Source organism: Streptomyces sp. L2 (assembly GCF_004124325.1).
In the GTDB taxonomy this organism is placed as follows: domain Bacteria; phylum Actinomycetota; class Actinomycetes; order Streptomycetales; family Streptomycetaceae; genus Streptomyces.
On the sequence record NZ_QBDT01000001.1, the window covers coordinates 2627360 to 2854075 of the forward strand.

General features: G+C 71.3%; 210 protein-coding genes and 8 pseudogenes (2 of these 218 only partly in view). 82 read left to right on the forward strand and 136 right to left on the reverse strand.

Annotation, left to right across the window (positions count from 1 at the left end):
- From DBP14_RS11090 to DBP14_RS11120, 7 genes are all read right to left on the reverse strand, one after another.
- Positions 1 to 94: the 5' end (the start) of an isoprenyl transferase gene (locus DBP14_RS11090; RefSeq protein WP_129307055.1), read on the reverse strand. It extends 680 nt beyond the left edge of the window; only the first 94 of its 774 coding nucleotides appear in the window; the start codon lies at positions 92 to 94; its stop codon lies off the left edge, out of view.
- 754 nt (positions 95 to 848) lie between these two features.
- Entirely contained in the window at positions 849 to 1637 is a 789-nt protein-coding gene (locus DBP14_RS11095) for a methyltransferase domain-containing protein (RefSeq protein ID WP_164992302.1), read from the reverse strand.
- Between the two features lie 60 nt (positions 1638 to 1697).
- Positions 1698 to 2570 (reverse strand): LLM class flavin-dependent oxidoreductase, encoded by an 873-nt coding sequence (locus tag DBP14_RS11100; RefSeq protein WP_129307058.1) that lies wholly within the window; start codon positions 2568 to 2570, stop codon positions 1698 to 1700.
- 30 nt (positions 2571 to 2600) lie between these two features.
- Complete coding sequence (locus tag DBP14_RS11105; RefSeq protein ID WP_129307060.1) at positions 2601 to 3197, reverse strand: hypothetical protein; 597 nt, start codon at positions 3195 to 3197, stop codon at positions 2601 to 2603.
- A gap of 1 nt (position 3198) precedes the next feature.
- On the reverse strand, positions 3199 to 3873 hold the full coding sequence (locus tag DBP14_RS11110; protein ID WP_129307062.1) for a hypothetical protein: 675 nt from the start codon (positions 3871 to 3873) through the stop codon (positions 3199 to 3201).
- A complete protein-coding gene (locus tag DBP14_RS11115; protein WP_241740865.1) occupies positions 3870 to 5114 on the reverse strand; it encodes a hypothetical protein in 1245 nt (414 codons plus the stop codon). Before DBP14_RS11115 ends, DBP14_RS11110 begins: the two co-directional genes overlap by 4 nt.
- Positions 5111 to 5416 (reverse strand): hypothetical protein, encoded by a 306-nt coding sequence (locus tag DBP14_RS11120; protein WP_129307064.1) that lies wholly within the window; start codon positions 5414 to 5416, stop codon positions 5111 to 5113. The genes DBP14_RS11115 and DBP14_RS11120 overlap by 4 nt, the downstream gene beginning before the upstream one ends.
- Before the next feature lie 85 nt (positions 5417 to 5501).
- Here DBP14_RS11120 and DBP14_RS11125 point away from each other — a divergent pair, with 85 nt between their 5' ends.
- The 3 genes from DBP14_RS11125 to DBP14_RS11135 are packed head-to-tail and all read left to right on the forward strand — an operon-like array spanning position 5502 to position 7010.
- Positions 5502 to 5873 carry a DUF192 domain-containing protein gene (locus DBP14_RS11125; protein ID WP_129307066.1) on the forward strand — a complete coding sequence of 124 codons (372 nt, stop codon included), beginning with the start codon at positions 5502 to 5504 and terminating at the stop codon, positions 5871 to 5873.
- 48 nt (positions 5874 to 5921) lie between these two features.
- Positions 5922 to 6542 (forward strand): hypothetical protein, encoded by a 621-nt coding sequence (locus DBP14_RS11130; protein ID WP_241740866.1) that lies wholly within the window; start codon positions 5922 to 5924, stop codon positions 6540 to 6542.
- Between the two features lie 42 nt (positions 6543 to 6584).
- A complete protein-coding gene (locus DBP14_RS11135; RefSeq protein WP_129307068.1) occupies positions 6585 to 7010 on the forward strand; it encodes a DUF3224 domain-containing protein in 426 nt (141 codons plus the stop codon).
- Between the two features lie 29 nt (positions 7011 to 7039).
- On the opposite strand, the gene DBP14_RS11140 is transcribed toward DBP14_RS11135, so the two are convergent.
- The 14 genes from DBP14_RS11140 to DBP14_RS11205 all read right to left on the reverse strand — a co-directional run bounded on the left by DBP14_RS11140 (position 7040) and on the right by DBP14_RS11205 (position 18563).
- Positions 7040 to 7675, reverse strand: coding sequence for an OmpA family protein (locus tag DBP14_RS11140; protein WP_241740867.1), 636 nt, complete (start codon positions 7673 to 7675; stop codon positions 7040 to 7042).
- Positions 7676 to 7682: 7 nt separating this feature from the next.
- Positions 7683 to 8261, reverse strand: a complete 579-nt coding sequence (locus tag DBP14_RS11145) for a hypothetical protein (RefSeq protein ID WP_129307072.1) — start codon at positions 8259 to 8261, stop codon at positions 7683 to 7685.
- A 34-nt stretch (positions 8262 to 8295) separates the two neighbouring features.
- Entirely contained in the window at positions 8296 to 8847 is a 552-nt protein-coding gene (locus tag DBP14_RS11150) for a pilus assembly protein TadG-related protein (RefSeq protein WP_241740868.1), read from the reverse strand.
- Positions 8848 to 8897: 50 nt separating this feature from the next.
- Positions 8898 to 9095: a hypothetical protein gene (locus DBP14_RS11155; protein ID WP_129307074.1), complete on the reverse strand. Its 198-nt coding sequence runs from the start codon at positions 9093 to 9095 to the stop codon at positions 8898 to 8900.
- A gap of 125 nt (positions 9096 to 9220) precedes the next feature.
- Positions 9221 to 9979 (reverse strand): response regulator transcription factor, encoded by a 759-nt coding sequence (locus DBP14_RS11160; RefSeq protein WP_129307076.1) that lies wholly within the window; start codon positions 9977 to 9979, stop codon positions 9221 to 9223.
- Complete coding sequence (locus tag DBP14_RS11165; RefSeq protein WP_129311791.1) at positions 9976 to 11289, reverse strand: histidine kinase; 1314 nt, start codon at positions 11287 to 11289, stop codon at positions 9976 to 9978. The genes DBP14_RS11160 and DBP14_RS11165 overlap by 4 nt, the downstream gene beginning before the upstream one ends.
- Before the next feature lie 125 nt (positions 11290 to 11414).
- Positions 11415 to 12311 (reverse strand): DUF5936 domain-containing protein, encoded by an 897-nt coding sequence (locus tag DBP14_RS11170; RefSeq protein WP_129307079.1) that lies wholly within the window; start codon positions 12309 to 12311, stop codon positions 11415 to 11417.
- Between the two features lie 13 nt (positions 12312 to 12324).
- Positions 12325 to 13269, reverse strand: a complete 945-nt coding sequence (locus DBP14_RS11175; RefSeq protein ID WP_129307081.1) for a type II secretion system F family protein — start codon at positions 13267 to 13269, stop codon at positions 12325 to 12327.
- Positions 13270 to 13279: 10 nt separating this feature from the next.
- Positions 13280 to 14617 carry a CpaF family protein gene (locus DBP14_RS11180; RefSeq protein WP_129307083.1) on the reverse strand — a complete coding sequence of 446 codons (1338 nt, stop codon included), beginning with the start codon at positions 14615 to 14617 and terminating at the stop codon, positions 13280 to 13282.
- A 13-nt stretch (positions 14618 to 14630) separates the two neighbouring features.
- Entirely contained in the window at positions 14631 to 14987 is a 357-nt protein-coding gene (locus DBP14_RS11185) for a TadE/TadG family type IV pilus assembly protein (RefSeq protein ID WP_129311793.1), read from the reverse strand.
- Positions 14988 to 15294: 307 nt separating this feature from the next.
- Positions 15295 to 15621 (reverse strand): pilus assembly protein, encoded by a 327-nt coding sequence (locus tag DBP14_RS11190; protein ID WP_129311792.1) that lies wholly within the window; start codon positions 15619 to 15621, stop codon positions 15295 to 15297.
- Between the two features lie 57 nt (positions 15622 to 15678).
- Positions 15679 to 16923 carry a P-loop NTPase gene (locus DBP14_RS11195; RefSeq protein ID WP_129307085.1) on the reverse strand — a complete coding sequence of 415 codons (1245 nt, stop codon included), beginning with the start codon at positions 16921 to 16923 and terminating at the stop codon, positions 15679 to 15681.
- 13 nt (positions 16924 to 16936) lie between these two features.
- A complete protein-coding gene (cpaB, locus tag DBP14_RS11200) occupies positions 16937 to 17641 on the reverse strand; it encodes a Flp pilus assembly protein CpaB (protein WP_129307087.1) in 705 nt (234 codons plus the stop codon).
- 61 nt (positions 17642 to 17702) lie between these two features.
- Complete coding sequence (locus tag DBP14_RS11205) at positions 17703 to 18563, reverse strand: hypothetical protein (protein WP_164992303.1); 861 nt, start codon at positions 18561 to 18563, stop codon at positions 17703 to 17705.
- A 377-nt stretch (positions 18564 to 18940) separates the two neighbouring features.
- Between DBP14_RS11205 and DBP14_RS11215 the strand changes: the two genes are divergently transcribed.
- Positions 18941 to 20617, forward strand: a complete 1677-nt coding sequence (locus DBP14_RS11215; RefSeq protein ID WP_241741215.1) for a glycoside hydrolase family 18 protein — start codon at positions 18941 to 18943, stop codon at positions 20615 to 20617.
- 78 nt (positions 20618 to 20695) lie between these two features.
- Here the strand turns inward: DBP14_RS11215 and DBP14_RS11220 are convergent, their stop codons facing one another.
- The 3 genes from DBP14_RS11220 to DBP14_RS11230 all read right to left on the reverse strand — a co-directional run bounded on the left by DBP14_RS11220 (position 20696) and on the right by DBP14_RS11230 (position 24037).
- Positions 20696 to 22561 (reverse strand): trypsin-like serine protease, encoded by a 1866-nt coding sequence (locus DBP14_RS11220; protein WP_241740869.1) that lies wholly within the window; start codon positions 22559 to 22561, stop codon positions 20696 to 20698.
- Positions 22562 to 22645: 84 nt separating this feature from the next.
- Positions 22646 to 23518 (reverse strand): hypothetical protein, encoded by an 873-nt coding sequence (locus DBP14_RS11225; RefSeq protein WP_129307093.1) that lies wholly within the window; start codon positions 23516 to 23518, stop codon positions 22646 to 22648.
- 108 nt (positions 23519 to 23626) lie between these two features.
- Positions 23627 to 24037, reverse strand: coding sequence for an ATP-binding protein (locus DBP14_RS11230; protein WP_129307094.1), 411 nt, complete (start codon positions 24035 to 24037; stop codon positions 23627 to 23629).
- A gap of 209 nt (positions 24038 to 24246) precedes the next feature.
- On the opposite strand from DBP14_RS11230, the gene DBP14_RS11235 reads away from it, so the two are divergent.
- Together DBP14_RS11235 and DBP14_RS11240 are read left to right on the forward strand one after the other, a co-directional pair.
- Positions 24247 to 25098 carry a helix-turn-helix transcriptional regulator gene (locus tag DBP14_RS11235; RefSeq protein WP_129307095.1) on the forward strand — a complete coding sequence of 284 codons (852 nt, stop codon included), beginning with the start codon at positions 24247 to 24249 and terminating at the stop codon, positions 25096 to 25098.
- A 7-nt stretch (positions 25099 to 25105) separates the two neighbouring features.
- Positions 25106 to 25303 carry a DUF397 domain-containing protein gene (locus DBP14_RS11240; RefSeq protein WP_129307096.1) on the forward strand — a complete coding sequence of 66 codons (198 nt, stop codon included), beginning with the start codon at positions 25106 to 25108 and terminating at the stop codon, positions 25301 to 25303.
- Between the two features lie 25 nt (positions 25304 to 25328).
- Here the strand turns inward: DBP14_RS11240 and DBP14_RS11245 are convergent, their stop codons facing one another.
- From DBP14_RS11245 to DBP14_RS36790, 6 genes and pseudogenes are all read right to left on the reverse strand, one after another.
- Entirely contained in the window at positions 25329 to 25856 is a 528-nt protein-coding gene (locus DBP14_RS11245) for a hypothetical protein (RefSeq protein WP_129307097.1), read from the reverse strand.
- Positions 25857 to 25929: 73 nt separating this feature from the next.
- Entirely contained in the window at positions 25930 to 27447 is a 1518-nt protein-coding gene (locus DBP14_RS11250; RefSeq protein WP_129307098.1) for a gluconate:H+ symporter, read from the reverse strand.
- 137 nt (positions 27448 to 27584) lie between these two features.
- The gene (locus tag DBP14_RS11255) at positions 27585 to 28022 is read right to left on the reverse strand and encodes a RidA family protein (RefSeq protein WP_129307099.1); all 438 of its coding nucleotides are present in this window, start codon (positions 28020 to 28022) and stop codon (positions 27585 to 27587) included.
- On the reverse strand, positions 28019 to 28780 hold the full coding sequence (locus DBP14_RS11260; protein WP_129307100.1) for an IclR family transcriptional regulator: 762 nt from the start codon (positions 28778 to 28780) through the stop codon (positions 28019 to 28021). Before DBP14_RS11260 ends, DBP14_RS11255 begins: the two co-directional genes overlap by 4 nt.
- Positions 28777 to 29082 (reverse strand): annotated as a pseudogene (locus tag DBP14_RS11265) (PfkB family carbohydrate kinase); the annotation flags it as partial. The gene DBP14_RS11260 and the pseudogene DBP14_RS11265, both read right to left, overlap by 4 nt.
- Before the next feature lie 618 nt (positions 29083 to 29700).
- A pseudogene (locus DBP14_RS36790) lies at positions 29701 to 30405 on the reverse strand (sugar kinase); the annotation flags it as partial.
- Positions 30406 to 30577: 172 nt separating this feature from the next.
- On the opposite strand from DBP14_RS36790, the gene DBP14_RS11275 reads away from it, so the two are divergent.
- Positions 30578 to 31864, forward strand: a complete 1287-nt coding sequence (locus DBP14_RS11275) for an alanine racemase (RefSeq protein ID WP_129307101.1) — start codon at positions 30578 to 30580, stop codon at positions 31862 to 31864.
- 18 nt (positions 31865 to 31882) lie between these two features.
- Positions 31883 to 33508 (forward strand): D-aminoacylase, encoded by a 1626-nt coding sequence (locus DBP14_RS11280; protein WP_129307102.1) that lies wholly within the window; start codon positions 31883 to 31885, stop codon positions 33506 to 33508.
- 30 nt (positions 33509 to 33538) lie between these two features.
- Here the strand turns inward: DBP14_RS11280 and DBP14_RS11285 are convergent, their stop codons facing one another.
- The gene (locus tag DBP14_RS11285) at positions 33539 to 34432 is read right to left on the reverse strand and encodes a serine protease (protein ID WP_129307103.1); all 894 of its coding nucleotides are present in this window, start codon (positions 34430 to 34432) and stop codon (positions 33539 to 33541) included.
- Between the two features lie 173 nt (positions 34433 to 34605).
- Entirely contained in the window at positions 34606 to 35415 is an 810-nt protein-coding gene (locus tag DBP14_RS11290; protein ID WP_241740870.1) for a hypothetical protein, read from the reverse strand.
- A gap of 126 nt (positions 35416 to 35541) precedes the next feature.
- On the opposite strand from DBP14_RS11290, the gene DBP14_RS11295 reads away from it, so the two are divergent.
- Positions 35542 to 36753: a pyridoxal phosphate-dependent aminotransferase gene (locus tag DBP14_RS11295; protein WP_129307104.1), complete on the forward strand. Its 1212-nt coding sequence runs from the start codon at positions 35542 to 35544 to the stop codon at positions 36751 to 36753.
- Positions 36754 to 36868: 115 nt separating this feature from the next.
- Entirely contained in the window at positions 36869 to 37294 is a 426-nt protein-coding gene (locus DBP14_RS11300; RefSeq protein WP_129307105.1) for a hypothetical protein, read from the forward strand.
- Between the two features lie 379 nt (positions 37295 to 37673).
- Here the strand turns inward: DBP14_RS11300 and DBP14_RS11305 are convergent, their stop codons facing one another.
- Positions 37674 to 39497, reverse strand: coding sequence for a phosphoenolpyruvate carboxykinase (GTP) (locus DBP14_RS11305; RefSeq protein ID WP_129307106.1), 1824 nt, complete (start codon positions 39495 to 39497; stop codon positions 37674 to 37676).
- 313 nt (positions 39498 to 39810) lie between these two features.
- Here DBP14_RS11305 and DBP14_RS11310 point away from each other — a divergent pair, with 313 nt between their 5' ends.
- The 4 genes and pseudogenes from DBP14_RS11310 to DBP14_RS11325 all read left to right on the forward strand — a co-directional run bounded on the left by DBP14_RS11310 (position 39811) and on the right by DBP14_RS11325 (position 43668).
- On the forward strand, positions 39811 to 40524 hold the full coding sequence (locus tag DBP14_RS11310) for a hemolysin III family protein (RefSeq protein ID WP_129307107.1): 714 nt from the start codon (positions 39811 to 39813) through the stop codon (positions 40522 to 40524).
- 114 nt (positions 40525 to 40638) lie between these two features.
- Positions 40639 to 42277 (forward strand): annotated as a pseudogene (locus tag DBP14_RS11315) (MFS transporter).
- On the forward strand, positions 42274 to 42909 hold the full coding sequence (locus DBP14_RS11320; protein WP_129307108.1) for a TetR family transcriptional regulator: 636 nt from the start codon (positions 42274 to 42276) through the stop codon (positions 42907 to 42909). Before DBP14_RS11315 ends, DBP14_RS11320 begins: the two are co-directional and overlap by 4 nt.
- 33 nt (positions 42910 to 42942) lie before the next feature.
- Positions 42943 to 43668, forward strand: a complete 726-nt coding sequence (locus DBP14_RS11325; protein ID WP_129307109.1) for a Mut7-C RNAse domain-containing protein — start codon at positions 42943 to 42945, stop codon at positions 43666 to 43668.
- Between the two features lie 81 nt (positions 43669 to 43749).
- On the opposite strand, the gene DBP14_RS11330 is transcribed toward DBP14_RS11325, so the two are convergent.
- The 11 genes from DBP14_RS11330 to DBP14_RS37280 all read right to left on the reverse strand — a co-directional run bounded on the left by DBP14_RS11330 (position 43750) and on the right by DBP14_RS37280 (position 56337).
- Positions 43750 to 46149 carry a galactose oxidase early set domain-containing protein gene (locus DBP14_RS11330; RefSeq protein WP_129307110.1) on the reverse strand — a complete coding sequence of 800 codons (2400 nt, stop codon included), beginning with the start codon at positions 46147 to 46149 and terminating at the stop codon, positions 43750 to 43752.
- The gene (locus DBP14_RS11335; RefSeq protein ID WP_129307111.1) at positions 46146 to 47324 is read right to left on the reverse strand and encodes a glycosyltransferase family 2 protein; all 1179 of its coding nucleotides are present in this window, start codon (positions 47322 to 47324) and stop codon (positions 46146 to 46148) included. Before DBP14_RS11335 ends, DBP14_RS11330 begins: the two co-directional genes overlap by 4 nt.
- Positions 47321 to 48970: a phospholipid carrier-dependent glycosyltransferase gene (locus DBP14_RS11340; protein ID WP_129307112.1), complete on the reverse strand. Its 1650-nt coding sequence runs from the start codon at positions 48968 to 48970 to the stop codon at positions 47321 to 47323. The genes DBP14_RS11335 and DBP14_RS11340 overlap by 4 nt, the downstream gene beginning before the upstream one ends.
- Positions 48967 to 50235, reverse strand: coding sequence for a glycosyltransferase (locus DBP14_RS11345; RefSeq protein ID WP_129307113.1), 1269 nt, complete (start codon positions 50233 to 50235; stop codon positions 48967 to 48969). The genes DBP14_RS11340 and DBP14_RS11345 overlap by 4 nt, the downstream gene beginning before the upstream one ends.
- Positions 50236 to 50452: 217 nt before the next feature.
- Entirely contained in the window at positions 50453 to 52552 is a 2100-nt protein-coding gene (locus tag DBP14_RS11350) for a thioredoxin domain-containing protein (RefSeq protein WP_164992304.1), read from the reverse strand.
- Positions 52553 to 52806: 254 nt separating this feature from the next.
- Positions 52807 to 52998, reverse strand: a complete 192-nt coding sequence (locus DBP14_RS11355) for a DUF397 domain-containing protein (RefSeq protein ID WP_129307115.1) — start codon at positions 52996 to 52998, stop codon at positions 52807 to 52809.
- A gap of 447 nt (positions 52999 to 53445) precedes the next feature.
- The gene (locus DBP14_RS11360; protein WP_129307116.1) at positions 53446 to 53658 is read right to left on the reverse strand and encodes a hypothetical protein; all 213 of its coding nucleotides are present in this window, start codon (positions 53656 to 53658) and stop codon (positions 53446 to 53448) included.
- A gap of 90 nt (positions 53659 to 53748) precedes the next feature.
- On the reverse strand, positions 53749 to 54603 hold the full coding sequence (locus tag DBP14_RS11365) for a helix-turn-helix transcriptional regulator (RefSeq protein ID WP_129307117.1): 855 nt from the start codon (positions 54601 to 54603) through the stop codon (positions 53749 to 53751).
- 3 nt (positions 54604 to 54606) lie between these two features.
- Positions 54607 to 55128 (reverse strand): DUF6879 family protein, encoded by a 522-nt coding sequence (locus DBP14_RS11370; protein WP_129307118.1) that lies wholly within the window; start codon positions 55126 to 55128, stop codon positions 54607 to 54609.
- Complete coding sequence (locus DBP14_RS11375; protein ID WP_129307119.1) at positions 55109 to 55372, reverse strand: hypothetical protein; 264 nt, start codon at positions 55370 to 55372, stop codon at positions 55109 to 55111. Before DBP14_RS11375 ends, DBP14_RS11370 begins: the two co-directional genes overlap by 20 nt.
- A 716-nt stretch (positions 55373 to 56088) precedes the next feature.
- On the reverse strand, positions 56089 to 56337 hold the full coding sequence (locus tag DBP14_RS37280; RefSeq protein WP_164992305.1) for a lasso peptide biosynthesis protein: 249 nt from the start codon (positions 56335 to 56337) through the stop codon (positions 56089 to 56091).
- Here DBP14_RS37280 and DBP14_RS35995 point away from each other — a divergent pair.
- Both DBP14_RS35995 and DBP14_RS11385 read left to right on the forward strand, forming a co-directional pair.
- A complete protein-coding gene (locus DBP14_RS35995; protein ID WP_164992306.1) occupies positions 56323 to 56511 on the forward strand; it encodes a hypothetical protein in 189 nt (62 codons plus the stop codon). The two genes, DBP14_RS37280 and DBP14_RS35995, sit on opposite strands and share 15 nt — an antisense overlap.
- A 1168-nt stretch (positions 56512 to 57679) precedes the next feature.
- Complete coding sequence (locus DBP14_RS11385) at positions 57680 to 59083, forward strand: PLAT/LH2 domain-containing protein (RefSeq protein ID WP_164992307.1); 1404 nt, start codon at positions 57680 to 57682, stop codon at positions 59081 to 59083.
- Positions 59084 to 59619: 536 nt separating this feature from the next.
- On the opposite strand, the pseudogene DBP14_RS11390 reads toward DBP14_RS11385, so the two are convergent.
- Both DBP14_RS11390 and DBP14_RS11395 read right to left on the reverse strand, forming a co-directional pair.
- Positions 59620 to 60105 (reverse strand): annotated as a pseudogene (locus tag DBP14_RS11390) (Hsp70 family protein); the annotation flags it as partial.
- 324 nt (positions 60106 to 60429) lie between these two features.
- The gene (locus DBP14_RS11395) at positions 60430 to 61281 is read right to left on the reverse strand and encodes a hypothetical protein (protein WP_129307122.1); all 852 of its coding nucleotides are present in this window, start codon (positions 61279 to 61281) and stop codon (positions 60430 to 60432) included.
- A gap of 439 nt (positions 61282 to 61720) precedes the next feature.
- Here DBP14_RS11395 and DBP14_RS11400 point away from each other — a divergent pair, with 439 nt between their 5' ends.
- On the forward strand, positions 61721 to 62332 hold the full coding sequence (locus DBP14_RS11400; RefSeq protein ID WP_129307123.1) for a hypothetical protein: 612 nt from the start codon (positions 61721 to 61723) through the stop codon (positions 62330 to 62332).
- Positions 62333 to 62656: 324 nt separating this feature from the next.
- On the opposite strand, the gene DBP14_RS11405 is transcribed toward DBP14_RS11400, so the two are convergent.
- From DBP14_RS11405 to DBP14_RS11440, 8 genes and pseudogenes are all read right to left on the reverse strand, one after another.
- The gene (locus DBP14_RS11405; RefSeq protein WP_129307124.1) at positions 62657 to 62884 is read right to left on the reverse strand and encodes a Tn3 family transposase; all 228 of its coding nucleotides are present in this window, start codon (positions 62882 to 62884) and stop codon (positions 62657 to 62659) included.
- Between the two features lie 162 nt (positions 62885 to 63046).
- Complete coding sequence (locus tag DBP14_RS11410) at positions 63047 to 63577, reverse strand: VOC family protein (protein WP_129307125.1); 531 nt, start codon at positions 63575 to 63577, stop codon at positions 63047 to 63049.
- 146 nt (positions 63578 to 63723) lie between these two features.
- Positions 63724 to 64311 carry an HNH endonuclease gene (locus DBP14_RS11415; protein ID WP_241740871.1) on the reverse strand — a complete coding sequence of 196 codons (588 nt, stop codon included), beginning with the start codon at positions 64309 to 64311 and terminating at the stop codon, positions 63724 to 63726.
- A 105-nt stretch (positions 64312 to 64416) separates the two neighbouring features.
- On the reverse strand, positions 64417 to 66570 hold the full coding sequence (locus DBP14_RS11420) for a hypothetical protein (protein WP_129307127.1): 2154 nt from the start codon (positions 66568 to 66570) through the stop codon (positions 64417 to 64419).
- 145 nt (positions 66571 to 66715) lie between these two features.
- Positions 66716 to 67042, reverse strand: coding sequence for a helix-turn-helix transcriptional regulator (locus DBP14_RS11425; RefSeq protein ID WP_129307128.1), 327 nt, complete (start codon positions 67040 to 67042; stop codon positions 66716 to 66718).
- Positions 67039 to 68160: a tyrosine-type recombinase/integrase gene (locus DBP14_RS11430; protein ID WP_129307129.1), complete on the reverse strand. Its 1122-nt coding sequence runs from the start codon at positions 68158 to 68160 to the stop codon at positions 67039 to 67041. Before DBP14_RS11430 ends, DBP14_RS11425 begins: the two co-directional genes overlap by 4 nt.
- Positions 68161 to 68823: 663 nt before the next feature.
- Positions 68824 to 70482 (reverse strand): recombinase family protein, encoded by a 1659-nt coding sequence (locus DBP14_RS11435; protein WP_129307130.1) that lies wholly within the window; start codon positions 70480 to 70482, stop codon positions 68824 to 68826.
- Positions 70483 to 70538: 56 nt separating this feature from the next.
- Positions 70539 to 71336, reverse strand: a pseudogene (locus tag DBP14_RS11440) (DUF255 domain-containing protein); the annotation flags it as partial.
- A gap of 163 nt (positions 71337 to 71499) precedes the next feature.
- On the opposite strand from DBP14_RS11440, the gene DBP14_RS11445 reads away from it, so the two are divergent.
- The gene (locus DBP14_RS11445) at positions 71500 to 74700 is read left to right on the forward strand and encodes a tetratricopeptide repeat protein (protein WP_129307131.1); all 3201 of its coding nucleotides are present in this window, start codon (positions 71500 to 71502) and stop codon (positions 74698 to 74700) included.
- Positions 74701 to 74750: 50 nt separating this feature from the next.
- On the opposite strand, the gene DBP14_RS11450 is transcribed toward DBP14_RS11445, so the two are convergent.
- Both DBP14_RS11450 and mca read right to left on the reverse strand, forming a co-directional pair.
- Entirely contained in the window at positions 74751 to 75065 is a 315-nt protein-coding gene (locus DBP14_RS11450; RefSeq protein WP_129307132.1) for a hypothetical protein, read from the reverse strand.
- Between the two features lies 1 nt (position 75066).
- Positions 75067 to 75927, reverse strand: coding sequence for a mycothiol conjugate amidase Mca (gene mca, locus DBP14_RS11455; protein WP_164992511.1), 861 nt, complete (start codon positions 75925 to 75927; stop codon positions 75067 to 75069).
- A 125-nt stretch (positions 75928 to 76052) separates the two neighbouring features.
- Between mca and DBP14_RS11460 the strand changes: the two genes are divergently transcribed.
- Positions 76053 to 76451 carry a DUF4307 domain-containing protein gene (locus DBP14_RS11460; RefSeq protein WP_129307134.1) on the forward strand — a complete coding sequence of 133 codons (399 nt, stop codon included), beginning with the start codon at positions 76053 to 76055 and terminating at the stop codon, positions 76449 to 76451.
- Between the two features lie 176 nt (positions 76452 to 76627).
- A complete protein-coding gene (gene greA / locus DBP14_RS11465) occupies positions 76628 to 77128 on the forward strand; it encodes a transcription elongation factor GreA (RefSeq protein WP_129307135.1) in 501 nt (166 codons plus the stop codon).
- A 93-nt stretch (positions 77129 to 77221) separates the two neighbouring features.
- Here greA and DBP14_RS11470 read toward each other — a convergent pair whose 3' ends face one another.
- From DBP14_RS11470 to ilvA, 3 genes are all read right to left on the reverse strand, one after another.
- Complete coding sequence (locus DBP14_RS11470; RefSeq protein WP_129307136.1) at positions 77222 to 78079, reverse strand: ABC transporter permease; 858 nt, start codon at positions 78077 to 78079, stop codon at positions 77222 to 77224.
- A complete protein-coding gene (locus DBP14_RS11475) occupies positions 78076 to 79104 on the reverse strand; it encodes an ATP-binding cassette domain-containing protein (protein WP_129307137.1) in 1029 nt (342 codons plus the stop codon). The genes DBP14_RS11470 and DBP14_RS11475 overlap by 4 nt, the downstream gene beginning before the upstream one ends.
- A gap of 167 nt (positions 79105 to 79271) precedes the next feature.
- Positions 79272 to 80501 carry a threonine ammonia-lyase gene (gene ilvA / locus DBP14_RS11480; protein WP_129307138.1) on the reverse strand — a complete coding sequence of 410 codons (1230 nt, stop codon included), beginning with the start codon at positions 80499 to 80501 and terminating at the stop codon, positions 79272 to 79274.
- A 161-nt stretch (positions 80502 to 80662) separates the two neighbouring features.
- Here ilvA and DBP14_RS11485 point away from each other — a divergent pair, with 161 nt between their 5' ends.
- The 3 genes from DBP14_RS11485 (at position 80663) to DBP14_RS11495 (ending at position 82188) form a co-directional block, all read left to right on the forward strand.
- Positions 80663 to 81169, forward strand: coding sequence for a MarR family transcriptional regulator (locus tag DBP14_RS11485; protein WP_206739442.1), 507 nt, complete (start codon positions 80663 to 80665; stop codon positions 81167 to 81169).
- Between the two features lie 181 nt (positions 81170 to 81350).
- The gene (locus DBP14_RS11490) at positions 81351 to 81854 is read left to right on the forward strand and encodes a sigma factor-like helix-turn-helix DNA-binding protein (RefSeq protein WP_129307139.1); all 504 of its coding nucleotides are present in this window, start codon (positions 81351 to 81353) and stop codon (positions 81852 to 81854) included.
- A gap of 85 nt (positions 81855 to 81939) precedes the next feature.
- Entirely contained in the window at positions 81940 to 82188 is a 249-nt protein-coding gene (locus tag DBP14_RS11495) for a hypothetical protein (protein WP_129307140.1), read from the forward strand.
- A 40-nt stretch (positions 82189 to 82228) separates the two neighbouring features.
- On the opposite strand, the gene DBP14_RS11500 is transcribed toward DBP14_RS11495, so the two are convergent.
- The gene (locus DBP14_RS11500; protein WP_129307141.1) at positions 82229 to 83386 is read right to left on the reverse strand and encodes a cystathionine gamma-synthase; all 1158 of its coding nucleotides are present in this window, start codon (positions 83384 to 83386) and stop codon (positions 82229 to 82231) included.
- Positions 83387 to 83574: 188 nt separating this feature from the next.
- Between DBP14_RS11500 and DBP14_RS11505 the strand changes: the two genes are divergently transcribed.
- The 4 genes from DBP14_RS11505 (at position 83575) to DBP14_RS11520 (ending at position 86327) form a co-directional block, all read left to right on the forward strand.
- Positions 83575 to 84807, forward strand: coding sequence for a hypothetical protein (locus DBP14_RS11505; RefSeq protein ID WP_129307142.1), 1233 nt, complete (start codon positions 83575 to 83577; stop codon positions 84805 to 84807).
- Positions 84808 to 84929: 122 nt separating this feature from the next.
- A complete protein-coding gene (gene msrA, locus DBP14_RS11510) occupies positions 84930 to 85595 on the forward strand; it encodes a peptide-methionine (S)-S-oxide reductase MsrA (protein ID WP_129307143.1) in 666 nt (221 codons plus the stop codon).
- 109 nt (positions 85596 to 85704) lie between these two features.
- Positions 85705 to 86058, forward strand: a complete 354-nt coding sequence (locus DBP14_RS11515) for a DUF6247 family protein (RefSeq protein ID WP_129311798.1) — start codon at positions 85705 to 85707, stop codon at positions 86056 to 86058.
- Entirely contained in the window at positions 86055 to 86327 is a 273-nt protein-coding gene (locus tag DBP14_RS11520; RefSeq protein WP_129307144.1) for a hypothetical protein, read from the forward strand. Before DBP14_RS11515 ends, DBP14_RS11520 begins: the two co-directional genes overlap by 4 nt.
- A 70-nt stretch (positions 86328 to 86397) precedes the next feature.
- On the opposite strand, the gene DBP14_RS11525 is transcribed toward DBP14_RS11520, so the two are convergent.
- On the reverse strand, positions 86398 to 87438 hold the full coding sequence (locus DBP14_RS11525) for an NAD(P)-dependent alcohol dehydrogenase (RefSeq protein ID WP_129307145.1): 1041 nt from the start codon (positions 87436 to 87438) through the stop codon (positions 86398 to 86400).
- Between the two features lie 186 nt (positions 87439 to 87624).
- Between DBP14_RS11525 and DBP14_RS11530 the strand changes: the two genes are divergently transcribed.
- Complete coding sequence (locus DBP14_RS11530) at positions 87625 to 88533, forward strand: helix-turn-helix transcriptional regulator (protein ID WP_129307146.1); 909 nt, start codon at positions 87625 to 87627, stop codon at positions 88531 to 88533.
- 31 nt (positions 88534 to 88564) lie between these two features.
- On the opposite strand, the gene DBP14_RS11535 is transcribed toward DBP14_RS11530, so the two are convergent.
- From DBP14_RS11535 to DBP14_RS11550, 4 genes are all read right to left on the reverse strand, one after another.
- Positions 88565 to 89248, reverse strand: a complete 684-nt coding sequence (locus DBP14_RS11535; protein WP_129307147.1) for an ABC transporter ATP-binding protein — start codon at positions 89246 to 89248, stop codon at positions 88565 to 88567.
- Positions 89249 to 89368: 120 nt separating this feature from the next.
- Positions 89369 to 90838 (reverse strand): ABC transporter permease, encoded by a 1470-nt coding sequence (locus DBP14_RS11540; RefSeq protein WP_129307148.1) that lies wholly within the window; start codon positions 90836 to 90838, stop codon positions 89369 to 89371.
- A 133-nt stretch (positions 90839 to 90971) separates the two neighbouring features.
- Positions 90972 to 92222 (reverse strand): Ig-like domain-containing protein, encoded by a 1251-nt coding sequence (locus DBP14_RS11545; protein ID WP_129307149.1) that lies wholly within the window; start codon positions 92220 to 92222, stop codon positions 90972 to 90974.
- A 289-nt stretch (positions 92223 to 92511) separates the two neighbouring features.
- On the reverse strand, positions 92512 to 92859 hold the full coding sequence (locus DBP14_RS11550) for a hypothetical protein (protein ID WP_129307150.1): 348 nt from the start codon (positions 92857 to 92859) through the stop codon (positions 92512 to 92514).
- 109 nt (positions 92860 to 92968) lie between these two features.
- Here DBP14_RS11550 and DBP14_RS11555 point away from each other — a divergent pair, with 109 nt between their 5' ends.
- Complete coding sequence (locus DBP14_RS11555; protein ID WP_129307151.1) at positions 92969 to 93295, forward strand: LAETG motif-containing sortase-dependent surface protein; 327 nt, start codon at positions 92969 to 92971, stop codon at positions 93293 to 93295.
- A gap of 42 nt (positions 93296 to 93337) precedes the next feature.
- Positions 93338 to 94135, forward strand: coding sequence for a hypothetical protein (locus DBP14_RS11560; RefSeq protein ID WP_129307152.1), 798 nt, complete (start codon positions 93338 to 93340; stop codon positions 94133 to 94135).
- Between the two features lie 74 nt (positions 94136 to 94209).
- Here the strand turns inward: DBP14_RS11560 and hutH are convergent, their stop codons facing one another.
- Positions 94210 to 95748, reverse strand: coding sequence for a histidine ammonia-lyase (gene hutH / locus DBP14_RS11565; RefSeq protein ID WP_129311799.1), 1539 nt, complete (start codon positions 95746 to 95748; stop codon positions 94210 to 94212).
- Between the two features lie 85 nt (positions 95749 to 95833).
- A complete protein-coding gene (locus tag DBP14_RS11570; protein ID WP_129307153.1) occupies positions 95834 to 96991 on the reverse strand; it encodes a sensor domain-containing diguanylate cyclase in 1158 nt (385 codons plus the stop codon).
- Positions 96992 to 97251: 260 nt separating this feature from the next.
- On the opposite strand from DBP14_RS11570, the gene DBP14_RS11575 reads away from it, so the two are divergent.
- The gene (locus tag DBP14_RS11575) at positions 97252 to 97662 is read left to right on the forward strand and encodes a hypothetical protein (RefSeq protein WP_129307154.1); all 411 of its coding nucleotides are present in this window, start codon (positions 97252 to 97254) and stop codon (positions 97660 to 97662) included.
- A gap of 2 nt (positions 97663 to 97664) precedes the next feature.
- Here the strand turns inward: DBP14_RS11575 and DBP14_RS11580 are convergent, their stop codons facing one another.
- The 3 genes from DBP14_RS11580 to DBP14_RS11595 form a co-directional block, all read right to left on the reverse strand.
- The gene (locus tag DBP14_RS11580; RefSeq protein WP_129307155.1) at positions 97665 to 98459 is read right to left on the reverse strand and encodes an enoyl-CoA hydratase-related protein; all 795 of its coding nucleotides are present in this window, start codon (positions 98457 to 98459) and stop codon (positions 97665 to 97667) included.
- A 755-nt stretch (positions 98460 to 99214) separates the two neighbouring features.
- Positions 99215 to 100333, reverse strand: coding sequence for an adenylate/guanylate cyclase domain-containing protein (locus tag DBP14_RS11590; protein ID WP_129307156.1), 1119 nt, complete (start codon positions 100331 to 100333; stop codon positions 99215 to 99217).
- A 707-nt stretch (positions 100334 to 101040) separates the two neighbouring features.
- Positions 101041 to 101910, reverse strand: coding sequence for a biotin--[acetyl-CoA-carboxylase] ligase (locus DBP14_RS11595; protein WP_129307157.1), 870 nt, complete (start codon positions 101908 to 101910; stop codon positions 101041 to 101043).
- Positions 101911 to 102020: 110 nt separating this feature from the next.
- Between DBP14_RS11595 and DBP14_RS11600 the strand changes: the two genes are divergently transcribed.
- The 4 genes from DBP14_RS11600 (at position 102021) to DBP14_RS11610 (ending at position 104789) form a co-directional block, all read left to right on the forward strand.
- Positions 102021 to 103622, forward strand: a complete 1602-nt coding sequence (locus DBP14_RS11600; protein ID WP_129307158.1) for an acyl-CoA carboxylase subunit beta — start codon at positions 102021 to 102023, stop codon at positions 103620 to 103622.
- A gap of 27 nt (positions 103623 to 103649) precedes the next feature.
- Positions 103650 to 103856: an acyl-CoA carboxylase epsilon subunit gene (locus DBP14_RS11605; protein ID WP_129307159.1), complete on the forward strand. Its 207-nt coding sequence runs from the start codon at positions 103650 to 103652 to the stop codon at positions 103854 to 103856.
- A 135-nt stretch (positions 103857 to 103991) separates the two neighbouring features.
- A complete protein-coding gene (locus tag DBP14_RS37285; RefSeq protein ID WP_099930981.1) occupies positions 103992 to 104120 on the forward strand; it encodes a hypothetical protein in 129 nt (42 codons plus the stop codon).
- Between the two features lie 42 nt (positions 104121 to 104162).
- Positions 104163 to 104789: a nucleoside triphosphate pyrophosphatase gene (locus tag DBP14_RS11610; RefSeq protein WP_129307160.1), complete on the forward strand. Its 627-nt coding sequence runs from the start codon at positions 104163 to 104165 to the stop codon at positions 104787 to 104789.
- Here the strand turns inward: DBP14_RS11610 and DBP14_RS11615 are convergent.
- Positions 104755 to 105369, reverse strand: coding sequence for a hypothetical protein (locus tag DBP14_RS11615; RefSeq protein WP_241740872.1), 615 nt, complete (start codon positions 105367 to 105369; stop codon positions 104755 to 104757). The genes DBP14_RS11610 and DBP14_RS11615 overlap by 35 nt on opposite strands.
- 443 nt (positions 105370 to 105812) lie before the next feature.
- Here DBP14_RS11615 and DBP14_RS11620 point away from each other — a divergent pair, with 443 nt between their 5' ends.
- A complete protein-coding gene (locus DBP14_RS11620) occupies positions 105813 to 107585 on the forward strand; it encodes a biotin carboxylase N-terminal domain-containing protein (RefSeq protein ID WP_129307161.1) in 1773 nt (590 codons plus the stop codon).
- A gap of 273 nt (positions 107586 to 107858) precedes the next feature.
- Here DBP14_RS11620 and DBP14_RS11625 read toward each other — a convergent pair whose 3' ends face one another.
- Positions 107859 to 108794, reverse strand: a complete 936-nt coding sequence (locus tag DBP14_RS11625; RefSeq protein WP_129307162.1) for a DeoR/GlpR family DNA-binding transcription regulator — start codon at positions 108792 to 108794, stop codon at positions 107859 to 107861.
- 175 nt (positions 108795 to 108969) lie between these two features.
- On the reverse strand, positions 108970 to 110418 hold the full coding sequence (locus DBP14_RS11630) for an NAD(P)H-quinone dehydrogenase (RefSeq protein WP_129307163.1): 1449 nt from the start codon (positions 110416 to 110418) through the stop codon (positions 108970 to 108972).
- A 117-nt stretch (positions 110419 to 110535) separates the two neighbouring features.
- Here DBP14_RS11630 and DBP14_RS11635 point away from each other — a divergent pair, with 117 nt between their 5' ends.
- From DBP14_RS11635 to DBP14_RS11650, 4 genes are all read left to right on the forward strand, one after another.
- The gene (locus tag DBP14_RS11635; RefSeq protein ID WP_129307164.1) at positions 110536 to 110973 is read left to right on the forward strand and encodes a gamma-glutamylcyclotransferase; all 438 of its coding nucleotides are present in this window, start codon (positions 110536 to 110538) and stop codon (positions 110971 to 110973) included.
- Positions 110974 to 111006: 33 nt separating this feature from the next.
- The gene (locus tag DBP14_RS11640) at positions 111007 to 111285 is read left to right on the forward strand and encodes a hypothetical protein (RefSeq protein ID WP_129307165.1); all 279 of its coding nucleotides are present in this window, start codon (positions 111007 to 111009) and stop codon (positions 111283 to 111285) included.
- A gap of 114 nt (positions 111286 to 111399) precedes the next feature.
- Complete coding sequence (locus DBP14_RS11645; protein WP_129307166.1) at positions 111400 to 112236, forward strand: purine-nucleoside phosphorylase; 837 nt, start codon at positions 111400 to 111402, stop codon at positions 112234 to 112236.
- A 114-nt stretch (positions 112237 to 112350) separates the two neighbouring features.
- A complete protein-coding gene (locus tag DBP14_RS11650; protein ID WP_129307167.1) occupies positions 112351 to 113997 on the forward strand; it encodes a phospho-sugar mutase in 1647 nt (548 codons plus the stop codon).
- Positions 113998 to 114016: 19 nt separating this feature from the next.
- Here DBP14_RS11650 and DBP14_RS11655 read toward each other — a convergent pair whose 3' ends face one another.
- The gene (locus DBP14_RS11655) at positions 114017 to 115210 is read right to left on the reverse strand and encodes an MFS transporter (protein ID WP_129307168.1); all 1194 of its coding nucleotides are present in this window, start codon (positions 115208 to 115210) and stop codon (positions 114017 to 114019) included.
- Between the two features lie 405 nt (positions 115211 to 115615).
- On the reverse strand, positions 115616 to 116329 hold the full coding sequence (locus DBP14_RS11660; RefSeq protein ID WP_129307169.1) for a PH domain-containing protein: 714 nt from the start codon (positions 116327 to 116329) through the stop codon (positions 115616 to 115618).
- A gap of 158 nt (positions 116330 to 116487) precedes the next feature.
- Between DBP14_RS11660 and deoC the strand changes: the two genes are divergently transcribed.
- Genes deoC through DBP14_RS11675 form a run of 3 tightly spaced genes read left to right on the forward strand, consistent with a single transcriptional unit; the run spans position 116488 to position 119796 of the window.
- Positions 116488 to 117441 (forward strand): deoxyribose-phosphate aldolase, encoded by a 954-nt coding sequence (gene deoC / locus DBP14_RS11665; RefSeq protein ID WP_129311802.1) that lies wholly within the window; start codon positions 116488 to 116490, stop codon positions 117439 to 117441.
- A gap of 5 nt (positions 117442 to 117446) precedes the next feature.
- Complete coding sequence (locus tag DBP14_RS11670) at positions 117447 to 118901, forward strand: aldehyde dehydrogenase family protein (RefSeq protein ID WP_129307170.1); 1455 nt, start codon at positions 117447 to 117449, stop codon at positions 118899 to 118901.
- Entirely contained in the window at positions 118894 to 119796 is a 903-nt protein-coding gene (locus DBP14_RS11675; RefSeq protein ID WP_129307171.1) for an aldehyde dehydrogenase family protein, read from the forward strand. Before DBP14_RS11670 ends, DBP14_RS11675 begins: the two co-directional genes overlap by 8 nt.
- A gap of 88 nt (positions 119797 to 119884) precedes the next feature.
- Here DBP14_RS11675 and DBP14_RS11680 read toward each other — a convergent pair whose 3' ends face one another.
- Positions 119885 to 120124 (reverse strand): hypothetical protein, encoded by a 240-nt coding sequence (locus DBP14_RS11680; protein ID WP_164992206.1) that lies wholly within the window; start codon positions 120122 to 120124, stop codon positions 119885 to 119887.
- A gap of 208 nt (positions 120125 to 120332) precedes the next feature.
- Between DBP14_RS11680 and DBP14_RS11685 the strand changes: the two genes are divergently transcribed.
- Together DBP14_RS11685 and DBP14_RS11690 are read left to right on the forward strand one after the other, a co-directional pair.
- Positions 120333 to 121181, forward strand: a complete 849-nt coding sequence (locus DBP14_RS11685) for a helix-turn-helix transcriptional regulator (protein ID WP_129307172.1) — start codon at positions 120333 to 120335, stop codon at positions 121179 to 121181.
- Complete coding sequence (locus DBP14_RS11690) at positions 121160 to 121369, forward strand: DUF397 domain-containing protein (protein WP_129307173.1); 210 nt, start codon at positions 121160 to 121162, stop codon at positions 121367 to 121369. Before DBP14_RS11685 ends, DBP14_RS11690 begins: the two co-directional genes overlap by 22 nt.
- Before the next feature lie 96 nt (positions 121370 to 121465).
- Here the strand turns inward: DBP14_RS11690 and DBP14_RS11695 are convergent, their stop codons facing one another.
- The 5 genes from DBP14_RS11695 to DBP14_RS11715 form a co-directional block, all read right to left on the reverse strand.
- Positions 121466 to 122068: a hypothetical protein gene (locus tag DBP14_RS11695; RefSeq protein ID WP_129307174.1), complete on the reverse strand. Its 603-nt coding sequence runs from the start codon at positions 122066 to 122068 to the stop codon at positions 121466 to 121468.
- A 15-nt stretch (positions 122069 to 122083) separates the two neighbouring features.
- Positions 122084 to 126772, reverse strand: a complete 4689-nt coding sequence (locus DBP14_RS11700) for an RICIN domain-containing protein (RefSeq protein WP_241741219.1) — start codon at positions 126770 to 126772, stop codon at positions 122084 to 122086.
- A gap of 759 nt (positions 126773 to 127531) precedes the next feature.
- Positions 127532 to 128755 carry an FAD-dependent oxidoreductase gene (locus tag DBP14_RS11705; protein WP_129307176.1) on the reverse strand — a complete coding sequence of 408 codons (1224 nt, stop codon included), beginning with the start codon at positions 128753 to 128755 and terminating at the stop codon, positions 127532 to 127534.
- Positions 128756 to 128788: 33 nt separating this feature from the next.
- On the reverse strand, positions 128789 to 129385 hold the full coding sequence (gene folE, locus DBP14_RS11710; protein ID WP_129307177.1) for a GTP cyclohydrolase I: 597 nt from the start codon (positions 129383 to 129385) through the stop codon (positions 128789 to 128791).
- Positions 129382 to 129867, reverse strand: coding sequence for a DoxX family protein (locus DBP14_RS11715; RefSeq protein ID WP_129307178.1), 486 nt, complete (start codon positions 129865 to 129867; stop codon positions 129382 to 129384). Before DBP14_RS11715 ends, folE begins: the two co-directional genes overlap by 4 nt.
- A 110-nt stretch (positions 129868 to 129977) precedes the next feature.
- Here DBP14_RS11715 and DBP14_RS11720 point away from each other — a divergent pair, with 110 nt between their 5' ends.
- Positions 129978 to 130670 carry a helix-turn-helix domain-containing protein gene (locus DBP14_RS11720; RefSeq protein ID WP_129307179.1) on the forward strand — a complete coding sequence of 231 codons (693 nt, stop codon included), beginning with the start codon at positions 129978 to 129980 and terminating at the stop codon, positions 130668 to 130670.
- Between the two features lie 111 nt (positions 130671 to 130781).
- Here the strand turns inward: DBP14_RS11720 and DBP14_RS11725 are convergent, their stop codons facing one another.
- A complete protein-coding gene (locus DBP14_RS11725; protein ID WP_129307180.1) occupies positions 130782 to 131189 on the reverse strand; it encodes a hypothetical protein in 408 nt (135 codons plus the stop codon).
- Positions 131190 to 131349: 160 nt separating this feature from the next.
- On the opposite strand from DBP14_RS11725, the gene DBP14_RS11730 reads away from it, so the two are divergent.
- Positions 131350 to 131952, forward strand: coding sequence for a uridine kinase (locus DBP14_RS11730; RefSeq protein WP_129311804.1), 603 nt, complete (start codon positions 131350 to 131352; stop codon positions 131950 to 131952).
- Between the two features lie 150 nt (positions 131953 to 132102).
- On the opposite strand, the gene DBP14_RS11735 is transcribed toward DBP14_RS11730, so the two are convergent.
- Positions 132103 to 132885 (reverse strand): SigE family RNA polymerase sigma factor, encoded by a 783-nt coding sequence (locus DBP14_RS11735; protein ID WP_129307181.1) that lies wholly within the window; start codon positions 132883 to 132885, stop codon positions 132103 to 132105.
- Positions 132886 to 133140: 255 nt separating this feature from the next.
- Here DBP14_RS11735 and afsQ1 point away from each other — a divergent pair, with 255 nt between their 5' ends.
- The 5 genes from afsQ1 to DBP14_RS11765 all read left to right on the forward strand — a co-directional run bounded on the left by afsQ1 (position 133141) and on the right by DBP14_RS11765 (position 137589).
- Entirely contained in the window at positions 133141 to 133818 is a 678-nt protein-coding gene (afsQ1, locus tag DBP14_RS11740; protein WP_129307182.1) for a two-component system response regulator AfsQ1, read from the forward strand.
- Positions 133815 to 135392, forward strand: a complete 1578-nt coding sequence (locus tag DBP14_RS11745) for a HAMP domain-containing sensor histidine kinase (protein WP_129307183.1) — start codon at positions 133815 to 133817, stop codon at positions 135390 to 135392. The genes afsQ1 and DBP14_RS11745 overlap by 4 nt, the downstream gene beginning before the upstream one ends.
- Positions 135389 to 135988, forward strand: coding sequence for a hypothetical protein (locus DBP14_RS11750; protein ID WP_129307184.1), 600 nt, complete (start codon positions 135389 to 135391; stop codon positions 135986 to 135988). Before DBP14_RS11745 ends, DBP14_RS11750 begins: the two co-directional genes overlap by 4 nt.
- Positions 135989 to 136726: 738 nt before the next feature.
- Positions 136727 to 137296: a VanZ family protein gene (locus DBP14_RS11760; RefSeq protein WP_129307186.1), complete on the forward strand. Its 570-nt coding sequence runs from the start codon at positions 136727 to 136729 to the stop codon at positions 137294 to 137296.
- 92 nt (positions 137297 to 137388) lie between these two features.
- Positions 137389 to 137589 carry a PspC domain-containing protein gene (locus DBP14_RS11765; protein WP_129307187.1) on the forward strand — a complete coding sequence of 67 codons (201 nt, stop codon included), beginning with the start codon at positions 137389 to 137391 and terminating at the stop codon, positions 137587 to 137589.
- Between the two features lie 96 nt (positions 137590 to 137685).
- Here DBP14_RS11765 and DBP14_RS11770 read toward each other — a convergent pair whose 3' ends face one another.
- The gene (locus DBP14_RS11770; protein ID WP_129307188.1) at positions 137686 to 138036 is read right to left on the reverse strand and encodes an ATP-binding protein; all 351 of its coding nucleotides are present in this window, start codon (positions 138034 to 138036) and stop codon (positions 137686 to 137688) included.
- Between the two features lie 150 nt (positions 138037 to 138186).
- The gene (locus DBP14_RS11775; RefSeq protein ID WP_129307189.1) at positions 138187 to 139374 is read right to left on the reverse strand and encodes an adenosine deaminase; all 1188 of its coding nucleotides are present in this window, start codon (positions 139372 to 139374) and stop codon (positions 138187 to 138189) included.
- Positions 139375 to 139535: 161 nt separating this feature from the next.
- Here DBP14_RS11775 and DBP14_RS11780 point away from each other — a divergent pair, with 161 nt between their 5' ends.
- Positions 139536 to 140297: an alpha/beta fold hydrolase gene (locus DBP14_RS11780; RefSeq protein ID WP_129307190.1), complete on the forward strand. Its 762-nt coding sequence runs from the start codon at positions 139536 to 139538 to the stop codon at positions 140295 to 140297.
- 69 nt (positions 140298 to 140366) lie between these two features.
- On the opposite strand, the gene DBP14_RS11785 is transcribed toward DBP14_RS11780, so the two are convergent.
- Entirely contained in the window at positions 140367 to 141320 is a 954-nt protein-coding gene (locus DBP14_RS11785; protein WP_129307191.1) for a LysR family transcriptional regulator, read from the reverse strand.
- Positions 141321 to 141382: 62 nt separating this feature from the next.
- Here DBP14_RS11785 and DBP14_RS11790 point away from each other — a divergent pair, with 62 nt between their 5' ends.
- Together DBP14_RS11790 and DBP14_RS11795 are read left to right on the forward strand one after the other, a co-directional pair.
- Entirely contained in the window at positions 141383 to 142687 is a 1305-nt protein-coding gene (locus tag DBP14_RS11790) for an MFS transporter (protein ID WP_129307192.1), read from the forward strand.
- Positions 142688 to 142801: 114 nt separating this feature from the next.
- Positions 142802 to 143788: a sigma-70 family RNA polymerase sigma factor gene (locus DBP14_RS11795; protein ID WP_129307193.1), complete on the forward strand. Its 987-nt coding sequence runs from the start codon at positions 142802 to 142804 to the stop codon at positions 143786 to 143788.
- Here the strand turns inward: DBP14_RS11795 and DBP14_RS11800 are convergent.
- The gene (locus DBP14_RS11800) at positions 143699 to 144085 is read right to left on the reverse strand and encodes an STAS domain-containing protein (RefSeq protein WP_129307194.1); all 387 of its coding nucleotides are present in this window, start codon (positions 144083 to 144085) and stop codon (positions 143699 to 143701) included. The genes DBP14_RS11795 and DBP14_RS11800 overlap by 90 nt on opposite strands.
- Before the next feature lie 61 nt (positions 144086 to 144146).
- On the opposite strand from DBP14_RS11800, the gene DBP14_RS11805 reads away from it, so the two are divergent.
- Positions 144147 to 145067: an AEC family transporter gene (locus tag DBP14_RS11805; RefSeq protein ID WP_129307195.1), complete on the forward strand. Its 921-nt coding sequence runs from the start codon at positions 144147 to 144149 to the stop codon at positions 145065 to 145067.
- 6 nt (positions 145068 to 145073) lie between these two features.
- Here DBP14_RS11805 and DBP14_RS11810 read toward each other — a convergent pair whose 3' ends face one another.
- The 8 genes from DBP14_RS11810 to DBP14_RS11845 form a co-directional block, all read right to left on the reverse strand.
- Positions 145074 to 145658, reverse strand: coding sequence for a Uma2 family endonuclease (locus DBP14_RS11810; RefSeq protein ID WP_129307196.1), 585 nt, complete (start codon positions 145656 to 145658; stop codon positions 145074 to 145076).
- A 95-nt stretch (positions 145659 to 145753) separates the two neighbouring features.
- Positions 145754 to 147037, reverse strand: a complete 1284-nt coding sequence (locus DBP14_RS11815; protein WP_129307197.1) for a thymidine phosphorylase — start codon at positions 147035 to 147037, stop codon at positions 145754 to 145756.
- Positions 147038 to 147105: 68 nt separating this feature from the next.
- Entirely contained in the window at positions 147106 to 147516 is a 411-nt protein-coding gene (locus DBP14_RS11820; protein ID WP_129307198.1) for a cytidine deaminase, read from the reverse strand.
- Entirely contained in the window at positions 147513 to 148799 is a 1287-nt protein-coding gene (locus tag DBP14_RS11825) for an ABC transporter permease (protein ID WP_129307199.1), read from the reverse strand. Before DBP14_RS11825 ends, DBP14_RS11820 begins: the two co-directional genes overlap by 4 nt.
- Positions 148799 to 149926, reverse strand: coding sequence for an ABC transporter permease (locus DBP14_RS11830; protein WP_129307200.1), 1128 nt, complete (start codon positions 149924 to 149926; stop codon positions 148799 to 148801). Before DBP14_RS11830 ends, DBP14_RS11825 begins: the two co-directional genes overlap by 1 nt.
- Positions 149923 to 151524 (reverse strand): ABC transporter ATP-binding protein, encoded by a 1602-nt coding sequence (locus tag DBP14_RS11835; protein WP_129307201.1) that lies wholly within the window; start codon positions 151522 to 151524, stop codon positions 149923 to 149925. The genes DBP14_RS11830 and DBP14_RS11835 overlap by 4 nt, the downstream gene beginning before the upstream one ends.
- Positions 151525 to 151738: 214 nt before the next feature.
- A complete protein-coding gene (locus DBP14_RS11840) occupies positions 151739 to 152794 on the reverse strand; it encodes a BMP family ABC transporter substrate-binding protein (protein ID WP_129307202.1) in 1056 nt (351 codons plus the stop codon).
- Between the two features lie 399 nt (positions 152795 to 153193).
- The gene (locus tag DBP14_RS11845; protein ID WP_164992308.1) at positions 153194 to 154423 is read right to left on the reverse strand and encodes a M20 family metallopeptidase; all 1230 of its coding nucleotides are present in this window, start codon (positions 154421 to 154423) and stop codon (positions 153194 to 153196) included.
- A gap of 374 nt (positions 154424 to 154797) precedes the next feature.
- Between DBP14_RS11845 and argJ the strand changes: the two genes are divergently transcribed.
- The 3 genes from argJ (at position 154798) to DBP14_RS11860 (ending at position 161190) form a co-directional block, all read left to right on the forward strand.
- Positions 154798 to 155952 carry a bifunctional glutamate N-acetyltransferase/amino-acid acetyltransferase ArgJ gene (gene argJ / locus DBP14_RS11850; protein ID WP_129307203.1) on the forward strand — a complete coding sequence of 385 codons (1155 nt, stop codon included), beginning with the start codon at positions 154798 to 154800 and terminating at the stop codon, positions 155950 to 155952.
- A 287-nt stretch (positions 155953 to 156239) separates the two neighbouring features.
- On the forward strand, positions 156240 to 158084 hold the full coding sequence (locus DBP14_RS11855) for a M1 family aminopeptidase (RefSeq protein ID WP_129307204.1): 1845 nt from the start codon (positions 156240 to 156242) through the stop codon (positions 158082 to 158084).
- 175 nt (positions 158085 to 158259) lie between these two features.
- On the forward strand, positions 158260 to 161190 hold the full coding sequence (locus DBP14_RS11860; protein ID WP_164992309.1) for a LuxR family transcriptional regulator: 2931 nt from the start codon (positions 158260 to 158262) through the stop codon (positions 161188 to 161190).
- Here the strand turns inward: DBP14_RS11860 and DBP14_RS11865 are convergent.
- The 5 genes from DBP14_RS11865 to DBP14_RS11885 form a co-directional block, all read right to left on the reverse strand.
- The gene (locus tag DBP14_RS11865) at positions 161150 to 163072 is read right to left on the reverse strand and encodes a serine/threonine-protein kinase (protein ID WP_241740874.1); all 1923 of its coding nucleotides are present in this window, start codon (positions 163070 to 163072) and stop codon (positions 161150 to 161152) included. The genes DBP14_RS11860 and DBP14_RS11865 overlap by 41 nt on opposite strands.
- Before the next feature lie 91 nt (positions 163073 to 163163).
- Positions 163164 to 164285 (reverse strand): hypothetical protein, encoded by a 1122-nt coding sequence (locus DBP14_RS11870; protein ID WP_129307206.1) that lies wholly within the window; start codon positions 164283 to 164285, stop codon positions 163164 to 163166.
- A 35-nt stretch (positions 164286 to 164320) separates the two neighbouring features.
- On the reverse strand, positions 164321 to 165259 hold the full coding sequence (locus tag DBP14_RS11875) for an N-acetylneuraminate synthase family protein (protein WP_129307207.1): 939 nt from the start codon (positions 165257 to 165259) through the stop codon (positions 164321 to 164323).
- A 14-nt stretch (positions 165260 to 165273) separates the two neighbouring features.
- A complete protein-coding gene (locus DBP14_RS11880) occupies positions 165274 to 166548 on the reverse strand; it encodes an N-acylneuraminate cytidylyltransferase (protein ID WP_129307208.1) in 1275 nt (424 codons plus the stop codon).
- Positions 166549 to 166583: 35 nt separating this feature from the next.
- On the reverse strand, positions 166584 to 167894 hold the full coding sequence (locus tag DBP14_RS11885; RefSeq protein WP_129307209.1) for a DUF6716 putative glycosyltransferase: 1311 nt from the start codon (positions 167892 to 167894) through the stop codon (positions 166584 to 166586).
- Positions 167895 to 168093: 199 nt separating this feature from the next.
- On the opposite strand from DBP14_RS11885, the gene DBP14_RS11890 reads away from it, so the two are divergent.
- Genes DBP14_RS11890 through DBP14_RS11900 form a run of 3 tightly spaced genes read left to right on the forward strand, consistent with a single transcriptional unit; the run spans position 168094 to position 171758 of the window.
- Positions 168094 to 169110, forward strand: coding sequence for a glycosyltransferase family 2 protein (locus DBP14_RS11890; RefSeq protein ID WP_129307210.1), 1017 nt, complete (start codon positions 168094 to 168096; stop codon positions 169108 to 169110).
- The gene (locus tag DBP14_RS11895; RefSeq protein ID WP_129307211.1) at positions 169107 to 170441 is read left to right on the forward strand and encodes a polysialyltransferase family glycosyltransferase; all 1335 of its coding nucleotides are present in this window, start codon (positions 169107 to 169109) and stop codon (positions 170439 to 170441) included. Before DBP14_RS11890 ends, DBP14_RS11895 begins: the two co-directional genes overlap by 4 nt.
- Positions 170442 to 170486: 45 nt before the next feature.
- Positions 170487 to 171758: an acyltransferase gene (locus DBP14_RS11900; protein ID WP_129307212.1), complete on the forward strand. Its 1272-nt coding sequence runs from the start codon at positions 170487 to 170489 to the stop codon at positions 171756 to 171758.
- Here the strand turns inward: DBP14_RS11900 and DBP14_RS11905 are convergent.
- Positions 171668 to 172249, reverse strand: coding sequence for a Uma2 family endonuclease (locus DBP14_RS11905; protein ID WP_241740875.1), 582 nt, complete (start codon positions 172247 to 172249; stop codon positions 171668 to 171670). The genes DBP14_RS11900 and DBP14_RS11905 overlap by 91 nt on opposite strands.
- Positions 172250 to 172339: 90 nt before the next feature.
- The gene (locus DBP14_RS11910; RefSeq protein ID WP_129307213.1) at positions 172340 to 173920 is read right to left on the reverse strand and encodes a methylmalonyl-CoA mutase family protein; all 1581 of its coding nucleotides are present in this window, start codon (positions 173918 to 173920) and stop codon (positions 172340 to 172342) included.
- Between the two features lie 79 nt (positions 173921 to 173999).
- Here DBP14_RS11910 and DBP14_RS11915 point away from each other — a divergent pair, with 79 nt between their 5' ends.
- A complete protein-coding gene (locus tag DBP14_RS11915; RefSeq protein WP_129307214.1) occupies positions 174000 to 174884 on the forward strand; it encodes a L,D-transpeptidase family protein in 885 nt (294 codons plus the stop codon).
- A gap of 244 nt (positions 174885 to 175128) precedes the next feature.
- Here the strand turns inward: DBP14_RS11915 and DBP14_RS11920 are convergent, their stop codons facing one another.
- The 8 genes and pseudogenes from DBP14_RS11920 to DBP14_RS37425 all read right to left on the reverse strand — a co-directional run.
- Positions 175129 to 176370, reverse strand: a complete 1242-nt coding sequence (locus DBP14_RS11920) for a hypothetical protein (RefSeq protein WP_129307215.1) — start codon at positions 176368 to 176370, stop codon at positions 175129 to 175131.
- Positions 176370 to 177032: an RNA polymerase sigma factor gene (locus tag DBP14_RS11925; RefSeq protein ID WP_129307216.1), complete on the reverse strand. Its 663-nt coding sequence runs from the start codon at positions 177030 to 177032 to the stop codon at positions 176370 to 176372. The genes DBP14_RS11920 and DBP14_RS11925 overlap by 1 nt, the downstream gene beginning before the upstream one ends.
- 289 nt (positions 177033 to 177321) lie before the next feature.
- A complete protein-coding gene (locus DBP14_RS11930) occupies positions 177322 to 178137 on the reverse strand; it encodes a hypothetical protein (protein ID WP_129307217.1) in 816 nt (271 codons plus the stop codon).
- A 65-nt stretch (positions 178138 to 178202) separates the two neighbouring features.
- Entirely contained in the window at positions 178203 to 178823 is a 621-nt protein-coding gene (locus tag DBP14_RS11935) for an RNA polymerase sigma factor (protein ID WP_164992310.1), read from the reverse strand.
- 205 nt (positions 178824 to 179028) lie between these two features.
- Positions 179029 to 180270 carry a hypothetical protein gene (locus DBP14_RS11940; RefSeq protein WP_129307219.1) on the reverse strand — a complete coding sequence of 414 codons (1242 nt, stop codon included), beginning with the start codon at positions 180268 to 180270 and terminating at the stop codon, positions 179029 to 179031.
- A gap of 5 nt (positions 180271 to 180275) precedes the next feature.
- Positions 180276 to 180707 (reverse strand): MarR family transcriptional regulator, encoded by a 432-nt coding sequence (locus DBP14_RS36805; protein ID WP_347239683.1) that lies wholly within the window; start codon positions 180705 to 180707, stop codon positions 180276 to 180278.
- Between the two features lie 102 nt (positions 180708 to 180809).
- Positions 180810 to 180929: pseudogene (locus DBP14_RS36810) on the reverse strand (MarR family transcriptional regulator); the annotation flags it as partial.
- 3 nt (positions 180930 to 180932) lie between these two features.
- Positions 180933 to 181058 (reverse strand): annotated as a pseudogene (locus DBP14_RS37425) (hypothetical protein); the annotation flags it as partial.
- A 184-nt stretch (positions 181059 to 181242) separates the two neighbouring features.
- Here DBP14_RS37425 and DBP14_RS11950 point away from each other — a divergent pair.
- From DBP14_RS11950 to DBP14_RS36815, 4 genes and pseudogenes are all read left to right on the forward strand, one after another.
- Positions 181243 to 181911, forward strand: coding sequence for a DUF4097 family beta strand repeat-containing protein (locus DBP14_RS11950; protein ID WP_129307220.1), 669 nt, complete (start codon positions 181243 to 181245; stop codon positions 181909 to 181911).
- A 37-nt stretch (positions 181912 to 181948) separates the two neighbouring features.
- The gene (locus DBP14_RS11955; protein ID WP_129307221.1) at positions 181949 to 182905 is read left to right on the forward strand and encodes an ATP-binding cassette domain-containing protein; all 957 of its coding nucleotides are present in this window, start codon (positions 181949 to 181951) and stop codon (positions 182903 to 182905) included.
- A complete protein-coding gene (locus DBP14_RS11960; RefSeq protein ID WP_129307222.1) occupies positions 182902 to 183693 on the forward strand; it encodes an ABC transporter permease in 792 nt (263 codons plus the stop codon). The genes DBP14_RS11955 and DBP14_RS11960 overlap by 4 nt, the downstream gene beginning before the upstream one ends.
- A 74-nt stretch (positions 183694 to 183767) precedes the next feature.
- A pseudogene (locus tag DBP14_RS36815) lies at positions 183768 to 183896 on the forward strand (XRE family transcriptional regulator); the annotation flags it as partial.
- 411 nt (positions 183897 to 184307) lie between these two features.
- Here DBP14_RS36815 and DBP14_RS36820 read toward each other — a convergent pair.
- The 4 genes from DBP14_RS36820 to DBP14_RS11985 form a co-directional block, all read right to left on the reverse strand.
- Positions 184308 to 184616, reverse strand: a complete 309-nt coding sequence (locus DBP14_RS36820; protein WP_241740876.1) for a hypothetical protein — start codon at positions 184614 to 184616, stop codon at positions 184308 to 184310.
- Between the two features lie 109 nt (positions 184617 to 184725).
- A complete protein-coding gene (locus DBP14_RS11975) occupies positions 184726 to 185187 on the reverse strand; it encodes a hypothetical protein (protein ID WP_129307224.1) in 462 nt (153 codons plus the stop codon).
- Positions 185188 to 185422: 235 nt separating this feature from the next.
- Positions 185423 to 185692 carry a DUF397 domain-containing protein gene (locus DBP14_RS11980; protein WP_129307225.1) on the reverse strand — a complete coding sequence of 90 codons (270 nt, stop codon included), beginning with the start codon at positions 185690 to 185692 and terminating at the stop codon, positions 185423 to 185425.
- Entirely contained in the window at positions 185652 to 186500 is an 849-nt protein-coding gene (locus DBP14_RS11985; RefSeq protein ID WP_129307226.1) for a helix-turn-helix transcriptional regulator, read from the reverse strand. The genes DBP14_RS11980 and DBP14_RS11985 overlap by 41 nt, the downstream gene beginning before the upstream one ends.
- Positions 186501 to 186591: 91 nt before the next feature.
- Between DBP14_RS11985 and DBP14_RS11990 the strand changes: the two genes are divergently transcribed.
- Positions 186592 to 187044 (forward strand): ATP-binding protein, encoded by a 453-nt coding sequence (locus DBP14_RS11990; RefSeq protein WP_129307227.1) that lies wholly within the window; start codon positions 186592 to 186594, stop codon positions 187042 to 187044.
- Positions 187045 to 187077: 33 nt separating this feature from the next.
- Here the strand turns inward: DBP14_RS11990 and DBP14_RS11995 are convergent, their stop codons facing one another.
- From DBP14_RS11995 to DBP14_RS12000, 3 genes are all read right to left on the reverse strand, one after another.
- Positions 187078 to 187575, reverse strand: coding sequence for a DUF1877 family protein (locus DBP14_RS11995; protein WP_129307228.1), 498 nt, complete (start codon positions 187573 to 187575; stop codon positions 187078 to 187080).
- 218 nt (positions 187576 to 187793) lie between these two features.
- Entirely contained in the window at positions 187794 to 187940 is a 147-nt protein-coding gene (locus tag DBP14_RS36000) for a hypothetical protein (RefSeq protein WP_164992312.1), read from the reverse strand.
- Between the two features lie 54 nt (positions 187941 to 187994).
- Positions 187995 to 188420, reverse strand: a complete 426-nt coding sequence (locus tag DBP14_RS12000; RefSeq protein ID WP_129307229.1) for a hypothetical protein — start codon at positions 188418 to 188420, stop codon at positions 187995 to 187997.
- A 12-nt stretch (positions 188421 to 188432) separates the two neighbouring features.
- On the opposite strand from DBP14_RS12000, the gene DBP14_RS12005 reads away from it, so the two are divergent.
- Positions 188433 to 188777 carry a hypothetical protein gene (locus tag DBP14_RS12005; protein ID WP_129307230.1) on the forward strand — a complete coding sequence of 115 codons (345 nt, stop codon included), beginning with the start codon at positions 188433 to 188435 and terminating at the stop codon, positions 188775 to 188777.
- A 166-nt stretch (positions 188778 to 188943) separates the two neighbouring features.
- A complete protein-coding gene (locus tag DBP14_RS12010; RefSeq protein WP_129307231.1) occupies positions 188944 to 191661 on the forward strand; it encodes an FG-GAP-like repeat-containing protein in 2718 nt (905 codons plus the stop codon).
- Positions 191662 to 191704: 43 nt separating this feature from the next.
- Here DBP14_RS12010 and DBP14_RS12015 read toward each other — a convergent pair whose 3' ends face one another.
- From DBP14_RS12015 to DBP14_RS12025, 3 genes are all read right to left on the reverse strand, one after another.
- Complete coding sequence (locus DBP14_RS12015) at positions 191705 to 192046, reverse strand: hypothetical protein (protein WP_164992512.1); 342 nt, start codon at positions 192044 to 192046, stop codon at positions 191705 to 191707.
- A 227-nt stretch (positions 192047 to 192273) separates the two neighbouring features.
- Complete coding sequence (locus DBP14_RS12020) at positions 192274 to 192843, reverse strand: hypothetical protein (protein ID WP_129307233.1); 570 nt, start codon at positions 192841 to 192843, stop codon at positions 192274 to 192276.
- A gap of 171 nt (positions 192844 to 193014) precedes the next feature.
- Positions 193015 to 194670 (reverse strand): glycoside hydrolase family 20 protein, encoded by a 1656-nt coding sequence (locus DBP14_RS12025; RefSeq protein WP_241740878.1) that lies wholly within the window; start codon positions 194668 to 194670, stop codon positions 193015 to 193017.
- A 153-nt stretch (positions 194671 to 194823) separates the two neighbouring features.
- Here DBP14_RS12025 and DBP14_RS12030 point away from each other — a divergent pair, with 153 nt between their 5' ends.
- The 5 genes from DBP14_RS12030 (at position 194824) to DBP14_RS12050 (ending at position 199011) form a co-directional block, all read left to right on the forward strand.
- Positions 194824 to 195396: a 2-oxo-4-hydroxy-4-carboxy-5-ureidoimidazoline decarboxylase gene (locus DBP14_RS12030; RefSeq protein WP_129307234.1), complete on the forward strand. Its 573-nt coding sequence runs from the start codon at positions 194824 to 194826 to the stop codon at positions 195394 to 195396.
- 187 nt (positions 195397 to 195583) lie between these two features.
- The gene (sdhC, locus tag DBP14_RS12035) at positions 195584 to 195964 is read left to right on the forward strand and encodes a succinate dehydrogenase, cytochrome b556 subunit (RefSeq protein ID WP_129307235.1); all 381 of its coding nucleotides are present in this window, start codon (positions 195584 to 195586) and stop codon (positions 195962 to 195964) included.
- A gap of 5 nt (positions 195965 to 195969) precedes the next feature.
- Positions 195970 to 196458, forward strand: coding sequence for a succinate dehydrogenase hydrophobic membrane anchor subunit (locus tag DBP14_RS12040; protein ID WP_129307236.1), 489 nt, complete (start codon positions 195970 to 195972; stop codon positions 196456 to 196458).
- A 19-nt stretch (positions 196459 to 196477) separates the two neighbouring features.
- Complete coding sequence (sdhA, locus tag DBP14_RS12045) at positions 196478 to 198232, forward strand: succinate dehydrogenase flavoprotein subunit (protein WP_129307237.1); 1755 nt, start codon at positions 196478 to 196480, stop codon at positions 198230 to 198232.
- On the forward strand, positions 198232 to 199011 hold the full coding sequence (locus DBP14_RS12050) for a succinate dehydrogenase iron-sulfur subunit (protein WP_129307238.1): 780 nt from the start codon (positions 198232 to 198234) through the stop codon (positions 199009 to 199011). The genes sdhA and DBP14_RS12050 overlap by 1 nt, the downstream gene beginning before the upstream one ends.
- A 404-nt stretch (positions 199012 to 199415) precedes the next feature.
- On the opposite strand, the gene DBP14_RS37430 is transcribed toward DBP14_RS12050, so the two are convergent.
- The gene (locus DBP14_RS37430; RefSeq protein ID WP_347239644.1) at positions 199416 to 199679 is read right to left on the reverse strand and encodes a hypothetical protein; all 264 of its coding nucleotides are present in this window, start codon (positions 199677 to 199679) and stop codon (positions 199416 to 199418) included.
- A gap of 91 nt (positions 199680 to 199770) precedes the next feature.
- Between DBP14_RS37430 and DBP14_RS12060 the strand changes: the two genes are divergently transcribed.
- Positions 199771 to 200193 carry a VOC family protein gene (locus tag DBP14_RS12060; RefSeq protein WP_129307240.1) on the forward strand — a complete coding sequence of 141 codons (423 nt, stop codon included), beginning with the start codon at positions 199771 to 199773 and terminating at the stop codon, positions 200191 to 200193.
- 140 nt (positions 200194 to 200333) lie between these two features.
- Positions 200334 to 201092, forward strand: a complete 759-nt coding sequence (locus DBP14_RS12065) for a TetR family transcriptional regulator (protein ID WP_129307241.1) — start codon at positions 200334 to 200336, stop codon at positions 201090 to 201092.
- Here the strand turns inward: DBP14_RS12065 and DBP14_RS12070 are convergent, their stop codons facing one another.
- Both DBP14_RS12070 and DBP14_RS12075 read right to left on the reverse strand, forming a co-directional pair.
- Entirely contained in the window at positions 201093 to 202640 is a 1548-nt protein-coding gene (locus DBP14_RS12070) for an ABC transporter substrate-binding protein (RefSeq protein ID WP_129307242.1), read from the reverse strand.
- Between the two features lie 200 nt (positions 202641 to 202840).
- Positions 202841 to 203080 (reverse strand): hypothetical protein, encoded by a 240-nt coding sequence (locus DBP14_RS12075; RefSeq protein ID WP_129307243.1) that lies wholly within the window; start codon positions 203078 to 203080, stop codon positions 202841 to 202843.
- Positions 203081 to 203171: 91 nt separating this feature from the next.
- On the opposite strand from DBP14_RS12075, the gene DBP14_RS12080 reads away from it, so the two are divergent.
- Positions 203172 to 204431 (forward strand): D-alanyl-D-alanine carboxypeptidase, encoded by a 1260-nt coding sequence (locus tag DBP14_RS12080; RefSeq protein WP_347239645.1) that lies wholly within the window; start codon positions 203172 to 203174, stop codon positions 204429 to 204431.
- Here DBP14_RS12080 and DBP14_RS12085 read toward each other — a convergent pair.
- Entirely contained in the window at positions 204379 to 205302 is a 924-nt protein-coding gene (locus DBP14_RS12085) for a YihY/virulence factor BrkB family protein (protein WP_129307245.1), read from the reverse strand. The genes DBP14_RS12080 and DBP14_RS12085 overlap by 53 nt on opposite strands.
- Before the next feature lie 85 nt (positions 205303 to 205387).
- Here DBP14_RS12085 and DBP14_RS12090 point away from each other — a divergent pair, with 85 nt between their 5' ends.
- Complete coding sequence (locus DBP14_RS12090; protein WP_129307246.1) at positions 205388 to 206122, forward strand: SDR family NAD(P)-dependent oxidoreductase; 735 nt, start codon at positions 205388 to 205390, stop codon at positions 206120 to 206122.
- A 116-nt stretch (positions 206123 to 206238) separates the two neighbouring features.
- On the opposite strand, the gene DBP14_RS12095 is transcribed toward DBP14_RS12090, so the two are convergent.
- Positions 206239 to 206820, reverse strand: a complete 582-nt coding sequence (locus DBP14_RS12095) for a 2'-5' RNA ligase family protein (RefSeq protein WP_129307247.1) — start codon at positions 206818 to 206820, stop codon at positions 206239 to 206241.
- A gap of 101 nt (positions 206821 to 206921) precedes the next feature.
- Positions 206922 to 207932, reverse strand: coding sequence for a tryptophan--tRNA ligase (gene trpS / locus DBP14_RS12100; protein WP_129311810.1), 1011 nt, complete (start codon positions 207930 to 207932; stop codon positions 206922 to 206924).
- Between the two features lie 324 nt (positions 207933 to 208256).
- Here trpS and DBP14_RS12105 point away from each other — a divergent pair, with 324 nt between their 5' ends.
- Positions 208257 to 208799 carry a hypothetical protein gene (locus DBP14_RS12105; protein WP_241741226.1) on the forward strand — a complete coding sequence of 181 codons (543 nt, stop codon included), beginning with the start codon at positions 208257 to 208259 and terminating at the stop codon, positions 208797 to 208799.
- An 18-nt stretch (positions 208800 to 208817) separates the two neighbouring features.
- Here DBP14_RS12105 and DBP14_RS12110 read toward each other — a convergent pair whose 3' ends face one another.
- Complete coding sequence (locus DBP14_RS12110; RefSeq protein ID WP_129307249.1) at positions 208818 to 210269, reverse strand: glycine hydroxymethyltransferase; 1452 nt, start codon at positions 210267 to 210269, stop codon at positions 208818 to 208820.
- A 264-nt stretch (positions 210270 to 210533) separates the two neighbouring features.
- On the opposite strand from DBP14_RS12110, the gene rocD reads away from it, so the two are divergent.
- Positions 210534 to 211748: an ornithine--oxo-acid transaminase gene (gene rocD, locus DBP14_RS12115; protein ID WP_129307250.1), complete on the forward strand. Its 1215-nt coding sequence runs from the start codon at positions 210534 to 210536 to the stop codon at positions 211746 to 211748.
- Positions 211749 to 211939: 191 nt separating this feature from the next.
- On the opposite strand, the gene DBP14_RS12120 is transcribed toward rocD, so the two are convergent.
- From DBP14_RS12120 to DBP14_RS12150, 7 genes are all read right to left on the reverse strand, one after another.
- The gene (locus DBP14_RS12120) at positions 211940 to 212857 is read right to left on the reverse strand and encodes an RNA polymerase sigma-70 factor (RefSeq protein ID WP_129307251.1); all 918 of its coding nucleotides are present in this window, start codon (positions 212855 to 212857) and stop codon (positions 211940 to 211942) included.
- Complete coding sequence (locus DBP14_RS12125; protein WP_129307252.1) at positions 212854 to 214047, reverse strand: FAD-dependent oxidoreductase; 1194 nt, start codon at positions 214045 to 214047, stop codon at positions 212854 to 212856. Before DBP14_RS12125 ends, DBP14_RS12120 begins: the two co-directional genes overlap by 4 nt.
- A gap of 286 nt (positions 214048 to 214333) precedes the next feature.
- Positions 214334 to 217420: a LuxR family transcriptional regulator gene (locus DBP14_RS12130; protein WP_129307253.1), complete on the reverse strand. Its 3087-nt coding sequence runs from the start codon at positions 217418 to 217420 to the stop codon at positions 214334 to 214336.
- 237 nt (positions 217421 to 217657) lie between these two features.
- Complete coding sequence (locus DBP14_RS12135; protein WP_129307254.1) at positions 217658 to 219862, reverse strand: M4 family metallopeptidase; 2205 nt, start codon at positions 219860 to 219862, stop codon at positions 217658 to 217660.
- A gap of 166 nt (positions 219863 to 220028) precedes the next feature.
- Positions 220029 to 221213, reverse strand: coding sequence for a glutathionylspermidine synthase family protein (locus DBP14_RS12140; protein ID WP_129307255.1), 1185 nt, complete (start codon positions 221211 to 221213; stop codon positions 220029 to 220031).
- A 14-nt stretch (positions 221214 to 221227) separates the two neighbouring features.
- Positions 221228 to 221587 carry a hypothetical protein gene (locus tag DBP14_RS12145; protein WP_129307256.1) on the reverse strand — a complete coding sequence of 120 codons (360 nt, stop codon included), beginning with the start codon at positions 221585 to 221587 and terminating at the stop codon, positions 221228 to 221230.
- A gap of 101 nt (positions 221588 to 221688) precedes the next feature.
- On the reverse strand, positions 221689 to 222684 hold the full coding sequence (locus tag DBP14_RS12150; RefSeq protein ID WP_241740879.1) for an alpha/beta hydrolase-fold protein: 996 nt from the start codon (positions 222682 to 222684) through the stop codon (positions 221689 to 221691).
- A gap of 153 nt (positions 222685 to 222837) precedes the next feature.
- Here DBP14_RS12150 and DBP14_RS12155 point away from each other — a divergent pair, with 153 nt between their 5' ends.
- Positions 222838 to 223701, forward strand: a complete 864-nt coding sequence (locus DBP14_RS12155) for a hypothetical protein (RefSeq protein ID WP_129311811.1) — start codon at positions 222838 to 222840, stop codon at positions 223699 to 223701.
- Here DBP14_RS12155 and DBP14_RS12160 read toward each other — a convergent pair.
- Both DBP14_RS12160 and fxlM read right to left on the reverse strand, forming a co-directional pair.
- Positions 223675 to 224820 carry a hypothetical protein gene (locus DBP14_RS12160; RefSeq protein WP_129307258.1) on the reverse strand — a complete coding sequence of 382 codons (1146 nt, stop codon included), beginning with the start codon at positions 224818 to 224820 and terminating at the stop codon, positions 223675 to 223677. The two genes, DBP14_RS12155 and DBP14_RS12160, sit on opposite strands and share 27 nt — an antisense overlap.
- Positions 224821 to 224905: 85 nt before the next feature.
- Positions 224906 to 226716, reverse strand: the 3' portion of a protein-coding gene (gene fxlM / locus DBP14_RS12165; protein WP_129307259.1) for a methyltransferase, FxLD system. 271 nt of this gene lie beyond the right edge of the window; only the last 1811 of its 2082 coding nucleotides appear in the window; its start codon lies off the right edge, out of view; it ends in the stop codon at positions 224906 to 224908.

The following is a 226716-nucleotide window of genomic DNA, read 5'->3' on the forward strand; positions in this document are numbered from 1 at the left end:
TGTGCTTGGGCACCGAGGCGTGGTCCAGGTGACCTTCCACCCGGCGGGCGTAGAGCCTGACGAGCAGGCCGCGCAGCTTGTCGCGCAGGTTCACGAGGCCCTCCGGGGGGTGCGCAGGGGTTGGGATGCGGGTCGGTCGCCGGCTGTCGCCGGTTCGGTCGCCGGGTTGGATGCCGGAGCCGTTGAGCCTACCGCTGGTGCGGGCGGGGTCCGGTCCGGGGCTGCGCCGTCGCCCGTGGGGACGGCTCCGTGCCTCGTGAGTAGGGATGCTCGGGCGCCGCGCGGCAGTTCCCGGGCCCGGGCAAAAAACGGGCGGGTCCAGGGCAAAAAAACGGGCCGGTCCGTGGGGGGGAGACGGACCGGCCCGAGGGGGGGTTTCCACCATAACCCTTCGTAAGTGATGACGCGTGCATCGGCGTGGCACAACTACTCTCCGAAGTCACCCGGCGACGCCCAGGTGAGCGCGGAGCACTGCGATCAGGGGTGTCTCATGGCCGGTTCACAGCGGATTCCCAGGAAGATACGGCCGTCCGGGGTGGGAACCAGAGGGTTTGCGCCATCCTGGGGAATACCCGGCGAGTTGTCCGGGGGTCCCTCCCACGGGCTACCCGGTCAGCGAACGGTGACTTGACGCTTCCCGAGCCGGGTCCGGCGGGGTCGCGGCACCGCGCAGCCCCCTCCACCGCGCGGTGCCGCCGCGCGACTTTGCTCACGCGAATTACCTTGGTCTGAACTTACGTGAACGATGTGGCGGATGTGAACCACGGCCGATAACGATGTGGAAACCGTGGAGGCCGATTCCGGTCATCGCGGCACGTTGCGGACGCGGGCTTCAGGGGGCGGCGCTGTCAGGCGTCGGTGCGCCTGCGGGCGTCGAAGAGATGCCGGGTGCTGTGGGCGACAAACGACCCCTCGTCCACGATGCGCTCATGCAGCGCACGGAGCCGGGACTCGTACGCCTCGACGCTGAAGCCGGGCACCATCCAGATCACCTTGCGCAGGAAGTGGACGACGGCGCCGATGTCGTGGAACTCCATCCGCAGCCGCTCGGACCGCAGTTCCACGACCTCCAGCCCCGCCGCCTCGGCCCCGGCGCGCTCCCGCTCGGGATCCCGGGCCCGGCGCACCGCCTCCGGCTGCGCTCCGAGGAACCACTCCACCAGCTCGAACACGCTGGCGGGCCCCACGTGCTGGGCGAAATACGTCCCGCCCGGCCGCAGCACGCGCGCGATCTCCGCCCAGTGCGGGGCGACCGGATGCCTGCTCAGGACGAGGTCGAAGGCCCCGTCGGCGAACGGCAACGGCGCGTCGTCCGGCGCGGCCACGACCACCACGCCCCGCGCCCGCAGCAGCGCGGCGGCCTTGGCGACGTTGGGCGCCCACCCCTCCGTGGCGGCGACCGACAGCGGGCGCTCCGGCTCGGCGCACCCCAGGGCGAAGTCGAGCACTTCGCCGCCCCCGGTCTGGACGTCCAGCGCGGCCCGCGCGCGGGCGAGCCGCCGCCCCGCCGACCGCGCGTACCGCCAGGAGGGCCGGGCCTCGGTGGCCCGCCCCTCGAACCACGAGAAGTCCCACCCCTCGGTGGGTACGGCGGCTCCCTCAGCGACAAGCTCCGCGAAGGAGCGCGACTCGGCCATATTTCTCATCCTCACACCGCGCGGCGACGGGTCCGCGGCTGCTTGTATACGGCCGTCGGGCTACGGCACCAGGGGCCGGACTTCCTCGGCGGCGAACCGTACGAATCCCTCCGGGTCGGGTTCGTCGCCGGTCGGCTGGAGAACCACGGTGTCGGCGCCGGCCTCCGCCAGTCGCCGCACGGCCTCGGCCACGGCGGCCGCGTCTCCGGCGGCACCCAGGTCCGGCACCGACTCCAGTCCTTCGGAGAGGAGTTCGGCACGGAGCCGTTCGGCGGCACCGGCACCGGTGGCGGTCAGCAGATAGACGACGACCTTGTGGGCCCCGTCGCGGCCGGCCGCCCCGCGCGCCTCATCGACGATGCGGCGGGCCTCCCGCACCCCGGCCGGGGACGTGGCGGCGGTGAGCAGGGTGCCGTCGGCCTTCGTCCCGGAGAGGCGGAGCGTGCGGGGTCCGGTGCCGCCGGCGAAGACCTCGACCTGTCGCTGCGGTGCCCAGTCGAGCGCGACGTCGTCCAGGGTGACGTACCGCCCGCTCACGGTGAGGCGCTCTCCGCGCAGCAGCGCGCGCAGAGCGTCGAGGTGCTCGCCGAGCAGGGCGAGCGGTGAGGCGGCACGTGCTCCCACCTGGCCCATCCAGTCCTGCACTCCGTGCCCGAGGGTGAGGATGGCCCGCCCCGGGAACATCCGCTCCAGCGAGGCTGCCTCCATCGCGGTGACCGCCACATTCCTCAGCGGGACGGGCAACAGCCCGACCCCGACCCGCACCCGCTCGGTCCACGCGAGCGCGGCGGCGGCGGTCGAAACCCCGCCCTCCCGGAAACAGTCCTCCCACAACCACAGCTCTTCGAGACCGACGTCATCAGCGAGTTCGGCTACCGCACGGAGGCGTTCTGGAGGCAGTTGAGGCCGAAAGACAGCACCGAGTCCAGTCATGGTGCAGTCCTAGTCGACGGGGAGGAGCGATCACAACTCCATTGATTCCTCGGGCTGGGCTTCGGAGTTCGGGCTGGCCTTGACGGTCTGGGTAAGCACATAGAAGTGCCGAGGCCCGGGCACCGCGATCACCCCGGCGACCCTCGGATCCCCAGCGAACCAGATCTGGCGGACCTGGGCTTTGCGGTGGGGAGCGGCGCGTTTACTCAAGCGTCCCCACCACATCGACCTCACATGAGAATGCATCACCATCGTCACGTGTTCATTCGGTGCTTGAGGGTCAGGGAGTTGTAGCCACGCATAGCCGGGACGGACTCCCGGGAGGTTGCCGATGTCGCTGGCCAGATCCTCGAAGACCTGCCAGGGGTGCTCACGCAGGATGCGGCGCGCGTGCAGCGCGGTACCGATGTAGACGCGCTGCAGGAACACTCGGTAGAACGTGTACAGCAACGGCACGAAGAAGAGCCACAGCGTCCAGGTGACTGACAGGATGACGTACCACGCCAGCAGGCCCGCCCAGGCAGCCACCCACAGAATCTGGCCGAGCACCGCACAGCCGATGAGCTTCGTCCAGGCACGGTGGGTGTCTGGATCGTCCCAGGCCGTCGGGTAGTGCGTAGGGGCCATGTCACTCCTCGGTGCGCTGGTCCGCGAGCGGATTCTCAAAACTGAGCGATCGTGCGATGTCCCGGAGTAGGCAGCGGTATTCCTGCGCACGCTCAATCGCAGTCGTGGCGAGCGTCAGCATCGCGATTCGGCGCCCTTCAGTGCACGGAACATGCGCCGTGATCTGAAGTAGCCGTCTGCCCGCTACCGGCCCCACTTCGGATGGTCCTGTCAGCCTCGATTGGACGAGTGCGGCAGGGCCACACGGCAAATCGAGTCTTTCCCTGTACTCCGTACCCTGCGCCCCCGCGAGGGCGCGAGCCACGAGGACCCTGCGCGGCGCCCAGTTCGTCGCCTTCCAGGTGAGCGTGAACATGGAGAGCAGCAGGTCGCCGTCCCCGATGTCGTCCGCGTGAAGGCCGATACAGCAATGCACCGTGTCGACCGACAGGAGGACCTGCGCCACCCGTAGAACAGGACCGAGAGCCGTCAACAGGCGCTGCTTGGCAGCGTTGTCGGCGCCGGCTTCGAACAGCGGACGCAACGCGTCTGCCAGTCGGCTGGCCACCGCCGGGTTCTGCTCAGCTATGGCCAGCTCCTGAAGCGGGAGTGGGACGAAGCCAGGCGGGAGGACGAACCAGACATCGGCATCCTCGCTGAGAGCCGATTCGTCGATCAGGTAGGGAGGACTGCTCATGGTGCTGTCTGTGCTCCCCGCAGCAGGAAGTGAAGGGCGCCTGCGGTCGCCGGGAGGTCGACACCGACCGTCCTGGTCCCGTCGAGGACATTGCTGGTGGCCTTGGTCGTGTCGTTGTCGATGCCGTCTGCGAGGCTGCCGGCGACCCCGTACACCGCAGTGGCCGCTCCCGTGTAGGTCGCAGGAGCGTCGATCTTCTCCACGATCGGCGCCAGCCTCCCGCCGAACACCCTCGGATGGGACAACATGCTCACAGCACCCTCCGCCGTAGAGGCCTCGGCCTTCACGGACGCACCAACCGTCCTGACCGACGTCCTGACGTTGGTGCCGACTCGCGCGGCCGTCTGTCCCAGACTCAGCGCCTCGTCCCCCTCTCCTGCCAAGGACAACAGTTCACCGGACCGCCCAAGGGTCCTGAGACCCAGGAAACCTCCCTTGGCCACAGCCCCCACACCGGGCAGCGTCCCCAAGAGGTCCCCGGTGACTCCTAGTGCGTTGCTCCAGAAATCACCGTCCAACTCCCCTTTCGAGAACCCGTCTTCCAAAGACGCCAAGACCTCGGGGTCGCTGACCCTCAGCCCGAAAGCCACCCCGCTCAGCAGCCCCGCTGCCAGGAACAGCACCCAGGGGGCGACGGCCGTGAGGCCGAGGAGGGCGATGACGCCGAGTACTGCCGCGCAGGCGCTGAGGATGTCGGGGAGGTTGTCGTCCAGCCAGTCGGTGAACTTGTCCCACGCCCCGGGCTCATGCGGCGCCAGCTTCTTCGTGGCGGCCCGGATCTTCCGTGCCCGGTACCCGGCCCGCTCCTCGTGCTCGCCGGCCAGCTCCTTCGCCTTGGCGATGACCTTGTCGAGGTCGCTCTGCGCCTCGGTCACCCTCTCCTCACCGCCGTGCCGTTTCGCCGCGTCCAGGACCGCCCGCGCGTCCTTCGCGTCGTTGTCGAGCCGCTTGGCCCGCCGCTGGAACTCGTCGAGTTCGCCCTGCCAGCTGCCGAGATGCCGGGCGGCCTTGTGCAGGGAGTGCGCGGCGTTCTTGAGGTCGAGCGGCAGCGGACCCCCGGAGAGCTGTTCGCGGAACGCGACGGCGGCGTCGCCCTTCCAGTAGCTGCCTTCGAGCAGCTTGGTGACGCGCTCGTGCGTCTCGCCCAGGACCTTGGCGCACTCCGCGAGCTTGTCGTGCAGGTCGCGGACGGTGTCCGTACTGCCGGGTGCGGGGTCGAACCCCAGGTGGACGTACCTCACGTGCCGCCCCGCCCGGCCTTCCGCAGCGCGGCCTCCAGTGCCTTGTCCACCTCGCGGTAGCTGTCCTTGCTCTGGCCGATGATCTTGGTGAGGTCCTCGGTCTGCCGGCCGATCTGGTGGGCGCCGTACTTCCAGTCGTCCTGGAAGTCCTCGCACGCGGAGTCCAGGTCGTCCGTGCCGAGTCCACTGACGGTGGCGTCGCCGAGCGCCTTCCGCATGCCCTTCAGGGAGTCGCTCGACTGTTTCAGCAGCTTCATGAAGTGGCCGAGTTCGTCGTCGTCCACGACCAGCCGCTCAGCCATCCACCCGGTCCCCTCGCCGTACCTTCCGTGATCCACAACGAGGAACGCGGCGCCTGGGTACGGTGTCCCAGGGAGGTGACCTGACATGGCTCGCTGGCCGGACGGCCGGGGGACGCTGGTGGTGCACGGCGGCACGGGCGGCGGGGAACCAGCCGTCGCCGTCCCCCTGGAGATCGCGACCAGCTACCGCGCCCGCACCAAGGGGCTGTTGGGCCGGGAGTCGGTCGACGGGGCGCTGCTCCTCTCCCCCGCCGGGTCGATCCACACGTTCCGCATGCGCATCGCCATCGACGTGGCGTACCTCGACCGGAACCTCACCGTCATCGCCGTACGCACGATGAAGCCGGGCCGGCTGGGGCTCCCCCGCCTCCGCTCGCGGCATGTCCTGGAGGCGGAGGCAGGGGCCATGGCGGGATGGGGCCTGCGGGTGGGGGCCAGGGTGGCCGTTACCCTGTAGCGCGTACGTGACGGGTCGACAGGCTCGCAGGTAGACGGGGGTTGTACGGTGGTCAGCGACGCGCGGGGGACGTTCGGGGAGCGGATGGCGGAGGCCCGCCGGCTCAGGCCCGGCGTGTACGCCCACCTGTTCGACGGCCGCCCCGAGGTCGTGATCCGGACCACACAACTGCTGCCCGAGCAGGCGAGCCGGCTCGCCACCGCCTACGGGTACCGCCACCTGAAGACGCTGGGTCACAAATCCGTACGGCGCCGGGTGTTCGTGCCGGACCCGGACCCGGCGGCGCGCTGGGAGGCCGTGGCGCCCGGTACGCCGTTCGAGGTGGCCGCCCAGCACCCCGCCTTCCACGGGGCCAGCGCCCGCGCGGTCCGCAACCACGCCGAGTTGATCAAGCACGAGCAGAACCTGCTCAGGCTCGTCCCGGCTGTCGTGGCCGGCCTGTTCGGCGTGATCTCGATGGCCGTCGACCTGATCCACACGAAGAACACGGCCCTCATCGCGCCCCTCGTCTTCTTCTCCCTGCTGGTGCCCGCCACCATCTGGCTCATGGTGTGGCGGGTCAGGAAGCGGCGCGCGATGCACGCCCAGGCGGACGAGCTGTTGCGCCGGTACCCGCCGCACGGGCTCGGCGCCTGGGCATCCGCGCCGGCCACCGGCCGCGCGAGCTGATCTCGCGGGCGTTGTCAGTGGTACGGCCTAGCATCGGCAGGCATGAGAGCTTCAGGGACGTTCCAGGTCGAGGACTTCACGCCCGCGCCCGTGCGGATGCCCGACCCCGCGATCGAGACGGCGGTGCCCGTCGGCATGGCCACCATGCGGAAGCGGTACGAGGGTGAGGTCGCCGGGGTGTCGGCCACTCTGTTCACCGCCGCGTACGACCAGGGCAGCGGGACGGGTACATATGTCGCGATGGAGTCCTTCGAAGGAGCCTTGCAGGGGCGGAGCGGGGCGTTCAACTTCGCCCACTCCGCCACCACCCTCGGGGAGGGCAGAGACGCCGAGTTCTTCGTGATCGTCCCGGGCAGCGGCACCGGGGAGCTGGCCGGGATCCGGGGTGCCGGCGGCATGGCGGTCGACGCGGACAGCACGCACCGGATCTGGTTCGAGTACGAGGTGGGCGGAGCGGGCACGGCGTAGCGGACCTGCCGTCGCCTTCGTTCTCCCGCTCACTGCCCTTCCGTACGCGGGAAGGAGATCTCGACCCTGCGGTTCTTCTTCCGGCCGGCTTCCGTGGAGTTGTCGGCGATCGGGTACTGCTCGCCGTAGCCGCGGACCTCGAAGGTGACGTTCGGGTCGTTCAGGTCCTGGTCCAGGACGGCCTGTACGGCGTTGGCGCGCTGCTTGGACAGGACGTCGCCGTGGGCCGAGGAACCGAGGTTGTCGGTGAAGCCGAAGACGCGGACCTGGGTCGCGTTCTGCTTCTTGATCTCCCCGGCGATGGTGGCGATACGGGCCTTGGCCTCGCCGCCCAGCTTGGCGCTGTCCTTGCCGAACAGCACCTCGGCCTGCAGCGCGAACGTGACGTCGGCGTTGGTGTCCTCCCGCCGCTCGTCTCCGCTCTGGTCCTCCACGACCGACTTGATGTCCAGCACCTTGGGCGTGGCGAGCGTGGCGCCCTCGGGAAGCTTGAGATCGGGGTCGGTGGGGTCGACCTTCACCGGCGCAGCGGCGGAGGGCGCCGTGTCGGGCGGCTGACTGGGGTCCGTGTCGTCGGCGTGCGCGGGCGTCACGCCGTAGAGCGCCGCTACGACCAGGAGGGCGGCGGCGGTGAGGGGGAGGGACCGGCGGGGTGTGGTCGTCACGGGGGCCTCACCCGGAGATCTTGATGGTGGCGGCCGAGAACGTGGGCAGCTGGAAGTCCACCTCGGAGACATTGGCCGGGGGTGACGGGAACTGCATGAAGACGGCGAGGTCGGCACCTGGCTTGAGAGTCGAGAAGCCGGTGGTGGTCAAGGGCCGGCCTTCCGTGTCCCGCAGCACGTAGTACCGCTTCTTGCCCTGCGGATCGACCAGCGTGGCGCCCCCGAGGGATCTCCCGTTCCTGACGATCTCGGTCTCGTTGCCGCTGAGAGCCGACGGGATGACGAGGTCGCCCGCCCCGTCGTTCTTCAGCATGCCGTTGACGGTGACGAACCCTCCGGAGTCGCGTTGGGCGGAGGTGATCCGCAGGAGCAGGCCGTCCGAACCCTTCAACTCGGCCAGGGGCGCGTCCGACTGCCCTTCCTGGGTGCTCGGGCGGGATCCATGGTGCTGGGAGGCGGATGCGGACGCGTCCGGCTTTCCGTCGTGGCCACCACCGCCACAGCCGGCGGCACCGAGCGCCAGAGCGGCCGCCACCGACAGCCCGATCATCCCCCTGCCGGCTTTCCGAGTGAACCGAACGCTCATGGCTCCGCTTCCTTCTTTGCTCGTCGTTCGCTTGTCAGTCGTCGGCCAGGTGGACGTCGAAGAGGTCATCGGGCTTCGGCAGATCGGTGAGGTGGTCCGGATCCAGGTCCCAGACCCGATCGTCCTTGCAGGTCAGCTTGGGCAGGGCCGTGTCGTCGGCGCCCGCGGCCGGGGGGTCATAAGTGCACAGGGACTTGATCACGGCACGTGCGGACGCCGTCGACTTCACCTTCTCCGTGCCGGGTACGACGGAGTCCCCGACGGGCTTGTTCGTCCTGACGTCGACCCGGTAGGACAGCGTGTTGCCGGGTTGGCACTGCCGTACCTCGGCGTCGTTCAGCGCAGCGAGTTGTCCCGCTCGCAGGCAGGGAGCGTCGGGACTGTCGATGCCGACCGTCCCGTCGAATATGTCTTGCCACTCGGTTGGATCGCGCAGGTCCAGCACCCACCGCCCCGCCAACTGTTGGCGCGCATTCTGCGCCGCCGCCAGTGCCGCCGCGTCGGCCGCCGTCTGCGCGCCGCTCCGGTTCACGGCGGCCTGCCCCACCGCCAGGTACGCCAACGCAAGGAAGAGCAGACCCGCCACCACCGTGATGTAGATGGGGAAGGCCTGCCCTGCGTCGTGGAGGGTGCGGGTCAGCCGCCCGTGACCTCGGAGATCTTCTGGGTGATCGCGTCGTAGATCGTCTGCCCGATGCTCGTACCGGTGATCGCCAGCACGATGGCCACGACCACCGCGATGATGCCGAGGTACTCCACCGCGGTCTGGCCCCTGTCGTCGCGCGCGGCACGGGCCTGCAGGTACGCGACGGTGGTGTTGAACCACTTGCCCATGGTTTTCCCCTTCAGCTACGCCCCCGACCCGGGGAAGGTACGGCCCCGCCGGCCGCCACGAAAAGGGCCCCAGGGCCCAACTCCAGGCCCAATTCCGCCCCGTACCGCTCCCCCGGAGGGACACCTCAGCTCACCCCCAGCCACTTCGCCGCGGCCTGGGCCCGGCTCGTGCTCTGCAGTTTGGCGAAGATGCGGTTGATGTGGTTCTTGACGGTCTTCTCGCTGATGAAGCAGACCGCGGCGATCTGCTGGTTGGTCATGCCGGACGCGATGAGGTCCATGATCTCCGCCTCCCGCACGCTCAGTTGGAACCCCGCCCGGAACGACTGTCCCACAGAGGATTGCAACTGCGAAAGTATGTTATCGGAACTTTGCCTTGCGGTAGCTGGCTGTTCCGGCTCCCCATGTGCATTCGCACCGGACCGAAGGCCCACCACCAACGCCTCCGCCGCCCCCGGCGTCACATGCGGCCGCCCCTCGCTGACGTCCCGTACCGCCCTCGCCAACTGCTCCGTCGTGAACTCCCCGTGGACCAGGTATCCACCGGCCCCCAGCCGCAGCGCCTCCCGCACGGTCTCCCTCTCGTGGCTGTACGTCAGCATGAGGACCGGGGCCAGTGGCACCAGGTGGGGCAGCGCGGCGATGCCGTCCACGCCGGGCATGCGGACGTCGAGGAGGACGACGTCGGGGCGGTGGTGCAGCGTCGCCTCGTACGCCTCACGGCCGTCCGCCGCCTGGGCGACCACGGTGATGTCGTCGCGGCCGGACAGCAGGGCGGTGAGGCCGGCCCGGACGACGAGGTTGTCGTCGGCCACCACCAGCCGCAACGGCTTCTCGGCCACAGGTGGCGGAAAGGCCGCCGCCCCTTCGTTCCAGTCGCTCATGCGGTCCTCCTCTCGAACTCCCGGATGTCCGCGACTGCCGGCACCGCAGCTGCCGGAACCGCCGGGACTGCCGGAACCGCCGCGACTGCCGGGTCTCGCCACGTCAGCGCACGCAGCGGCAGGTCCACCCGGACCTCCGTGCCCTCGGCGTGCTCACCGCGCCCGATGCGGATGCGGGCGCCCGCGGCACCCGCCCGTTCGACCATGCCGAGCAGGCCGAAGTGGCCGGAGGCGCGGAGGTGTTCGAGGGTGGTCCCGGGACGCAGACCTCGCCCGTCGTCGCGGATCACCAGGCGCAGCTGGTCGCCGTGGACTCCGAGCCGTACGTCCACCCGGGTCGCGGACGCGTGCCGGTGGGCGTTCTCCAGCGCCTCCCCCGCGATGGCCAGGAGGTGGCGCAGGAGTGGAGGCGGGCAGGGTGGGAGTGGTGGGAGGACGGCCGCCGTATCCTTGGCGTCCCCCTCGCAGACCACCGGCAGGCCCGTCCTCGCGGTGAAGTCCCCGGCCATCGACCTCAGTTCACTCCAGACGCACGTCGCCGTTTCCGAGGCCGCCGGAGCCCCCTGGCTGCGCAGGTCCTTCAGCAGCTCGCGCGACTCCGCCGCCGCCCGCCGCGCCGAGCGGGACACCAGCTCGGCCTGCCGGCGCATCCGGGCGGCGTCGAGGGACGGGTTCGCCGCCGTCGCCGCCAGGCCGTCCGCCGCCAGCGCCACGCCGTACAGCGTCTTGGCCACCGAGTCGTGCATCTCCCGGGCCAGCCGGGCCCGTTCGGCGGCGACCGCCTCCGTGGCCGCCAGCCGGGCCTGCACCGTCGTCAGGGCCTGGGTCGCCGCGCCGAAGCGGAGTAGCAGATTGCGCAGGGTGGAGCCCATGGCACCGGCGATCACGCACAGGCCGGGCAGCAGCAGCGACTCGGCCACGCTCACGCCCTGCTCGGACTTCAGGGTGGCGTGCACGAGGAGCAGGATCAGCGCCTGGAGGGAGGCGAAGCAGGCCGCGCCGCGCCAGCTGTAGACGAGGCCGGCCAGCAGCGGGGTGCAGACGCTGACGTAGGCGAGGGTGGTGTCGGGGCCCGCCGAGACCAGGAGCAGGGAGCCGAAGAGGGTGTCCGCCGCGAGGAGGCTGGGGTGGCGCAGGAGGAGGGGGCCGAAGCGCTCCCAGTCGCGGAAGAGGACGTACGACCCCATGAAGGTGACGACGACCGCCGCGCCGACCAGGCGGGCGCCCAGGCCGGGGGCGGCGTTCAGCAGGGCCGCCGGGGCCGCCAGCACGATCATGGCCAGCCGGAACCCGAAGACCTGTCGGCACATCGCCTGCAACGCCCTGACCTGGATCTTCTCCGAGGGCTCGGCGACCGCGCCCGCACGCTCAGCCCCCGGAACCGGACCCGCTCCGTCCCCCGGCGTCTCCCGCAACCACACAACCGTCACAGCCCTCACCGCCCCGTGAGCGAACCGAAGTCCACCCCGGAGCCGAGGATGAGCCCCGCTCCCAGGAGCAGCATCGTCGCCGGGACCATGAACGTGGTGATCATCAGCGTGGCCTTGGGGACCGCGCGGGCCGCCTTCCTGCGGGCGTTCTGCGCGTCGGTGCGGCGCATGTCCTTGGCCAGGGAGACCAGGGTGTCGACGATGGGCGCGCCCAGTTCCTCGCCCTGCTGGAGTGCGGTGACGAACATGGCGACCTGTTCGGAGTCGTTGCGGCGGCGGAGTTCGGTGAAGGCCTGGCGGCGGCTCATGCCGAGGTCCATCTGGCGCAGGGTGATGCGGAGTTCGTCGGCCCAGGGGCCCTCGTACTTCGTGGCCACCCGGTCCAGGGCCTGGCGGAAGCCGAGGCCGGCGCTGACCACGACCGCGAGGACGTCGAGGAAGTCGGGCAGGGTCCGTTCGATGACGTCCTTGCGGATGCGGATCGCCGACCAGATGCCGACCTCCGTCCAGAACGCCCCGAAGGCCAGCAGGAGCAGGGCGACGAACCACTGTCCGCGCAGCAGGAACACCAGGAAGCCGACGCCGCCGAGGGCGCCGTAGACCGCGCGGCGGGCGGCGTAGCGGTCGAGCGTGAGGCCGCCGGGGTTGCCCGCGAGGTCGATCCTGCGGCGGTACTTGGCAACGAGGCGGGGGCCCATCAGGCGCAGCACGGTGGGGGCGTAGCGCATGCCCATGCGGTCGACGAGGGAGTCGACCGCGCCGGTGCGGGTGGAGCCGACCTCCAGGGCGAGGACCAGGTCGGTGGGGAGTTTGGCGTCGGCGCGGTACATGCGGATGCCGGCGAACGCGCCCCACACGCCGAGGGCCATGAGGAGGGCCAGCAGGAGTCCTACGAGTGTCATCTCGGCCGTCCCCTCACACGTCGATGCGGCTCATGCGGCGGATGAGGAGGAAGCCGACGGCGTACAGGGCGAACGCGATGATCACGCACCCCTGGCCGACGGGCGAGCCGGTCATCCGTTCCAGGGCTCCGTCCTTGACCCCGTTCATCAGGAACAGCGCGCCGATGCCGAGGACGGGGACGGCGTACGACGTCATGGTCACCTGGGAGAGCTGGGTGCGGATCTCGCGCCGGGTCTCCTTGCGTTCCTCCAGGGTCTCGGTGAGGTTGCGGAGCGCGGAGACGACCTGGCCGCCGGCGCGGTTGGACAGGACCAGGGTGGTGACGAGGACGACGAGTTCGCGGGAGGGCAGGCGGTCGGCGAGTTCGCCGAGGGCGTCCTCCATGGACTGGCCGATGGCGAGCTGGTCGGCGACCTTGGACAGTTCCTCGCCGGCGGGGGCCTCCAGTTCCTCGGCGGCCATGCCGATGGCGGTGCGCAGGGCGAGGCCGGCCTGGGTGGCGTTGGCGAGGATGCGGGCCAGTTCGGGGAGTTGGTTGATGAAACGTTCGATGCGTTTCTGGCGCTGCCAGTTGAGGAACTGGACGGCGGCGCCGATGCCGAGGAGCCCGGCGAGGGGCCCGAAGAACGGGGCGAGGGTGGCCTGGCCGATGATCCAGAGGGCGGCCACCGCGGCGAGCATGCAGACGAAGAACTCGCCGGGGGTGATGTCCAGGCCGGTGGCGGCGAGGCGCAGTTCGAGCCGGTGGCCGAGGCGGGTGCGGCGCAGCCGGCGGTCGAGGTCGCGGAAGCGGCGCCGGCGGCCGGTGGCCGGTGGCGTGCCGGTGTGGGTGAGCCGTTCGACCAGTTCCGCGCGCCGGGCGCGGCCGGCGGCGTAGGAGTGCAGGCCGAGCACCGCCAGGACGCAGGTGAGCAGGGTGACGCCGGTGGTGAGCTGGACGAGGGTGTGGAGTTCCATGGGTGTCGGCCTACCTGGCTTCTCGGGTGGCGAGCTGGTCCGCGTGGTGGGCGACGCCGAAGGCCTGCGGGATGGGCTGGCTCGCCATGTAGAGGCGGTCGGCGGTGCGGCGGGGCAGGGGGAAGTACTGGAAGGTGCCGTGGACGCGGCCGTCGTGGGTCATGGGCCGCGCGTCGAACCGGGCGGCGGTGGCCAGCCGGTACGGCTCCCCGCCGTGGCTGTCGAGGAGGGCTATCTCGGTGATGCGGCGGGCGCCGTCGGCGAACCGGGTGAGCTGGACGAGGACGTCGACGGCGCTGTTGATCTGGTCGTGCAGGGCGATGAAGGGGACCTCGACGTCGGACATGGAGGCGAGGGTCTGCAGCCGGGTGAGGGCGTCCTCGGCGCTGTTGGCGTGGACGGTGGCGAGGGAGCCGTCGTGGCCGGTGGACATGGCCTGGAGCATGTCGAGGGACTCGCCGCCGCGGACCTCGCCGACGACGATGCGGTCGGGGCGCATGCGCAGCGAGTTGCGGACCAGGTCGCGGATGGTGACGTGGCCCTTGCCCTCGACGTTGGGCGGCCGGGACTCCAGGCGGACCACGTGGGACTGCTGGAGCTGGAGTTCGGCGGAGTCCTCGATGGTGATGATGCGTTCGTGGGCCGGGATCAGTCCGGAGAGGGCGTTGAGGAGGGTGGTCTTCCCGGTGCCGGTGGCGCCGGACACGATGATGTTGAACTTGGCCTGCACGAGGCCGGCCAGCAGGAACACCATGTGCTCGTCGAGGGAGCCGAAGCCGACGAGTTCCTTCAGGGTGAAGGAGCGGGGGAAGCGGCGGATGGTGAGGGTGGGGCCGGTCAGGGACAGCGGCGGGATGATGACGTTGACGCGTTCGCCGGAGGGGAGGCGGGCGTCGACCATGGGGTTCGACTCGTCCACGCGGCGGTTGACGGTGGAGACGATGCGTTCGATGGTCTGCATCAGCTGGTCGGCGGAGACGAAGCGGAGGGGCAGCTGTTCCACGCGTCCGCCGCGCTCGACGAAGATGGCGTCGGGGCCGTTCACCATGATCTCGGTGATGGAGGCGTCCTCCAGCAGCGGTTCGAGGATGCCGAGGCCGAGCGCCTCGTCGACGACGCGGCGGATCAGCTGGGACCGTTCCACGGTGGACAGGACGGGGCCCTCGCGGCTGATGATGTGGCCGAGCACCCGCTCCAGCCGGGCCCGGCGGTCGGCGGCGGCCAGCGCGCTCATCTCCGCGAGGTCGATCTCCTCCAGCAGTTTGGCGCGGTATGAGGCGACGAGGTGGCCGTCCTCGCCCCGGCTGCCGTGGTCCTCGGGGGAGTTGACGCGTGCCCGCAGGCTCATGATCTGCTGCCCTTCAGTGGTCGAGCGGCATGGTGGCCGTCTTGCGGGCGTCCCCGAAGTCCCACAGGAGGACCTTGGGGATGTGGACGGCGGCCGTCACGGTGACCGTGTCGCCGCCCTCGGCCGCGGAGCACGACACGTCCAGCGGGCCGCTGACGGCGTCCGCGCAGGCCTGTGCGTACGACTGCCGCAGCGATGCCGCCCGGGCGCCGGCGCGGGCCGCCGTCCCGGCCTGTTCGGCGGCGTAGGCCACGGCGCCGATCTGGATGCCGGCAAGGGCGACGATCAGCAGGACGGGGATGAACCCGAGGTACTCGACGGCGACCTGCCCGGCGTCACGCCGGCCACCTCCACGGCCGCCGCCCGGCATCCCGTTGCCCCGGCCGCCTCCACGACCGCCGCCCGGCATCCCGGCACCCCGGCCGCCTCCACGACCGCCGCCCGGCACCCCGGCACCTCGGCCGCCTCCACGGCCGCCGCCCGGCATCCCGGCACCCCGGCCACCTCCACGACCGCCGCCCGGCATCCCGGCACCCCGGCCGCCTCCACGACCGCCGCCCGGCATCCCGGCACCCCGGCCGCCTCCACGACCGCCGCCCGGCATCCCGGCTCCCCGGCCGCCTTCACGGCCGCCCGGCATCCCGTTGCCCCGGCCGCCTCCACGCCCGTACCGCATCTCAGTCCTTCACCTCCTCGACGGCGCCGGCGTGGCCGTGCACCGTGACGGGGAAGGAGACGACGCCGGGGAAGAGGACGGGGACCTTCAGGGAGACGTCGGCCGTCACGTAGCCGGATCCGCCGCAGCTCACGGTGGCGTCCCCCCTCCATGCCGACGACAGGTTCCTCAGTCCGGCCGCCTCGCACGCGGCCTGGCGTCCGCCGGGTGCCGTGGCGGTGCCCGCGCGTACGGCCTCGTCGGCAGCGTTACCCGCGAGCGTGAAGGTGTATCCCACGAGGACGCACTGCCACATCAGCACCAGCGTCAGGACGATCAGCGGGGTCATCCCGAGCAGCTCGACGCTGACCTGCCCCCGGTCGCCTCCCGGCCTTCTCCTCACCCGTCACACCTCCTTGCGCCGCCGGAAGCCGACGGAGCCGCGGCCCGAGCCCCGGTGCGAGGAACCGGAAGCCTCCGGTGCCTTCGCGAGCCCCAGTTCTCCGGCCAGCGCCCACAACGCCTGCTTGACCGTGCTCCTGGAGTCCAGTTCGTGCAGGCGTCCGGCGTCCACCACTGCCTGGAGTTCCTTGAAGTGGGCGGGGACGGCGGTGCGGGCCAGCGCGGTGCCGGTGATGCGCTGCACCAGGGCGGGCTGGATCTCGGTGGTGCGGGTGTGCCGGTTGACGACGACGGTCGTCTCCTCGGCCTTGCGGATCTGCAGCCGGTCCCACATGCGCACGGTCCGCTTGGCGGCGCGTACGGCGATCACGTCGGGCGTGGCCACCAGCAGGGCCGTGTCGGCGAGTTCGACGGCGGCGGCGCTCGCGGCGCCGAGCTGGGCGCCGCAGTCGACGACGACGACCTCGTAGCGGGAGCGCAGGGCGCCGAGGAGCTGGCGGGCGGCGCGCTCGGTGACGTCCTCGCCGCGCTCGCCCTCGGCGGGGGCGAGCAGGAGGGCCACTCCGGTGTCGTGGCGGAAGACAGCGTCGGCGAGGACGCGCGGGGAGAGGTCGGTGATGGTGGCGAGGTCGGCGACCGAGCGGCGGAACTGCACGTCGAGGTAGGAGGCGATGTCGCCGGCCTGGAGGTCGAGGTCGACGAGCGCGGTGGGCCGGCCGGAGGCCTGGGCGGCGAGGGCGAGCTGGATCGCGACCAGGGTGGCGCCGACGCCTCCCTTGGCGCCGCTGACCGTGACGACGGTCCCGCCGGCGCCGCCGAACACCTCGGCGCCGTGCCCGAGGTGGCGCCGTACGCCGGTGGACCACTGGGCGACGGCCTGGACGCGGCTGGCGAGTTCGTCGTACGACAGCGGGAGCGCGACCAGGCCGCGGGCGCCTGCGTCCATGGCGGCGGAGAACAGGCCGGGGCTCGCGTCGGTGGTGACGAGGATGACGCCGACGGCCGGGAAGCGCAGGGCGACCTCGCGGATCAGCTCCAGCGCGGGGACGGGGCCGATGAGTTCGTGGACGACGACGACCTCGGGGAGCTCGTCGACGGACTCGGCGGCGAGCCGGGCGAGGGTGTCGACGAGCTGGGTGGAGTCGGCGACGGGCGGCTGCGGTTCGGCGTCCGGGAGCTGGCTGAGCAGGGTGACCAGGGAGCGGACGGCGTCCGGGTCGGCGCCGGCCGGGAGGATCCTGGTGGGCATGACGGGCCGCCTCTCACTTGTCCGTCGCGAGTTCGTAGGTGCGGTCCTTGTCCGGGACGCTGGTCTCGCTGCCGGGGGCGACGAGCGCGAGCCGGACCCGCTGGGCGAAGGACTCGGCGTAGGTGATGCGCTGGGCGTCCAGGGTGGACAGCGCGAAGGTGATGGGGACGGCCTCGGTGGGCTGCTGGTCCTTGGCGTGGTCGGGGTCCAGTGCGGTGATCTGGCCGACGTCGAGGACCCGGGCGTCGGTGACGATGATCTTCGACTGGTCGGGGTCGGTCTGCTTCTTGCCCTGGAAGGTGGCGTAGACGTTGACGCGGGAGCCGGGGGTGATCTTGCCGGCGACCCCGGTGGCCGCGTCGATCATGATGGCGACCTCCTGCTGTCCGGGTTGCAGCGCGGGCTGGTCGACGATCATGTCGGTCTGGAGCAGGGAGCCCTTGCGCAGGGTGGTCACGGCGATCTTGCCGTGGATCTGCCCGAGGTCGGTGACGGCGTTGTCCGACAGCCAGCGTTTGGGCATGCGGATCTTCTCGAACTGGCCGGCGTCCAGCGCGGTGTACGGCTTGACCTGGGACTTGACCCGGTAGGCGGTGACCTCGGGGCCGACCTTGGACTGCACGTCGTCGATGACGGCGAGCACGCCGGCGAACGCGCCGAGAGCGCACAGGACCGAGAGGATCAGGAGTATCACGCCGCGGCGCTGACGGGAGTTCATGAACCGTGCAACCTCATTGGGGGAATCGGTCGAGCGGGAAGTGGCGGGGGCGTCGGGCGGGTCAGGCGGGGGCGCGCTGCTCCAGTGCGCGGGGCGCGGGGGGTTCGTACACGGGCGGGGTGGCGGAGCAGAAGACGCAGCGGTCGCCGATGACGTCGATGCCGCACCAGTGGCAGACGGACTGGCGGACGGACGCGACGAGTTGGTACAGGACGGAGAGGTCGCCGAGGTAGCTGCAGAACTCGACGATCCGGCCGGTCCCCCACCACCGCTCGGACTCGGCGGGCAGCGGGGTCTCGCGCAGGCCGTGCACGTTCCACTCCTCGGCCAGTCCGGCGAGCCACTCGGTCTGGAGCTGTCCCTTGGCGGTGAGCATCCAGGTGCTGAACTCGGGTCCCTTGAGGGTGGCCCCGTCGGCGACCTTGACGAGGTGCGGCTCCGGGTGGGCGAGGACGGCGAACTGGCTGCCGGGGACCCAGGACTTGGCGTGCGCCTTCAGGCCGACGGGCACCCGGTCCAGCCGGGCGACGGAGCCGAGGACGGCGCCGGCGTGGAGGTAGTGGGTGAGCAGCCGGCCGGCGGAGGCGAGCACGCCGGGGCCGATGTCGCAGGAGGCGAGCTGGCGCAGCTGGCGGGCGAGGACGGCGACGGCGAGCGGCGGCAGCTCGGGCCGGAACAGGGCGATGCGGTCGCTCTCCAGCAGGGCGCGCAGGGTGTACAGCCGTCGTACGACCGGCTCCGGGGTCGCCTGCGAGCAGAGGACGACGACATGGCCGTAGCTCTCGACGAGCCCGTGGAGTTCGGCGAGTGCGTGGTCCAGGGGCCGCTGGTCGAGGCCGCTCAGCACGACGGCGGGCACGGTCCGCTCGTCCTGGGCCGGCAGTGCCAGGTCGGCACTGGTCACGGCGATGGCAGTTGGCACGCGCAGCTCCCCGCTACTTCACACCCCTCGGCCCGTCGGCGCTCACGCGGCCGGGCCTGGACGACTTCACTGCGTGACTACCTGAGCACTGTATCCACGCCCCGATGACCGGAGAACAGCGTTTGTGTAGCTCGCGTGGAACTCTCTAGGGGCAAGTCCCGCCAAAACCGGACAGGTTGAGCGTCGGACCGGAGATGGTTTTGGTCTGGACCTCTTGACAGCGAGATTGGTCTGGACCAACTTGGTGGCAGCGCACGGCACCTCTCCCCGCCAGTTCCCCGCGTACTTCCCCGCCCACTTCCCCACCGGAGGCCCCAGTGGACCGCGTGTCAGGCATGCCCGGACTGCCCAGACCACCCCGCAGACGACGGATCGGCATGTGGTCGGCGGCCACCGCGCTGGCCCTCTCGGTGGCCGGTCTCGCCGCGACCCCCGCCGCGGCGGCGGACGTCAACAACGCCACGAACGCCGGCTTCGAGTCGGGCCTGGCCGGCTGGACCTGCTCGGCGGGCAGCGGTACGGCCGTCTCCTCCCCGGTGCATTCCGGCAGCTCGGCCCTCAAGGCGACCCCGGCCGGCCAGGACGACGCCCAGTGCAGCCAGACGGTCGCGGTCAAGCCCAACTCGACGTACACGCTGAGCGCGTGGGTCCAGGGCGCCTACACCTACCTGGGCGTGACGGGCACGGGCACCACGGACGTCTCGACGTGGACGCCGGACGCCTCCGCCTGGAAGCAGCTCTCCACGAGCTTCACCACCGGCTCCTCGACCACCTCGGTCACGGTCTACACCCACGGCTGGTACGGCCAGCCCGCGTACTACGCGGACGACGTCTCGGTCTACGGCCCCGACGGCGGCGGAGGCGGCGACCCGGCCCCCACGGTCCCGGCCGCGCCCTCCGGCCTGAAGGCCACCGGCACCACGTCCTCCTCGGTCTCCCTCGCCTGGAACACCGTCTCCGGCGCGACCGGCTACAACGTCTACCGGGACGGGAGCAAGGTCACGGCGGTGTCCGGCACGTCGGCCACGGTCACCGGCCTGACGGCCTCCACGTCGTACTCCTTCCAGGTCACGGCGACCAACGCGGCCGGTGAGTCGGCGAAGTCGGCGGCGGTCTCGGCGACGACGTCCCCGACCGGCGGCGGAGGCGGCGACGGCGGTGGCGGCACCCTGCCCAAGCACGCCGTGACCGGCTACTGGCAGAACTTCAACAACGGCGCCACCGTCCAGAAGCTGTCCGACGTCCAGTCGGCGTACGACATCATCGCCGTGGCCTTCGCCGACGCGACGACGACCCCGGGCGCGGTGTCCTTCACCCTCGACTCCAAGGGCCTGAACGGCTACACCGTCGACCAGTTCAAGGCGGACATCCAGGCCAAGCACGCGGCCGGCAAGAAGGTGGTCATCTCCATCGGCGGCCAGAACGGCACGGTGTCCATCAGCGACTCCACGTCGGCGGCGAACTTCGCCAACTCCGTCTACTCCCTGATGCAGACGTACGGGTTCGACGGCGTCGACATCGACCTGGAGAACGGCATCAACCCGACCTACATGACGCAGGCGCTGCGCTCCCTGTCGGCGAAGGCGGGCCCGAACCTGGTCATCACCATGGCCCCGCAGACGATCGACATGCAGTCCACGTCGGCCGGCTACTTCCAGACCGCCCTGAACATCAAGGACATCCTGACCGTCGTCAACACCCAGTACTACAACAGCGGTTCCATGCTGGGCTGCGACGGCAAGGTCTACAGCCAGGGCACGGTCGACTTCCTCACCGCCCTCGCCTGCATCCAGCTCCAGGGTGGCCTCTCCCCCTCCCAGGTGGGCCTCGGCCTCCCGGCCTCCACCAGCGGCGCCGGCAGCGGCTACGTCTCCCCGACCGTGGTGAACAACGCCCTGGACTGCCTGAGCAAGGGCACGAACTGCGGCACCTTCAAGCCCTCCAAGACCTACCCGGACCTGCGCGGCGCGATGACCTGGTCGACCAACTGGGATGCGACGGCGGGCAACGCGTGGTCCAACTCGGTGGGCCCGCACGTCCACGCGATGCCGTAGCGGCAGCGCTCCACTCGACTCCTGCCGGCATGGCGACGCCCGGGCCCCTCCCTTTCGGGGCCCGGGCGTCGCCGTCCGTCATGCCCGTGGGACCAGGTTGTGTTCCGGGCCGAGGTGGTCGGCGTGGGTGTCGGGGTACATCGTGGTCTCGCCGTCCGACCAGCGGATGACGAGGTCGTCGGTGCGGCGGTTCGACGTGAAGTCGCCGGTGGTCATCACCGTGTCATGGGTCCAGAGCTTGTTGGGGTTCAGGATGCGCTGTTCCGTGCCGAGGCCCGAGGTGGTGGTGCCCACGTAGTTGTCGAGCTCGCCGTCGGTCCAGCGCACCATGAGGTCCCACTTCTGGCGGCCGGAGTACTCGCCGGCGGTGAGGAGGGTGACGTTCTTCCAGGTGCCGTTGGGCTTCTCCAACTGGTGCTCCTGGCCGAACGTACCGGCGCCGACCCCGGTGTAGAGAGTGACCTCACCGTCGGCCCAGCGGACCATCAGGTCGGTGACGTACTTGGCGGCGGCGAAACGTCCGGCCGCGATCTGGGTCGCGTTCGTCCAGGTCTTGTTGGGCTTGATCATCTGTGTGCCGGCCCAGTCGAGGCCCCGGGTGCCGACGTCCCCGTACAGGGTCACCTCTCCGTCGGCCCAGCGGACCATCAGGTCGAACCCGTTCGAGCCGGCGAAGTCACCCGCGGTGATGGTCCTGGCGTTCTTCCAGGTGGAGTTCGCGGCCAGCAGTCGCCGCTCGCTGTCGAAGCCGCCGTTGCCGTCGCTGTCGTAGAGCGTGACCTCGCCGTCCGACCACACCACGATCATGTCGCTACGGCCCTTGCCGTTGAAGTCGCCCGACGCCATCAGGGTGGCGTGCTGCCAGGTCCGGCCGCCGCCCATCGAGTACGGAAGCGGTGGTTCCACGTAGGGGTCGGGGCGCTTGACCGCCCGGTTGTTCTTCGCGTCGTCGTACAGCCGGAAGAACTGGTCGCCGTGGACCGGACTGTAGGTGAGCCAGTCGACGTTGGCGTCGTTGCCGCCACCGTTGTAGCCGCCCACGTTGCCGATGATGTCGCCGGTGCCCTTGGCCCAGTCGACCTTCGAGAACCAGGGGCCGCCGGAGGTGCCGCCGTACATGCCGTGGCAGACGGCCTGGATCTGGTAGAGGTGGGGCAGCGCCCAGGTCTGGGTGGGGCAGCGGACGGCCCGGTCCGCGGAGTCGTGTGCCTTCTTGGGGTAGCCGACCATCGTCACGTCGTTGTTGAACGAGGGCGTGCGCACAAGCCGGTTGGCACCGCCCACCGCGTTCTGCACCTTCGCGCCTTTGGCCGAGTCGGCGAGTGCCGCGAAGGAGAAGTCCAGATCGGAGGTCCGGTCCTTCGTGTTCGGGCGGTCGTACCGGGGGTCGGTGAACCACTTGTCGACGCGGAAGAACCCGTAGTGCTGCGCGGCCAGCGTCTTGGAGTTGTCGTAGTTCGGGACGAACACGGAATGATGCCCGCCACCGCAGTGGGCCGCGGTGAGGATCAGGTTGCGGCCCGGGCTGTCCACGACGCTGGCGGAGCAGGAGTGCGCGCGCAACTGCCCGGTGGTCGGCTCCTGCTGGTACGAGAAGAGCACGCCGACGGACTTGATGCCCAGGAAGTGCTCCGCGGTGATGCCGGCGGCGGGGCCGCTGCCCCGGAGCGCGGACTTCGGGGGCGGCGTGTCCTGGCCCTGGGGCACCGACGGGCGTGCGGGGTCGGTCGCGGAGGCCATGCGGGCGGGCGTCCAGAACCGGATCGCGTCCGCGTCGGTCCAGCCGCCGTCGGGGGTACCGGACGGGTCGGAGTGCACGTGGGAGCGCGCGCCGGGGCCGGCGTCCGCGTCCGCGCGCACGACGCCGGCCCCGGCCGTCAGGCACAGGGTGACGCTCGCGGCCACGACCGCCGCACGGCGTATTCGATGATGCAGGCTGAGCAAGGTGATCCCTCGGAATCAGGAATGAGCGGCACCCGGCGGCCAGGACCGGCCGGAGGGCGCACGGGGGATGCTGGTCAGGACATCTCAGGATGAGACGGCGGTCTTCCGCCGCCGGCGCCACACGACGAAGCCCACGCCGGCGACCACTACCGCCGCCGCGGTGGCGCCGCCGGCCACCGGCCAGGGTCCGGCGTCGCCGTGGGCGGCGGCCTCCCCCGCCACGATGACCTTCTGGACGATGGGCCGGCGGCGCCCGGAGCGGCCTGCCACGGTCATGTCGTACTCGCCCGGCGGAACGTCGTCCCGTACCTGGGCGCGCCCCTGGTAGACGGTGGCGCCGTCGTCGCCGAGGCAGCGGTCCAGGCCGACGCCGCCCTCCTTGAGGTGTACGTCGTGCCGGAACGCCCGTGAGGTGACGGTCGGTTCGCCGGTGCCCGGGTCCGTCGGCTCCAGGCTCAGCACGACATAGGCGTCGCGACCGGGCCGTACGAAGGTGGGGGTGCTGTCGCACGCCGGTGCGTCGGTCGGGTAGACGACGAAGCGGCGTTGCGGCGCCGGGTGCCGCGCGGTCACGGTGAGCCGAGTAGTGGCGATGACATGGCCGTCGGCCTTCGCGGTAACCGGATAGGTTCCCGGGGCGATGTCGTCGCGGGTGCCCACCGCGGGCATCGAGTCCTTCTCGACGAAGAAGCCCGGTACGCCCTTCGCCGGGACGAGCCGGACCGGCGCGTCGAGTGCCGGCGAACTCACGACCAGCTTGTCCGTCCCGGCCCGCACGTTCCACGCGTTGAACTCGATCTCCCCGCCGACGGTGATCTCCTGAAGCGGACCGAAGTACGTCAGCCTGGGCGCGTCGCCCTTCGGGACTGCCGCCACTGGTGCGCCGGCCAGTACCGCCGCCGCGCACACGGCTATGGCACCGGCCCGGGCCGCCCGCCGGGCAGAGGTCTTCTTCACGTCTGTCCCTCCGTAGATCCGGCCCCACCCGTACTCCGACGCTGGTCAGGCGCCGCGGGAACGACCAATCAAGGTCACCTTATGCGCTGCCGAGACCCTGATTGCCGGCTAGGCGGCGCCGAGTTGTGCCCACACGAACTTCCCCCGCTTGCCGAACCTGGCCGAGGGCTGCCAGCCCCAGTGGTCCGCGCACGCCTTGACCAGACCCAGACCCCGGCCGTCCTCCAGCTCCGCCAGCTGCGCGAGGGGCTTGGGTGGCTCGGGAGGTGCCGGGTCGGTGTCCCACGCGCCGATCCACACCGCACCCTCCTCCGTGCGGCGCACCCTGAGCGCGGCCGGCCCCTTCGTGTGCCGTACGGCGTTGGACACCAGCTCCGCCGCGAGGAGTTCGGCCGTGTCCACGAGCCCGATCAGGCCGTGCAGGGTCAGGATCAGACACAGGGTGCGGCGGGAGACGGTCACTGCTCTGAGGTCGTTGGGGATGTAGAGGGTGTAGTCCCAGGTCTCGGTTTCGGGCATGCGGGATCAACTCCGGTGGTGTGAGAGGGGAAAGAGGGCGCGCGGTGGCATTGCCGCAGCCGCCTTGGCAGGGCGGAGCGGTGCGCTTCCAGCGCGTGAGCGGTACGTCACCGACGGTAGGTCATAAATTTCATTCGGAGCAAGCTGGTCGCGTAATCTGACCCACGAACGAGTGGCCTCGACAAGGCCGTTGCGAAGGGAGGGGGTTCGTGCCAGCACGACGGCACCCCACAGCCCGGCAGGTACGCCTGGGCACCGAACTGCGGAGGCTGCGCGAAGCCGCCGGCCTCAAGGCGACCGAAGCCGCTGCGCTGCTCGGGGTGAACTCGGTCCAGATGAGCCAGATGGAGTCGGGGATCGCCGGGGTGAGCGAGCAACGGGTACGCCGTCTCGCTGCCAACTACACTTGCGCCGACGACGAGTTGATCGACGCTTTGGTGAGCATGGCGACCGACCGCGCACGGGGTTGGTGGGAGGAGTACCGCGGCATTCTCCCGGCCGCCTACCTGGACCTCGCCGAACTGGACCACCACGCCAGGTTCCGGCACGACGTGGCGGTCATCCACGTACCCGGGCTCTTCCAGACGGAGGACTACGCACGGGCCCTCTTCGCCTACATGAACCCGGAGTTCCCGCCCGACGAGGTGGCGCTGCGCGTGGAGCACCGGATGAGGCGGCGGGTCGTCATCGAAGGCGCCCAGCCCATCAGGTACGAAGCCGTGATCCACGAAGCGGCGCTGCGCATCAGGGTCGCCGGGCGCACCGCCTTCCGCGCCCAGCTGGCCCGCATCCTGGAACTGTCCGAGGCCGACCAGGTCACCCTGCGGGTCATCCCGTTCGCGCTCGACGACTTCGCGGGTGCGGGAGGCACGATGGTGCACGTGGGCGGACCGATTCCCGCCCTGGACACCGTCGTACGCGACGCTCCGCACGGCACGGCCTTCGTCGATTCAGCAGCTCAGCTGGACCACTTTCGAAAACTCTTCCGTAGGGTGAGGGAGGTGGCGCTGCCCCCTCAGCAGTCGCGAGACCTCATCCACCAGTTGGCCAAGGAGCTGTGAGGACCTGATGGACGCCCCGACCCTTTGGAAGAAGTCGTCCTTCTCCGGTGGAGGCGAGGGCAACGACTGCGTCGAGATCGCGGACCTCGACACCCACATACGCGTCCGAGACTCCAAAGCCCCGGCCAGGGCGACCCTCACCTTCCCGGCCGGAGCCTTCGCCTCCTTCGTGGACGCACTGAAGACGCGCCCGCTGCCGCGGTGAGCAGCGGGCCGCCGCGTCCTTGCCGCTACGCCTCCTCGAAGTACGCGTCCAGGACCGCGTCCAGTTGGTCGTCCCACTCCTTGAAGCGGGAGCGGGACGGGGCCTCGATCTCGATGGGGAACCAGCGGCGGTCCGGGGTGTGCACCGTGACGGTGTAGCGCTTGCCGAAGCGGGGGGACTCCGTCTCGACCGCGGCGATCTCGTCCCAGCGGAACTCGCAGTCCTCCTCGTCGAGACGGAGGCGGACACCCCGGCCGTCGGCCGTGATCCGGGCCCTGCGGTCGGCGGCCTCGAAGACGGGACCGTCGGCGGCGTCCCCGGAGGGGCCCTCGGTGGTCTCCTCGGATGCGTCCTCGGTGGCCTCCGGGGAGTCCTCCTTGGCTTTCGCCGGTTCGGGTGCGGGCTCCTGGCCGGGTTCCTCGGCAGGGGTCGGCTCCGCCTCGTCCTTCGGCTCCTGGGCCGTCAGCCCGGGGATGAAAGCCGGGTCGAATCCGGCGCCCTCGACGGGCGCGCCCTTCAGGGGCTCGTTGCTCGATCCTATGCGCTGGTCCACGGCGGCAGTATGGACGACTTTGCTGTGCCGGAACCAGTCACCCCGGCCATCCCACGTTTCACTGACGTCACATTCACACGAAGACACTCACCACGGCCGCCACCGCGAAGCCCGCGACGGACAGCACGGATTCCAGGACCGTCCAGGTCTTCAGCGTGTCGCGTTCGCTGATGCCGAAGTACTTGGCCACCATCCAGAAGCCGCCGTCGTTGACGTGCGACGCGAAGATCGAGCCCGCCGAGACGGCCATGATGACGAGGGCGGCGTACGCCTGGGAGTGGTGTCCCTCGGAGAGCAGGGGCGCCACGATGCCGGCCGTCGTCACGATGGCCACCGTCGCCGAGCCCTGGGCCACCCGGAGGACCAGGGAGATCAGGTACGACAGCACGAGCACCGGCAGGCCCACGCCGTGGAAGGTGTCGGAGAGCGCCTGCGCGACCCCGCTCGCCTTCAGGACGGCGCCGAAGACCCCGCCCGCGCCGACCACCAGCAGGATATTGCCCACCGGCTTCAGCGACGCCGTCGACACCGTCTCCAGCGACTTGCGGGACCAGCCGCGCCGGATGCCGAGCAGGTAGTAGGCGAGGAGGAGGGCGAGGGTGAGGGCCACGAAGGGGTGGCCGGCGAACTCCAGTACCGAGCGGGTGGTGGAGGGGGCGAGCGCGACCGAGGAGAAGGTGGCGGCCAGGATCAGGACGAGCGGCGTACCGATGATGCCCAGGACCACGGAGAGCGGCACCGGCCGTTCCTGCCGTTCCCCGGGCCCCGCCTCCCCGGACTCCCCCGGCTCCCCCGCCGTACCGCGCTGCTCCGCCCGTACCGCCCGCTTGGCCTCCGCCGCCGCCTCGACCATGTCCTGCGGTACGTCGACGTGGATCCGCTTGCCGATCCAGGCGGCATAGGCCCAGGCGGCGAGCACGGCGGGGAGGCCGCAGACGACGCCCATGAGGACGATCCAGCCGAGCTGGACGTGCAGCAGGCCCGCGGCGGCGACCGGGCCGGGGTGCGGGGGCAGGAAGGCGTGGGTCATGGAGAGGCCGGCGAGGAGCGGAAGGCAGTACAGCAGGATGGACCTGCCCGAGCGCTTCGCCGCCGCGTAGACGATCGGGGCCAGCACGAAGATGCCGACGTCGAAGAAGACCGGTATGCCGAAGATCAGTCCCGTCAGGCCCATGGCGAGGGGGGCGCGCCGCTCCCCGAACAGGCCGAGCAGCCGGGAGGCCAATACCTCGGCGCCGCCGCTGACTTCGAGGATCGCGCCGAGCATCGTGCCGAGGCCGATGATGATGGCGACGTGGCCGAGGATGCCGCCCATGCCGGACTCGATGGTGGACACGGCGTCCGAGCGCTGCACGGTGCCGAAGAGTTCGGTGACCGACAGTCCCGCCAGCAGGCCGACGGTGATGGAGACGGCGAGCAGCGCCACGAACGGCTGGAGCCGGACCTTGATGATCAGGTAGAGCAGCAGGGCTATGCCGAGGGCGGCGACCGTGAGGAGGCCGGGAGTGCCGTCCACGAGGAGGAGCAGGCCGCCGGTGTGGGGCGGTGCCGGAGGTGCGGGGGCCGCGGCGAGCGGAAGCGGAAGGGGCATCGGGGGTCCTCTGGGTAAGTGCATCGTGCTTTCGGGCAGGGAGGATCGCGGCACGGCGCCCCGGAGGGTGCCGTGCCGTGTGCGATGTGCGGAGGTGCTGGTACCGGTGCTGGTGTTACGGGAGGGGACGCGTGGGATCAGCCGAGTACGGCGAGGGCGTCGATCTCGATGAGCAAGCCGGCCGGGAGACCGACGTAGACGGTGGTGCGGGCGGCGGGCGGCTGGGTGAGGCCCTGCTCCTCGAAGTACCGGTTGTAGATGTCGTTCATCTCGGCGAAGTGGTCGACGTCCGTCAGATAGACGCGGATCATCATCACGTCGTCCCAGGTCGCGCCGCCCTCTTCGAGGATCGCGCGGACGTTGGCGAGGGTCTGCGGGGTCTGCTCGCGCAGGGTGGGACCGGCGGGGGTGGGCGGCCTGCCCTCCTCGGCGGGCAGGAAGCCGACCTGGCCGGCGACCTGGAGGAGGTTGCCCTTCCGGACGCCGTGGGAGAACTTCGCGGGCGGGGTGGTGTGGGTGCTGGGGGTCAGGGCGACCTTGACCGTCCTGGCCGGCTCGGGCGTCGCGTCCGTCATTCGGGGTTCCTTACTGGTGTTCTGCCGGAGTACTCGCCGCTGATCTCGTCCGCCGTGCGGCGGACCTGCGGGAGGAGGGTGAGGAGTTCCTCGGCGGTGACGACGACGTTCGGCGCGGACACCGACATCGCGGCGACCACCCGGCCGTCGGCGCCGCGCACGGGGGCGGCGACGCAGTTGATGGACTCCTCGTGGCCGCCGAGGTCGGTGGCCCAGCCCTGTTCGCTGACCTGCGCCAGTTCCCTGAGGAAGGCGGCGGCGTTCGGTGTCGAACGGGGCGTGTACGTGGGGTAGTCGAGCTTCTCGGCCACCGCGCGGCGCTCGGGTTCGGGGAGGTCGGCGAGGAGGAGTTTCGCCACGGCGGCCACGGTGATCGCGACCGGTTTGCCGATCCTGGAGTACATGCGGACCGGGTAGCGGCTCTCCACCTTGTCGATGTAGAGGACCTCGCCCTCCTCGTACACGGCGAGGTGGACGGTGTGTCCGCACCGATCGTTGAGGCGGGCGAGGTGGGGGTGGGCGATCTCGCGGACGTCGAGGTTCTCCATCGCCTCCTGGGCGAGGGCGAAGAGGCGGGCGCCGAGGCGGTAGCGCTGGTCGGACTGGCGGTAGACCAGGCCGTGTTCGTGGAGGGTGCGCAGGAGGCGCAGGGCCGTGGACTTGTGGACGCCGAGGCGGTCGGCGACCTGGCCGAGGTCCGCGGGGCCCTCGGCGAGCAGGGGCAGGATGCTCAGGGCGCGGTCGACGGTCTGGCTCATGGTGTGCGTGCCTCCTCCGGAGCGGCCGGCCGGGGTGTCGGGGGGTCGGCTTGGGTCCAGCCGGGGCCGAGTCGCAGTCTCTCCCATGCGGGGGTGTCGAGGGCGGTGAGGCGGTCGGCGTGGGCGCGGGCGGGGGGTGCGGCGAGGTCGCCGGGGGTGGTGAGGGCGGCTGCGGCGTAGAGGTGGCCGAGGCGGAGGCGGGTGGGGAGGGGGAGGCCGCGGAGGGTTCCGGAGAGGACGCCGGCGGCGAAGGCGTCGCCCGCGCCGGGTGCTGCTACGACGGTGACCTCGGGCGCGCTGACAAAGGTGGCCGGCTGTGCTGCGGGCCGGGGGTGGGTCGCGCCACCCGGCGCGGTGGACTCCGTCGGGGTCGGCCGGGGGTGGGTCGCGCCACCCGGCGCGGTGGACTCCGTCAGGGTCGGCCGGGGGTGGGTCGCGCCACTCGGCGCGGTGGACTCCGTCAGGGTCGGCCGGGGGTGGGTCGCGCCACTCAGCGCGGTGGACTCCGTCAGGGTCGGCCGGGAGTCGGTCGCGCCACTCGGCGCCGGCGAGGTGCCGTCCGCGCCCACCCGTGCCGCCTGGGGGTCCCCCCAGGCGATCAAGGCACTGGGGGAGGCACGACTGCCCGCGGATCGACGACGTGGCGGGGCGCCGTGCGCGTCCGCGCGGGGCGACGCGGGCGAGGCAGCGAGCGCGTCCGCGCGGGGGGACGCGGGCGAGGTAGCGAGCGCGTCAGGGTGGGGGGACGCGGGCGAGGCAGCGAGCGCGTCCGCGCTGGGCGACGCGGGCGAGGCAGCGAGCGCGTCAGCGCTGGGCGACGCGGGCGAGGCAGCGAGCGCGTCAGCGCTGGGCGACGCGGGCGAGGCAGCGGGCGCGTCAGGGTGGGGGGACGCGGGTGCGGGGAGGGGGGCCGGGGGGTCGGTGATGTAGGCCGTGGCGCCCCTTGCTCCCTGTTTCACCACCAGGAGGAGTGGTTCGGGAAGGAGGGAGCGGATTTCGGCGGGGCCGCCGCCTACGCCCCAGGCCTGCTCTGCCTCGTCCTCGCCGATGAAGACGATGTCGGCGCGGCGGGCCAGGGTGAGGAGGAGGGCGGTGTCGGAGGGGGTGGGCCAGAGGGCCGGGCGGTAGTTGATGTCGAAGGAGATCAGGGGGCGGCCGGGGGCCGGGGAGGTCAGGTCCGTCAGCAGGGCCCGGCATTCGGGCGACAGCGCTGCCGTGATGCCGGTCAGGTGGAGGATCCGGGCCGCGCGGACCGCACGGAGGTCCACCGTGGCCGGGGACATCGCCGAGGCCGCCGAGCCCGCGCGGTAGTACGCGACCTCGTGGGTGCCGTCCGCCCGGTCGCCGGCGGTGCGGAAGTAGACGCCGGTCGGGCGGGCCGGGTCCCGGACGACGTGGCCGGTGTCGACGCCGTAGGAGCCGATCTCCGCCACCAGGTGGTCGCCGAAGCCGTCGGCTCCGACCCTGCTGACCCACCGGGCGGTGTGCCCCGCGGACGCCAGCACGCAGGCCACGTTGGACTCGGCGCCGCCGATGGCGCGGTCGAAGGAGGGCACGTCGGCGAGGCGGCCGGGCCGGGTGGGGAGGAACGTGACCATGGACTCGCCGAGGGCCACGACATCCACCACCTCGGGGGCGGAAGCAGCGCCGTAAGGAGCGTTGACGATGATGACTCCTTTCGGCACGGTGCCGTTGACCGGGACGTTGACCGGGTGTCGGCGAGATGCTAGACACCACAGAGCAGGCCATGCAACGCATGTTGCACATGCTGCAACGAAGACATCGGAGAGGGGTTCCATGCGCTCCACGCACACCACCGCGGTCGCGCTCGCCCGGCTGGCCGGGGAACGGGTCGGCCACCGCTTCAAGGGCCTCCCGCCGGACGCCGCCGGACTGACCGTCGGCGAGCTGGCGGCCCAGCGCCGCAATCTCTTCGACCCGGCGAGCGGCTTCACGACCCCCGTCCTCGCGCTGTCCGCCGAGCGGCTGGAGCACAACCTCGCGCTCATGGAGTCGTACGCGACCCGGCACGGCCTGACCTTCGCGCCGCACGGCAAGACCTCCATGGCCCCCCGGCTGTTCCACCGGCAGATCGAGCACGGGGCGTGGGGCATCACCCTCGCGGTGCCCCACCAGGTGCGGGTGGCACGGGAGTTCGGCATCCAGCGGGTCTTCCTGGGCAACGAGCTCGTGGACGCGGCCGCGCTGCGCTGGATCGCCGGCGAGCTGGCCGCCGACCCGGAGTTCCGCTTCGTCTGCTACGTCGACTCCGTGCGCGGCGTGGAACTGATGGACGCGGCCCTGCACGGCGCGGCCCGGCCGGTGGACGTCGTCGTGGAGCTGGGCGCGGGCGAGGGCGCGCGGACCGGGGTGCGGACGGAGGCGGAGGCCGCGGCCGTCGCGGACGCGGTGGCGGGCGTGGAGACGCTGCGGCTGGTGGGCGTGGCGGGGTACGAGGCCCAGGTGCCCGGCGCCGGTCCGGAGTCGGTGCGGGGCTGGCTGGAGCGGCTGGTGGCGCTCGCCGTCGAGTTCGACAAGGCCGGCCGGTTCGCGGGCGCCGGCGAGATCGTGGTGAGCGCCGGCGGCAGCGAGTGGTTCGACGTCGTCGCCGACGTGTTCGCCGGCATTCCCGCCATGTCCCTCCCGGTGCTGAAGCTGCTGCGCTCGGGGGCGTACGTCTCGCACGACGACCTGCACTACCGCCGGCTGACCCCGTTCAACCGGGTACCCGAGGAGGGCGCGCTGGAGCCGGCGTTCCGCCTGTGGGCGCAGGTCGTCTCGCGGCCCTCCCCCAGCCAGGCCTTCGTCAACGCGGGCAAGCGCGACGCGGCCTACGACCTCGGCGACCCGGTCGCCCAGGTGGTGCGCCGGGACGGCACCGAGCGGCCGGCGACCGGCATCGAGGTGACCGCCTTCTCCGACCAGCACCTCTGGCTGGGCACCGCCCCCGAGGCGGACGTCGAGGTCGGGGACTGGGTCGGCTTCGGTCTGTCCCACCCGTGCACGATCTTCGACAAGTGGCAGCTGATCCCGCTGGCCGAGGCGGACGGCACGGTGGTGGACTACATCCGTACGTTCTTCTAGGGCGCGCCGGGAGGCACCATGGAGGAGTTGGTCATCCGGGACGCGGACGTCGTCGACGGCAGCGGCGGGTACTCCTACCGAGCCGACGTGGTCGTCGACCGCGGCCGGATCGTCTCCATCGTCAAGGAGGCGGCGGCGGCCGGCTGTCTGCGGCCCAAGGCGATGCGGGAACTGGACGCCGAGGGGCTGGTGCTGGCGCCGGGCTTCATCGACATGCACGCCCACTCCGACCTCGCCCTGCTGCGCGACCCCGACCACAGCGCGAAGCTGGCGCAGGGCGTCACGCTGGAGGTGCTCGGCCAGGACGGGCTGTCGTACGCCCCGGTCGACGACCGCACGCGGGAGGAGGTCCGCCGGGCGATCACCGGCTGGAACGGGTACGGCGACGACCTGGACCTGGACTGGCGGAGCGTCGGCGAGTACCTGGACCGGCTGGACCACGGCTTCGACGGCCGCGGGATCGCCGTCAACGCCGCCTATCTGGTCCCGCAGGGCACGGTCCGCGCGCTCGCGGTCGGCTGGGAGGACCGGCCGGCGACGGCGCGGGAGCTGGACCGGATGCGGCAGCTGGTGGCGGAGGGGCTGGAGCAGGGCGCGGTCGGGCTGTCGTCCGGGCTGACGTACACGCCGGGCATGTACGCCGACGACGCCGAACTCACCGAGCTGTGCCGGGTGGTGGCCGGCTACGGCGGCTACTACTGCCCGCACCACCGCTCCTACGGCGCCGGCGCCCTGGAGGCCTACGCCGAGATGGTGGAGCTGACCCGGAAGGCGGGCTGTCCGCTGCACCTGGCCCACGCGACGATGAACTTCCGGGTGAACGAGGGCCGGGCGGCGGATCTGCTGGCCCTGCTGGACGAGGCCCTGGACACGGGCGCCGACATCACGCTGGACACCTACCCCTACACCCCCGGCTGCACCACCCTCGCCGCGCTGCTCCCGAGCTGGGCGAGCGAGGGCGGCCCGGAGCGGGTGCTGGCCCGGCTCACCGACCCGGCGACCGCCGAGCGGATCCGGCACGACCTGGAGGAGACCGGCTCCGACGGCTGCCACGGCGTGCCCGTGGAGTGGGAGACGGTCGAGATCTCCGGCGTGAGCGACCCGGCCCTGGCCGACGTCGTGGGCCGTACGGTCCAGGAGGCCGCCCGGTCGCGTGGCGAGGCGCCCTGGGCGACCGCCCGCAGACTGCTCGTCGAGGACCGGCTCGGCACGACGGTCCTCCAGCACGTCGGCCACGAGGACAACGTCCGCGCGATCATGCGGCACCGCGCCCACACCGGCGGCTCCGACGGCATCCTCCAGGGCGACAAGCCGCACCCGCGGGCGTACGGCACGTTCCCGCGCTATCTCGGCCACTACGTCCGCGAGTCGGGCGTCCTGACGCTGGAGGAGTGCGTCGCCCACCTGACCGGGCGCCCCGCGGCCCGGCTGAGGCTGCCGGACCGCGGGCTGGTGCGCGAGGGACACCGGGCGGACCTGGTCCTGTTCGACCCGGACACGGTCGCGCCCGGTGCCACCTTCGCCGCTCCCCGTACGCTGCCGACGGGGATCCCGTACGTCATGGTCGACGGCAGGTTCGCCGTCGAGGACGGGCGGCGCACGGACGTCCTCGCCGGACGGGCGGTCCGCCGCACTCCTGTGTGACCGCCCGCCCCGCGCGGGGGCGCCGCTCCGTTACGGCCGGGGCAGGACGCAGCCGGAGGCGTTCAGGTCCAGCTTGTTGCCCGTGGTGAAGCAGGCCGGGATCTCGTACGTCTCCTGGGCGTAGTTGATGCCCTGGTGGATGGTGACGTTGCCGTTCTCGTCGACCTCGCACGGGTTGTCCACCGTGCAGCGCTCGCCGTCCTCGTTGCCGGTGTTGTTGACGGCGACCACGTTGCCGGTGGCCGTGTCGACCACCGGGGAGCCGGAGGTGCCGCCGATGGTGTCGCAGGCGGACGTGTAGCGGACCGAGTCCTTGAAGGTCCAGTCGCCCTCCCGCAGTTCGTACACGAACTGGTCGATGTTGCAGCTGTACGTGCGCTTCCAGTAGCCCGAGATGACCTTGATGGCGGTGCCGGCGGCCGGGTGGGTGTCGGCGACCGTCAGCGGGCTGATGCCGTACGTGCTCTTGATCTGCGCGTAGGTGCGGGTGAGGCGGTAGATCGTGACGTCCGTGTCGGTCATGGTCGAGTAGACGACCTGGTTGGCGCGGAGCGTGCCGAGCCGGGAGCCCGAGGAACTGAGCAGGGTGAAGCTGCGGCTGGAGCGCTGGCCGGTGATGACCTCGCCGGGGCCGGGCATGCCCGTCTCCAGGCAGTGGCCGTTGGTCATCACGAGCGCCGGGTCGCTGTCCGCGGAACGGGGGAAGCGGATGACGGATCCGGAGCAGTTGCTGAGCGCGACGGTGCCGGCGAAGCCGAGCGCCTTGACGTGCGGGGCCGTGGTGTGCGGCGCCGCGGCGGCCGGGGTGACGCCGGCCTGGGTGACGCCGGCCTGAGTCGTGCCGGACGGTGCCGCGACCGCCGGAGCCGCGCCGAACCCGGCGATCGCCAGGGCCGAGAGCGCGGCCACGAGAGGCTTGTTCATGTGGGGGTCCCCTCTGCAGACTGAGCGGCCGGAGATCTTCCGGCCGCCGTCTTGTCATGAGCATTCTCATGAGAGGGAGGTCCCTGGGCAAGGAGGCGGCACCGTGGGGTTTGCCGGACCGCGTCGGCACAGTCGGGTCAACCGGCCTGCTTCCAGGCCGCGTTGACGGAGGGCTACCAGGGCTTCTTCGTCGCTCCCCGGCCGTGCCCCCGGCCGCCGGGGCGCCAGGACGAGGACACGCCCGGCTGGGCCGTCGAGTCCGTGGGCACGGGCGCGGTCGAGGACGCGGCGGCCGTGGGCGTGACCGCCCCGGCGGGAGCGGTGGACCGCCCGGGGGCGGGGCCGGACGCCGAGGCGGTGGCCGTGGCCGCGCCCGTGGCCGACGGGACGGTGGCGGGCGGGGGCGTGGCGGCGGCTCCGTCGGCGGCGGCGGTCGCCGTGGCCGACGCGGTGGGGTCGCCGGGCCGGGTGGCCGTGCTGTCCCCGGAGGCGGGTCCGTCGCCGGTGCGGCCGCTGCCGGCCGGGGAGCCGGAGCCCGACAGGCCCGCGATCAGCGCGCCCGCGCACACCACGCCGCCGAGGACCCCGGCCACGAGCGCCACTCGCCGGCGTCCGCCCCGCTGCGGCTGCCGACGCCGGCCCCGGCCCCGGCTTCCGCCTCCGCCTCCGCTTCGACGGAGTTCGACACGGCCGGGACCGGCGGCGTCCGGGCCCGGCGCAGGCGCGGGTACCGCTACGGGTGCGGGTCCCGTCTCGGGCACCGCAGGAAGCTCGCGCGTGTCCCCCGGCTGCCCCGGGTACCCCGAGCCGCCCGACGGGTCGTACGCGTTCTGCCAGCCGTGGGCGGCGGCCGGGTCGGCGTACTCGTCGTAGGCCGGGGTGTCGGCCGCCTGCGGGTGGTACACGTTCGGCGGACCGCCGGGCTCACCGCCCGCCCCGTGCGCGCCGTACGCCCCCGCCCCGTACTCGCGTTCGGTGTACATGGCCGCGAATTCTAGGTACGCAAGTGACTCCTGAGACAGTCATCGGCGATATCCACGCAAACCGCCGTGTCTCACGTGTCGGAAAACACGGCCCATGAGGCGGTACCGGGTCGTAAGCTCACGGACATGCAGGTGATCCAGTCGACGAAGCTCGCGAACGTCTGTTACGAGATCCGCGGCCCGGTGCTCGAAGAGGCGATGCGGCTGGAGGCGGCAGGGCACCGCATCCTGAAGCTCAATACCGGCAACCCGGCCGCCTTCGGCTTCGAGTGCCCCCCGGAGATCCTGGAGGACGTCCTCCGCAACGTCTCCACGGCGCACGGCTACGGCGACGCGAAGGGCCTGCTGGCCGCCCGCCGCGCGGTGGTCATGCACAACCAGACCCTCGGGATCGAGACGGACGTCGAGCACGTCTACATCGGCAACGGCGTCTCCGAGCTGATCGTGATGGCCATGCAGGGCCTGCTCGACGACGGTGACGAGGTCCTCGTGCCGTCCCCGGACTACCCGCTGTGGACGGCGGCCGTCTCCCTGTCCGGCGGCACGGCCGTGCACTACCGCTGCGACGAGCAGTCCGACTGGATGCCCGACCTCGCCGACGTGGAGCGCAAGGTCACCGACCGCACCAAGGCGATCGTCATCATCAACCCGAACAACCCCACCGGCGCGGTCTACGACGAGGCCGTGCTGAAGGGGCTGACGGACATCGCCCGCCGGCACAACCTGCTGGTCTGCTCGGACGAGATCTACGACAAGATCCTCTACGACGGCGCCACGCACACCCCGACCGCCAAGGTCGCCCCGGACCTGCTCACGCTCACGTTCAACGGCATGTCCAAGGCGTACCGGGTGGCCGGCTACCGGGTCGGCTGGATGTCGATCTCCGGTCCCCGCGCGCACGCCGACTCCTATATCGAGGGCCTGACGATCCTGGCGAACATGCGGCTGTGCGCCAACATGCCGGGACAGCACGGCGTGGTGGCCGCCCTGAGCGGCCGGCAGTCGATCAAGGACCTGGTCCTGCCGGGCGGCCGACTGAAGGAGCAGCGGGACGTCGCCCACGAACTGCTCACCCAGATCCCGGGCGTGACCTGCGTACGGCCGAAGGGGGCGCTGTATCTGTTCCCGCGGCTGGACCCGAAGGTCTTCAAGATCAAGGACGACCGGCGGATGGTGCTGGACCTGCTGCGCCAGGAGAAGATCATGGTCGTCCAGGGCACGGGCTTCAACTGGAGCGAGCCCGACCACTTCCGCGTGGTCACCCTGCCCTCGGTCGGTGACCTCAGGGACGCCATCACCCGGATCGGCAGCTTCCTGGACGGGTACGGGCAGCCGTAAACCCCCATGCCGTGTGACACAGAGCACACGAACCGACCGCTTCCGTGACTCGACTCAAACTTTAGACGAATTCCAAGCTAGGATGGCTTCCTGTCAGCGCACAGGAGGCCATCCCATGTACGAACCGATCCGCACCAAGTCGGTCCACAGCACGATGGCCGGCACGCCCTCGGACTTTCCCCACCGCTCGCGCGAGGAGGAGCTGGACATCCAGCTCGCCGGACACCTCGCGGCGCTGCTCGCCGTGACCGACGAACTGCGCGCCCACACGCGGTCCGCCGAACTGGACACGGCCGCCGAGCGCCTCGCCGGGCAGGTGGCCCGGCTGCGCGGGGGACGGCCCCCGCTGCGGGCCACGCCCGCCGCCGCCGGCGCACCCGCCGACGTCCTGCACGAGCGGGCGCACGCGCTCGCCGGCCGCGCGCTGGTGGTCGCGGCGTCCCGCGCGGACACGGCCGTGGCGATCCTCGCCGCCGAGCGGATGGACGCGCACAGCGCGGCGCTGGCCGCCGGCCCGAAGGCACTGAGCACGACCCCCTGACCCCGCCCCGGGTCCCCGAGACGGCCCCGGTCCGCGCGCACCCGCAGAGCCGCGCGGACCGGGCGCCACACACCTCCACCCCGCCGCCGCTCACAACTCTGCCGCGCCGGCCCCCCTGAATCCGCCGCGACGGCGCTCACCCCCACGCAGCGGCCCGGCGGTGCCGAACCGTCCGCGGCCGACAGCCGCACCGAACCACCCCGTGGGCGATGGCGGTACCCGAACCGGCCCGCGGGCGAACGGAAAGGCCGGCCCCCCTGCCAGGGGAACCGGCCGAACCCGCGGAGCGAACCGCGGCCGGCCGTGACGATCGCTGGTCAGGGCTCCCGACCGGCCGCGGTGTCTGTGAGGTGAACGGGCGGGCTGCCCGCGCGGGCGCTCAGCCCAGGCGCTGCACCAGCGCCCGGTACTGGTCCCACAGCTCCTTCGGAGCGTGGTCGCCGAAGGTGTTGAGGTGCTCGGGGACCAGCGCGGCCTCCTCGCGCCAGACCTCCTTGTCGACCGTGAGCAGGAAGTCCAGGTCGGAGTCGGACAGTTCCAGACCGTTGGTGTCGAGGGACTCCTTGGTCGGCAGGATGCCGATCGGCGTCTCGACGCCCTCGGCCTTGCCGTCCAGGCGCTCCACGATCCACTTCAGGACACGGGAGTTCTCGCCGAAGCCCGGCCAGACGAACTTGCCCTCGTCGTTCTTGCGGAACCAGTTGACGTAGTAGATCTTCGGCAGCTTCGCCTGGTCCTTGTCGGCGCCGACCTCGATCCAGTGGCCCATGTAGTCGCCCATGTTGTAGCCGCAGAACGGCAGCATGGCGAACGGGTCGCGGCGCAGCTCGCCGACCTTGCCCTCGGCGGCGGCGGTCTTCTCGGAGGCCACGTTGGCGCCGAGGAAGACGCCGTGGTTCCAGTCGAAGGACTCGGTCACCAGCGGCACGGCGGAGGCGCGGCGGCCACCGAAGAGGATCGCCGAGATCGGCACGCCCTTGGGGCTCTCCCACTCGGGCGCGATGATCGGGCACTGCGAGGCGGGCGTGGTGAAGCGGGCGTTGGGGTGCGCGGCCGGGGTGCCCGACTCGGGCGTCCAGTCGTTGCCCTTCCAGTCGGTCAGGTGGGCCGGGGTCTCCTGCGTCATGCCCTCCCACCACACGTCGCCGTCGTCGGTGAGGGCGACGTTGGTGAAGACCGAGTTGCCCCACAGCGTCTTCATCGCGTTGGCGTTGGTGTGCTCGCCGGTGCCGGGCGCGACGCCGAAGAAGCCGGCCTCGGGGTTGATGGCGTAGAGGCGGCCGTCCTCGCCGAATCGCATCCAGGCGATGTCGTCGCCGATGGTCTCGACGGTCCAGCCGGAGATCGTGGGCTCCAGCATGGCGAGGTTGGTCTTGCCGCAGGCCGACGGGAAGGCGGCGGCGACGTACTTGGGCTCACCGGTGGGCGGGGTCAGCTTGAGGACGAGCATGTGCTCGGCGAGCCAGCCCTCGTCGCGGGCCATGACGGAGGCGATGCGCAGGGCGTAGCACTTCTTGCCGAGCAGCGCGTTGCCGCCGTAGCCGGAGCCGTACGACCAGATCTCGCGGTCCTCGGGGAAGTGCGAGATGTACTTGGTGGTGTTGCAGGGCCACGGGACGTCGTCCTGGCCCTCCTCCAGCGGGGCGCCGACGGAGTGCACGGCCTTCACGAAGAAGCCCTGGTCGCCGAGTTCTTCGAGGACGGGCTGTCCCATGCGGGTCATGGTGCGCATGGAAGCGGCGACGTACGCGGAGTCGGTGATCTCCACGCCGATCGCGGACAGCGGGGAGCCGAGCGGGCCCATGCAGAACGGGACGACGTACATGGTGCGGCCGCGCATGGCGCCGCGGAAGAGGCCCTTCTCGCCGTGGAAGATCTCCCGCATCTCGGCGGGGTCCTTCCAGTGGTTGGTGGGGCCGGCGTCCTCCTCCTTGGCGGAGCAGATGAAGGTGCGGTCCTCGACGCGGGCGACGTCCTTCGGGTCGGAGGCCGCGTAGTAGGAGTTGGGGCGCTTGATCGGGTCGAGCTTCTTGAAGGTGCCCTTGCCGACGAGCTCTTCGCACAGTCGCTCGTACTCGGCCTCGGATCCGTCACACCAGACCACGCTGTCCGGCTGCGTCAGTTCGGCGATCTCGTTGACCCAGGAGATCAGTTCCTGGTGGTTGGTGGGGACCACGGTGGGAGCCGCGATGTCGCGCGCCACGATTGCTCCTAAGTGAGGGATTTTGTCTTGTTCCGCCCCTTGGGGGCCGCGACCCGGATGCTTCGTAGCTGCTCATCCGGTGCCGACCGCACTCATTTGATCATCCGAGTCTAGTGCCCATATGTCCAGAGGGCATCACAGGTGAGCACGTGAGGAATCCCACGGTTTCCGTGATTTTTTGCGTCCACGTTGGCCTCGGCTGAAGGATCTTTTGCCTGCGGGCACGATCAGGCGGCGGATCGGGTACCCACGAGGGGCGCGTTCACCAGGGACGCTCACAAGGGACTTACGGTGCCGCCGGTACCATGCGGCCATGTCTGCGTCCGTCCCCGACGCGCCCACGGACCCGACGGCCACCGGCCGCCGTCCCGCCGCGCTCTCCCTGCCGCACCCGGTCAAGCCCAGACTCCGCGGCTGGCTGCACCTCGGCATGTTCCCGGCCGTGCTCATAGCGGGTCTGGTGCTCACCGCTCTCGCCGACTCCACCCGGGGCCGGATCGCCTGCGGCATCTACGTCCTGACGGCCTGTCTGCTCTTCGGGGTCAGCGCGCTGTACCACCGGGGCAACTGGAGCCCGCGCATGGACGGCGTCCTGCGCCGGCTCGACCACGCCAACATCTTCCTGATCATCGCGGGCACCTACACCCCGCTGACCCTGCTGCTCCTGCCCGGCGCCAAGGGCCAGTGGCTGCTGTGGGGCATCTGGGCCGCGGCCCTCGCCGGCATCGTGTTCCGGGTGTTCTGGGTCGGCGCGCCCCGCTGGCTCTACACCCCGTGCTACATCGCGATGGGCTGGGCCGCCGTCTTCTTCCTGCCCGACTTCATGCACGCGGGCGGCATCGCGGTCCTGGTCCTGGTGATCGTCGGCGGTGTGCTCTACAGCGCGGGCGGCGTCGTCTACGGCATCAAGCGTCCGAACCCGTCACCGCGCTGGTTCGGCTTCCACGAGGTCTTCCACTCCTTCACGCTGGCCGCGTTCGTCGTCCACTACGTGGGCATCTCGCTGGTGGCGTACCAGCACACGTAGCCCCGCGCCCCCTCGGCCCCAGGCCACGGCTCACCTGAGCCGTGGCCTCTTTGACATGTCCTGACGCGGACTACCGATTGACATGCTCTACATTTTGAGAGCCAATATCATTTCATGGCTGTCACTCGTACTGCCACTCACTCCCCCGGCACCGACCCGCGCCGCTGGTGGGCGCTCGGGGCCCTGGTCGCGAGGATGCTGATGCTCGGCTTCGACCTCACGATCCTCAACGTGGCCCTGCCGACCATGGCCGCCCAGCTCGGCGCGAGCACCGGCCAGCAGCTGGGGGTCCCCCCAGGCGTTTAGCTCTGGGGGAGGATGGCCGACGCGTACGTCGTCGTCTTCGCCGCGCTGATGCTCCCGGCGGGCCTGCTCGGCGACCGGTTCGGGCGGCGCCGGATGCTGATCACCGGACTCGGGATCTTCCTCGCGGGCTCCCTGGTGGGCGCCCTGGCCGGCGACGTGAACTGGGTCGTCACGGCTCGGGCCGTCATGGGCGTGGGCGGCGCCCTGGTCATGCCGCTCGCCCTGTCCGTACTGCCCTCGCTGTTCGGCCCGGACGAGCGCACCAAGGCCGTCGGCCTCATCTCCGCCGCCTCCGCGCTCGGCCTGCCGCTCGGCCCCATCGTCGGCGGCTGGCTCCTGAACCACTTCTGGTGGGGCTCGGTGTTCCTGGTCAACGTCCCGATGGTCGCCATCGGCGTCGCCGCCTGCGTGTTCCTGCTCCCCGAGACCCGTGATCCCGCCTCCCCGAAGGTCGACGTCCTCTCCACCGCGTTCACCGCGACCGGCCTCGGCGCCCTCGTCTACGCCATCATCGAGGCGCCCGGACGGGCTGGGGCGACCCGCTGGTGCTGGCCCTGTTCGCCGCCACCGCCGTCCTCGTCACCGCGCTCGTCCTGCGGGAACGCCGGGCGATACGGCCCATGCTCGACATGGCCCTGCTCGCCCGGCGCGGCTTCCTGCTCAACACGGTCGCCGCGACCCTGGTGATGTTCGTGCTGTCCGGCCTGATGTTCGTCCTGCCGTCGTACCTCCAGGCGGTCTTCGGGAACGACGCGTTCGGCACCGGCCTCAGGCTGCTGCCGATGATGGGCGGGCTGATGATCGCCGCCAAGGGCGCCCAGCCCGTCGTAGCCCGGTTCGGGGCGCGGGCGGTGGTCAGCGCGGGCCTGGTCGTACTGGCCTTCGCCGCCCTGCTCGGCAGCCGCACGACCGTGGACTCCGGCTACGGCTTCACCGCGCTGTGGCTGTCCGTCGCCGGGCTCGGCTTCGGCTTCTCCGTCGTCCCCGCGATGGACGGCGCCCTGGGCGCGCTCCCCGCCGACCGTGCCGGCTGGGGGTCCCCCCACGCCTTTAGGGCAGTGGGGGAGACTCCGGGCTGCTCATGACGCTCCGCCAGGTCGGCGGCACGATCGGCATCGCCCTGCTCGGCAGCCTGCTCGCGAGCGCGTTCCGGGACCGGCTGGACGTCACCGGTCTGCCCGCGCCGGTCGCGCACACCGCCGGGGAGTCGGTGGTCGCCGCCCATCTGATCGCCGCCCGCACCCACTCCGCGCACCTGGCCGCCTCCGCCGACGCCGCGTACGTACACGGCATGGGCCTGGTGCTGCTGGTGTGCGGGGCAGCGGCCCTGCTCGCCGCCCTCCTGGCGGCCGCCTTCCTGCCCGGAACGGCGGACATCCGGACCGGCGCGCCCTCCCCGGAGCCGGACCCGGCCGTGGCCGCGGCGAGGGACGATGCCCGACAATGACCACCATGACGGCACCACGCACCGACTCCCCCGCCGACCGCCCGCGGCCGGGCCTGCGCGAACGCAAGAAGATCAAGACCCGCGAGGCGATCCGCTCCGCGACCTACGCGCTGGTCGAACAACAGGGGTACGACGCCACGACGATCGACCAGATCGCCGAGCGCGCCGAGGTGTCGCCGTCGACCGTCTTCCGCTACTTCCCGACCAAGGAGGACATCGTCCTCACGGACGAGTACGACCCGGTCCTCCTGGAGAAGATCAGGCGACGGCCCGCCGAGGAGCGGTGGACGGACACCATCCGTTCCGTGCTGCGGGAGGCCGTACGGGTCGGCGTGGAGGAGGAACCGGACTCCCGGCTGCGCACCCGGCTCATGGTCGAGGTCCCCGCGGTGCGCTCCCGCATGATGGAGAGCATGTCGGTCACCGGCCGCATGCTGTGCCAGGTCATCGGCGAGCGCACCGGCCGCGACCCGGCGGGCCTGGAGGTCCGGGCGTACGCCATGTCGCTGGTCGGCGCCCTGATGGAGACCACCCTCTACTGGGCCGAGAACGGCCACCGGGAGGACTTCACCGGCCTGATCGACCGCACCCTGGACGTCCTCGAACACGGCCTGCCCCCGAAAAAGCCCTGAAGAGCGCCCGCCCCTCCGTGCCATCCTGACCGGGTGAACGCACCCGAGATCATCGTCGAGTTCGCCCCCGAGCTGCACCTGTTCGTCCCGCACGGACGCCGGCGGGACGCCACGCCCGCCGCTGTCGACGGCGTCTCGACCCTCGGCCACGTCGTGGAGTCCCTCGGCGTGCCGCTCACCGAGGTGGGAACCCTGACGGTCGACGGCGAACCGGTGCCGGTGTCACACGTCCCGCAGGCCGGCGAACGGGTCGCGGTCCGCCCCGTCGAGCGCCCCCAGCACGTCCCGGGCGCCCCGCTCCGCTTCCTCCTCGACGTCCACCTCGGCACCCTCGCCCGCCGCCTGCGCCTCCTCGGCGTCGACACCGCGTACGAGTCGACGGACATCGGCGACCCGGCGCTCGCCGCCCGCTCGGCCGCCGAGAAACGCGTCATGCTCAGCCGCGACCGGGGCCTGCTGCGCCGCCGCGAACTCTGGGCCGGCGCCTACGTCTACAGCACCCGCCCCGACGACCAGCTCCACGACATCCTCGACCGCTTCCGCCCCGCCCTCTCCCCCTGGACCCGCTGCACAGCCTGCAACGGCCCCCTGAAGCAGGCCACCAAGGAAGAGGTGGCCGCCCAGCTGAAACACGGCACCCAGAAGACGTACGACGCCTTCGCCCAGTGCGCGTCCTGCGGCCGCGCCTACTGGAAGGGCGCCCACCACGACCAGCTGGAGGCGATCGTGGAGGACGCCCTGAAGAAATACGGGGCCTGAACGCGCCCCTGTAGGGCGCGGGGAACTGCGCGAGTAACCACGAACGACCCGCGGCCGCCACACAGCAGTCCCCACCCACTCCTATCGCGCCCTCACGTCCGCCTTGCCGCAGGCAACCCCGTCGCGGTTGCGGTCCAGACCGAGTGGATCGTCCCCGCCGTTGACCTTCAACCGCCCGTAGTGGTTCCGCGCCAGCCAATCGCAGCGGGCCTTGGCCGTCTTCTTGACCTCGGCCGGGAACGCCGTGGGCACGCACACGTTGGCGGAGCCGTAGTGCCGGTCGCACCCGGAGATGGTCGGGCTGACCTTCTGGGACGCCCGCTTCTGGCCGGGCCCGGACTCCTTACCGGACAGCGAGTCGGCGAACGCGTGCACGTGGGGGGACGCTTCGGCGGAACCCAGCGCCGCCGGGCCCTGCAGATGGACCCACTTCGCCACGGACGGCACCCCGTTGGCGTCGACCCCGAACAGCATGTACCAGCCCGGCGGCGCCAGGTTCGGATTGCTGGTGACGTTGAGGTCGACGTTGCTGCCGTCGACGGACAGCGGCAGGTCCAGGAACCGCTGGTTGGGGTCGGAGGAGTGCGTCACCGCGGCCGGCCGGATCAACTCGGCCTTGGCGATGGGCCGGTCCACCGTGATCCGCTGCGTGTCGCCGTACTTCCACTCCTGGTTGATGACCGAGGTGATCGTCGGCCGGGTGCCCTTGTAGAGGTAGGGCGGGGTGTAGATGGACACGTTGTGGTTCCAGGAGCCGTTGCCCGGGTTGTCGCCGGTGGCCATCACGCGGCCGTCGGGCAGCAGGAACGCCGAGGAGTGGTAGCCGCGGGACTCGGGATCGGCGGCCACGGGGTCGAACGTGCCGGCGCCGGGGTCGTAGATCGACGACTCGTACACCGGGTTCGCCCGGTTGTGCAGCGCGCCTCCGGTCTCCAGGACCTTGCCGTCGGGCAGCAGCACCGCGGAGACGTACATCTTGCCCTGGTTGCCGGTCTCCGGCTGCGGCCCGCTGCCGAGGTCGACCGTGCCCTGCGGGATCGGGGGTCCGGCGACGTACGACGGGTTCGCCTGCTTGAGGTCGATGACGTCGGTGAGCCGGTTCGCGTCCGGGTTGGAGTCGATGTTGCCGCCGCCGAGCGTCAGCACCCGCTGGTCCTGCGCCGGGGGCAGCAGCACGCTGGCCGACTGGTCCCGCTCGTCCTTGTTCTGCAGCCCGGGGACCTGGGTGATGGTGTTGGCGCCGTAGTCGTAGATCGCCGAGCCCGTGCCGGGGATGTTGTCGCCGAAGACGTGGCTGCCCGTGTAGAAGAGGCGGCCGTCCTGCATGAGGATCATCGACGGGTACAGGCCCCAGTACGACCAGGTCTGGTTGACCTTCCACGTCGGCAGCCACTGCTGGTCCTTGTCGGACCACAGCTCGGCGGTCACCGAACCGGTGGAGTCCTCGCGGAGCCCGCCGAACGTGATGACGTCGCCGTTGCCGAGTTCGGTCGCCGACGGGTACCAGTGGCCGTCGTTGAGGTCGTTGGTCCTGGTGTAGGTCTCCGTCTTCGGGTCGAAGATGTACGAGTCCTTGAACCCCTCGTAGCCGTGGCCGCCCGGCACCGGATAGGCCGCGTTGCCGCTCATCACCAGCACCCGGCCGTCCTGCAGCTGCACGTGCCCGGCGCAGAACATGTCCTTCGGCGTCGGGATCACCTTGTAGGTGCCGTTCGCCGGGTCGTACACGGCGCTGGTGAAGGTGCCCGCCTTGAACTGCTCCTCGCTGTTGCCGGATCCGGCGATGAGCAGCACCTTGCCGTTGTTCAGGACGACGGAGTGCATGGAGCGGACCGGGTTCTGCGTGGGCAGCACCGACCAGCTGCCGTTCGCGCACTGGTCGTCCGTGCCCGTGCACCCGGCCGGCGGGAGCGTGTCCGGGGCCTGGTCCATGGTGTAGTCGTCGGTGGTCGCGGACCCGGTGCCGTAGACGGAGACGCCCCAGGTGATGCGATCGGTGCCGGCGGGCGCCTCGGGGGTGCGGACGGTGGCCTGCGTCCAGGCCGAGGCCATGTCGAGGGTCTTGAGGTCGGTCCAGTACTGCCAGCCGGCGGTGGTGTCGTGCCGGAACAGGGTGATGTTGGCGTCCGGGGTGGTCGTCTTGTACCAGAGCCCGAGGTCGTACTGCTTGCCCGCGCTCACCGTGGGCGCGCAGTCGGCGGACTCGGTGATCAGCGCCTTGCGGTCGCCGTCGGTCCGGCGGGTCAGCGTGACCTTCATGGCCTTGCCGCCGGAGTGGGCGTCGGACGTCGTCTCGAAGGTGAAGTCGTTGTCGCCCCAGCCGGACTTCTCCCAGCAGTACGGCATGTCGCCGGCGCCCGCGGTCTCGAAGCCCGGGTTCTTCACGAGGTTGGCGGCCTCGGCGGGCTGGGGCGCGGTGAGGAGCAGACCGGCGGTCAGGGCCCCCACCCCGATCAGCGCGGTCCTTCTGCGGCGGGTCATACGCGGCTCCTTGCGGACGTGCGCCGGCGGCGGCGCGGGAGGTACACCAGCGCCTCGGTCCCGGCGAAGCGCACGACGAACGTGGTCACGAGGGCGAGGGTGGTCGCGGTGAGGGCGCCCATCCCGAACCGGTGGACGAACAGGGCGATCAGCGGGATGCGCAGCACCAGGTCGGCGTTGGCGAGCAGCGCGAATCGGCCGAGCCGGTCCCACCAGCGGCGGTGCGCACGCCGGTCGCGGAACAGCAGGTGCTCGATGAGCAGGAAGTTCCAGGCGACGCCGAACTGGTTGGCGAGAATCTCGGCGGGCACGTAGTGCAGGCCGAGGGCGGTGAGGACGTACAGGCCGAGCAGGTTGGGCAGGAAGCCGCTGACGCCGATCAGGCCGAAGCCGACCATGCGGGCGAACGGCGAGGCGGTGCGCAGCCCGGCGAGGTGCCGCAGGAAGCGCAGGCCCTCGGCGGCGGTGGACTTGGACTCGCCGGCGTACCGGTCCTGGAAGACGAACGGCACTTCGGCGACCGTACGGGGTCGGCTGCGTACGGCGAGTTCGAGGAGGATCTTGTAGCCGAGCGGTTTGAGGACGTCGGCGGTAACGGCGCTGCGGCGGATGGCGAAGAAGCCGCTCATCGGGTCGCTGATGCCGTGCAGTCGGCGCGGGAAGAGGGACTTGGCGAGCCAGGTCGCCGCGCGGGACACGGCGACCCGGTAGCCGCCGGCGAGTCCGGCGCGGCTGCCGCCCTTGAGGTAGCGGGAGGCGACGACGAGCCCGGCGTTCGCGCGTTCGCCGGTGGCGACCAGGTCCGGGACGAGGGAGGGCGGGTGCTGGCAGTCGCCGTCCATGACGACGATCCACTCGGAGGTGGCCGCCTTCAGTCCCTCGACGACGGCCCCGCCGAGTCCGCCGGCCGGTTCCTCGCGGTGCAGCACGGTCACGGGGAACGGGCAGTCCTGCGCGGCCGCGCGGATCACCTCGGGGGTGTCGTCGGTGGAGTCGTCCACGAAGACGACCTCGCAGGGCAGCCGGGCGGGCACCGATTCGGTGATCCGGTGCAGCAGCTGCCGGACGTTGGCGGACTCGTTGAACGTCGGTACGACGACGGTGACCGCGCCGGGTTCGGGGACCTCGGTGACGTCGGGTTCGCCGAGGGCGCTGGTGTACTCGTGGCTGCTCATCGGGCGTCTCCCGCGGTGGTCCGGACCTGGCGGATCTCGATGCGGTCGGGTCCGGTGCCGAAGGTGGCGACCGGGGTGGAGTGCTGGATGGCGGCGCGGACGTTCGGGAGGTCCTTGGCGTCGCGGCGGACGGTCGGGGAGGCGACGACGTAGTCGACGTCCCGCCAGCCGTGCGGCATGGTCTTGGCGACGGCGGGGTCGAGGTCCGCCTTGTAGAACCAGATCGCGCCGAGTCCGGGCCGGTATCCGGCGTGCACGAGGTCCAGCCAGAGGGCGTCGTCGACGAGGACGCGGGTGTCCTGCGGTTCCGCGACCTCGGTGCTGAGCCAGTGGGAGGCCTGCCGGTAGGGCTTGTTGGCGTCGGCGGTGAGGGCGGTGCGGTCGCCGTCGTACCAGTGCGGGACGACGTAGGCGCCTGCGGCGAGCGTGAGGACGGCGGCGAGCGCGTACCGGCCGCCGGTCAGGTACCGCCTCTCGCCCTCGGCCCGGCCGCGGCGCAGGACCGCCCGGCCGACGGAGGCGGCGCCGCCGGCGAGGACCAGGGCGAGGAACGGCAGGGCGCCGATGACGTACATGGCGGGCAGGTAGCCGTTCGGGCGCAGGGCGACGGCCGTGAGGACGGCGACCGCCAGGGCCGGTCCGGCGAGGGCGCGGGCGGTGACCGACCAGCGCCATCCGGCCAGCAGGAGCAGGGCTCCGGCGAGGCCGCCGAGGGGCAGGACGCGGTCGTAGTACAGCCAGGAGTGCAGGACGCCGTAACTGCCGGAGTGCGTGTCCAGGATGAAGCCGGAGCCGGGGCGGGACATCTGGTAGGTGATGCCCTCCCAGAGGGATACGTGTCCGGGACCGGGCCACAACTCGCCCTTCAGCAGGGCGAAGAGGGGGTAGGAGAGGCCGATCAGGGCACAGGCGGTGACGGCTCCGGTGAGGGCGAACTTGCGGGTGTCACGATGACTGTGCCGCCACATGGTGACGAACAGGGCGGGCAGGACGACGAGCATCGTCTCCTTGGTGAGGACGCCCGCGGCGGCGGCGAGGCCCGCGCCGAAGTGGTGCCACAGGTGGCGGCTGGGCGAGGCGGCCAGGCAGAACGCCAGCAGCAGCCACATCACGGCGATGTTGTCGAGGAAGATCTCCCTGCTGAGCACGACGGACAGCGGGGAGAGCCCGAAGAGGGCCATGCCGAGTCCGGCGGCCCAGCGGGGCAGCAGGAGCCGCCGGCCGAGGACGTACACCAGGACGGCGCTGACCGCGCCGATGCCGAGCATAACGAGCCGCATGGTGCCGACGGTCATCGAGCCGGGGCTGATGACGGAGGGGAGCCAGCTGAGCAGGGCGATCTGGATCCAGCCGAGCGGCGGGTGGTCGTACCAGTAGGTGTAGTGGGCCAGTCCGGTGCCCTGCTGCACGGCCCAGGCCTGGGCCAGGTAGGTGCCCTCGTCGTCGCTGAGGGTGGGGTAGGCGGAGATGTTCCAGCCCTGGACGAGAAGGACCGCGAGCAGCAGCGCCCCGCACAGGAGCAGGTCGGGGCGGGAGGAGCGGAGCCGCTGCGGCGGGCTCGTCCGACCGGTCGAACCCGTCTCGGGCGCGGGTGGGCGCTGCGCGGGGACCTTCGGGGCGGTCACCGCGGGAAGGGTGGAGGTCACGCGGACACGTCCTCTCGGAGGGGCTCGGCCGCGGTGAGGTGCGCGCCGACGTGGCTGGTCAACTCCCATTCGTTACGGCCGCGTTGCTCACGCCATACGGCGCGGATCGCGGCCCCGGCGAGGAGGACCTGGTAGAAGGGGCCGCCGACGATGAGCTTGACGTAGTGGACGAAGCGGACCTTCAGGCCGTACTGCCGGCCGAAGTCGTGCAGTCCGACCAGCTCGAAGACGAACGTGACGGCGGCGGTGACCAGCGGCAGGAAGGTCAGGAACGCGACCCCGACGGGCACGTCCAGGAACAGCGCGACGGCCGCGTTGAGCGGGATGACCACCCCGGAGAAGGCCTGCAGGAACGGCGTCATCAGCGTGTACCGGGCGAGAAGACGCTGCCGTGCCGCCGGGAGCTGGGTCCAGTCCTTCTTCCGGTAGACCTGGAGGAAGCCCTGGTTCCAGCGGGTGCGCTGCTTGAGCAGGGCCATGAGCGAGCCGGGCGTCTCCTCGCGGGTGACCATGTCGGAGTCGTAGGCGACGACGACCCTCTTGCCGACGCTGGACAGGCGCACGCCCAGGTCGCAGTCCTCGGCCAGGCAGTCCGGGTCCCAGCCGTCCGCCTCCCTGAGCACACCGGTGCGGACGAACACGGTGTTCCCGCCGAGCGGGATGAACCCCTTCTGCGCGTGCAGGTGCAGCCGGGAGCGGAACCAGAAGAAGTACTCCAGGCAGTTGCGCAGGCTGTACCAGCTGGAGTGGAAGTTGATGAGCTGCACCCCGCCCTGCACGACGTCCGCGTCCGTCGTCCGGAACGCGTGGTCGACGTGCGCGAGCAGCTCGGGATGGACCTGGTCCTCGGCGTCGAAGACCCCGACGACGTCGCCGCGGCAGTGCGGCAGCGCCGTGTTCATGGCCTTCGGCTTGTTCTTCTTCTCGTGGGTGTCGACGACGACCCGGACCCGCGGGTCCTGTGCGGCGGCCTGTTCGGCGACCGCGGTCGTCTCGGGGTCGTCGTGCCCCACGATCACGATGATCTCGAAGTCGGTGTGTGTGGACTGCAGCAGCCGCTGGATGGTGTGGTCGAGCACGGCCTGCTCGTGCCGGGCGGGCAGGAGCAGAGAGAACGACAGGTGTTCGGCCCCGTCGGGTCTGCCGAACCGGGTGGAGGCGAGCACTTCGGGCGTGCGCCACGCGTGCATCTGCCACCACAGGGTGAAGGCGGCCATCCAGAACAGCGCCAGCGAAACGGCAGCGATGAAGACAGACGTCAGCAAGAAAGATCCCCCCAGATCCCCGATAACCCCCTGTGGGCGCGACCGAGCGTCACCGCTCGGCTCGCCGCCGTGAAGAGAGTAGGGGGGATTTGTGAATCCGGGGAGCTGTTCCGATAAATAGCGTGTTTCGGTACGGGGGTGCGAATAGCGTGACCTAATCGATCACTTGCGCAATTCCGGCAGGACGGACTACTTCCGCTTCCGTTGTTCCCGCCGATCAGCCGCCGTTCCCGGGGCTGTTGAGCGCGGCACGCAACTGCTCCGGGTCGGTCGTCGGGGCGTCACAGGTGAAGTGCCGGCAGACGTAGGCGGCCGCTCCCCCGGCGACCAGCGGTCGGCCTTCCAGCAACGGGAACTCGTCGCTCCCCGAGGCCCCCACGGCGACGACCGCGCCCGGGGCAGTGCCGAGAAGTGCCGTGCGGTGCAAGGCGGTCGTCCTGTCGTCGGCGGGCAGGCTGGGGCCCCGGTACCCACCGGCGTCCTCCTCCTTCGCCGCCGGTCCGACGACCGCGATCTCGCGGGGCCCGTCGAGGAGGGCCTCGGCGACGGCCAGCCCCCACCCGATGAACCGGGGCACGCGCGGACCGAGCGCCTTGACGACGCCCAACGCCCGTTCGGCGGCGGCCCGGTGGGGCTCGGAGCCGGTGTGCGCGGCGTAGCTCAGCAGGGCGCCGGCCGCCGCGCTCCAGCCGGACGGGGCGGCGTTGTCGGTGGGGTCCTGCGGCCGGCGGATGAGCCGTTCGGCGTCGGAGGCGGTGTCGTACAGGGAGCCGGTGTCCGGGTCGGTGAAGCGGGCCAGCACATGGTCGACGAGCAGGCCGGCGAAGTCCAGCCAGACGCCCTCGCCGGTGACGGAGGCGAGCGCGAGGAATCCCTCGGCGACGTCGGCGTAGTCCTCCAGCACCCCCGCGTTGGCACCGGCGCGGCCGTCCCGGCTGGTGCGGGCGAGGTGGGCGTGCTCGTCGAGATGCAGCCGTACGAGGAGGTCGGCGGCGGCGACGGCGGCGCCGACCAGGTCGGGGCGGTCGAAGTAGGCGCCGGTCTCGGCGAGCGCCGCGACGGCGAGCCCGTTCCACGCGGCGACGACCTTGTCGTCCCGGCCGGGCGCGGGCCGCTCGGCGCGCTCCGCCAGCAGCCGCTCCCTGATGGACGCGGCCTTGGCCGCATCGAGCACGGGACCGTCCTGCGGGAGCTGCAGAACGGACTGCCCCTCCTCGAAGGTGCCCTCCTGCGTCACACCGAAGTACCGCGCGGCGAGTTCGGCGTCCTCCTCGCCGAGCACCTCCCGCAGCCGCTCGGGCGTCCACACGTAGTACGCCCCCTCGACGTGCCGCCCGCTGCCGTCGTCGCTGTCGGCGTCGAGCGCGGAGGCGAATCCCCCTTCACTCGTGCGCAGTTCACGCACCATGAAGTCGGCGGTCTCCAGGGCGACGCGCCGGGCGAAGTCGGAGCCGGTGGCCCGCCACAGGTGCGCGTACACGCGGCACAGCAGGGCGTTGTCGTACAACATCTTCTCGAAGTGCGGTACCAAAGGTCCATGCGGGCGGGGCGTGAGTACGTACCGGTGGAACCCGCCTCCCACCTGGTCGTACAGGCTCGAACGAGCCATCGCGCCGCACAGCCCCTCTGCCATCTCCAGCGCCGCCACGGAACCGGCACGCGCATGGTGGCGCAACAGGAACTCGACCACCATCGACGGCGGGAACTTGGTGTCTCCCTTGAACCAGCCGCTCGCCGTGTCGATGTCCCGAGTCAGTTGGAGGAGCGCCAGGGCCTGAGTCTCGTCGGTGGGCACCCCTGCGGACTCGATACTCCGCTCCCGCCCGGCAAGGTCCTTGGTGATCTTCGCGGCGACTTCACCCACCTCGTCACGCCGACTCGTCCACGCGCTGTGGACACCTTCGAGTACCTCCCGGAAGGACGGCATCCCATGGCGGGGCTCCGGCGGGAAGTACGTGCCGAAGTAGAACGGCTCCCCGTCCGGCGTCATGAAGACGGACATGGGCCAGCCGCCCTGCCCCGTGGCGGCCTGCACGGCCTCCATGTAGACGGCATCCACGTCCGGCCGCTCTTCACGGTCCACCTTGACGGACACAAAGTGCTCGTTCATGTACGCAGCGGTGTCGTCGTCCTCGAAGGACTCATGTGCCATGACGTGGCACCAGTGGCACGCGCTGTAGCCGACGCTCAAGAACACGGGGACGTTGCGCCGCCGGGCTTCTTCGAACGCGCCGGCCTCCCATGGCCACCAGTCAACGGGGTTGTCCGCGTGCTGGAGGAGGTACGGGGACGTGGCCTGCGCGAGTCGGTTGGGCATACCCCCATCCTTGCGCACACCGCCTCCGCCCCGCCCATGCGCCACGGGGGAAGGACGCACGGACGGGGCCGCTCAGTGCTCGCGCGGCCGGACCGGCTGACGAGTGGCTGCGCTGCGCCACCACCACAGCCCCCGACAGGCGGGCAGGGAGCGCCCGAAGAACGCCCCGCACCGCGCGCACCACGGCAGCCCGCTCTCCGCGTCCGTGGGGCACTCGTCGGCGCAACGGGGGCACTTCGGCACGGGGCCTACTCTCAGGCGCTCAGGTCGTACTCTCCGCCCTTGATGGCGGCCGTCAGATCGGCCCACTCGGCGGCCGTGTACGTGATGACGATGTCCGGCCGGACGCTGTCGCGCAAGGCGACGATGCCGGGAACGTTGGTCGCCTTCGGGTCACGGCACGCGGCCGTCTTGACGAAGTCGAACTCGGGCAGTGCAGCGGACACGGGTCCATTCCTCTCGCAGCACGTAGCGGGGAAGCGGTCCCCGCGCCGCCTTGCTGACCGTCCCGGCCGCCTGCCCTTCCTGTAGCGAAGCGACCGGGACGGGGCCTGTCCTCCCACCCCCGCCGCCCCGCGCCGCCGCGATCACGATGAGGGTGGGAAACCTAGATGTGCAGCGTCAGCACAAGGCCCACCGACCCACGCCACGAACTCAGCGAAGGCCAGCGCGATGCGCGCCCGCCTCAGGGGTGCTCGCAGCGGAACCGGGACGGGGGCTGGTTGCTGCCGGGCGGGAAGTAGACGACCCCAGAGACCGGATCTTGAGCGCCGCCCAGCGGCGTCCACCAGCCATCGGGAGAGTTCCTGTACGGCCCGTCACGGTCGTCCAGCAGGCTCACCAGCTCCGGGGCCGGTAACGGGCGCACAGGGCGTCTCCGGAGCCTCTCGGGGTCACTGGCCGGACTTCCGCCGGTACGGCTTGGCGCACTCGCTGTGCCGGTAGACCACGGCCGGCGGACCGGACTGCCGTTCCACGGTGCCCCGGCGGCAGATTTCAAGGGCGCCGATCGGCTTGTCGCACTCGGGGCACGTCTCCCCGGTCGGTGCGAACGTCGCGTATTCGTCCCTGCGTGCGTCGGTGTCGCTGTTGGTCTGGGTCGCCATCGTCGCTGTCCCCTCACGTGGTCCGATGATGACCACGCTAGGGAGAGCGGAACCCCGACTCACAGGCCATTGCACGCGATCGCGTACCGATTACACGAGGGAGTCACGCGCCTTGGCCAGCAGCGCACGGGCCTTGTCTCCGTAGACCGCCATATCGGCCAGTGCGGCGAACGTGTCGGCGTACGCCTTCACCTCGCTGGGCTGCGTGATCGTGAGGTAGCCGGACACAAGCTCAACGTTCACTTGCGCCTTGTCGTAGATCCAGAACCCCTCAACGGGCATGCGCTGCCGCTCAAGCCGCGCGGGTACCACACCCAAGGTGACGTGCGGCAACTCTCCTTCGGTGAGGGAGCGCAGGCGCTCTAGCTGCTCCGCTTGTGTGTCGACGTCGCCGTAGCCGTTCCTCAACACGGACTCTTCAACCAGGAACGCGAACCGGCGTTGCCCCTCGGTGAGTACCCGCTGGCGTTCCATGCGGACGGCTACCGCGTCGGCCACGTCATCGACCGGCACCCGACGCCGCTGGACAGCGCGCAACACGGCCTCGGTGTATCCGTACGTCTGAATCAGGCCGGGCACAAGCCAAGAGGAGTAGGCCCGAAACCAGCGGGTGCGCTCGAACAGGGGCCGAACGGATGCCTGTGCCTGTCGCAGCCCCGCGCGCTCCATTCGACGCCAGGACACCCACATGCCCTCAACGGCCCGGAGAGAGGCGATCAGGTCCTCTGTCTGGCCCTCCGCTCCGCACGCCCGACACCACACCCGAATATCGTCCTCGCTGGGCTGCGTCTTCGCTGTCGAGATCCGAGACACCTTGGACGGATGCCAGCCGCACAGCGCGGCAAGATCCTTGCCATCAAGCCCGGCGTCCTTGACCAACTCCCGTAGGCGGTCGGAAAGGAGTTGCCGGGCCTGCTGGACGCTAGATGATGCTGATTGGGGCATGACTCACTGAACCGGCTTGTACTCCTCGTGAGGTGTAGCCCGCTGCCACACCAACTCAAAGGCGGATGAGACGAGTCGGCAGATGGCCGGCTCAGTCCGCCACTCGCGGTCAACAACTTCCCCGACGCCAGAGAAGTACGTGAATAGCACGGACTCGCCGTCGAACATCCACAGGTCAGTTCCCGGCAAGGGGATGTCAGCGGCACGACGCCGGGGCAGCCAGCGGACCAGCTCACCCGCTGCGACGTTGGCGAACGTCATGTCGTGCTCATACCTGATGTAGTCCGTAACCGGCTCCGAGACGATGCGGGCCCGCCGCATGACGACTCCGCGCGCTGTCGTCCCCTGCACTAGGTCACGCCACGTACCCCACCAGTCCGGCAGCTTGGCCGGGTCACCGTTGTACCGATGGCCAGCGCGCCAACGGGCGAACTCCGGATCGTCCGGGGTGTAGCTGTCGCGCATCTCCAGGTGTACGGCGGAGCGCCGCGCCTTGCAGATCCCGTCACGTACGGGGTACTTCACCGCTGCCGTCCTCCGGTCGGGGGATGTACTTCAGCATCACAGCAGGGAGCCGAATGATCGTCTCGTGATCCGGCACGTCCGTGCTGTGACCGGGGATAGAGCCGATCTCCTGGCACGCCTTCACCTCCTCGTCGGTGGCCCGATACGACTGGATCAGCAGATCCCCCGTGTCCTCGTCCAACCAGATGGTGGGCGAGTCGTCAACGGGCGTGTTCGGGATGATCCCGAGGAACCTGAGCTTCATGCCTGCCCTCTCCCTGCGTCGATTGGATTGCTGCCGATTGCATGACTCTCACTCGCCAGGGGGCACCCGTCAAGACCGCCTCAGATAGCGGCACTTGACACCCTGGGACGAGGACCCGCCGCGAGGGAACGCGGGGAACTTCCCCAGTCGGCCCCGCGTGCACCCTTGAGAGCGAAGGCACCCCTAGGAACGCCGAAAGCCCCCGGCAGCCACCCCGGCGATGGGCAGCCGTCGGGGGCTTGGGGCGTCCTTAGCGGGGCTGATCTACCCCTTAACAAGCGTCTTTCTCCGGCGTGCGAATGACTGGTGGAGAGCACTTATTTGAGCTGTGCGGTATTCCTCCGCAGGGCGTGAGCGCAGCGGACGGTGACCACGCCCTCTCTAGAGCGGCGCACCCGGGCGCGTCGGATGCACCAGATGCGCACCGGTTGACCGCGGAATGCGCGGGCTCACGAGGTTGAGTGAAGCAGGCACGAGCCTCGGGATAGTGGCCCGTGACCAGCATCTGCCACCGTCAACGACTGCTGGCGCATCAAGCGGCGCCAGACACAGGCACCTCCCACGCCGGGCCTCGCAGCTGCTCCACAGCCATTCGCCGAACCCCGCTTGCTGGCAGAGTCTCGAACGTGCCAGATGGCAGTGGAGATTCAGCGCCACGAAGCTGCGAAGGCCACAGACAGCAACGCCGGTTCTCTGGTCCCGGGCCCCGTGACGGATCAGAAGTGGGTGAGGGGGGTCAGGTAGGTGTCGGTGGGGAGGCTGGTGCCGATGGGGGTGTTGTTGATCTCGATCCAGGCGTGGAGGTGTCGGGTGCCGGTCTGGTCGGGGACGGAGTCGGCGCCGATGGCGAGTTGGGCGGGCCAGCCGGCGGCGCGGAGGGCGGCGGCGCGGGCGGCGAGATCACCTGGGAGGAAACGGGTCCGGGCACGGGGGGCCGGGGCGGCGAGGCCGTGTACGCCGTCCACGGTATGGGCGGCCGGGGCGGGACCGGCGGCTACGGCGGCTACGGCGGCCGAGGCGGCAAGGGCAAGGCGGACTACTCCGCCGGAGGCGGAGAGGCCGGAGGCGCGGGCCAGCAGGCAGCCAACGGTGCCGCCGGCGACGACGGCTGCGTGATCGTCACCTCAGAAGCGGACTGACCACACCGTGCATCCGGCGCGGCCCTTCGTACGAGCCAAGGCCTACGAAGGGCCGCGAGCCGTCGGCGGGGGACTTCCTCGTCTCGGGTCGTCAGGCTGTCGAAGTCATCAGGGGCGCCAGGCTGACGGTCTCGGCGGGGGAGGCGGTTCGGTGCCCGTCGAGGCGGATCACGGCCAGGCTGGTACGGCCGTGGAGGACGTACATGCATGTGCCTGAAGGATGGACCGCCACCCCTGAGCAGCCGGGGTAGTCGCCAGGAAGGGGTCGGGGCTCGACGCCTTACTTCAGGGTGCCGTCACCGTCCAGATCAATACTGTAGACCTTCTTGTTCCGATTGCACGCGGTGTAGAGCACGTTGGCCGAGGAGCCATAGGCCATGGGCCCCGGTTTGAGCGTCATGGTCCAGGACGGCTCCTGGCCGAGTTCCAGCCGGGAGGTGTTGTTGTCGGTTACCTCGTGCAGGGTGCGGATGCCCTTGTCCGAGGCCGTGTAGAGGTACTTGGGCCCGGCGGCGAGGGATCTGCGGCGGAGTGTCGGAGCCGGGTGGCAGGGGATGGTGCGTCCCTTGATCGAAGTTGGCGCGGCCGTACATCTGTCGCTTCAGCAGCTTGTATGTTCTGTGGAATCCGAAGCCACGCGGACCTGTACGGCTGACACGGCCGTGACCTGCGAGGATTGCCACCGAACTCGCATTCTGTGGACTGCGACGCAGGAGCATTCCACAGAATGATCCTGGTGACGTTCCCTTCGACCGCTCCGGAGGTGTAGGTCGTGGTGAGGGCGGCTTGGATGGCTGCACGGTCGCTCGCATGCCGTTGGCCAGAGTTCGGAGTTCGCGATGGCCGTCGAGGCGGACGTGGGCGATCCAGACATCGAGGGCCAGTTGTTCGCTGCGGCTATCGCGGCCCATGTCCCTTCTGTATTGCTACTGGCAGGTAGGGGACCGCTGGCGTCAGTCAGGTGGCTTGTGGGGTCTGGCTGCCTGCGACGCGTGTCGTGCACCGGGGTGGACGGGCTGTGTCTGTTGGTTTGCCCGCGTGGTCCGAGAGATCGATGCGGGACGAGCGCCCGTCACTGTTGGTTGAAGGTGTGTCACGCAGAGTGCATGATGTGGCGTGGGGGGATCCGGTGCACACCTCGCCGGGCGCCGAGACAAGGAGGAGTCTCATGCCGTACTACAGCGTGGAAATGATCGTCGGTGATGTCGACGAGGCCGGTACCGACGACCCCGTCGAAGTCAGCCTGCACTTCAAGGACGGCACGACTTCTGGCTGGACAACCCTGAAGAGCCACCCTGACGATCCCTACGTGGATTTCCGCCGAAATTCCAGCCATGCATACGGCATTCGTGTCGACATGGATCGTGGTGCTCCTACCGCGATCGAGATCAGGAAGAAAGGTTCGGACGGTCTCTGTCTCGCTGGCATCACCGTCACTGCACCCGACGACTCCAAGTATCTGTGGACCGGTGGCGCGAATTTTGAGCGGGATTGGATCGACACTCCGAAGGAGCATAAGCCCGGCGCCTACACCAGTCATGGCGACCACGTCACCTTTGGCCTCTCCCCGGAAGCGGGGTACCACCTGAGCAAGGAGGAGCAGGCGCAGGGGAGGAAGGCCCTCGCTGAGGCTGCCGCGCAGGATAGAGCCTCGACCAAGGAATGGTACGAAAAGCAGGGTCTGGTCTGGGAGAAACTTTCCCCGGCCCAACAGGTGATGCAGGTGAGGCAATGGAAAAAGCAGGACCTCGAAAAAAGGCAAAGAGAGGAGGATCAGAAGAGTGCTGATCTGGGGCAGTTGCGCGCGAGACTCAAGGAAGAGTGGGCCAAGGGAGAAGGAGTGGAATGGAATAAATTGACAGAAAAGCAGCAGTTCGACCAAGAGGCTAAGTGGGGTGAGCAGTTCTCCGACTGGTGCAAAAGTCGCGGGGTGAAATGGACAACATTGTCCACGGAGGAGGAGCGGGCTGCACGGATCGAGTGGCATAAACAACGGCTGGCCGAGATCGCGAAGAAGGCGGAGCAGGACTCCTCCGGTGGGAAGAAAGACGAGGCCGCCGAAGAGGGCGGGGAGCAGGGCGAGGACGGCGGGGAGCAGGGCGAGGACGGCGGGGAGCAGGGCGAGGACGGCGGGGAGCAGGGCGAGGACGGCGGGGAGCAGGGCGAGGACGGCGGGGAGCAGGGCGAGGACGGCGGGGAGCAGGGCGAGGACGGCGGGGAGCAGGGCGAGGCCACCGAGGACACCGAGGAGCAGGGCGAGGCCACCGAGGACACCGAGGAGCAGGGCGAGGCCACCGAGGACACCGAGGAGCAGGGCGAGGGGACCGAAGAGAGCGAGGACACCGAGGAGCAGGGCGAGGCCACCGAGGACACCGAGGAGCAGGGCGAGGGGACCGAAGAGAGCGAGGACACCGAGGAGCAGGGCGAGGCCACCGAGGACACCGAGGAGCAGGGCGAGGGGACCGAAGAGAGCGAGGACACCGAGGAGCAGGGCGAGGACGGCGAGGACGGCGAGGACGGCGAGGACGGCGAGGACGGCGAGGACCAGGATGAGGCCACCGAAGAGGGGTGACGGGCCTGCTGCCGATGACGACCTGGTACGGCGGGCACCCGGTCATCGTGTCGAAGATCTTCTTCGTGCTGTCGGCGAGCTTTTCGGGGGTGTCGCTGTAGAGCTCCTCGGCTACTCGGCGCCCCCGTTGTCCCAGTAGTTCTCGCGGAAAAAACAACGCTAAGCGGCTGCGGCCCAGTCTCAGAGGCCGGATCACGGTTGAGACCCCCGGCGGATGCCGGGGGGCCTCAACTTCCGTCTGCGGTGGCCGTCTGCGCGTCGTGTTCGCGCAGCATCCGCATGACGGTTGCCGAGGCGGGGTGCTGGCCGCGCTGAACGACGAACGTTGCCGAAACTCGTCTACATACTCACGGTGTCCTCGGAGTCCGCTCCGCAGCACCGCTGTCCCCTGCCATCCAATCAAGGCGTTTGGCAGCGAACCCAGGCGTTTCGGCTTTCTTGTCAGCGAACCACGTTGAGCTGAGGGGCGCCTCAGCGAATGGGGCACCCCTCGCGCACAGCAAAACGTCAAGCATCGAAGCCCGGCGTCTCCTCCGTCACGCAGCACCACCCTTGGCGTCCTTGGGCTTCTCGTCATCGACGATCTCGGCGTCCACCACGTCGTCCTCGGCCTTGGCCTGCTGGGCGTCGACGACACCCGCGGCACCGGCCGTGCCCTGGGCGGCCTGGGCGTCGGCGTACATGGCCTGGCCCAGCTTCTGGGAGACCGCGGCGACCTTCTCGGCGGCGGTGCGAATCTCGGCCGTGTCCTCGCCCTTGAGCTTCTCCTTGAGCTCGTTGACGGCGGTCTCGACCTCGGTCTTCACCTCGCCGGGGACCTTCTCCTCGTTGTCCTTGAGGAACTTCTCGGTCTGGTAGACGAGTTGCTCGCCCTGGTTGCGGGCCTCGGCGGCCTCGCGGCGCTGGTGGTCCTCCTCCGCGTACTTCTCGGCCTCTTCGCGCATCCGGTTGACCTCGTCCTGCGGCAGCGAGGAGCCACCGGTGACGGTCATCTTCTGCTCTTCGCCCGTGCCCAGGTCCTTCATGCCCATGAGGCTCCTCACAACGTGGTTCGCTTCCCCCGTCCAGAAACGCACCACACAGGCCGTCTGTCATCTCAACAACCGCCATTCGGGTGACCAGAGGCAGTCACGAGACGGAGTCCGCTGAGAGATCTATTGACAACCAATCCAGTCCACACAGGTCAGCGCGGGCCGCACGACTAACTTCCCTGTCTAAGGACAACCGCCGTCCCCGAGCTGGGTCCTCGGAACGGGTCGCACGGAGGACGCGGTGCCAGCCTCCGGCTGACGCGGCACCACCCCGCCGTCAGGGCCGTCTGGTCTGGCTGATGACCGGCCGGGCCCTCAGTCGACGCCTTTCAGCGAGGGCCAATAGTCGGCAACGGGCCGGTCCTCGGTCACCAGGGTGTCGGTGTGCTGTGGGTCGCAGGTGATCGCGATCTTCCGGTACATCAGCGTCTTCGTCGTGTTTGACCGGTGGTAGACGTAGTACTGGCTCTTGCCGTCGACGTCCTGCTGGCCCGGCACCGGGCAGATCTCCGCCAGTTGGCCGATGCCTGTCAGCGACCCCTTCCACCAATCGGCTACGGGCCTCAGATCGACCACGAGGCGATCGGCGTGGGCCGCGTCGCGGCCGATCGAGATAGTCGAGTAGTACAGGGTGCCCTGCTTGTCGTAGTGGTAGACGTAGCTCTCGCTCTTGCCGTCCACGTTGTGCCGGCGGGGCACCGGCATGGTGGCGACCGGGTACACGATGTTCTTCATCGACTCCCAGTGCGCGGGGACCGTGCGGTCATCGACCTTGAGGGTGAGGGTGTAGGGGTCCTTGTGGCGGGTCCAGACCGTCCGGTACTTCAGTTCCTTCTTTTCCTTGTCGTGCCAGATGAGATAGTGCTCGCTCCCGCCGTCCACGTTCTCCCGCGCCGGCACCGGCAATGCCAGCAGCGGTGTGGTGATGCCCTTCAGCCCCGGCGACGAGGTCCAGAGCTGGTCTCCTGCCACGATGCTGTCCGTGTGCGTCGAGTCGGTGCCGATGGAAATGATCCTGTGCTTCCCCTCGCCCTGCCCCACGTGCAACACGTGGGTGGTGAGTGGCGCATTGACATTCGGATACGCCTGGAGGATGACAAGACCGGAGGCCCTCACCCCGCTGGGGAGTTCCGTTACGTGGACGCCGGGAGGCAAGTCCCCTGCCATGGCTACTCCTTAAGGTGGCTGTCTCCAACGCTGGTCGCGCTACTTCCAACCTCACCGATCGATTGCTGCGAGTAACCTGATGTCCGCCGCGTGGGCGAAGATCAGCACCTGATCCCGTCACTCCGCCGCATACCTGACGCAGCACAGCGCCAGGCGCTCGCTCCCTCTCCGTACCGATCGCGGTGACCTCGCCCACGAACTCGTGGCCCAGGATCAGCGGGGTCCTGACGGACGTCGCCCTCGGACCGCTCGCCTGACCATCTATGAAGCATCTCGCCGCCCGGCCGGGGCAGGCGAGACCAAGATCAAGAATTGTCACTCCCTGGGCTTAACTGTCCCTCCCGTCGGCTTACCCTCGTCCGGGCCCCGGGTAGTCAGCTAGGGGTCGGTCCGGCTGACGGCTGACACGCGCACACGTCGAGGACAGGGGATCCCAGCCATGACCGAGCGGCAGTACCTGAACAGTCAGCAGCTCAAGGATCTGGTCGCCATCGAGGACTTCAAAGGCTTCCAGCCCGTCGCCACGGACACCTACTCGGACGGGGAGATCCTCAAGACCATTATGGCCAAGAGCGGCCTGAAGATCCTTCTGTTCTGCGCCATCCAGAGGGCCGTCGTGGGGTCCGGAAACAAGGTCTTCGGCGAGTTCGTGATGAACGGCGAGAAGATCAACGTCAAGACCATCTACAAGGAGTTCGGCGTCCGAGACGACGCGAGCTTGGGGTCGGAGCTCGGGCCCGGCGAGCTGACCCCAGGCCGCCTGCAGCGCTTCTACCGCGTCCAGATCAACGAGTACTTTAAGAAGAACCCGAACATTGCTCCGTGTTTGTGGAAGAAGTACTCCACGCTGAAGGAGGAATACCGGGCCGTCACGTTCCCGGGCGCCGAGGCACTGGTACAAACCAAGGACGAGGCTCTCTATCTCCTCCAGACGTATCGCACCTTCGACGCCCGTCAGGGAACCCACGTCGCTGACCAGGCCGAACAGGTCCTGCTCGCACGGAAGGTGCTGTCCCAGGAGGACATCCTGAAGGCAAACCGCAGCCAGTGAGTACTTCGAGGACCGTGCGGTCACGCGCCGCATAGCCGCATGTGCAGGTCCAGGGTCCGCCGCACGGCCGACCCCGGACTACGCGCTCGACCGGGCCTCGGAAGTGGATGCGTACGCCCAGGCAATCCCAGTGTCCTCGGCTTGCCCGGCGACGTCAGGCGGCCCGCCCGTAGCCCTCGCTGCCGGGCGGGCCGTCCCCGCGCAGCGGGCTGAAGTCGACGTCCAGTGTGGGTCGTACGCCTCGGGCTGGAGGCGCGTTCTTCGCCGCCCGGGGCCTGCTGGATGCGGTGGTGCACCCGATGCTGCGGGAGAACTTCGGGCCGTCTACAGCCCGGCTCCGGGCTCGTCCACGTTCACGGTCCGAAGCGGCCGGTGGCCCTGGTCGTCGAGCTGGGCGAGTTCGCGGTCGTAGTCGACGGTGATGGAGCCGTAGTAGTTGACCGCCGAGCTGTGGGCCGGGGAGATGTGTGCGAGGACCTCGGCGTCCACGTCGCGGCCGGCACTGCGCAGTTCGCCGACGGCCAGGCCCATGTACTCGGTGTGCCAGAGCACGCGCGGGTGGACGACCTTGCCTGGGCGGGGCCTGTCGTGGGTGACGAACACCGGGCCCGCGCACGGCCGGTGAGCAGGCGGGGCAGGAGCCGGGTGTGCAATATCCCGTGGGTTCGGTCAGGCTCCGCGCGGAGCCTGACCGAACCCACGGGATATTGCACATCAGGATGTGGTGCGTCCTTCCATCGCTTCGTGCAGCTGAAGGCTGCTGGCGTTGTCGAAGCCGTTCAGTCCGGTGCGGCTGACCAGTTCCAGCTGGATTCCACTGTGCGGTTCGCGGGGAAGGAAGGCTTGGTCAAGCCCCGGTGCGTGGACGATTCCGGTCAGCGGCTTGGTGCCGTGAGCACGGAAGGAGTCGAGTACCTGCTCTTGGTCTTGGACCTGTACAGCGACGTGCATGACCCCAGGGCCGTGTTCCTCAACGTACCGGGAGATATGAGAGTCGGACGAGTCGCCCTGTACCAGGACGAGCGTCAACGCGCCGGCCCGCAGCACCGCCTTGTACATGCCGCTGCTCTCGCCGGATATGTGAGTCCGTTGGATCAGTTCGAAGCCGAATTCGTCACTCCACACCCTGATCGCCGCTTCGAAATCCTTCACGGCGACGGCAATGTGGTCGATTCCGATCAACGAACTGGCCAGTCCCCTCGCCCTACTGGTCGCGCCTTCTGTTGGGTTCGATGCATCTGTCACGAGTCACGCTCCTTGGTGCCGCAACGGTTCGCTCGATCGAGAGCCTCGGGGAGGACCTGCCGAAGCCGTGGCCCCGCTCCGACCTTGCTCCCAGGCCGAGGGGGCGGGAAGGCTCAGATTCGGTCAAGCTGTTACCCGGGTTGGTGTCACCACAGGGTGAGGGGGAGTCCTGCGGCTTCTGCTGCTCGAATCCGGTCCTCGATGGCGCCGGGGTCTTCTCCGGCGGCGAGCCCGGCTCTAATGGCTGCGGCGATGGCCCGGGTGCGTCCTGCTGCCCCGCGGAGGTCCGCGAGTGGCCCGGTGGGGTTACGGTGTCGGCTGGCCCATTCGGCCCGGTTTTCGGCGGTGGTGCCGAGTCGCAGGTGGGCGGGGTTGGTGCAGCCGTGGGAGTCGCAGCGGTGGCAGAGGACCGGGTCTTCGGCGCCGGACCAGCCGAGTCGGGGTATCACTCCGTTGGCCAGTTGGAAGGCGAACAGGTGGGCAGGGACGGTGCCGCGGCGGGAGGGGCCGGGCAGGCTCGCGGCGCGAAAGGAGCCGTGGCCCGTCGATGACACAGCCCCCAGCCACGGCCAGCACGGGTGTTCGGAACGCCGGTACCGTTTCGCCTCGAACCTGGCGACGATGAGTGGATCGTCGAGCCAGGAACGCCATAGCTGAGCGGGGACTTTGACCGGCAGCGGCTCGCCGAGCAGCGCGAGTTGTTCGGTCTCGGGTGCGGGAAGGGGCTCGGGCATGCCTGGGAGCGTTGGGAGCGTGTGCTTCGGCTTCCTGCTCATCTGGCCCCGTTCGGTTCGATGCTGTTACCGCCGATGTGTCAGCGTAGGTGGTGGGCCTGACAGTCAGCCGGGGGTGCCGATGCTCAAGTCTTCGGCACGGGCGGTGAGGTAGTCGCTCCAGTCCCGGCCCGCCAGGGTTGTCCACCGTGTAGCGGTGCCGACTGAGAGTCCGAGCAGCTCGGCGAGGACCGGAGCGGGCAGGTCACCGGCGAGTTCGCACAATGCTCCGCCGCGAGCCGGGCGGATGAAGATGCCGACCCGGTCATTGAGGAGCGTGGCCAGGCGGTCGGCGTCGAGATGCGTGCCGGGCTGGGCGCTGGGGAACAGCCAGGGGCGGGTGCCCCGATGGATGAGAGGACGCCGTCCAGGAGCCGCGTGGTTGGCGAGCCGCTGGACGAGCATGGCGAGTCGCGGTGGCAGGAGGACCGGCTGCCGGCCGACGGCCAGGTAGGTGCCGGAGCCGGTGGTGGAAAGGTCCTGGCGGGTCAGCTCCACGATCCGGGAGGGGACCTGTGCGTAGAGCAGGACCAGGGCGCCAGCGACACGCAGGTGCAAGGCGATGCTGTCGTCGTTAAGACAGCGGCGCAGCAGCCTCCAGCGGTCGTCATCAGGCAGGACGTGCTCCGGCTGTTCGGCCCGTCCGAGCCAGGGAACGGTGAGGCCATCGGCAAGGCCACGTGCGTGTGCCCAGCGTAGGAAGTCACGGAGCCGGTAGTGCGTTGTCGTGCCGATGGCCAGCCACAGATCGACATCGGACTGCGTCGCGGCGGACAGGGTCAGGCCGCGCGTCTCCAACCAGGTCAGGAACTGCACCGCCATGCCGATACGGGAACGCGCGTACTTGCGGACGCTGCGGGTCACGCGGCTGCGAGTGGCCAGCGAGCGAGCCCGGCGCAGGACCGACCAGGAGGCGTAGGGGCGCACGATCGCGGCGATGTGCGGTGGCTGGCCGGCCAGCAGGTGCTCAACCCAGGGTTCGACGGAGTCGAGGTGTTCGGTACGCGGCTCCAGGACGCCGGTGTTGACCAGGACCTGTCGCAGGTAGCGCACAGCGTAGCCGGGCGGCAGACGGTCGAGGCGGGCGTGGGTGATCTCGCCGCCCTGCGTGGCGAGCCGGCCCAGCAGTTCGGCCCACACCGTGGCGTAGAGCCAGTGCAGGACTTGCTCGGGCGCGCAGTCCTGCAAGAGCAGCGCACGCACTGCGGATAGTTGCGGGTGGAGGGTGCCGTCCGGGCCGGACAGCAGCGCGTCGACGCGTTCGCTCACGATGCAGGGCAGGCAGTGCTCTTGGGCGACGAGCAGATCGACCCGGCCGCATCGCCGGCAGGTCCAGTTGCGTTCGTCGCCCGAGCAGGGACCGCACACCCCACCGCGTTCCCCGCGGCCGACCAAGGGCCGCACGCAACCGCAGTTGGTGCAAGGGGCGGGCGAGCGGCGCAGTGTGTTGTAGCAGAGGCCGCAGACCGGGCCGAGGGGCAGTGTGGTACGCATCTTCTTCGTCCGGCCGCACCGTGCGCAGGTCCGTTCCGGGCGCTGTCGGGAGTGGCAGGTGGAACAGACCGGGCGGCCCAGGGTGGCCCCGCGAACGCAGGGCTTGTTCTGGCCGCAGCTGGTGCACCTCGTGGTCGGCGGGATCCAGCAGCGGTAGCAGATCCAGGTGCTCTCCTGCCGGTCCGCGATGCGCACGTTCCATGTCGTGCGCCCGCACCGGCAGCACTGCCTCTCCCGAGCGCGGTGGTAACAGCGTGGGCACAGCGGCCCGTCCTCGGTGATCTCGTGGGCTCGCTGGTTGTGGCGGCCGCAGGCCGAGCAGGTGTAGAGCTTGCGCGGTCCGCAGTTCTGGCACAGCGGCCGGCCCTCGATCCGGTAGGCGACGCGGGCCAGCTTTCCGCACCTGGCGCACTCGCAGCGTGCCCGCGGGTCGCGGGTCTTGCAGCCGGCGCAGACCACGCCGCCGTTCTCCCGGAACGCCGGCCGGCCCGTCTCGCCGCAGCGCACGCACGGTTTGAGGTGGCTCCTGGCGTAGCAGCGACCGCACGTGGCGGCACCGTCGATGCGGTAGGGCAGGCGCCGGACCGTGCCGCACTGCGCGCAGCGGGCGCGTTGCACCGCCTGGTGCTCGGCGGCCAGAACGTCCAGAAGTTTCAGCAGTCCAGGTGGGCCGCTGGAGTCCCCGGAGACCAGCGCATCGGGATGCGCGCGCAGATGCTCCAGCACCCGATCTGTCTGCGACGGTAACAGCTCAAACCCACAACCTGTTCGGTGAGCCGGACCAGGTCGGAGCCGGGAAGTTGTCGGGCGATGAGAGCGGCGGTCTCCTCGATGGCGCGGTCCTGCTCGGCACGGCGCCGCTGACGGGCGTTCACAGTCCCTCCGGGCGGCGAATCGTAGAGCGCCGTACTGTCGGCGGCGGAACCTTGCCGGTCTCGCCGGCAGCCTTGCGGACCTGTTCGTTGACCACGGTGATCTCGATCAGGTCGGCTACGCCGACGTCGAGGATGTCGCACAGCGCGGCGAGAGTGTCCATGCTCAGGCGCTGGGGTGGTTGAGTCACCAGGCGGAAGACCTGTTCGCGGGAGAGGTGGATGCCGCGTTCCGCGAGCAGCGGCACCAGGTCGGTGGTGGCGAACATCTCGCGGCTGGCCATGATCTGCCGCAGGTTCCAGCGGTAGCCCATCTTCTTGGTCACGACGCCGGTTCCTCGTCCCACAATTCCGGATGGCGGGCCAGGGAGCGTTGCAGCAGCCGGTTACGGTACTCGTCGGAGACGCCGGTGTAGATCGCGGTGGTGGCGGCGTAGGTGTGTCCGGCCTGGGAAGAGACGAATTTCTCCGGGTAGTCGAATTCCACGCAGTGCGTGATGTGGCTGTGACGTAGGCAGTGCAGATCGAGCTCGGCCGGGAGTCCGGCTGCCTGGCGTGCCTCGGTGAACGCCTCGTTGATCCTGCGCAGCGACATGCGCCCGGCCCTCTCGGTCACCCACATTGCCGGATGCCGCCCGGCGCCGAAGGCGGGACGCACCTCGTCCAGCCACTGTTCCAGCACGGGCACGATCCAGTCCATCTCCGGGATGGTCAGTACCGTGCGCCGCTTGGGGGCGCTGCCCCGGGACGACTTCCCCCAGCGTACGAACAGCGCGCCGCACCGGCCGAAGACGGGCGACTTCGGGTTGTGCCGCAGGTCGCCCAGGTCCAGTCCCCAGGCTTCGCGCCGGCGCAGGCCGAACGCGTAGACCGTCTTGAGCATGGCCGCGTCCCGCATCGCGGCGAGCGCGCCTTTGCGGTGCCGGGCCCGGATCTCCTCCACCCGTCCGTCAGCAGCGTCGAACAGGGCCTGGATCTCGTCGTAGGTCAGCGGCCGACGCCGCGGCTCACCCTCGTACTCGGTGACATGCACCACGGTGTTCCACTCGTGCAGGATCTGCACGGGGGCCGTGCTGAACTGTTCCTGGCACACGCGTGGCCAGCAGTACCTCGGGTCGGTGATGTACTCCATGAACATCCGCACGCTGTGCTGATAGATCCGTGCGGTGGACACCACGATCGGCCGCGGCCGCTGACGCAGGTGATCGATGAACGCCTCTACGTCGGCCGCTTCCCACTGCCAGGGATAGGCGTTGGTGTACGCCGCCAGCCGACGCATCAGCTCAACGCGTCCGCGAATGGTGTCCGCCTTCAAAAACCGCGTGCGCTGCTGGAGCTGCCAGCCATCCAGCATCGCGTCGAACACCGCGGTCTCCGGGGCCAGATGGATGACGCCGGAAGCCAGCACCAGATGCGCCGCACCCGGCAGATCAGTTGCTCTCATCACGATGCATTCAACGCAACACCGATGCATCGGTTACGGCCCCCGGCGCCGTCCCAGGCCACCGCATGAAACCGACGCGAACATCGACCGTGGCTCACACCGCTGACGTGCAGCTCTGCGCTTTGCTCCGCCTGCTCAATGATGCGGCCGATGCAATTCCGCTCGTTTCGGGCCTTGCCCAGTCGCGCCAAGGGACCCCGCCCAATAGAGGCGTCACACCTAGCGCGCGTTTTCCGAGCTGGGGCCGGGACCGCCGGCGGGCAGAGCCGGGAACTTCCGGGCCGCTCTCCCCCTACCTGAGCGCTCGCGCCAAGCACTGTCGGCAGTCGATGACCCATGCGTCCGAGCGTTCTTCGCGATGGGCATCGGCCGACAGCCGTTCGCAGCCTGTGAGCCGCGGGAAGCGCGGGCGGTGACGAAGTGATGAAGTGTCCCTGAATCCGGGTTACCTCTTATAGATGGTGCTTTGGTTCTATGCATGGAACAGAACCAAACCGTCATTCCGTCACTTCGTCACCACGTGGAGAGGCAGCGGGCCATCCACGCTGCCCCAGCACACTCACATAGGGCGTGCAGACGCCCTCACTCGGAGGCTGGTGAGCCGATTGCCTACCGGAAAAGTGGACAAGGCCGGGCCCGAAGGCCCCGCCTTGTGCGTCGAACTCACTTCTCGGTGGTTGTGTCCTTCTTCGACAGCCAGTCGAACTCAAGCCGTTCCAGGATCGGGGTGTGGTCCCCCTGCCGCGCGGCCGGCTTGACCGTGATGCCCTTCTTTCCAAGGGCGCACTTCAGGAGCATCCTCTTGTCCGCCATATCCGCCGCTTCCCATGCCTCACGCAGGGTGTCGACCTGCGTGAGGGGCGAGAGGTCTGCCTCCGCGTCCAGCGCCTCAAGGGTCGCGGTGGTGCTCTCGATGACGGCGCGCTGTCCTTCGCTCAGCTCCTCGAAGCGCTCTTCGTCCATCTTCCCGTACACGTAGAAGTCGTCTTCGAGCTTCTTCACACGCCGCTGAGCGGCCTCAAGGGCCTTCTGAGCCTCGTCCTTCTTCGCCTGCGTTTCGGGGTCCGCGAAGGCGAGCCACCGGCGGGCTATCTCGATGACCACCGGGGCACCAGGCTCAAGGGCCGTGATGTGGTGGACCCAAGCCTGTCCAACCGCGTGGTCGATGCGGTCGGCGAGGGTCACCACTCCCTCGCAGATGGACTTGCCCCGCGTCTGCCGGACCTCACACCGGTAGCGCCCGCCACGGTGGCTCATCGAACCACCACACGACTCAAGTTCCCCCGTGCCTTTCTTGTCCCGTAGCCGCCCGCATCGGTAGCTCCCCGTGCCCAGATACTTCGCTTCCGGCTTCCCCTTCGCCCACCGTTCGTCGGTCCGCTCGGCAATGAGCGCCTTGATCTTGAACCACTCGCCCGGCGTCACGACCCCCTTGCCGCACATGATGACTTCGCCCTTCTCATTGCGCAGAGGCTCGCCGTACCCCTCCCAACTGTCCAAGGGGTTGCCGTGCTCGTCCGTCTTGCGCCGCCGGACCGGGACCATGCCGGCGAAGAGCGGGGACTGAGCCAACTTGCTCACCGCCGTGGGCGACCAGGTGGCACCGCTCCGGGTCCGGTACCCCTCCTTATTGAGTTGGTGGGCGGTGTCCTTCGTCGTCTTCTTGTCGAGCAAGAGGTCCGCCAGCCTGCGGGCTGTGTCGTACTCGTCGGGATGGGGTTCGACCTTGCCGCTTCCGGGCGCGCTGTAGAGACCGAACGGGGGCCTGCCCGTTCCCCTTCGGCCTTCCGCCTTGTGCGAGTCATGGCCGATCTTCACGCGCTTCGCTATGTCCTTCGCTTCCTCCCTGGCACGTTCGCTCAGGATCGCAAAAACCATGCGGCCACCCTGTGAGGAGTCCAGCCCTTCGGAAACGGAAACGAGCCGCGATTGCCGGCGGTCGAACTCGTCCAGCATCCGGCCCACCGCTCCCATGCCGCGCCGGTCGAAGCGGTCCGTCTTCCACACGCCGAGCGTCTTGGACTTTCCGTCCATGATCGCTTGGGTGGCCTTCTCGAACTCCCGGCGCCTTACGTAGGTCTTGGAAGCCGAGAGTTGTTCAAACCAGACGTGCCGGATCTGAAGTCCGTTCGTCTGCGCCCAGCGCACCACGTCCCGCAAGTGCCCCCGCAGCGTGGCCAGGTCTTCCTTCTTGTTGCTCCGTCGCAGGTAGGCGTCCATGAGTCCGGACGGCTCGGCCGTCGCGGGTTTGTCCAGGCCCAGGGCTTCCAGGTCCTCAGGGCCGAGCCCCAACCCGACCAGCGTCGCGTGATCCTCGCGCACCACAACCCCCTCTGTGCTCAGGGGAAATGGTACGGAATCAATGGACCTTAGACAGCTACTTTCTCGAAGTGCGGCACGACCCAGTCGCGGTCGACGGAGTACCGGGCGAATCCGCCGCCGAGCTGGTCGTACATCCCTCCCCGCGCCATCCGCTCACACGTGTCCTGCGCCATCTGCAGCGCGCCCTCGGACCCGGTGCGGGCGTGGTGGCGCAGCAGGAACTCCAGCACCATGGACGGCGGGAACTTGGGCGCGCCGCCGAATCCGCCGCGCTGCGGGTCGTAGTCCCGGGTGAGCCCGAGGAGCGCCTGGGCGAGCTCCTGCTCCCCCGGCGCCTCGCCCCCGTGCCGCACGATCTCCCGCTGGGCCAGATCCCGCACGATCTTCCCGGCGACCTCCCCGACCTCGTCCCGCCGCTCGTCCCAGGCCTGCCGCACCCCTTCCAGCACCTGCCGGAAGGACGGCATGCCGTGCCGCGGCTCGGGCGGGAAGTACGTCCCGAAGTAGAACGGCTCGGCATCGGGCGTCAGAAACACGGTCATCGGCCACCCGCCATGCCCGGTGGCCGCCTGCACGGCCTCCATGTACACGGCATCCACGTCGGGCCGCTCCTCACGGTCGACCTTGACACTGACGAAGTGCTCGTTGAGGAAGTCGGCGGTGGCTCGGTCCTCGAAGGACTCGTGGGCCATGACGTGACACCAGTGACAGCTCGCGTAGCCGACGCTCAGCAGAATCGGTTTCCCCGCCTTCCGGGCCGCCTCGAAGGCCTCGGGCGACCAGGGCCACCAGTCGACGGGGTTGTGGGCGTGCTGAAGCAGATACGGGGACGTCTCATGGTCCAGTCGATTCACCGTTCCACTCTGCCACGGGCTCGGGGACGGCGTAGAAACGCGGCTCCACCGGGGCGCGCCCCGGCCCGGCTGCCCGGCGCCCGTGATCGACGCCCCCTCGCCTTCGTGGCGTCCGCCAAGGACACTCGTAGGCACAGGAGTTGCCGCCGGAGGGGGACGGGATATGCGGGACATCCATCGAGGGGAGGCCGAGCGGCTGGTGGGGCGGGCCGTGGAGGAGGAGGTACGGCGGTCCGGGGGGCGGATCGACGGGCAGTTGCTGCTGTCGCGGGCGCGCGGGGCGCTGGACGGTATGGCGGAGAAGGCGGCCGAGGAGTACGAGGCGTACACGCGTGCGCTCGACGAGTCGGAGGCGGGCCGGCTGACCTTCGCCCAGCGGTACGCCCGTGAGGGTGCGGGGACTCCGCTGCTGGTGGCCGCTGTCGCGGCGGTGGCCGCAACGGTGGCCGACCTGGCGCTGGGCACCGGCACGGACACGGCCGTCGGCGCGGGCGTCACAGTGGCCGTGGTGGCCGCCGCCGCGACGGTGGTGAAGGTGGCCGGTGCGCACCTGCCGGCCGCGCACCACCGCGCGGGTGCGGCGGGACAGCCCGGCGGCCCCGAGCAGCTGCGCCTGCAGTGGCTGACCGCGCTGGACGTGCGGGGCATCCGGCCCTTCCTCGACCAGCAGCGGGTGCTCAGCGCGTCCACGGCCCCGAAGAAGGCGGCGCCGTCGCTGCGCGGCCAGGACAAGAGCGCGGCGGCGCGCAGGCGCACCGTGCTGGAGCAGTCCTTCGGGCAACTCCCGGACGCGGACGGGGTGTTCGCGGGGCGGCGGCAGGAGCTGGCGCGGATCCGGCAGTGGGCGCAGGCGGCCCGCGCGACGACGGAGACCCGCCCGACGGTGGTCGTCCTGCACGGCGCCCCCGGCTCGGGCCGTACGACGCTCGCGGTGCGGGCGGCGCACGACCTGCGGGACCACTTCCGCGGCGCGGTCGTCGTGGACCTGCGCGGCGGCAGCCGGGACGAGCCGCCGCTGCCCACTCGGGACGCCCTGCTGCACCTGCTCAACCGGCTGGGCGCGCCGCGCGAGCAGCTGCTGTTCCGGGAGCGTTCCTCCCCCGAGCAGCAGCTCAAGCGGCTGGGCGAGCTGTACCACCAGCAGCTGACCGGTCTGCCGGTGACGATCGTGCTGGACGACGCCTCGGACCCGGAGCAGGTGCGCGCGCTGGTGCCGGAGCACTCCGACAGCCTGGTCCTGGTCACCGCGGCCGCGCCCCTGGAGCTGCCCGCGGACCTGCCGGCCTGGGTGCACCACCTGCCGGTGGAGGCGCTGGACGCGGCGGGCGCCGAGGAGCTGCTGGGCGCGGCCGCGCAGGACGCGTCGGGGCCGTACGACGCCGAGTCGGCGGACCGGGTGCGCGAGTTGTGCGGCGGGCTGCCGCTGGCGCTGCGCGTCGCCGGCTCCTCGCTGGGCCCGCGCTCACCCCGGCAGCTGGCCGCGGACCTGGGGGCGTACGGGCCGGTGGAGCCGGTGGAGCGGGCGCTGTGGCTGCGCTACACCGACCAGCCGGAGGCCGGGCGCCGGCTGCTGCGGAGGCTGGCGCTGGCCGGGCGTGCCTCGCTGGGCGCGGCGGCGGCCGCCGCGCTGCTCGCCACGGACGAGGCCGAGGCGACCCGGCACCTGGTGGCGCTGGCCGGGGCCGGCCTGATCGACCATGTGCGCGGCAGCCGATACCGGCTGCACGATCTGGTACGCGCCTTCGCCCACGCCCGTCTGCTGGACGAGGAGGAGCCGGCCGAGCGCACGGCCGCGCAGGAACGGCTGATCGTGAACTACGCGGACCTCGCCGACTCGGTGCTGCGGCTGGTCGACGGCAACATGTCGACGCGCTCGCACCGGTTCGGCGGGCACGGTTTCACCTCGCTCGACGAGGCGCTGCGCTGGCTGGACGACGAGTCCAGCTTCATCACGGCCGCGCTGCGGCACGGTGAGGGCGTGAACCGGGCGGCCGTGCTGAACCTGCTCGGCGCGCTGTGCGACTACTGCCTGCTGCGCGGTGACCTGTACCGGCTCGGGGAGATCAACGAGCTGGCTCAGGCCGTCGACGAGGGCCTGCTGGTGCGTTCGGTGCAGTGGCGCACCGGTATCGCGGCCCGGCAGCTGGGCGAGCTGGACAAGGCGCGCACGACGCTGGCCTCGGTCGTCGACCTGTACCGGGAGGCGCAGCACGACGCGGGCGCCGCCCGTGCCCTGTGCTCGCTGGGCATCACCCTGCACCACCAGGGCAACCTCACCGAGGCGGCGGCGCGCCTCCAGGAGGCTCTGGACCTGCAGGCGGCGCCGGAGCTGGCGACGGACCGGGCGTGGACGATGCACGCGCTGGCCGCGGTGCAGCGGGACCGGGCCCGGCTGGCGGAGGCGCTGGATCTGCTGACCCGTTCCCTGGTGCTGCACCGCGAGGGCGGCTCGGTGCACGGGGAGGCGTGGGCGCACTACCAGCTGGGCCAGCTCGCGCTGCGGATGGGCGACGTGCCGCGTGCGGACACGGAGCTGCGGGCCGCGCTCGACCGCTACGGCCGTACGCACGACGCCCGGGGTGAGGCCTGGGCGCTGACGCAGGTGGCCCGGGCCCGGCTGGTGGACGGCGACGCCTCGGCCGCCGTGGAGGCGCTGCGGCAGGCGGCGGTGCGGCACCGGGACAACGAGGACGCGCGCGGTGAGGCGTGGACGCTGTACTACCTGGGGCAGGCGCTGGAGGAGACCGGCGACCTGGACCGGTCGGTGCGTGAGCTGGAGCGGTCGCGGACGATGTTCTCCCGGATGCGTGACGGCTACGGCCTGGCCTGCGCCCGGCATCATTCGGCGCGGGTGACCCGGGACCAGCGGGCGGCGCAGACGGGTTCCCTGCGCAATTCGGGCTTCGCCCGTCAGCTGCTGGCCGACGCGCGTGCCGACTTCCAGCGGATCGGTGTGGCGCACGGTGAGGCGTGGAGCCTGCTGGAGCTGGCGGTCGTGGACGCGGGGAACGCGCGGACGCAGCAGGCGCTGGCCCTGTGTGACGAGGCGGTGGCCCTGTTCGCGTCGTACGGCGACCGGCGCGGCGAGGACTGGGCCCGCTACCTGCGCTGCACGCTGCTGCCGTACGCGGCGCCGGGCGGGGTGGAGGTGGGTACGGCCGTCGCCCAGGAGGAGCTGGCGCAGCTCGGCCGGGCCGCGCATCCGCTGCGGGACGAGAAGCTGGGCGAGTGTGTGGTGGCGTACGGGCTGCTGCTGGAGCGGGGGGTCAGCCTGGAGGCGGGCTGGCAGGCGTGGCGCCTGCGCATGACCCCGGACCGCCACGCCCGGGAGGTGATGGGGGTGGCGGTTCCGGCAGGGCACTGACTCACCGCCGGCCGGGCCGGCCTCGGGGACCGGGCCCGTGCCCGCGTGCGCTAGGAGCCGGCGGTCTTGGAGCCCGCGGACTTGGAGCCTGCGGTCTTCGTGCCGGCCGACTCGGCGGGCTCGGATCCGGCCGGCTCGGCGGAGTCGGTGGGCTCGGCGTCCGCCGGGTCCGCCGGCGTTCCGGCCGCGGGGCTCTCCTTGAAGTCGACCTTCTGCATCTGCTTGTTCATCGACTTCATCAGACCCCACACCGCCACGGCCATCACCGCGAAGACGATGAAGCCGAGGACGCCCGGGGTGACCTTGTTCTGGTCGAGGTCCTTGGCGAGGGGGACGAGATGCGTCAGTGCCAGGCTTGCGCTCATGTCAGGCATTGTCCCGGATGCCCGCGAAGAGGTCGTCCTCGGGGAGGGAGGTATCGACGAGGGACTTCGCCAGCTCGTACTCCTCGGTCGGCCAGACCTCCTTCTGCAGGTCCAGCGGGACCCGGAACCAGCCGCCCTCGGGGTCGATCTGCGTGGCGTGCGCGATCAGCGCCTTGTCACGGATCTCGTAGAAGTCCGCGCAGGGAACGTGCGTGGTCAGCGTGCGCTCGACGCGCTCCATCTGCTCCCAGCGCTTGAGCCAGTCCCCGTACGGCGACTCCATGCCCCGGTCGAGGAGGGCGTGGTGCAGCGCCTCGGTGCGGGGGCGGTTGAAGCCCTGGTTGTAGTACAGCTTCAGCGGCTGGTGGGCAGGGCCGTACTCGGCCTCGGGGTACTTCTCGGCGTCCGCCGCGCCCTCGAACGCCACCATCGAGATCTTGTGGGTCATGATGTGGTCGGGGTGCGGGTAGCCGCCGTTCTCGTCGTAGGTGGTGATCACCTGCGGGCGGAAGGAGCGGATCTGGCGGACCAGTTCCCCGGCCGCCTTGTCGACGTCCTCCAGGGCGAAGCAGCCCTCGGGCAGCGGGGGCAGCGGGTCGCCCTCGGGCAGGCCGGAGTCGACGAAGCCGAGCCACTCCTGCTTGACGCCGAGGATCTCGCGGGCCTCGTCCATCTCCTTCTTGCGCACCTCGTGGATGTGCTCCTCGATGTACGCGTCACCCTGGAGTTTGGGATTGAGGATGGACCCGCGCTCTCCGCCCGTGCAGGTCACCACCAGCACGTCCACCCCCTCGGACACGTACTTCGCCATGGTCGCCGCGCCCTTGCTCGACTCGTCGTCGGGGTGCGCGTGAACGGCCATCAGTCGCAGCTGGTCAGTCAAGGCTCAATCCTCGGTAATGTCGGCGCCCCCGTACCTTGGGGTGCGTTCGGCAGCTTCTATAGTGACCGAATCGGGGGGCGAAAAATTCCGCGGAGAGGACGATCATGAGTACGGCGAGCACGCGGCTGCCCGAGGGCCGCTACGGCCGTTCCTCGGACAAGCGTGCCGACGGCAGACTCAAGATCGCCGGTGCCGCGCTGGGCGCGGTGCTGCTCGCGCTGATCGGCTGGTTCGCCTACCACTATGTCGCGGAGAGCGACATCAGCGCGCAGGTGGTCGCCTTCCAGGCCACGGACGACGCGGTGCAGGTGCACCTGGAGGTCCACAAGGACGCCGGCACGCACGGCTACTGCACCCTGCGCTCGCAGTCCGCCGACGGCACCGAGGTGGGCCGGGCCGACTTCCGGTTCTCGGGTTCGGCCACCCAGATCGACAAGGTCGTCACGCTCCGTACGACGGCGAAGGGGACGACGGCCGAACTGCTCGGCTGCCACGCCGACTGATCCGGCGGCATCCCGGAATACATTGACGCTGACCTGCGTTGATGTCAGTCTGATGCCTTATGTCCTCCCCCTCACGGCCGTGAATTGTTAGGCTCGTGGTTTCGCCCATCCAAGAAGGAACATTCTTCTGGGTAGGGCGATGCTTTTGTATTCCCAGTACCGACGAGGAGCACCCTGTGACCCAGACCAGCGAGAACGTCACCTGGCTGACCCAGGAGGCGTACAACAAGCTCAAGGACGAGCTTGAGCACCTTACTGGTCCTGCGCGCACGGAGATCGCCGCAAAGATCGCCGCCGCGCGCGAGGAGGGCGACCTGCGCGAGAACGGCGGGTACCACGCGGCGAAGGAGGAACAGGGCAAGCAGGAGCTGCGCGTACGCCAGCTGACCCAGCTGCTGGAGAACGCCCAGGTCGGCGAGGCTCCCACGTCCACGGACGGCGCCGTCGCTCCCGGCATGGTCGTCACGATCGCCTTCGACGGTGACGAGGACGACACCCTGGAGTTCCTGCTCGCCTCCCGTGAGTACGCGAGCGCGGACATCGAGACGTACTCGCCGCAGTCCCCGCTCGGCGCCGGTGTCATCGGCCACAAGGTCGGCGAGGACGCGGAGTACGAGCTGCCGAACGGCAAGAAGGCCTCGGTCCGCATCATCAAGGCCGAGCCGTACTCGGGCTGAACGCAGCGTCTGAAGACGACGGCAGCGCCCCCGGAGTCCCCGCGACTCCGGGGGCGCTGTCATGGCCGGGGCCCTGTCATGGCCGGGGCCCTGTCACGCGGTCGCCGAGCGGTACTTGCGGACCGCGAGGGTGCGGAAGATCAGGATGATCAGGACCGAGTAGAGCAGGGACGCCCAGACCGGGTGTTCCATGGGCCAGGCGTGCGACGGGGACACGCCGGGGTTGGCGAACAGGACGCGGGCCGCCTGGACCGTGGCACTGAACGGGTTCCACTCCGCGATGTGGCGCAGCCACGGGGTCATGTGGCTGGTGTCCACGAACGCGTTGGAGATGAACGTCACCGGGAAGAGCCAGATCAGCCCGCCGGACGTGGCCGCCTCGGGGGTGCGCACGGACAGGCCGATCAGGGCGCCGACCCAGGTGAACGCGTATCCGAGCAGGAGCAGCAGGCCGAAGGCGGCGGCGACTCTGGCCGCGTTGGTGTCGCCGTCGGATCCGGTCCGCCAGCCGACCAGCAGGGCGACGACGGCCAGCACGAGCAGGGTGAGCGCGGTCTGCACGAGGTCGGCGAGGGTGCGCCCGGTGAGCACCGCGCCGCGCGCCATGGGCAGGGAGCGGAACCGGTCGATGAGGCCCTTGTGCATGTCGTCGGCGATGCCGACGCCGGAGCTGGCGGTGGCGAACGTGACCGTCTGGGCGAAGATGCCGGCCATCAGGAAGTTCTTGTAGTCGAGGGCGCTGGTGCTGCCGCCGATCTTCATGGAGCCGCCGAACACGTAGGTGAACAGCACCACGAACATGATCGGCTGGATCAGTCCGTAGATCACCATCTCGGGAATCCGGGACATGCGGATCAGATTCCGCTTGGCCACGATCAGTGAGTCGCGGACGGACCGGCCGAGGGGGTTGCCGGGGGCCGCGACGGGCGCGGTGTCGGTGACGGCACTCATTTGACGGTCTCCTTGTCCTTGCCGGCGCCCTTGCCGGCCTTTCTGCCGCCGGCCTTCGCCGCCTCGCCGTCCTCCTCGGCCTCCGCCTCGGCGACGTGCCCGGTCAGGGACAGGAAGACGTCGTCGAGGGTGGGACGGCGCAGTCCGATGTCGTCGATCTCGATGCCGCGGCTGTCCAGCTCCCGGATGACCTCGGCGAGGAGCTTGGCGCCGCCGGTGACGGGAACGGTGAGCTTGCGGGTGTGGTCCTCGACGGTGGTCTCGCCCTTGCCGAAGCCGGTGAGCACCTCCCGGGCGTCCGGGATGCGTTCACGCTCGTGCACCACGACCTCGACGCGCTCGCCGCCGGTGCGGGCCTTGAGCTGGTCGGAGGTGCCCTTGGCGATGACCCGGCCGTGGTCGACGACCGCGATGTCGTGTGCGAGGTGGTCGGCCTCTTCCAGGTACTGGGTGGTCAGCAGCAGCGTCGTGCCGCCGGAGACGAGCTGTTTGATGACCTCCCACAACTGCTGGCGGTTGCGGGGGTCGAGGCCCGTGGTCGGCTCGTCCATGAACATGACCGGCGGGGAGACCACGAGGGCGGCCGCGAGGTCGAGGCGGCGGCGCATGCCTCCGGAATAGGTTTTGGCGGGGCGGTCGGCGGCGTCCGCGAGGTTGAACTGGTCCAGGAGTTCGGCCGCGCGCTGCTTGGCCGCCTTCGCCCGCATCTGGTACAGCTGCCCGACCATCTGCAGGTTCTCGCGGCCGGTCAGGTATTCGTCGACCGCCGCGAACTGGCCGGAGAGGCCGATGGAGCGGCGGACCTCGTCGGGGTGCTTGAGCACGTCCACGCCCGCGACCACCGCCGTGCCGCTGTCGGGGCGCAGCAGGGTCGTCAGACAGCGGACGGCCGTCGTCTTGCCGGCGCCGTTGGGCCCCAGCAGGCCGAGGACGGTGCCCTCGGGGACATCGAGGTCCACGCCGTCCAGTGCCCTTACGTCACCGAAGGTCTTCACCAGGCCTTCGGCATAGATGGCGCCTGGCATGTGAGTTCTCCACGTCGTCGGGAATGGCGAATGTCAGGAATGGCGAGCGTTGGAAATGACGGATGACTGTGACTGCCGACACACCATAACGCGATGTATCGCGTCGCTCAATGGATTTTCTCGAACGAGTGACAGAGAGCTGTCCGGGCCCCGGTCCGGCGTCAGGCTCAGGCGATGACGGTGTAGCCCGCCTCGCGCAGCGCCTGGCCGACCTCCGTGCAGTGCGCGGGGCCCTTGGTCTCGAGGTGCAACTCCACCTCCGCCTCCGTGAGCCCGAGCCGGGGATCGGTCCGTACGTGGCTCACGTCGAGGACATTAGCGTCCACCACCGACAACACCCCGAGGAGCGTCGCGAGGGCGCCCGGCCGGTCGGTCAGCCGCAGCCGGACCGCCAGGTAGCGGCCCTGCGCGGTCATCCCGTGCCGCAGGACGCGCTGCATCAGCACCGGGTCGACGTTGCCGCCCGACAGCACCGCGACGACCGGCCCCGGAAAGGGCCCCGGCTCACCCAGCAGCGCCGCGACCGGACTCGCGCCGGCCGGCTCCACGACCAGCTTGGCCCGCTCCAGGCACAGCAGCAGCGCCGCCGCCAGCTGGTCCTCGCTGACCGTGCGCACCTCGTCGACCAGGGCGCCGACGATGTCGAACGGCACCCGACCGGGCCGGCCCACCTTGATGCCGTCCGCCATCGTCGTCGGGTTCGGCACCGCCACCGGGTGCCCGGCCGCCAGCGAGGGCGGGTACGCCGCCGCGCCCTCGGCCTGCACGCCGACGATCCGCACGTCCGGGCGCAGCGCCTTCACCGCGACCGCGATCCCGGCCGCGAGTCCGCCGCCCCCGATGCCGACGACGATCGTGCCCACCTCCGGGCACTGCTCCAGGATCTCCAGGCCGACCGTGCCCTGACCGGCGATGATGTCCGGGTGGTCGAAGGGGTGGATGAACACCGCGCCCGTCCGGTCCGCGTAGTCCTGCGCCGCGGCCAGCGTCTCGTCGACCACCTGGCCGTGCAGGCGCACGTCCGCGCCGTAGTCCCGGGTGGCACTGATCTTCGGCAGCGGTGCGCCCTTCGGCATGAACACCGTGGCGTGCACGCCGAACAGCGCGGAGGCCAGCGCCACACCCTGCGCGTGGTTCCCGGCGCTCGCCGCGACGACACCGGCGGCGCGCTCCTCGGGCAGCAGCCCGGCGATACGGACGTAGGCGCCGCGCAGCTTGAAGGAGCCGGTCCGCTGCAGGTTCTCGCACTTGAGGTGCACCGGTGTGCCGATGAGCTGCGAGAGGTGCCGGCTGCCCTCCATCGCGGTCATCCGCGACACGCCCGAGAGCATCTTCTGGGCTCCGCGCACATCGTCGAGGGTGACGGAACGCAAGGAGTGATCCGTGCCGTGGCTCATGACCCAAGTCTCCCAGTTCACGCCGGGACACGCCGGGTGTGACCAAGCTCCGAGACCGGTTCGCGCAGCGCCGGTACGGCCCGCGCCCGGGCCGCGTACCCTGTCCCCCAACCCAGCAGCCTTCATGAAGCGAGCCTCCGGCCATGCCCACAACACCTGAAATGTCGATGGACATGACGACCGTCGGTGATCCCGGTCTTCTCGACACCCTCCAGCACGAGGTGGCCCTGTTCGCCCGCCGCGCGGAACAGACCCGGCTCGGTGGCGTCGGACAGGTGCGCAACTCCATGGACCGCGCCGCCTACCTGCTGCTCAACCGCCTCGACAACGAGGGGCCGATGGGCGTCAAGGCGCTCGCCGCGAGCATGGGCATCGACTCCTCCACGGTCACCCGGCAGGTGGCGCCGCTGGTGGACAGCGGGCTCGTAAAGCGGACCTCGCACCCGGAGGACGGGCGTGCGGTGGTCCTCCAGCTGTCCCCGCGCGGGGAGGCCCGGCTGGAGGAAGTGCGCGCGTCGAGGCGTCAGTTGATGGCCGAGCTGACACACGACTGGGCACCGGAGGAGCGCGAACGGTTCTGCACGCTCCTGACGCGCTTCAACAGCGCGCTGTCCGCACGGATGGCGGTACCGGCGACGCAGCCGGCGGAGCGGCCGCAGGCTTCCTGAGCCCGCACCGCACTCCGCACTGCGGTCCGTCCCCCAGTCCGCACCGCCGCCCGCACCGCACAGGTGGGGTCCGAACTCTTGACCTCGCGCCGCGGCTGTCCTCATATGAGACGGGGTGCTGCGTCGTACGCGGTTCATCGGTCTCGTACCGGACAGGGCCCCGTCAAGGGGGAGAGCAGCGGTGCGTGATCGGCAGGCATACGGCAATGCCCGTCGGGCCCGGGAGTTCGAGGCGTTCGTCGCGGGCGCGGCCGGGCGGCTGCTGCACGCCGCCACCCTGCTCACCGCCGAGGCGCCGGACGGCAACCCGCGCGCGCGGCGCCTGCTGACGCTGTCCCTCGCCCACACCTACGCCTGCTGGGACCGGCTGCACGGCGAGGACCCGTACGACTGCGCCCGCCAGTACCTCGCGACCCGCTTCGCGCGCGGGACATGGCACCAGTACGGCGCCTTCGGCCGGGCCCGCCCGGATCCGCGCAGTCCGCTGGCGGCGCTGTCCCCGCAGGAGCGGCTCATCCTCGTCCTGCGCCTGTACGAGGGGGTCGCCGAGGAACAGACGGCCGCCCTGCTCGGCCTGCCCCAGGAACGCGTCCACACGCTCTGCGACCGGGCGACGGCGACCCTGCTGCACCCGAGGCGTACGGCACCCCCGCGCGCGGTGGGTACGAAGGTGGCACCGTCGTGAGGGCCCGGACCGGCCGGCGGGCCTGTCCCGGCAGGGGAGCCCGGCCCGGCAGAACGACGCGGCCGGTGCGGGACGGGAGGCACCGGTGAACCGCACGGAACGGGAGTCCGCCGCGCGGCGGATCATGGAGGGCGGGCACGCTGCGGTGCCGCCCGAGCTGTACGGCGACGCCGTCCGGCGCGGGGCGCGCATGCTGCGGCAGCGGCGGGCGGCCCGGCGTCTGCTGTGGCTGGTGCTGTGCGCGGCGGCCGTGGCGTTCACCGTCTGGGCGGTGTCGGCCCGGCCGTGGGTGGAGCCGCCGTCGCAGACGACCCCACCGATCACCGGCTGGTGAGCCGAGCCGTATCCACGGGCCGAGATCCACGGCCCGGGATCTACTGCCCGAGGGCCTGCTGCAGGTCCTCCAGCAGGTCGTCGGCGTTCTCGATGCCGACGGACAGCCGTACCAGGTCGCCCGGGACCTCCAGCGGCGAGCCCGCGGCGGACGCGTGCGTCATGCGGCCCGGGTGCTCGATGAGGGACTCCACACCACCGAGGGACTCACCGAGGGTGAAGACCTTGGCGCGGTTGCACACCTCGACGGCGGCCTGTTCGCCACCGGCGACGCGGAACGACACCATGCCGCCGAACGCCTTCATCTGCTTGGCGGCGACCTCGTGGCCGGGGTGGTCCGGCAGCCCCGGGTACAGCACGCTCGTCACGCGCGCGTGCCGGCTCAGCATGTCGGCGACCTTCGTGGCGTTCTCGCTGTGCCGGTCCATGCGCACCGCGAGCGTCTTGGTGCCGCGCAGCACCAGCCAGGAGTCGAAGGGGCCGGCGACCGCGCCCATCGCGTTCTGGTGGTAGGCCAGTTCCTCACCGAGCGCCTGGTCGGAGACGATCAGCGCGCCGCCGACCACGTCCGAGTGGCCGCCCATGTACTTGGTCAGCGAGTGCACGACGACGTCCGCTCCGAGCGACAGCGGCTGCTGCAGGTACGGCGTGGCGAACGTGTTGTCGACGACGAGCCGCACGCCCGCGTCGTGCGCGACCTGGGCGACGGCGGCGATGTCGGTGATGCCGAGCAGCGGGTTGGAGGGGGTCTCCACCCACACGGCCTTCGTCTTCGGGGTGATCGCGGCCCGCACGGCGGCGGGGTCGGTGGTGTCGGCGACGGACCACTCCACGCCCCACCGGGTGACGACCTTGGCGAAGAGGCGGAAGGTGCCGCCGTAGGCGTCGTTGGGGATGACCACGTGGTCGCCCGGACTGAGCAGCGTACGCAGCAGGGTGTCCTCGGCCGCCAGGCCGGACGCGAACGCGAGGCCGCGGCGGCCGCCCTCCAGCGCGGCGAGGTTCTCTTCCAGGGCGGTCCTGGTCGGGTTGGCGCTACGGCTGTACTCATAGCCGCCGCGCAGTCCGCCGACGCCGTCCTGCTTGTAGGTCGAGACCTGGTAGATCGGCGGGACGACCGCGCCGGTCTGGGGGTCCGCGGTGTTGCCCGCGTGGATCGCGAGGGTCTCGAAGTGCTGACTGATGTGCCTGTCGCTCATGAGCCCCGAGCGTAATGCTCCTGACGGCCGGATGACGGCCGACGGGCGTTTCCCGCCACACCGGCCCCGGCGGGCCGGCCCCGGCGGGCCGCTTGTCCTGGCCGCTTGTCCACAGGCCGATCGGGGAGTTGTCCACAGGCCGGCGGCGGGGTTGGCCAATTGTCGGTGGCGTCTGGTTCGCTGGACGCATGGCGATTCTCTGGGTGCTGATGGCCCTGCTCATGGTGGCCTTCGTGCTGTCCCCGATGCTGCGCGACCGCGTCCTGCGGTCCCCGCGCACCGGCGTCCGGCGGCGCGCGCTGGGTGCCGCGGTGCTGCGGCCGTACCGCTTCCGCGGCGGCCCCACCCCGCAGCAGGTCCCCCCGGGCCACCCGGACGCCGCCGACCCCGCGGCGTACGGCTTCATGCCCGAGGAGCTGCTGGACGTCCGGATGCCCGGCCCCGACGAGGAACTGCTGGCCGTCCTGGACGTGGTGCAGCGCACGCAGGACTACCGCCCGGCCGCCCGGTTGCTGGCCGGCACCGATGCCCGGGGCGAGCTGCGCTGGCAGCGTGTGCAGGCCCTGGCGGGAGCGGCGGCGCTGGAGCTGAAGCAGCGGCCGGGCGGAGTGCACGAGACGCCGGGCGGGCAGTGGCTGCGGGTGTGGCGGGCCGAGCAGCCCAAGGAGCCGGGCGGTGCCGCCGTACACGCGGAGTTCCTGGCACAGCACGCGTGGCGGACCTCGGCCCCGGACACGGAGGAGTTCCGGGTCATCATGGACGAGGCCAGGCAGGCATGCGCGCAGGCGGCGCTGCTGGCCCCCGGCGACCCGGTCCCGCACATCGTCGAACTGTCCGTCGCGCGCGGTCTCGCCGTCCCCAAGCCCGAGTTCGACGCGCTGTGGCTGCGGATCATCGACGTGGCCCCGCACCACATGGGCGCGCACCTCGCCGCGCTGCACTACTGGTGCGAGAAGTGGCACGGCTCGCGCGCGGAGGCGTACACCTTCGCGGAGACCGCCGCGGCCCGCGCCCCGCAGGGCTCCCCGCTCGCCGCCCTGCCCCTCTTCGCGGTCTTCGAGCACCTCCCCGAGGTGAACCTGGTCCGCGGCTTCTACCAGAGCGAGGTCGTCACCAAGGCGATGCACGGGGCGCTCCACGCCGTGCACGCGGCGGACCAGGACGGCGCGGACGGCCCGGTCGGCGCAGACGGCCAGGAGGACCCGACGCTCGCGCACGTCCGCCACCTGCTGATCTTCTTCCTGGTCGCCGCCGAGCGCTGGGCCGAGGCCATGGGCCAGCTGATACATGTGGACGGCCATGTCGGCGCGCTGCCCTGGACGCTGTCCGAGGACCCGGCCGCGGACTTCGCGTTCTACCGCGCGCTGGCGGTGGCGGGCTACGAGTCCAACGGCGGCACCCCCGTGCCCCGCCCGGCCTGAACGGACGCACCCCGCTCCGGCCGGTACGCCGACCGGAATGCGCGGCCCGCCCCGGACGTTGTACGACTCGGCACCGCGAGCCCGCGACCAGCCGCCCGCACCTCGCACGACAGGGAGTCCTCATGCTCTTCGGCCGCACGCCCCAGCTGCCCTCGCCCGAGCAGGCGCTCAAGGGCCGGCCCACACCCGGGTACGAGGTCCCCGACCGGCACACCGTCCTCGGCAACCCCCTCCTCGGCCCCTACCCCGAGGGCCTGGAGACCGCCGACTTCGGCCTGGGCTGCTTCTGGGGCGCCGAACGCAAGTTCTGGCAGCTCCCGGCGGGCGTGTGGACGACGCTGGCCGGCTACCAGGGCGGCCACACCGAGAACCCGACCTACGAGGAGGTCTGCTCGGGCCTCACCGGCCACACGGAGGTCGTCCGCGTGGTCTACGACCCCCGCCAGATCTCCTACGACCGGCTGCTGAAGACCTTCTGGGAGTCCCACGACCCGACCCAGGGCTTCCGCCAGGGCAACGACGTCGGCACCCAGTACCGCTCGGCGATCTACACCCACACGCCCGCCCAGGCAGCCACCGCCGAAGCGTCCCGCGCCGCCTACCAGCAGGTCCTCACCGCCTCCGGCCACGGCACGATCACCACGGAGATCCTCCCGGCGGCCGACCGCCCCTTCTACCCGGCGGAGCCCTACCACCAGCAGTACCTGGACAAGAATCCCGCGGGCTACTGCGGCATCGGGGGCACGGGGGTGTCCTGCCCTATCGGCGTGGCTCCAGCCGAGGGCTGACACGGGTGGACTGCCGAATCGCTTCTGCCTCACTCGTTGGAGCGGTGGGGCGGCGCATCCGCCCGTTAGCCTGAGACGCGGCATCAGAATCACGCCCATGGGAGCAGCCATGACCACCTCCGCCGCTGGGCAGCCACTCATCCCCCAGCCGCCTGCCACGGTCGCCGCGCTGCGGCAGGCCATCAGTCAGATCGCGCCTGCCGCACTGCCGGCCTTCACCCGGGAACTGGACCAGGCGGCCGACCAGGCCCGGCAGGGATCCGATCTGGCGCCGCTGCAGCGGTTCATCGCCCAGTGGGCCGTCTACGTCCACATCCAGCGACGGCCCGACCTGGCGGCGGACTTCCGCCACTGGGAGCAGACGGCCGCGTCCGGCGATGCCGCCCAGACACGGCAGGCGGCTTCCGAGATCGGGCGCATCCTGGACGAGGCCCACGCGGCCCTCGGCATCCCGGCGCGGTGAGCACGGACTGGCGCTGGGAGTACGACCCCGATCACGACCACGTCGCGGGAGGCGTCCCCGCCCATGTGGTGGCGGAGGTGGAGCGTCTGGCAGGACAGCTCGTCGATCTCGCGAGCACGGGCATCGACGTCAGTGACCTCGGAAACGGCCCCCGCCCCGGCGGGCTGCGGCGCATGGATGCCGCGGGCGGGTGGTTCTACTTCCTGGTGGCCCCGCGCGATCCGCTGATCATCGTGGTCCGCATCGTTCCGCCGTTCGACGCGCTGTAAGGCCGCACGCCAAGACCCGCCGATGGCGGGCCTTGGCGTGCCGGGTGGCGTGCCGGCCGGCGGCCTCCGTTCAGATCGTCGCCGTGTCGATCACGAAGCGGTAGCGGACGTCGCTGTCGAGGACTCGCTCGTACGCCTCGTTGATCTGGTCGGCGCGGATCAGTTCGATCTCGGCGCCGATGCCGTGCTCGGCGCAGAAGTCCAGCATCTCCTGGGTTTCGCGGATGCCGCCGATGCCGGAGCCGGCGAGGGTCTTGCGGCCGCCGATCACCGAGAACAGGTTGAGGGAGACCGGCTCCTCGGGGGCGCCGACGTTCACCAGGGCGCCGTCCGTCCTGAGCAGCGACAGGAACGCGCCGAAGTCCAGCGGCGCGGAGACCGTCGAGAGGATCAGGTCGAACGTGCCGCGCAGCTCCTCGAAGGTCTTCGGGTCACTGGTGGCGTAGTAGTGGTCGGCGCCCAGCTTCAGGCCGTCGTCCTTCTTGCGCAGCGACTGGGAGAGGACGGTGACCTCCGCGCCCATCGCGTGCGCGATCTTGACGCCCATGTGGCCGAGGCCGCCCAGGCCGACGATCGCGACCTTCTTGCCGGGGCCGGCGTTCCAGTGGCGCAGCGGGGAGTACGTGGTGATGCCCGCGCACAGCAGCGGCGCGGCCACGTCCAGGGAGAGTCCGTCCGGGATGCGCAGGACGTAGTTCTCGTCGACGACGACCTTCTCCGAGTAGCCGCCGTAGGTGGGCTCGCCGTCCTTGCCGACGGCGTTGTAGGTGCCGACGCCGCCGCCCAGGCAGTACTGCTCCAGCCCCTTGCGGCAGTTCTCGCACTCGCGGCAGGAGTCGACCAGGCAGCCGACGCCCACCCGGTCGCCGACGGCGAACTTGGTGACGCCGCTGCCGACCGCCGAGACGACGCCCGCGATCTCGTGGCCGGGGACCATCGGGAAGATCGCCTCGCCCCAGCCCTCGCGGGCCTGATGGATGTCGGAGTGGCAGATGCCGGCGAACTTGATGTCGATCAGGACGTCGAACTCGCCGACCGCGCGCCGCTCGATGGTCGTCCGCTCCAGCGGGGCCTTCGCGGCGGGCGCGGCGTATGCAGCAACAGTGGTCATGCGGGGGGTTCTCCTAGCAGTGGTCGTGTCCCCGGACCGGCTGGTGTCCGGCCGGGTACGGCGTCCAGCCTGCCGGGCCGGGCGTACGGCACCCAGACCACGCCTTTGCGTACGACCGCCGTGCCTACCACTGGCGGGGTCAGGGACGTGATCGTAGGACCGGGGGCGACCGTGAATACTGGAAGCATGGACGAACAGCCGGAAGCCGTGGCCGCAGCCTCCGCCGGCCGGCCCCTGGACCGGCGGGCCGAGCTGAGCGAGTTCCTGCGCAGCCGCCGGGCCCGGCTGAAGCCGGAGGACGTGGGGCTGCCGGACTTCGGCCGGCACCGCCGGGTGCCGGGGCTGCGCCGGGAGGAACTGGCGCAGCTGGCCGGGGTGTCGGTGGCGTACTACACGCGCCTGGAGCAGGGCAACGGCCGTAACGTCTCGGCGGAGATCCTCGACTCCATCGCCCGCGCGCTGCGCCTGACGGACGCCGAGCACGCCCATCTCACCCACCTGGCCAAGCCGAAGGAGCACAAGAAGAAGCCGGCGGCCCGGCAGCAGCAGGTGCGGGCCTCGCTGCGGCAGCTGCTGGACACGCTGGACGGTGTGCCGGCGTACGTCGCCGGGCGCCGTGCGGAGATCCTGGCGTGGAACAGGATGGCGGCCGCGGTCTTCGGTGACTGGTCGGAGCTGCCGGCCGGCGAGCGGAACTGGGCGCGGCTGGTGTTCCTGAAGCCGGAGTACCGGGAGCTGTACGTCGACTGGGAGCAGAAGGCGATCGACATCGTCTGCGCGCTGCGCATGGACGCCGGCTGCTATCCCGACGACCCGCGGCTGTCCGCCCTGGTGGGCGAACTCTCGGTCAAGAGCGAGGAGTTCCGCCGGCTGTGGGCGACGCACGACGTGAAGGAGAAGAGTCACGGCGTGAAGCGCCTGAACCACCCCCTGGTCGGCGAACTGTCCCTGAGCTACGAGACGTTCAGGGTCGCGGACGACGCCGACCAGGCGCTGATCACGTACCACGCGGAACCCCACTCCCCCTCCGCCGAGGCGCTGCGCCTCCTGGCCAGCTGGGGCACGGACGCGACCCGCGCCGTCCTGTCGCCGTAAGGGGTCCGCGCGGCCGTGACACGCGGGGGTGTCAGGTGCCCGCGTTCTCCTTGACCGTGATCCGACCCTTGCGGAGGGTGGCCAGGCGTGGGGCCTTCTTCGCGAGCGCGGAGTCGTGGGTGACCATGATGAAGGTCAGCCCCTGTTCCTTCCAGAGGCGTTCGAGTACGTCCATGATCTCGTCGCGCGTGGATTCGTCGAGGTTGCCGGTCGGTTCGTCGGCGAGCAGCACCTTGGGGCGTTTGACGAGGGCACGGGCTATCGCGACGCGCTGCTGCTGCCCTCCGGACATCTCGGAGGGCAGGTGGGCGCGGCGCTCGCCGAGGCCGACGGAGTGGAGGGCCTCGGCGGCGAGTTCGCGCCGTTCCTTCGCCTTGATGCCGAGCGGTACGAGGGCCGTCTCGACGTTCTCCTGGGCGGTGAGGGTCGGGATGAGGTTGAAGGACTGGAAGACGAAGCCGATGTTCTCGCTGCGGACGCCGGTCAGCCGGGCCTCGCTCAGCTTGGTCAGGTCGGTCCCGTCGAGGACGACCTCGCCCGAGGTGGGGCGGTCCAGAGCGCCGAGCATCTGGAGGAGGGTGGACTTGCCGCCGCCCGTGGGGCCCTGGATGACGAGCCGGTCGCCGTCGGGGATGGTGAGGGTGACGTCGTCGAGGGCGCGGATGGTGTCCTTGCCCCGGGTGTAGTGCTTGGTCACGTGGGTGAGTTCGTACATGGTGACTCCGGGATGTTCGGGGGCGGCGGTGCGGTGCGGATGGTGCGGGGGTGCCGGTCCGTCAGCCCCCAAGGGGTGCGGGGTGCCGGTCCGTCGGCCCCACACGGGTGTCGGCGTGCTCTACTCCACCCGCCGCAGCGCGTCCGCCGGCCTCAGGCGGGACGCGCGCCAGCCGCCGAACGCGCCCGCGATCAGGCCGCCGGCCACCGCCAGGGACACCGCGAGGACGATCGTCGTAGCGCTGACCGGGGCGGTGAGGGCGACCTCCAGGGTCTTCGCCGCCGCCCGGCGGCCCGCGCCGCCGAAGCCGCCGCCACCCCCGAAGCCGCCGCCACCGAAGCCTCCGCCGGAACCGCCGGAGCCACCGCCCAACTGCGCTTGCAGCGTGGGGCTGACGGCCGTCACCGCGTAGGCGCCCGCCAGTCCCAGCGCGATGCCCAGAGCTCCGCCGAGGAGGCCGTTGACCATGGCCTCGCCGGCCACCTGGCGGGTCACCCGGCCCGAACGCCAGCCCAGCGCCTTGAGCGTGCCGAACTCGCGGACCCGGCGGGAGACCGCGGAGGAGGTGAGGAGACCGGCGACCAGGAAGGCGGCCACGAGGACGGCGAGGGACAGCCAGGTGCCGACCTTGGTGGCGAGCGAGGAGGCCGTGGAGAGGGAGCCGGAGACGGTCTTGGCTAGGTCGGAGGACGTGGTGACCGTCGTACCGGAGACGTTCTTCTGGATGGCGCTCTTCACGGCGTCGATCTTCTGGGAGTCGGTCGCCTTGACGTAGATCGTGGTGACCTTGTCCTTCTGGCCGGCCAGGGTCTGCGCCTGCTTCAGCGGGATGTACAGGTTGGCCGCCGGGTCGCCGCTGTCGGCGGTCGCGATGCCGACGACCTTGAACGTGGTGCCCTTGACGGTGACCGTCGAACCGACCTTGTACTTCTTCTGCTTGGCGTACGCCGAGTCCGCCACGGCCACCTTGGCGTTCGTCTCACCGGTCGTGAAGGTACGGCCGCTGGTGATCTTCGAGGAGGTCAGCGGGCCGAGGGCGGTCTTGGTGACGTCGGTGCCGAACACCGAGTAGGAGTTGACGTCGAAGTCGGCGCCGCCGCCCTTGACCTCGCCCTGCGGTGCCCCTGAGCCGCCGCCGCGCCGGAAGCCGCCGGAGCCCTTGTCCTGCTGGAACCGGCCGCGGGTGAACTGCCCGTTGACCTTGAGCACGTTGAGGCTGAGCCCGCCGACCGCCGAGGCGACGCCCTGCTGGCCGGCGACCTTGGCGACGGTCGAGGAGGCGAGCGTGGTGAACCCCTGCACCATGACCCGGTCGCTGCTCTGCTTCGAGGTGTCGCCGTCGCCGCGCGCGTCGAAGCGGAAGCGCGGCCGCTGGGCGGTGCCGGTGTCCGAGGCGGCGGCCTTGGTCACCGTCATGTCGGTGCCCAGGCCGTACAGCGACTTCAGGACCGTGTCCTGGGCCTTGCCCATGCCGTCGGACACGGAGCTGACGACGATGACGAGGGCGATGCCCAAGGCGAGACCGGAGGCGACGACGAAGGCCGCTTTTCTACGGCGGCGCAGTTCGCGCCTCAGGTAGGTGAAGAACATGCGCCGCAAGCTAGGCGCGGCGCGTGATGGCTCGATAAGCCGCCCATAAGAGGAGCATGAGAAGCCCGTGAACGGCCCCGTACACGGCGGTGCCGCCCCTGGGGCAGGGGCGGCACCGGTGACGCGCTGTCGGTCAGACGGCCGAACCGGCCTTCCACTGGGCCCAGTCCATGTTCCAGCCGTTCAGGCCGTTGTCCGGGGAGACGGTCTTGTCGCCGGTGTTCTGGACGACGACGACGTCACCGACGAGCGAGTGGTCGTAGAACCAGGCGGCCGGGGTGTTCGGGTCCTTCGCGCCCTTGGCGTCCTGCAGGCCGACGCAGCCGTGGCTGGTGTTGACGTTGCCGAACACGGAGGGGGCGCCCCAGTAGTTGCCGTGGATGAAGGTGCCGGACGTGGTCAGGCGCATGGCGTGGGGGACGTCCTTGATGTCGTACTCGCCCTTGCCGTCGTCGTCGGTGAAGCCGACCGTGGCGCCGTTCATCCGGGTCTGCTTGAACTTCTCCGAGATCACCATCTGGCCCTCGTAGGTGGTGTGCTCGGGGGCGCCGGCGGAGATCGGGATGGTCTTGACGACCTTGCCGTCCTGCGTGACCTTCATCTGCTTGGTCTTCGCGTCGACGTACGAGACCTGGTTGCGGCCGATGTGGAAGGTGACCGTCTTCTGCTGGACGCCGTAGACGCCGCTCGCGCCCTCGACGCCGTCGAGGTTCAGCTTCAGCGTGACGGTGGAGCCTTCCTTCCAGTACGCCTCGGGGCGGCAGTCCATGCGGTTGGCGTTGAACCAGTGGCAGACGACCTCCTGGCCGCTGCTGGAGGTGACGGTGACGCCCTTCTGCACGGCCGCCTTGTTGGTGATCGCCTTGTCGAAGTTGATCGACACGGGCATGCCCACACCCACGGTGGTGCCGTTGTCCGGGGTGTAGGTGCCTATGAAGCTGTTGGCCGGGGAGACCGTGGTGAAGGAGGCGTTCTCGTGGGCGACGAGGCCCTTGGAGTCCTTGGCCTCGGCGGCGACCTTGTAGGTGGTCGAGCGCTCCAGCTGCGTGCCGGGCTTCCAGCTGGTGTGGTCGGCGGAGAAGGTGCCCGTGACGGCCTTGCCGTTCTCGGTGGTCATCGTCACGGCGGTGAGCGTGCCCTTGGCGACCTTGACCGCCGCGGAGTTGTTGATCGAGGCGTTGTCCGAGCCGTCCTTGGGCGTGATCGTGATCTGCGCCTCGGAGGACTTCTTGGCCGCCGCCTCGTCGACCTTCGCCTGCGAGGTGTCGCCGGTACCACTGCCCGACGCCTTCGCGTCGCCGTCGGAACAGGCCGAGAGCACCAGCACACCGCCGAGCAGTGCGGACGCGGCCATCAGGCCCCTGCGCCGCTTACTGTCCGTCATCACAAGCTTCTCCATAGTTGCCGAGTCGCGATTAACCCCGAGAGCCCCGTCAAGAACCTTCAACGCTACGGCCGGCGCGCCCCGTTCCCCAGAGCGTGGATCTGTGGGACACACCACGTCCGCCGGGGCGGAGGGTGCCGCATGCCGGGATCGCTCCGGCCTGGGTCGCCCCGGCCTGGATCGACTCCGGTCTGGATCGCTCCGGTCGCGCGCTGGTCGTACGCCCCCTGTGACGACGAGACCCCGGACGGCGGCCGCCGTCCGGGGTCAGGGGGTTCCCCGCGGAAGCTCAGCCGATGCCGTCGTCTTCTTCGTCGTCGTCCTCCCCATCATCGCCGTCGAGGTCCCAGTCGGGCGAGTCCGGGTCGTACTCGATGTGCTCGCTCGACCAGGACGCCTGCTGGAGTTCCACCCCGGGCACCTCGCTGACCAGGTCGAACGGGTCCACGAGGTAGGCCAGCGCCTCCGCGGTGTCTTCCGTCACAGCGCCCTCGGCCTGGGTGCGCTCCTCCGCCGGCAGCTCGGGGTCGGCGGCGAGCCGGCGCAGCGCGGCCTTGGCCACCTCGTCCTGGTCGTGTACTTCGAGGACCAGCTCCACGCGAAGCCGTACAAAGCGTGATGTCTCTGGTGTGCTCATGGCGCGAGCGTACGACTGAAACCTCTCGTGACTTTCCTGTGACCCGCGACTTTCACTAACATCGCCCCACACGGCCAATTCGCCAGCGTCACAAGGGGATCGATATTCCGTGTCATCCGTTCGCCGTCCGCTGCTGACCGCCACCGCCGCGGGCGCCCTGCTGTCCGCCCTGTGGTTCGTCCCGTCCGCCAACGCCTCGCAGGACGCCCCGGCGAGGACGACGACGTCGGCGTACGCCGGCTCGCAGGCGACGCGGCAGGCCAGAGTGGTGTCGGCGGCCACGACCGAGCACGCGCGGACGGCTCCGGAGAGCCCCGGCCTGGCCGACACCGGCAGCGTGGACACCACGCCGTACGTCGTCGGCGGCAGCCTGTTCCTCGCCGTGGGCGCCGGGTTCGTCGTGTATTCGGTACGGCGTGAACGGCTCGGTTTTTAATCCGGCTTGACGATCCTTTGACAGGGAACGCATAGTCCGCCCATGAAGAGATCATCGGGTGGGCGGCTGTGCGCCACCGCGGTCGTGGGAGCGCTGTCGCTCGCCCTCGTCACGGGCTGTTCCGATTCGGGTTCGAAGGACTCCGGGGACGGTAAGGGCGGCTCGGCGGCGGCCAAGCCGGCCGCGAAGGCTCTGAGCGCCGTGGAACTGAAGAAGCTGATCATCGCCAAGGGCGAGGTGAGCGGGTACAAGGTAGGGCCCGTCGAGGGCGGCGTCCCGGCGCGCGACAAGGTCAAGGCCGACGACGCCAAGTGCCGGCCGCTGCTCTACACGCTCACCGGCATCGCGCCGGGCGACCCGGCGGCCGAGACCGACCGCATGGCCCAGCAGGACAAGAAGGACCCCACCGACGACGCGACGTCCATGGCCGACCTGGCCGACGGCACGTTCGAGGACGCGATCAACAAGTCGATGATCCTGAACACCGCGGTGGTCACCCTCGCCTCGTACGACGGGGACGGCGCCGAGCGGGCCCTGAGCTCGGTGTCCGACGCGGTCAAGGCGTGCGCGGGCGGCTTCGGCGGCGTCCGGGAGGGCGACAGGACCACGTTCACCAAGGTCGCCGAGGAGAAGACCTCGGGCACGGGCGACGCCGCCGTGGCGTTCGCCGCGACCAGCGACCTGGGCGACGGGGACACCGGGCCCGTGCACGTCGAGGTCGTGCGGCACGGGAACACCCTCGCGCTGTACACGACGATCAACATCGGCGCGATGATGGCGAAGAAGCCCTATTCGGTGCCGGCCGTCGTGGTCAAGGCGCAGGCCGCCAAGCTGAAGTGACGCGAGAACCGTAGGAACACGAGAAGGGGGCGCCGCCCGTCACCGGGGGCGCCCCCTTCTCCTGTGGACGCGCGTTACCGCAGCGGCCCGGTGACGCTCTCCGCCGCGGCGACCAGGTGCCCGCCGCGGACGAACGCGTCGGCGGCGGCCAGGTCGGGCGCGAGGAACCGGTCGGGCCCGGGGCCCTGCACACCGGCGCCCCGTACGGCGGCGATCACGGCCTGCGAGGCGGGGGCCGGGGTCAGCCCCTCGCGCAGCTCGACGGCGCGGGTGGCGGCGTACAGCTCGACGGCGATGATCCGGGTGAGGTTGTCCACGGCGGTGCGCAGCTTGCGGGCGGCGGACCAGCCCATGGACACGTGGTCCTCCTGCATGGCGGAGGACGGGATGGAGTCCGCGGAGGCGGGTACGGCGAGCCGCTTCATCTCGCTGACCAGCGCGGCCTGCGTGTACTGGGCGATCATCAGCCCGGAGTCCACGCCGGCGTCGTCGGCGAGGAACGGCGGCAGCCCGTGCGAGCGGTTCTTGTCGAGCAGCCGGTCGGTGCGCCGCTCGGCGATGGAGCCGAGGTCGGCGGCGGCGACGGCGAGGAAGTCCAGGACGTAGGCCACGGGAGCGCCGTGGAAGTTGCCGTTGGACTCCACGCGCCCGTCGGGCAGCACCACGGGGTTGTCGACGGCGGAGGCCAGCTCGCGCTCGGCGACGGTCCGGGCGTGGGCCATGGTGTCGCGGCCGGCGCCGGCGACCTGCGGGGCGCAGCGCACCGAGTAGGCGTCCTGGACGCGGGGCGCGTCGTCCTGGTGGTGCCCGGTGAGCTGGGAGCCGTCGAGCACGGCGAGCATGTTGGCGGCGGAGGCGCCCTGGCCCGGGTGCGGCCGGATGGCGTGCAGTTCGGGCGCGAGCACCTTGTCGGTACCGAGCAGCGCCTCCAGCGACAGGGCGGCGGTGATGTCGGCGGACTTGTAGAGGGTGTCGAGGTCGGCGAGGGCCATGACCAGCATGCCGAGCATGCCGTCGGTGCCGTTGAGAAGGGCGAGCCCCTCCTTCTCGCGCAGTTCGACGGGCTGGATGCCGTGCTCGGCGAGCAGCTCACCGGCGGGCCGTACGACCCCGTCGGGGCCCTCGGCGTCGCCCTCGCCCATCAGCGTGAGGGCGCAGTGGGAGAGCGGGGCGAGGTCGCCGGAGCAGCCGAGGGAGCCGTACTCGTGCACGACGGGGGTGATCCCGGCGTTCAGCACGTCGGCCATGGTCTGCGCGACCTCGGGCCGCACCCCGGTGTGGCCGGAGCAGACGGTCTTCAGGCGAAGGAACATCAGGGCCCGTACGACCTCGCGCTCGACGCGCGGTCCCATGCCGGCGGCGTGCGAGCGGACGATGTTGCGCTGCAGCTGGGCACGGAGTTCCTGGCTGATGTGCCGGGTCGCCAGGGCGCCGAAACCGGTGGAGACGCCGTAGACCGGGTCCGGCTTGGCCGCCAGGGCGTCCACGATCTCGCGGGCCGCCGCGAGGGCCGCGACGGCCTCCGCCGACAGCTCGATACGGGCGCCGCCGCGCGCCACGGCGAGAACGTCGGACGCGGTGACCCCGGACGTCCCCACCACCACAGTGTGCATATTCATATTCAGGAGCGTACGCATTGAATGCCCTGATGTCACTAGTGGTGCGCGGGAGCACCCCTTACCGCACCTGTGCTTCGGCTCACGGCCGGCGCCCCCGGAACCGCCGCCGCTCGGGCCGGGCGGGCGCCGGCTCGTCCGGTGAGGGCTCGTCGGCCAACCGTACGACCGGGTCGTCCGGCCCCTCCCTACCGGCCACGACCGGCCGGTCCGCACGCATGGCCTTGGCCCGGTACTGGGCGGCGTCCGCGAGCCGGAACAGCCGCCGGGCCGAGGGCACCGGGCCGATCGCGTCCTCGGTCGAGGCGACCCCGCACGCCACGCCCTCTCCCAGTTCCAGCTCCGCGGCCCGGCGGCACAGCTCGTCGGCCGCCTTGACCACGTCGTCGGCGGGCGGCCCCACCGCGAGCAGACAGAACTCGTCCCCACCGAGCCGGGCCGACAGGGCCCCCGGCACCATCGCCCCGCACAGCGACAGCACCGACCCGAACCGCTCCAGGAGCCGGTCGCCGACCTCGTGACCGTGAGTGTCGTTGACCCGCTTGAGCCCGTTGAGGTCACAGACCACCAGACTCACCACGACCCCCTCGGCCCGGTGCCGCTCGATGGCCTCGTCCAGGCAGGTGTCGACACAGCGGCGGTTGGCCAGACCGGTGAGGGCGTCGGTGTAGGCCAGCCGGCGGGCCTCCTCCAGCCGCTCGGTCTGCGCGAGACCGGCGGCGACGACGGAGGCGAGCACGGTGGCGAAGTCGGCGTCGCGCGGCCGGAACACGGCGGCGCCGACCGGACGGGCCACGTACAGCTCGCCCCAGGCCCGCCCGTGCAGCACGACCGGCGCGACGACGCAGCAGCCCCGGCCGCGCCGGCGCAGGGCGGCGACCCGCTGGTGGAAGTAGCCGGGGGTGCCGGCGGCGGGCCCCTCGGCAGTCTCCACCCAGGCGTTCGGCTCACCCCCGCCCGCCCACCGCTCGTGCAGGAACTCGGTGATCTCCGGGAACTGGTGCACCGGATAGGCCTCGGCCTCCGGGAACTCCTCCTCGTCCACGGCCCGGTCCCCCACGTTCACCAGGACCCGCAGCCGCCCCAGCTCCCGCTCCCACACCGACAGCGCCGCGAAGCTGCCGTCCAGCGCCCGGCACGCGCCCAGCGCGGCGGCCCGCCACGACTCCCGCGGAGTGTGTGCCGCCGCCATCCCCTGCGCCAGCGCCACCACGGCGGCGAGCCGCTTTTCCTCACCCATCACCCCAGATTAGGGAGAAATCGGCTGATTTGAGTCATTGCGACTGCACCCAGATGGCCACGATCCATGCCGCACCATCCACGCCCGCTTGAGAGAATTCACCCCTGATTCACACCTAAGAGTGAATAACTGGATGATTGTCCACACCCACCCCCCGCCCCTGCGATGTCCTGAGGCCACCGGACGGCCAGGCATCCCGGAAAACCTCTCGGAACCTCTCAGGCATCTCGAAACCTCTCAGAACAGGGAGCAGGGGGAACATGCGCGTCTTCGTTCTCTGCGCATGGCTGCTGACCGCGGCCCTCGGCGGCTACCTCGCCGCCGTATGGATCCGCCACGGCGGCCTCAGACAGCGCACACCGGGCGTGACCCGACTACCGCTGTGGCTGGTGCTCGGCCACGTGGCGCTCGCCGTGGCCGGACTGCTCGCCTGGACGGCGTTCCTCCTGGGCGGGGTGCGCGGCTCGGCGTGGGCGGCCTGCGCGGTGGTCCTCATCGTCGCCGCGTTCGGCTTCATGATGCTGCTGCGCTGGCTGCCCAGCTCCGGCCGCCACTCGCAGGACGGGGCCACGGCGGAACGTCACTTCCCGCTCACCGCGGTGGTCGCCCACGGCACGAGCGCGGGCGCCACGGTCCTGCTGGTCCTCCTGGTGGTCCTGGGCAGGACCTGACCTCACTCCCCGGGCCACTCCGGCTTCCGCTTCTCGTTGAACGCGGCCACACCCTCGGCCCGGTCCCCGGAGAACGCCACCGACCGCCACGCCGCGTCCTCGACGTCGAGCCCGGCCCGCAGATCGAGCCCGTGCCCCAGCCGCAGCGCCCGCTTGGCGGCCCGCAGCCCCACCGGCGAGTTCCCGGCGATGCGCGCACCCAGCGCCAGCGCCTCCTCCCGGTCGAGCCCCTCCTCGACCAGCACGTCGACGAGCCCCAGCGCACGAGCCTCCTCGCCCTCAACTCGCCGGGCGGAGAAGATCAGCTCGGCAGCGCGAGCGGCCCCCACTCGGCGGGGCAGCAACTGCGTCCCCCCACCCCCGGGAATCACCCCCACCGACACCTCGGGCAGCCCCACCACGGCCGTACGGTCGGCCACGATCAGATCGCAGGACAGCGCCAGCTCGAACCCGCCGCCCAGCGCGAACCCGTGCACGGCGGCGATCGTCGGCATCGGCAGCTCCAGCACCCCGGTGTACGCACCCCGGGCCACCGGCCGCTGCCGCACCAGATCGGCGTCACTGAACGAGTTCCGCTCCTTCAGGTCCGCACCCACACAGAAGGCCCGCTCGTGGGACGACGTCAGTACGACGACCCGCGCGTCCCGGTCGGCGGCCAGCGCGGCACACGCGGCCGAGAGCGAGCGGGCCATCTCCGTCGACACGGCGTTCATGGCCTTGGGCCGGTCCAGCACCAGCTCCGCCACGTGCCCGTGCCGCCGCACCAGCACGAACTCCCCGAACCGCTCCTCGCTCATGACACCCTCCGGTTAACGCGTGTTAACAAATCGACGGCCATCATCGCAGTCACCCCGGCCTCGACGGAAGAGCCACCACCCCACCCTCCCTACGCCCGTTCGAGTGACATCCGGCCGACTCGCCCCACCCCGCCCAGACAACCGCATAACGTGCGCTGCGCCAGGGGAGGGACGGTATGACGCCAATAGCCACAAACACACCGGAGCCACAGCCCACGGACGGGCGCGGCCGCCACCGCAAGCCCCGCCCGCGCAAGGTCCTGCTGGCGGCCGGCGGGCTGGCCCTGGCAGCAGGGGTACTGAGCCTGGTCCGCCTCTCACCCGACTCCGGAGTGGGCGCCCCCGGCACAGCGGCGGCGGAACCCCGCCTCACCCCGGGCACCACGGAAACGGAAGCGCCGCCCAGCACCCCACCCACGAGCGCCACCCCGACGGCGCCGCCGACCTCGACGTCCCCGATGGGCGGCAGAATCACCCCACCCCCACCACACCCCACCCAAACGCCCGCAGAACCGCAGGCACAGGCCACCCCACCCCCGTATCCCACAACAACCCCCCACGGGGCGATCCACCCGGCCCCCACACCACCACCCGCACAAGACCACGAGCCGCCCCACACACACCCGGCTCCGCACCCGACCACCACCCCAAGCCCGCAGCCGGCCGCCACCCCACCCCCCAAGGACCAGGGCGGGATCTGCCTACCGGTAGTCGGCCTGTGCGTGGGCCCACTGGGCCGGGGTTAGGCAGGGGCCCTATGCGTCGGCCTCGCGGCGGTTGAGGAGCCAGGGCTCGACAACGCCCAGCCCGCGAACGGGTCGCTGCCACATCGGCTGGAGGGCGAACCGGTACGTCGGCGGCTCCTCCCCCTCCTTCTCCGCGGCGGCCGCGGCCTCGGCGGCCTCCGCCTCCGAGGCAGGCGCCTCACCCGTCCGGGTCAGCTCCTCGGCGAACGCGCTGTCCACGAGCACGGCGTCCCGTGGCGCTATCGAGGTCAGCCGGGACGCGAGGTTGACAGTCGTACCGAAGACGTCGCCCATCCGCGTGGTCACGGTCCCGAACGCCATGCCCACCCGCAGCTCCGGCATGGTCTCGTCATGGGCCATGGTCTCGACCAAACGCAGCGCGATGTCAGCGGCCGTACCGGCGTCGTCGGCGGCGTACAGCACCTCGTCACCGAGGGTCTTGATCAGCCGCCCGCCCCGCGCCGCGACAAGATCCGCGGCGGTGGTCTCGAACGCCTCGACCAGCTCGCCGAGCTCCTCCTCCTCCATCCGCCGGGTCAGCCGGGTGAACCCCACGAGGTCGGCGAAGCCGACGGCCAGCCGCCGGTCGACCATCTCCTCGTCGTCACCGGTCTGCACGACCCGCCCGGCCGACGCGGCGAGCTGGCGCCGCCAGACGTAGACGAGGAACTCCTCCAGCTCGGGAAGCAGCAGCTCGACGATCGGATACGTCACCTCGGTCCGGGTCATGCCCGGCTCGGGAGGCTCGGTCAGCCCTTCGAGAAAGGAATCGATCTGCCATTCGGCCAACCGGGCGGTGGTCTGCCCGGTCGACCGGGCCACCTGCACCGCCATGGCCTCGCTGAGCAGCCCCGCCTCGACGAGACCGGCCAGGCGCCGCAGGGCGAGCACGTCCGCTTCCGTCAGCGCTTTGGCCTGCCCGATGTCGGCGAAGCCCATCGCCCGCCAGAAGCGGGAGGCCAGCTCCATGGAGACACCGGCGCTGCGGGCCGCCTGAAAGGGGGTGTAGCGCCGCTCGGCACCCAGGATGAGCTGTTCGAGACGCAGCGCGAGGGGGTCCTCGCCGGACTCGGCGGCCTCCGGGTCAACCCGGTCGCCCTCACCGGAGCCCGTGTCGTCGACGGTCACGCCTGCTGCCCTTCCGATCTGCCACGGTCAGTTATCGACCGGCCTCAACTCTACGGCAGGTGTGCGCCAGCTCACTCCTGCGGGGCCGCGCCGCCACAACTCCCCTCACCCAAAGAACGCAGGCTCCCCGCGCCCCCGAGCGGGGCTGCAGCAGTGCGCGAAACCCCACAGCGCCGTACCAGCCTGCCGGCCGGTGGGGGCTTCTCGCGCAGTTCCCCGCGCCCCTTGGCGGGGTTGCAGCCCTGTCGGCCAAACAGTGCTCGAAGCACCGCAGCGGCGTACCAGGCTGCCCGCCGGTGGGGGCTTGTCGCGCAGTTCCCCGCGCCCCTTGGCGGAGTTGCGGGACCGTGGGCCGAACAGGGGGCGGGAAGGCGCTCGCGGCGGGGAGGGGGCGGGGCGGGGGGTGTCTGCCCGCAGGGTTGGCGCGTCAACGCCCTCGCTTTTGAACACCCGATTTCGCGCCGTTCCGAGGACGGACACCCCCCGACCCGACCCCGCACCCCAGACAACGCGACGCGCACCGCGCACCCCCACACACCGACACATGCGCCGCAGGCATCCCCCCACCCACCGGCACCCGCATCCACACCCGCCACCACGCACCGCACCCGTCCCCCCAACGCCACCACGCACCGCACCCGCCCCCGCACCTCGCCCAGCGCCGCAGGCGCCCGCGCCCGCCCCCCGCCGAGCGCCGCAGGCACGTCTCACGCCGGTCGCAAGTGCACGATGTCCCCCGCTCCCACCGGCTCCCGCACCCCCTCCTCCGTGGCGATGACCAACCGCCCGTCCCCGTCCACGGCCACCGCCTCGCCCACCACGGCCCGCTCCCCCGGCAACTCCGCCCGCACGGTCCGCCCCAACGTCGCGCACCCCGCCACGTACGCCTCCTGCAACCCGCTGACCAGCGGATCCCCGCCCGCCGCCCGCCACCGCCCGTACCAGGTCTCCAGCGACCGCAGCACGGCCCGCAGCAGCGGATCCCGGTCGGTCCCCACCGCCCCGGCCAGCGCCAGCGACCCCGCCGCCGGAACCGGCAGCTCCTCCGCCCGCAGCGTGACGTTCAGACCGACCCCGACGACGACACCACCGTCCCCCGCCGCCTCGGCGAGGATCCCCCCGGCCTTCCGCTCCTCCCCACCCACGCTCACCAGCAGATCGTTCGGCCACTTCAGCGCCGTATCCACGCCGGCCGCCCGCGACAGCCCCGTCGCCACCGCCACCCCGGTGAGCAGCGGCAGCCACCCCCACCGGGCCACCGGCACCTCGGCGGGCCGCAGCAGCACGGAGAAGAACAGCCCGGAGCGCGGCGGAGCCGTCCACTGCCGGTCGAGCCGCCCCCGCCCGGCGGTCTGCTCCTCGGCGACGAGCACGGCCCCCTCCCCCACCGCACCCGCGACCGCCCGGGCGACCAGGTCGGAGTTGGTGGACCCGGTCCGCTGGACCACGTCAACACCGGTCCACAGACTCCCCTCCCGCACGAGCGCCCGCCGCAGCGAGCCCACGTTCAGGGGCGGACGGCCCAGATCGGACCAACGGCTGTCACTGGACGAAGAAGAGGCATCTCGCGGCGTCATGCAACCCACAGTAGGTGTGGGAAAGGCCGCAGTGCTGATCGCTGAGCCCAGCACTACTCTACGGATGAGTAACCGTCCCCCCTTTTGAGCAGGCAGGGAGCCGCATCCCGATGTCCGAGCCGGAAGAGCGTCAAGAGATCGACATCCACACCACCGCTGGGAAGCTCGCCGATCTCCAGCGGCGCATCGACGAGGCGACGCACGCCGGCTCCGCACGCGCCGTCGAGAAGCAGCATGCCAAGGGCAAGCTGACGGCCCGTGAGCGGATCGAACTCCTCCTCGACGAGGACTCGTTCGTCGAGCTGGACGAGTTCGCCCGGCACCGCTCCACCAACTTCGGCCTGGAGCAGAACCGCCCGTACGGCGACGGCGTCGTCACCGGCTACGGCACGGTCGACGGCCGCCCCGTCGCGGTCTTCTCCCAGGATTTCACGGTCTTCGGCGGCGCCCTCGGCGAGGTCTACGGCCAGAAGATCGTCAAGGTCATGGACTTCGCGCTGAAGACGGGCTGCCCGGTCATCGGCATCAACGACTCGGGCGGCGCCCGCATCCAGGAGGGCGTGGCCTCCCTCGGCGCGTACGGCGAGATCTTCCGCCGCAACACGCACGCCTCCGGCGTCATCCCCCAGATCAGCCTGATCGTCGGCCCGTGCGCGGGCGGCGCGGTCTACTCCCCGGCGATCACGGACTTCACGGTGATGGTCGACCAGACCAGCCACATGTTCATCACCGGCCCGGACGTCATCAAGACGGTCACCGGTGAGGACGTCGGCTTCGAGGAACTCGGCGGTGCCCGCACGCACAACGCGACCTCCGGCGTGGCCCACCACATGGCGGGCGACGAGAAGGACGCGATCGAGTACGTCAAGCAGCTGCTGTCGTACCTCCCGTCGAACAACCTCTCGGAGGCCCCGGTCTTCCCGGAGGAGGCGGACCTCGCCGTCACGGACGAGGACCGCGAGCTGGACACCCTGGTGCCGGACAGCGCGAACCAGCCGTACGACATCCACACGGTGATCGAGCACGTGCTGGACGACGCGGAGTTCTTCGAGACGCAGGCGCTGTTCGCACCGAACATCGTCACCGGTTTCGGCCGGGTCGAGGGACACCCGGTCGGCATCGTGGCGAACCAGCCGATGCAGTTCGCGGGCTGCCTGGACATCACGGCGAGCGAGAAGGCGGCCCGTTTCGTCCGCACGTGCGACGCCTTCAACGTCCCCGTCCTCACCTTCGTCGACGTCCCCGGCTTCCTGCCCGGCGTCGACCAGGAGCACGACGGCATCATCCGGCGCGGCGCGAAGCTGATCTTCGCGTACGCAGAGGCGACGGTCCCGCTCATCACGGTCATCACCCGCAAGGCGTTCGGCGGCGCGTACGACGTCATGGGCTCCAAGCACCTGGGGGCGGACCTCAACCTGGCGTGGCCGACGGCGCAGATCGCGGTCATGGGCGCGCAGGGAGCGGTCAACATCCTGCACCGCCGGACGATCGCGGAGGCGGAGTCCGCCGGGGACGGCGAGGCGACCCGCGCGCGGCTGATCCAGGAGTACGAGGACACGCTCCTGAACCCCTACGTGGCGGCCGAGCGGGGCTACGTCGACGCGGTGATCATGCCGTCGGACACCAGGGCCCACATCGTCCGCGGCCTGCGTCAACTGCGCTCCAAGCGGGAATCCCTGCCTCCGAAGAAGCACGGCAACATCCCTCTCTAGGCCCAGTCACCGGACCCCGGAGCCGACATGAACATCAAGGTCGTACGAGGCAACCCCACAGCGGAGGAGCTGGCCGCCGCTCTGGCGGTAGTCCACGCCCGCGCCGCGACGGCACAACAGCCGTCCGGCGCGCGGGGCGCGAGCGCAGCCTGGTCGGACCCAGCCCGCATCGCCACGACACACATCCCCACCCCAGGCCCAGCATCCTGGCCCCGCACGTACTGGCCAAGCTGAGCCGAGCCACGTCAGGGGCGCGAGGCTGTATCGATATGCGGCTCCGCCGCGTGAGCGCACAGAGGAGCAACCCCGCGCCCCAATCTGAGTACCGATACTCAGGCACCCCCACCGGTCAAGCCGCACGCTGGTGCCATGCTGTGGTCAGACCCCGAGAACGAGCCCCCCAAAGAACTCCGCGACATGCAGGAGATGTTGCGGCGGCTCGGCCTCCTCATGGCCCTCGCGATGATCCTGGCCATGATCGTGATCGGCCTGAGGTGAATCGGGATGATCTGGGCCGCGTCGCGTGACTAACCTGACCGCATGACTCCCACGCCGTCCCGCAGGCGCCTGATCCTCGCCTCCCAGTCCCCCGCCCGCCTCGGCCTCCTGCGCCAGGCGGGCCTCGCGCCCGAGGTCATCGTGAGCGGGGTGGACGAGGAGGCCGTCACCGCGCCCACCCCCGCCGAGCTGGCCCTCGCCCTGGCCGAGGCGAAGGCATCGGTCGTGGCGGCGAAGCCGGAGGTGAACGGCGCCCTGGTGATCGGCTGCGACTCGGTGCTGGAGCTGGACGGGCAGGCGCTGGGCAAGCCGGCCGACGCCGAGGAGGCGACCGCCCGCTGGAAGGCGATGCGGGGCCGGGCCGGGGTCCTCCAGACGGGCCACTGCGTCTGGGACACCACGGCCGGCCGGTACGTATCGGCGACGGCGTCCACGGTGGTCAGCTTCGGCAGCCCCACCGACGACGAGATCGCCGCCTACGTCGCCTCGGGCGAGCCCCTCCACGTCGCCGGGGCGTTCACCCTCGACGGCCGCTCGGCGCCGTTCATCGAGGGCATCGAGGGCGACCACGGCAATGTGATCGGCATCAGCCTGCCTCTCGTACGGCGGCTGCTGGCCGAACTGGGCGTCGGGATCACCGACTTGTGGGCACCGGCACCGCCGCGCTGAGCCGCTGACCGGGCACGGAGTCCTGGGGCTCGTCCCCGTCCTGGGGCGGCACACCGCCGCTCCGGGACCCGGCACCCTTCTCCAGACTCGGCCCCGCGCCCGCCGCCGCATCCGCGCCCGGCTCGTTCTCAGCCACAGGGGCGCCGCCCTGCCCGGCGCTCCCGCCGGAGGCATCCTGCTCGGGACCGGGCGCACGGTCGTACGTCATCAGGAGCAGGACCACGAGCGCGAACACGACCATCATGAACAGGAACGCCGAGAAGCTCACCATGGCCCAGACGAAGGCGCCGAGCAGGGCGTGCACCACGGCGACGCTGATCAGCAGGACGCGGCCGAGCCCGGCCGGGGCGCGGTCGCGGACGGCGACGAGGACGGCCACCACCGCGCACAGCACGAAGTACAGGCCGAAGACCAGGCCGCCGATCTTCGAGGACGTCGACATGACGTCGGGGTCGAGTCCGGCCAGGGACATCTCCTGCCGGTCGACGACGATGCCGAGGAACCAGTTCAGCCAGGCGACGCCGAACGCCTCGGCGAGGAGTACGACCGCCACGACCCACGCCACCGGTCTGCGCACCACCGGTCCCACCCACTTTCGCCGTGCCGAAGCCCCCAACAGGGCTGCTGTGACCGCTGTTACCCGAAGTACGCCCGCCCGTCGCCCGACCACCACCCCTCAAGGAGGCCCTTCGGGCCGCAGCGCCTGACTCGGCAGACCGAACGCTACTAACGGGTAAACCCTGGGACAAGGGTCCGGTCGGTGGCAAAGAATCATTGGGCCATTCGTAGGGACTCGACAAAGAAACGAAGTGGGCCGCGGCACGCCTTCACAGAGACCTTGACCACACGACGGCGCTAGGGTTGCCCGCAGGAGTCCTGCGCACCTCGGTGCGACAAGGGCTTTCGCGGGTCGAGCGAGCCTCGAATAACGCTCCGTGTGGGCAAGCTCACCATTGGGGACGGGTCGATGTGTCGTGTCGGCAGTCCCTAAACTCGGCTTGTTTCAAGGAGGGAGCCTCAATCGTGCGCAAGGTGCTCATCGCCAACCGTGGCGAAATCGCTGTCCGCGTGGCCCGGGCCTGTCGGGATGCCGGGATCGCGAGCGTGGCCGTCTACGCCGACCCGGACAGGGACGCTCTGCATGTCCGCGCCGCGGATGAGGCGTTCGCCCTGGGTGGTGACACCCCGGCGACCAGCTACCTCGTGATCGACAAGATCCTGAACGCGGCGCGCGAGTCGGGTGCGGACGCCATCCACCCGGGCTACGGCTTCCTGTCGGAGAACGCCGAGTTCGCCCAGGCGGTCCTCGACGCGGGTCTGAACTGGATCGGCCCGCCGCCGCACGCCATCCGCGACCTGGGTGACAAGGTCGCCGCCCGCCACATCGCACAGCGGGCCGGCGCCCCGCTGGTGGCCGGCACCCCCGACCCGGTGTCGGGTGCCGACGAGGTCGTGGCCTTCGCTGAGGAGCACGGCCTGCCGATCGCCATCAAGGCCGCCTTCGGTGGCGGCGGCCGCGGCCTGAAGGTCGCCCGGACCCTGGAAGAGGTTCCGGAGCTGTACGACTCCGCGGTCCGTGAGGCGGTCGCCGCGTTCGGCCGCGGCGAGTGCTTCGTCGAGCGCTACCTGGACCGCCCCCGCCACGTGGAGACCCAGTGCCTGGCGGACAAGCACGGCAACGTGGTCGTGGTCTCCACCCGTGACTGCTCGCTGCAGCGCCGCCACCAGAAGCTGGTGGAGGAGGCCCCGGCGCCGTTCCTCTCCGAGGAGCAGGTCGCCGAGCTGTACCGCGCCTCGAAGGCGATCCTGAAGGAGGCCGGCTACGAGGGCGCTGGCACGTGCGAGTTCCTGGTGGGCCAGGACGGCACGATCTCCTTCCTGGAGGTGAACACCCGCCTCCAGGTGGAGCACCCGGTGACCGAGGAGGTCGCGGGCGTCGACCTGGTGCGCGAGATGTTCCGCATCGCCGACGGCGAGGAGCTGGGCTACGACGACCCGCCGCTGCGCGGTCACTCGTTCGAGTTCCGCATCAACGGTGAGGACCCGGGCCGTAACTTCCTCCCGGCCCCCGGTACCGTCACCCGGTTCGACGCGCCGACCGGCCCCGGCGTCCGCCTGGACGCGGGTGTGGAGTCCGGTTCGGTCATCGGCCCGGCGTGGGACTCGCTGCTCGCCAAGCTGATCGTGACGGGCCGTACCCGCAAGGAGGCCCTGGAGCGGGCCGCCCGCGCGCTGGACGAGTTCCAGGTCGAGGGCATGGCCACGGCCATCCCGTTCCACCGCGTGGTGGTCCGGGACCCGGCGTTCGGCCCCGAACTGACCGGCTCCACCGAGCCCTTCAAGGTCCACACCCGCTGGATCGAGACGGAGTTCGTCAACGAGATCAAGCCGTTCGCCGCTCCGGCCGACGCCGAGGCGGACGAGGACTCGGCCCGCGAGACGGTCGTCGTCGAGGTCGGCGGCAAGCGCCTGGAGGTCTCGCTGCCGTCCTCGCTCGGCATGAGCCTGGCCCGCACGGGCCTGGCGGCCGGCGCCAAGCCCAAGCGCCGCGCGGCCAAGAAGTCCGGCCCCGTGGCCTCCGGCGACACCCTCGCCTCCCCGATGCAGGGCACGATCGTCAAGATCGCCGTCGAGGAGGGCCAGGAGGTCAAGGAAGGCGACCTCGTCGTCGTCCTCGAAGCCATGAAGATGGAACAGCCCCTCAACGCCCACAAGGCCGGCACCATCAAGGGCCTCACCGCAGAGGTAGGCGCCTCCATCACCTCAGGCGCCCCCATCTGCGAAATCAAGGACTGACCTCAAGCGCCGAGAAGACGCCCGGTGGACCCAGAAGTCCACCGGGCGTCAGCGTTTCCGAGGGCGCCTTGTCAACGCCGCTCAGGGGCGCGGGGCTGTACCAATATGCGGCTCCGCCACGCGGGCGCGACAAGCACCGGGCGTCCGCGTATACAGGGGCGCCTTGTCAACACCGCTCAGGGACACCCACCCAGGGGCGCGGGGAACTGCGCGATCAACCACAACGCACCCGCACCCGCGAACGAACCGAACCCCCACGGCGCCTAGGCAACCTCACCGCCGCCGAAGATCGGCAACCCTCCCCCGCTCACCCCCGCCGGACGGCTCCAGCACCCCCCGAAGCCCGCCGCCGGCGCCAGGCACCCCCCGCCGAGGCCCCGGCAAAGGCGCCCTCTGCCGCCCGGCAGACGCACCCTCACTCCCAGCCCCAGTCCCAGCGACAGCGACCTGCACGCCCTGATCCGCCAGCGCCTGCAACTCCGTACCCGCCCGATCGTCATGCGCCGGCGGCTCATCGGTCACCAGCCGGTTGATGACATCCGTGGGCACGGTCTGGAACATCGTGTCGGCGCCCAGCTTGGTGTGGTCGGCGAGCACCACCACCTCCGCGGCGGCCTGCACCAGCGCCCGGTCGACGGACGCCGACAGCATGTTGGACGTGGAGAGCCCGCGCTCGGCGGTGAGCCCGCTGCCGGACAGGAAGGCCTTGGACACCCGGAGTCCATGGAGGGACTGCTCGGCGCCGGAGCCGACGAGGGCGTAGTTGGAGCCCCGCAGCGTGCCGCCGGTCATCACGACCTCGACCCGGTTGGCATGGGCGAGCGCCTGGGCGACCAGCAGGGAGTTGGTGACGACCGTCAGCCCGGGCACCCGTGCGAGCCGGCGGGCCAGCTCCTGCGTGGTGGTGCCCGCCCCGACCACGATGGCCTCGCCCTCTTCGACGAGGCTCGCGGCGAGATCGGCGATGGCCGTCTTCTCGGCGGTCGCGAGATGGGACTTCTGCGGAAAGCCGGACTCTCGCGTGAACCCGCCCGGCAGTACCGCACCGCCGTGCCGGCGGTCGAGGAGTCCTTCTGCCTCCAGCGCGCGCACGTCCCGCCGTACGGTCACTTCGGAGGTCTGGACGACGCGGGCGAGTTCACGGAGCGACACGGCCCCGTTCGCTCGCACCATTTCGAGGATCAATTGGCGACGTTCTGCAGCGAACACGAAACTGACAGTAACCCCAACGACCGTCTGCTTTCAGCAGTTTGCGCCGAATAACAGAAGTTGTTCGCATGGTAGGGCGGGAGGTGGTATAGGGCCTACCCGCCCCGACTATGCCGTACGCATGCTCGACAACTCCCCGTGACCAGCGGGAACGTGCCGGAGGCCGGACGGGCCGTCAGCCCTCGCCGGTGGCCTTGCGGGTGTGCAACTGCCGTGCCACTTCCGCGATCGAGCCCGAAAGGGACGGGTACACGGTGAAGGCGTTCGCGATCTGTTCGACCGTCAGATTGTTGTCGACGGCGATCGAGATGGGATGGATGAGTTCCGAGGCGCGCGGCGCCACGACCACACCGCCGACCACGATCCCGGTGCCCGGGCGGCAGAAGATCTTCACGAAGCCGTCCCGGATGCCCTGCATCTTGGCGCGCGGGTTGCGCAGGAGCGGCAGCTTGACGACGCGGGCGTCGATCTTGCCGGCGTCGACGTCGGCCTGGCTGTAGCCGACGGTGGCGATCTCGGGGTCGGTGAAGACGTTGGAGGAGACGGTCTTGAGGTTGAGCGGGGCCACCGCGTCGCCGAGGAAGTGGTAGACGGCGATGCGGCCCTGCATGGCGGCCACCGAGGCGAGGGCGAAAACGCCGGTCACGTCACCAGCCGCGTAGACGCCGGGGGCGGTCGTGCGCGAGACCTTGTCGGTCCAGATGTGACCGGACTCGCGCAACCTGACGCCGGCCTCCTCCAGGCCGAGCCCGGCGCTGTTGGGAATGGCGCCGACGGCCATCAGGCAGTGCGAGCCGGTGATGACCCGGCCGTCGGCCAGCGTGACCTCCACCCGGTCGCCGACGCGCTTGGCGGACTGCGCGCGGGAGCGGGACATCACGTTCATACCGCGGCGCCGGAAGACGTCCTCCAGGACGGCGGCGGCGTCCGGGTCCTCGCCGGGGAGCACCCGGTCGCGGGAGGAGACGAGGGTGACCTTCGAGCCCAGGGCCTGGTAGGCGCCGGCGAACTCGGCGCCGGTCACACCGGAGCCGACCACGATCAGCTCTTCGGGCAGCTCGGTGAGGTCGTAGACCTGGGTCCAGTTGAGGATGCGCTCGCCGTCGGGCTGGGCGTCGGGCACCTCTCGCGGGTGGCCGCCGGTGGCGATGATGACGGCGTCCGCGACGAGGGTCTCCTCGGTGCCGTCGGCGGCGGTGACGACGACCTTCCGGGACCCGTCGAGGGCCTGCATGCCGTCGAGCCGGCCGCGGCCGCGCATCACGCGCGCGCCGGCCCGGGTCACGGAGGCGGTGATGTCGTGGGACTGGGCGAGCGCCAGGCGCTTCACACGGCGGTTGACCTTTCCCAGGTCCACGCCGACCACGCGGGCCGCCTGCTCCAGCGGCGGGGTGTCGTCGGCGACGATGATGCCCAGCTCCTCGTAGGAGGAGTCGAAGGTGGTCATCACCTCGGCCGTAGCGATAAGGGTCTTCGACGGCACGCAGTCGGTCAGCACCGACGCCCCGCCCAGACCGTCGCAGTCGACGACGGTCACCTCCGCGCCGAGCTGGGCGGCCACCAGGGCCGCCTCGTATCCGCCGGGTCCGCCACCGATGATCACGATCCGAGTCACGTACCCCATTGTCCCGCACGCCTCAAGGTGCTACTGCCCGGGGGCGTGCGGGGTGCGCACGGCAGGGGCGCACGGGACCGGAGTGACGCACGTTTGTGCTCCGGTGCCCTGCCGTACCCTCTGTGCATGTCGCTCTATGCCGCGTACGCCGGCAACCTCGACGCGCGCCTGATGTCCCGCCGCGCCCCGCACTCCCCGCTGCGCGCCACCGGCTGGCTGAACAGCTGGCGGCTGACCTTCGGGGGCGAGCAGCTGGGCTGGGAGGGCGCGCTGGCGACGCTGGTCGAGGACCCGCTCTCGCAGGTCTTCGTCGCGCTGTACGACATCGCCCCGCCGGACGAGGAGTCCCTGGACCGCTGGGACGGCGTCGGCCTCGGCGTGTACCGGCGCACCCGGATCCGCGTCCACACCCTGGACGGCGAGGAGCAGGCCTGGACGTACGTCCTCAACGGCTACGAGGGCGGCCTCCCCTCGGCCCGCTACCTGGGCGAGGTCGCGGACGCGGCGGAGTCCGCCGGCGCCCCCTACGACTATGTGATGGAACTACGGAAACGCCCCTGCTAGGTCCTGTCACCGCGGTCCGGCAGACTTCGCCGGGTGACGACTCCGGCCTACGAGGTCTGCTACGTGGAACGAGCGGCGGCGGCACGCGACCGCCTGGACGACCGGCGGCGTCCGGTCTTCGACCGGGGCATCGCCGCGCTGGCCCGCGATCCCTTCCCGCGCGTCTCCCGCGCCGTCGGCGCCACGTCCGGCACCCGCCTGCTACGGCTCACCCGCGACATCCTGGTCGAGTACGTGGTCAGTCCGCGCCGCGTGCTCATCGTCACGGTCGAGGTGTTCGACGACGCGGACGTCCTCGTCCCGGACGTCTGAACAGGCGGGAAGGCGCCGGGAAGCGTCCCCTCGTCGGAAACAACAAGACAACGATCGCCATCCCGTGCGCTCTGTCATCTACGCGCGTAGGCGAAGAGCGGCTACGCTCGTCGCGTGAACGCATCTCTTCTTCCGGACGACATCCAGGGCGCCGCCCCCCAGGACCCCCGGGCCGCCGCCGACGCCGCCGCCGCGCGCCTGCGCGAACTCACCGGCGCCGAGACCCATGACGTCACCCTCGTGATGGGCTCCGGCTGGGCCCCGGCCGTCGACGCCCTCGGCGCCCCCGACGCCGAGTTCCAGGTCACCGAGCTGCCCGGCTTCCCGCCGCCGGCGGTCGAGGGGCACGGCGGCCGGGTCCGCTCGTACTCCACCGGTGCCAAGCGCGCGCTGGTCTTCTTGGGCCGCACGCACTACTACGAGGGCCGTGGCGTGGCCGCCGTCGCGCACGGCGTCCGTACGGCCGTCGCCGCCGGCTGCAAGACCATCGTGCTCACCAACGGCTGCGGCGGTCTGCGCGAGGGCATGCGCCCCGGCCAGCCGGTCCTGATCAGCGACCACATCAACCTCACGGCGACCTCCCCGATCGTCGGCGCCAACTTCGTCGACCTCACCGACCTGTACTCGCCGCGGCTGCGCGCCCTGTGCAAGGAGATCGACCCCTCCCTGGAGGAGGGCGTCTACGCGCAGTTCCCCGGCCCGCACTACGAGACCCCGGCCGAGATCCGCATGGCCCGCGTGATCGGCGCGGACCTGGTCGGCATGTCCACCGTCCTGGAGGCCATCGCCGCGCGCGAGGCGGGCGCCGAGGTGCTGGGCATCTCCCTCGTCACCAACCTCGCCGCCGGCATGACGGGTGAGCCCCTCAACCACGAGGAGGTCCTCCAGGCCGGCCGCGACTCGGCGGCCCGCATGGGCGCCCTGCTGACCGAGGTACTGGGCAAGCTGTAGCCCCCGTGGGCCCGCCTCTCGACCCGAGCGAGTCGGGTGGGCGGGCGAGAAACGAGGGGGCCCAGGGGCGGAGCCCCCGGTGGACCACGCAAACACGGAGAGGTTGACCACGACGTGCACGACGATCTCATCGCCCGGGCCGCATCCTGGCTCGCCGAGGACCCCGACCAGGAGACCCGCGACGAACTGGCCCGGCTGATCGACGCCGGCGACACCAAGGAACTGTCGGTCCGCTTCGGCGGAACCCTGCAGTTCGGCACCGCGGGCCTGCGCGGCGAACTCGGCGCCGGCCCGATGCGCATGAACCGCACCGTCGTCATCCGCGCCGCCGCCGGCCTCGCCGCGTACCTGAAGAAGAATGGCACCCCGCACGGGGGCGACGACGCCGGCCTCGTCGTCATCGGCTACGACGCCCGCCACAAGTCCGCCGACTTCGCCCGCGACACCGCCGCCGTGATGACCGGCGCCGGCCTGCGTGCCGCCGTACTCCCCCGCCCGCTCCCCACCCCCGTCCTCGCCTTCGCCATAAGGCACCTCGGCGCGGTCGCGGGCGTGGAGGTCACCGCCAGCCACAACCCGCCCCGCGACAACGGCTACAAGGTGTACCTCGGTGACGGCTCCCAGATCGTGCCGCCCGCCGACACGGGCATCGCCGCCGAGATCGACGCGATCGCCTCGCTGCACGACGTACCCCGCCCCGACGCCGGCTGGGACACCCTGGACGACGCGGTCCTGGACGCATACCTGGCCCGTACGGACGCCGTACTGACCGCCAGCTCCCCGCGCACCGCCCGCACCGTCTACACGGCCATGCACGGCGTCGGCAAGGACACCCTCCTCGCCGCGTTCGCCCGCGCGGGCTTCCCCGAACCGGTGCTGGTCGCCGAGCAGGCGGAGCCGGACCCGGACTTCCCGACGGTCTCCTTCCCCAACCCGGAGGAGCCGGGCGCGATGGACCTCGCGTTCGCCGCCGCCCGCGCCACCGGCCCGGACCTGGTCGTCGCCAACGACCCGGACGCCGACCGCTGCGCCGTCGCCGTCCAGGACGGCGGCGACTGGCGGATGCTGCGCGGCGACGAGGTCGGCGCCCTCCTCGCCGCCCACCTGGTCCGCGGCGGGGCCACCGGCACCTTCGCGGAGTCGATCGTCTCCTCCTCCCTCCTCGGCCGTATCGCCCAGAAGGCGGGACTGCCGTACGAGGAGACCCTGACCGGCTTCAAGTGGATCGCCCGCGTCGACGGCCTGCGCTACGGCTACGAGGAGGCCCTCGGCTACTGCGTCGACCCGGAGGGCGTGCGCGACAAGGACGGCATCACCGCCGCGCTGCTGATCACCGAGCTGGCGTCGGTGCTCAAGGAGGAGGGCCGCACCCTCCTGGACCTGCTGGACGACCTGGCCGTGGAGCACGGACTGCACGCCACGGACCAGCTCTCGGTCCGCGTCGAGGACCTCTCCGTGATCGCGGACGCCATGCGCCGGCTGCGCGAGCACCCGCCGACCGAGCTGGCGGGCCTGGCCATCACCCGGGCCGAGGACCTGGCCCGGGGCACCGACACCCTGCCGCCCACGGACGGCCTGCGCTACACCCTCGACGGCGCCCGCGTCGTCGTCCGCCCCAGCGGCACCGAGCCCAAGCTGAAGTGCTACCTGGAGGTCGTCGTCCCGGTCGGCGACCACGACGGCCTTCCGGCAGCCCGCGCCCGGGCCACCGAGCTGCTCGACGCGGTCAAGCGCGACCTGTCGGCGGCGGCCGGCATCTGAGAAGTGTCTGTGTACCGCGTCAACCCGCCTGCTGTTCCAGCCGGTTGACGCGGTACACGTCCGGCACGCACAGGTTGAGGACCACGGCCGCCGCGACGAGTCCGGCGCAGGCCAGCAGCACGGTCTCGTCGGCCCAGCTGTGCGCGGCGAGCGCGGTGACCAGGTAGCCGAGGGGGATGGCGAGCCGCTCCCCCACGCCGTTGAACGCGCTCATGCGCCCCTGCTCGTGCTGCGGGACGTGCTGCTGGAAGGCGGTGGTCCAGGCGACGATCGCGATGTCGAGCCCGATCCCGGCGAGCAGGACCGCCACCAGCACGACGGCCAAGGGAAGTCCGGCCCCCATGGCGGCCAGCGGCAGAGCGAGCCCTCCGCTCGTCACGACCGCGACGGTGAGCAGCCGGTACGGCTTCCAGCGCAGGCACACCAGCGTCCCGGCCAGCAGCCCCGCGGCGAATCCGGCCTGGATCAGCCCCCAGTCCCGCGCCCCGGCGTACTCCCGGGCGGCGACGAGCGGCCCGAGGAGCTGGAACCCGGCCAGCCACGCGGCGACGAGCACGGTCCCGGCGGCCGTGTAGGTCCACAGCCAGGTGCGCGACCAGAACCCGGTCCACCCGGCCCGCAGATCCGCCGCCACGCCGCCGACGGCGACCGGGGCGGCCAGCCGCAGCCCGAGCAGCAGTACGGCCGCCACGGCGAACGTCAGCGCGTCCCAGGCCAGCGCCCAGGCCGGGCCGCTCGCGGCGACCACCACGCCCCCGGCGACCGGCCCCAGCACCTTCACCGCGTTGCCGGGCAGCCGCAGCAGCGCGTTGGCCCGCTGGAGCTGTTCGGCGGGCACGATCTGGGCGACGGCGCCCTGTGCGGCCGGCACGGTCAGGGACGTGGCCGTCCCCGAGAGGAAGCCGCAGACGGCGATCGAGGCCGTGGTCGCGTGCCCGGTGGCGACGGTGACCGCGAGGGCGCCCTGCGCGAGGGCCGCCAGCAGATTGCCGAGGAACAGCATCCGGCTACGGGAGAGCCGGTCCGCGAGCAGGCCGCCGGCCAGCAGGAACACGATCGTCGGCACGGTGTTCGTGGCCAGCACGAGCCCCAGCGAACCGGCCCCGCCGCCCGCGTCGATGACGGAGTAGGCCAGCGCGAGCGGAGCCATGGCGGAACCGGTGGCCGAGATCAGATTGGCCCCGACGAACCGCCGGAACCCGGCGTTCCGCAAGGGCCCACCATGCACCGCCCCCGCTCCCTCGACGACCCCGACGTCCGCACCACCGCCCGCCACGCCGCTCCCCCTCCACGCTCACCGAAGGACGCACTCTAACCGCGGCCCGCCCGGCGCAGGAGGGCGCGCGATCCGGAGCGTTTTGAAGGGGCGCGGCACTGTCTCGATACACGCCTCCACCGCGAGGGCGCGACCAGCACAACGAGCCCACCCTCACCCACACCGACCGACAGAGGCGCCCCAAAAAGGGGCGCGGGGAACTGCGCGACCAGCCACAACCAGCCCGCACTCACCCACACCGACCGGCGGAGGCGCCCCAAAAGGGGCGCGGGGAACTGCGCGACCAGCCCCAACGGGCCCGCGGCCGACACACAACCGAAGCCGAGCCACAGCCGCAGCCACTCAGCCCCTGGCCAGCAGAATCGCCAGCACCACCGCTCCGGCCAGCGCGGGCCCCGCCACCTCGTAAGCCCAGCGCACGCTGATCTCGCCCTGGGCCGCCTCCGCCTCCCCGCGGCGCTCGTGGATCTCGCGGAGGTCGGCCATGGCCTGGTCCATGTCGGCGCGGGCCGGGCTGCCGGCGTCCGCGTCAGCGCCGCCGCCGAAACCGCCGAGCCCTCCGATGCCGCCGAGGTTCATGCCGACGGGTCTGACCCGCTGGGACCGGCCGCCACGGGCCGCGTCCGAGGCCGCGCGGGCCTGGCGCCGCTCGACCTTCTTGCGGGCGCGCAGCGAGACCGGGATGGCCCAGAGCTGGTACTTGGTGCCGGACTTCGCGACGACCTCGTTGGAGAAGCTCGATCGCAGGGTGGCGATCTCACCCCAGGGCACGCTGATCACCCGGAACGGGTTGCGGATCCGCAGCCGGTCGTCTCCGGCGAAGACCGCCGGGCGCAGCGTGAAGGCGATGATCAGCGGGAAGAGCAGGATCATCCCGGCGAGCGCCAGCCACTGCGTCCGGCCGTGGCCGCGGAACAGCGCGTCGAAGCCGAGCCAGCCGACGATCACGAGCAGCAGCACACCCGCCACCAGGGCCATGGGCGAGCGGTAGATCCGGTCCTTGGCCGCGGGCACCGGAGGCTGTGGCGTGGGGGTCGGGTGGTCCGGGGTCGTCATGGTCCCGATTGTGCCCGACGCCACCGACAACGTTCCGCCGAGCCCCGTATCCGCCGCTCATCCGTGATCTCCGGCCGGAGGATGAGCGGCAAAGCGGCCCGAAGAAGCCCCCGGGGCTATACATCCGCTACGCGCGTAGATATGCTCGTCTGGTGACCATGCCCACCACCGCACCCCACGCACTTGCTGACGTCACCGCGTCCGACAGCACGCTGCGCCGCTTCCTCCACGGGCTGCCCGGCGTCGACGCGGTCGGCCTGGAGGCGCGCGCCGCGTCCCTCGGCACCCGATCCATCAAGACCACCGCGAAGGCGTACGCCATCGACCTCGCCATCTCGATGGTCGACCTGACGACGCTGGAAGGCGCGGACACCCCGGGCAAGGTCCGGGCGCTCGGCGCCAAGGCGGTCCGCCCCGACCCGACGGACCGTACGGCCCCGGCGACGGCCGCGGTCTGCGTCTATCCCGACATGGTGGCCGTCGCCAAGGAGGCCGTCGCCGGCTCGGGCGTCAAGGTCGCCTCCGTCGCCACCGCGTTCCCGGCCGGCCGTGCCGCCCTCGACGTAAAGCTGGCCGACGTGCGCGACGCCGTCGCGGCGGGCGCCGACGAGGTCGACATGGTCATCGACCGGGGCGCGTTCCTGTCCGGCCGGTACCTGAAGGTGTACGACGAGATCGTCGCCGTGAAGGAGGCCTGCGGGGCGAGCGCTCGCCTGAAGGTCATCTTCGAGACCGGTGAGCTGTCGACGTACGACAACATCCGCCGCGCGTCCTGGCTCGGCATGCTGGCCGGGGCGGACTTCATCAAGACGTCCACCGGCAAGGTCGCCGTCAACGCGACCCCCGCGAACACGCTCCTGATGCTGGAGGCCGTGCGGGACTTCCGCGCTCAGACCGGCGTCCAGGTGGGCGTGAAGCCCGCCGGCGGCATCCGCACCTCCAAGGACGCCGTCAAATTCCTGGTCCTGGTCAACGAGACCGCCGGCGGCGACTGGCTGGACAACCACTGGTTCCGCTTCGGCGCCTCCTCGCTCCTGAACGACCTGCTGATGCAGCGTCAGAAGCTGGCCACCGGCCGCTACTCCGGCCCCGACTACGTGACGGTGGACTGATCACCATGGCACCCGCATCCGTACCTTCATCCGCGTTCGAGTACGCACCGGCGCCCGAGTCCCGCTCGATCGTCGACATCGCCCCCTCCTACGGCCTGTTCATCGACGGCGAGTTCGTGGAGGCGGCCGGCGGCAAGGTCTTCAAGACCGTCTCCCCCAGCACCGAGGAGGTGCTGTCGGAGGTCGCGCAGGCCGACGCCGAGGACGTGGACCGTGCCGTGAAGGCGGCCCGCAAGGCCTTCGAGAAGTGGTCCGCGCTGCCCGGCTCCGAGCGCGCCAAGTACCTGTTCCGCATCGCCCGGATCGTCCAGGAGCGCAGCCGCGAGCTGGCGGTCCTGGAGACGCTGGACAACGGCAAGCCGATCAAGGAGACGCGGGACGCGGACCTCCCCCTGGTCGCCGCCCACTTCTTCTACTACGCGGGCTGGGCGGACAAGCTCGGCCACGCCGGATTCGGCCCGGACCCGCGCCCCCTGGGCGTGGCCGGCCAGGTCATCCCGTGGAACTTCCCGCTGCTCATGCTGGCGTGGAAGATCGCCCCGGCGCTGGCGACCGGCAACACGGTGGTCCTGAAGCCCGCCGAGACGACCCCGCTCTCCGCCCTGTTCTTCGCGGACATCTGCCGCCAGGCGGGCCTGCCCAAGGGTGTCGTCAACATCCTGCCGGGCTACGGCGACGCGGGCGCCGCGCTCGTCGGGCACCCGGACGTGAACAAGGTCGCCTTCACCGGCTCCACGGCCGTCGGCAAGGAGATCGCCCGCACGGTGGCGGGCACCCGGAAGAAGCTCACGCTCGAACTGGGCGGCAAGGGCGCCAACATCGTCTTCGACGACGCCCCGATCGACCAGGCCGTCGAGGGCATCGTGAACGGCATCTTCTTCAACCAGGGCCAGGTCTGCTGCGCCGGCTCCCGCCTCCTGGTCCAGGAGTCGGTCCAGGACGAGCTGCTGGACTCCCTGAAGCGGCGCCTGTCCACGCTGCGCCTCGGCGACCCGCTGGACAAGAACACCGACATCGGCGCGATCAACTCCGAGGAGCAGCTGACCCGGATCACCTCGCTCGTCGAGCGGGGCGAGGCGGAGGGCGCCGAACGCTGGTCTCCCGCCTGCGAACTGCCCTCCTCGGGTTACTGGTTCGCTCCCACCCTCTTCACGAACGTCACCCAGGCGCACACCATCGCCCGGGACGAGATCTTCGGCCCGGTGCTGTCGGTGCTGACCTTCCGCACCCCCGACGAGGCCGTCGCCAAGGCCAACAACACCCCGTACGGACTGTCGGCGGGCATCTGGACCGAGAAGGGCTCGCGCATCCTCGCCGTCGCGAACAAGCTGCGCGCCGGCGTCGTCTGGTCCAACACGTTCAACAAGTTCGACCCGACCTCGCCGTTCGGCGGTTACAAGGAGTCGGGCTTCGGCCGCGAGGGCGGCCGCCACGGCCTGGAGGCGTACCTCGATGTCTGACAAGTCCGAGCAGCAGCGACTCAGCGTCTTCAAGACCTACAAGCTGTACGTCGGCGGGAAGTTCCCGCGTTCCGAGAGCGGCCGGGTGTACGAGGTGACCGACGCAAAGGGCAAGTGGCTGGCCAACGCGCCGCTCTCCTCCCGCAAGGACGCCCGGGACGCGGTCGTCGCCGCACGCAAGGCGTTCGGCGGCTGGTCGGGCGCGACGGCGTACAACAGGGGCCAGGTCCTCTACCGCGTCGCCGAGATGCTGGAGGGCCGCCGCGAGCAGTTCACCCGCGAGGTCGCCGACGCCGAGGGCCTGTCCAAGTCCAAGGCTGCCGCCCTGGTGGACGCCACCATCGACCGCTGGGTCTGGTACGCCGGCTGGACCGACAAGATCGCCCAGGTGGTGGGCGGCGGCAACCCGGTCGCGGGCCCGTACTTCAACCTCTCCTCCCCGGAGCCGACGGGTGTCGTAGCCGTCCTGGCTCCCCAGGAGTCCTCCTTCCTGGGCCTGGTCTCGGTCCTCGCCCCCGTGATCGCCACCGGCAACACGGCGATCGTCATCGCCTCCGAGAAGTCCCCGCTCCCCGCTCTCTCCCTCGGCGAGGTCCTGGCCACGTCCGACGTCCCGGGCGGCGTGGTCAACGTCCTGTCCGGCCGTACGGCGGAGATCGCGACCCCGTTGGCCGCCCACCAGGACGTCAACGCGATCGACCTCGCGGGCGCGGACGAGGTGCTGGCCAAGGAGCTGGAGATCTCCGCGGCCGACAACCTCAAGCGCGTCCTGCGTCCACAGCCTGTGGACGACTGGTCGGCGACCCCCGGCATCGACCGCATGACGGCCTTCCTGGAAACGAAGACGGTCTGGCACCCCACGGGTTCCCTGGGCGCGTCAGGCTCCGCGTACTGACACTCGCCTCGTAATCCCTGGGCGCCAAGCCGCCACACAGACGAGAGCCGCGGTTCCCCTCCGTCCGGGGGAAGCGCGGCTCTCTCCGTCAGAGCACCTCACCCCGACTGCGCGCATTGGCCTTGGCGACCCGCGCCCGAACCACCGCCCCCTCTCCGCCCTCCGGCTCGACGTCACCGGGCAACGCCGTCCACTCGACACCCCCGGCGGGCGGCCGCAGCCAGACATACCCGTCGAGGTGATCCATGACGATCCCGCGCCGGGCGCGCCGGGTGTCGTAGGCGGGCGAACCGACGGGAAGGCGGCCGGAAATGGTGGGGCGACTCAACTATGCCTCCTGGGCGATGACTCTCTCTCGCCGTTCAGCGTCCCGGTCCACAACCACCCCAGAACAGGGTGAAGCCGTTCCGCACGCGAATCCGGAACGCCCGCCACCTGCCCTCTTTCACCGTTCGCAGCCAAACTGTCACCGAACGCGACTACCGTGAACGGCAGATGACGTCCCCTCAGGGACGCGGAACGACCAGGGGGACCCCATGACCCAACCCGCCCGCGACCTCAACCCCGCCCGCTCGGCCCGCGAGCTCTACGGCGTCGAACTCCACCGCCAACGCCAGCTCGCCGGCCTCTCCCTGGACCGCCTGTCGGACATCGTCAACTACAGCAAGACCCACCTGCACGGGGTGGAGACTGGGGAACGGCTCCCCTTGCCCCCGATCTCGGAGAAGCTGGACGTGGCATTCGGCACGGGCGAGTTGTTCCAGGGGCTGTGGGGAACGGTGAAGCGGGAGCACTCGCCAAGGCGGTTCGACCATTGCCTGGAGTTGGAGGCACGGGCGGCACGGATTCAGGAGTTCGGTGCGAGCGTCATCCCTGGGCTGCTCCAGACACCGGCCTATATGCGAGCACTATTCGAAGAAGGTGAGCGAGGAAGGTCACCCAAGGAGATCGATGGTCTGGTCGCAGCTCGCATGGGCCGCCAGGAAGTCTTGCGCGGAGGTGGCTCACCGGACTGCTGGTGGGTTCTCGGCGAGGCAACCCTTCGGCTTGCTGTGGGCGGCCCGTTGGTGATGCGCGAGCAGCTCGCAGCCTTGCTGCCCCTGGTTAACACCCGCCGCACCACAATCCAGGTAGCTCCGTTCGCGTTGGGCGCATGTTCCCTGACAAGCGGCGCGCTCATCCTGCTCACGCTCCCAGACAACTCCACCACCGTGTACCACGAGGGTGCTGGGTACGGAGAGATCTTCGACGACCGCGAGACTGTCACTCGGCGTATGGGAGACTTCGATTATATGAAGGCATGCGCTCTCTCGCCTCGGGAGTCCGCAGCGTTGATCCAAGCAGTGTTGGAGTCATACGAGCCATGCGAGTCACCCCGGAGCTGAACACCGCATGCTGGCGCAGGTCCTCCTACAGCGGGGGCGAGCAGGGAGACGCCTGCGTCGAGGTCTGTGACGCCGTCCCCGGCACGATCCCCGTCCGAGACAGCAAGAACCCGACCGGCCCCGTCCTCCTGCTCGGCACCGCCGCTTGGCGCCCGTTCGTCAACGGTGTCACAGACGGCAATCTGTAAGTCGTACGACGAGAACGGGCCCCGGAGGTCGTCCCGGGGCCCGTTCGGAACAAGGCGGTCGGCAAGCCGCCTAGCCCGCCGCTGCTCCCCTACCGCTCACTCGTCCTTGACGAGGTACTCGACGGAGTCCACGACGAACTCGCCGTACTGAAGCGCAGAACCGATGGACTCCAGCCTGGCATACTGATCCGAGGAGAGAGACACCCCGGGGACCGCAGTGATCACCCTCAGCAGCAGCCGTAGAGCCAAGTCCGGAGTACAGCGGCGCGCGCAGTCGACAAGCGCCGCAGTCACCTCGGTCTCCAGCGACCGTACCTGCTGGATCTCGGCCACCACTGCGTCGAGGCAGGCCGCTCCGTCGTTCGCGTCCACGCCGGTGAACGGACGCACATCTGTTGTCGACGACAGTCGCGCGTCACACAGGTCAACGACTGTCTGGGTCCACTGTGCTCCCGAGATCAACGCGAAAGGCGGCAGATAGTCCGTCCCGGCCTCCCACAGCACCTCCAGCGTCTTCGTCGGAAGGCCGTCCAGGAGCGTCTGAGCATCGCGTCGGACGGCCAGGACATATTCGGCGTCCGGGTAGGCAAGCCATTTGGCAACCACGTCAGAGGCCGTAGGCCCGTCGAAGCACCAGTCCTCGTGGAAGAAAGTCATCACCCACGAGACACCGAAGTCAAACTCCGTGAACCGCTGCACTGCATATCACCTCCGTCACTTCGGATAGAAGGTCTGCACGTAGTAGCCGCGAGGGTGCTTGGGCATCCCATCCCGCCTGGGCGCCTTCACCAGCTTGAGGAAGAACCCGTTACCGGCGTCCACAGTAGGCCGGTCCCCCCAGTAGACCTTGCCCAGGGAAGTGCCCTCAGAGCCGAAGGTGCCGCTCAACTTCAACTCGACCGAGCCGCCCTGCCTCCGCATCCACGTGCTGATCCTGCTGGCATTCTTCTCCAGAGCAAAGTCGAGGACCTTCTGTGCCGTCGCTTCGTCGAGCCACACACTGTTCGCCGTTGGCCTACCCGACTCTCGCGTCTTCCTCGCGGCCAGAGCCTTCGCCTCCTGCTCATTCGGTCGCACGTGCTCCGCGAGGGTGTGCGCGTCGCGGAACTGGGTCTCGTCCAGCGCCAGATTGTCGCAGTTGTGGACCAGGACCGGGCTGCTGCCGGCGACCGCGTAGAAGGTGTGCAGCTCGGAGACGGTCAGGTCATAGACCGTCCGAGGTGCCGCTTCATGCCGGTCGTACAGTGCGGCCACCGTGCGGACGGTTCCGTCCGGACCGGGCAAGGCGTCTCCGCGCCGCAGGTCGGAGGCCAGGGTCCAGCCATGGTCGGTGACGTAGAACCGGTGGCCGGGTGTGCTGGTGAGGTGTCCGCCGCCGGTGAGGACGATATCGACCAGGTCCACGGTGGTGTGGTGGAACGTCCGGGTGACCGGTTCGCCCTGGGCGCGTCCGGTCGCCGGGTCGATGGCCAATAGCAGATCACCGATCCGTACGTCACGAAGTGTCTTCCGGCTACCGTTGGCGAGAACCACCTGGGTGGTGCCGGGGAAGCTGTTCACCGAGCATGCCGTCCGCGCTTCTTCGTACACCTCGGCCTGGTGTTCGATGTCAGCCAGCGTCTTCGCGTCGACGTCCAGCGCCTTGAGGGCCTTCAGGGCGTCTTCCACCCCCTTCCCTGACCGCATCGCGGCGTCCACGCTTCGGATCGCCTCGGTGATCTTCCCGAGCGGACCGCCGAGCGGAAGCCAGGTGGCGGCCCAGGCGCAGTCGCTGAGGCTGCCGTCGCCGTCACCGGTGACCTTGTGGTAGCAGCCGGTGAAGTCACCCTCGATCGACTTTGCGATGCCCTTCCAGACGTCGAAAGTCACGTCCAGGGCGGATACCTTGACCTTCTTGCTCAGGCCCTTGACCGTCACCGTCTTGAGGAAGACCGTGTTCTCGGCCGGGCACCCGGACTCGGTGGCGGGCACGTCCGGGTTGAGGCACAGGTAGTAGCTGACCACCGCGTCGAAGTGTGCGATGAACACCAGCGTGTTGCAGTTGAAGTTGTGACACTCGTTGGGCAGGCGTTCCGGGTCGCCGTCCTGTTTGATCTCGTCGATGACGGAGAACACACCACCGACTCCCGTCGCGGCACCGGTCTGCACCTGCTGGTTGGCCTTCTCCTTCTCGGCCTTGTCGGCGGCGTCTTGTGCTTCCTTGGCGTACTTGTTCGCGTCCTTGGCTGCCTGTTCGGCCTCTGTTGCGGCGGTGTCTGCTCGGTCGGCTGCGGAGCGGGCGTCCTTGGCGTCCTGTTGGGCCTGGGCTGCTGCGGTGCGGGCGGCGGAGGCGTCGAGTTCGGCGGTGTCGGCGGAGTCGCGGGCGTCTTTGGCGTAGCCCTCGGCCTTGCCGGCGGCCTTGTCGGCTGCGTCGGCGTCGTCGGTGGCTTGTTGGTCGTAGGTGATGGTGCGGGCCAGGGCGGCTGCTGCTTTGGAGGCCGCGGTGGCGGCGTCGGCCGCGTAGGTCAGGGCGTCCTTGGAGTAGGTGAGGGCGTCGGCGGCGTATCGGGCGGCGTTGGCCGCGTGCTGGTAGGCCTCCTTGGCGTCTCCCTTCGCCTGGTCGGCGAGGTTCTTGGCGGCGTCGGCCTCGGCCGTGGCGTTCTTGGCGTGGGCGTCGGCGACGGCTTGCTGCTGTTCGGCGATCGTCTTGGATGCCTGTCCGGTGAGGACGACCAGGCCGGCGGCGGAGTCGGTGGTGATGTAGGGGGAGCCGAGCTGGACGGCGTCGTTGGCCGGGGCGGCGACTTGCTGTGCCGACGTGCCGGCGTCCACGGCGGCCTGGGCGGTGACGTGGGCGTAGCCGACGGCTTTCGCCGCGGCCGCGACCGCGTTGCCGGCTTCCTGGTCCGCCTGGTCCGCCTGGGTTTTGGCGTCCTTGGCGTGTCCTTCGGCCTCGTTCGCGAGTTTGACGGCTGTTTTTGCCTGGGAGGAGGCGTCCTGGGAGGCTTTGATGGCGTCGGCGGCGGCGCTGGTCGCGGTTTTCACGTCCGCGTCGGCCTTGAGTTTGTCGGCCTGGGCGGCGTCGGCGTCGGAGCGGGCGCGTTTGGCGGCTGCTTCGGCGCGGGTGGCCGCGGCGTCGGCGTCGGCTGCCGCCTTGGTGGCGGCGTCGGCCGCGGACTGGGCCTTGGTCGCTGCGGTTTCGGCGTCGTCGGCGTGCTGGTCGGCGTCGTTGGCGGCGGTGCGGGCGGCGTCGGCCGCGTCGCCGGAGTCCAGTGAGTCGGCGTAGGCGTCCTTGGCGTCGGCCTTGGCGCGGGCGGCGTTGGCCTTCTGTTTGGCGTCCCAGGCGTCGTCGCGTTTGTCCCTGGCGTCGCCGGCGGCCTTGACCGCGTCGTCGCGCTTGGAGCCGGCCGTCTTCTCCGCGGCCTCCGCCTTGTCCTTGGCGTCCTTGGCCTTCGTCGCCTCGGACAGGGCCGTCGTCTTGTCGGTGGCGGCTTCCGCCTGTTTCGCGGCGGCGGTCTCCTTCGCCGCCTTGGCGGTCTTCTCCTCGGCCTCGGCGTCGAGGCGCCGGGCGTGGGCGTCGGCGGCGGCCGCCTTCGCGTCGCCCTCCGCCTTGACCGCGACCGTCAGCTTGCTCTCGGCGGTCTCCTTGTCCTTCTTCGCGTTGTCGCGGTGCACCTTCGCCGCGTCCGCCGCGGCCTTGGCCTGCGACTCGGCCGTCTTCGCGGCCTCCTTGCGGAACTCCGCCTTCGACTGCGCCGCCTGGGCGAGCGCACGCTCGGCGACGGTCTGGCTGTCGGCGGCCGAGGCGCGGGTGGCGGCCTCGGCCGTCTCGCCGGCCTTCACCATCGCCGCGAGCGCGGCCACGGCTCCCTTGGTCACCTGTGCTTTCTGCTGACCGACCAGCAGGCCGCGGCCCCGGGGAGCGCCGTTGGCGTCGGCGATGTCGTACGCGGCCTGCATGGCCTGGTCGGAGGTGGTGCCGGCCTTCTGTGCGGCGGTGAGCTGGGCCTTGAGGACGGCGAGTTGCGCCTTCGCTCCGGTTCGGGCGTCGGTGACGCCCTTCTTCGCCTTGCTGAACTGCGCCTTCGACGGGTACGAGAGGGTGTCGGCGCCTTGGTGGCCCTTGGGGACGAGCCGGAACTTCTGCCCGTCGCTGTTGTCGCAGCTCCACAGCCAGGAGTCCTTGCCGTTGGCGAACGAGTTAAGGTCCAGGCACTTGTCCGTAGCGGCATTGCGCAGCTCACTGGCGGCGTGGGCGTCGAAGTTCCACCGCTGGGCCGCCGAGCCGTTGCAGGTCCAGATCTGGATCTTGGTGCCGTTGGCGTCGTCGCTGCTCTTCACGTCCAGGCACTTCTGCGCGTTGATGTTGCGCAGGGCGTAGCCGCCGTCGTCGCCGAAGACCTGCCACCTCTGGGCACTGGTGTCATTGCAGGTGTAGATCTGGACGGGGGTGCCGTTGGTCTTCCCCGAGCCCTGCACGTCCAGGCACTTGCCCCTGGCGGCGACGACCTGGATGACCGCCGGGGAGTCGCCGACCCAGCCGAGGCCACCGGGGCTCCAGTAGTCCTGCCAGCGGGTGAGGTGGTCGGCGACCCAGGAGTGTCCCAGCATGGTGCTGAGCGCCTTCGCCCCCTTGGCGAGCGCGCCGACGGCGTCCTTGTTCGCGTCCAGGACCTCGTCGCGCTGGGTGGCCTGGGAGGCGACCTCCTTCTGCCACTCCTCGGCCGCGGTCGCCGTCACGTTGCCCAGCACACCGTCCGGGTCGAGCGGGTCACGCCAACCGCATGCGGCGAAACGGGACTTCACGTCCTCCACGGCTATGCGGTACTCCGGCGTGCCCGGCGCGGGAGCCACGTGCGGGAAACCGCCCGAGGAGAGGAACAGGCGGGCGTCGTCAGCCCCCGCCTTCGTGCCCGGTCCGCCGTGCATCCACTCGAACGCGTTGTGCTCGGCAAGGGCACGGTTCCACTCCGCGGTCGTCTTGCCGTCCGGGGCCGGATCCTTCCCGTAGAGGGGGGTGCCCAGCGCGTCGACGGCTGTCAGGGTGCTAGTGCCGGCCCTCGGGGTCTCGTCCTGGTAGAAGTCCTCGTCGCTCTGCCAGAACCTGTCGGCCACCCACGCGGACAGGCCCGTCTGGTTGTAGAAACTCTTGTCGCCATCAGGGGGTGAGTGGAACCCGGTCTCGGTGAACCCGGCGGGTGTCTCCAGGCCGGCCAGGGGCTTCTGCCAGCCATCCCGAAGCGCCGACAGACCGGCCATCTCCTTGTCCGCCGCGTCACGGTCGGCCTGATACGCCGTCGCGAGCGGCGTCTTCGCCCAGTTGTCCCGGTCGGCCAGGGCGTGCAGCATGTCGGCCGGCTGGTCGAGGCCGTTCTGCGCGGTGGAGGCCATCGACGGGCCGCCCAGGCGCAGTACGTCGGACATCAGGCACTGGTCCTGGCGCAACTGCTCGGCGCTCGTGTCCTGGTACCAGGGGTAGGAGTCGGCCGAGGGAGCGGTCACCGGGCTCGGCAGGCCACCAGGATGAACCGCCAGTCCGGCCAGAACCGCCAGAGCGGCGACCGAGGTGACGGCGGGCGTGAACTTTCGTGATCTTCGTGATGCGGGCAGGCGGAACCACGGTCTGGGGCGCAAAAGAGCAACCCTTCCTGCGGTCATGGGGGGCGCGGCCGGCGGTGCGGCCGAGGAGCAGAGGTACAGCCGGACGGACCTGAAACGCCCTCAGCAGATCGCTGAGGTGACCTCAGATGCGAGTGCCTTCGACTGACTCGCGGCATGCGGACGTCCGAAAAGACGGCAAGGACGGCAGGACGGCATGACGAAGCGACCCCTCCCCGTGAGCGACGGCGTTCCCCCGGTCGCTGACTGACGCACGTGCGGCTACGGACTGGTCAGGCCCTGATCACGTGCGGTGACAGCCTAGGCGAAAGAGTGCAAGGTCGTACAGAGGTTCGATACTGGGGTGGCGTGAACCGTGCGCGTGACCACCGCCGTTGCCGGCGGCCGGCAGTCCCCGTCCACCCCGGGATTCCATGGAGATTGTGTGTCTTCCATCGGGATGTACGGGAGAGCCGTGGGCGCGGAAGCTTCATATGATTGGCTGATCCGCGATGTGCCCGGAAGACGCGGACGGCCGCGCCTCCCGGAGGAGGTGCGGCCGTCCGTGTTGCTGGAAGGGCCCGGTCAGCTGGCCTGAGGCGTCTCGGCGGTGGCCAGTGTTTCCAGGTCCTCTTCGGCGAGTTGCCGGGGCGTGGCCCGGGCCCGGGTGGCCACCAGTTCGCGGAGGGTGTCGCCGTGGTCCCAGGAGTTGACGTTCAGGGCGGCGGTGATGTGGCCGTCGCGGAGCCAGAAGGCGAGGAACTCGCGGGTGGTGGGGTCGCCGCGGAGGACGAGTTCGTCGTGGTCGGGGTCGGCGAGGCCGCGGTATTCGCAGCCGAGTTCGTACTGGTCGGAGAAGAAGTAGGGGTCGGCGGTGTAGGGGGCGTCGGCGCCGAGGAGGTTGGCGGCGACGTGGGCACCCTGGTTCTTGGCGTTGGCCCAGTGGTCGACGCGGACACGGCCGTCGTAGCGGGGATGGTCGTGGGCGGCGATGTCGCCGACCGCGTAGACGTCCGGGGCGGAGGTGCGCAGCGTGGCGTCGACGGCCACGCCGCCCGCCGCGAGGGTCAGGCCCGCGGCTTCGGCCAGTTCGGTGCGGGGTACGGCGCCGACTCCGGCGATCACGACGTCGGCGGGCAGTTCCATTCCGTTGGTCAGGCGCACCAGCCCGGTGTCCGCTCCCGTGACGGCCGCGCCGAGGTGGAAGGTGACGCCGTGGTCCGTGTGGAGGGTGCGGAAGACTTCGCCGATCTCGTCGCCCAGGACCCGGCGCAGGGGTGTGCGGCCGGGGTCGATCACGGTCACCCGCGCCCCGCGGGTGCGGGCCGCGGCGGCGGCCTCGCAGCCGATCCAGCCCGCGCCGATGATGACTACGCAGGCGTCGGGGGTCAGTTCGGTGCGCAGGGCCAGGGCGTCGTCCAGGGTGCGCAGGAGGTGGACGCCGGGGCCGGCGAGGCCGGGCAGGCTGCGGGAGCGGGAGCCGGTGGCCAGGAGGAGGCGGTCGTAGGGGTGTTCCGTGCCGTCGGCGTCCACGACGGTGTGCTCGGCCGGGCGCAGTGCGGTGATGGCGGTGCCGCGGCGCAGGTCGATCGCGTGGTCGCGGTAGTAGCCGTCCGCGCGGACCCAGTCGGGTTCGTCGCGCTCGCCGAGCAGGATGCCCTTGGACAGCGGCGGGAGTTCGTAGGGGTGGTGGGTTTCCTGGCCGAACAGGGTCACCTCGCCGGTGAAGCCCTGTTCGCGCAGTGCGGCGGCCGCCGACGCGCCGGCCAGTCCCGCTCCGACGATCACCACGCGGTGCGGTGTGCTCATGACGTCTCCTGTACGAAGGATGCGGGGGCGCTGCTATCGGTGTACGCCGGTGAGGGCCAGGAACTCGTGCCGGGAGGCCGGGTTGTTCCGCAGGGTGCCGAGCAGGGTGGAGGTGACGGTCCTCGATCCGGTGGCCTGCACCCCGCGCAGGGTCATGCAGGTGTGTTCGGCCTCGATGACCACCCCGACGCCCTTGGGCTGGAGGTGGTGGGCGATCCAGTCCGCGGTCTGTTTGGTGAGCCGTTCCTGGACCTGGGGCCGGCAGGCGAAGTGCTCCACGACCCGGGCCAGCTTCGACAGGCCGAGGATCCGGGCGCCGGGCAGATAACCCACGTGGGCCACGCCGACGAAGGGCAGCATGTGGTGCTGGCAGACCGACCGGACGGGGATGTCCCGGGCCAGGACGAGTTCGTCGTAGCCCTCCTCGTTGGGGAAGGTGGTCATCCGGAACGGGCGCGCGGTCAGCAGTTCGGCGTACCCGCGGGCCATCCGGCCCGGTGTGTCCCGCGTCCCCTCGGTCTCGTCCAGGACCCCGAGGGCCCGCAGGAACTCCCGCGCGGCCTGTTCGGCGGCCTCCAGGTCGGGGCCGGTCGACTCCTGCACCACCTGCAGCACGGCCGTGGCGTTCACTCGTCCACCCCCGCGCCGGTGCCGCCGCGGCGTCCGTGCCAGGCGGTGTCGTAGACGACGGCGAGCCGGGCCAGGGTGAGCGCGCCGAGGAGCAGGCCGAAGTCGCGGAGCGCCACGTCGTAGAACCCGGAGTAGGTCAGCAGGTTCACGATGATGCCGGTGAGCCAGAGGGCGACGACGTACGCCGCGTAGCGCGGCTTGATGGCCACGGCGATGCCCGCGACGATCTCGATCGCGCCGACGACGTACATGGCGGTCTGCGCGGAGAAGGGCAGCAGGTCGACGATCCAGGGCGCGAGGTAGTGCGGCCAGTCGGTGAGCGCGTTGGCGAACTTGTCGGCGCCCATCCAGATCGGCAGCACCGCGTACCCGATGCGCATCAGCCAGAAGGCGCCGTAGGCCGGTTCGCGGCGGGCCCGGCGCAGGATCTCTTCCCCGGAGTGCGCGCTCGGGGGGTCCACGGGCACAGCAGGAGCAGCCATGACGGCCTCCTCGTGTCGACGTGCCGACTGTATCGGCAAGTTCTTTTATTTTTAGAGATTGGACACACCACCTCTCATTTGTCAAATCTCATTGGTGTTACAGTTGACGCGTGGGTACGAGCGAGGGCCGTGACAGGGATGCGATCAGCGAGCTGAGCAGCCTGGAGGACGCGGTGCGGCGGCGGCTGTACGCGTACGTCGGCAGCTGTGACGACCCGGTGGACCGGGAGGACGCCGCGCGAGCGGCGGGCATCAGCCGCACGCTGGCCGCCTACCACCTGGACAAGCTGGCCGACGCCGGGCTGCTGGACGTCAGTTACGCCCGCGCCGCCGGGCGGGGCGGCCCGGGCGCGGGCCGGCCCGCCAAGCGCTACGCGCGCGCGGAGCGGGAGCTGACCGTCAGCGTGCCCCCGCGCGACTACGGCCTGCTGGCCGAGGTGCTGGCCGGGGCGATGGCCGCCGACCGGTCCGGGACCGCGCGGGAGGCGGTGGCCGAGGCCGCGCGCGCGACCGGGCGGGCGGCGGGCGGCCCGGACCTGACGGCCGCGCTGACCGCGTGCGGCTACGAGCCCTCACCCACCGATGACGGCACCATCGACCTGCGCAACTGCCCCTTCCACCGGCTCGCCCGCGAGCACACCGAACTGGTCTGCTGGCTCAACCTGCACCTGGTGCGCGGCATGCTCGAAGCGGGCGGCCAGCCTCCCGCTCGCGCGGTCCTGGCCCCGCGTCCCGGCCGCTGCTGCGTGGTGGTCGACCCCGCCCAGCCAGAGCCAGAGCCCGAGCCAGAGCCAGAGCCCTAGCCGCAGCCGCAGCCGCAGTAGTGCTACGGCACACGCAGGGCTCTGCGTCAGCGCATGGAAAGGGCCGCGCCACCCCGTCAAGGGGAGCGCGGCCCGCTGCTGCTCGTGTGCTCAGCCGCCCAGCAGCTGCGTCACGCTGCCCACCACGGGGATCTCGCCCACCGACTCCGCCTCGGCGACGGGGGCCGTCACCATCCGGGAGCCGACCGGCTTGAAGTCGGCGAGCTGGGTGCCGACGCCGTTGTCGAGGGGGTCGACGCCCGTACCCGCCAGCGGGTTGGGCTTGAGGCCGGCCACCGGGCCGGTGACGTAGCCGGCCGTGCCGGTCAGGGACGCGAGACCGGCCTCCGGGTTGATGTTGCCGAGCGAGGTCGGGCGCCAGGGCACGTTCACGAGCTCGGCGGCGCCGGAGTCCGCGTGGGCCGTGGCCGCGCCCGCTCCCAGGGCCGCGCCCGCGGTCGCCAGGGCGATCAGGGCCCGCTGTGCGACCGGGTGCTGGGACGAAGTGTGTCGGGCCATCGCTGGTGCCGCCTTCTGGTGCGCAGGGTAATACGGTCGACACGTAGGGTAGTTGAGGTGTGACGCGCGCACCAAAGCCGACCCGCGGGGTCGGCAGCGGCGCCCCCATGCGTCAAACTGGTGTTCCGTGAGCCCTCTTCCGCCGTCTCCCGCCCGTGTCGTGCTGCTCTGCGGCCCCTCGGGCTCGGGCAAGTCCCTCGTCGCCGCCCGTTCCGGGCTGCCCGTGCTGCGCCTCGACGACTTCTACAAGGAGGGCGACGACCCGACCCTGCCCCTGGTGGACGGCAGTTCGGACATCGACTGGGACCACCCGCTCTCCTGGGACGCGGACGTGGCCGTCGACGCCATCGCCCGGCTGTGCGCCACCGGCACCACGCCCGTACCGGTGTACGACCTCTCGCTGAGCGCCCGCACCGGCGAGGAGGCCCTGCACATCGGGCGCACCCCGCTGTTCATCGCGGAGGGCATCTTCGCGGCGGAGATCGTCGAACGCTGCCGGGAGCGGGGGGTCCTCGCGGACGCGCTGTGCCTGTCCCGCGGCCCGGTCACCACCTTCCGGCGGCGCTTCCTGCGCGATCTGAAGGAGGGCCGCAAGTCGGTGCCGTTCCTGCTGCGCCGCGGCTGGCGGCTGATGCGTGCCGAGCGGTCGATCGTGGCCCGCCAGGTGTCGCTGGGCGCGCATCCCTGCGGGCGCGAGGAGGCGCTGGGCCGGCTGGCGGCGGCCGCGGGCCGGCAGGTGCGGCAGCGGCAGACGGCGGCGTGAGGCAAGGAAAACGGGACCGGATCGGCCTTCGGCCTTCCGGTCCCGCTCCCTTTTTCACCCCCGTGAGCCCCGATCCCCGTGGGATCCACCCCCCAGTGGCTCCCCCGTGGTCCCCCGTGACCCCGTTTCCCCCCGGTGCTCCCCCTGACCTCAGGCGACCAGTTCGCCGAAGGCGCTCTCCTCGTCACGGCCGAAGCTGAGGACCTCGTCCTCGCGCAGCCGGCGGAGCGACCGCCAGATGCTTGACTTCACCGTGCCGACGCTGATGCCGAGGATGTCCGCGATCTCCGGGTCCGTGCGGCCCTCGTAGTAGCGAAGGACCAGCATGGTGCGCTGGAGCTCGGGCAGCCGGGCCAGCGCCTGCCACAGGACCGCCCGCAGCTCGGTGCCGCGCATCGCGTCCGTGTCGCCGGGCGTCTCCGGCAGTTCCTCGGTCGGGTACTCGTTCAGCTTGCGGCGGCGCCACGCGCTGATGTGCAGGTTCGTCATGGTGCGGCGGAGGTATCCGCCGACGGCGGCCTTGTCGCTGATCCGGTCCCACGCCCGGTACGTCGAGAACAGCGCGCTCTGCAGCAGGTCCTCGGCCTCGAAGCGGTCACCGGTCAGGTGGTAGGCGGTGGCGTACAGGGAGGCGCGGCGCTCCTGGACGTAGGCGGTAAACGCCGCTTCGGCATCTACAGTCTCCGACAGCGAGGCACGCTCCCCCGAGTCCTCCCTGTACGCGGATCCCCCGTGCGTTCCCCCCTCGTGTGCGTCAACCACCGTCATGTACCCGGTGTGCTGACGCCCGGCGCCGCGAGCGCACCCCCGCCCGCTCACGGCGCCGGACTTCTCCGAACCCCGGCCCCCGTTGAGCCCCCCGTTGAGCCCCCCGTTCACGTCGTGCAGACGCGTGATCACTGCGCTGGTGCTGGTGCTGTGCAGCGTGTTCATCTCGCGCCCCCCGTCGTGGACTTCCGGTAGTTCGTCTTGCCTGTGGTGCGGTGTCGCCGTGTTGCGGTGATGCGGTGTTGCCTTGTGCCGAAAAGCTTGCCCGGGGCACTTCATCGCCGTGTCCGCCGACTGTCACAGACCTGTCACAGGGGTTCGTCACATGGTCATCACACGGGGCACACAGGTGGTCGCCGTCCGCGCGGTATCGGGCCCACAGGTCGTACGGCACCCCCTTCATGGGCCAGAATGAGCCTCGTGCCTTCCCTGTTGCTGATCGAGGACGACGACGCCATCCGTACGGCCCTGGAGCTCTCCCTGACCCGCCAGGGACACCGCGTGGCCACCGCTGCCAACGGCGAGGACGGTCTGAAGCTGCTGCGCGAGCAGCGGCCGGACCTGATCGTGCTGGACGTGATGCTGCCCGGCATCGACGGGTTCGAGGTGTGCCGGCGCATCCGGCGCACGGACCAGTTGCCGATCATTCTGCTGACCGCGCGCAGCGACGACATCGACGTGGTCGTGGGGCTGGAGTCCGGCGCCGACGACTACGTGGTCAAACCCGTGCAGGGCCGCGTGCTGGACGCCCGGATCCGGGCCGTGCTGCGGCGCGGGGAGCGCGAGTCCACCGACTCGGCGACCTTCGGCAGCCTGGTCATCGACCGGTCGGCGATGACCGTCACGAAGAACGGCGAGGACCTCCAGCTGACGCCGACCGAGCTGCGGCTGCTGCTGGAGCTGAGCCGGCGGCCCGGTCAGGCGCTGTCCCGGCAGCAGCTGCTGCGGCTGGTGTGGGAGCACGACTACCTGGGCGACTCGCGCCTGGTGGACGCGTGTGTGCAGCGGCTGCGCGCCAAGGTGGAGGACGTGCCGTCGTCCCCGACCCTGATCCGTACGGTCCGTGGTGTCGGCTACCGCCTGGACGCGCCTCAGTGACCGACACGCGAGGGGGGCTGCGCGGCTGGGCCGCGGGGCGCAGGGGAAGTCTGTCGCGGCTCAGGTTCACCAGCCTCCGGCTGCGTCTGGTGGTGGTGTTCGGGCTGGTCGCGCTCACCGCCGCCGTGTCGGCGTCGGGCATCGCCTATTGGCTGAACCGGGAGGCGGTCCTCACCCGCGCCCAGGACGCGGTGCTGCGCGACTTCCAGCAGGAGATGCAGAACCGGGCGGGCGCGCTGCCGGCCCATCCCACGCAGGACGAACTGCAGCGCGCGGCGGGCCAGATGGCGGGCAGCAGCCAGCGCTTCAGCGTGCTGCTGGTCGGGCAGGACGCGAACGGCAAGACGGTCTACGGCAACTCGGGCGCCCTGAACGGGTTCTCGCTGGAGGACGTGCCCAGGTCGCTGCGGACGGCGGTGAACAAGCGACAGAAGGTGTCCGACGGCAACTCGTCGGCGTACCACCTGTACTGGCAGCGGATCGTCGACCACGGCACGCCCTACCTGGTGGCCGGCACGAAGGTCATCGGGGGCGGCCCGACCGGCTACATGGCGAAGTCGCTGGAGCCGGAGGCGAAGGACCTCAACTCGCTGGCCTGGTCGCTGGGGATCGCGACGGGCCTGGCGCTGATCGGCTCCGCGCTGCTGGCGCAGGCCGCCGCCACGACCGTACTGAAGCCCGTGCACCGGCTGGGTGTCGCGGCGCGGCGGCTCGGGGAGGGCAAGCTGGACACCCGGCTCAGGGTGTCCGGGACCGACGAACTCGCCGATCTGTCGCGGACGTTCAACAACGCGGCCGAGGCGCTGGAGAAACGGGTCGCCGACATGGCGGCGCGGGACGACGCGTCCCGCAGGTTCGTCGCCGACATGAGCCACGAGCTGCGGACGCCGCTGACCGCCATCACCGCCGTGACGGAGGTGCTGGAGGAGGAGCTGGAGTTCGAGGGCGGCGGCATCGACCCGATGATCGAGCCCGCGGTGCGGCTCGTGGTGAGCGAGACCCGGCGGCTGAACGACCTCGTCGAGAACCTGATGGAGGTCACCCGCTTCGACGCGGGCACGGCCCGGCTGGTCCTGGACGACGTCGACCTCGCCGACCAGATCACCGCCTGCATCGACGCCCGCGCCTGGCTGGACGCGGTCGAACTCGACGCCGAGCGCGGCATCCACGCCCAGCTCGACCCACGCCGCCTCGACGTGATACTCGCCAACCTGATCGGCAACGCGCTCAAGCACGGCGGGTCCCCGGTGCGGGTGTCCGTGCGCATCGACGGGGACGACCTGGTGATCGCCGTACGCGACCACGGGCCCGGCATCCCGGAGGACGTGCTGCCGCACGTCTTCGACCGCTTCTACAAGGCCAGCGCCTCCCGGCCGCGCTCCGAGGGCAGCGGCCTCGGCCTGTCCATCGCGATGGAGAACGCCCACATCCACGGCGGCGAGATCACCGCGGCCAACTCCCCGGAGGGCGGCGCTGTGTTCACGCTGCGGCTGCCGAGGGACGCGGCCCGGCTCACGGAGGAGGGCGCCGGGGACACCGGGGGTGCCCGGGGCACGGAGGGGGAAGGGGCATGAGCGTACGACGCCTGCTGGCACTGCCCCTCCTCGCCGCGCTGCTCACCGGGTGCGGGATCCGGGCGACCGAGGTGCCGACGGACTTCGGTGGCGCCCCCTCGCGGACGCCGTGCTCGCTGGCGAGCCCCGACACGTCCACGCAGGCCGCGCACGGGGTGCCCGTCCAGGTCTTCCTGCTGTGCGGCTCCCTGGTGACGGTCGACCGCACGGTGCGGGTCCCGGAGGGCACGCCGGACGCGCGGCGCCGGGTGATCGTGGCGCAGGGTCTGCTGGACCAGCTGGCAGCGTCCCCGTCGGCCGCGGAGAAGGCGGCGGGCTACCTGACATACGTGCCCGGCGGCATCGGCGTGACCGGGCCCGGCCCGAAGGACCCCGAGGACACCCTGCGCCTGAGCACACCCCCGGCCAGGCTCACCTCGTACGCCCTGGCCCAGCTCGTCTGCACCCTCTCCGACTCCTCCGCGACCGAGGGCGACGGCTCCGTCATCCTCGGCGGCCCCGCACCCTCCCCCCTGCGCCGCTACGACTGCACCGACGACGTCCGCTCCCACCCGGGCACCACGAAACCGCCGTCCGGCGAGGTCAAGGGCGGCTGAGGGTTCCGCGTGCGCGGGGCTTGGGGCGACTGGGGCCAGGTGGACTCCAAGGGCCGGGGGGCCGGGGGGGCCGGGGCCGGGGGCCGGGGCCGGGGCCGGGGCCAAGGGCCCGGGGCTGGGGGCCAAGGGCCCGGGGTCGAGTGCTACGAGGAGCAGCCGGCGAAGGCCTCGGCTGCGAAGCGCCGCAGCCCGGAGACCGAAACCGGGCCCGGGGACCCAAGACCGACGCCGGGGGCCAGAAGCCGGGGGCCGCCAACCGAGGCCGGGGAACCGGCGCCAGTGCTACGACACGAGACAGTTGACGAAGGCCGGGCCCGCCAAGCGCCACAGCCCGGAAGCCGAAACCGGGCCCAGCGACCCGGGACCGGCGCGGGGCCAGAAGCCGGGGGCCGCCAACCGAGGCCGGGGAACCGGCGCCAGTGCTACGACACGAGACAGTTGACGAAGGCCAGGCCCGCCAAGCGCCGCAGCCCGGAAGCCGAAACCGGGCCCAGCGACCCGGGACCGACGCCGGGGGCCAGAAGCCGGGGGCCGCCAACCGAGGCCGGGGAACCGGGGCGAGTGCTACGGCATGGGGCGGTTGACGCAGGCCGGCGCCGGCCCTCGCGGGGGTGGCCGGTGGGCCGTGGGCGGTTGCTCGTGCGGCGGTGGCCGTCCAGTGGGGGTGGCCGGGCTGGTGTGGTTCGCGGCGCGTGGGGGTGGGGAACCGATCGTGTGTGGGGGTGCGTCTACGGGGGCGTGCAGCGTCAAGGCTTCATCGGTGACAGCGCCGCGGTCCGGGTTCGCGCGGCGGGGGGTGTCCTCCTCGTCGTCCATCTCGCGTTCGTCGCCTGGCTGATGTTGCGGCCCCTGGACGTGCCCTGGGTGACGCCGCCCAACCTGCACCCGCTGGCCGGTATCCGCGCCGACCTGGCGCTGGGCCGGTCCGAGGCGGCCCGGCGGATCGGTGAGGGGCTGGCGCTGCTCGCCCCGCTGGGCGTGCTGCTGCCGATGGCGCACGGCAGGCTCACCGGGTCCCGTCTGGCCTCCCTGGTCCGTACGACGGCCGCGGGCGCCCTCGTCTCGGTCGGCATCGCCCTGCTGCAGACCGGTGTGCCCGGCCGGATCGTGGACGTCGACTCGGTGCTGCTGAACACCGTCGGCGTGGCCGCGGCCCATCTGGTCGTGGTCCCGGTGGGCCGGTCCTGGCTGCTGCGCCGGCGGTGCGCGCGGGACGGCGGTGCCACGAGCGGTCGTACGACCGTCTTCCAGGAGGAGACGGCTCAGGGTAGGACCCCGACGATTCCCAGGGTCGGGATCGCCCCGTAGAGCGACGCTTCGCCCCCGTTCGTCTCCGTACCGTGGAACGCGGATGAGGCAGCCGGCCGGCCGCCTCGCCGGTACTCACGAAGGAGTCGCGGATGTCCCGCCTCGCCCGCCCCACCCACGGCCGCATGATCGGCGGAGTGTGCGCAGCGCTGGCTCGGCGCTTCGGCACCTCGGCGACGACGATGCGGGTGATCTTCCTGCTGTCCTGCCTGCTGCCGGGCCCGCAGTTCCTGCTCTACATAGCCCTGTGGATCCTGCTCCCGGCGGAGGACAAGGCCCGCACGGCCTGGTGACGCGCCCGCACGCCGGCAGGCGATGCGCACGCCGTTGGGGCGCCTCCGATACGAAACCGGGGGCGCCCCAACGGCGTCATGGGGGTTCGGGGCGGGTCAGCCCACCGGGATCCCGTTCACGGGCAGGCCGTGCGTCGGGAGGCCCTTGACCGGCAGCCCGCCGAGCATTCCGGCGACCGGCGCGGTCGGGCCCTTGCTGAGCACCTGGTCGGCGGTCGGCTTGGCCGCGGCGACCCCGGCGCTGAGCGCGCCCTGGCCCTGGCTGAGCGCCTCGGTGGCACCCGGCAGCGCCTGGGAGACGTTCTCGGCCGGCAGCGTCCGGGTGACGGAGTCCAGCGCCTGGGACTGCGGGACGGCCGGGGCCGCGTCGGCCGCGCCCGCGCCGACGGCGGCGAAGGCGGCACCGAGGGCGGCGACACCGAGGGTCTTGGCAGCAGACTGCTTCATGGTGAATGCGTCCTTGAATGCGGAGACGGGTGATCACTGACGATCTGAGCGGTGCCCGACCGTAAACACGGCGGACCTGGCCCCGCAAACACCGAAATGCGGACGACCCGTGAAAGGCCGTCCGCATTCCGTGCGCACCGTTCCCCTCGACTACTCCCCTGAACCGGAAGAACCGCTGGTGGAGGCGGTCTCCCTGAACAGCCATTCGGATTTCAGCTCGGCATACCCGGGCTTCACCACGTCATTGATCATGGCGAGTCGTTCATCGAAAGGAATGAACGCTGATTTCATCGCATTGACGGAGAACCATTGCAGGTCGTCGAGCGTGTATCCGAATGCCTCGACGAGGTGCTCGAATTCCCGGCTCATGCTGGTGTGGGACATCAGCCGGTTGTCCGTGTTGACCGTCGCCCGGAAGTGCAGCCGGCGCAGCAGCCCGATGGGGTGCTCGGCGTAGGAGGCCGCGGCCCCGGTCTGCAGGTTGGAGCTGGGGCACAGCTCCAGCGGGATCCGCTTGTCCCGGACGTACGACGCCAGCCGCCCGAGCCGTACGGAGCCGTCCTCACCGACCTCGATGTCGTCGATGATCCGCACGCCGTGCCCGAGCCGGTCGGCGCCGCACCACTGCAGGGCCTGCCAGATGGAGGGCAGCCCGAAGGCCTCCCCGGCGTGGATGGTGAAGTGGTTGTTCTCCCGCTTCAGGTACTCGAACGCGTCCAGGTGCCGGGTGGGCGGGTGGCCGGCCTCGGCGCCGGCGATGTCGAAGCCGACGACGCCGGAGTCCCGGTAGCGGTTGGCGAGTTCGGCGATCTCCAGGGACCGGGCGGCGTGCCGCATCGCGGTGAGCAGGGCGCCGACCCTGATCCGGCGGCCGTTCTCGCGGGCCAGCCGCTCGCCCTGCCGGAACCCCTCGTTGACCGCCTCGACGACCTCTTCGAGGCTCAAGGCCCCGTCCAGGTGCTGCTCGGGGGCGTACCGCACCTCGGCGTACACGACGCCGTCCTCGGCGAGGTCCTCGGCGCACTCGCGGGCGACCCGGACCAGCGCGTCCCGGTTCTGCATCACGCCGACGGTGTGCGAGAACGTCTCCAGGTACCGCTCCAGCGAGCCGGAGTCTGCGGCCTCCCGGAACCAGAGGCCCAGCTTGTCCGGGTCGGTGTCCGGGAGCTGGGTGTAGCCGGCCTCGTGGGCGAGTTCGACGACGGTTCCGGGGCGGAGACCGCCGTCGAGATGATCGTGCAGCAGAACCTTGGGAGCGCGGCGGATCTGGTCCTCGGTCGGGATGTTCCTCGGAGCGTTCCCCGGGCTGGTCCCCGTCGGTGCAGTCTGGCTCGTCATCTCCGCACTTTAACGCCTACGCGCGTAGAGAGCGCCTTGTCGGCGCGATGTCCCGTGATGTCGCGGCCTGTGCCGCTCGACGCGCCCCGGATTTCCGCCGATACCCAACAGTGACCGCCGGGACAGGTTTGGACCACGGCGCCTTCTGACACTGTTCTGGCATGGGAGAGCGAACGACGCCGGCCCGAACGGCCAGGCTCGGCAAGGCAGTCGGAGCACAACCGGCGACCGCGTGCGGGGCGGTCCTGCTGCTCCCCGGCGGTGAGGAGGCCTCCGTCCGGCGGCCGTCCGCCGTCCGGGCGACGGCCCACATCCGCTCCCTCGGCCGCCGGCTCGCCCGCGCCGGGCGGCCGGAGGGGCTCGCCGTCCACCCCGTCCACTACCGCTACCGGGGCTGGAACGGCACCGACGCGCACCCCGCCGCCGACGCGGCCTGGGCCGTCGACGAGCTCGTACGACGCTACGGCGACGTTCCCGTGTGCCTGGTCGGACTCGACATGGGCGGCCGCGCGGCCCTCCGCTCGGCCGGGCACGAGGCCGTCAACTCGGTGGTGGCCATCGCGCCCTGGCTGCCCGAGGACGATGTGGCCGCGCCGGCCGAGCCGGTGAAGCAGCTGGTGGGGCGGCGGGTGCTGATCGTGCACGGCACGAACGACGAACGGACCGACCCCGAGCTGTCGTTCCGGCTGGCGGCGCGGGCGAAGAAGGCGAACCGGGACGTGTGCCGGTTCGAGGTCCACTCGGACGGGCACGGGTTGCGGCAGCACCGGGAGGAAGTGCGGTGCCTGGCGGTGGACTTCGTGCTGGGGGCGTTGTTCGGGTGCCGGGTGTCTCGGCCGGTCGAGGACGCGCTTGCGGCTCCGCCTCCTATTGGGCTTCGGATGCCGTTGGCTTCTGGGTTCGGGAAGTCGGTGCGGCGGTAGCGCCGTTGCCCGGTCGGTTGTTCGGCGGGTGCGGGTTGTCGTCGCTTCTCGCGCAGTTCCCCGCGCCCCTTAGGTGGGTAGTAGTTGGCCTCTCTTTGAGAGGAGGAACTTCTTGAAGGCGGCTACGGGTGGGGTGTCGGGGCGGTCGGCGAGCCAGGCTACGCCGATTTCTCGGGCTGCCTTGGGGGCGGTGACCGTGAGTTCCACGACGCCGGGTCTGGGGACCGTGGGGGGTGGGAGGAGGGCGACGCCGAGGCCGGCCGCCACCAGGCCGCGGAGCGTCTCCGCCTCCTCGCCCTCGAAGGCGACCCGGGGGCGGAAGCCGGCCTGGCTGCAGAGGTCGTCGGTGATGCGGCGCAGGCCGTAGCCGGGTTCCAGGGTGACGAAGGTTTCGTCGGCGGCCTCGGCGAGGCGGATGCGTCTCCGGGCGGCCAGGGAGTGGTCCGCGGGGACGACCAGGCGGAGTTTCTGTTCGTCCAGCCGGCGGGCGACGAGGTCGGGGGCGTCAGGGACCGGGGAGGTCAGGCAGAGGTCGAGTTCACCGGCGCGGAGGCGTTCCAGCATGGCCTCGCCGTAGTTCTGGACGAGGCTGAAGCGGATACGGGGGTGGTCGGCGCGGAAGGCGTGCAGGAGGCCGGGTACGGTCTCGGCGCCCATGGTGTGCAGGAAGCCGAAGGCGACCTTGCCGGTGGCCGGGTCGGCGTCGGCGCGGACCTCCTCGGCGGCCCGCTCGATCTCGGCGAGGGCCCGCTCGACCGATACCAGGAAGGTGCGGCCTGCGGGGGTGAGGGAGACGGTACGGCCGTGCCGGGCGAACAGGTCGACGCCGAGGTCCTGTTCCAGGCGGGCCATCGCGCGGGACAGGGTCGACTGGGGGACGTTCAGGTCCCGGGCGGCGCGGGTGACGTGTTCGGTGCGGGCGACCCCGGCGAAGTGGGCGAGGCGTGGCGCGAGCAACAGCGCCATGTCTTCTGTGTCACCGGACGGTGACAGGCGGGGCTGTGACCTCTGCTGATGCTGCATGGGAACGATTATGACGATTCCATGCATTGGACGGATGAGCGGGCCGTCCGTAGCTTCGAGGCATGTCTCCCGCCAGTACCGGGGCGCTCACCCGCGTGAGCGCCGTACCGTCCGCCTCCGTCCCCGACTCCGACCCCGCCGCGACCGTCGACGCGCGCATGTTCCCCGGCGGTCCCGGCTACCGCCGGATGAGCTTCGCCCTCTTCCTCGCCGGTGTCGCGACGTTCGCGCTGCTGTACTCCACCCAGGCCCTGCTGCCGCTGATCTCCGGTGAGTTCGGGGTCGCGGCGGGCGAGGCGAGCTGGACGGTGGCGGCGGCGACCGGCGGTCTGGCCCTGTTCGTGCTGCCGATGAGCGCCCTGTCCGAGCGGTTCGGCCGGCGTACGGTCATGACGGGGTCGCTCGCCGTCGCGGTGGCCGTGGGACTGGTGGTGCCGTTCGCGCCGTCGATCGGGGCGCTGGTGGCGCTGCGGGCGGTGCAGGGCGCGGCGCTCGCCGGGCTGCCGGCGTCGGCGACGGCGTACCTGGCGGAGGAGGTCCGGCCGAAGGCGCTGGTCACGGCGATCGGGCTGTTCGTCGCGGGCAACAGCGTGGGCGGGATGAGCGGCCGGGTCATCACCGGCTGGGTCGCGCAGGCGTGGGGCTGGCGGGTCGCCGTCGGTGTCGTGGGTGTGATCGCGGTGGGGTGCGCGGTGGCGTTCCGGCTGCTGCTGCCGGCGCCGCGGCACTTCACGGCCGGTTCGCTGCGGCCGCGGGTGCTGGCCGGTACCGTCCGCGGCCATCTGACCGACCCACTGCTGCGCCGGCTGTACGTGATCGGCGCGCTGTTCATGGTGGTGTTCGGCGGCGTCTACACGGTGATCGGCTACCGCCTGACGGGGGCGCCGTTCGGTCTCCCCCAGGGCATCGTCGGCTCGGTCTTCCTGGTCTACCTGGTGGGGACGGTGTCCGCGTCGACCGCCGGGCGCCTGGTGGGCCGGCTCGGACGCCGGGGCGCGCTGTACCTGGCGGCCGGAACGACGGCGGCGGGGCTGCTGCTGTCCCTGGCCGGCTCACTGCCGCTGGTACTGCTGGGTCTGGTGCTGATCACGGCGGGGTTCTTCGCGGGGCACGCGGTGGCGTCGTCGGCGGTGAGCAAGACGGCCACGCACGGCCGCGCCCAGGCCGCCGCGCTGTACCAGTCGACGTACTACATCGGTTCCAGCGCGGGCAGCACGGTGGGCGCGATGGCGTTCCACGCGGGCGGCTGGGGCGGCACGGTCGGGGTCGGTGGCCTGGCGGTGCTGGGCGTCGTGGCGATCACGGTCCTCGGCTCCCGGGCGGCCCGGGTGGCGGCGACGGGCGCGGAGCCGACGGCACTGCGCTGACCTGCTGTTTCTCCGTTCCGCAGGCCGAATGTCAGTGGGGCGCGGTAGCGTCCGTCTTGTCATTGAACGAGCGCACCGGCGCTGCGGGACGGCCACAGGGGCGGGTGGACGACGATGGGCAACGGCACGGCGACGGCGGACCTGGACGTCGCACTGGAGAAGCACCGGACCGAGCTGACCGGGTACTGCTACCGGATGCTCGGCTCGTCCTTCGAGGCCGAGGACGCGGTGCAGGACACCCTGGTGCGGGCCTGGCGGAGCTACGAGAAGTTCGAGGGCCGCTCGTCGCTGCGATCGTGGCTGTACCGGATCGCGACGAACGTGTGCCTGGACATGTTGTCGGCCGGGAGCAAGCGGGCCCGGCCGATGGACCTGACGGAGTCGACGCCGCTCGCGCAGGCGGCCCTGGCGCCGCGCCCGGACCACACGTGGCTGGAGCCGGTGCCGGACGCGCGCGTGCTGCCGACGACCGGTGATCCGGCGGAGGCCGCCGTCGCCAAGGAGTCGGTGCGGCTGGCGTTCATGGCGGCCCTCCAGCAACTGCCGCCCAAGCAGCGGGCGGTGCTGATCCTGCGCGAGGTGCTGGCCTGGAAGGCGAGCGAGGTGGCCGAGCTGCTGGGGACGACGGTCGCGTCGGTCAACAGCGCGTTGCAGCGGGCGCGGGCGACGCTCGCCGAGCGCGGGGACGCCGGGCCGGCCGGGGCGGTGTCCGATCCGCTGGACGAGGAGCAGCAAAGGCTCCTGGAGCGCTATGTGAAGGCGTTCGAGGGCTACGACATGTCGGCGCTGACGGAGCTGCTGCACGAGGACGCGGTGATGACGATGCCGCCGTTCGACCTGTGGCTGCGCGGTCCGGCGGACATCACCGGTTTCATGACGACGCTGGGTGCCTCCTGCGCGGGTTCCCGGCTGCTGCCGGTCACGGCGAACGGGCTGCCGGGCTTCGCCCACTACAAGCCGGACGAGGAGGCGGGCGGCTTCACTCCGTGGGCGGTGCAGGTGCTGGAGCTGTCAGAGGGCCGTATCACCGGTTTCCACTGCTTCCTCGACTGCGAGCGCTGGTTCCCCCTCTTCGGCCTGCCCCTCCACCTGGAGGCGTAGCCCGACGAGGTCCAGCAGGGAGAGTAGGCCGGGGGCGGGTGCGCGCAGCCTGATCCGCCCGCCGCCGCGCCGGGCGGCCAGCTGCAGCCGGGCCAGCACCTCGACGGCCCCCAGCCCCGGCGCCCTGACCGCCCCGACGTCGCACACCACGACACCGCCGCCCGCCACCAGCTCCCCCACGGCGGCACACCAGCCCGCCACCTCGTCCCGCGCGAGCGGACCGGGGCCGGGCAGCACGAGCACGGGCGGTGTCCTGGCATCCACGTCCGGTAGACCGCCGTGAGGGGCGGAACTCATCGGCCGGGGTCCGGCGAGGATCACATTGACCTGGCGGGGCCGCGCCCCGGAGGGTTGGGGCGTGCAGGGGGTCTTGAGCGGGTTCGCAGTGATCGCGGTCGTCATCGGGGTGGGCTATGTGCTCGGGTGGCGCGGGCTGCTCGGTGAGCAGGCCGGGGAGGTGCTGACGCGGCTGGCGTTCACGGTGGCCGGTCCGGCCCTGCTCTTCACGACCCTCGCGAAGGCCGATCTGACGCTGCTGTTCTCCAGCCGGCTGCTGGTGACCGCGTTGAGCACGGTGGCCGTCTCCGGTGTGTTCCTGGCGGTGGGCGCGGTACGGCACTGGGGCATGGGCCGGACCACGATCGGCGCCCTGTGCTCCGGTTACGTCAACTCGGGCAACCTGGGGATTCCCATCGCCGCGTACGTCCTGGGCGACGCGTCCCTGGTGGCGCCGGTCCTGCTGTTCCAGGTCGTCCTGGTCACGCCGGTCGCGCTCACGGTGCTGGACCTGTCCGGCATGGGCGAGAAGGGCTCCGCGTGGCGGCGGGCGCTGACCCCGCTGCGCAATCCGATAGCGGTGGGCTCCCTGTCGGGCGTGGTCGTCTCGGCGGCGGGCTGGCGCATTCCGGGCCCGGTGCTGGAGCCCCTCACCCTGATCGGCAACATGTCCGTGCCGGCGGCCCTGCTGGTGTTCGGCATGTCCCTGCACGGCAGCGCGGCCCCCGGCCGGGGCCGGGACCGCAACCTGGTCCTGCTCTCCGTGGCCCTGAAGTCAGTCGGCCAGCCCCTGGCGGCCTGGGCCCTGGCCAGTGCCGTCTTCGGCCTCCACGGCGCCCCCCTCCTCGACGTGGTCGTCACCTCGGCGCTCCCCGCCGCCCAGAACCTCTTCACCTACGCCAAGCGCTACCACGTCGCCGAATCCCTGGCCCGCGAGTCCATCCTGCTGTCCACGGTGGTGTCGGTGCCGGTGCTGGTGGGGGTGGCGGCGGTGCTGGGGTGAGGACTGTCAGTCGACGGGAAACTCGCTTGTGTCGATCACCACGCCGAAGGGAGCGGGCAGTTTGACGGGCTCGCCGAACTTGGCGGTGCTCAGGGGTCGGTAGACATCCCCCTTCGGCTCTCCGTACAGCGTCACGGTGGGGCCATCGGGGGCCCAGCGGTCGACCAGCAGGTACAGCGGGATTCCCGCAGTGGCGTAGGCGGCCGGCTTGCTGATGCGGTCGTGGCGCGCGTTGGACTTGGAGGTCACCTCGACGACCAGTTCGGCGAGGGCGGCTGGAACGTGTGTGTCCGATTCCGCGCACTCCGGCAAAGGAGCTACGACCAGGTCCGGGATGAGCATGCCCAGACGGGAGGGAACAGCGATCGCCAGTGTCTGGAAGATCTCCCAGTCCTCGGGGATCACTGAGTAGAGGCGACGCTGGATACGGGCCGCGATCACGTTGTGGCGCGGGGCGGGAGCAGGTGACACGGTGATGATCCCCTCGATGATCTCCACCTTGCTGCCCTCGGGCCATTCCATCTCCTCCCAGAACCGGACGAGGTCGTCCCAGCTCTGGTCGGGATCCTGGCTCACGGTGAGTGCGCTCATGGCGGTCTCCTATCGGTGCGTCACCGATCCAAGCATGCCGAACGGGACCGGTGGTGGTCTACCGGCCCCGTTCACTCGAAAGGAAAAACCCCTGTTCAGGCGATACGTTCCAGCACCACCGGGGACGGCGTGAACGGGGTGTTCGGGGCTGCGATGGCGTAGGAGCCCGCGACCGCCTGAAGGGCGTAGTCGAAGCGGTCCGGGGTGTCGGTGTGGAGGGTGAGGAGGGGCTGGCCCGCGGTGACGGTGTCGCCGGGCTTGGCGTGGAGTTCCACGCCTGCTCCGGCCTGGACCGGGTCCTCCTTGCGGGCGCGGCCGGCGCCGAGGCGCCAGGCGGCGATGCCGATGTCGTAGGCGTCGAGGCGGGTCAGGACGCCGGAGGCGCTCGCCTTGACGACGTGCTGTTCGCGGGAGGTGGGGAGGGCCGCGTCGGGGTCGCCGCCCTGGGCGGTGATCATGCGGCGCCAGACGTCCATCGCGGAGCCGTCCGCGAGGGCCTTCGCCGGGTCGGCGTCCTTCACCCCGGCGGCGTCGAGCATCTCGCGGGCCAGGGCGAGGGTCAGTTCGACGACGTCGGCGGGGCCGCCGCCGGCCAGGACCTCGACCGACTCGCGGACCTCCAGGGCGTTGCCGGCGGTGAGGCCGAGGGGGGTGGACATGTCGGTGAGGAGGGCGACCGTGTTCACGCCGTGGTCGGTGCCGAGGCCGACCATCGTGGAGGCCAGTTCTCGGGCGTCGTCCAGGGTCTTCATGAAGGCGCCCGAGCCGACCTTGACGTCCAGGACCAGGGAGCCGGTGCCCTCGGCGATCTTCTTGGACATGATGGAGGAGGCGATCAGCGGGATCGCCTCCACCGTGCCGGTGACGTCCCGGAGGGCGTACAGCTTCTTGTCGGCGGGGGCGAGCCCGTCGCCGGCCGCGCAGATCACCGCGCCCGTGCCGTCCAGCACCGAGAGCATCTCCTCGTTTGAGAGCAGGGCGCGCCAGCCCGGGATCGACTCCAGCTTGTCCAGGGTGCCGCCGGTGTGGCCGAGGCCGCGGCCGGAGAGCTGGGGGACGGCCGCGCCGCAGGCCGCGACCAGGGGGGCCAGCGGGAGGGTGATCTTGTCGCCGACGCCGCCCGTGGAGTGCTTGTCGGCCGTGGGGCGGGACAGGGAGGAGAAGTCCATGCGCTCACCGGAGGCGATCATGGCCGCCGTCCAGCGGGCGATCTCGCGCCGGTTCATGCCGTTGAGCAGGATCGCCATGGCGAGCGCGGACATCTGCTCGTCGGCGACCTCGCCGCGGGTGTACGCGTCGATGACCCAGTCGATCTGCTCGTCGGTCAGCTCGCCGCGGTCCCGCTTGCTGCGGATGACGGAGATGGCGTCCATGGCCATGGCTTTCCCTTCCGGGGGTGTGGAACTGTACGGCCCCTGCCGCGCGGGGCGGAGGGGCCGTACCGGAGTTACTTGGTGAGGTGGTCCGGGCCGAAGGCCTGCGGGAGCATCTCGGAGAGCGGGAGGATCCCGCCGGGGGTGTCCAGGAGCAGTCCGGGGCCGCCGAACTCGTACAGCAGCTGGCGGCAGCGGCCGCACGGCACGAGCAGCTCGCCCGCGCCGTTCACGCAGGTGAAGTGCGTGAGGCGGCCGCCTCCGGTGCGCTGCAGCTGGGAGACCAGGCCGCACTCGGCGCACAGGCCGAGGCCGTAGGAGGCGTTCTCCACGTTGCAGCCGGTGACGGTGCGGCCGTCGTCGACGAGGGCCGCCACGCCGACCGGGTAGCCGGAGTAGGGGGCGTAGGCGTGGGACATGGCGTCCCGGGCCTCGGCGCGCAGCGCCTCCCAGTCGAATCCGGCCGCCGGGTCCGCGGCGGTCACTTGCCCTGGCCCTTCCGGTACCGCATGCCGTCCGCCTTCGGCATGCGCAGCCGCTGGGCGGACAGGGACAGCACGAGGAGCGTGACGACGTACGGCGTCGCGCCCACGAAGTCGCCCGGGACCTCGTCGGTGAACAGGTACCAGACGAGGACCAGCGCGGCCATGACGGCGCTGATGACCCCCTGCCACAGCGCCTTGCGGTACAGCTTCCAGCCGGCCAGAACGGCGAGGAGGACGACCAGCAGCAGGAGCAGGGCGTGCACGGTGACGCCGCCGTTGCGCAGCTGGAGCGCGTCGGAGTAGCCGAACAGGCCGGCGCCCATGGCGAGGCCGCCGGGACGCCAGTTGCCGAAGATCATCGCCGCGAGGCCGATGTAGCCGCGGCCGCCGGTCTGGTTCTCCAGGTAGATGTGCGAGGTGACCAGGGAGAGGAAGGCACCGCCGAGTCCGGCGAGGCCGCCGGAGACGGCCACGGCCGCGTACTTGTAGCGGTAGACGTCGACGCCGAGGGACTCCGCGGCGGTCGGGTTCTCGCCGCAGGAGCGCAGCCGCAGGCCGAACGGGGTGCGCCACAGGATCCACCAACTGCCGACGAACAGGACGGCGGCGAGGATCGTGACCACGGACAGGTTGGTGACGAGGCCGCCGAGGATGCCGGCGATGTCGGAGACGAAGAACCAGTGGTGCTTCTCGATCGACGCGAGAGCGTCGGAGAGGCCGGGCACCGTGACGTTGGGCAGCGAGTCCACGGGCGGGGACTGCTTGGGGTCGCCGCCCGCCTCCGCGGCCTTGCCGGTGGCGAAGAAGATCTTGGCGAGGTACTGGGTGGCGCCGAGCGCGAGCAGGTTGATCGCGACACCGGAGACGATGTGGTCGACGCCGAAGGTGACGGTGGCGACGGCGTGCAGCAGGCCGCCGAGGACGCCGAAGCCGATGCCGCACAGCAGGCCGAGCCAGGGGCTGGTCTGCCAGCCGATCCAGCCGGCGCCGAAGGTGCCGAGGATCATCATGCCTTCGAGGCCGATGTTGACCACGCCGGCCCGCTCGGCCCACAGGCCGCCGAGTCCGGCGAGGCCGATGGGTACGGCCAGGCCCAGCGCGGCGCTGACCTGTCCGGCGGAGTCGAGCTGGTCGGAGCCGGTGATCATGCGGATCGCGGCGACGAGGATCAGCGCGCCGGCGACGAGCATGAGGATCTGGCCGAGGGAGCGGCCCGAACGGGTGGCCGCGGCGTCCGCCTTGGGCGCCGCGGGCGGCGGCGCGTCGGTCATCGTGGCAGTCATCACGCCACCTCCTGCTTCTTCGTCGGGGCGGCGGCCTGGGCGGCGAGTTCGGCGCCGACCCGCTGCTGCTGGCGCTTGAGGCCGTAGCGGCGTACGACTTCGTAGGCGATGACGACGCAGAGGACGATGACGCCCTGGATGACGCCGAGGATCTCCTTGTCGTAGCCCTGGAACTCCAGGTGGTTGGTGGTGCGCTCCAGGAAGCCCCAGAGCAGGGCGGCGAGCGCGATGCCGATGGGATGGTTGCGGCCGAGGAGCGCGATCGCGATGCCGGTGAAGCCGATGCCCGCGGGGAAGCTGTTGTCGAACTGGTGGCTCTCGTTGAGCAGCGTGGGCAGGCCGACCAGGCCGGCCACCGCACCGGAGATGATCATGCTGGTGGCGACCATCTTCTTCACGCCGACACCGCTCGCGGCGGCGGCCGTCTCGGACTGGCCGACGGTGCGCAGGTCGAAGCCGAAGCGGGTGCGGCCGAGGACGAACCAGTAGGCGACGCCGACGAGGACGGCGAGGATGATCAGGCTGTCGACCGAGCCGGCCGGGCCGGCGTTGATGTTCGGCAGGAACGAGGCGTGCGGCAGCGGCTTGGTGGAGACCAGGGTGCCGCCCTGCTGGAGTTCGCCGAGCTTTCCGGGCTGGAGCAGGTAGGCGATGATCGCGGTGGCGATCGAGTTCAGCATGATCGTGGAGATGACCTCGCTGACCCCTCGGGTCACCTTGAGGACACCGGCGATGCCCGCCCACACGGCGCCGGTCGCCATGGCGCAGATGATGATCAGCGGGATGGCGAGCCAGCCGGGCACGGCGAGCGCGCCGCCGAGGACGGCGGCGAAGAACGCGGCGAGCCGGTACTGGCCGTCGACACCGATGTTGAACAGGTTCATCCGGAAGCCGATGGCCACCGAGACGCCCGCGAGGTAGTAGGTCGTCGCCTTGTTGAGGATGTAGACCTGGCTGTCGCTGGCGGAGCCGTAGTTCAGCATGTCGCTGAAGGCGGGGCCCGGGTTCTTGCCGGTGGCGAGGATCACCAGGGTGGTGACGATGATCGCGGCGACGATCGCCAGCAGCGGGGCGGCGATCCCGAGGAGCAGCCGCTCCTTGTCGATCCGTGCGGTCAGCTTGTTCATCGCTCGTCGTCCTCTGTCTGCTCCGGGCCGCCCGTCTGCTCCGGGTCCGTCTGCTCGCCATGCTCCAGGTGGCCGGCCGCGGCGCCCGTCATGGCGGAGCCCAGCTCCTCGGGGGTGATGGTGGCGGGGTCGGCGTCGGCGACCAGGCGGCCGCGGTACATCACCCGCAGGGTGTCGGACAGGCCGATCAGCTCGTCCAGGTCGGCCGAGATCAGCAGCACGGCCAGGCCCTCGCGGCGGGCCTCGCGGATGTGGTCCCAGATCGCGGCCTGCGCGCCGACGTCCACACCGCGGGTGGGGTGGGCGGCGATGAGCAGCTTGGGGCTGTGGCTCATCTCGCGGCCGACGATCAGCTTCTGCTGGTTGCCGCCGGACAGGGAGGCCGCGGTGACCTCGATGCCGGGGGTGCGGACGTCGTACGCCTGCACGATCCGCTCGGTGTCGGTGCGGGCGGCCCGGGGGTCGAGGAGTCCGCCGCGCGAGTTGGGCTTCTCGGTGACGTGGCCGAGGATGCGGTTCTCCCACAGCGGGGCTTCCAGCAGGAGGCCGTGGCGGTGGCGGTCCTCGGGGATGTACCCGATGCCGGCCTCGCGGCGGCGGCGGGTGGCGTCCTGGGAGATGTCGGTGCCGTCGAGGGTGATGGTGCCGGCGTCCGGCTGCCGCATGCCCATGATCGCCTCGACCAGTTCGGACTGGCCGTTGCCCTCGACGCCGGCGATGCCGAGGACCTCGCCCTTGTGGATGGTCAGGGAGATCTGGTCGAGGATGACGCGCTCGATGCCGTCGAGGTCGGTCTGCGCCAGGTGCAGTCCGGCGACGTCCAGCATGGGGGCGTCGGTGACGGTGGATTCCGAGGTCTGCGGGGTGGGCAGTTCGCTGCCGACCATCAGTTCGGCGAGCTGCTTGGTGGTGGTCGACCTCGGCTCGACGGTGCCGACGGTGGTGCCCCGCCGGATGACGGTGATCTCGTCGGCGACGGACAGCACCTCGCCCAGCTTGTGGGAGATGAAGATGACGGTGAGGCCCTCGGCCTTCAGCTCGCGCAGGTTGTCGAAGAGGGCGTCGACCTCCTGCGGCACGAGGACGGCGGTGGGCTCGTCGAGGATCAGGGTCTTGGCGCCGCGGTAGAGGACCTTGAGGATCTCCACGCGCTGGCGGTCGGCGACGCCCAGCTGCTCGACGAGGACGTCCGGGCGGACGTTCAGTCCGTACGCCTCGGAGATCTCCTTGATCTTTCCCCGCGCCTTGCCGCCGATGCCGTACAGCTTCTCCGCGCCGAGGACCACGTTCTCCAGGACGGTGAGGTTGTCGGCGAGCATGAAGTGCTGGTGCACCATGCCGATGCCGCAGGCGATGGCGTCGGCGGGGGTCTTGAAGGCGACCCGCTCGCCGTTCACGGTGATGGTGCCCTCGTTCGGCTGCTGCATGCCGTAGAGGATCTTCATCAGGGTGGACTTGCCGGCGCCGTTCTCGCCGCACAGGGCGTGGACGGTGCCCGTGCGGACGGTGATGTCGATGTCGCGGTTGGCGACGACGCCGGGGAAGCGCTTGGTGATGCCGCGCAGTTCGACGGCAGCGGGAGGGCTGGACGCGTTGATGGCGCACTCTCCTCGGGGAAAGGGGCTGCGTAGGGGAGGGCAGGCGTCGGCGACGCTAGCGCGACAACTCCGCGCTACACGCGTAGAGTTGACACATTGTTATGGCTCGGCGAGGGGCGTCGCGTACAGGCCCTGAGGGCTGGGAACGCTCCCCTGCGCCGAGCCGGGGCCCGGCGGGACCGGTCGGGGTCCCGCCGGGGTCGGACGCATCAGGTCACGGGGTGGTCTTGACCTTGATGGAGCCGTCGACGATCTTCTTCTTCGCGGCGTCCAGCTTGGGCTGGATGTCGTCGATGAAGCCACCGCTGGTGGCCAGCTTCACGCCGCCCTTGGCCAGCGAGTAGACCTGGTTGCCGGTCAGCGGCTTGCCGTCGTGCACGGACTTGATGAAGTCGTAGACGCCGACGTCGACGTTCTTGACCATCGAGGTCAGGATCGAGCTCTTGTACTTGGCCAGACCCGGGATGTTGTACTGGTCGGAGTCCACGCCGATCGCCCAGGCGCCCTTGGTGCCGTTGACGGCCTCGATCGCGCCGTTGCCGGAGGAGCCGGCCGCCGTGTAGATGACGTCGGCGCCCTTGTCGAGCATGCCCTGCGCGGCGGCCTTGCCCTTGTCGGGGCTGGAGAAGCCGGACAGGTCGGAGCCGTGCGTCAGGTACTGGACGTCGACCTTGACCTTGGCGTTGGTGTCGTGCACGCCCTGGACGTAGCCCGCCTCGAACTTCTTGATCAGCGGGGTGTCGACACCGCCGATGAAGCCGACGTGGTCCTTCTTGGTCTTCAGCGCGGCGGCGACACCGGCCAGGTAGGAGCCCTGCTCCTCGGTGAAGGTGATGCTGTCGACGTTCTTGGCGTCCACGACCGAGTCGACGATGCCGAAGCTGGTCTTCGGGTACTTCGCGGCGACCTTGCCCATCGCGGTGGCATAGGAGAAGCCGACGGCCACGATCGGGTTGTAGCCGGCGTCCGCGAGGTCCGTCAGCCGCTGCTCACGGTCGGCCTCGGTGTCGGAGGTCTTGGCGGTCAGCTCCTTGATCGAGCCGCCGAACTCCTTCTCGGCCTTGTCGGCACCGCGGGCGGCGGAGTCGTTGAAGGAGCGGTCACCACGGCCGCCGACGTCGTAGGCGAGGCCGATCTTGACACCCTTGCCGCCGCCGGAGGACGAGGACGAGGAGGAGTTGTCGGAGGAGGTGCTGCCACACGCGGTGGCAGACATGGCGAGAGCTGCGGATGCGACAACCGCAGCGGAAAGCTTGGCTACCCGGCGCACGGGAAGGCTCCTTCACCTGACCTGAGCGCCGTGTCGGCGCTTGATGTGAGCACCATGCCAGTGCTCGGGCCGAGACGCCCCGGCGGCGTCGGCTTCGCGGCATCGTAACGCGCGTAGATGTCAGAAAAACACCTCTCGCGACGCCGTTATCGAATAGAGGCAAACGGTGCGTGAACTCCGCGATCCGCGGGTGGAAGGGGGGTGTCGCGCAGCGTGCACGAACGGCTGGGGAGCGTGTTGCGCCGGCCGGGGGAACGAGTGGGGATGTGCGGGTGCGCCGTGGCCGGTCGCGCAGTTCCCCGCGCCCCTAAAAGGGGCGCGGGGAACTGCGCAAGGGGGTCCGGGGGCTTGCCCCCGAGGTCGGGAGGGGAAGGGGCGGCGGGGGCGAGATCCGGTTTTTCAGACGCTCGGGTCGTCCAGGAAGGCCGCTGCCGTGAACATCTCCACGCCGACGGTGATCGCGTGTTCGTCGGCGTCGAAGTCACCCTGGTGCAGATCGCGGACCCGAGGGTCGCCGGGGGTACGGACCCCGAGGCGGGCCATCGCGCCGGGCACGTGCTCCAGGTACCAGGAGAAGTCCTCGCCTCCCAGGCTCTGCTCGGTGTTCTCCACGGACCGCATCCCGCGCCGCGCGACCATCGCCTTGCGCAGCAGCTCGGTGGCCCCCCGGTCGTTGACGACGGGCGGCACACCGCGCACGTAGTTGATCTCCGACTTGGCCCGGTGCAGCGTGGCGACCTCGTCGATGGCCGCGTGCACGATGTCGGGGGCCTCCCGCCAGGCGTCCAGGTCGAGGCAGCGGACGGTGCCGGACAGTTCGGCGTGCTGCGGGATGACGTTCGGCGCGTGGCCCGACTCGACGCGGCCCCAGGTGACGACGAGTCCCGCACGGGTGTCCACGCGCCGGGCGACCAGCGCCGGCACGTCGGTGACGACGCGGGCGGCGGCCGTGACCAGGTCGGTGGTCAGGTGCGGGCGGGCGGTGTGGCCGCCGGGCCCGTCGAGCGCGATCTCCAGCCGGTCGCAGGCGCTGGTGATGGGGCCGACGCGGAGCCCCACCCTGCCGGCGTCGACGCGCGGGTCGCAGTGCACGGCGAGGATCCGCCCCACCCCGTCCAGCGCCCCGCACGCGATGGCGTCGGCGGCACCGCCGGGCAGCACCTCCTCGGCGGGCTGGAAGATCAGCCGCACCGGGCGCGGCAGCAGTCCCTCTTCGTGCAGCCGGGCGAGGACGATCCCGGTACCGAGGACCACACTGGTGTGCACGTCGTGGCCGCAGGCGTGGGCACGGTCGGGCACGGTCGACCGGTAGGGGCAGTCGGCCTTGGTGTCGGGGATGGGCAGGGCGTCGATGTCGGCGCGCAGGGCGAGCAGCGGGACGGCGGACCGCTCCCCCTCGGCCAGTCCGATGTCACAGATGAGCCCGGTTCCCGAGGCGAGGACGCGGGGGCGGAGCCCGGCCTTCTCCAGCCGCTCCTTGATGGCGGCGGTCGTACGGAACTCCTGGTTGCCCAGTTCGGGGTGCATGTGCAAGTCGCGGCGGAAGGCGACGAGTTCGGCGTGCAGCGATTCGCTCAGCACACCGGGGAGCACATCCCCGGGGAGGTCGGCCTCGGACTCTAGGGACATCAATTGCTTCACCCTCTGAAGGGTAGGACGCCCGGCCGGTCGGCTGAGCGGGATCCGGAAAAGTTCAGCCCCGTGGGGGAAGAAAATCTGACCGGCGGACGCATGGCGGCGGACTGCGGTGGGTAAAACCTTTGTTTCCTCTTCCACGCATACCACGCCTGGCCCGCCTCACGCGCGACATGTCCAAAGATCGGAACCGGCCCGGCAGCGGCCGGTCGTGGGGAGGGGAGCCGCGCGGTGCCGTCGCCGACACCTCACCACTGCATGTTTATGCAGGCATCCTTGATCTCACGCAGGTGCTCAAACTGCGTTCCTGGTGCGATGTTTACCCAAATACATGGCCGACCCGAGCGAGTGAATGTACGGTTACCAGCATGCTCATTCATTCACCCCGGGGCTTCCGCAGCGTGACCAGGAACATGGGACTCAAGGACGTCGAGGACGACTTCGCGGCCGTCGTCTCCGAGGTGCCCGCCCGGTCCGCCGCCGTGTTCACCCGCTCGCGGTTCGCGGGACCGAGCGTCGTCCTCAGCCGTGCGGCGGCGGCCCGGCAGCGGAGCCGGGGGATGGTCGTGCTCTCCCGGAACGCCAACGTCGCCACCGGCGGTGCGGGCGCGGCCAACGCGGCCGAGGTGCGCCGCAGGGTCGCCGAGATCGCCGGCGTCGACCCCGAGGAACTGGTCATCGGCTCCACCGGGGTGATCGGCCGGCCCTACCCCATGGACAGCATCCGGTCCGGACTCGACGCGCTGTCCTGGCCGTTCCCGGAGGCGGACCTCGCCGCGGCGGCCGCGGCCATCATGACGACGGACACCCGGCCCAAGTACCTGGCCGTGCGGGTCGGTGACGCCGTGCTCGCCGGCATCGCCAAGGGCGTGGGCATGATCGAGCCGAACATGGCCACCCTGCTGACCTTCTTCTTCACCGACGCGGACATCCCGGCCGCCGAACTCGACGCCGTGTTCCGCCGGGTGATGGACCGGACGTTCAACGCCCTGAGCATCGACACCGACACCTCCACCAGCGACACGGCCGCGATCTTCGCCAACGGCCTGGCCGGTCCCGTCGGCCTCGACGGGTTCGAGCAGGCGCTGTACACCGTCGCCCTGCACCTCGTCCGCGACATCGCCGCCGACGGCGAGGGTGCCGCCAAGCTCATCGAGGTCCAGGTCACCGGGGCCCGCGACGACGCCCAGGCCAAACGGGTGGGCAAGAGCGTGGTCAACTCGCCCTTGGTGAAGACGGCCGTGCACGGGGCCGACCCCAACTGGGGGCGGGTCGCGATGGCCGTCGGCAAGCTGGAGGACGAGACCGACATCGAGCCGCCCCGGGTGCGGATCTGGTTCGGCGACCTCCCCATGCACCCGGAGGAGCCGGGCGACGCGCTGCTGGAGCGGGCGGCACGGTATCTGACCGGCGACGAGGTGGTCATCCGGGTGGACCTCGGCATCGGCGACGGCGCGTTCACCGTCTACGGCTGCGACCTCACCGAGGGCTACGTGAAGCTCAACGCCGACTACACGACCTGAGCCGGCCGCTTCCCGGCTCGCGCCAGGCTCCGGCCGCTCACACGACCTGAGCCGGCCGCTTCCCGGCTCGCGCCGGGCTCCGCGCAGGCGGCGACCGGGCTCGTCCCCCGCCGGTCACGCTCCCTTCGTGGCCGTAGGGATATCCCTACGGCCGCCGTGCGCCGCTTCCGCGGCGGGGCGGTGGCTCTCAGACTCCTCGTGGTGCCGCCCGGACCTGCCTCACACGGTCTCTCTCCCCAGGGGCGGCCCGTCTCCCCCACCCCGTCCCGAGAGGACAGGAAGACACCATGAGACGAAGACTCCTCACCTGGGCGACCGGCGCCTGTGTGATCGTCGCGGCCGGCGGGCTGGCCGTGGCGGCGCCCGCGCCGGACGCGCGGGCGGCCGACCCGGCCTGCGCGCAGTTGGTCGGCAACGGCGGTTTCGAGAACGGCACGTCACCCTGGTCGGCGAGCAGCGGTGTGATCACCGACGCCGGCGGGCAGAGCGCCCACGCGGGCAGCCACTTCGCCTGGCTGGACGGATACGGCTCCACCCACACCGACACCGTCTCGCAGAGCGTGACGATCCCGGCCGGCTGCACCACGGCCTCGCTCAGCTTCTATCTGCACGTCGACACGGACGAAACGACCTCGTCCACCGCGTACGACAAGCTCACCGCCAAGGTGGGTACGACGACCCTCGCCACGTACTCCAACCTGGACGCGGCCGCCGGGTACGTGAGGAAGACCGTGGACGTGTCCTCGTTCGCCGGGCAGACCGTCACCGTCTCCTTCACCGGCAGCGAGGACTCCGGCGCCCAGACCAGCTTCGTCCTCGACGACGTCGCCCTGGACACCTCCGGTGGCGGCACGACCCCGCCCCCGACCGGCGACTCCGTCCGGACGCCCGCGAAGCCGTCGTACACCGCCTCGCTGAGCAGCGACTCCACCGGCGCGCACTGGAGCGGGCACGAGAGCGTGACCTTCACCAACGCCTCGGCCGACCCGCTGAACGAGGTGTACCTGCGGTTGTGGGACAACGCCCACGGAAGCTGCCCGACCACGCCGATCGCGGTGACGCACGTGACCGGCGGCACCCCGGCCGCGCTGTCGGTGAACTGCACGGCGCTCAAGGTCACGTTGCCGGCCCCGCTCGCGCAGGGACAGAGCGGCACGGTCGGCTTCGACCTGGCGATCGACGTGCCCAGCGGCGCCGACCGGTTCGGCCACGACGGGCAGTTCGACTTCCTCGGCAACGCCCTGCCGGTCCTCGCGGTCCACGACGGCGACGGCTGGCACCTGGACGCGTACACGAACAACGGCGAGTCCTTCTACTCCCTGGCCGCCGACTTCGACGTCACCCTCGACCACCCGACCGCGCTGTCCGTCCCGGCCACCGGCACCTCCGTGGACACTCCCGGGTCCGCCGGGCGCACCGTCACCCGGGCCACCGCCAGGTCGGTGCGCGACTTCGCCTGGGCGGCCGGCCCGTTCAGCAAGGTGTCGGGCACGGCGCAGGACGGCACGAAGGTCAACGTCTACGGCGTGGACGGCATCGGCTCGTCCGACCTGCAGAGCATGCTGAGCGTGGCCGAGTCCGCGATCGACGCGCACGGACAGCGCTTCGGGGCCTACCCGTACGGCGAGGTGGACGCGGTCCTCGACAACGGCTTCTGGTTCGGCGGCATGGAGTACCCCGGCTTCGTCCTCGACCTGGTCGACCGCACGGCGCTCACGCACGAACTCGCCCACCAGTGGTTCTACGGCATCGTCGGCGACGACGAGTACAACCACCCGTGGCTGGACGAGTCGTTCACCGACTACGCAACCGACCTCGCCCTCGGCAAGGACGGCTCCGGCTGCTGGAACAACGTCTCCTGGGCGTCCGGCGACGAGGCGATCACCAACTCGATGGCGTACTGGGACGCCCACTCCGCCCGGTACTCCACCGTCGTCTACGGCTACGGCAAGTGCGCCCTGCACGACCTGCGCCGCGTCCTCGGCGACAGCGCGATGCAGAAGCTGCTGCACGACTACGCGCAGGCCCACTGGTACGGCGTCTCCACCACCGCCGAGTTCAAGGCGGCGGCACAGGCGCTGACGAGCACCGACCTGACGTCGTTCTGGGACCGGCACCGCATCGACGGCTGAGCCCGCTCAGGGGGTGACCCCGTTGGTTCAAGGTCGTACAGTCCGTCCCGTCCGGCGGGGCGGCCCCGACGCACTCACGAAGGGGAGGGACCCATGGGACCCATGAGCGACCCGACCCGGCGCCGGCGACGCCACCGGCACCGGCCCGGTCCCGGTGGCCCGCTCGGCGCGGGCCGTGCCTGAGCCACGGCCGGCGGCCGCTGCCGCCGGCCGTCCGGCCGTCCTCGCGCGGGCGCGGGCCGCGCTCGCCGCGGGCGGCCTGGTGCTCACCGGACACCTGGGCGCCGGCCGGTCCACGCTGCTGTCGGCACTCGCCGAGGAGTGCGCGGCGAGCGGCCACCGGGTGCTGCGCTGCGCACCGGCCCGCTCCGACCGTCGACTCCCCCACCTGGGGCTGATCGACCTCATGGCCCAGGTCCGGGACGAGGAACTGGATCACCTTTGGGACCCCGAACGCGCCCTGCTGGACGGGGTGTTGCGCAGGGGCGCGGGCACTGCTCGCCCGGAGGGGGGCGAGCAGCTGCTCACGCTGCACCTGGCGCTGCTGCGGGTGTTCACCGAACTCGCGCGGCCGTGCCCGCTGTTGCTGGTCGTCGACGACGCGCAGTGGCTGGACGAACCGAGCGCGGACGCGCTGTCCTTCGTCGCCCGGCGCAGCACCGGCGGCCGGCTCGCGGTCGCGGCGGCCGTCCGCACCGACCCGGGCGCCGGGGCCGTACACCCGCGGCCCCAGGCGGCCGGGACGGCGCCCCCGCACGACGCGGACGTGGGGCGGCACGGCGAGTCCCCCGACGCCGTGGACCGTGCCGTGCGGCTGTGTCCCGGGCCGGCGACCACGCTCGCGGTGCCGCCCATGACGGAGCCGGAGATCGCCGAGGTGCTCGCGGCACACGGCATGCGCTGGCCGAGGCAGATGGCCGCGCGGGTCCGGCGGGCCGCCGGCGGCAATCCCCGGTTCGCGCTGGAGCTGGCCCGCACCTGCCAGGACGACGGCAGCCCGGTGTGGGGCAGGCCGCTGACTCCGGCGTCGGTGCCGCCCCTGCCGGAGGCGCTGCGGCCGTATCTCCACGACTGGCTGGCCGCTCTCGGGGCCGCCGCCCGCCGGACCCTGCTGGCGGCGGGCGCGGCGGCCTACCCGACGGCGGCGCTGCTGCGCCGGGCCGGGTTCGCCGGCGCGGCCGACGATCTGCGGGAGGCCGTACGGCTGGGTCTCGTGGCGCCGGTGGGCGACGGGCCGGTCCGGTTCACGCAGCCGCTGACGGCGGTCCTGCTGTACGAGGAGGCCGGCGCCGAGGAGCGGGCCCGGGTCCACCGGGCGCTCGCCGACGCCGCGACCGATCCGGTGGAGCGGGCCCAGCAGCTCGCCTCGCTCGCCACCGGCGAGGACGCGGCGCTCGCCGCCCTGTTGTCGGAGGCGGCCGCGATCGCCCGCCGCCGGGGTGCCCGCGCGAACGCCGCGCAGCTGGGGCTGAGCGCGGCCGAGCTGACCCCGGGCACGGGCGCCGACAGCGTCGACCGGCTGCTGACGGCGGCGGAGGACGCGCTCGCCGCCGGCGACTACCCGCTGGTGCGGCGCCTCGCCCACCACGCGCTGCGCGACTGCCGGAACCCGGCGGACCGGATCCGCGCCTGGATGGCGATCATCGACTCCAGCGGCCAGGCCGTCGCCGAGGTGGCCAACGTGCTCCGGTACGCGCTGCGGGACGCCGAGTGCTGTCCCGACCTGCTGGCCCAGGTGCACTACCGGCTCGCCTGGCAGGCCTGGGTGGCCGAGGGTTCCGCCGTGCGGGCGCACCCGCACGCCGTCCGGGCGGCCCGGCTGTCGCGGGAGGCGGACGACTGGCGGACCCATCAGCTCGGCCTGACGCTGCAGGCCGCCGTGGAGTTCTACCTCGGTCTGCCCGAGGCGGAGGACACGCTGCGGGCCGCGCTGACCTCGCGGGCCGACCACCGGGCGCTCTACGACCACAACGGGCCGGCCTTCGTCCGCTCCCGCCGTCATCTGCTGCACGACCGGCTGGACGACGCGCGCGCCGAGATGCGCGCCCTCGTCTACACGGTGCGAACCCGGGGCAGCACGGAGAGCCTCAGCCAGTGCCTGGCCTCGCTCGCGCTGGTCGAGGTGCACCGGGGGCGCTGCGCCCGCGCGCTGGACCTGGCCGCGCAGAGCCTGGACGTCGCCGCGCGGGCCGGGTTCAGCCAGGGGCCGGCCTGGCACGCGCTGGCGGTGGCCAGGGCGGCGGGCGGTGACCCGGGCGAGGCGCTGGTGGCGGCGGAACAGGCGCGCCGGCACGCCGAGGACGACGCCGACCGGCTCTTCCTGCCCCGCGCCCTGCACGCGGAGGGCCATGTCCGGCTGGTCGCGGGCGAGTCCGGGGCGGCCCTGCCCGTGCTGCGGCGGGTGCGGGACCTGGAACTCGCGCAGGGGCAGGGCGATCCGGCGATCCGGCGCTGGCACAGCGATCTCGCCGAGGCGCTGGTCCTGGAAGGGTGCGGCGTGGATGCCGACGAGCTGCTGGAGCAGACCTGGAAGCAGGCGGTGCGGCTCGGCCGGCAGGGCGTACTGGCGACGCTACGGCGCCCCCGGGCACTGCTGCTGGAGGCCGAGGGGGATGCCGAGGCCGCCGTACACCAGTTGCGGCTGGCCGCGGAGCAACTCCGGGAGCTGGGCTATCCGCTGGAGGAGGGCCGGACCCGGCTGGCGCTGGGCCTGCTGTGTCTGCGCACCGACGACCAGTCCGGCGCGCGGCGTGAACTGGCGGCCACGCACGCGCTGTTCACGCGCGCCCGGGCCTGGCCGTGGCTGGCGCTGACCCGTGCCGCACAGGACCAGCCGGCCCCGCGGGGCACCGGCGGGCCGCCACCCGCGACGGCGGCGGTGGACCTCGACCTGCTGACCGACGCCGAGCGGCGGGTGGCGCAGCGCGTCGCGGAGGGGGCCAGCAACCGGGAGATCGCCGCCGAACTGGTGGTGAGCGTCAAGACGGTGGAGGCCGCGCTGACCCGCGCCTACCGCAAGCTGGGTGTGCGCTCGCGGGTGGACCTCACCCGTGTCGTCCTGAGCCTCAGTCCTGCACGGGCGGCACCGCGTCGCGCCAGATGCTGATGTCCAGGGTGACGTACTGGCTGGCGCTGCTGCTGGGCGACTGGCTCTCGTAGGTGATGAGGGCGACGATGCCGTCCTGCGTGGTCGCGCAGAGCTGCCTGCCCTTGGAGAAGCGGCTCAGGGAGATCTCCTGGGGGAGGTAGCGGGTGTCCTGCTTGCAGGCGTCCAGCGAGCCCGCCTCGCCCTGGTCGAGCAGGACGAGCTTGGTGTTGTAGGAGCCGAAGGAGCAGGAGTCGCTGTCGCAGCTCAGGTACAGGTCGTCGTAGTTGGAGTCGTGCGGGACGAGCGGCTGGTCGCTGAACTTCAGGTAGTAGCCGTCGGCCAGGTTGAAGTTCTTGTAGACGGTGGGGGCCGCGGTGCTGCCGGAGGACGCGTCGGCCTGCCCGCCGGTGTTCTGGTCGCCCGTGTTCTGGCCGCCTGAGTTCTGGTCGTCGCTCTGCGCGCTCCTGGTGGGCTTCGTGCCGGAGGTCTTGGTGCCGGTGGGCTGGGTGGCCGCGCCGTTCTTGTGGGAGCCTCCGCCGCCGTCGAGCACGCCGCTCTTGAGCACGCCGACGGCCGCGCCGGCGAGGACGAGGACTCCCACGACGGCACCGACGACCAGCCCGGTCTTCCGGCGCCGGGCGGGGCGGTCGCCGGGGGTGGTGCCGGGGCCGACCGGGCCGCCGGGTGCGCCGGGACCGCCGTAGGGGGCGTGGCCGCCGGTGGCCCATGGCGGGGCGGGCGTGTGCTGGACGGGCTGAACGGGCTGGACCGGGTGCGCGGTCTGCGTGGGCGCGTGGTGGGGCTGCACCGGCTGGACGGGCTGAACCGGCTGAGCCGTCTGCGTCGGGACGTACTGCGGCTGGACGGGAGGCTGCTGGGGCTGTGTGGAGGGCTGCTGGGCGGGCCGCGGGGGCTGGGAGGGCTGTTGCGGCTGCTGGTCGGCGGCCGTCGGCGGGTGCTGGGGCGCCGCGGGCACGGCCGCCGGGGTCGCGGGCAGCGGCTGGGGCGCGTTGTAGCGGTCGGCGATGACGGTGGTCACCGCGTTCGGCAGCCAGTCCTCGGGGCGGCGCAGTTGCGTCGCGCCGGACGCGGCGTTGCACAGGGCGAGGACCTCGGCGAGCGTGGGGCGCTCGTCGGGTTCCTTGGCGAGGCAGCGGCTTACCAGCTCGGTGAGTTCGGCGGGGAGCCCGGCGAGGTCGGGTTCCTCGTGCACGATCCGGTAGAGCACCGCGTGGGAGGGGCCGTCGCCGTGGGCGGAGCGGCCGAGGGCGGCGAAGGCGGCGACCTGGCCGAGGGCGAACACGTCGGAGCGCGGGCCGACGGTACGGCCGGCCGCCTGTTCCGGGGACATGAACGCGGGCGTGCCGACGGTGACCCCGCTGCCGGTCAGCGCGGTGGTGTCGGCGGCGCGGGCGATGCCGAAGTCGATGACGCGGGGGCCGTCGGCGGCGAGCAGCACGTTGGACGGCTTCAGGTCGCGGTGCACGATGCCGGCGCCGTGCACGACCTGGAGGGCCTCGGCCACGCCCGCGGTGAGCAGCAGGACGGTCGCGGCGGGCATCGCCCCGTGTTCGGCGACGGCCGCGGCGAGGGTCGGGCCGGAGACGTAGGCGGTCGCGAGCCAGGGGTGCGCTCCGTCGGTGTCGCTGTCGATCACCGGGGCGGTGTAGAGGCCCTGGACGCGTTCGGCGGCGCGCACCTCCTGGGCGAACCGCCGCCGGAACTCGGGGTCTTCGGCGAACTCGGGCCGGATCACCTTGATGGCGACGGCGCGTCCGCCGGGCGTGTGCGACAGGTACACATTGCCCATGCCGCCGGCGCCGAGCCGGGCGGCGAGCCGGTACCCGCCGATCGTCTTCGGGTCGTCCTCGGCCAGTGTCTGGAAAACCCCGTGGGCCATGCCCTCGCCGTTCATCGTTCCCCCGTCACGCAAACTGGTCAGCGGCGCACGGATCTTAGCGTGACCGGACACCGCTCGGCCCGGTCCTCGGCTATGCGGGCGCGACCGTCGCCAAACGGTGCACGTCCCGTGCCGTCCCCGTGACTGAGGACAGGAATCCGTGGGCGCGGGGTGAGGCGGTCCGGGTCAGCCAGGCGGGGTCGATGTCGCAGACGGCGACGCGGACTCCGGTGCCGGTCAGGGCGAGGGGCAGGGTGTGGACGACGGTGGAGGGGAAGCTGAGGACGGTACGGCCGATGGGGCCGCGGCGGGCGATGAGTTCGAGGGGCAGGTCGGGGCGGACGATCTCCAGTCCCGTCCGCCCGGCCAGTCGGTGCAGTTTGTCGGTGCTCTCGCGGCGGTGGGCGAAGTAGCGGGTGGCACCGTGGGTTTGGGCGAGCGTGCGGACCGCGTCCAGGTAGGCGCCGTCGTCGACCACGCCGGTCTCCACCAGTGAGGTGCCCACGAGGTCCGCGCCCTTGGTGATGCGAGGTGGGCCGAAGCGGGCGCGGGTCCAGGCGAAGTCGTTGGCGGTGAGGGTGACACCGTCCGGGGCCCGGTTCACCGGCATCGAGGAGAACACCTCGACCCGGCGGCCCCCGGCCGGGGTGAGGCGGCGGCGGGCGGCCGCGGAGACCGGGGCGAACAGCAGGTCGCGGGGGCCGGGGCGGCCGCCCTTGCGGTGCCAGCGCACCAGCCGTTCGCCGTGCGCGAGTTGGGCGACGAACTCCATGGTGGCGGTGCCGTCGTCGACGACGACCAGGTCGCGGGCCCGGGTGATGGTCAGCAGCAGTTGCACGTAGCGGGAGAAGGGGTCACCCATGACGACCCGGCCGGCGCGGCGCAGCCGGCCGGCCAGGCCGCCGATGGTGTGGAAGGGGGCGGTGGTGCCGCCCCGCGCCTCCTCCCAGCACACCCGGTGCCCCTCGTCCCGGGCCAGGTCGGCCATGCGGCGCAGCTGGCCGCGGGTCATGGGGTCGGTGGGGGCGAGGACGACGACGGTGAGATCCGCGCCGGCCGGGGCGTGGGTGCGGGCGTCGGCGTCGCCCTGGCCGTGCACGTGCGCCCACTCCAGTACGTTCAGCAGTTGTACCGGGCTCTCCACGAAGGCGAGCGTGTGGCCGGGTTCGTCCGGCTCGCCGGGGTGGCCGGTCTGGCCGGCGCGGGGTCTCATCGTCGTAGGACCGTCCCGTGATCGGTGGACCGGTGTCAGACCGCGACCGGTTCGCCCGCCGCCGCCGCGATCTCCGCCTCGGCGACGACGCCGGTGACGCGGCGCAGCTTCTTCATGGGGCCGCGCTCGGAGTCGTAGACCTTCTTGACGCCGTCGCCGAGGGAGGCCTCGATGGTGCGGATGTCGCGGACCAGGCGGGTCAGGCCCTGCGGTTCGACGGAGGCGGCCTGGTCGGAGCCCCACATGGCGCGGTCGAGCGTGATGTGCCGCTCGACGAAGGCGGCGCCGAGGGCGACGGCGGCCAGGGTGGTCTGCAGGCCGGTCTCGTGCCCGGAGTAGCCGATCGGGACGTTCGGGTACTCGGCCTGGAGGGTGTTGATGACCCGCAGGTTCAGCTCGTCGGCCTTCGCCGGGTACGTCGACGTGGCGTGGCAGAGCAGGATGTTGTCGCTGCCGAGGACCTCGACGGCGTGCCGGATCTGGCGCGGGGTGGACATGCCGGTGGAGAGGATGACGGTGCGGCCGGTGGCCCGCAGGGCGCGCAGGAGTTCGTCGTCGGTGAGGGACGCGGAGGCGACCTTGTGGGCGGGGACGTCGAACTTCTCCAGGAAGGCGACGGCCTCGGTGTCCCACGGGGAGGCGAACCAGTCGATGCCCTTGGTGCGGCAGTAGTCGTCGACGGCGCGGTACTCGTCCTCGCCGAACTCCACACGGTGGCGGTAGTCGATGTAGGTCATCCGGCCCCAGGGGGTGTCGCGTTCGATGTCCCACTGGTCGCGCGGGGTGCAGATCTCGGGCGTGCGCTTCTGGAACTTCACGGCGTCGCAGCCGGCCTCGGCGGCGGCGTCGATCAGCCGGAACGCGTTCTCCAGGTCGCCGTTGTGGTTGATGCCGATCTCACCGGTGACGTAGACGGGACGGCCGGGGCCGGCCTCACGCGAACCGAGGGTGCGGATACGGGAGTTGGTGCTCATGAATCCGGGTGTCCTTACTTGACCGAGGTGGGGAGTGGTTCGAGGGAGGGTTCGGGAGAGAGGGAGAGGTCGAGGGTGGGGCCGAGGAGCCAGCCGGCGATCTCCCGGACGGCGCCGGCGCCGCCGGGTGCGGTGGTGACGGCGCGTGCGGCGCCGCGTACGGCGTCGTGGGCGCTGCCGACCGCGACGGGCCAGCCGACGAGGGCGAGGCAGGGGAGGTCGTTGACGTCGTTCCCGGCGTAGAGCACGCGCTCGGGCGCGATGCCCTGTTCGTCGCACCACCGCTTCAGCGCGAGGTCCTTGCGGTCGACGCCGTGCAGCACGGGCAGCCCCAGCTTGCGGGCGCGGGCGGCGACGACCGGGTTCTGTTCTGTGGACAGGATCAGTAGCCTCAGGCCGCTCCTGCGGAGCGCGGCGATGCCGAGTCCGTCGCCGCGGTGCACGGAGACGAACTCCCGTCCGTCGGAGTCGATCAGCACCCGGTCGTCGGTCTGGGTGCCGTCGAAGTCGAGGACGACGGCGTCGATGTCGTCGTGGGTGGGCAGCGCGCCGGGCCGGACCGTGTCGAACAGCGGGGCGAGGGCGCGGGCGCGGGCCAGGTCGTGCGGGTCGTCGATCTCCAGGACCCGGGCGGGGTCGGTGCGGACGAGTTCGGTGCGGCCGAAGAAGCGGTGGCCGTGCGCACGGAAGCCGGCCGCGTCCATCGCGTAGGCGGCGCCGGTCTCCAGCAGGTCCTGCGGGCGGTCCTGGCGGCGGGGCCGGTGGGCCTTGTCGTGGTTGACCCCGTGTCCCCCGTGTCCCCCGTGTCCGCCGTCCTCCTGGTCCTCCTCGTCCCGCCAGAGGAAGCCGTGGAAGGGGGCGACGGTGACGGCGGTGTCGGCGCCGTTCTCGACGACGGCCGCCGCGACCGCGTCGACGTCCTCGCGGACCAGGAACGGGCTGGTGCACTGCACGAGCAGCACGACGTCGACGGCCGCGCCGTGCAGCGCCTCGTGGGCGTCCATGGCGTGCCGGACGGCCGTCTCGGAGGTGGCGGTGTCGCCGGCGAGGGCGGCCGGCCGGGTGACGATCTCGGCGCCGGCCTGCCGGGCTGCGGCCGCGATGGCCTGGTCGTCGGTGGAGACGACGACGTCGGTGACCAGCCGCGCGGCCCGGCACTCGCGCACCGCCCGCGCCACGAGCGGCACTCCGCCGACGGGGGCGAGGTTCTTGGCGGGCACGCCCTTGGAGCCGCCGCGGGCGGGGATGACGACGAGGACGCGGCGCACCCCCGGGGGTGTCGATGACATGGCTGGGACTCCTTCGGGTGAGGCGCTCGCGGTGTTCACAGCTCGCCCATCCGCCGGATCACGGGGGCCACGCGCTGGACACCGTGCCGGTAGGCACCGCGGGCGGCGCGGCGGACGACCTGGCGGACCGGCCCGGGGGCCCGGTCGGGGGCGGGGGCGCCGGGCAGCGGGGCGCCGTCGGGGCCGAGGTGGTGGCGGGCGAGGATGCCGGGCAGATAGCCGGGCGCGGTGTCGGGGGTGTAGTAGGGGGTCAGGGGCGGCAGGCCGCCGGGGCTGCCGAGCAGGGCGGCGATGCGGGCGCGGGCGGTGTCGAAGGCCGTGTCGTAGCGGCCGTCGGCGGCGACGCCCTGCCGGGCCAGCCAGCCGGGGTCGGGCCGCGGGCGGTGTCCGGCGTCGAGCTGGTTCCAGGAGACGAGGCAGCCGGAGCCGGTGAAGTGGTGGTTGCCGAGCGCCTCGCGCACCCCGAGGTCGGTCAGCACGGCGGTCGGGACGCGCCGGTGCAGGGCCTCCAGGGCGGCCGTGGAGCTGACGGTGACCAGCAGGTCGGTCCGGTCCAGCACCTCGCCCATGTGGCCGTACACGAGCCGGAGGTTGGCCGGCAGCTCCCGGCCCCGCACCAGCTTCTGGTACGGCAACTCCTCGATGTGCGTGGTGTGTTCACCGGGCCGGGAGCGCAGTTTGAGCAGCACCTCGCGCCCGGGGTGCCGGCGGGCGTGCCCGATGAGCCGGTCGAGGAGGTAGGTACGGTCCCGGCGGCTGTCCGGTACGGAGGGCTGGGCGGCGAACACCACCGTGTACGGCTCGTGTTCACCGCCGTACGGCTGTCCGCCGAGGAACGGCAGCGCGACCTCGGTCACCGCGCCCGCGTCGGCGCCCACCCCCTCGTACACGGCCCGGAAACGCTCGGCGTCCTGGCGGGAGTTGGCGAGGACGAGGTCGGCGCCGTGCCGCAGCAGCAGCCCGTCGGCGAGCTTCTCGTAGACGACGCCGACGTAGCCGGTGACGACGACGGGCCGCCGCCCGGAACCCCAGGCGGCCCGCAGGCCGTGCAGCATCGCCTGGACGCCGCCGCCGACGAGCGCGAGGACGAGGACGTCGTACGGCGTCTCGCTCATCGCCCGCAGGAACTCGGCGCCGGTGACCTCGCGGAGGGAGTCCGCGTGGACGCCGACTTCGGTGAGCTGGCGGGCTGTCGGGGTGGCACGGCCGCGCAGGAGGTAGCCGTCGAGCCGGAATCCGCCGCCGGAGGGGGTGACGCGCTGCGCGGTGAGCGCGCCCCATTTCCACCGGGTGTCGGAATCCGCGAGGACGGCGACCCGCAGGGCCTTCGTTGCACTTGCTGGCACGCCGAAGACGCTAGGAAGGCATTTCGTTGTTCCGCCCAACCCGAAAGCAACAAACGGTTAACAGCACGCCGCCGAATGGCGAATCGGGCCTCGACGGCCGCCGGAAAAGGCCCGGTTCACAGGTTCGCCACGCGTCATTCACCCAACGTCAAGGCGGCCGTCAGGGCGAATGACGGGGCCCCGTCCTAACGTCCCCCACGTGGTCAAGCTCTCCGTCATCGTGCCGTTCTACAACGTGCGGCAATACGCGCCCGACACCCTCAGGAGCCTTGGTGCCAACGCACGTGAGGATTTCGAATTCATTCTCGTCGACGACTGTTCCCGCGACGGGACGGCCGAGATCCTGGCGCGCGCGGAACGCGAACTGCCGGGCGCGGTGCTCGTCCGGCACGAGCGCAACGGCGGGCTGGCGACGGCCCGCAACACGGGCATCGACCGGGCGCGCGGCGAGTTCCTGACCTTCCTGGACGGCGACGACTGGCTCACCCCCGGCTACTACCCGCGGCTCGTCGCCGCCGCCGAGGAACTGGGCTGCGACTTCCTGCGGACCGACCACGTGCAGTGCACCGCGCGCGCCCGCACGGTGCACCGGGTGCCGGTCGGCCGGCGGAACGTGGTGACGGACCCGCGCGCGGCGATCCTGCCGGCCGACCGGTCGACGTCCGTGGACTACGCCTACGCCTGGGCGGGCGTCTACCACCGCCGGCTGGTGGACAGGGGGCTACTGCACTTCACCGACGGGCTGCGCACGGCCGAGGACCGGCCGTGGATCTGGCGGCTGCACCGCCAGGCTGAGTCCTTCGCCGCGGTCGGCCTGCTCGGGGTGTTCTACCGGCGTGGCGTCGCCTCGTCGCTCACGCAGATCGGCGATGTACGCCAACTCGACTTCATCCGCGCCTTCGACCAGGTGATCGCGGAGACGGCCGGGGACCCGCGGGCGGACGTCCTGCTGCCGAAGGCCGTGCGCACCTACTGCGCCATCATCTCCCACCACCTCGGGTCCATCGAGAGGTTCGAGCCGGCGGTGGCGAGGCAGCTGAGGTCCCTGAGTGCCGCGGCGCTGCGGAACATGCCGCAGGACGTGCTGGACGAGGCGCTGGACTCCATGGACGTGCAGCGGGCCACGCGGCTGCGCCGGCTGCGCCGCCGCCCCGCCCCCGCCTACAACTCCAACTCCGGCTCCGGTCCCACCGCTTCCTCGGGAGCCGCCGCGTGACCACTCAGATCTTCCAGGCATCGACGCTGTACGGCACGGCCACGCTCGCCGCCGCCCTCGACTCCGGCTGCTTCGGTCCCGCCGACCGCCGCGTCCTGCTGCTCTGCAACAACGCGGCCACCCCTGAGACCACGCCCGGCCCGGACCGGATGCCCGGCTTCGAGCTGCTGCGCGAGCGCTTCGACGACGTGCTGTCGTACAACGAGGCGATCTTCCCCTTCCACCCGGGCGGCTGGGCACCCCGGGCGGACGACCTGCCGCTCTGGGAGCGCTATCTGCGCCACGAGTGGCGGCTCGGCGACGACGACGTCGAACTGGCGGTGGAGTCGATCCAGGTCAACCCGTCGCTCGCGCTCGCCCAGATCTTCACCGGCTGCCCGCTCACCGTCTACGCGGACGGCCTGATGAGCTACGGGCCCACCCGCAACAAGATCGACCCGCTGGTCGGCACCCGGGTGGACCGCGTCCTGCACCTGGACCTGGTGCCGGGCCTGGAGCCGCTGCTGCTCACCGAGTTCGGCGTGCCCGCCGAGGTCGTGCCGTCGGCCGCCTTCACCAAGGTGCTGGCCGGACTCGCGCCGCTCGGCGCGGGCGTCCCCGAGGTGGCGGAGCCCGCGCTGCTGCTCGGCCAGTACCTGTCGGCGCTGGGCATCCTCACCGCCGAGCAGGAGGAGGACCTGCACGTGCGGATGCTGAGGGGCGCCCACCGGCTCGGGCACGACAAGGTCGTCTTCGCACCGCATCCCACGGCACCCGCACGCTTCACCCGCACCCTGGAGGCCGAGGCGGACACGCTGGGGGTGGACCTGACGGTGCCGGCCACCCCGGTCCTCGCGGAGGTGCTGTACCAGCGGCTGCGTCCCGCCCTGGTCGTCGGCTGCTTCTCCACCGCCCTGTTCACCGCCCGCGCGCTGTACGGCCTGCCCGTCGCCCGGACCGGCACCGGCCTGCTGCTGGAGCGGCTGACGCCGTTCGAGAACAGCAACCGGATACCGGTCACCGTGGTCGACGCGCTGCTGCCCGATCTGGCGGACCCGGCCGCGGTCACCGAGCAGCGGCAGGGCATGGACGTGGCGGCGCTGGGCGCGCTGGTGCGCGCGGTGGGCTTCGCGATGCAGCCGAAGATCCTTCCGGAGCTGCGCCCGGAGACGGAGGCGTTCCTGTCCGCGCGCCCGGACGACTCGGCGCTGCGCTATTTCAAGCGCAGGCGGCTGACGTCACTGGCCCTGCCCGGCGGGGTCCCGGCACCGCTGGGCTTCATCCCGCGCAACCCCACCCTGCGCCGCGTCGCGCGGCGGGCCAGGGCGTTGCACCGGGCCGTGCGGCGCTGAGCCGGACTTTCCCCGAGACCAAGCCTTTTCGTGAGGGGTACCACCGTGACCGAGACGGTCGTGACGACACCGAATCCGCCACCCGCGGGAGCCGCACCTGAGGGAGCCGGGGCCGAGGGGGCCGCGGCCGGGAAAGCCCCGCCCGCCCCGGCGACGGCACGCGCCGGTGGCGGCAGACTCCGCGCCCTGGACGGGCTGCGGCTGATCGCCGCGCTCATGGTGGCGCTCTACCACTACGGCGGCCGCGGCGGTCCCGTCACCCGAGCCTGGGGCACCTCGCCCCGGCAGCAGTTCCCCACGCTGCACACGCCGTTCGCCTACGGCTGCCTCGGCGTCGAGATCTTCTTCGTGATCAGCGGGTTCGTCATCTGCATGAGCGGCTGGGGCCGCCCGTTGCGCTCCTTCTTCGCCTCCCGCGTGGCTCGGCTGATGCCCGCCTACTGGGTGGCGGTCGTCCTGGTCACGGCGGTGTTCGCGCTGCCCGCGGTGGCGTACGCGACGGTGTCCCCGAGCGACGCCCTGGTCAACCTCACCCTGCTCCAGCAGCCGCTGGGCGTCGACCGGGTGCTCGGTGTCGACTGGACGCTGTGGGCGGAGGTCCGTTTCTACGCCCTGTTCGCCCTGCTCGTGGTCCTGCCGGGCGTCACCCGGCGCAGGGTGGTGATGTTCTGCGTCTGCTGGACCCTCGCGGCCGCCGTCGCGCAGGGGGCCGGTCAGCCCCTCCTCGACATCGTGCTGATGCCGCGGTACGCGCCGTTCTTCGTGGGCGGGATCGGGCTGTACCTCGTCCATCGCGACCGGCGGGACGCCCTGGCGTGGGGGATCGTCGCCGTGAGCTTCCTGACCGGCCAGCACTACGCGGTGCGCGACCTGTGGAACGCCGCCGACCCGCACGCCTTCGCGCACCGCACGTCGTACGGCATCATCGCGGTCGTCGCCTTCGGGTTCCTGGCCGTCACGGCGATCGCGCTGGGGTGGCTGGACCGGGCGAACTGGCGCTGGCTGACCGTGGCCGGGGCGCTGACGTACCCCTTCTACCTGGTCCACGAGCACCTGGGCTGGGTGGTGATCCGCGTCCTGCACCACGACCTGCACCTGCCGTCGGCGGTGACCTTCGCCGCGACGCTCACCACGATGCTGCTGCTGGCCCGGCTGCTGAACCGCTTCGTCGAGGAACCGCTGACACCCCGGCTGCGCCGGGCGCTGAACACCACCGTGGGTGCGCGTCAGTCCTCGCCGTCGAGGAGGGTGTCGACGGACAGGGCGAGCGTGAGGCCGACGGACTCGGGGACGGGGACGGACTGGCCTCGCTTGTAGTGGACGGGGTCGGCGTACTTGCCGTCGACCGGGTCTGTGTAGAGCAGGACCTCGCCGTGCCGGCGGTCGACGATGAGATACACGGGAATACCGGCTCGCGCATAGACGTCGACTTTGGTGGCGGTGTCGTTGGTCCAGTTGGAGGACGTCACCTCCAGAACGAGTCGGAACACGTGGGGTGCGTAGCAAATCTTCTCGACCAGCGCATCCTGGAAGTCCGCCTCCACGATCGCCAGGTCCGGCACCGCATAGTCGTCCGGCCCTGTAGGCAGCCAGAGCCCGATGCCCCCGACGGTTCTGAGCCCAGCCCGCCGGTCCCCGGCCTCGTGGCACGCCACGATCAACGAAGAAAGTGTCACTTGATGCGGCCCGTCCGGCGGCGGTGTCACAACGATGCTCCCGTTGAGGATCTCGACCCGGTGCCCGGGCAGCTCCTCCCAGAGCCGGTCGGCAGCATCGGCAAGCGACGACTCGTGCAGCATCACAGCCACGGCACCCTCCTTTCGGAAACACCCTTCACGAGCGTAACCGGACGTGGGCGGCTTCCGCCCATGATCACCCGAACGGACTAACCACCCAGCTCAGAACACGTCCGACGGCACGTACACCCCCCACACCCCGCGCAGCGCGTCGCAGACCTCGCCCACCGTCGCCCGCGCCCGCAGGGCCTCCTTCATCGGGTACAGGACGTTGTCCGTGCCCTCCGCCGCCTTCCGCAGCGCGTCCAGGGCGGCGTCCACCGCGGGCTGGTCCCGGCCGGCGCGCAGGGTGCGCAGCCGCTCCGCCTGCCGGGCCTCGATGGCGGGGTCCACGCGCAGCGGCTCGTACGGCTCCTCCTCGTCCAGCTGGAAGCGGTTGACGCCGACCACCACCCGCTCACCCGAGTCGGTCTCCTGGGCGATGCGGTAGGCGTTGCGCTCGATCTCGCCCTTCTGGAAGCCCTGTTCGATCGCCGCCTCCGCCCCGCCCAGGTCCTCGACCCGGCGCATCAGGTCCAGTGCGGCGGCCTCCACGTCGTCGGTCAGCTTCTCGACCGCGTAGGAGCCGGCGAACGGGTCGACGGTGGCGGGCACGTCCGTCTCGTACGCGAGGACCTGCTGGGTGCGCAGGGCGAGGCGCGCGCTCTTGTCCGTGGGCAGCGCGATCGCCTCGTCGAAGGAGTTGGTGTGCAGCGACTGGGTGCCGCCGAGGACCGCGCCGAGCGCCTGTACGGCGACCCGGACCAGGTTGACCTCCGGCTGCTGGGCGGTCAGCTGCACGCCCGCCGTCTGGGTGTGGAACCGCAGCATCAGCGACTTGGGGTTCTCGGCCCCGAACTCCTCCTTCATCACCCGCGCCCAGATCCTGCGGGCCGCGCGGAACTTGGCGACCTCCTCCAGGAGGGTCGTACGGGCCACGAAGAAGAAGGACAGGCGGGGCGCGAAATCGTCGACGTCCATGCCGGCCGCGACCGCCGTACGCACGTACTCGATGCCGTCGGCGAGCGTGAACGCGATCTCCTGCGCGGGCGAGGCGCCGGCCTCGGCCATGTGGTACCCGGAGATCGAGATCGTGTTCCACTTCGGGATCTCCGTCCGGCAGTACTTGAAGATGTCGGCGATGAGCCTGAGCGACGGCTTCGGCGGGAAGATGTACGTCCCGCGCGCGATGTACTCCTTCAGCACGTCGTTCTGGATCGTGCCGGTCAGCCGGTCCGCCGGTACTCCCTGCTCCTCCGCCACCAGCTGGTAGAGGAGCAGCAGCAGGGCGGCCGGGGCGTTGATCGTCATCGACGTGGAGACCTGGTCCAGCGGGATGCCGTCGAACAGCACCCGCATGTCCTCGATGGAGTCGATCGCCACGCCCACCTTGCCGACCTCGCCGTGCGCGAGGGGCGCGTCGGAGTCGTGGCCCATCTGGGTGGGCAGGTCGAAGGCGACGGACAGACCGGTGGTGCCGTGCTCGATCAGCTGCCGGTAGCGGGCGTTGGACTCGGCGGCCGTGCCGAAGCCGGCGTACTGGCGCATCGTCCAGGGGCGCCCGGTGTACATGGTCGGGTACACGCCCCTGGTGTAGGGGTACGACCCCGGGTCGCCGAGCTTGGGTCCGGGGTCCCAGCCCTCCAGGTCGCCCGGCCCGTAGACCGGCTCGATGGGCAGGCCCGACTCCGACTCACGCGCCATGGATGCCTCCGCAGGATGATTCGTACCTCTCACCATGCCCCGTAGTTCGGCGGCCCTCACGCGGGGGAAGCATCCCGGCATGAGGATCAGGGGGGTAGCCGCCGCGGGCACCGTCTTCGCCGTCTTCGCCGTCTTCGCCGCCCTCGCCGTGCTCGTCGGCTGCACGGCGCAGCCTCCCGGCGCCGACGGCAAGCACCGCTCCCCGGTGCACATCACGCTGCCGTCCCGTTCGGCTCCCGCACCGGACGGTTCGGCTCCCGCCCCGGCCCGGACGGGCGGGGCCTCGGCCGCGACGCCGGCCACGGCCCCGGTCACGACGCCGGCCGCCGCGCCCCGGGTCCTGTGGTCGCGCGGGGACAGCGGCTCGGGCGTACGCGAACTGCAGGCCCGGCTGCGCCAGGTCGCCTGGCTGGCCGACGGCCCGACGGGGACGTACGACGATCTCACCGAGCGGGCCGTCCGGGGCTTCCAGGGCAAGCGCGGGCTGCCCAGGACGGGCCGGACGGACACCGTCACCTGGCAGCGGCTGCTCGCCATGACGCACCGGCCCGGGAAGTGGGAGCTGTACCTGATGGGCGGTCAGCCGGCCGCCGCGCCCGACCCGCGCTGTCTGACCGGCCGGGTCCTGTGCGTCAGCAAGACCAGCCGGACGCTGCGCTGGATGATCGACGGCCGGACCGTCTCGACGATGTCCGTGCGCTTCGGCACCCGGTACTCCCCCACCCGCGAGGGCGTCTTCCACGTCTACTGGAAGTCCCGGCACCACGTGTCGACCCTGTACGACTCCCCGATGCCGTACGCGATGTTCTTCAGCGGCGGACAAGCGGTGCACTACTCGTACGACTTCGCGGCGCGGGGGTACGCGGGCGGTTCGCACGGGTGCGTCAACGTGCGGGACGAGGCGGCGATCGCGGCACTGTTCGCGCGGGTGCGGACGGGCGACAAGGTCGTCGTCTACTGGTGACGCGGGGCAAGCGCCGGGGGGGGGCGAAGGCTGGTGACTTTGGGGCGCGGGCGGGACCGGGGGAACGTGTCCCGCCCGCGCCAGGTGCACGAGCCGTAGGTACGGGGGGAACCCCGGCTCAGTGCGACGGCCGATGACCAGTCGGCTCACTCAGTACTGCGTCGCCGGCTCCAGAAACGTCACACCCTGCGCGGAGAAATTTTCGCGAGTTACGAAACCGCAGGTCAGAGTGGGTGCGGGTGGGTCAGTGCGCGCGCGGCGCGGGCGCGGGACCGGGACCAGGACCGGGACCAGGCTTGGACGGGGCCGGGGCCGGGGCGGATGCGGCGACGCCGGTACGACCGTGACCGCCACCGGCACCGTGGCCGCCACTGACGTGACCGCCGGCCGAGTGACCGCCGCCGAGGTGGCCGCCGTCCGAATGACCGCCCTTGGAGTGGCCACCACCGGAATGTCCGCCACCCGAGTGGCCATGGCCCGAATGACCGCGCCCCCCGCCTGAGTGACCCTCGTCGTCACCGCCCTGGCCGGCGTCGTCGCCGCCCTTGCCGCCGCCGTGCCCCTTGTCCTTGCCGGAACCACCCGAGTCACCGGAGTCGCCGGCGCCACCGGTGCCCTTGGAGCCGGCGGAGCTGTCGGAGAGGCCGGACAGGAGGGTCCTGCAGTACTGGTTCACGCGCGAGGAGCCGCCCGCCTGGCCCTCCAGGACACGCCGGCGGTCGGCGCCCGGGTCCTTGCCGTCCCGGACATCCCGGCACGTCTTGGCGATGCCGCTCCACCAGGTGCCGTCGGACGTGGCGGGGTGATGGGCGCCGGGCGCTCCGCTCTTGCCGCCGTCCGGTCCGCCGGCCTCGTCGGAACCGTCCGAACCGTCCGAACCGGGGCCGGCGGTCGGACCGCCGCCGGACGTTCCCGTGCCGGACGTGTCCTGCGGGAAGGGCGAGGTGAGGGGGTGGTCCGGGGTCGGTCCGGAGGTGACGGAGGCGGCGGGGTGGGGCTTGTCGTGGAAGGGGGTCGGCAGCACGCCGGTCTGGGCGGCCATCGCGACGCCGCCGAGCGTGCCGACGGCGAGTGCGGCGGCGAGGGCCAGCCGTGCCGGCCGGGCCCAGCCGGGGCGTCCGCCGCGGGCCCGGGTTCCGGCCCGGCCCGGGATTCCGCTACGGGCCGGGGAGCCGATGCGGACCAGGCCGGCGTCGGCCCCGCGCGCGGGCAGGCCGAAGCGGCGGCCGGCGCCGTCCACGCCGGCCCCGGCTGCGGTCCGCTCGGCGTCGGCGGCCTCCCGGGCCTTGCGGAACGCGGCCAGCGCACCCTGCTCACCGGGGAGTTCGGCGGTCGCCGGAGCGGCCCCGACGGAGAGCGCGCCGAGCGCCTCGGCGAGCCGTTTTACCTGGTCAGGGGCAGAGGCGTCGACGGCTTCCAGCGACTCACCGCTCAGCAGACCTTCCGCCGTCTCACGGTTGAGCCACTTGTCCTGCTCGTCGGCCATCACATGTCCTTCTGCGTCCGCGCGCGCGTATGCGTCACAGTGGCGGACGTCACCGCGCCACCGCGCGGTTCTCGCTGCGGGGGGAGCGCGTCGAGGGCGCCCGCGGATTCCGGATCGTCGCCGAGCAGCTCGGCCAGCCGTTTCAGACCGCGGTGCGCGGCGGTGCGTACGGCGCCGGCGCGCTTGCCGAGGGTCTCGGCGGCGGTCTTGGCGTCGAGGCCGACGACCACGCGCAGGACGACCGCTTCGGCCTGGTCCTGCGGGAGGCGTGCGATGAGGGAGAGGGTGTGGCCGGTGGTCAGGGCCTCCAGGGCCTCACCGGCGGTGTCGGAATCGGCGGCCCGGCCGGTCAGCTCGGTCTCGTCGCCGCCGATGGCGGGGCGGCGGCCGCGCATCCGGATGTGGTCCAGCGCACGGTTGCGGGCTATCCGGGCGGCCCAGCCGCGGAACCGGTCGGCGTCGCCGCTGAACCGGTCGAGGTCCCTGGCTATCTGCAGCCACGCCTCGGACGCCACGTCCTCGGCGTCGTGATCGCCGACGAGTGTCCGTACGTACCCGAGCAGCCGTGGGTGCACCGCACGGTACACAGTCCGGAACGCGGTCTCGTCACCGTCCTGTGCCGATCGCACCGCGGCGGTCAGCTCCGCGTCGTCCCCCAGCACCTGACTCCCTAACGCCTGTCTTCTGGTCGGCGCGAAAGGCACGTTACGGCGTGAAACCTCTCTTCGTCCATGTCTGTAGAAGATGCAACTAACTCGTGACGCGTTCGGTTGCGGACTGGGTGTGACAGAAACAGCACTCACGGCGCTGAAGGAAGTACGGGCCGCCGCGCGGCCCGTGCCGCGCGACGACCGGGGCCTCTCCTGTGGGGGGTGGCGGCCCCGGTCGTTGCCATGGCGAGCGGTGTCCGACCGCGCGGGCGGCGGGCGATCGACCGCGCCGTTACGGCCGTCACTTCCCGGCGTCGCCCTGCCCCGGCTCGACGGCCTTGCCTCCGCCTCCCGTACCGCCTGCCGCACTGTGGGCGCTGCCGCTGCCCTTGGTGCCGCTGCTCGGCTTAACGCCCGTGTCGTTCCTGCCGGAGTCCCGGGCCGCGGTGTCGTCGGCGGCGAGTTGGGCGGTGCAGTAGGCGGCGACCTTGTTCGTGCCGCCCGCGGCGGTGACGAGGCGCTGCCAGGCCGTGGCGTCCAGGGCCTTGCCGTGGCGCGTGACCCGGCCCTGCCGGTAGGCGCGGCAGTGCGCCGCGGTGTCCTGGGCGGTGACGGGGTGCCCGGGACGTGCGGGGGCGGCTCCGGTCGGGGACGGCGTGTCGGGGCGGGATTCGCCGTCGGCACGCTGGGCGTCCGGCTGTCGGGTGGTCCCGGCCGACGGGCGGGAGCGCTGCCGGGCGCCGTCGCCACCGGCGTGGGACGCGCCCGGTCCGCCCGAGCCGATGGCCGCGACGGCGACTCCGCCCAGGGCGAGGCCGGCGACGAGGACGGAGAGCGTGGCCCGCACCCAGAGCCTCAGGCGGCGCGGCTCGCGGGGCCGCCAGTCGTCCCGGCGCCGGGTACGCGCCCGGTGGGTGCCGGTGTCCCGGGCCGCGCGGAAGGCGGCCAGGGTCCGCTCCTCGGCGGCGGGGTCGAGGTCGGCCGGGCCGGCGTCCGCACGCAGCAGGGCGGCGAGCCGTGCCTCCAAGGGGGTGGTCTCCGCTTCCGCCGGGCCGGTGCCGGCTGGGTGCAGGTGCCGGCGGCCGGACAGCAGGCCGTCGCTCTGTCGCTCACCCATGTCGTTCCCGCTTCCTCGTGGATCCGTCGCTCGCGGACCCATACGGCCGCCACGGCCGTCGCCGTTCACCTCGACTCCCCCAGCGTCCGGGGACCGTCATCCGTCACACCCTCGGCGACGCCCAGCCGCCGGGCGAGGCGCTTGAGCCCGCGGTGCGCGGCGGTGCGCACCGCGCCGGGCCGCTTGCCCAGGACGCGGGCGGCACCGGGGCCGTCGAGGCCCACGACCACCCGGAGCAGCACCGCCTCGGCCTGGTCCCGGGGCAGGTCCCGGATCAGGGCCAGGGCGCGCTCGGTGGACAGCGACTCCAGCGCCTGGTCGTGGGTGCTGTGCGGGGCGGGCAGGTCGAGTACGTCCTGTTCGAGGGTGGACGGGGTGGGCCGTACCCGGCGCCGGCGCAGATGGTCCAGGGCCCGGTGCCGGGCGATGGTCGCGGTCCAGCCCCGGAAGCCGGCCCCGTCGCCGCGGAACCGGCCTAGGTCCCGGGCGATCTCCAGCCAGGCGTCGGAGGCCACGTCCTCGGCGTCGTCCCCGACCAGGCCGCTCAGGTAGCCGAGGAGCCCCGGCTGCACGATCCGGTAGGCCACGGCGAAGGCGCTCTCGTCGCCGTCCTGGGCCCGCGCGACGGCGGCACCCAGCTCCCCGTCCCGCGCCTGCCCGCGACGGGGCTGCCCTCCCTGGCCCAAGAACCGTCCTCGTCCGCACCGAACGCGCGCCATGCCCGCACGCGCACCGAATCAGCACGCGGAACACCTCAGCCGTGTCCCGCGCCCCCAGCTTGATCAGCGCCGGACCGCACAGAAGTGTCACAGCTCAGCAGCCCCGGCCGGGCCGCGAACGCGTCCGCCTCTGCCTCCGCCCGCGGATCGCTGCCGTCTCCGCGCCTCGCCTTCAGCCCGCCGGGGACGTACGGCCTTTCGGGCGCTCGCGCGTCCGCGTGCCCAGGACGCCGTCGAGGATGCCGTCGAGGGCGCCACAGGTCGCGACCGTGACGGACAAGAAGGCGGCCGCGGCCGGGAGGAGCGTGGCCTCGTAGTAAGTGGCCGGGGTGAGGCGGACGACCGCGTACGCCGCCGCCGTTCCGGCCAGGGCGGCGCAGGCGAGACGGGCGGCGAGGGTGCGCAGCAGAGGTCCGCGGCGGTGGCCGGCCGGGGCCTTCAAGGTGTCCCGTACGGCGTACGCGCCCGCCGCCGTCGCCGGCACGATCCCCGCGACGGCGGCGAGCAGCGGGGTGCCGAACAGGACGCCGTAGCGCACTGCGAGCGCCGGCAGAAGGAACAGGGTCAGCCAGTGGCGCAGAGCCAGGTGCAGGAAACCGACGGCGAGCCGCGGGCGGGGCTCGGCGAGGCGTACGGCGATCAGGCGGGCCGCGGCCAGTACCGTCCCCGCGCCCAGCGCGAGCGGGAGGCGCTCACCGAGCCGGCCCAGGCTGTAGAGCAGCGCGGTGTCGTACACGACCAGGACGAGGACGCCCAGCGCGCCGAGGGACACGAGGAACGTCAGCAGCCCCGGTACGGAGGCGGGGGTACGGCCCCTGCCGCGGTCCCGGGCCGCCAGGCGCGCGAGGAACAGGGGTGTGAGGACAGCGGAGACGGTACGGACGGCCAGGTCGTCGACCGTGTACGGGTTGCGCAGGTCCCATTCGACCAGGCAGAACACGGCCGTGTACGACGCCGACGCCAGCGGTAGCAGCGGGGAGCGAGCGAGCCGCCGGTACAGGCCGGCGTCCAGCCAGCGCACGACGGTCGTGAACGCCAGCAGGACGAAGGGGAGTTCGAGGAAGGCCTGGACGCGGAGGACGGTCGGGGCGAGTGTCCACGGGGCGGGGAAGTCCCGTGCGAGCGAGCGCAGCACGGGGTCGCGCGTCGCCAACTCGAACCAGCCGCCGGGCAGATAGCGCGCGATGAAGGACGGGTCACCGTCGTGCACGCGCAGCACGTACACGGTGAACAGCACTTGGTTGACGTAGATCAGGGCGGTGACCACGGCCAGTGGCGGGAGGGGGGTCAGCGTCCGGCGGGGGCTGTCCTCCGGGCCGTCGGCATCGGGGGGCCGGGCGGCCGCGAGCCGTGGGGCGAGCGCGAGCGCCGCCGCCACCGACACGAGCACCAGGGCATTCACGAGCGTCCGCACGCCCATCAGTGGTCCGGGAGTTGAGCGGTGCCGTCGGACGTCAGGATCTCGCGGGCCTGGTTCGCCGCGCGGGCGATGCTCTCGGACACGAAGTCCAGGAAGCGGGCGGTGTTTTCCAGGCGGGCGCCGGCCGGGGTGCCGGGGCCGAGGATGCCGACGCCCTGCCGCGCGGTCTCGGCGACCAGGGCGGTGGAGCGGGCACTGGCCATCATCGCCTGGTACATGACCTCGCTGTCGACGACGTACCGCTCGCGGCGGCGTTCGTCGCGCTCCCGGCGGACGAGGTCCTGGCCCTCCAGGAACGCGATGGCCTTGGACACGGACGCCGGGCTGACCTGAAGGCGCTGGACGAGTTCGGACGCGGTGAGGCTGCCCGTGTCGCTGATGGTGAGCGCGGCCATCACCCGGGCCATCATCTGGGGCGTCCCCGACTGCATGAAGACGGTGGTGAGGGTCTCCTCGTACGCGCGCACGGCCTCGGGGTCGCGGCCGTGGGCCTGCGGGGCCGCCTCCGTGCTCCGGGGCGCGGCCTGCCTGCGGCGGTGGGCGCGCTGCCCGGTGGCGCGGTGGGCGAGGTCGGCGCGGTAGGCGGTGGGGCCGCCGTTGCGCATGACCTCGCGGGTGACCGTCGAGGTCGGACGGTCCAGGCGTCGGGCGATCTCGGCGTAGGCGAGGCCGTCTGCCAGTCCCAGCGCGATCTGCCGGCGTTCCTGCTGGGTGAGTCTGCCGCCCGGCATCACGGCCTCCTTCGTGGTGTGCGAGGCCTCGACCATAGCGTTCACATCCATTCCATTGCAACGACCCCAATCCTGACGTTGCGTTAGCCGTCAGCGCCATTGCAACAAATAGCAGGCTTTGAGCTGCAGTTATCCACATCGCATGCAACAAGCCTGTTGCCGAGACCATGAACGCAACGTAGCGTTTCCAATGTCGGAAACACCGAGCAGCACGACGGACCATCAGGAGAACACCATGCCGAAGTTCGACACCCCCGCCCCCGTCTCCGTCGTCCTCTCCCTCGACGCCGGCCGCGTCCAGCTCATCGCCGCCGACCGCGCCGACACCACGGTCGAGGTACTCCCCGCGAACGCCTCGAAGGGCCGGGACGTGAAGGCGGCCGAGGAGATCGCGGTCACCTTCGAGGACGGCGTCCTGCGGATCACCGCTCCGGAGGCGAAGAAGAACCAGCTGTTCGGTCCCTCCGGATCCGTCGAGGTCACCGTCCAGTTGCCCGCCGGCTCCCACGTCGAGGGCAGCGCGGCCGCCGCCGAACTGCGCGGTGTGGGCCGGCTCGGCGACGTCACCTTCGACGGCGCCTACCGGCACATCAAGGTCGACGAGGCCGCGAGCCTCCGCCTCACCGCCGTCGACGGCGACGTCGAGGTCGGCCGGCTGGCCGGCTCGGCGGAGATCAGCACCGCACGGGGCGACATCAGCGTCGCCGAGGCCGGGGCCGGCACGGTCGTCCTGACCACCCAGTCCGGCGACATCTCGGTCACCGCCGCCCACGGGGTCTCCGCGTCCCTGGACGCCGGCACCTCCTACGGCCGTGTCAGCAACGCCCTCAAGAGCGACGGCACCGCCGCACTCGACATCCGCGCCACCACGTCGCACGGCGACATCACCGCCCGAAGCCTGTGACCCACCTCCACCACACCGGAACCAAGGGGCAACTCCCATGACCGACCCGGCCATCGCGGCCCGCGGGCTGCGCAAGTCCTACGGCGACAAGGTCGTGCTCGACGGCATCGACCTGACCGTCCCGGAAGGCACGATCTTCTCCCTGCTCGGCCCGAACGGCGCCGGCAAGACGACCGTCGTCAAGATCCTCTCCACCCTCATCGGCGCCGACGCGGGGGTGATCCGCGTCGGCGGCCACGACCTGGCCGCCGACCCCCGGGCGGTCCGCGCCGCGATCGGCGTCACCGGGCAGTTCTCCGCCGTCGACGGCCTGATCACCGGCGAGGAGAACATGCTCCTCATGGCGGACCTGCACCACCTCTCCCGGCGGGAGGGCCGGCGGGTCGCCGCCGAACTGCTGGAACGGTTCGACCTGGTGGACGCGGCGCGGAAGCCCGCCTCCACCTACTCCGGCGGCATGAAGCGCCGCCTCGACATCGCCATGACGCTGGTCGGCAGCCCGCGCGTCATCTTCCTCGACGAGCCGACCACCGGCCTCGACCCGCGCTCCCGGCACACCATGTGGCAGATCATCCGCGAGCTGGTCACCGGCGGCGTCACCGTCTTCCTCACCACCCAGTACCTGGAGGAGGCCGACGAACTCGCCGACCGCATCGCGGTGTTGCACGACGGCCGGATCGCCGCCGAGGGCAGCGCCGAGGAACTGAAGCGGCTGGTCCCCGGCGGACACGTGCGCCTCCGCTTCACCGACCCGGCGGCGTACCGCGGCGCCGCCACCGCGCTCCGCTCGGCCTCCCCGGACGACACGTCCCTGACCCTCCGGGTCCCCAGCGACGGCAGCCAGCGCGATCTGCGCGCGGTCCTCGACTCGCTCGACTCGGCCGGCGTCGAGGCCGCCGAACTCACCGTGCACACCCCGGACCTGGACGACGTGTTCTTCGCCCTGACCAGCACCGCCACCGTGCCGCCCCAACCCAAGGAGACCGTCCGATGAGCGCCCTCTCCCTCGCCGTACGCGACTCGACGACCATGCTGCGCCGCAACCTCCTGCACGCCCGGCGCTACCCGTCCCTCACCCTGAACCTGCTGCTCACGCCGATCATGCTGTTGCTGCTGTTCGTCTACGTCTTCGGCGACACCATGAGCGCGGGCATCGGCGGCGGTCACCCGGACCGCTCCGCCTACACCGCCTACATCGTGCCCGGCCTGCTGCTGATGACCATCGGCAGCACGGTGATCGGCACCGCGGTCTCCGTGTCCAACGACATGACCGAGGGCATCATCGCCCGCTTCCGCACGATGGCGATCCACCGGGGCTCCGTGATCGTCGGTCATGTCATCGGCAGCGTGCTGCAGTCGGTCGCGAGCGTGGTCCTGGTCGGCGCCGTCGCCGTGGCCATCGGCTTCCGCTCCCACGGCGCCACCGCCCTGGAGTGGCTGGCGGCCTTCGGCCTGCTCGTCCTGTTCGCGACGGCGCTCACCTGGATCGCCGTCGGCATGGGCCTGGTCAGCCCCAACGCCGAGGCCGCCGGCAACAACGCGATGCCCCTGATCCTGCTGCCGCTCCTGTCCAGCGCCTTCGTCCCCCTGCACGCACTCCCCGGCTGGTTCCGGCCCGTCGCCGAGTACCAGCCCTTCACCCCGGCCATCGAGACCCTCCGCGGCCTCCTCCTCGGCACCCCGATCGGCCACAACGGCTGGCTCGCCCTCGCCTGGTGCCTGGCCCTGACGGTCCTGGGCTACGTCTGGTCGACGGCGAGGTTCGACAAGGACCCGGAGTAACCACCGCGAACCGCCCACAAGGAGAACTACGCTGCGTAGACTGCCCGTTACCGATACGTTCACGGAGGAGCAGGATGCCGCCGAGACGGGTGATCACAGGACGCAGCCAGGAGCCTCGCCGGCGGTTCGCGGAGGAACTCCGCCTGCTCCGCCTCGAACGGGGCGTGAGGATGCGCGGCTTGACGAAGGCGGTCGGCTGGGACCCGGTGGCGACAACGCGTGCGAAAGGCGATCGGGCCGTGTTCGCGGGCGCAGGGATCGACGGATGCCTGTATCGCTGGGACGCGAGGAGGGGCGAGCCGGAGGGTACGCCGTGGGAGTGCCACAACGGCTACATCATGACCCGCACCAGCCTTGTGCTGCCGGGATGGCACACCGCTGCTGGCCACCGGCGGCGAGGACGGAACGGTGCGTCGATGGCATGCCGAGAGCGGGGAACCCGAGGGCAACAGGGTGGGTTCGATCGCACGCACCACCAGTGAAAGCGCCGCCGCTTGACGAGCGGAGGAGGATCGCACAGTGACCGACGACGATCTGTTCGAGGCTGTCCGCGCTCGCGTGCGGGCGGGAAGGCCACCGACCACGACTCGACGCTGCCGACACCCGCACCGGCGTCACGCGACATGGTCGAGGCGGTGGAACGCGCTATCGGCTTCCGGCTGCCACCACTGGTCCGCCGGATCTACCTGGAGATCGCCGACGGCGGCGTAGGCCCGTTCTCCGGCTTCTCGCCCCTGGACGACGACGGGTGGCGGATGCCCGGTCCCCCGCCGGACATGGACGAGGCCGAACTCGCCCAGTACCCAGCTGACCCGCCGCCCGGCGTCGTCTTCTTCTGCGACTTCGGCTGCGCGAGGTGGGCGCTGCTCGACTGCCGTCACCCCGAGGGACAGATGTGGTGGTGGCAGGAGGGCGACCGTCACAAACTGGATCTGACGTTCCCACAGTGGGAAACTCCTTGCCCCCACGACTCACGCGTCCGGTCCCAATCGACCGACGTGTCGCTCTCGGCCGTCGGAGTGACAGGTGCCGTCACCCGGCCGAGTCCCGGGCATGGCGATCCCCTCTCCGTGTCCTCCGCGCCCGGCCGTGGAGCAGAAGCCAGAAGGTCTGCAGTGACTCCTCCGGTGTGCCCGCGGCGAAGCGGTTGAGGACCTTGCCGAGGGGGTTCCACACCCGGCCGTCCGGCATCCGGACCCCGACGGGCTGCCCGAAGTAGGCTCGCTGGTCGGCGTCGAACTCCAGCCACACCGCGCCCGCCCGGCGCACCAGCACCTCACCGACGTACGACCCGAGCCCGAACAGCGTCTCCCGCGCCCGCTCCCGGTCCGCCCCGCCCTTGCGCAACCCGTCCACCAGGAAGTCCACGACCCGCAGGCTCCGCTCGGAGTAGTCCAGCGGCAGCCGGTTGCGGGCGGTGACGCGCGCGACGAAATCGGCGGCGTACGACGACATGCCGGCCGCACACGGCACCCACGTACCCACTTTCCCCATGACCCCGTTTCCTTCCCTCGGCGGAGAGGGAAGGCGGAATCCCTTCCCCCGCTTCACCAAGCGGAAGCAAAGCCGGGTTCATCACGGGGTAGGGGTGTGGCGATCGCCATACAGGCACATCACAGCGGACGTACAACCTTCAGGGCACTCACGCGTCCGCGCGTGGAGAACGCAGCAGCCCTTGACCGTAACGGCCGGGGAGGCGGCCGACTGATCGGCCGAGCCCAGTCGCGGTCTACCGCAGGCCGTCGACGAACGCCTGCCAGGCCGGCGCCCCGACGGTCACCACGGGACCGGACGGGTTCTTGCTGTCACGCACCGGGACGGCACCGGCCGGGCAGCCGTCGGCGACCTGGACGCAGTCACCACCATTGCTGCCGCTGTACGAGGACGTGCGCCAGGCCGCACCGCCGGTGACGGTGCACTCGACGCAGTCGCCACCGGTGCTGCCGCTGTAGCTGGACTTACGCCACTGTGCGTTGCTCGGGCTGGGAGCGGTCTCCATAGCGTTCCTCCATCACGCGGGCGATCAGCGCCGCCGACTCCTCCACGGAGAGGGCCGCGGCCTGGAGCCGAGCGTAACGGAGTGCGGCGTCCCTGACCGTCTCGGGGTTGGCCGTCATATGGCCGGAGATCAGGTCCTCGGTGTAGATGATGTCCGGGTCGTCGTCGAAGCGCAGCGCGTTGAACGAACCATCCAGGCTGGTGTGTTCGCCGGCCGCGTTCGGCAGCACCTGGATGTTCATCCACCGGTGGCCGGTGAACTCCAACAGGCGGGCGAGTTGGCGGCGCATGACCTCCCGGCCGCCGATCGGCCGGAGCAGCACGGCCTCGTCCAGCACTGCCCAGGCCAGCGGCGGCTGTTCGCGCTCCAGGATCCGCTGGCGCTCCATGCGGGCCGCCACGAGGCTGTCCAGGTCGTCCGGGATGCCGGTGGCGAGCACTGCCCGCGCATACTCCTCCGTCTGCAGCAGCCCGTACACCAGCTGGGCCTGGTAGGTGGAGATGTACGTGGCCTTGGCCTCCATCTCCGCGTACGGCTGGAACCAGGTGGGGAGTTGGCTGCGCAGGACCAGGCCGACGAGGCGGGTGAAGAGGCCGTCCGTGCCGAGGGCGGCGTCGACACGCTCGGAGAAGTCGCGGGTGGGGACCTTCTTCGTGGTCTCGATCTGGCCGATCAGGGAGCCCGTGCAGAAGATGATCTCACCGAGCTGGCCCTGTTTCAGGCCGTGGGCCTCCCGGTGGCGGCGCAGCTCGTAGCCGTAGTAGTCGAGGGGGGAAGCGGTGGGGTCGAGGTTATGGACGTTGGCCACGGTGGCACCTCCGGCCTTCCAGCCTGCAACGCCTGACGGCGTTCGTTTCGTTGCGTAGCCGAGCGTATGCACCGCGTCGCACTGTGTGGGCATGAATCACGTAACTGGCCCACTGACGGGGGATGTTCGCTCGCGCTACCGCGCCGAGTTCGCGCTCGGCGGGCACTCGGTCCGGCACCTGCGGCGCATCCTGGGGCTGTACCTGCGGCACTGGGACCTGGAGGAGCTGGCAGACCGGGCCGAACTCGCGCTGGCCGAGCTGCTGACCAACGTCGTCCGGCACGTTCCCGGCCGGCGCTGCCGCGTCTGCTTCCTGTTCCTGCCCGGCGCGGTGCGCGTGGAGGTCTCCGACCGCTGCCCGCGACTCCCCCTCCCTGGCGACGGGGACCTTCTGTCGGACGGTGGACGAGGCCTGCTGCTCGTCGAGGCGGTCACCGACCGATGGGGCGTGGCACCGCACCCGGCCGGAGACGGCAAGACCGTCTGGTTCGAATGCGTGGTCAAGGCTGGTTCTTTGAGCCCCGTGAGAGCACCCACTGAGTAAACTCATTCACCAGGGCATCCTCCGACACGAGTCTCAAGCCCACACCGCTTTGACCACGGCATGGCCTGCTGAAGCCGCGCGTCGATAGAACCCCTGGAGGTCCTGGTGAATGTCCAGGAACTCCTGCCTGACCGCCGCCTCTTCCCCGGCCCAGCCGCTGAGCTTGGCACCGGCGATGTTCCAAAGCTCATCGAAAGAGACAGCCGCGAGGAAGGCCGCGGCCTGCGACACCCCAGGCGGCTCCAGAATCATCAGGGGAGGGTTGGAGGGGTCGGCGTCGGCGCTGTGTGCCACGGGGCGGCCGCCGTAAATCGGCAGCGTCCAGGGCTTGTCGACATCTGCCTCTAGAACCTCGGCTGCGGCATAGAGGTCATTGACGGAGCTGAAGACCTTCTCGATCGAGTCGGCGATACCTGCCGCGTACTCGTCGGGGTGGTTGTCCCAAGCCTCGGACATGAAGGCCGCAAGCCAGGTGTGGTCGTCCCGGAACTCGGACTCCGCGACGGTGCGAAGGTGCAGGTGGATGCTCACCGCGACGAGACCTCCATTTCGGTGGCCCGCTGTCGGGCCGAACGGACACATTCACTCGATGGAACTGACGGGGGGAGCGGGACGGCCCGTCTTGGGAAACAGAGCCCGGCGGGGCCGCACGGCATCCATGCAGCGCATGGAATTACTTTCACCGAGCGGCCCCGCCTACTCCTTGCGGGGGCCGGCCGAACGGACGCACCCGGTACGGCCGGCCATGATCAGGCGATCAAAGCGTACGCCTCTTTGAACATCGCTCCGGCCGCCGCGAAACTCGGCACGTCATCCGCAACACCGAGACCGCCGGTGCCCACATCCTCGGCCACCGTGCCGACTGCAAGCGTGGTGGCCGAGAGACCAAGGCCCACGCCTCCCAGGATGTCGAGGAAGGAATGCCCTCCGCTCTCATTCCCAGTGCGCTTTTATTCGTCTCCGTCAGTGTCGTACGCGATCACGCCCGGAGAGATCTGTGACGGCCAGATCTTGACCATTTCGTTCGGCTTTGCATAGTTCGGAACCACTCCCGGCGGGAAGTCGAATCCGACCTTCGCTACGCGCTTGTCACCGGATGCCTTGAGCTGTTCCTGTAGATACTTGACCTTGTTCTCAACTTCCTTCTTTCCCTTCCGCTCCGCGTCTCCGCCGGCATGCTTGGCGTCCCAGACGTAGACCGCGTCGTCGGTCCAGTACAGGAGGTCGGCATAACCGACTCCCTTCCCTGGCTTTTTGGACGAACCTCCGGCGATTGTGTTGCGGTCGTCCCGGGGGCCACCGGAGGCGCTCAGGTCCATGCTCACCGAGCCGCCGCCCATCGGCTGGAACGCGGCCAGGTACGTCGCAACGAACATGATCGCGGTGTCGTGTCCACCATCGTATTGATCGAAGTGGCACGACCCGCAGAAGTCGTTCGGGTTGAACAGCTGCGCCACTGTGTCACCACAGGAGAGACACGTCCCGCCACTGCCACCGCCGCCGCCGCCGCCGTCCAGCATGCGCCCGTCGAGTTCGACGAGGCTCGTCGGGTTGCCACCGCCGAACGCGTACCGGTTGCGTGGCCCGCCACCCCCGGTCGCGGCGCCGGGATCTTCCTGCACGTCAACGGCAGCGGCGCCACGGCGGGGTGCGTCTCGGTGCCCCGGGCCACCATGGGCCGGATCATGGGCTGGATCACGCCGTCCGCACACCCCCGGATCGCCATCGGCTGACGTTCGCCGCCAAACCTCCGCGGAACGTGATCCACACCACTCAACAGTCTCCACCAGTGATGTTTCGGAGGCGCGTCCCGCTGGATGGGTCAGGGGCACTCCTGTGGGGGGTGCGCTGCCGTGACCTTTTTGTTCCTTGAGTTTCTTCCTGTGGGGTGGGTGCGTCTTGAGTCGTCGTACGTCGCACGCGTACAGACCGCTGAGTCTCAAACGCCGAGCGTGGCTGACGCTCGGCGCGGTGGTCCTCGGGGGTGGGGGGATCGTGGGCTACGCCCTGGCCAGCCCGTCCGCGGACCACGGTGCCGGCGGCCGGGCCAAGCGGCCGGTGAAGGTGTACGCCCTCACCCTGAAGGGCACCGGCAACGCCAAGCGGGCGCTGGCGCAGACGGGTACGCAGGAATTCTCGCTGCTGGGCGTGTCCTGGACCGGGGCCACGAAGAAGCTGCACGGCACGGCGCAGGTGCGGACCCGCAGCAGCGAGAGCGGCGAGTGGAGCGCCTGGCGGGACCTGGAGCTGGGCGTCGATCCGGCCCAGCACATCACGTCCCGGATGCGCGGCGCCTCCGAGCCGCTGTGGGTCGGTCCGTCCAACGGCGTCCAGGTCCAGGTGGTGGCCGCGGACGGCACCACGACCGCCGGGCTGCCCAAGGGACTTGAGGTCAACCTCGTCGACCCGGGTGTGGTGACCAAGGCGGAGACCCGGTCCACCGGCAGCTTGCTGGAGCCCGCCGGGTACGTCGCCGACGGCACGGCCTCACCGGCGGCCACGGAGTCGGCCCCGGCCCCGACCGCCTCGCCCGCGGACTCCGCTTCGGCTTCCGCTTCGGTCACGGACAGCGCGTCCCCGGCCGACTCGGCCTCGCCCGCCGCGAGCGACTCGGCCTCCGCGACCGCCTCCGCCTCCCCGTCCCCCAGCGAGACCAAGCCGACCGCGCCGCCCTCCACCGTCACCGAGCCGCCCGTCATCACGCGGGCACAGTGGGGCGCGGACGAGTCGAAGGTGGACGACCCGCCGTCGTACATCGACAGGATCCAGGCCGTGTTCGTGCACCACACGGCCGGCTCCAACAGCTACAGCTGCGCCCAGTCGGCCTCGCTGGTGCGCGGCATCATGGCGTACCACATCGACGTCAACGGCTGGAACGACCTCGGCTACAACTTCCTCGTCGACAAGTGCGGCCAGATCTTCGAGGGCCGTGCGGGCGGCATCGACCTGCCGGTGCTGGGCGCCCACACCTTCGGCTTCAACAGCTACTCCACCGGCATCGCCGTCCTCGGCGACTTCCAGGGCGACGCGAGCAAGGGCATCCCTGCGGGCCGGCCGACGCGGGCCATGCTGGAGTCGGTCGCCCGGCTCGCGGCCTGGAAGCTGGGCCAGTACGGCGGCGACCCGACCGGCAAGGTCACGCTGACCTCCATGGAGAACACGGGCGTCTGGACGAAGGGCCAGCAGGCCACGCTCAACGTCATCTCCGGGCACCGCGACGCCTTCTCCACCGAGTGCCCCGGCGCCAACCTGTACGCGAAGCTGGGTGAGATCCGCCGGTTCGCGGCGAGCGCCGGCGCCAACTCCGCCGTACCGACCGACGACTTCAACCGGGACGGCGTCAACGACCTGGTGGCGGGCGTGCCGCGGGCGTCCGGCGGCGCCGGCAGTGTCGTCGTCGTACCGGGTGGCACCGACGGCCCGGTCGGCGGCTCGAAGATCACCCTGACGCAGAACAGCCCGGGTGTGCCCGGCGGTTCGGAGTCCGGCGACGGTTTCGGTACCGCGACCGCCTGGGGTGACGTGAACGGCGACGGCTACGCCGACCTCGCGATCGGCTCGCCCGGCGAGGACGACTCCCACACCGACCGCGGTTCCGTCACCGTGATGTACGGCCCCGGCCTGGCCTCCGGCTACTCGTTCAGCACCAGCGGGGTCACCGCCACGGGCGCCAAGCTCGGCTCGGCGGTCACCGTCGGGGACTTCGACGCCGACGGCAAGGCCGACGTGTTCACCGCGGGCACCGGCAACGGCGGCTCCTGGAACGCCCGCCTGACCGGCGGCGCCACCCAGTACGGCACCCTGACCTCCGCCACCGGTTCGGTCGCCTACGTCGACGCCGCCACCGGCGACTTCAACCGCGACGGGTACGCCGACGTCGCCCTGAACTACCGCGACCAGTCCGGCATCGGCCGCGTCACCTGGTTCAAGGGCACCAAGGACGGCCTGGTCAAGGTCAGCGTCCTGTCCGTCAAGGGCGGCCGCTCGATCGCCGTCGGCGACGTGAACGGCAACGGCTACGACGACCTGGTCATCGGCCAGCCGTACACCGCCGAGTCCGGCGCCCACGCGGGCGGCCAGGTGACGGTGGTCCCGGGCACGGCGACCGGGTTCACCACGACCGGCATGCGCACCGTCCACCAGGACACCAGCGGGGTCCCCGGCAGCGCGGAGGCCGGGGACGCGATGGGCGCGTCCGTCTCCGCCGGCGACTTCAACGACGACGGTTACGCCGACGTCCTCGCCGGTGTGCCGGACGAGGACGTCAGCCGCAGCGGCGTCAACGAGTCCAACGCGGGCATGGTCGTGCTCCTCAAGGGCACCTCGTCGGGCCTGACCGGCTCCGGCGCGCAGGCGATCAGCCAGGACACGTCCGGTGTCGCCGGGTCGACCGAGAAGAACGACCTGTTCGGTTCCTCGGTGGTCCTGCGGGACCTGTCCGGCTGGGGCCTGGCCGACCTCGCGGTCGGCGGCGAGGGCGAGAACGCCTACGACGGCACGGTCCTCCAGTTCGACACCGGCGCGTCCGGCGTCGACACCGGGAGCGGTGTCTACTACAGCCGCGGCACCCTGGGCACCCCGGCGGGCGCCCACCTGGGCCAGACGCTGACACCGTGACACCCCGCCGGCCGGGACCCCGCGGGTTCCGGCCGGCGTGCGCTCAGTGGGCGGCCGTCGCGTCCCTGCACAGCAGCCGCAGGGAGCCGTGGCCGCCGAAGCAGCGCCGGGCCTCGTCGATGGGGTCCCACATGCGGCCGTCGGGGGTGCGGATCCAGTGCTCACCGCCGGTCGCCCACCACTCGGCGCCGGTCTGGCGGGCGACGACCTCCCCGGCGTAGGCGCCCAGGCCGCGCAGCACGGTCTCGACCGCCGCGTACGGCGGGCCCTCGCGCCGTATCTCCTCTATCAACCGGTCGACCCGCCACAGGCTCTGCGCCGAGTAGTCGAGCCGTACCCGCGCGCCCTCGCGCATCGTCGCCACCGCGTCCGCCGCCCACCGCACGGGCTTGGCGGCGGCGTGCGGCCTGGTCTCCTGGGTCACGTGTGCTGTCACGTACTGGGCTGTCACATAGGAGAAAGCGGTCCGGCCGCGCCATCCGTCACGCCGATCGGCCCGGTTCCGGCAACCGGCGCAACACCGCCCCACGTCCACCGCACGACTGCCACAGGACTTCCCCCGCCGGGCGGGTTTACGACGCTCCGGTCAGCAGACGCTCCGGTCTGCAGAGGTCAGCCCCGGCCGCGTGCGCGGCGGGAGACCACCGCGCGCAGGACCCGGCGGCCCTCGACCGACGCCTCCAGGGCGCCGCGCAGGCCGGACGCGCCGTGTTCGGCCAGGAGGTCGAGGACGGCGATCTGGCGGCGCAGTTCGGCGGCGACCAGCGGGGACACGCCGTCGGTGCCGCCCGTGCCGCGGGCCTCCAGGCCGTCGGTCCCCTCCGTGGCGGGGTCGAGGATCCGGTGGAGGCGGAGGGCGTCGACCGAGCAGGTGTCGGCCCAGGCGCGTACGGCGTCGGCGGTGCGGTCGGCGGGGGCGGCGTCGAGCATGCCGCGGGCGAGGGTGGCGGCTTCCGCCTCGGCGGAGCCGTTCGGGTCCCCTGGGTTCTCCGGTGCGGTGAGGGCGCCGCGCGCCTTGTCCAGGTGCTGGGACCAGTCGGAGTTGTCGGCGAGGGCCGCCCAGAGGGGGCGCAGGGCCTCGTCGTCGCCGCCCAGCAGCGGTACGCACCGGTCCAAACAAGCCAGTCCGCTGGCGGCGAGGGCTTGCTCGTCTGCCTGTGCGAGTCGTTCCACTAGGGTCATGCCGGTCCGCCTCCCCGGGGCTCTCCCGTAGCGGAGCCCACACTTCCCCTTACTGCGTGCGGGGTGCTCCGCGTGTCACAGAGCGGCTCAGGGGTGTCGCGTACCTGTGATTCGCCGAGTGCGGACGCGTTGTGGTTGCTCGCGCCGTTCCCCGCGCCCCTTTGGGGCGCGTCAGCCTAGCTTGGCTGAAAGTTGACGGAAAGACGTCCAAGACAACTGGGGTGTGCGCGGATCCCAGAGTTTTTGGATCGTGGCTCGTAGGGGGAGGTGGATGCCGTTGGCCACCTGGGATTCTGTCTGGGCGTTGGGGTAGTCGCACCAGACCGCGAAGGAGCCGCCGAGGATCTGGCTGTCGTAGCGGGCCGGGACGGCCGTCGTGCCGCGGATGACCCTCGGGGTCCACTGTTCGTAGATGCGCTGCCCGGTGGGGTAGACGAAGGTCTGGGGCTGGCCGAGGACGTAGTAGAGGAACTCGTCGTTGTAGTTGATGACCTTGCGGCCCGCGCCGAGGTACTCCACCGGCTGCCGGGCGCCGATCTCCTTGCCGGTCCAGTAGGCGACCTGGAGGTCCTTGGCGGCCTGCACGGACGTGCCGCGGAAGAAGCCGTCGTTCCACGCCCGCATGGTCTTGTGGTGGGCGCGCACGGTGGCCGCGCGGTCGCCCAGCCAGCCGGTGGTGAGGTCGGTGACGGTGCCGCCGGGACCGTACTTCTGCCGGGCGGCCGCCGCGAGCTGCGGATACGACGCCTGCGGATTGGACACCGTCAGGGCCTGGTACTCGTCGCCGCCGAGGTGCCACTGGCCGCCGGTGAAGAGGCCGGCGTACTCGTTCAGCAGGTCGTCGACGATCTTCGCGGCGCCGGGCTTGGAGATGTCGACGGCGCCGCGCGTGGCGACGCCGTTCACGTTGCGCAGCTGGAGGTCGGGGTGGGCGGCGATGACGGCGCCGAGGTGTCCGGGCGAGTCGATCTCGGGCACGACCGTGATGTGCCGGCTCGCCGCGAGGGCGACGATGTCCTTGACCTGTGCCTTGGTCAGGTGGTCCCGGGAGACGATCTCGGGGTGGCTGCTGGACTCGATGCGGAAGCCCTGGTCGTCGGAGAAGTGCAGCCCCAGCTCGTTGTACTTCAGGTCGCCCAGCTCGCGGATCCGGTCCTCGATCCAGCCCGCGGAGTACGGCTTGCGCGCGATGTCCAGCATGAACCCGCGCACCGGCTTCGCCGGCTCGTCGCGTACGACGCCCTCCGGGGCCGTACCGCCGCCGTGGACCTCCTGCTTCAGGGTGCGGGTGCCGTAGAAGACGCCCGCGTCGGCGGGGCCGCTGATGTCGACGCGTCCGCCCCGGACGGTCATGGTGTACGACTCCGGGTTCCCGCTCCCCTTGAGCGCGAGCCGTACGTCCCCGGACCGCGTGTCGCTCTTCTGCCCGGCGTAGGTCAGCCCCAGCTCACCGGCGATCAGCCGGCCCTCGTCGGCCAGCCTGCCGTCGGTCACGACCACCCGGTCCGCCCGCCGGGGCTGCCAGCCGGGCCCGTGCTCGGCGGTGTGGGAGCGCACGGCGGGGATCGTGCGCGGCGCCTGGGAGAGCGGGTACGACCGGGTCGGCGAGGGAGTCGGCGAGGCCGACTTCCCGCCCGTGCCCGAGGAGGCCGTCGCCCCGCCGGACGACGACGGCGCCGCCCCCACGGAGCCACCGCCCCCGCCGTCCGCCGAGGCCCACACGCCGACGCCCACACCGAGCGCGACCGTCCCGACGAACGCCACGGCCACGACAGCCTGCTTCCGCCCCACCTGCTGCACCGCGACCCGGCGCTTGTGCTGGCTCACTCCGCCAACGTACGACCGATCGCGCCCCCTGTGGTCATCGAGGCGTTCCGAAACTCTCCCGTCCGGGTGAATTTCGGCTATCGGTCGGACACGGCTTGATCACTCTCGATAACCTGGCACACACTCTTCACACCATCCCCTGCCACACCACATGTGACGCGAGGACCCACGCTGCCTGCGCACCGTCTGCCGTACCTGCCCACCCCGCTCGACGCCTTCAACGCCGCCCCCGCCGACGAGGCCCGAGCCCTGCTCCTGCGCTGCCTGCGCAGCCTGCGCTGGTCCCGCCGGATCGCCGACCACCGCCCCTACCCCGACCTGGACTCCCTCCTCGCGGCAGCGGACGAGGCGGCGTACGACCTCTCCCCCACCGACCTCTCCGAGGCCCTCGCCGGCGAGTCCCTCCCCGAGCTCCCCGCCGACACCTACTCCGCCGCCCACACGGCCCTCGCCGCGGCCCACGCGGCCTACGAATCCCGCTTCGGCCACGCTTTCGTCGTCTACCTGGGCGATGCCCGGCCGAACGAGGCGATCGACCACACCCTCGAAGGCATCCGGTCACGATTGACCAACGATCCCGAGGAGGAGCGGGTAGTAGCGGCTGAGCAGCTCCGGCGCGTCGCAAGAAGCAGACTCGCCACCTACCTCAGGGGCGCGGGGCAGTGTCCGTCAGCGGCTCCGCCGCGGGGCGCGACCAGCCACAACGCACCCGCGGTCGGCAGCTGACAGGTCCCCCCACCCCCCCTCGGCCGATAGCCCAACCGCGTGCCACTTTGATCACACAACAAGGCCCCCCGTAAGCCACTGGTCGACGCATGGATACGATGCTGAGGGCCGGTGGACCGTACCCGGCCGGGCCCGACCGACACCGAAGCCGGCGCGGCCCTAGTCCCCGCTCCCGGAGGGTTCTTCCGTGCCGGCTGGAACGCTGTACCGCGGCCGGGAAGGAATGTGGTCCTGGGTGGCTCACCGAGTCACCGGCGTCCTCATCTTCTTCTTCCTGTTCGTGCATGTGCTGGACACCGCTCTCGTCCGTGTCAGCCCCGAGGACTACGACAAGGTCGTAGCCACCTACAAGACGCCGATCGTGGGCCTGCTGGAGTACGGCCTCGTCGCCGCCATCCTCTTCCACGCGCTCAACGGCCTGCGTGTCATCGCCGTCGACTTCTGGTCGAAGGGCCCCCGCTACCAGAAGCAGATGCTCTGGACCGTCGTCGGCGTCTGGGTCGTGCTGATGCTCGGGGCGATCTACCCCGTCCTCGGCCACGCCGTTCGTGTTCTGTTCGGGAGCTGACAGCCATGTCCACGACTGAAACCACCGCGCCCGGGATCGGCCCCGTCGAGGGCTCCGGCTCGTCCCTCTACGACGTCGACAACCCGGCCCCCGTCATCGAGGCGCCGCGCAAGCGCACCAAGAAGACCCCGCGCTCCACCCGCGGCAACTTCGAGATGGTCGCCTGGCTGTTCATGCGGCTGTCCGGCATCGTGCTGGTCGTCCTCGTCCTCGGCCACCTGCTGATCCAGCTCGTGCTGGACGGCGGCGTCTCCAAGATCGGCTTCGCCTTCGTGGCCGGCCGCTGGGCCTCGCCCTGGTGGCAGGTCTGGGACCTGCTGATGCTCTGGCTCGCGATGCTGCACGGCGCCAACGGCCTGCGCACCGTCATCAACGACTACGCGGAGCGTCCCGCCTCCCGCATGTGGCTGAAGGCGCTGCTGTACACCGCCACGGTGTGGACCATCCTGCTGGGCACGCTGGTGATCTTCACCTTCGACCCGAACATCCGCTAGGCACGGGGCTGCGAGAATCATGAAGATCCACAAGTACGACACCGTCATCGTCGGCGCCGGTGGCGCCGGCATGCGCGCCGCCATCGAGGCGACGAAGCGCAGCCGCACCGCCGTGCTGACCAAGCTCTACCCCACCCGCTCCCACACGGGCGCCGCGCAGGGCGGCATGGCCGCCGCGCTGGCGAACGTGGAGGAGGACAACTGGGAGTGGCACACCTTCGACACGGTCAAGGGCGGTGACTACCTGGTCGACCAGGACGCCGCCGAGATCCTGGCGAAGGAGGCCATCGACGCCGTCCTCGACCTGGAGAAGATGGGCCTGCCGTTCAACCGGACGCCGAACGGCACCATCGACCAGCGCCGGTTCGGCGGTCACTCCCGCAACCACGGCGAGGCCCCGGTCCGCCGGTCCTGCTACGCGGCCGACCGCACCGGCCACATGATCCTCCAGACGCTGTACCAGAACTGCGTCAAGGAGGGCGTGGAGTTCTTCAACGAGTTCTACGTCCTGGACCAGCTGATCACCGAGGTCGACGGGGTCAAGCGCTCCGCCGGTGTGGTGGCGTACGAGCTGGCCACCGGCGAGATCCACGTCTTCCAGGCGAAGGCCGTCATCTACGCGTCCGGCGGCTGCGGCAAGTTCTTCAGGGTGACGTCCAACGCGCACACCCTCACCGGTGACGGCCAGGCCGCCGTGTACCGCCGGGGTCTGCCGCTGGAGGACATGGAGTTCTTCCAGTTCCACCCGACCGGCATCTGGCGCATGGGCATCCTGCTCACCGAGGGCGCCCGCGGTGAGGGCGGCATCCTGCGCAACAAGGACGGCGAGCGCTTCATGGAGAAGTACGCTCCCGTCATGAAGGACCTGGCGTCGCGTGACGTCGTGTCCCGGTCCATCTACACGGAGATCCGCGAGGGCCGCGGCTGCGGTCCCGAGGGCGACCACGTCTACCTGGACCTGACCCACCTGCCGCCGGAGCAGCTGGACGCCAAGCTGCCCGACATCACCGAGTTCGCGCGGACCTACCTCGGTATCGAGCCGTACACGGACCCGATCCCGATCCAGCCGACCGCGCACTACGCGATGGGCGGCATCCCGACCAACGTCGAGGGTGAGGTCCTCAGCGACAACACCACCGTCGTCCCGGGTCTGTACGCGGCCGGCGAGGTCGCCTGTGTCTCCGTGCACGGCGCCAACCGCCTCGGCACCAACTCGCTGCTGGACATCAACGTGTTCGGCCGCCGCGCCGGCATCGCCGCCGCCGAGTACTCCGCGAAGTCCGACTTCGTCGCGCTGCCGGAGGCCCCGGAGGCGCAGGTCGTCGAGCAGATCGAGCGGCTGCGCGCCTCCACCGGCACCGAGCGGGTGGGCGCGCTCCGCAAGGAGCTGCAGGAGACCATGGACGCCAACGTCATGGTGTTCCGCACCGAGCAGACGATCAAGACCGCGGTCGAGAAGATCGCCGAGCTGCGCGCGCGGTACAAGAACGTGTCGATCCAGGACAAGGGCAAGCGGTTCAACACCGACCTGCTGGAGGCCATCGAGCTGGGCAACCTGCTCGACCTGGCCGAGGTCATGGCCACATCGGCGCTGGCCCGCAAGGAGTCCCGCGGCGGTCACTACCGCGAGGACTACCCGAACCGCGACGACGTCAACTTCATGCGCCACACCATGGCGTACCGCGAGGTCGGCGACGACGGGTCCGAATCCATTCGTCTGGACTACAAGCCGGTCGTCCAGACCCGGTACCAGCCGATGGAGCGTAAGTACTGATGGCTACCCCCGTTATGGACAAGGAAGAAGCGGCCGGACAGCCCGAGCCCGGCTTCGCCGACTCCCCCAACATCACGGTCACCTTCCGCATCCGCCGGTTCAACCCGGAGGTCTCGGCGGAGGCGGTCTGGGAAGACTTCCAGCTGGAGCTCGACCCGAAGGAGCGTGTCCTCGACGGTCTCCACAAGATCAAGTGGGAGATCGACGGCAGCCTGACGTTCCGCCGTTCCTGCGCGCACGGCATCTGCGGCTCGGACGCGATGCGGATCAACGGCAAGAACCGGCTGGCGTGCAAGACGCTGATCAAGGACATCAACCCGGAGAAGCCGATCACGGTCGAGCCCATCAAGGGTCTCGCGGTCCTCAAGGACCTGGTCGTGGACATGGAGCCGTTCTTCCAGGCGTACCGGGACGTCATGCCGTTCCTGGTCACCAAGGAGACGAACGAGCCGACGCGCGAGCGTCTGCAGTCGGCCGAGGACCGGGCGCGCTTCGACGACACCACGAAGTGCATCCTGTGCGCGGCGTGCACCTCGTCCTGCCCGGTGTTCTGGAACGACGGCCAGTACTTCGGTCCGGCCGCGATCGTGAACGCCCACCGCTTCATCTTCGACAGCCGTGACGAGGCGGGCGAGCAGCGCCTGGAGATCCTGAACGACCGGGACGGCGTGTGGCGTTGCCGTACGACGTTCAACTGCACGGACGCCTGTCCGCGCGGTATCGAGGTCACCAAGGCGATCCAGGAGGTCAAGCGGGCGCTGATCACGCGCCGCTTCTGACCGTCCGCCCCGGTCCACCGCGAGGGCCCCGCTTCCGTCCGCACCGGACCGGAGGCGGGGCCCTCGGACGTGGCGGGTGGGTCCTGCGCGGGTCCTGCGGACCGGTTCGCCAGCCGGGGCCGGAACTGGCAGGATGAGGCGCTGATCCGACAGGGTGATCAGTACGGCCGGGAAGCGGGGGACGACAGCATGAGCACGCCGAATCCGTATCAGGGCGGAGCCGAACAGTGGGGCCCGGGTCAGCCGCCGGCCGCACCTGGCTACGGCTACCCGCCCAAGCCCAACATGCCCGTCCCGGCGGGTCCGGCCTACGGCTTCCCGCACCAGCAGCCGCCCGGTCCGGCGCCCATGGGCGGGGGCGGCGCGCCCCTGTTGTCCATCGGCGACATCACGGTGATGGGCGATCAGATCATCACCCCCTCCGGCACGCTGCCGCTGCGCGGTGCGGTGTGGAACGCCACGGACATGTCGCACACCGAGGAGAAGATGCCGTCGCACGCGATCGTGCTGGCCATCATCTTCTTCATCTTCTGCCTGCTCGGCCTGCTGTTCCTGCTGATGAAGGAGAAGAAGACCACCGGCTTCATCCAGGTCACCGTGACGAGTGCGGGACGGCACCACTCGACGATGCTCCCGGCCCACAGCCCGCAGAGCTTCACCCAGGTCATGGGGCAGATCAACTACGCGCGCTCACTCAGCAACATGTGAGGCCGTGCGCGTCTCCCGGCCCCGGGGAGGGTCGGGCGCTAATCTGACGACATGTCAGACGAAGAGTCGTACGAACTGCTCGGGTTCGACAACGTCGTCCTGCCCGTCGGCAGCCTCGCGGAGGCCGTCGGGTTCTACGAGCGCGCCGGGTTCACCGTGGGCTTCCGCTTCGACGAGGCCGGGATCGCCCTGCTGAAGGTAGGCGGCGAAACACCGGGCATCCTGCTCCGCGTCGAGGAGGAACTGGGCCACCGCACCCCGCCCTGGCCCTCCCCCCGCATCTGGCTGGAGGTCCCGGACACCCGCACAGCCGCCCGCGAACTGCAGGCAGCCGGCATCCCCCTCCTCGACGAGCCCTTCCCCACAGCAACCGGCTGGACGGTAGAACTGGCCGACCCCTGGGGCAACACCCTCGGCCTGACCGACTACACCAAACGCCCAGAACTGGGCCGGAGAACGAGCATGACGGGATAACTCCGTGTGCTTGACGCGCCCCAAAGGGGCGCGGGGCTGTATCAATATGCGGCTCCGCCGCGTGGGCGCGACCAGCCCCAACGGCGCCGCAGCCGGACGACGGTCCCCAGGGGCACAGCCGACCGCATAAGCTCACATTCGTGCCCGCGAAGAACGACGGCCCCCCCTCGGCCAACCCCAGCAGCAGCAAGTCCGAGCAGACCCGTGCCCTCATCCTGGAGACGGCCATGCGCCTCTTCCAGGAGAACGGCTACGACAAGACGACGATGCGGGCCATCGCCAAGGAGGCCGGCGTCTCCGTCGGCAACGCCTACTACTACTTCGCCGGCAAAGAACACCTGATCCAGGGCTTCTACGACCGCATCGCCGCCGACCACCAGCTGGCCGTACGCCAGGTCCTGGACCGGGAGACCGACCTGGAGTCACGGCTGGCCGGGGTCCTCACCGCGTGGCTGGACATCGCCCGGCCGTACCACGAGTTCGCGGTCCAGTTCTTCAAGAACGCCGCCGACCCGGACAGCCCGCTCAGCCCCTTCTCCCCGGAGAGCGAGCACGCCCGCGAGCAGGCCATCAGCGTGCACCGGGAGGTGCTGGCCGGCTCGAAGTCCAAGGTGGCGCCCGAACTGCGGGACGCCCTACCCGAGTTGATGTGGCTGGCCCAGATGGGCCTGGTCCTGTACTGGGTGTTCGACCGCACCGAGGGCCGTGAGCGCAGCTACCGGCTGGCCCGGCGCGGCGCCCGGCTGACCGCGCGCGGGGTGGCCCTGGCCCGGTTCCGCGCCCTGCGCCCCCTGGTGCTGGAGGTCCACGAGCTGTTCACGGACTTCCTGCCGGGCATGACGAAGGCCCTGCCGGACCCGGCGGCCAAGGGCCGGCCCGGGTCCGTCAAGGGCGACTGATCAGATCCACTTCAGGAGCCACAGGCGGAACACGCCCGTGCCGTCGGCGAGGTACTGTCCGCCGCCCACGTCCTCGTTGCTGACGACGTACTCCTTGGCCTGCCACAGCGGGATCAGGGGCACGTCGGCGGCCACGTCACCCTGGAGGCGGCGGAAGTCCTGCGCCACCCGGCTGCGGTCGGCGTACTGCTGGCTGTCCCGGATGAGGCCGTCGACGGACTTGTTGCTGTAGCCGGTGAACATGGTGGAGCCGGTGCCGACGAGCGGGGCGCCGAAGGTGTCCGGGTCCGGGTAGTCGGCCACCCAGCCGACCGCCCAGGCGTCCATCTTCCCCGCGGCCCACAGCTTCTGGAACTTGGTCCACTCGTAGCCCTTGACGTCCACCTTGAACAGGCCGCCCGCCTCCAGCTGCTTCTTCAGCTCGGCGGCCTCCTGCTTGCCCGCGCCCCGGCCCTCGCCGTACCCGAAGGTGAACTCGACGGGCAGCTTGACGCCGGCCTCGGTGAGCAGCTCGCGGGCCTTCTTGACGTTCTGCGTCGGGTAGGCGTCGAAGAACGACGTGGTGTGGCCGATGAGGCCGGTCGGGACCAGGGAGTACAGCGGGTCGACCGTGCCGTCGTACACCGTCGCGGCCAGCTGCTCGCGGTTGACCAGCCAGGCCATCGCGCGCCGCACCCGCGCGTCGTGCAGCGGGGAGCCGGCGTGGGTGTTGAGGTACAGGTTGCGGGTCTCGGCGCTGTCCGAGACGGACACGCGTTCCCTGGGGTCGCTCGGGTTCAGCGCGGACAGCACGTGCGGCGGGAGCGTCCGGGTGGCGACGTCGAGCTGCTTGCCGGCCCAGGCGTCGTTGAGCTTCTGGGAGTCGCCGTAGTAGCGCAGCTCGATCGGGCGCCCGGTGCTGTCGAGGTAGCCCTGGTAGCTCTTGTTCGGCGTCAGGTCGGCCTTGCTGTTCTTGGCGTACGCCGTCAGCGTGTACGGGCCGGTGCCGTCCACCTCGGAGCCGGTGCGCAGCGCGTCCGCCGGGTACTTCTCCCGGTCCACGATCGACCCCGCGCCGGTGGCCACCTTCAGCGGGAACGTGGCGTCGGGCGACGACAGGTGGAAGGTGACGGTGTGCGCGTCGTCGGCGCTCACCGAGCCGAGCGTGGAAAGCAGGGACACCGGGCCGACGTCCGAGTGGATCTTCTTGACCCGGTCGAAGGAGAACTTCACGTCCTCGGCGGTCATCGCGCGTCCGCTGGGGAAGGTGATGCCGTCACGCAGCGTGCACCGGTACTGCTTCAGGCCGCTGCCGCTCACGAAGGCGCAGCTCTTGGCCGCGTCGGGGACCGGCTGCACGCCGCCCGGCTCGAACGTCAGCAGGGTCTGGAAGACGCTGCTGTACAGGGCCCAGGAACCGGCGTCGTAGGCGCCGGCCGGGTCCAGTGAGGTGACGGCGTCCGTCGTACCGACCGTGATCGTCTTGTTCTTGTTCTCCTGCGACGGCAGCAACTGCCAGCCGCCGATTCCCACGACCGCGAGTACGAGCAGTGTCACGAGAATGCGCATGCGAACAGATCGCATGGTGGTGCCCCTCCCAGGCCTGCCAAGGCCCTACCCCTGGCTCAGCACACATACCGCCACCCCCTAGTGGCGCGGCTCACCTAATCACACGTTTTTCACCTGGGGGAAGAGCAATCCGACAGATGTGCCAGAACTTACGAAGGCCCGGCTTTCACAGGGTGCGCACAGAGAGGGACCCGCGCCGGTCATGTCGTCCGGCGCAGCGCGCGCAGTCCGCGCAACCCGATGCCCCCGACGACCGTCCCCAATACGAAGGAGACGACCGCCAGCGTCAGGTGCACCCAGAAGTAGGCGGTCGGGTGCCCGTTGTCGAAGGCGAGACCGCTGCCGTCCTTGACGAGATTCTTGACGAAAGTGACCCAGATGACCCAGCTCCACACCCCGAAGGCGAGCAGGAACCAGGAGACCGGGCGGCTGAGTTTCATACGTCCAGTATCGCGGTGCCCCTCCTCGCTCCCGGCCGGGGGTGGGGGCCGGGTCGGGGCGCCGGAGGCCGCTCCAGGTACGTTTCCGAGCGTGCCCGCACCGAAGAACACCGCCCGGCGCGCCCTGCTGGTCGCCTCCGCCACGCTGCTGTCCCTGTCCGCCGCCGCGCCCGCCGCCCTCGCGGCCCCGCCGCCCTCGGCCACTCCCTCCGCGACTCCGACGGCCACTCCCCCGGCGACGATGTCCACGCTGGGCGGGGCCCGGCTCGGCCTGCCCGGCACCCAGGTCAACCTGGGTGCCGGGGTCCCGGTGCTGCCCGAGGGACTCACCGCCAAGTCCTGGATCGTCGCCGACGCCGAGTCCGGGGAGGTGCTCGCCGCGCACAACGCGCACTGGCGGCTGCCCCCGGCGAGCACCCTGAAGATGCTGCTCGCGGACACCCTGCTGCCCCGCTTCCCGAAGACGACGAAGCACAAGGTGGTGGCCGCCGACCTCAAGGGCATGGGCGCCGGTTCCAGCGTGGTCGGCGTAGAGACGGGCCACACGTACACCGTTCACGACCTGTGGCTCGGCGTCTTCCTGCGCTCCGGCAACGACGCCGTGCACGTGCTGTCCGCGATGAACGGCGGAGTCCCGCAGACCGTGGAGGACATGCAGGCCCACGCGGACGAACTCCAGGCCGGCGACACGCACGTGGTCAGCCCCGACGGCTACGACGAGCCGGGGCAGGTGTCGTCGGCGTACGACCTGACGCTGTTCGCCCGTTCCGGACTGCAGAAGAAGGACTTCCGGGACTACTGCTCGACCGTGCGGGCCACCTTCGAGTCGAAGCCCATCCAGAACACCGACCGGCTGCTGAGCGGCGACACCGACGTGCCCGTCTACCAGGGCATCGCCGGGGTGAAGAACGGCAACACCACCCACGCGGGCGCCACCTACACCGGCGTCGCCGAGCGGAACGGCAAGGTGCTGCTGGTCACGATGATGAACCCGCGGAAACACGAGCACAACGAGGTCTACAAGGAGTCCGCGAAGCTGCTCGACTGGGGCTTCCAGGCGGCCGGCAAGGTCACTCCCGTGGGCGAACTCGTGCCGCCGGTGAACGCCGTACAGGCGTCCGCGCAGCCGTCGGCCGACGCCACGTCCGGCGCCTCGGCGAGCACGAAGCCGCGCACCGGCGGCGCCGGGTCCACGGCCGCGGCGAGCGCGACGACCGGGCACGGTTCGCGGGGCATCGGCATCGCCCTGGCCGTCGCCGGGGGGCTGCTGGTGCTGCTCGCGGGCGGGGCGTTCCTGGTCAACCGCCGGTGGCCGCTGCCCGACCTGATGCGCCGTCGGCCCCGTCCGTGACGGGGGCCGCCGCCGGCTGCGCCTCCTTGCCCGGCGTCGCCGTCCAGGAGGCGCAGAACAGGACCAGTTTCGAGGTGAAGTTGATCCACAGCAGCAGGGCGACGGGGACGCCGAACGCGCCGTACATGCTCTTCGCGGCCACCCCCTGGATGTAGCCGCTGAGCAGCAGCTTCAGCAGTTCGAAGCCGATCGCGCCGGTCAGCGCGGCCACCACCAGGCGGCGGCGCGGCGGTTCGACGCCGGGCAGCAGGGTCAGGACGTAGAGCAGTACCAGGACGTCGGCGGCCACGGCGACGGCGAACGCGGCGATCTGGAGCAGGACCGTGCCCCAGCCGTGTTCGGCGAGGCCCAGCAGTGAGGCGAGCCGGCCCACCAGCGCCGAGGCCAGGGTGGAAACGGCGAGCGTCACCAGCAGCGCGCCGCCGAGCCCGAGCAGGATGCCCGCGTCCTTGGCCTTGGCGACGACCGGGTTCTCGTCCTGGTCGGGCAGCTCCCACACCGCGCGCAGGCAGTCCCGCGTCTGGCCGACCCAGCCGATGCCGGTGAACAGCAGCGCGGCACCGGCGATGACGCCGACCGTGCCGGCGTTCTGGACCAGCGAGGTGAGATCCAGCTGGTCGGAGAGGCCCGGGAACTGGGCGGCGATCTTGTGCTGGACGGTCTCCTGCCGGGCCGGGTCCAGCGTGGCGGCGGCGATCGCGGCGGCCACGGTGAGCAGGGGGAACAGGGCCACGAAGCTCACGAACGTCATCGCGGCGGCCAGGCGCGTCCACTTCACCCGGTCCAGCCGCTCGTACGACCGCCACGCGTGCGTGTCCATCAGGCGGGTGACGATCGGCCCGACGCCGGGGAGCTTCTTCAGCCAGTCCATGATCGGACGTCTGCCCGTTCCCGCGCCCGTCAACACCGCGTTTCTTCACCAAGGCGGACATATACGGGCGATACGGTCGACTGTCATGAAGGACGCCACCGATCTGCCCCAGTCCCTGCTCGTCCTCGGCGGAACCTCCGGGATCGCGCTGGCCACCGCCCGCCGGCTGATCGCCCGCCGCACCCGCACGGTATGGCTGGCCGGCCGCCCCTCCCCCGCGCTGGAGTCCGCCGCGGACTCGCTGCGCCGCCTCGGCGCCGACGTCCGCACCGTCGCCTTCGACGCGCTCGACCCCGAGTCCCACGTCGAGACCCTCGGCAAGGTCTTCGCCGACGGGCCCGTCGACTGCGTCCTCCTCGCCTTCGGTGTCCTCGGCGACCAGGCCCACGACGAACGCGACCCGCTGCGCGCCGTCCGCATCGGCCAGACCAACTACACCGGCGCCCTGTCCGCGGCCCTCGTCTCGGCGAGCGCCCTGCAGAGCCAGAGCCACGGCTCCCTGGTGGTCCTCTCCTCGGCCACCGCCGAACGCCCCCGGCGCGCCGACTTCGTCTACGCCTCCAGCAAGGCCGGCCTGGACACCTTCACCCAGGGCCTCGGCGACGCCCTGCACGGCACCGGCGTCCACGTCATGCTCGTACGCCCCGCCCCCGTCCGCCGCACGGGCCTCCTCACCACGACCCCGGAAGCAATCGCCACCTCCATCGAACTGGGCCTGCGCAGAGGCTCGGAGATCATCTGGGTACCAGGCGCCCTCCGCCTGCTCATGTCAGCCCTACGCCACACCCCGAGGGCGCTGTTCCGCCGGCTGCCGATCTAGTCGCCGGCCAGCAAGAGCGCCCCTCAGGGGCGCGGGGCCGTATCGATACGCGGCTCCGCCGCGTGGGCGCGATCAGCCACAACGGCGCCGCACCCGCGCGACAAGGGAGCCCACCACTACGAGACCGCGCTACGGCCGAACCGCGAAGCACTCCCCTGTGACGGCACCACCCCAGCCCCCCCGAACACGAACTCCCGCAGCTTCCTCCACACCCCGTCAGAGCCCTGCTCGTACAGCGCGAACCCCGTGCAGGACCACTCCGCGTCGAAGCCGGCCAGTTCCTCGAACGCCCGGTCCATCGCGTCCTCGTCGATCCCGTGCGCCACGGTCACGTGGGGGTGGTACGGGAACCGCAGCTCCAGGGCCACCGGCCCCGACGCGTCCCGCACCCTCTGCTGCAGCCAGGTGCAGTCCTCGGCCCCCTGGACGACCCGTACGTAGACCACCGGCGACAGCGGCCGGAAGGTCCCCGTGCCGGAGAGCCGCATCGGGAACGGCCTGCCGGTCGTGGCCACCTCGGTCAGGTGCGCCTCGACGGCGGGCAGCGCGGACGCGTCCAGCTCGGTCGGCGGCAGCAGCGTGACGTGCGTGGGGATGCCGTGCGCGGCGGCGTCGCCGAAGCCCGCGCGCCGCTCCTGGAGCAGGCTGCCGTGAGGCTCCGGGACCGCGATCGACACACCGATCGTTACGGTCCCCACGTCGTCTCCTGTCGTCGGTGTCCGGGCTTCGACTGTACGGCCACACCCGCGGTGTCGGCAGGTGCGGCCGAGGTGATGTGCAGCGCTTGGCTCAGCGGGGCTCAGTGCTTGGCCGGCAGGAAGCCCATCCGGTCGTAGGCATGGGCGAGCGTCTCCGCGGCGACGGCCCGCGCCTTCTCCGCGCCCTTGGCCAGGATGGAGTCGAGCGTCTCGGAGTCGTCCAGGTACTGCTGGGTGCGCTCGCGGAACGGGGTCACGAAGTCGACCATGACCTCGGCGAGGTCGGTCTTCAGGGCGCCGTAGCCCTTGCCCTCGTAGGCGGCCTCCAGGTCGGTGATCGCCTTGCCGGTGAGCGTCGAATAGATCGTCAGGAGGTTACTGACGCCGGGCTTGTGCTCACGGTCGAAGCGGATCACCGTGTCGGTGTCGGTGACCGCGCTCTTGACCTTCTTCGCGGTCGCCTTCGGCTCGTCCAGCAGGTTGATCAGGCCCTTCGAGGTGGCCGCCGACTTGCTCATCTTGGCGGTCGGGTCCTGAAGGTCGTAGATCTTCGCCGTCTCCTTGAGGATGTACGGGCTCGGCATGACGAAGGTGTCGCCGTAGGTCTGGTTGAACCGGTCGGCGAGGTCGCGGGTCAGCTCCAGGTGCTGGCGCTGGTCCTCACCGACGGGGACCTGGTCGGCCTGGTAGAGCAGGATGTCGGCGACCATCAGCATCGGGTACGTGAACAGGCCGATGGTGGTGCGGTCGTTGCCCTGCTTGACGGACTTGTCCTTGAACTGCGTCATCCGGGACGCCTCGCCGAATCCGGTGATGCAGTTCATCAGCCAGGCGAGCTGGGCGTGCTCGGGCACGTGGCTCTGCACGAACAGCGTGCACCGCTCGGGGTCCAGGCCGGCCGCGAGCAGCTGGGCGGCGGCGACCCGGGTGTTCTCCCGCAGCTCCTTCGGGTCCTGCGGGACCGTGATCGCGTGCAGGTCGACGACCATGTAGAACGCGTCGTGGGTGTTCTGCAGGTCGACCCACTGACGGACGGCGCCGAGGTAGTTGCCGAGGTGGAACGAGCCTGCGGTGGGCTGGATTCCGGAGAGCACACGGGGACGATCCTGCATGGCGAAGCCATTCCCCTGAGGGTGGTGGTGGGCGACGGGCGGGCGGTCGTTGGCCATGTTCACCATTCTCTCAGGTTCGGCACCCCGATCCGGAACTGGTCGGGAACAGGTGGGCCGCGATCGGTGCCCGGCGGTGTAACAAGGGAGCAGGGTGGGGCTGCCGGGCCCCGGAGCGGGAGGGGGCGGGCGATGGCCGGGCGGGGTGGACGGCTGGGGGGAGCCGTGACGGCGGCGCTGCTGCTCGGGTGGGCGGGGGCCTCCGGCGCGTGGGCCGAAGACGGCGGCACCGGTGCACCCGGTGTGCCGGACGTGCCGGATGTGGCGATGGTCGTGTCGGGGGGCACCGGGCGGACGGCGGCGTTCACCGACGGGTCGGCGGACTTCGCGCGGCTCGTGCGGTTGCTGGAGCCGGCGTACGCGGGGTCGGAGCGGGTGCCCGAGGCGTGGGCGGAGGGGCGGTACCCGGCGGTGCGGCTGACCGTGGTGTGGGGGCTGAGCGGGGTCGGCGGCTGGCCGAGGACGCGTCGGGCGCCGGGCGGTGATGTGGCCGTGGAGCGGCAGGACCAGTTGTTCCTCGCCGAGGACGGCACCCCGTGGGTGCGCTCGGACCCGGCGCCCGACGAGGAGGACGACGACATCCGCTGGCACCGGGCGTCCCGGGCGGTCTACGACGAGCTGGAGCGCGCGGGGCTGCTGGGCGGACAGGCCGGGGCGCCGGAGGGGTCCGGTGGCGGGGCCGGGTGGTGGTGGGCCGGCGCGGGGCTCGGCGCCGGGGTGGGCGGCACGCTGCTGGTGTGCCGCGCGGCGGCCCGGCGTGGGGCCGGGCCGCCGCGTGGGGAGCCGTGTCAGGAGCTGATCGATCTGTGAGCCGGCGGCCGGGCCGGGTCAGCCGAGGTCGATCTCCGGGTAGAGGGGGAAGCCGGCGACCAGGTCGGTCGCACGGTGGGAGATCTCGTCGGCGATCTTCGGGTCGAGGACGTGGGCCGCCTTCGAGGGGGCGCCGGACTTGGTGGTGCCGGGCTCGGTGGTCGTCAGGACCCGGTCGATGAGGCCGGCGACCTCGTCCATCTCGGCGGCGCCGAGACCCCGGGTGGTCAGGGCGGGCGTGCCGATACGGATGCCGGAGGTGTACCAGGCGCCGTTCGGGTCGGCCGGGATCGCGTTGCGGTTGGTGACGATGCCGGACTCCAGGAGAGCGGCCTCGGCCTGGCGGCCGGTGAGGCCGTAGGAGCCGGCGACGTCGATCAGGTTGAGGTGGTTGTCCGTGCCGCCGGTGACCAGGGTGGCGCCGCGCTTCATCAGGCCCTCGGCCAGCGCGCGCGAGTTGTCGACGACGCGCTGGGCGTAGTCCTGGAAGGCGGGCTGCCGGGCCTCGGCGAGGGCGACGGCCTTGGCGGCCATGACGTGCGGGAGCGGGCCGCCGAGCACCATCGGGCAGCCGCGGTCGACCTGGTCCTTGAGGGAGTCGTCGCACAGGACCATGCCGCCGCGCGGGCCGCGCAGCGACTTGTGGGTGGTCGTCGTCACGATCTGGGCGTGCGGGACCGGGTCGAAGTCGCCGGTGAGGACCTTGCCGGCGACGAGACCGGCGAAGTGGGCCATGTCGACCATGAGGGTCGCGCCGACCTCGTCGGCGATCTCGCGCATGATCCGGAAGTTCACCAGCCGGGGGTACGCCGAGTAGCCGGCGACGATGATCAGCGGCTTGAACTCGCGGGCCTGGGCGCGCAGGGCCTCGTAGTCGATGAGGCCGGTGGCGGAGTCGGTGCCGTAGGAGCGCTGGTCGAACATCTTGCCGGAGATGTTCGGGCGGAAGCCGTGGGTGAGGTGGCCGCCGGCGTCCAGGGACATGCCGAGCATCCGCTGGTTGCCGAAGGCCTGGCGCAGCTCGGCCCAGTCGGCGTCGGTGAGGTCGTTGACCTGGCGGGCGCCGGCCTTCTCCAGGAAGGGCACCTCGACGCGGGCGCCGAGGACGGCCCAGAAGGCGACGAGGTTGGCGTCGATGCCGGAGTGCGGCTGGACGTAGGCGTGCCGGGCGCCGAACAGCTCGCGGGCGTGCTCGGCGGCCAGCGCCTCGACCGTGTCGACGTTGCGGCAGCCGGCGTAGAAGCGGCGGCCGATGGTGCCCTCGGCGTACTTGTCGCTGAACCAGTTGCCCATGGTGAGCAGGGTGGCCGGGGAGGCGTAGTTCTCGGAGGCGATCAGCTTGAGCATCTCGCGCTGGTCGGTGACCTCCTGGCCGATCGCGTCGGCGACCCGGGGCTCCACGGCGCGGATCACGTCGAGGGCGGCGCGGAAGGCGGTGGACTCGGTGGAGAGGGGCTGCTGCTCTGGCATGGCGCTCGGCCTCCGGTTGGCGTGCTTGCTGCGGTCACGGTTCACGGTTCGGCCCAGGCGCACGGCACTCGCTGCTCGCAGGGCCGCTCCCCGATGGTCCGTCCCATCCTCGGGTCCCGCCGTCACGGCAGGACCCAGCGCGCCAGTCACGGCCCGCCGCCAGCCTATACGGCACGCCGGGCCGTCGGGTGGCCGCGTCCACCAGGCGGGCGGGATGAAGGGGTAAGCAGGGGGTGACGCCGTCCGCCGTTCCCGGGAGCCGCTGTGACCGCCACGGAAGCACTGATCGCCACCGCCGACGCCCACAGTGCGCCCACGTACCACCCGCTGCCGGTGGTGATCGCCACGGCGGAGGGCGCGTGGATGACGGATGTGGAGGGCCGGCGCTACCTGGACTTCCTCGCGGGCTACTCGGCGCTGAACTTCGGTCACGGCAACCGGCGGCTGCTCAAGGCGGCGAAGGCGCAGCTGGACCGGGTGACGCTGACCTCGCGGGCGTTCCACCACGACCGGTTCGGGGCGTTCTGCGCCGAGCTGGCGGAGCTGTGCGGGATGGAGATGGTGCTGCCGATGAACACCGGGGCGGAGGCGGTGGAGACGGCGGTGAAGACGGCGCGGAAGTGGGGGTACCGGGTGAAGGGGGTGCCCGCGGAGATGGCGAAGATCGTGGTCGCGGGCGGCAACTTCCACGGCCGTACGACGACGGTGATCAGCTTCTCCACCGACGCGGAGGCCCGCGCGGACTACGGGCCGTACACGCCGGGGTTCGAGATCGTGCCGTACGGGGACCTGACGGCGATGCGGTCGGCGGTCACGGAGAACACGGTGGCCGTGCTGCTGGAGCCGATCCAGGGCGAGTCGGGGGTGATCGTGCCGCCGGCGGGCTATCTGGCGGGGGTGCGGGAGCTGACCCGGGAGCGGAACGTGCTGTTCGTCGCCGACGAGATCCAGTCGGGGCTCGGCCGCACGGGGCGGACCTTCGCGTGCGAGCACGAGGGGGTCGTGCCGGACGTGTACGTGCTGGGCAAGGCCCTCGGGGGCGGGATCGTGCCGGTGTCGGCGGTGGTGTCGAGCGCCGAGGTGCTGGGGGTGTTCCGGCCGGGTGAGCACGGGTCGACGTTCGGCGGGAATCCGCTGGCCTGCGCGGTGGCGCTGGAGGTGATCGCGATGCTGCGCTCCGGCGAGTTCCAGGAGCGGGCGGCCCGGCTCGGGGAGCGTCTGCACGGGTCGCTGGCGACGCTGGCCGGCACGGGCCGGGTGACGGCGGTGCGGGGGCGGGGCCTGTGGGCGGGGGTGGACGTCCATCCGGCGTACGGCACCGGCCGCGAGGTGTCCGAGCGGCTGATGGACCGTGGCGTCCTGGTCAAGGACACCCACGGCGCGACGATCCGCATCGCCCCACCCCTGGTCGTCTCGGAGGAGGACCTGGACTGGGGGCTCGCGGAGATCGGGCGGGTGCTCGGTGGTGACGGGGCTTAGTGGTCTCCCCGGCCGCGCCTGCCGTCCCTGCCGTGTCGTTGCCGGCGCGGCCCGCCCGCCCGCGCCGGCAGCGCTCCGCCGGAGGATCGTGGTCACCGGGTTGTTCGGCGGTGGCCTGCTCGAAGGCCGAAGTCCGACCTGGCCGCGGCACCGACCGGCAGCTGACGTGCCGTCCGCGACGACGGTGCTCTTCAGGTGAGTTCGTGTCGGGTGCCGTCGGCGACGGCGTGGAGCTTGTCGGGGTTGGCCACGTTGTGGATGGCCGAGATGCGCCCGTCCGGGTCGAAGTCGAAGGTCATCGTGGCGACCACGCGGTCCGGGCCGCGGAAGACCACCCCCGGGCCGCCGTTGATCCAGGTGAGTTCCGCCCGCATCTGCCCGGGCTCGATGCCCTGGTAGGTCGCGGTGCCGAGCGCGGCGAACCAACCGGCGACAGTCTCCAGGCCGACGACCGGCTTGAGAGCCTGGCGGACCTTGCCGCCGCCATCGGTCCACAGCGTCACGTCCGGGGAGAGCAGCTCCATCAGGGTGTTGATGTCGCCGCCCGTCGCCGCCGCGAAGAACCGCTCGGTGACGTCGCGTTGGCGGGCGCGGTCCGCGGTGAAACGGGGCCGGCGGGCCTGTACGTGTTCGCGGGCGCGATGCCCGGCCTGCCGGACCGCCGGCTCCGAGCGTTCCACCGCCTGGGCGATCTCCGCGTAACTGAAGGCGAAGACCTCCTTCAGCACGAAGACCGCGCGCTCCAGGGGGCTCAGCGTCTCCAGGACCACCAGCAGCGCCATGGAGACCGAGTCCGTCATGGCGGCGCCGTCGGCGGTGTCCGGGCCGGTGAGGATCGGCTCGGGCAGCCATGGCCCGACATAGGTCTCGCGCTGGTGGCGCGTCGAGCGGAGCCGTTCCATCGCCAGGTTGGAAACGATCCGGGTGAGATACGCCTTGGGGTCGACGACCTGGGAACGGTCGGCCGCCGACCACTTGAACCAGGCGTCCTGGACCAGGTCCTCGGCATCGGCGGCGGTGCCGAGGATTCGGTAGGCGACGGAGAAGAGCAGGGTGCGGTACTGCTGGAAGGCGAGCTGGTCGGGGCCGGCCTGCTGCGGCTGGGTCACTTGGCGCTCCTGATCCGGGTGTAGCGGCCGCCGTGCGGCCAGAACGCGCCCGAGGCGGGCATCTTCTTCATGCGGACGAAAGTCGCCCACGGCGCGGCGGAGACCGTCTCCTTGTACTTCGCGGCCCGCTTGCCGGTCAGTACGATCCGGCGCGGGCTGTCGTCGGGATGGGTGAACTGCACGACGCCATCGTTTCGGCCCAGGCTGACGGGTGTGTGGTAGTAGCCGAAGCGGAAGGGCTTGGGCTCCTTGCCGGCCAGCACCCGCAGGATGGAGAGGGCCGCGTGCACGCCGGTGGGCATGCCGCTCTGGCAGGTTCCGTGCATCACGCCGTAGCCCTGGCGGATCGCCGCCGCGTCGCCCACAGCGTAGACGTCCGGGTGGGAGACCGAGCGCAGCGCGCTGTCGGTGACCACGCGGCCGCGCTCGTCGACGGTCAGGCCCGCGGCGGCGGCCAGCGGGGAGACGCGGGTACCGCTGGTCCACACGACCGCGTCCGCCGGGATGCTGGAGCCGTCCGCGAGTTCGACGCTGTCCGGCAGCACCTTGACCACGTCGACGCCACTGCGCACCCGCACACCGAGCCGGGCGAGCACCGCATCCAGGTGGGCCTTGGCCTTCGGGTGCATGCCCGCGCCCGGCTCCTGCCGGCCCAGCAGCACCACCTGGAGTTCCGGGAGCCGCTCGGCGATCTCCGCCGCGGCCTCGACGCCGGTCAGGCCGCTGCCGCCGACCACGACGGTCCCGCCGCCCGACCGGGTCAGCCGTTCGGCGAGGAGGGCGGCGTCCTCCGGGCTGTTGAGGGTGTAGGCGTGGTCGTCCACGCCGGGGACGGCGGCGGTGTCCGCGATGCTGCCCAGACCGTAGACCAGGGTGTCGTAGTGCAGGACCCGGTCGTCGTCGATCCGGACGGTCTTCGCCCCGGCGTCCACGGCCGTGACCCAGCCGCGGACGAAGGAGGCGCCGGTGCCGTCCAGCAGCTCCGGGATGTTCATCTCGGCCGTCTCCTGGCCGGTGGCGGTCATGTGCAGGCGGAGCCGCTCGGTGAAGGTGTCGTAGGGGTTGACCAGCGTCACACGCGGTGTCCCCCGCTTCCCTGCGCGGGCCGCGAGCTGGATCGCGGCGGAGAGCCCTGCGTAGCCGGCGCCCAGGACCAGGACCTCGTGCTGCTGTGCCGCTGTCGCGTTCATCGCTCTGCCATCTCCATCGTGTCGGTCTTTCCCGCCGTGCGGACGACCACCAGACGCGAGCTGCCCTTCCGTTCGTGACATGGAGCCGATGTGACCCGCGTCACACCAGGAAGGGGGACGGGCGGCCGCGGACCACCTGGCTCAGGGCCCGGTCCGACCCGGACTGGTCGCGGGGCGCCTTCCGCTCGGTGAACCCGCGGGCCCTGGAAAGGGGAGGTCCGACGGGTCCGTATCCCGCGGCCAGGGGCGAGAAGGGGCCGCCGACCCGGCCAGGTGAGATGACGTCTCAGCCGGTCGGGCGGGTCATGAGGGTGCGGGTGAGTTCGACGCGGGACTTGACGCCGAGTTTGCGGTAGGCGCGGGTGAGGGCCGCCTCGACGGTCTTGACGCTGAGCATCAGGCCCGTGGCGATCTCGCGGTTGGTGGCGCCCTGGGCGACGCGGGCGGCGACGCTGCGTTCCGTGGCGCTGAGGCCCTCGGACCAGGAGCCGGAACCGGTCTCGGGGAGGCGGAGCGGGTCGTCGCCGGCCCGGTCACGTTCGGCGCGGGTCAAGGCGATCCAGGTGCGGGCGCCGGCCTTGGTGAAGATGCGCAGCGCCTCGGCGAAGGCCGCGTGCGCGGCGACCTCGTCGCCGAGGCGGCGGCGGACCCTGCCGAGGGCGACGCGGGCGCGGGCCTCCTCCAGGGGGTATCCGGCGGTGCGCAGCCGGGCCGCGGCGTCCTCGAACCCCGTGGCCGCCCGGCCGGGTTCGCCACGGGCCTCGCTGACGACGGCCGCGGCGCGGGCGAGGGTGGCGAGGACGCCGGGGCGGCCGAGCCGTTCGGCCTGGCCGCGGGCGCGGGCGATGACGGCTTCGGCCTCGTCGGTGGCGCCGCTGCCGGCGAGGGCTTCGGCGAGGTCGGCGTGCCAGCGCCGGGTCGCCGGGTCCTGCTGGCCCTGGGCGGTCTCCAACTCGGCTGCCCGGCGGAGCAGTTCGGCGGCCTGGTGGGCCTGTCCGCCGAACAGCCGGATGCGGCCCTCGGCGTGCAGGGCGCGGGGCAGGAAGAGCCGGTCGTCGTCGTCCTCGCTGTGCCGGCGGGCGGCCTCGGCGGCGGCGAGGGCCTGGCCGAGGGTGCCGCCCGCGGTCTCGGCGAGGGAGACGCCGTACCAGGAGGGTCCCTGGCTGAGGCCGGCCTGTTCGGCGATGCGCAGGCTCTGCCGGGCGATGGTGAGGGCGGGGCGGCAGCGTCCGCGCCAGATCTCGACCTGGGCGAGGCCGAGCAGGCAGTGGCTGAGGCTGTCGGCGGAGCCGCGCTGCCGCAACCGGTAGACGAGGGTGCGGAGTTCGGCTCGCGCTTCGTCGAGTTCGTCGTGGACGAGGTGGAAGCGGTGCTTGAGGTAGAGGGGGCCGTTGTGGTGGGCCATGGCGTGCGCGTCGTGCGGTGCGCTGAGGGCGGCGGCCAGGGTGGTCTCGGCCTCGGGCAGGCCGAGGAAGAGTTCGAGAGCGGCCTGCTGGGTGAGTGCCATGAGTTCGGTACGGCGGTCGCCGGTGCGGGCGGCGAGCGCGGCGGCGCGTACGGCGTGGCCGTGGGCGCGGGCGGCGGAGCCGCCGACCATCCATTCGCGCCAGCTCATCCGGTAGTGCAGCGGGGCGAGCAGCGCGGGGTCGCGGCCGGCGTCGCGGACGGCCTCGTGGAAGACGGTGGAGATCTCGGCCATGGCCTGGCCGCAGGAGTCGATGACGATGTTCCAGGCGCGGACCCGGTCGGCGGGCCGGTCGGCGTCGCCGAGGACCTCGTGGGCGAGGTGGCGGGCGAAGTCGAAGTCCCCGGCGTCGAGTCCGTCCTCGGCGGCGGTGAGCCGGCGGTCGGTGTCGGCGTGGCTGTCGCCGACGGGTGTGTGGTCGGCGGCGAGCCGCCCGAGGCGGGCTGCGGTGCCGGGGGCGCCGCGGCGCCGTGCGGCGGTGGCGGCGTCGGCGAGGCGGGCCGCCACGGCGGGGTCCGGGCCGGCGGTGAGCCGGGCGAGGTGGTGGGCGCGTTCGACGGGGTCGGTGGCGGCGTCGGCCAGTGCGCGGTGGGCGCCCATGAGGTCGTCGTAGGGCGTGTCGGCGTGCAGGACCAGCGGGGTGAGCGGGTCCGGGAACCGCAGGACGCCGTGGTCGCCGGTCTGCAGCAGTCCGCGTCGTACGCAGGTGTCGACGTCGGCCGGGGCGTGCCGACAGCCGGCCCGGCGCAGCAGGTCGACGGTGGGGCGGGCGGCGGCCGCGGCGGTGAGCAGGGTCTGGCGCGCGCCGGCGGGGAGGGCGGCGACGCGGTCGAGAATGGGGCGCCGCAGGGAGTCGGGTACGGGGAGGGGTTCCTCGGCGTGGGGCGGCTCGGCGCCCTCGGTGCGGACGCGTTCGTCGAGCGCTGCGCCGAGTTCCAGCGCGGTGCGCGGGTTGCCGCCGCTCGCCTGGTGCAGGCGGGCGATCAGGGGCCGGGGCCAGGTGGGCTGGTCGTGGGCTTCGAGGAGGTCGGCGATCTCGTGGGCGGTCAGCGGGGGCACGGGCACGCGGCGGACGGGGTGCGGGCACAGGTCCTGGGGGTGGACGGAGCCGGCGTACGGGCCCTCGTGCCCGGGCACGCCGGTGCGTGGCGCGTACGGCGCCTCGTCTGCGGGGACGCCGGTGCGCAGTGCGGCCAGGACGGCGGGGCCGGGGCCCGGTCCGCCGTGCGCGGCGAGGAACCGCAGGACGCCGGCGGTGGGCGGGTCGAGCCACTGGGCGTCGTCGACGACGAGCAGGACCGGGTGGTCGGCGGCCAGCAGCGCGAGGGTCTTGCGGACGGCTATCCGCAGGACGAGCGCGCCACGCCCGGCGGCGGGGGTTGGGGCCGGGGCCGGGGCGGTGGCCGGGGTCGGTTCTGGGCGCGGGGCCAGGCCCAGGGTCGGCTCCACGGCCAGGTTCGGATCCACGGCCAGGCTCGGGGCCGGGGCCGGGGCCGGGGTCGGGGCCGGGGCCGGAGTCGGGCCCGCGGCCGGAGTCGGACCGGAGGCCGGGGTCGATGGTGGAGTGCTGCGGAGCAGGGCCGATTCGAGTACCGCTCGCTCGTGCGGGGCGAGACCGGCGAGGGTGTCGTCGCCGACGGGGGCGAGCAGGTCGATGAGGCCGAGGAAGGGGGTGTCGTGGTCGGCCGGGGAGGGTGAGCAGCGCAGGACACGGTGGCCGCGGGCGGCGAGGTCGGCGGCGAGCCGGGAGACGAGGGTGGTCCTGCCGATGCCGGGCGGCCCGGTGAGGAGGACTCCGCCGTGGCCGGCCAGGTGGGCGCGCGCGGTGTCGTGCAGGGCGCCGTGTCCGACGACGGGCGGTGCGGGACGCTCGGCGCGCTGCGCCGGCAGCGTGGACGGCTCGGTCATCGCAGGCCCCCTCGGACACGGCCTCGTGCCCACCCGGACACGGCCTCGTGCACCCCGCGGGTCCCGGTCGTGAACCCGCCCCGGCACGGCTCTGCCGCGCCGAATGTAGGACCGCCCCCGGGGAAAGGTCAAGACCAATCGCGGGGGCGGCCGGGAGGCTGCCGGACAGGCCGGCCGGGCCGTCGGCGGGGAGGTCAACGGCCCGGTCGTACCTGGGTGTTGCGGGTTCTCAGGCGGTCAGCAGGCCCCCTCGTCGCTCCAGACGGCCCAGGAGCCGGGCGCGTCCGGTTCGGCTCCGGTGGAGTACCAGGTGGAGGACCACTTGTGGCCGTCGTACGACACCTCGTCACCGGGCACGTACGCGGTGCTCGCGCTCCAGGCCGGCAGGTTGCCGCAGCCCTGGGGCGGGGTGCCGCTGCCGTTGACGGTCCAGGTGAAGGAGGCCGTGCCGGTGGCGCCGTCGGTGTTCTTCGCGGTGACGGTCACGGACGAGGTGCCCTGAGTGGTCGGGGTGCCCGTGATCCGGCCGGTGGAGGAGCTGATGGACAGCCCGGCGGGCAGGCCGGTCGCGCTGTAGCCCAGCGTCTCGCCGCCGGGGTCGCTCGCCTGGATCTGCAGGGAGACGGCGGTGCCGACGGCGGAGGTCTGGTTGCCGGGGCTGGTCACCGTCGGGGAGCCGCCGGGCTGGGTGCCGCAGGTACCGGGGACCGGGTCGTTGCCGGTGACGCTGACGGCCGCCCAGGCGGCGTTCACCGTGTTGTACTCGGTGCAGTGCGCGCCGTAGAGGTCGGCGGCGGCGCGCAGCGAGTCGATGCGGGCCTGGTGGTAGTTCTCGCTGCTGTTGGCGTAGGACGCGAGGGCCTTGTACCAGATCTTGGCGGCCTTGTCGTTGCCGATGCCGTTGACGGTGGAGTTGTCACAGGTCGGGCTGTTGCCGTAGCCGTGGTTGCCGCTGCCGACGGCCAGCAGGAAGAACCAGTGGTTCAGGGGGCCCATCGAGTAGTGCGGGTCGAGGCTGCCGTTGCCGCTGTTCCAGCAGTTGGGCGAACTGCCGTCCAGGGAGGGGTTGTACATGTAGCGCAGCGGGCGGCCGTCGCCGCTGATGTTGATGAGTTCGCCCATGGTGTAGTCGGGGGTGTCGACCGGGTTGTCGGCGTAGAACTCGACCATGGTGCCGAAGATGTCGCTGGTGCCCTCGTTCATGCCGCCGGTCTCGCCGGTCTCGTCCCAGCCGGTGAGGGCGCCGCTGACGCCGTGGCTCATCTCGTGCCCGGCGACGTCGAGTTCGACGAGCGGGCGGGCGTTGCCCTGGCCGTCGCCGTAGGTCATCTGGGAGCCGTCCCAGAAGGCGTTGACGTAGGCGTTGCCGTAGTGGGTGCGGGAGGGCACGCCCCGGCCGTCGCCGAAGATGCCGTTGCGGCCCTGGACGTTCTTGTAGTAGTCGAACGTCATGGCGGCGCCGTAGTGGGCGTCGACTCCGGCGGACGCGGGGTCGCTGGTGGAGCCGTTGCCGAAGGTGCCGGTGGAGCTGGTGAACACGGAACCGGTGCCGCTGGTGGCGTGGTTGAGGTTGGTGGTGTAGCCGTTGCCGTGCGCGGGGTCCTGCATGGCGTAGCCGCCGCCGGACTGGGTGACGTCGAGGGAGACCCGGCCGCTGTAGAGGGACTGTCCGTTGGCGGCGACGGACGGGGTGACGGCGTTGGTGGCGGCCTTCGCGGCGGTGGTGGCCGGGCCATCGGCGTGCCCGGTCCCCTCCGGTACGAAGGTGTCGATGTCGTCGCTGGTCCGGACGACCTTGCCGCTGTGGGCGTCCACGAGGACGTGCAGCCTGCTGGGCGTCTGGTCGGGGCGTACGCCGCTGACGACGGTCTCCCAGACCAGGGCGGCACGGGTGCCGTTCATCTGGACGGCGAGGTGCGAGCCCGAGACGGACTCGATGTGCCCGTGGAAGGCGCCCTCGGCGGCCTTTACGGCGCGGGAGGCGGGGAGTGAGGGCTTGGTGGAGACGGCCCCGGTCGTCCGGGAGCCGGTGGCGAGCGAGTCGTACGTGCCGTCCTTCCTGAGGTGCACGACGACGTCACCGCCGTAGGTCGGCAGGCCCTTGTACGTCCGGTCGAAGCGGACGGAGGCGGAGCCGTCGTGGTCGACGACCATGTTGCGCACGGAGAAGGTGTCGCCGGCCGCCTGGTGGGCGGCGTGGGAGTGGTCGGCGAGTGCCTTCCTCGCGTGGTCCACGACCCGGTCGCGGACGGCGGCCGACGGGTGGGTGGTGAAGGTGGCCTTGGCGAAGGCGTCGGGGCCGGCCGCCGGGGCGGGCTGGGTGTGCGGGTGGGCGTGCGGTGCCGGGGCCGGGGCCGCTGTGGCGGCGGGCAGGGCGATGGCGGATGCGGATACGCAGGCCAGGGTGACTGTCAGGAGTCTCGCGGCTCTTCGTATGTACATACGGCGGGGGTTCCTTTCGCCTCATGCGGGGGTGAGCCGGCGCCGCTCGTGGGTGGGGAGCGGCGCCGACGCATGAGTCTGGGGAATCCGCGCGCACGGCTGCCAGGCACTGCGCGAAGTGTGAGGGGTTTCCCTGCGGGCCCGCCGGCCGTGCGGACCTGTGGGCCTACAGGATCACGTGGGGCAGGAAACGGGCGTACTCGTCGGTGACCAGACCGCTGGACTCGCGGATGCCGAGGCCCGCGGACTCGTGCCCGACGACCCAGGCGCCGAGCACGACGTGGCTGCCGTCGAAGGCGGGCAGCGGCGCCAACTGCTGGTAGCAGCAGGCTTCTTCGCGTACGACGACGGGTGCGCCGGGCTGGTGCACGGTGATCCCGGCGCCCTCCCGGCCGAGCAGCGGCTTGGCGACGTAGCCGGTGGTCCGGGCGAGTTCGCGGGGGCCGTCGAGGTAGGCGGGGAGGAGGTTCGGGTGGCCGGGGTACAGCTCCCAGAGGACGGCCAGCAGGGCCTTGTTGCTCAGCAGCATCTTCCAGGCGGGCTCGATCCACAGGGTGCTGCCGGTGCCGCCGCCGTTGTCCAGGGTGTCCAGGACGTGGCCGGCGAACGCGTCGGTGGTGAGCCACTCCCACGGGTATAGCTTGAACAGCGCCCGTATGAACCGCAGCCGGTTGTCGACGAAGCGGCCGGAGAGGCTGTCCCAGCCGATCTCCTCCATGGAGAGCCAGTCGGTGTCGAGGCCGGCCTGTTCGGCGGTCTCCTTCAGATAGCCGACCGTCATCAGGTCCTCGCCGAGTTCGTCGGCCGAGGAGTGCGCGAAGTGCAGCGGGCTGCCGGGCGGGAGCAGCGCGGCCTGCGCGCGCCAGGCGTCGACGAGGCGCTCGTGCAGGGAGTTCCACTGGTCGGAGCCGGGGAAGCGGTCCTCCATCCAGAACCACTGCGGGGAGGCCGCCTCGACCAGGGAGGTGGGGGTGTCGGCGTTGTACTCCAGGAGCTTCGCCGGGCCGGTGCCGTCGTAGCGGAGGTCGAAACGGCCGTACAGGGACGGCAGTTCGGCACGGCGGTGCCAGGCCTCGGTGACCGCGGCCGCCACCCGCGGGTCGGTGATGCCGAGGTCGGCGAGGCGGTCCTCGGCGACGAGGTGGCCGGCCGCCGCGAGGCACATGGCGTGCAGTTCCTCGACGGTCTCCTCCAGCGCCTCGACCTCGGGGAGCGAGAAGACGTAGTAGGCGCTCTCGTCCCAGTACGGGCGCAGGGTGCCGTCGGGGTGGCGGGTCAGCGGGTAGACGAGCCCCTGCTCCTCGACGGTCTGCTGCCAGCCGGGGCGGGGGGTGATCGTACGGCGTTCCATGCGGCGTGACCGGTTCAGCCGCCGGAGCTGCCGTGGCCGCCGCCGAAGCCGCCGCGCTTGACCGAGCCGTGGTAGCCGCTGCCGTGGCTGCCCGAGGAACCGCCGGAGTTCTTGCGGGGCTTGGTGAAGGAGCCGCCGGAGACCCAGGAGCCGTCCTTGTCGCCGCCGTAGTACCAGGAGCCGTTGACGGCCGCCTTGACGGACTTGCAGTTCTTGTCGGCGACGACCTTGTAGCCCTTGCCGTAGTGGTAGCTGTCGCGGTCGACGCAGCGCTTGTCGGGCTGCGAGGAGCAGGCGGTGAGGGCGGCGGCGAGCAGGCCCATGCCGCCGAGCACGACCGCCCCCGAACGCAGTTGCCGGCGCGCGTTTGCCATGGTGAAGCTGTCCCCCGTCGAACGACGTACTGATCGCTGTGCCGCGAGCCTAGTGCCTCGGCGGGCGGCGCCGTCCGGCGGGGGCCGGTGCCTTCGGTGCCTCAGCTTCCGGCGCGCGACCGCAACGGGTGGTGGCGCATGAACTGCCACATGACCGGGGTGGCGTCGAGCACGGCCGGCTGGTCGGAGTCGGGGTTGGGGCTGGTGCTCGGCCAGTCGTGGGCCAGGCCGGCGACGCGGTAGTGGACGAGGGCGCCGCGGCCGTCGCAGTGCCGCCAGGTGCGCACGGTCACGCCGTCACCGCGGTCCCTGTCCCGCGACGTGGGCGCGCACCCGGCGAGCGCGGCCCGGCCGGCCAGCCAGTCCGGCACGGCCGGCAGCCCCTTCGCGGGGTTCCCGTCGTACGGGATGGTGGTGTCGGCGAGGCCGTGGAAGTCCAGCACGGGTGCGGGGGCGGTGGGTTCGCACGGTCCGGACTGCGGATAGAAGGCACCGGAGGCGATGCTGAACGAGGCGATGCGTCCGGGCATCCGGCAGGCGAGCAGCGCGGTGAAGCCGCCGCCGTTGGACTTGCCCGCGGCGTGCACCCGGGTCTCGTCCACGCACAGGTTCCGCTCCAGGGCGGTGATCAGGTCGCCGGTGAAGCGCACGTCGTCCACGCCGGGCGCCGAGTACGGCGCGCCCTGCCAGGACGGCTTGCCCTTCTCTGTGCCGGGGGCGCCCTGCGGGTACACGGCGATGGCGTCGACCGCGTCGAAGCCGGTCAGCTCCTCCATGTAGGCGGAGGTGCGGCCCTGGCCGTGGAAGGCGAGGACGACGGGCAGCGGGCGGTTACGGCGGTAGTCGGCCGGCAGATGCACGCGGTACCGGCGCTCGATGCCGCCGGAGACCAGGGTGTGGTCGGCGGAGGTGCCGGCCCCCTGGCCGGGGTTCTCGCCGCAGCCGGACGAGCGGTGCGACAGGGCGGGACCGCCGTGCTGGGCGGCCGCGGTGGCCGCCGTCGCCGGCAGGGCCGCCGCGAGCAGCGTGGCCGCGGCGAGAAGGGTGGAACCCAGGGCGCGGCGGACGACCGGACGGCGCGATGACGTCTTCGGCACGTGTACGACTCCTTGTCCTTGGATCACTGGGTAGTTGGGGGTGAGTGGGGGTGGAGTGGCAGTGACTCTCCCCCACCCCGGCGGGGGCGTCACGGTTGCGTGCATTACGTACACGGCGGGCCGGGCACCTACAGTCAGCCCGTGCTCTTCGGAATGGTGTGCGCGCTCGGCGCGGCGGTCTGCTTCGGTACGGCGACGGTGTTGCAGGCGGTGGCCGCGCGGGAGGCGGGCACGGCGGAAGGCGGTGGCGGCGGTGGCGATGCCGCGCTGCTGCTGCGGGCGTTGCGCCAGTGGCGTTATCTGGCGGGCCTGGCCCTGGACGGCCTCGGCTTCCTGCTCCAGATCGCCGCGCTGCGGTCGCTCCCCATCTACGCGGTGGGCGCGGCGCTGGCGGCGAGCCTCGCGGTGACCGCTGTGGTCGCCGCGCGGCTGCTGCGGGTACGGCTGAGCGGGGTGGAGTGGGCCGCGGTCGGGATCGTCTGCGCGGGCCTGGCGATGCTGGGTCTGGCGTCGGGCGGCGAGGGCGACCGGTCCGGCCCGTCCTGGCTCGGCTACGCGATGCTCGCGGCGGCCGTCGGCGTACTGCTCCTCGGCGCGGCCGGCGGCCGCCTGTCGGGTCGCACGCGGGCCCTGGTGCTCGGCCTCGGCGCCGGCTTCGGCTTCGGCGTGGTCGAGGTGGCGGTCCGCCTGATCGGCTCCCTCCACCCCGTCGACCTGCTCACCAACCCGGCGTCGTACGCCCTGCTGGTCGGCGGCGGCGCCGCCTTCCTCCTCCTGACCTCAGCACTGCAACGCGGCTCGGTCACCACGGCCACCGCCGGCATGGTCCTCGGCGAGACGATCGGCCCGGCGGCGGTAGGCGTCATCTGGCTCGGCGACCGAACCCGCGAGGGCCTGACCTGGCTGGCCGTCCTGGGCTTCGCGGTAGCGGTGACGGGGGCCCTGGCGCTGGCCCGCTTCGGGGAGGTGGAGGGTTCTACGCCGGAGCCTTCACCGGCCTCTTCGCCGGGTGCCTGAGGGTCTGCGCCCGCAATCAGAGGAACGCGCCACGCTTTCCCTGATCACGCTGTATCCGGCGTGCAAAGCCGCGATCAGCTCCCCCCGCAACTCGTCCGGAAGGACTGCTGTACCGAGGGCGCAGGCGCGCACCAGCGCACGACAGTCCTGCACCTGCCGGTCCGTGGCGATCTCGGTGAACAGAGGGTGAGCCAAGTTCTCGCGGGCCGCATAGCCGTCTTCGGCGTCCGTCGTCCTGCGGTAGAGGTCCTCGACGATGCTGTGCGCGGCGAGCGTCTCGGCGGAACCGATCACGTCGAGGACCGTAAGTCCGAGCCGGATGTCGAAGACGGTCATCCCGAGTTCGGTCTTCCGTCCGGAGTAGACCGTCACCAGGTCCGCCAGGTGGCCGTCGATCTGCAGCCCGGCGTCGCGGCGGCATAGAACCGTCAAGCAAGCAGTGACAGCTTGCTCCCACGCATCACCAGGCATCGTGTCGGCAAGGAGGGCAGCGGCCCGCGCGGTGTCACCCGCAACGAGAGCGGCGAGTACGGCGACCTGCCGACCGTCGAGCATCCGCTTCCCGATGCCATGGTGGGCTTCGATGTGCTCCAGCGCCTCGGCCCATCGCCCCTCGGCGGTGAGGGTGCGCGTGCCGTCTGCGAGGAGAACGCGCCACAGCCACGCGCGAACCTCCTGGCGGTCTTCGCCGGTCGCAGTAAGGTCGGCAGGTACGTTGACGCCCTCGAACCGGGCGGCTGCGCCCGCCTCGACGGCCTTGTACAGGTTGAGGAGTCGCTGACGGCCCTCATCGGCGTGGCCGGCGCGGATCTGGAGACGAGCGAGGTTGACGACCGGTTCCAGTCCTCGGATCGCGCTCATGCCGGGCAGGGGGCAGGCGTGGAGGTAGGCGGCAGCGTGCTGGTGGCACATCTCGCGGGCGAGGTCGGGGATGTCGAGGTCGGAGGCGATGAGCGCGGCCTGGTTGTAGACGGCCGATGCCAGCCCCTGGTTGGTCTCTTTCACCGCGGTGTCGGCCAGGGCGACGAGTGCGCGTACGCGTTCAGGCAGGGGCAGGCAGGCGGGGCGGAATCTGGCGACGAGCGGGAAGCGCTGAGCTATGGGGCCGTGTGGGTCCATGGGTCCCCCGGTTCGAGAGTGAGGACTGCTGAAGCGACGGTGCCCGCCGACGTGCCGACGGGCACCGTCCACTACGCGTGCGGCGCTATCGCCAGTCGACGACGATGCGGTTCAGCGGCGTGTCGAGGGCGAAGAGACCGGGGCGCCGCTCGATCTCGGGGGCGTCGAGGGGCTGGATTGCGAACGTGGCCTCACGGTCGCGGTAGTCGCGGTCCCAGGTGCGGATGGCGTCGGCGACCTTCGCGGCCAGCTCGTCGCTTCCGGGGCCGTGGCCGATGACGCCGAACTCCCAGAGCTTGTCGCCCTCAAGGGTCTTCTCCTTCGACAGGCGCCGGGCAAGGTAGGTGACGGCGCCCTTGCCAACGATCGCGGTCGACGAGGGATAGGGGTCCTCGGTGAGCAGCGTGCCCTTGGCGCTCGGGGGGAACAGCATCCGGATAAGACCGGAGGGCAGGGAGCAGGTGACGAACAGTTCCATCCACTCCGGCGACTCCATGGCGCGGACCGTCATGCCGGTCCACTCCTCGGTGCGCGGCTGGTCGAGTACACCTGCGAGGGCATCGGCATCGATGCTGAGCCCGGCGGGGACCTGGAGTCGTACGGCGCCGTCCGTACTGAGCGGGATCACTCGGCGGTCGTCGTCGGCGATGCCCCGTCGAAGCGGCATGAAGGTGTTCATCTCGCTGCCGAGGGACACCCACCGCCCGTCACGCTGCTCGTAGGCGATGGATCGGGACACCGTGCCCTTGAGGCGCTGCGGGACGAGAAGCCGACCGCCGGGGGCGAGCTGCTGCAGCCAGGCATGCGGCACGCCGTGCGCGCCCACAGTGGCGATGATCCGGTCGTACGGCGCTGCTTCGGCGTAGCCGATGGCTCCGTCGCGGGTCACGGCCTCGACGTTGGTGATCCCGGCGGCGGCGAGGTGCGCACGGGCGCCTTCCACGAGGTCGTTGTCGACGTCTAGGGTAGTCACGTGTCCGCTCGCGCCGACGAGGTGGGCGAGCAGACCGGCGTTGTAGCCGGTGCCGGCGCCGAGTTCGAGGATGCGCTCGCCGGGCTGGGCGTCGAGCTGGTCCAGCAGGAGGGCGACGACGCCGGGCTGGGAGGCGCAGGAGATCGAGGTGCCGTCGGTGTCGTACTTGATGTGCACGGGTGCGTTGGCGTAGGCGTCTTCGAGGGACGCTTCGGGCACGAACACGTGGCGGGGCACGGTCCGCAACGCGGTCTCGACGGCGGGCGTGCGGGCGTGTCCGTCCGCGCGGAGTTGGTCGACCAGGGCGTTGCGGAGGCGCTCGGCGTCCGCCGTGGGGGTGGTGATCGTGTCGGTGTTCACCGCGCTGACGCTATCGATGTCGGCCGTTGCCTCGGTGGGCGACGCGGTGTTGTCACTCGTTCCCATGACTACCTTTCGTGCGATGTGGGACAGGGCGCTCTGGTCGTCCCGGAGGAGACCGGCGCGGTTGGCGTGGAAGATCACGTGGTGGGCGAGGACAGCTCGCAGGCCGCGTGTGAGGGCGCCGCGGCCTGCGAGGTCTGCGAGCGTGGCACCGGCCCTTTCGAAGGCGGTCACCCATTCCTCGTGAGCGTGGAGTGGGCCACCCGGGCGGCAGAGGTTGTGGGCGTCGGCGGTCATGAGCTTGCGCATGGCCGTAGCCAGTTCGGCGGCTCGTTCGGGTGGTTGTGGAGAGGTGGCCGGTCGGAGGGCCGCTACCTTCGCCCATACGTCGGCCTGTTCGAACCAGTCGAGTCCAGCACCGCGCATCATGACGCTCGCCAGCAGGACGGCGGTCTCCCGGCGTCCCAGGTGCATCGGGCTTGGCCGGTAGGTGAGCAGGTGGCGGGAGTCGCTGTGGAACAGTTCGTGGGCTGCGTCCATGGCCTCCGGGCCGCCGAAGG

Coding starts and splice junctions, on each gene's coding strand:
- DBP14_RS11165 (WP_129311791.1), bottom strand. CDS start 11,289: ATGTGCCGACAGGTCTTCGGGTTCCGGCTGGCCATGATCGTGCTGGCG.
- DBP14_RS11690 (WP_129307173.1), top strand. CDS start 121,160: ATGCGAGTCACCCCGGAGCTGAACACCGCATGCTGGCGCAGGTCCTCC.
- DBP14_RS11260 (WP_129307100.1), bottom strand. CDS start 28,780: ATGAGCCAGACCGTCGACCGCGCCCTGAGCATCCTGCCCCTGCTCGCC.
- DBP14_RS11105 (WP_129307060.1), bottom strand. CDS start 3,197: ATGGCCCCTACGCACTACCCGACGGCCTGGGACGATCCAGACACCCAC.
- hutH (WP_129311799.1), bottom strand. CDS start 95,748: ATGCACACTGTGGTGGTGGGGACGTCCGGGGTCACCGCGTCCGACGTT.
- DBP14_RS11320 (WP_129307108.1), top strand. CDS start 42,274: ATGACCACCATGACGGCACCACGCACCGACTCCCCCGCCGACCGCCCG.
- DBP14_RS11950 (WP_129307220.1), top strand. CDS start 181,243: ATGCCGAAGTTCGACACCCCCGCCCCCGTCTCCGTCGTCCTCTCCCTC.
- DBP14_RS11230 (WP_129307094.1), bottom strand. CDS start 24,037: ATGCCCGAAACCGAGACCTGGGACTACACCCTCTACATCCCCAACGAC.
- DBP14_RS11285 (WP_129307103.1), bottom strand. CDS start 34,432: ATGAACAAGCCTCTCGTGGCCGCGCTCTCGGCCCTGGCGATCGCCGGG.
- DBP14_RS11865 (WP_241740874.1), bottom strand. CDS start 163,072: ATGGCCCACGGGGTTTTCCAGACACTGGCCGAGGACGACCCGAAGACG.
- sdhA (WP_129307237.1), top strand. CDS start 196,478: ATGAAGATCCACAAGTACGACACCGTCATCGTCGGCGCCGGTGGCGCC.
- DBP14_RS11855 (WP_129307204.1), top strand. CDS start 156,240: ATGAGACGAAGACTCCTCACCTGGGCGACCGGCGCCTGTGTGATCGTC.
- DBP14_RS11300 (WP_129307105.1), top strand. CDS start 36,869: ATGTACGAACCGATCCGCACCAAGTCGGTCCACAGCACGATGGCCGGC.
- DBP14_RS12135 (WP_129307254.1), bottom strand. CDS start 219,862: ATGTACATACGAAGAGCCGCGAGACTCCTGACAGTCACCCTGGCCTGC.
- DBP14_RS11185 (WP_129311793.1), bottom strand. CDS start 14,987: ATGCCGGGCGGCGGCCGTGGAGGTGGCCGGCGTGACGCCGGGCAGGTC.
- DBP14_RS11810 (WP_129307196.1), bottom strand. CDS start 145,658: ATGAGCGCACTCACCGTGAGCCAGGATCCCGACCAGAGCTGGGACGAC.
- DBP14_RS11160 (WP_129307076.1), bottom strand. CDS start 9,979: ATGAGCGACTGGAACGAAGGGGCGGCGGCCTTTCCGCCACCTGTGGCC.
- DBP14_RS12090 (WP_129307246.1), top strand. CDS start 205,388: ATGAAGGACGCCACCGATCTGCCCCAGTCCCTGCTCGTCCTCGGCGGA.
- DBP14_RS11825 (WP_129307199.1), bottom strand. CDS start 148,799: ATGACTGCCACGATGACCGACGCGCCGCCGCCCGCGGCGCCCAAGGCG.
- DBP14_RS11125 (WP_129307066.1), top strand. CDS start 5,502: ATGGCTCGCTGGCCGGACGGCCGGGGGACGCTGGTGGTGCACGGCGGC.
- DBP14_RS11400 (WP_129307123.1), top strand. CDS start 61,721: ATGACCGAGCGGCAGTACCTGAACAGTCAGCAGCTCAAGGATCTGGTC.
- DBP14_RS11475 (WP_129307137.1), bottom strand. CDS start 79,104: ATGCCAGGCGCCATCTATGCCGAAGGCCTGGTGAAGACCTTCGGTGAC.
- DBP14_RS11780 (WP_129307190.1), top strand. CDS start 139,536: ATGGGAGAGCGAACGACGCCGGCCCGAACGGCCAGGCTCGGCAAGGCA.
- DBP14_RS11335 (WP_129307111.1), bottom strand. CDS start 47,324: ATGAGCAGCCACGAGTACACCAGCGCCCTCGGCGAACCCGACGTCACC.
- DBP14_RS12145 (WP_129307256.1), bottom strand. CDS start 221,587: ATGGCAAACGCGCGCCGGCAACTGCGTTCGGGGGCGGTCGTGCTCGGC.
- DBP14_RS11960 (WP_129307222.1), top strand. CDS start 182,902: ATGAGCGCCCTCTCCCTCGCCGTACGCGACTCGACGACCATGCTGCGC.
- DBP14_RS11395 (WP_129307122.1), bottom strand. CDS start 61,281: ATGGCAGGGGACTTGCCTCCCGGCGTCCACGTAACGGAACTCCCCAGC.
- DBP14_RS12040 (WP_129307236.1), top strand. CDS start 195,970: ATGTCCACGACTGAAACCACCGCGCCCGGGATCGGCCCCGTCGAGGGC.
- DBP14_RS12125 (WP_129307252.1), bottom strand. CDS start 214,047: ATGAACGCGACAGCGGCACAGCAGCACGAGGTCCTGGTCCTGGGCGCC.
- DBP14_RS11290 (WP_241740870.1), bottom strand. CDS start 35,415: ATGTACACCGAACGCGAGTACGGGGCGGGGGCGTACGGCGCGCACGGG.
- DBP14_RS11580 (WP_129307155.1), bottom strand. CDS start 98,459: ATGAGCGAGGAGCGGTTCGGGGAGTTCGTGCTGGTGCGGCGGCACGGG.
- DBP14_RS11605 (WP_129307159.1), top strand. CDS start 103,650: ATGAACATCAAGGTCGTACGAGGCAACCCCACAGCGGAGGAGCTGGCC.
- DBP14_RS11830 (WP_129307200.1), bottom strand. CDS start 149,926: ATGAACAAGCTGACCGCACGGATCGACAAGGAGCGGCTGCTCCTCGGG.
- DBP14_RS11215 (WP_241741215.1), top strand. CDS start 18,941: ATGTGGTCGGCGGCCACCGCGCTGGCCCTCTCGGTGGCCGGTCTCGCC.
- DBP14_RS12130 (WP_129307253.1), bottom strand. CDS start 217,420: ATGACCGAGCCGTCCACGCTGCCGGCGCAGCGCGCCGAGCGTCCCGCA.
- ilvA (WP_129307138.1), bottom strand. CDS start 80,501: ATGAGCCACGGCACGGATCACTCCTTGCGTTCCGTCACCCTCGACGAT.
- DBP14_RS11610 (WP_129307160.1), top strand. CDS start 104,163: ATGACTCCCACGCCGTCCCGCAGGCGCCTGATCCTCGCCTCCCAGTCC.
- DBP14_RS11700 (WP_241741219.1), bottom strand. CDS start 126,772: ATGTCCGACGTACTGCGCCTGGGCGGCCCGTCGATGGCCTCCACCGCG.
- trpS (WP_129311810.1), bottom strand. CDS start 207,932: ATGCAGGATCGTCCCCGTGTGCTCTCCGGAATCCAGCCCACCGCAGGC.
- DBP14_RS12160 (WP_129307258.1), bottom strand. CDS start 224,820: ATGGACCCACACGGCCCCATAGCTCAGCGCTTCCCGCTCGTCGCCAGA.
- DBP14_RS11500 (WP_129307141.1), bottom strand. CDS start 83,386: ATGAGCGACAGGCACATCAGTCAGCACTTCGAGACCCTCGCGATCCAC.
- DBP14_RS11175 (WP_129307081.1), bottom strand. CDS start 13,269: ATGGAACTCCACACCCTCGTCCAGCTCACCACCGGCGTCACCCTGCTC.
- DBP14_RS11330 (WP_129307110.1), bottom strand. CDS start 46,149: ATGACCCGCCGCAGAAGGACCGCGCTGATCGGGGTGGGGGCCCTGACC.
- DBP14_RS11450 (WP_129307132.1), bottom strand. CDS start 75,065: ATGAGCGCAAGCCTGGCACTGACGCATCTCGTCCCCCTCGCCAAGGAC.
- DBP14_RS11135 (WP_129307068.1), top strand. CDS start 6,585: ATGAGAGCTTCAGGGACGTTCCAGGTCGAGGACTTCACGCCCGCGCCC.
- DBP14_RS36805 (WP_347239683.1), bottom strand. CDS start 180,707: ATGCAGTCGGGGACGCCCCAGATGATGGCCCGGGTGATGGCCGCGCTC.
- DBP14_RS11535 (WP_129307147.1), bottom strand. CDS start 89,248: ATGTACGAACTCACCCACGTGACCAAGCACTACACCCGGGGCAAGGAC.
- DBP14_RS11800 (WP_129307194.1), bottom strand. CDS start 144,085: ATGAGTTCCGCCCCTCACGGCGGTCTACCGGACGTGGATGCCAGGACA.
- DBP14_RS11570 (WP_129307153.1), bottom strand. CDS start 96,991: ATGGGTGAGGAAAAGCGGCTCGCCGCCGTGGTGGCGCTGGCGCAGGGG.
- DBP14_RS11460 (WP_129307134.1), top strand. CDS start 76,053: ATGAGTACGGCGAGCACGCGGCTGCCCGAGGGCCGCTACGGCCGTTCC.
- DBP14_RS11145 (WP_129307072.1), bottom strand. CDS start 8,261: ATGAGCGTTCGGTTCACTCGGAAAGCCGGCAGGGGGATGATCGGGCTG.
- DBP14_RS11310 (WP_129307107.1), top strand. CDS start 39,811: ATGTCTGCGTCCGTCCCCGACGCGCCCACGGACCCGACGGCCACCGGC.
- DBP14_RS11750 (WP_129307184.1), top strand. CDS start 135,389: ATGAGCGTACGACGCCTGCTGGCACTGCCCCTCCTCGCCGCGCTGCTC.
- DBP14_RS11275 (WP_129307101.1), top strand. CDS start 30,578: ATGCGCTCCACGCACACCACCGCGGTCGCGCTCGCCCGGCTGGCCGGG.
- DBP14_RS11875 (WP_129307207.1), bottom strand. CDS start 165,259: ATGAGCACCAACTCCCGTATCCGCACCCTCGGTTCGCGTGAGGCCGGC.
- DBP14_RS11470 (WP_129307136.1), bottom strand. CDS start 78,079: ATGAGTGCCGTCACCGACACCGCGCCCGTCGCGGCCCCCGGCAACCCC.
- DBP14_RS11195 (WP_129307085.1), bottom strand. CDS start 16,923: ATGCCCACCAGGATCCTCCCGGCCGGCGCCGACCCGGACGCCGTCCGC.
- DBP14_RS11785 (WP_129307191.1), bottom strand. CDS start 141,320: ATGCAGCATCAGCAGAGGTCACAGCCCCGCCTGTCACCGTCCGGTGAC.
- DBP14_RS37430 (WP_347239644.1), bottom strand. CDS start 199,679: ATGACCTGGGTGAAGCTCTGCGGGCTGTGGGCCGGGAGCATCGTCGAG.
- DBP14_RS11575 (WP_129307154.1), top strand. CDS start 97,252: ATGCGCGTCTTCGTTCTCTGCGCATGGCTGCTGACCGCGGCCCTCGGC.
- DBP14_RS11765 (WP_129307187.1), top strand. CDS start 137,389: ATGTCCCGCCTCGCCCGCCCCACCCACGGCCGCATGATCGGCGGAGTG.
- DBP14_RS11990 (WP_129307227.1), top strand. CDS start 186,592: ATGAATCACGTAACTGGCCCACTGACGGGGGATGTTCGCTCGCGCTAC.
- DBP14_RS11155 (WP_129307074.1), bottom strand. CDS start 9,095: ATGGGCAAGTGGTTCAACACCACCGTCGCGTACCTGCAGGCCCGTGCC.
- DBP14_RS11670 (WP_129307170.1), top strand. CDS start 117,447: ATGGCACCCGCATCCGTACCTTCATCCGCGTTCGAGTACGCACCGGCG.
- deoC (WP_129311802.1), top strand. CDS start 116,488: ATGCCCACCACCGCACCCCACGCACTTGCTGACGTCACCGCGTCCGAC.
- DBP14_RS12085 (WP_129307245.1), bottom strand. CDS start 205,302: ATGGACTGGCTGAAGAAGCTCCCCGGCGTCGGGCCGATCGTCACCCGC.
- DBP14_RS11980 (WP_129307225.1), bottom strand. CDS start 185,692: ATGGAGACCGCTCCCAGCCCGAGCAACGCACAGTGGCGTAAGTCCAGC.
- DBP14_RS37285 (WP_099930981.1), top strand. CDS start 103,992: ATGCTGTGGTCAGACCCCGAGAACGAGCCCCCCAAAGAACTCCGCGAC.
- DBP14_RS11360 (WP_129307116.1), bottom strand. CDS start 53,658: ATGGCGACCCAGACCAACAGCGACACCGACGCACGCAGGGACGAATAC.
- DBP14_RS12075 (WP_129307243.1), bottom strand. CDS start 203,080: ATGAAACTCAGCCGCCCGGTCTCCTGGTTCCTGCTCGCCTTCGGGGTG.
- argJ (WP_129307203.1), top strand. CDS start 154,798: ATGCTCATTCATTCACCCCGGGGCTTCCGCAGCGTGACCAGGAACATG.
- DBP14_RS11915 (WP_129307214.1), top strand. CDS start 174,000: ATGAGGATCAGGGGGGTAGCCGCCGCGGGCACCGTCTTCGCCGTCTTC.
- DBP14_RS11385 (WP_164992307.1), top strand. CDS start 57,680: ATGCCGTACTACAGCGTGGAAATGATCGTCGGTGATGTCGACGAGGCC.
- DBP14_RS11430 (WP_129307129.1), bottom strand. CDS start 68,160: ATGAGAGCAACTGATCTGCCGGGTGCGGCGCATCTGGTGCTGGCTTCC.
- DBP14_RS11815 (WP_129307197.1), bottom strand. CDS start 147,037: ATGGCCATGGACGCCATCTCCGTCATCCGCAGCAAGCGGGACCGCGGC.
- DBP14_RS11280 (WP_129307102.1), top strand. CDS start 31,883: ATGGAGGAGTTGGTCATCCGGGACGCGGACGTCGTCGACGGCAGCGGC.
- DBP14_RS12050 (WP_129307238.1), top strand. CDS start 198,232: ATGGCTACCCCCGTTATGGACAAGGAAGAAGCGGCCGGACAGCCCGAG.
- DBP14_RS11725 (WP_129307180.1), bottom strand. CDS start 131,189: ATGGCCCGACACACTTCGTCCCAGCACCCGGTCGCACAGCGGGCCCTG.
- DBP14_RS11775 (WP_129307189.1), bottom strand. CDS start 139,374: ATGACGAGCCAGACTGCACCGACGGGGACCAGCCCGGGGAACGCTCCG.
- DBP14_RS11530 (WP_129307146.1), top strand. CDS start 87,625: ATGGACGAACAGCCGGAAGCCGTGGCCGCAGCCTCCGCCGGCCGGCCC.
- DBP14_RS11975 (WP_129307224.1), bottom strand. CDS start 185,187: ATGGGGAAAGTGGGTACGTGGGTGCCGTGTGCGGCCGGCATGTCGTCG.
- DBP14_RS11180 (WP_129307083.1), bottom strand. CDS start 14,617: ATGAGCCTGCGGGCACGCGTCAACTCCCCCGAGGACCACGGCAGCCGG.
- DBP14_RS11685 (WP_129307172.1), top strand. CDS start 120,333: ATGACCCAACCCGCCCGCGACCTCAACCCCGCCCGCTCGGCCCGCGAG.
- DBP14_RS11240 (WP_129307096.1), top strand. CDS start 25,106: ATGGACGCCCCGACCCTTTGGAAGAAGTCGTCCTTCTCCGGTGGAGGC.
- cpaB (WP_129307087.1), bottom strand. CDS start 17,641: ATGAACTCCCGTCAGCGCCGCGGCGTGATACTCCTGATCCTCTCGGTC.
- DBP14_RS12110 (WP_129307249.1), bottom strand. CDS start 210,269: ATGCCAGAGCAGCAGCCCCTCTCCACCGAGTCCACCGCCTTCCGCGCC.
- DBP14_RS11170 (WP_129307079.1), bottom strand. CDS start 12,311: ATGACACTCGTAGGACTCCTGCTGGCCCTCCTCATGGCCCTCGGCGTG.
- DBP14_RS11880 (WP_129307208.1), bottom strand. CDS start 166,548: ATGTCATCGACACCCCCGGGGGTGCGCCGCGTCCTCGTCGTCATCCCC.
- DBP14_RS11795 (WP_129307193.1), top strand. CDS start 142,802: ATGGGCAACGGCACGGCGACGGCGGACCTGGACGTCGCACTGGAGAAG.
- DBP14_RS11250 (WP_129307098.1), bottom strand. CDS start 27,447: ATGCCCCTTCCGCTTCCGCTCGCCGCGGCCCCCGCACCTCCGGCACCG.
- DBP14_RS11715 (WP_129307178.1), bottom strand. CDS start 129,867: ATGGCTGCTCCTGCTGTGCCCGTGGACCCCCCGAGCGCGCACTCCGGG.
- DBP14_RS11540 (WP_129307148.1), bottom strand. CDS start 90,838: ATGTTCTTCACCTACCTGAGGCGCGAACTGCGCCGCCGTAGAAAAGCG.
- DBP14_RS11595 (WP_129307157.1), bottom strand. CDS start 101,910: ATGACGCCGCGAGATGCCTCTTCTTCGTCCAGTGACAGCCGTTGGTCC.
- DBP14_RS11955 (WP_129307221.1), top strand. CDS start 181,949: ATGACCGACCCGGCCATCGCGGCCCGCGGGCTGCGCAAGTCCTACGGC.
- DBP14_RS11705 (WP_129307176.1), bottom strand. CDS start 128,755: ATGAGCACACCGCACCGCGTGGTGATCGTCGGAGCGGGACTGGCCGGC.
- DBP14_RS12140 (WP_129307255.1), bottom strand. CDS start 221,213: ATGGAACGCCGTACGATCACCCCCCGCCCCGGCTGGCAGCAGACCGTC.
- DBP14_RS11525 (WP_129307145.1), bottom strand. CDS start 87,438: ATGACCACTGTTGCTGCATACGCCGCGCCCGCCGCGAAGGCCCCGCTG.
- DBP14_RS12020 (WP_129307233.1), bottom strand. CDS start 192,843: ATGACCCTAGTGGAACGACTCGCACAGGCAGACGAGCAAGCCCTCGCC.
- DBP14_RS11910 (WP_129307213.1), bottom strand. CDS start 173,920: ATGGCGCGTGAGTCGGAGTCGGGCCTGCCCATCGAGCCGGTCTACGGG.
- DBP14_RS11845 (WP_164992308.1), bottom strand. CDS start 154,423: ATGTCCCTAGAGTCCGAGGCCGACCTCCCCGGGGATGTGCTCCCCGGT.
- mca (WP_164992511.1), bottom strand. CDS start 75,927: ATGGCCGTTCACGCGCACCCCGACGACGAGTCGAGCAAGGGCGCGGCG.
- DBP14_RS11365 (WP_129307117.1), bottom strand. CDS start 54,603: ATGCCCCAATCAGCATCATCTAGCGTCCAGCAGGCCCGGCAACTCCTT.
- DBP14_RS11445 (WP_129307131.1), top strand. CDS start 71,500: ATGCGGGACATCCATCGAGGGGAGGCCGAGCGGCTGGTGGGGCGGGCC.
- DBP14_RS11255 (WP_129307099.1), bottom strand. CDS start 28,022: ATGACGGACGCGACGCCCGAGCCGGCCAGGACGGTCAAGGTCGCCCTG.
- DBP14_RS11770 (WP_129307188.1), bottom strand. CDS start 138,036: ATGAAGCAGTCTGCTGCCAAGACCCTCGGTGTCGCCGCCCTCGGTGCC.
- DBP14_RS11095 (WP_164992302.1), bottom strand. CDS start 1,637: ATGGCCGAGTCGCGCTCCTTCGCGGAGCTTGTCGCTGAGGGAGCCGCC.
- DBP14_RS11560 (WP_129307152.1), top strand. CDS start 93,338: ATGAAGAGATCATCGGGTGGGCGGCTGTGCGCCACCGCGGTCGTGGGA.
- DBP14_RS11545 (WP_129307149.1), bottom strand. CDS start 92,222: ATGACGGACAGTAAGCGGCGCAGGGGCCTGATGGCCGCGTCCGCACTG.
- DBP14_RS11635 (WP_129307164.1), top strand. CDS start 110,536: ATGTCGCTCTATGCCGCGTACGCCGGCAACCTCGACGCGCGCCTGATG.
- DBP14_RS11675 (WP_129307171.1), top strand. CDS start 118,894: ATGTCTGACAAGTCCGAGCAGCAGCGACTCAGCGTCTTCAAGACCTAC.
- DBP14_RS11870 (WP_129307206.1), bottom strand. CDS start 164,285: ATGAGACCCCGCGCCGGCCAGACCGGCCACCCCGGCGAGCCGGACGAA.
- DBP14_RS11415 (WP_241740871.1), bottom strand. CDS start 64,311: ATGCCCGAGCCCCTTCCCGCACCCGAGACCGAACAACTCGCGCTGCTC.
- DBP14_RS11600 (WP_129307158.1), top strand. CDS start 102,021: ATGTCCGAGCCGGAAGAGCGTCAAGAGATCGACATCCACACCACCGCT.
- DBP14_RS11790 (WP_129307192.1), top strand. CDS start 141,383: ATGTCTCCCGCCAGTACCGGGGCGCTCACCCGCGTGAGCGCCGTACCG.
- DBP14_RS11550 (WP_129307150.1), bottom strand. CDS start 92,859: ATGAGCACACCAGAGACATCACGCTTTGTACGGCTTCGCGTGGAGCTG.
- DBP14_RS11920 (WP_129307215.1), bottom strand. CDS start 176,370: ATGGCCGACGAGCAGGACAAGTGGCTCAACCGTGAGACGGCGGAAGGT.
- DBP14_RS11190 (WP_129311792.1), bottom strand. CDS start 15,621: ATGACCCCGCTGATCGTCCTGACGCTGGTGCTGATGTGGCAGTGCGTC.
- DBP14_RS11735 (WP_129307181.1), bottom strand. CDS start 132,885: ATGAACACGCTGCACAGCACCAGCACCAGCGCAGTGATCACGCGTCTG.
- DBP14_RS11100 (WP_129307058.1), bottom strand. CDS start 2,570: ATGACTGGACTCGGTGCTGTCTTTCGGCCTCAACTGCCTCCAGAACGC.
- DBP14_RS11295 (WP_129307104.1), top strand. CDS start 35,542: ATGCAGGTGATCCAGTCGACGAAGCTCGCGAACGTCTGTTACGAGATC.
- DBP14_RS11630 (WP_129307163.1), bottom strand. CDS start 110,418: ATGGGGTACGTGACTCGGATCGTGATCATCGGTGGCGGACCCGGCGGA.
- DBP14_RS11375 (WP_129307119.1), bottom strand. CDS start 55,372: ATGAAGCTCAGGTTCCTCGGGATCATCCCGAACACGCCCGTTGACGAC.
- DBP14_RS12060 (WP_129307240.1), top strand. CDS start 199,771: ATGTCAGACGAAGAGTCGTACGAACTGCTCGGGTTCGACAACGTCGTC.
- DBP14_RS11505 (WP_129307142.1), top strand. CDS start 83,575: ATGGCGATTCTCTGGGTGCTGATGGCCCTGCTCATGGTGGCCTTCGTG.
- DBP14_RS12155 (WP_129311811.1), top strand. CDS start 222,838: ATGGTGTGCGCGCTCGGCGCGGCGGTCTGCTTCGGTACGGCGACGGTG.
- DBP14_RS11515 (WP_129311798.1), top strand. CDS start 85,705: ATGACCACCTCCGCCGCTGGGCAGCCACTCATCCCCCAGCCGCCTGCC.
- DBP14_RS11660 (WP_129307169.1), bottom strand. CDS start 116,329: ATGACGACCCCGGACCACCCGACCCCCACGCCACAGCCTCCGGTGCCC.
- DBP14_RS12070 (WP_129307242.1), bottom strand. CDS start 202,640: ATGCGCATTCTCGTGACACTGCTCGTACTCGCGGTCGTGGGAATCGGC.
- DBP14_RS11930 (WP_129307217.1), bottom strand. CDS start 178,137: ATGGGTGAGCGACAGAGCGACGGCCTGCTGTCCGGCCGCCGGCACCTG.
- DBP14_RS12105 (WP_241741226.1), top strand. CDS start 208,257: ATGGTCGTGTCGGGGGGCACCGGGCGGACGGCGGCGTTCACCGACGGG.
- DBP14_RS11350 (WP_164992304.1), bottom strand. CDS start 52,552: ATGCCCAACCGACTCGCGCAGGCCACGTCCCCGTACCTCCTCCAGCAC.
- msrA (WP_129307143.1), top strand. CDS start 84,930: ATGCTCTTCGGCCGCACGCCCCAGCTGCCCTCGCCCGAGCAGGCGCTC.
- DBP14_RS11120 (WP_129307064.1), bottom strand. CDS start 5,416: ATGGCTGAGCGGCTGGTCGTGGACGACGACGAACTCGGCCACTTCATG.
- DBP14_RS11110 (WP_129307062.1), bottom strand. CDS start 3,873: ATGAGCAGTCCTCCCTACCTGATCGACGAATCGGCTCTCAGCGAGGAT.
- DBP14_RS11485 (WP_206739442.1), top strand. CDS start 80,663: ATGTCGATGGACATGACGACCGTCGGTGATCCCGGTCTTCTCGACACC.
- DBP14_RS12000 (WP_129307229.1), bottom strand. CDS start 188,420: ATGTTCGTTGCGACGTACCTGGCCGCGTTCCAGCCGATGGGCGGCGGC.